Consider the following 230,686-nt stretch of genomic DNA (forward strand, 5'->3'; position numbering starts at 1 on the left):
AAACATCGCTGGCTCCGGCATCGCGCAAGCGCTGGGCGGCGGCGGGTTCGCCGTGCCGGGCACCGACAAAGCCAAGTACCACCAAGCCAGCAGCGCGGGCGGCAGTTACACCAGCCACACTGTCTTCCAGAACCAGACTGCTGGCCGGATCGGCCCCCAATCCAGCGCAAGCAGCACGATATAAATCCGGCGCCGGCTTGGGTCGCAAACCGCGACCTGGGGTGTAGACCTGATCCGCAAACAGTGACCACAATCCGGCGTTTTTCAGGCCCGCTTCGACGCGAGACTGGCTGCTGTTGCTGGCCACCGCCAACGGCAAACCCACCGCAACCAGTGCATCGCGTACACCCCGAATCGACTGGGCTTCAGCAATGCAGCGTGCCTCCACCACCGATTCCAGATGCAGTGTTTCGGCACGACTGAGCACCAACCCCATTTCCAGGGCGAGATCGTCAGCGATATGGCTCAAGGTCATGCCCAGGCGTGGTCGCAAAAAAGCATCCAGCTGGGCGCGGTCGGCGCGGTCAGACAAACCATCCAGAATCGCCGCCAGTGCTACGCTTTCACTATCCAGCAGCACGCCATCGCAATCGCAAATCAGGTGTTTCAGGGTCATTTCACGGCCCCGAAAGTCATGCCGCGCACCAGTTGTTTTTGCGCCACCCAACCCAGGCAGAGAATCGGCATCACCGCCAGCAAAGACGCTGCGGACAACTTGGCCCAGAACAGCCCTTCCGGATTGGAATACGAGGCAATGAACACGGTGAGCGGTGCGGCGCTGGAGCTGGAGAGGTTCAGACTCCAGAACGCTTCATTCCATGACAGGATCACCAGAAGTAGCGCCGTCGAAGCCAAGCCAGGCAATGATGTAGGCAGCAGTAAATGCAGCATTTCCTGCCAGGCATTGGCGCCGTCAATGCGCGCCGCTTCGAGGATTTCTTTGGGCACTTCGTTGAAGTAGGTAAATGCCATCCACACTGCAATCGGCAGATTGATCAGGGTGTAAATGATCAGCAGGCCAGTCACGCTATCGAGCAAGCCCGCAGATTTGGCCAGCAGATAGATCGGAATCAACACGCCCACGGCGGGCATCATTTTGGTGGAGAGCATCCACAGCAGCGTTTTTTGTGCCCGCACACTGGGGAAGAAAGCCAGCGAATACGCGGCGGGCACGGCGATGATCAGCGACAAAATGGTGGAGCCAAACGAGACGATCACCGAGTTGCTGACAAAGCTCAGATAGTGGCTGCGCTCAAACACTTCGTGAAAGCTCGACAACGTTGGCGTGAAGATCAAAGACAGCGTGTAGGCATCTTGTTCGGTTTTAAAGGCGGTGACGGCGATGATCAGAATCGGCAGAAAGATCACGAACGCCACAGCCCAGCCCAACACGCCCACCCAGATCGGGGATTTGGAGTCATTCATTTTGCGTACTCCCCTTTAAGATTTTTGGCGAGCATGCGCACCAGGAAGAACGACACGATATTGGCCAGCACCACCGCGATCACCCCGCCTGCCGAGGCAATGCCGATATCAAATTGCTGCAAACCAATCGAGTAAATCAGCCAGGTTAGCGTGGTGGTTTCCGTGCCCGGCCCACCGGCGGTGGAGGTAAAGATTTCGGCAAAGATCGACAGCAAGAAGATGGTCTCGATCATGATCACCACGGCAATGGCGCGCGACAGGTGCGGCAGGGTGATGTAAACGAAGATGCGAATCGGCCCGGCACCATCCAGTTGCGCGGCTTCACGTTGCTCTGTGTCGAGCGATTGCAACGACGTGAGCAAAATCAAAAAGGCAAACGGCAACCATTGCCACGCCACCATCACAATCACCGACCACATCGGGTAATCGGCCAGCCAGTCGATCGGCTGCAGACCCAGATGGCGGAACACCCAGGCCCACAGGCCATAAACCGGGTGCAGGATCATGTTCTTCCAGATCAGCGCGCTGACCGTGGGCATCACAAAAAAAGGCGCGATAACGAGGAGTCGAGCAATACCGCGGCCAAAAAAAGGTTGGTCAAACAGCACCGCCACCAGCGTGCCGCCGACTACGGAGATACCCAATACGCTGCCAATCAGCAGCAAGGTGCGGCCTATCGAGGGCCAGAACGTGGGGTCTTGCAGCAGATATTTGTAGTTATCCAGCCCGACAAAGCCGGTTTGGTCCGGGCTTAACAGGTTGTAACGAATGACCGAGAAATATAGCGTCATGGCCAGCGGCACGATCATCCACAAAAACAGGATGGCGACCGAAGGTGTCAGCAGCAACTTGGCCAGCGGGTTGCTAGCGCGGCGGCGTGGCAGCGGCGCGGCTTTGGTCGGCGCATCCACCGGTAACGCGTTGAGGACATGTTGAGTCATGGGAATACCTTTTGAGGCTCAAATCAGGCAGGTCCGTCCGGGGTGAATCAGGCATGCATTCCATGCATCCCCAATCCACCCCAACCAGGAACGGGATGCTTACTTCAGATAACCCGCCTGACGCATGGCCCGCTCAGTCGACGCTTGCGCTGCCTTGAGTGCAGCGTCCACTGTGCTCTTGCCGGTTAGCGCGCCTGCAACCTGCTGCCCCACTACCGTACCGATCGACTGGAACTCAGGAATGGTGGCGAACTGCACCCCGATATAAGGCACTTTCTGCACCGTGGCATCGGTCGGGTTGGCGGTCTTGATGGCGTTCAGAACAAACCCGGCAAATGGCGCAGCTTTTTGGTAATCCGCCGAGGCGTAAGTGGATTCACGCGTACCGGACGGCACCGAAGCCCAACCCAGGTCTTTCGCTACGAGCTGGATGTATTCCTTGCTGGTCGCCCAGGCAGCAAATTTCTGGGCGGCATCCTGGTTCCTGGAAGATTTCGGGATAGCCAGCGACCACATCCACTGCCAGTGATTGCCTTTCGGTGAAGTGCCAATTGGCGCCTGAGCGAAGGCAACTTTGTCAGACACTTTGGATTCTTTGCCGTTGTACAACATGCCAGCAGCTACAGTAGCGTCAATCCACATGGCACACTTGCCGCTACCAAACAGCACCAGGTTTTCATTGAAACCGTTGGCACTGGCACCCGGAGGGCCGTATTTGTTCAGGATATCCACGTAAGTGGTCACGGCTTTTTTCCACTGCGGCGTATCAATAGTCGGGTTCCACTTCTCATCAAACCAGCGGCCACCAAAGGTATTCACCATGGTGCCGACCAGCGCCATGTTCTCGCCCCAACCCGCCTGGCCACGCAAGCAGATGCCATACATGCCATTGGCTTTATCGGTCAGTTTTTCGGCAAACCCGCTAATATCCGTCCAGGTGGGTTGATCCGGCATTTTCAGACCCTTGGCATCGAACAAGTCTTTGCGATAGTAGGTCATTGAACTTTCGGCATAGAACGGCACGGCGTAGAGCTTGCCGTTGAGCGAAAGACCATCGCGCACCGGTTTGATGACGTCATTTACGTCATAGCTTGCGGGCAGATTTAGTGGGGACAACCAGTTTTTCTTGGCCCAGATTGGTGTTTCATATGCGCCGATGGTCATCAGATCAAACTGGCCACTACCGGTGGCAATATCGGTGGTAACCCGCTGGCGCAGCACGTTTTCTTCCAGCGTGACCCACTTGAGCTGGATGTCCGGATTGGCGGCTTCAAACTGCTTCGAGAGCTTTTGCAGTTCGATCATGTCAGGGTTGTTGATGGTGGCAATCGTCACCGTTGCGGCGCTAGCCAAGCCAGCGGCAGCAAAGGTGGCGGCGCTCAGGGCGCAAATCAGGGTATTGCGTTTCATGCTTGTCTCTCCAAACGTTTTAACGTTGAGCGGCTGGCTGCTGACGACACTGGCAATGCGAACCCGCATCACCACGCCCCGCTCTGGTGCGCCACACCTGCTCTCCTGCTTTTAGCTTTACCGCTTTTCGACTTTGGTATTTGCGCGGGCCGTATCGCCGTTGGCGCAATCAAACACAGGCACATCGCTTGATTTCTGGCATGCAGAAAATCACTTCCCTCTTTAAGCCTGCAGATCACTGCAAAATCGGCATTTTTTGCTGATTTTGCTAGCAACCTGGTACTACCGATGGCGCCCACTGGCTATTTGGCAGAACCGTTTATCGCCATCGCGTAGTGAGCAATTAATCACTACGCGAGCAAATAATCAGACAGGACTTAATCCATGTCAAGCATTTGCCCACAATTAGAGCAAATGCAACTAAAATGCACCCAATTGGCGCCAGCCCCAAGACGCCGCCACACCCCACCCCAATCTCAGCGCTTGCAGTTACAATCGGCACAGCAAAAACCACCGCAAACCAAAGCGGGCCGGGCATTTCGAGGAAAGGCGATGTCAAGACAGCAAGAAAAACTGGATCAAGCCGCACGGGCAGCGTGGATGTATTACGTGGCCAACAACACGCAAAACGAGATCGCCGACCACTTGGGGATTTCCCGACAGATGGCACAGCGGCTGGTGGCGTATGCGGTGGAACAAGGTCTGGTGCATGTACGCATCGAACACGGCATTACCGATTGCCTGGCACTGGCCGAGGCCATGAAAGCGCGTTTTGGCTTGAGCTTGTGCCGGGTCGTTCCGGCGACGGATCGGGACTCGGAAGGTTTACGGCGCATGCTGGCCGTGGCTGGCGCCGAAGTGATGACGCAGTTTTTGCAGTCAGAAACGCCAATCGTAGTGAATCTGGGATCGGGCCGGACGCTCAAGGCGGTGATTGATGAGCTGACGGATATAGACCGCCCGCAGCACCGGATTGTGTCGATGGTGGGCGCAATTGCGACTGATGGCGCATCCAACCGTTATGACGTGGCGTTACGCACAGCCGAGAAAACCCGCAGCAAATATTTCATGTTGCCCGCGCCGTTGATTGCCGACAGCGCAGAAGACTGCCGCCAGTGGTGCAGCCATCGCGTATATCGCGTGGTGAGCGAGTTATCAGCCCACGCCGATGTCACTTTTATCGGGATTGGTTCAGTCGGGCCGGGCTGCCCGCTGGAAGAAGATGGCTTTTTGTCTGCGGAGGAAATTTCACAACTAGTCACCGACGGTGCAGCTGGCGAAATTATTGGCCACGCGGTGGATCACAACGGCCGCCCTGTTTCATCGGCCATTACGGACCGCGTCACCAGCTTGCAACTACCCACATCCGCAGATCGCCCGGTGATTGCTTTTGCTGGCGGTGAAAGCAAATACGCAGCGCTCAATGCCGCCTTGCGTGGGCAGTGGTTGTCGGGGCTGGTGACGGATGAAGCGTCCGCCCGGCAGGCATTGGCGATGCCGGCGTGATTCGTAGGGTGGATTCGCGTAGCAATCCACCAACCGCATCTGTATGACACGAAGGGCTAAGGTGGATTGTCGCCATGCGCCAAATCCACCCGACAGGATCAGAGCAAGCGACGCCTCACCCCTTCAATCCAGCGCAATTTCCGTCAGCGACACCCCAAGATAATCCGCCAGTACTTCCACCACCAGATTGTGGTCCTCACGCTGTGCCAAGCCAGACACGATGACGCTGCCAACACATCCAGCCCCACGCACCAGTAGCGGAAAGGCACCGCCGTTGGTGGCGTAATCAATCAGCGGCACGCCGATTTTCTCGGTTAGCGTAATACCCTGCTGGCGATTGCCCTGACCCACACCGTAGGTACTGCGGTGATAAAGCTCGACCACATTACGCTTGCGCCGAACCCAATCATCATTGACCGGCGTGGTGCCGGGTAAGGACGAATAGAACAAACGCTGGCCATTCATGGTGATTTCAATTGTCACCGGCGCTTTGCGCTCTACCGCTACCTGGCGCAATTTCGACCCCAACTCCCACGCGGTGTGGGCGTCAAACGCCGTAAATTGCAGCGCGGCTTCCTGCTTGGCGATCTGCGCCAGATCGCGTTCAAAATCGGGCATTCACTTCCCCTTAAGCCGAAAACGGCATTTCGCGTTGCGTGCTGGCACAGACCTGCACCAGTTCAATGATGGCCATGACTTGTGCGGCTTCTGTCGCGGGCACCGGGTTGGGCTTACCCTCAGCGATGGCGGCATGAATACCCGCGTAGTAATGACGATAATCGCCGATTGCCGTCGGTACCGGGTGAGTTTCTTCGATGTCATTCACACTGACAATGCGCAAACCATCCAGAGTATCCACGCCCCACTGTGCATCACCCGGCTGCCCGCCCGCTTTTAGTTGGGATTCCTGGGTATCCAGCCCTTGCTTGATAAAGCTGCTTTTGGTGCCGTGCATTACATAGCGCGGGCCGCCGGATACCAGGCAGCTGCCATGCAGTATCACGCGCAAGCCTTCGTAGCGCAGGATCACGTGAAAGTAATCTGTTGCCACTGCCTCATCACGCAGGCACGCCAGATCACCATAGACCGCATCGGGCACGCCAAACAGTTGCAATGCCTGATCAACCAGGTGCGGCCCCAAGTCGTACCACAGACCGTTACCCAAACCGGCGGATTCGCGCCAGCGTTGACGCACCACCGGGCGAAAGCGGTCGAAGTGCGATTCGAAGTGCACCACGCGCCCCAAGTCATCATTGGCCAGCAGGCGTTTTACCGTGAGGAAGTCGGCATCCCAGCGCCGATTATGAAATACCGACAGCACTTTGCCCGCCGCTGCGGCTTGGGCGATCAACGCATTCGCTTCAGCCAGAGTGGTAGTAAATGGCTTGTCGACCACCACGTGCTTGCCTGCCGCGAGCGCGGAGCTAGCCAGCGAATAATGTTTGTCATTGGGCGCGGCGATCACCACCAGATCAATTGCCGGGTCCGCCAACACTTGTGCGGCATCGGCAACGACTTGAGTCTCCGGCCAGTCCGCATGAACCTTGGCAGCATCACTGGACACCACCGTTGCCAGGCGCAAGCCAGGAATGCTGACGATCAATGGAGCATGGAAAGTTTTACCGGCATAGCCATAGCCGATCAGTGCGACATTAAGTCGATTCATGCGGTTTTCTCCTGAGTGTGAGACGGCACCAGCAGCTGCAAGCCAGCGGGCTGAGTTTGCCAGGCCGGATTGCGATCGGTGAACCAATGCTTGAAATTTGCAATATCGGCCACGAAAAATGGCTCATTGCGATTGATCTTGCTGTGATCTGCCACCAACAGCGCGTTGGCGCTACCACTGAGCATGGCACGTTTCACAGCGGCATCGTCGGCTTCGCTCGCTGTAACACCAAGGCGTTCATGCACGGCACAAGCCCCCATAATCGCCCAGTCGGCGCGATACCCGGCAATCTGTTGTAGCGTGTCGCTGCCACTAAACAATCGCTGCCGTGCATCCCAGACACCACCCGCCAGAATCAAGCGGATATTGGTTTTATCGCCCAAGACCACGGCCACGTCCAGCGCGTGGGTGATCACGGTAAGTGGCATATCCGGCAACGCCTGCGCCACCGCCAATACGCTCTGACCGGCGTCCAGCAGCAGAGTTTGATGCGGCAAGATATGGGCGACGGCGGCTTGCGCCAATTGCGTTTTGATCTGGGGCAGCACATCTGCGCGCTGCGTGCGGGCCATGCGCGGCACATCAAGGGACACAGCGCCGCCATGGGTTTTTTGCAGATAACCTTGCTCATCCAGCGTGCGCAAATCGCGCCGAATGGTGTCGTCGGAAACCTGCAGGCGCAGCGCAAGATCGGCCACAGTGGCGCGCCCTGCTTCGGCGAGCCAATCGAGAATGCGTTGATGACGTTCTTCGGTAAACATGTAGGCAATAGTAAAACCCGGCATGTGGTTTTGCAAATTTATTCTGTTATTTGCGGTTTTGTGCGGAAAATACGCTATGCGAGGCAGCCAACTTATGCGGTAACGTCCGGCAGGCACCAGAGCAATTGCGCCTTCTCGTCTGTCCGACCGAACAATACGGCGTTCTGTGCGAAGCGCTCACCCCAAGCTCGCGCAATGACCTCGTCCACACCCAGCACCAGCGCGGACGGTTCAGCCTGCCATTGGCCATCATCAGCCTCGCCTGCACCCTCAAACAGCGTGAGCCCGGCAGCGCGGATGGCATCCAGCAGATTTTGGTGTAGTGCCAGATTTTCGTAGTGACACAATGCGGCGGCAGACCACGGATTACAGGCGGAGATAAACATCCAGCTGCTGACGGCATGCTGGTTTAAAACTATATCTAGATCGGAATGGCTTTGATCCGCCCGCAACGTCAGCCCGAGGACCGGGACGACGTAACGGGTGGCGCGATAGGCGGCCTCAAATGCCGCCTTCGCTGCAGATAACGTGGGCGCGGCCACGGTCATCGTCTTTATGAAATAACTGCGTGGCTTATTTGATGTGCGACTTGATCAGTTGCAGCATCTGGCCGAATACGCGGGGTGTGCCGCACAGCACATCGCCGCTTTGCAGGTAGTTTTCTTCACCGTTCAAGTCGGTAATCAGACCACCGGCTTCTTGCACCAGCAGCGAGCCAGCGGCGATATCGACCGTTTTCAGGCCAAACTCAAAGAAGCCGTCAAACTGGCCGCAAGCTACGTAGGCCAGATCCAGCGCGGCTGCGCCTGGACGGCGTACGCCAGCGGCTTTTTGGGCCATTTCACGGAAGATGCTCAGGTAGGCATCCAGGTGCTTGAAATCGGTGTACGGAAAGCCGGTGCCGACCAGCGCATCAGACAATTCACGCACCTTGGAAACGCGGATACGGCGGTCGTTACGGAACGCGCCTACGCCACGGGTAGCGGTAAACATGTCGTTGCGATTGGGGTCATACACCACGGCCTGGGTGACCACGCCTTTGTGCGCCAGGGCGATGGAAACCGCGTATTGCGGAAAGCCGTGCAGGAAGTTGGTGGTGCCATCAAGCGGGTCGATAATCCATTCGAATTCGGAATCACCGGACTGGCCCGACTCCTCTGCTAGAATAGCGTGCTTGGGGTAGGCTTCCAGGATGGTGTCGATGATGGCTTTTTCGGCCGCACGATCTACTTCCGACACAAAGTCGTTGTGACCTTTTTTCTCTGGCGTGATCAGATCGAGATTGTTTGAAGCGCGCTGGATAACGGAAGCGGCACGGCGGGCGGCACGAACGGCCGTATTGAGCATCGGATGCATGAACTTACCCCTGACATGAATTGAACAAGCTGACAGGAAACGCAAATTGCGCCTCAACGCCAAAAGCGCGAGGTGTGGCACGTAGCCCATGCATGACGATGCGAATTGTCACTAACCAAGTTGGGGACGCCTTGCGCGTTTCCCGGTCAGCTTGTAAAGATCGAAAATAAATATAGCCGCTATTGTACTGAATTTCCGGCCCTTTTGTCACAAGCCCTGTAAAAAGCATTTTATAAAGCCCGAATGACCCCATCCAACGACCTCCCCGCCGCCGGCCTTGCCGCCAACACCGCGCTCGCACAATTTCGTGTGGTTTTGTCTCATACCTCGCATCCTGGCAACATTGGATCCGCCGCCCGCGCCATGAAAACCATGGGATTGCAGCATTTGTATCTGGTGAACCCAAAAGAGTTTCCGTCCGATGTTGCCCGCTCGCTGGCCAGTAGCGCGGATGACTTGCTGGATCGCGCCATTGTTGTGAATAGCCTGGAAGAAGCGCTGGCTGGCACCACCCTGCAAGTGGCCATGACCGCGCGCCGCCGCGAGCTGGTACAACCGCTGCATACTCCGCGCCAGTTGGTACCGGAACTGGTCACCGAAGCCATCGGCGGCGGCACCATCGCACTGGTGTTTGGCAACGAAACCAATGGCATGACCATTGATGAGGTGCGCTTGTGTAACCGGCTGGTCACGATCCCCACCAATCCGGATTATTCCAGTCTGAACCTGGCTCAGGCCGTGCAGGTGCTGTGCTATGAATTGCGTGCCGCTATCCTGGATGACGTGAGCCACCTGGCGGAAAAGCGCCAGCTACCCAGCCACGACTACATGGAACTGTTCTACAAACACCTGGAAGAAACGCTGATCACCATCGGCTTTTTGCGCACCAAAACGCCCAAACGTCTGATGCCACGCGTGCGCCGGATTGTGCAACGGGCGCAGCTGGATCAGGAAGAAGTGGATATGCTGCGCGGCGTATTACGAGCCGCCGTAGAATTTGAGCGGGTTACGCCACCCGCCCAAGCTACGCCAGAGGCAGACAAGCCGGAATAAATCGCCGCCGGTGCCAGTGCGAACCCCATTGGCACCTATTTCAGATAGCGCTCCCCGCCATAACCCGAAACGGCCATCAATACCCGCACCACGCCATGACTGACCCACGGCAGGAGCCGCTGGTACCACGGTGCTTTGCGCCAGTCTTTTAAATCGACTGGTAACGCCGCGGCTGAAATCATCACGTGGATATCGTCACCCAAAGCGCGGGCAAATTCGTCATCCCGCACAAAGACGTTGCCTTCACGTGCGAGCAACAGGCTGAATGGATCAATATTGGATGAGCCCACCGTGGCCCAATGACGGTCGATTACTGCCACTTTGGCATGCATGAAACCGCTGGTGTACTCGTAGATTTCGATGCCCGCGTCAAGAAACAGCCGGTAGAACGCGCGGCTGGCGTATTGCAGCAAGGCATGATCCAGCTTGCCTTGCAGCAATAGCACCACTTTCACGCCACGCGCAGCTGCGTTGATCAGGGCATGACGAAAGCGATAGCCGGGTAAAAAATACGCGCTGGCAATGATGATTTCGTCTTTGGCTTCATCAATTGCGCTGAGATATTCGTGTTCGATTCCGTGGCGATTGCGCAAGTTATCGCGGATATCAAAACGCGCCAAAGCGCCGCCCGCGCCTTCCACCGGCAACTTGACGCGGCTGGGTTTGGCCCACTCTGGTTGCACTTGCACCCACGCCGTCTGCCGCCACATGCGATCGGCGGCCTCGTGCATGACCGCCAGCAGCGGCCCGCGCACTTCTACCATGTAGTCGTAACGCGGTTCCGGGCCGGGCTGGCCGGTAAAATCAGAAAGGATATTGATACCACCGGCAAAGGCCACCATGCCATCGATCACGGCCAGTTTCCGATGCATGCGGCGCAAACGCTGGCGATTCAGCGACAGCGCTTTGACTTCGGGCCGAAAGAACAGCAATTGCACGCCAGCGTCGGCCAGTTTGAGTTTCCAGTCATCCGGAAACCGGCGCGCGCCAAAGCCATCCAGCAGCATTTTGACTTCGACCCCGCGGTGCGCCGCCAGCATTAATGCTTCGCAAACTGCAATGCCGACGATATCGAGCTCAAACAAATAGCTTTCGAGAAAAATCTCGCGCTCAGCCCAAGAGATCGCCTCAATCAATTCCGGAAAGTAATCAGCGCCATTTTTGAGAAGCTTGATCCGGTTACCAGTCAGGTAGCCGTTCATGCCTAACCCCGCCGCAACACGGTATAGAGCGGCGCGTGGTCAGACATGTTGGACCAGGGGCGCCCGCCCAGGACATCTGCCACTTCAATACCAAACCCGCGCACATATACGCGATCAAGCGAGAGCACCGGCATGCGTACCGGAAAGCTGCGCGCCGGAGAACCATGCAAGGTTTCGAAGGCTTCGATGACATGCAGTTCATTGCCCAGAAAGCGCGTGGCCTCGCGGCGCCAGTCATTGAAATCGCCCGCGATTACCAATGGCGCGTTTTTGGGGACTTCACGCTGGATCTGCTCGACCATGGACGTCAATTGCTTGCGCCGGTCCCGCGCCAGCAGATTCAAATGCACGCAGAACGCGTGCAAAGGGATGTTCCAGCCTGGAATATCCAGCACGCAATGCAACAGGCCGCGTTGTTCAAAACGATTGAGGGTAATGTCGTGATTACCCCAGCGCATGATCGGAAAGCGCGACAACAGTGCATTGCCGTGGTGCCCCAGCCGGTGAATGGCATTGCGGCCGTAGGCGGATGCCAGTTCATCACCGGCCAGGTATTCGTGCTGCGGCGTGGCTGGCCAATAGGTAAAGCGCTGCGCCCGCGTGCTGTGGGCGCCCTGCACTTCTTGCAGAAAAACCAGATCCGGTTCCAGCGTTTTGAGCGCCTGACGCACGTCATGCACCACCAGCCGCCGGTTCAGCGGCGAAAGGCCTTTGTGGATATTGTATGAGGCAACCTTGATGCGTCTTTCCATAAAATCAATGAGTTATCGTCATTATTTATTGCCTTGAAACCACCGTGAAATACACTAAATCTGGCTCAAACATCATCGATTTGTTGGCCAGCGCACTCCGCCGCTCTCAGGCGCCACTCATAGTTGTAGCGTAAGTCTACGACTCATTTCTGGAAATAACGTTTCAAATACGTGCGAGAGAACTTGTACCGGCTACGCAGCAGTTCGGTGTGCCAACGTCCGGATCGCCTCCGCGTTAGATGGAGAAAACACCAGTTCCGCTGCTTGCTGCCAATCCACCCACTGATAGCGGGTGTGTTCATCGGGAGCCAGCGTGACATCGAGTTCATGCGGCACTTGCAGACTGAACACGTGCTCGGTGTTGACGGTAACGCCGGGCGCATAACGATGGCGCCACACTTCGTAGATTTCGTATTCGGTACTGAAGTGCCAGTCACTCAAACCGTAGCGGGCGGTATCCAGGCCCGTTTCTTCCATCACTTCGCGCTGCGCGGTGACTGGCAAGGCTTCGTCGGCTTCGCGGCTGCCGGTAACGGATTGCCAGGCATTGGCGAAATCCTTGCGCTCCAGCAGCAGCACCTTGAGGTCCGGCGTGTGGATGACCACGAGAACGGAGATCGGTTGTTTGTATGTCATCGCCGCATTATACAATGCGGCCTTGATGCTTCTCTTTCCTTTGTCATAGCCCATGACCACATCTCCACTCGATTCGCTGCGCGCGCAGTTTCCCCTGCTGCAGGCCAATCCTGAACTGGTTTATCTGGATAACGCCGCGACCACGCAAAAGCCGCTGGCCATGCTGGATGCCGAGCGCCGTTTCTACGAAACAATGAACGCCAATGTGCATCGCGGCGGGCATCGGCTGGGTCATGCCGCGACTGAGGCCTATGAGGCGGCGCGCATCACCGTGGCTCGGTTTATCAACGCGGCCAGCGCAGGCGAGATCGTGTTCACGCGGGGCGCGACCGAGGCGATCAACCTGGTGGCGTATAGCTGGGGCGGCAGCACCCTCAAGCCTGGCGACGAGATATTGCTGTCCACGCTGGAGCATCACGCCAATATCGTGCCGTGGCAGTTGATCGCACAAACCGCCGGTGCGGTGATCCGGGCAATTCCGTTGCTGGACGATGGCCAGATTGATATGGCGGCGTATCAGGCGCTGCTGTCACCACGTACGCGGTTGGTGGGTATTAGCCAGATGTCCAACGCGCTGGGCGTTTGCCCGCCGCTGGCGCAGATCATCCCCGCCGCCCACGCTGTGGGCGCGAGTGTACTGGTAGATGGCGCGCAAGCCATCGCTCACCAAGAGATTGACGTCCAGGCGCTCGGCGCGGACTTCTATGTGTTCTCGGGCCACAAGGTCTTTGGCCCGACCGGCATTGGTGTGTTGTGGGCGCGCGCAGATATTCTGGAGCAGATGCCACCATGGCAAGGCGGTGGCGAGATGATCGAACGGGTGTCGTTTGCGGGCACCACCTTTGCGCCCGCACCACGCCGCTTTGAGGCCGGTACGCCCGCCTTCGCCCAGACCATCGCGCTGGCCGCCGCGCTGGACTGGCTAAGGGGCCAGGATCGCCCAGCTATTGCCGTGCATGAATCGGCGCTTTATCGGCAACTGGCAGCCGGAATCGATCAAATCAATGGAGTGCGGATACTTGGCACACCAACAGGCAAAGGCCCAATTGCCTCGCTAGTGTTCAGCCACGCGCATCCGTATGACGTGGCGCAGTTTCTGGATGAACGCGATATCGCCGTGCGCGTGGGCAATCATTGCGCGGGGCCGTTGATGCAGTCACTGGGCTTGAACAACGGCACCTTGCGGATATCGATTGCGGCTTACAACACCGCCGCCCAGATTGATTTGTTACTGAGCACACTGAACGAAACACTGGAGTTGCTGGCATGAGCGACTGGCCTGAACTCCCCGCCGCGCTCGCGCTTTCCGCGCTAACCGAACGCCTGCAAGCGGCCCAAGGCTGGGAAAACAAAAACCGGCTGTTGGTGCAACTGGCCCGCGAGCAACCAGCCATGCCCACCGAATTAAAAGTTGATGAAAACCGTGTTAGTGGTTGTGAAGCGCACGTGTGGCTACTCACGCGCTGGCACGAAGGCCGTTTACAGATGTGGGCAGATAGCGATTCACGCATCGTGAAAGGGTTACTGGCGCTGGTTTGGGCGGCGTATCAGGGCTTGAGCAGAGAAGAAATTGCCAACCAGGATTTCGGCGCGCTGTTGCAGGAACTGGGTTTGCAGCGGTTTCTTTCCAGTTCTCGCGCCAGCGGGCTGAACGCCATGGTGCAGGTGATTCGTAACGCTTGAGTTGCCTGGTGGATTGCCAAGGCGAATCCACCCTGCTTGATGCACGTCGTAGGGTGGATTCGGAGCAAAGCGACAATCCACCAGTCGGCAACTCAATGCATCTTGATCGGGGCCAGCACCAGCAGTGTGCCGTTGCGATCTTCGGTGATCCAGATCGTCCCTTCCCGATCAACTTTGATATCGGTTGGCGCGCCCATTGGGTGTTTACCCGGCGTGTCAGCCCAATCAGAAATCAATTCCTGATAGTCGCCTTGCGGCATGCCGTCTTTGCCAAAGCGATAAGCCACTAGCCGGTGCCCGTTATTGCGGTAGCCATGCCAGCCCATGATCAAACTGCCACGCCACGTGGCCAATGCGCCCGGTGCATCGTAAAAGGCCATGCCTAGCGGCGCAGCATGCCCGGGAATCAATCGCACGGGTTTGCTGAGCTTGCTGCAGTCGGCTTTGGCGAATTCCGGGGCGGCGACATTGTTATCGTAGCAATACGGCCAGCCATAATGGCCGCCCTGCTGGATCAGATTCAGCTCTTCGTGCGGCAGGTTTTCATCGTTGGTCATGCCCGGAATTTTGCGATTGATGTAATCGCGGCTGTTTTCGGCCTGCCACAACGCACCGGTATCCGGGTTGATTGCCAGCGCCATGGAATTGCGCAGCCCGCGTGCATACAACTCGCCCTGCCATTGGCCGTCTTTCTGCGTGTAATGCCAGATGGAGGCACGGGGATTCGGGGTTTCCATATCCTTGCACGACTGCAATACCGGCTTGCTGGCGTCAATCTGGCCTTCGCAGTTATCGGTGGCCGAACCGAAGTTCACAAACAACGAACCATCTTTGGCAAACACGAAGGTCTTGATCGGATGACGGCCATCGCCGGGCAAGTTATCCAGCACCGTGGTCAGCTTGGGGTTGGCGTCGGCGGGATTAAAACGACTGATCCGGTTGTCTTCACCAAGGTAAACCTGACCATCCGGCCCCAGTTGCAAGCCATGCGGGCGATTCAAGCCGCTCAGTAGTGTGATCCGGTCAAAACCGCCCTGCTTGCGTACCAAGCGGAACAACTGGCCTTTACCAGCACCCCAGCCGCCCATATCGGTGATGAGCACCGAACCATCGGCCATTGGCAACACGCCACGCGGCATCGGCATGCCAGTGGCAGCCAGGCCAACGCAGAAACCGGGAGCGGTTTTCAGCGGCAGGCGCGGGAAACCTTCGCAAGTGCCATCAATGGCATACGCAGTCCCTTCCACCGCCGCAGTTGCCGCGCCGCTTAGCAACATGCCTGTTAACAGACCGGCCAATGCTAGTGCCCGTCCACCCATTGCCGACTTCATGATTTTCATTGCCTGCTACCTTCGCGCTTGAATGACCGGATCATCTTAGTGCCAGCCGCGCGCCACTGCACACAACCGGGCCATATCGGCAAAAACAAAGAACCCGGAGAAAGTTTCTCTCCGGGTTCCGTCTAGTTGAGGTCGATTTTCAACCCCGTCGACAGTCAATCGTTAAAACGCACTGCCGCGTTTTTCCAGTTTGCAGTCGTAAGTCAGGATCACTTCGCCCTCTTCATCCACGCTCTCCAGCTTGACCGAGAATCCCCACAGCCGGGCGATGTGTTTGAGGACTTCGTGCACGCTATTGGCCAGCGGCCGGCGTTGATACTGGTAATGGCGCAAGGTCAGCGAGCGATCACCGCGCGTGTTGACGTTGTACACCTGGATATTGGGCTCGCGATAAGCCAGGTTGTACTGCGCCGCCAGCATGGTGCGGATTTCCGCATACCCGGCATCGTCGTGGATGGCCGAGACTTTCAGCGTGGCGTTTTCGTCGTCATCCAGAATGGCAAACAGGCGGAAATCGCGGATCAGTTTGGGCGATAGATACTGCGCCACAAAGCTCTCATCCTTGAAGTTGCGCATGGCAAAGTCCAGCGTTTTGCGCCAGTCCGTGCCCGCCATATCCGGGAACCAGCGGCGATCTTCTTCAGTGGGTTCCTGGCAGATGCGCTGGATATCGCGATACATGGCAAAACCCAACGCATACGGGTTGATGCCGTTGAAATACGGGCTGTCCACGCCTGGCTGCATGATCACGTTGGTGTGGCTGTGCAGAAATTCGAACATGGCCGAATCGGTAATCGAGCCGTTGTCGTACAACTTGTTCATCAGCGTGTAATGCCAGAACGTGGCCCAACCTTCGTTCATGACCTGAGTTTGCCGCTGCGGATAAAAATACTGCGCCACCTTGCGGATAATGCGGACAATCTCGCGCTGCCACGGCTCCAGCAGTGGCGCGAATTTCTCGACAAAATACAGCAGGTTTTCTTGCGGCTCTGCCGGAAAGCGCGACGGCGCTTCGGCGTGTTCTTCTTCAGCACGGCGCGGCAAGGTGCGCCAGATATCGTTGATTTGCGATTGCTGGTACTGATCACGCTCCGCCACGCGGGCCAGTTCTTTTTCCAGCGAGAGTTTTTGCGGACGCTTGTAGCGATCCACACCGTAGTTCATCAGCGCGTGGCAGGAATCCAGCAGTTCTTCGACCTTGTCTTCGCCGTGGCGCGCTTCGCATTCGGCAATATAGCGTTTGGCAAAGACCAGGTAATCGATAATGGCATCGGCCTCGGTCCAGGTCCGAAACAGATAATTGCCTTTGAAGAACGAGTTGTGCCCAAAGCTGGCGTGGGCAATCACCAGCGCCTGCATGGTCATGGTGTTTTCTTCCATGAGATAGGCAATGCAGGGATTGGAGTTGATGACAATCTCGTACGCCAGCCCCATCATGCCGCGCTGGTAATGCTTGTTGGTGGAGAGAAACTGCTTGCCGAAGCTCCAGTGGTTGTACATCACCGGCATACCCACCGAGGCATACGCGTCCATCATTTGCTCGGCAGAGATAATCTCCAGTTGGTTGGGATAAGTATCCAGCCCGAACTCGGCGGCGATGCGGGTGATTTCCTTGTAATACTTTTCGATCAGTTCAAAGGTCCATTCCGAACCGGTGGACAGCGGCTCGCGGGCGGGCGGTGAGGCCTCGAGCTCGCTGCGGCTTTTGCGACTGCGGGTAGTCGTCATGATGGTGAATCCTCTGCCGTTGCACTGGCCGGTCAGGCCACCGCTTTTTCCGGATGCTTGCGAAAGAGATCCCGGAACACGGGCCAGATCTCCGACGCATCCCTGATTCGACGCATGGCAAATTCTTTATGCGTCTGGGCCACCATTTCATATTCGTACCAGAGGTTCTGCGGCTCCCCTTCGGTTATTTCGACATAGGCGTAGTACTGCAGCAGCGGCAGCAAGGTATTTACCAGCAGTTCGCGACACTGGGGTGAGTCGGAATCCCAGTTATCGCCATCCGAGGCCTGCGCCACGTAGATATTCCAGTCTGATGACGGATAACGCGCCTCGATAATCTGCCGCGTGAGTTTGAGCGCGCTGGAAACCACCGTGCCGCCGGTATCGCGGGCGTGGAAAAACTCATCCTCGTTAACCTCATACGCCTGCGTGTGATGGCGGATGAACACCACCTCAATTTTCTCGTAAATGCGCGTCAGGAATAGATACAGGAGGATGAAGAACCGCTTGGCGATATCCTTTTTGTTTTCATCCATTGAGCCCGAAACATCCATCACGCAGAACATCACCGCTTGCGTAGTCGGCATCGGGTTGCGCGTGCGGTTGGAGTATTTAAGGTCGAACGGATCAATAAACGGAATCGCCGCTACCCGCGCCTTGAGCAGATGGATTTTCTCCAGCGCGGCTTTCACCACCGGATCGTGCTCACCACGCGTTTCCAGCAACTGGTCGAGGTCTTCTTGCGCTTCATTCAGCTCGCGCATCGGCTCGGCGGATAACGCAATCCGGCGCCCGAGCGCGCTGCGCAAGCTACGCAACACGTGAATATTGGTCGGCGTGCCGTCGCTGGTGAACCCGGCGCGGACCGATTTGAAGGTGATGGTTTGTGTGAGTTGGCGCTTGATCAGATTGGGTAGTTCGAGTTCATCAAAAAAGAAATTGAGAAACTCCTCGCGCGACAGATCAAAAACGAAGTCGTCCTCGCCACCGCCGCCCTGCCCGGAACCACCGCTGCCACCGCCCCCGCCAGATTCGGGTCGGCTGATCTGATCGCCGCGCAGATACTCTTTATTACCGGGAAAAACCCGCTCCCACACGCCACCAGCGGCGTGACCCAGCGTGGGTTCGTTGACGTCCCGAACGGGGATGGACACTTTCTCCCCGCGTTCGATATCGGTAATGGACCGATCCTTGACCGAGCGGGCCACTGCATCGCGAATCTGGGTTTTGAACCGTTTAAGAAAACGCTCCCTGTTGACTGCCGATTTGTTCTTGCCGTTCAAACGCCGGTCTATCAGATGATGCATAACGCCCCCGAGCGGGATTAACCCTTGCCGGAAACGCCAGCGCGCTGCTACTCGGCGCTGGTGCTCCCGGCCACCTCATCGATCTGCCTCGTCACGACGATTTGCGCACTCGCAGATACCATTCGCACAAGAGGCGCACCTGTTTGGGTGTGTAGCCCTTGGTGACCATGCGGTTCACAAAGTCCTCGTGCTTCTTCTGGTCTTCCGCACTGGCTTTGGCGTTAAACGAAATCACCGGCAACAATTCTTCCGTGTTGGAGAACATCTTCTTTTCGATCACCGTGCGCAGCTTTTCATAGCTGGTCCACGCCGGGTTTTTGCCGGCGTTGCTGGCCCGCGCGCGCAGTACAAAGTTGACGATCTCGTTGCGGAAGTCTTTCGGGTTGGAGATCCCGGCCGGTTTCTCGATTTTCTCCAGTTCATTGTTGAGCGAGTTGCGATCAAAGCTCTCGCCAGTATCCGGATCGCGGTATTCCTGATCCTGAATCCAGTAATCGGCAAAGGTCACGTAGCGATCAAAAATGTTCTGACCATATTCAGAGTAACTCTCCAGGTAAGCGGTCTGGATTTCCTTGCCGATAAACTCGACGTACTTGGGCGCCAGGAACTCCTTGATATAGGCGATGTAGCGTTGTTCCTGCTCTTGCGCGAACTGCTCGCGCTCGACTTGTTGTTCCAGCACGTACAGCAAATGCACGGGGTTGGCTGCCACTTCCTGGTGATCAAAATTGAACACGCGCGAGAGAATCTTGAAGGCAAAGCGCGTCGACAACCCGCTCATGCCTTCATCCACGCCAGCAAAGTCGCGGTATTCCTGCATGGATTTGGCTTTCGGGTCGACGTCCTTCAGGTTCTCACCGTCGTACACCAGCATCTTGGAATACAGACTGGAGTTTTCCGGCTCCTTGAGTCGTGACAGCACCGCAAACTGCGACATCATCTTGAGCGTACCTGGCGCGCATGGCGCGGCCGAGAGAGATGAATTACGCAGTAGCTTGTCGTAGATGCGCGTTTCTTCCGACACCCGCAGGCAGTACGGCACTTTGACGATGTAGATCCGGTCGAGGAAGGCCTCGTTGTTCTTGTTGTTGCGGAACTGCTTCCACTCCGATTCGTTGGAGTGAGCCAGAATCACCCCTTCAAACGGAATCGCCCCAAAACCTTCCGTACCCTTGAAGTTACCTTCCTGGGTAGCCGTCAGCAACGGGTGCAACACCTTGATCGGTGCTTTGAACATTTCCACAAACTCAAGCAAGCCTTGATTGGCCAGGCACAGACCGCCGGAATACGAATACGCATCCGGGTCATCCTGGGCGTATTTTTCCAGCTTGCGGATATCCACCTTGCCCACCAGCGAGGAGATATCCTGGTTGTTTTCATCGCCCGGTTCGGTCTTGGAAATGGCGATTTGCCGCAGTACCGAAGGATGACGTTTCACCACACGAAACTGGTTAATGTCGCCGTTGAACTCATGCAGCCGCTTCACCGCCCACGGGCTCGGAATGGTTTTGAGGTAGCGATCCGGAATGCCGTATTGTTCCTTGAGGATTTCGCCATCCTCATCGGCATTGAACAAGCCCAGCGGCGACTCGTTTACCGGCGAGCCTTTCAGGCAATAGAACGGCACGCGTTCCATCAGCTCTTTGAGCTTTTCCGCAATGGACGACTTGCCGCCACCCACTGGCCCCAACAGATAAAGAATCTGTTTCTTTTCTTCCAGCCCCTGCGCGGCGTGGCGGAAATATGCCACCACCTGTTCGATGACTTCTTCCATGCCATAGAATTCGCGAAACGCCGGGTACAGCCGCATCACCTTGTTCTGGAAGATGCGCGACGCTCGCGAATCCAGGCGGGTATCGACCATCTCCGGCTCGCCAATCGCCATCAACATGCGTTCGGCAGCGGTCGCGTAAACCGAGCGATCCTGCCGGCACAACTCCAGATATTCCTTTAGCGTGAGTTCTTCTTCGCGGGTGCGCTCGTATCTCGAGGCATAGTGATTGAACACGTCCATGACGCATCTCCAGCTTCGGTGGATTGGGATACGGCTGCCACGCGTCGCCAGGTGGGGTTTGAAACGGGTAGTCAAAGCAGCAAGGGGCGGCGCTGGACAACGAGGTGGCATCGCGCCCCCTCGCTTTTTGTTATAGACGAGGCTTACCGCAGATGAGTTCAGAATATCGCGAAGAATGTAACAGTAATTACAAGAAAAGCGCTTGCCGGTGCTGCAGTGCGCCGAAGCGCTTGAATTGGCGGGAGATTACCCGCCAGAAAGGAGAAATCGAGTGCGTGGATAGCGCAGAAAAATGACTGTGCAAAAAAGCAACAAGCGCAAATCAATCCGCGCCCAGTTCCTTGTCAACCATTTGCGCGCTGTAGAACGTCACGCGATTACGCCCGGCCCGTTTGGACGAATACAAGGCCAGATCGGCCTGGGCTTTTACGCGATCAACCTTGGGTGTGCCCGGTTCGTAAACTGCCACGCCCAGGCTGCCTGTGACGGCAATCGGCACCTCGTCGTAGCTGATCGGGCTTTCGGCAATGGCGCGCCGAATGCGCTCAGCTGCGGCAATAGCGCCGTCCCGACCCGTTTGCGGCAGCATTAGCAAGAACTCTTCACCACCGTAGCGTCCGAACACGTCGGTATCGCGTAGCACCCGGCGAATGCGCTCCACCACCTCGCGCAGCACTTCATCGCCGCCAAGGTGGCCGTGGGTGTCGTTGATCTGCTTGAAATGATCCAGGTCCAGCAGGATCACACTGAAGGTTTCAGCCTGATAACGCTCGACCCTGGCGATTTCATCCACCAACCGCGCTTCAGTAAAGCGGCGGTTGTAAACCCCGGTCAAACCATCGCGACTGGAGCTTTCTTCGAGCTTGGCCATCGCCTGCTTCAGCATGCTTTGGTAAACCGCCGCATCAGTCACATCCGAAACCGTGACCGCTACGGCGCTGACTTCACCTGTGGCTTCACGTACCGGCATGAACGTGCAGTTTTGCTGCATGAAATCAATGCCGCCAGTAATTGGCCGGTTGTGCCGGAACGGAAACAGCCAGGGGCGCTGCTCCCACGAGGTGAAGGCAAAGTTGTGCAGCGTAAATACGCCGTCCACCTTTTTGGCCAGCCACTTTTGCGGCAGGTCCGGGAACAGTTCAAACAGATTCTGCCCAATCGCGGCCTCGGCGCTCACGCCGCTGTGGTCTGCCATAAAGCGATTCCACAGTAAAACCCGGTACTGCTTGTCCACCGCGAAAATGCCAACACCGACTTCACTGATAATGAAATTGCGCAACGTCTCCAGCATTAGATGCTTTCCATGAACGCATCAAGCGCCTTTTTCAGTTGGGTGATGGATTCTTCCGGCATCAGCGTGAGCAAATGGCAGGTGAAATCGCGAATTTCCAGGGTGAAGCGCACCTGAATCAGCAAGGCGCAATCCCACGTCAATTGCTCGGGGTTAATCAGTCGGTCAACCTCGGCGTTTTCGGCAATCAGCGTAGGTGGCGAATATGAAAGTGGCGACAACAGTAGATCGGCAATGCCGTTCAAACATGCGCCGACCAGCACATTGCCGACATCAAGCAGCAACTCACGTTCGGTGGAGGCGCCGATCTCGTCTTCGTAGCCCATGAGATCAGCCAGGTTGCGACAGCCACGCTCGTCGTAGATCACCACGGCTTCGCCACGCAACATGCCGCTGAAAGACTGGCGCACTGCGGTAACGGCCAGCTCACGCCCGACGGTGTTAGCAATGGTTTCGGAGATATTGCTCGCATCCGCAAGGCAAATCCCCGGCACCGACAAATGCACAAACCCGCCCATGATTTGTGCCAGCAAAGCTCCCGCCCTGCCCATGGCGATGTTGGTTACTTCCTGCAGCGCATCGCGCTGGTCTTCGTTCAAAGCAATCGCAGTCATAGGTTGATCCCGTACTCGCGCAGAACAGCCTCAATGCTAACCGGATCGACAGGCTTTTTCACGAAAGCAGCCGCGCCCAGCGCCCGTACACGCTCGCGAGCGAGGGTCTGTACGTCGGCGGTAACGACGATCACGAAAGAGTTCAGGCCTTCTTTCTGCAGCGTTTCCAGGACGCCATAACCATCCAGATCTGGCATGGTCAGGTCAAGAAACATCACATCAGCCTTTCCATTTTTGTAAGCTTCAAGCGCTTCGAGACCATTGCTGGCCTGGGTGATTTCCACATCCCATTGCGGCGGCAACGCTTTGATCAGCATTTTGCGTGCGATAGTGGAATCGTCGACAACGAGGATCGGCGTGGGCATGCTGGGTTTTGACCTATTCAACGATGCTAAAGGCATAAGCTGACAGATTTTAGTTCAGTTACGTTGCACTGAATAGTCTGTCAAAGGACTATATGACTAAATAGCAGCAGTGAAACCAGGCGCCAGATACCAAACGACACAAATAACAATCCTGCCACAAGCCTGACCAAAGGCTTGCGCAACAGAAGGTTTGCACGCCCCGCCGCCTGGCCAATCAACAACAGGTTTGGCAGTGTTCCCAGCCCAAAGGCAAGCATTATCAGGGCCCCTCGAACGACACTGCCGCTAGCCAAAGCTGACAAGCTTGCGGTGTAGACCAAGCCGCAAGGCAACCAGCCCCATAGGCCACCGATAATAAACGTGTCTCGCCAGTGCCTGACAGGCAAGCGACGCGCCAGTAAGGGCTGAATTTTTCGCCAGACGGGCCGACCAACGGTTTCCAGCCGAGTCACCCAGGTCGACCATCCAGCCAGATACAAGCCCACCGCAATCAATAGCAGGTTGGCCAGTACAAACAGGACTACCTTGATCGACTGCAGCGAAACAAGCGCCGGCAACGAACCAATGGCACCGACCAAAGCCCCGATCAGCGCGTAACCGCCAATCCGGCCCAGATTAAAACCGAGGTGATAACGCAAGCGCGGACCTGGCGGCAACTGCAGGCTGAATGCAGCAACCACCCCGCCGCACATACCAAAGCAGTGACCACCGCCCAGCAGGCCGGCCACGAAAAAAGCAAGAAGGTCAAAATCGTGCAAATCAGAACCCTGGCAAAGAAAACAATCTGCGGCGGCCTCAAGGCCAGCCGCCACGGCGCGTTGCACGCCGCATGCCGGTCTGAGCTTACCTTAAACCAGGCGCGAATAGCTCGCTGCGGTGGTCTTCTCGCGCAGATGACGGTCGAACACCATCGCAATGGAACGGATCAGCATGCGTCCTTTAGGCGTGACCTCAATGCCCTCTTCGCTCAACTGCAACAAGCCGTCCTGCTCCATCTGTGACAGCCGCCCCATTTCGGGGGCGAAGTAGGTTTTGAAATCCAGTAACCAGGCGGTTTCAATCTGTCCAAAATTGAGGTTAAAGCGACACATTAATCCGTGAATTACCGAACGGCGCAGCAAGTCATCCATATTCAAAATATACCCGCGCTCAATTGGCAATTGATTACGATCGAGCATCTCGTAATACTCATCGATATTTTTTGAATTCTGAAAATACCCGGCCCCAACCTTACCAATTCCGGATACACCAAATGCCAGCAAATCAGATTCCGCGTAAGTTGAATAACCCTGGAAATTACGCTGCAAAGTACCACGGCGCTGGGCAATGGAAAGATCATCATCCGGCAATGCAAAGTGATCCATGCCGATATAAACGTAACCAGCGGCAGTCAATTTGTCGATGGCTGCATGCAGTATATCCAGCTTGGCCGATGAGTCGGGCAATGCGGCCGTATCAATGCGTCGTTGCGGCTTGAAGCGCTCAGGCAAATGGGCATAATTATAAAGCGCAATGCGGTCTGGATGGATGTCCAGCACCCGGTCGATGGTTTGCATGACACTAGCTACAGACTGGAACGGCAGGCCATAGATCAAGTCGATACTGACTGAACGAAACCCGGAAGCGCGCGCGGCGTCAATCACCTTGCGGGTCTGCTCTTCACTCTGAATCCGGTTAACGGCGCGCTGCACTTTCTCGTCAAAGTCCTGAACGCCAACACTCACCCGGTTAAAACCCGTTTCAGCCAGCAACGCTATTTTTGATAATTCAAGTTTGCGCGGATCAATTTCGATTGAATATTCGCCATCCGTCAGAATGTCGAAATTATCATTAATTGCGCGCATTAAAGTGGCTAGTTGGGTTTCCGGCAAAAAAGTCGGTGTACCACCCCCAAAGTGGATCTGGCCAACCTTCATTCGGTATGGCAATATATTTACGTGAAGCTGTATTTCTTTTTGTAGATACTCTGTATATTTAACTGCCTGTGATTCATCTTTGGTAATCACTTTATTGCAAGCGCAGTAATAGCAAATCGTATTGCAAAACGGCAGATGAAAATATAAAGAAGCAGGCTTGTCCGCCTCACCTACACGCGAATGCAACAGCATCTCGCGATAATCGGCAGTTTCAAGCTCGGCAAATCGGTCTGCGGTGGGATAAGACGTGTAGCGAGGGCCTTTGCCATCGTAGCGCTCGACAAGAGATCGATCGAATTCGACCTGCTGGATCAACGGTGTTGTATGCATTTGTCCTACCCCTAAAACACAGGGTAAAGATTTTGCCTACATCTGGGACATAGTTACTTGATCCAAATCAATACGACTCGCATGATGCTAGCATCTACTGCGAGGATACGTGACCTGGCTCAATAAGCGGCACAGAATTCGATGAAGCGGCACACAGGATTGTGTAAGGGTGCCGCTGCAATGGCGTAAAAATTTCAAGTCATAGTGGAACAACATCATGCTGTCACCAATTCAGTTACGCGAAACCGGCCTCAAGCAACTGCGGCACGCCTGCTCAAATTGCAGTTTGCGTGAACTGTGTCTGCCCATTGGCTTGTCGCCCGAAGAAATGCGACAAGTTGATCAATTGGTCAGCCAGGGCCGCCCCATCAAGCGCGGCGAAGCACTCTACCGTGCCGGTGAGCCGTTCCATGCACTCTATGCAGTGCGCCTCGGCTTCTTCAAAACCAGCATCGTTTCTGAAGATGGTCGCGAACAAGTGACCGGTTTTCACATGAATGGTGAGTTGATGGGCATGGATGCAATCAGCACCGACCATCACACTTGTGACGCAGTTGCGTTGGAAGATAGCGAAGTATGCGAACTGCCCTTTGCTGAAATCGAATCCATGTCGCGCCGTATTCCCAACCTGCAACGCCATCTTTACAAGATGATGAGCCGCGAAATCGTCCGCGATCATGGCGTAATGCTGCTGTTGGGCAATATGAAGGCAGAGGAACGGATTGCTGCGTTCTTGCTCAATCTCTCGCAGCGCTTTGCCTTACGTGGCTATTCGCACAGCAGCTTTCATCTGCGCATGACGCGCGAAGAAATCGGCAGCTACCTCGGCCTGAAGCTGGAAACGGTAAGCAGAACCTTATCGCGCTTCCAGGACAATGGTCTGATTCGAGTACAGAACAGGCTCATCGAACTGAAAGACACCGAAGGCTTGAAACAATTGATGAACAACTGTCAAAGCAATTGACTGCCTGATTCCAATGCTCACGCAAGTTTGCCTGGTTGCCCCAGCGGCGCTCGCATCCTCCATCCTTGGCCGCCTGGCGCGATCAGGATTGGGGGTGCCGGTATTTCCGGCAGAAACTCCAACTGCTTTGCCGCCTGCACCCACCCCCGACAGCACGTTGGTGTTGGTGAACCCGCAAGGGCTCGCGGAATATCTGGCATGGAAAAGCCAAGCCGATGCACAGGGCTGGCATCTGCTGGATATAGCCGGCAACTTGCAAAACCCCCTCGGGCAAATCTACGGCTGGATGCTCGCTGTCGGTGCAAAGCACAGTGACCTTGCAATAGCCGAACCCATCATTGCAGCGTTGTCGCCAGCCCTGCCCAACGCATGGCTTCACGCAGGCGGCCCCGGGGCTGGCGCGTTTTTGCAGACCACAAGCGGTGCCTGCCTAATGCAGTCTGGAGAGGTCTGGTTGTGGTTACAGCGCGCGTTGCAGCAACCCGGCAGCACGCCGTTTGATCTGCAGTCTTGGCAATACCTGGTTCACGGCGGTTTTGAGAAGCTGCAGCGAGAGGCGCGGGATTACCTGGCCCTCGACACCGAGCCGTTCACTCCATGGCACGCCGCGCAAAGTGGCCTCTTGCTCCAAGGTAGCTCTAATGCACTGGCGAGGGAGCTAGCACAGTGGCTGCTGATACTCCCAGTCGTCCCAAGCCCGTCCGCCGCAACCGCGTCCTGACACTTCAACAGCACAAGGCTAAGCCAGTATCGGTGGTGCGTTGGCAAAAAAAATGGCCCTCGTCAGAGGGCCATAATCGCAATCGGCAGATATGCGCTTTGAAACGTTAAAACATTTGCTCAAGCAGCTTTGCGACGACCGTTCGCCGCAGGCGCTGCTTTAGTCACATTCTGTACTACAGTGGCAACCCACTCTTCGCTCTGCTTGCGCGCAGCGGCTACTGTTGTGCCATAAGCGTCCAGCGAAGCCGCTACGCCATTGCGCAACACTTTGATGCCTTCGGCACCGGCGGGCGCTTGATCAGCGAATGCGTCAAATCCGGAAAGCACCTCATCGCCAGATTTTTTGACTTGCTGTTCGACCAATTCGCTCAAGGCCTGTTGGGTTGCTTGCGCAATGCCAATGGATTCACGCCATGCGGCAGTGGCTTTTTCAATTAGCGGCTCGACCAGGCCACGCTGTAATGCCAAAGCACCCTGCACATCTTTGGTCTGCGAGAAGGCTTTGATCGCCTCAACGTTATCGGCAGCCACAGTCTTGGCAAAGCCCAGCTGCACGCCCCACAAACGCTCCGCACCGGCCAGAAAGGTCTGTGCGTAATTCAAGGACCGCTCGATCCCGACTTGTTGAGCGCGGGAAAACTCTTCGGCAAAACGGTTGGAACCAAACGTCATGATCTTTCCTTTAGGATTTGTGCAACGCAACATCTGGAAGCATTGTGGCAGAACGCCGATACATGTCAATGCAATATTTGTGCGGCGCACAAAATAATCTTCAGACGAAAAAAAACGACCCTCAGGTCGTATTTTTAATCCGGTGGCTGAACCACCAACTCACGCGCGGGGAGACTCCCCATTACGCCTTGGTATCTACCGCGTTGCCCAGATTAGTCGGGTTGTTATATTGCGGCACCGGCGGTAATGCCTGCAGCAAGCTCAGCGCTGCCGAGGCCTGCGCGTCGTTGGCTTTTTTCATTACCCCGACGCCAACAGCCACGTTGGTCGCTGCGGGTTGCAGAACCAGAGAATTTAGCAAGCTGCTTGCCGTTGATGCAGAAGATGCGGAATCCATAAAACACTCCCATTGATATCAACAACATAACGTAACTTTGGCCACCGAGCAAGCCAGAGGGATCCCACACGCGCACTCCTCGGGGCATGCCTGGCACGGCGAGGGGTGATAGAATCGGCGCTATGAATACCCCTGCATTTATCCATCTCCGCCTGCACTCCGAATTCTCTGTGACCGACGGCATCGTGCGCATTGACGACGCGGTAAGTCATGCCAAAGCGTTAGGCATGCCCGCTGTTGCCGTATCGGATCTGATGAACCTGTTTGGCATGGTCAAGTTGTATAAGTCCTGCCGCAGCGCCGGTCTCAAGCCCATTGTGGCGCTGGATACATGGATCGAAAACGAAGAAGACCGCGACAAACCGACCCGCGTGCTGTTCGTTGCGCGCGATCGCGGTGGTTACGGGCGCTTGTGCGAGTTGCTGACGCGGGCCTATCTGGAAAACCAGTATCGCGGACGGGCTGAGCTTAAAAAAGCGTGGCTGGATGAAGGCGACAACAGCGGTTTGCTGTGTCTGTCTGGCGCCCATCAGGGCGAAATCGGCCAAGCCTTGCTGAATGGCAATCTGGAAGGTGCCAGAGAGTTGGCGCAATGGTGGCACGCTCGCTTTCCAAATGCGTTTTACCTGGAACTGCAACGCACTGGCAAGCCAGAGTGCGAAGTCTCCGTGCAAGGCCATCTTGATCTTGCCTCCGAACTGGATTTGCCCGTCGTCGCAACCCATGCCATCCAGTTTATGGCACCGGACGATTTCAAGGCGCACGAAGCCCGGACTTGCATTGCGGAAGGCTACGTCGTCTCCGACAAACGCCGCCCGCGTAATTTTACTGAAGAGCAGTATTTCAAAACACCTGCTCAAATGCAGGAGTTATTCAGCGATATTCCGGAAGCGCTGGCCAACACCATTACCATCGCTCAGCGCTGCAATATCAATATCGTGCTGGGCAAAAATTTCTTGCCGCTGTTCCCTACTCCGGAAGGCATGACGCTGGATGACTTCCTGGTGCATCAGGCCAAAGAAGGCCTGGAGATGCGACTGGCGCAGCTGTATCCGGATCAGGCCCAGCGCGATGCCGAACGCCCGCGTTACCAGGAACGGCTGAAGTTTGAGACCGATACCATCATCCAGATGGGTTTTCCGGGCTACTTCCTGATCGTGGCCGACTTTATTATCTGGGCCAAGCAAAACGGCTGCCCGGTGGGGCCAGGCCGGGGTTCGGGCGCGGGTTCATTGGTGGCGTATTCGCTGGGTATTACGGACATCGATCCCACCGCCTACGCCCTGCTGTTCGAGCGCTTTTTGAACCCGGAACGGGTTTCCATGCCCGACTTTGATATCGACTTCTGCCAGGACAACCGGTGGCGTGTCATTGAATACGTGCGCGGCAAATATGGCGCCGAAGCGGTGAGCCAGATTGCCACTTTCGGGACCATGGCCGCCAAAGCGGTGGTGCGCGACGTGGGTCGTGTGCTCGATTTACCGTATATGTTTGTCGATGGCCTGTCCAAGTTGATTCCAGCTGCGCCAGGCAAGCAATACAGCCTGGACGATGCCACCGAAATGGTGCCAGAACTAGCCGTACGGGTGCAAAACGAAGAAGAAGTCGCCGAACTGTGGGAACTGGCCAAAAAGCTCGAAGGCCTCACCCGTAACATCGGCATGCATGCCGGGGGCGTATTGATTGCTCCGGGCCAGATCACCGACTTCTGCCCGGTATACCAAGCCAGCGGAGTGGATTCGTCACCCGTCTCCATGCTGGATAAAGATGACGTTGAGCAAGTCGGGCTGGTGAAGTTCGACTTTTTGGGCCTGCGAAATCTGACGATTATCGAACTGGCCCTGCAATATATCAAAGAGCAAACCGGCGAATACATCGACTTGATGAGTCTCGGTTTTGGCGATCAAGCGGCCTACCAGGTTTTCCGCGATGCCAATACAACTGCGGTATTTCAGGTTGAATCGGACGGCATGAAACGGCTGCTGGAAAAACTCCAGCCTGACCGTTTTGAAGACATTATCGCGGTCTTGGCACTCTACCGCCCGGGCCCGCTGGGTTCCGGCATGGTTGATACGTTTATCAACCGGAAAAAAGGTCTGGAGAAACCGGACTACTTCCACCCCGATCTGGAAAAGTGTCTGGAGCCAACCTATGGCGTGATCGTGTATCAAGAGCAGGTGATGCAGATTTCGCAGATTATCGGTGGCTACACGCTCGGTGGCGCGGATATGTTGCGCCGGGCCATGGGCAAGAAAAAGCCCGAAGAAATGGCCAAGCACCGGGCAACCATTGCCGAAGGTGCGGCGCAAAAAGGCTACAACCCGGCGCTGGCAGAAAACCTGTTCGACTTGATGACCAAGTTTGCCGAGTACGGCTTTAACAAGTCGCACACGGCCGCCTACGCGGTGGTGTCGTACCACACAGCATGGCTCAAGGCGCACCACACCGCCGCTTTCATGGCCGCGACCATGAGTTCGGAACTGGATAACACCGACCAGCTGAAGGTGTTCTACGACGATTGCATTGAGAAAAACAAACTCGAAATGCTGCCGCCGGACGTGAACCACAGCATGTACCGCTTTGTGCCAGTGGGTAAGCGGCAGATTCGTTATGCACTGGGCGCCATCAAGGGCGTCGGTGAAGGCGCGGTTAACATGATCGTGGCCGAGCGTGCAGCCAACGGTCCGTTTACCGATCTTTATGACTTCTGCATGCGCACCGACAAGAAAGAAGTCAACAAACGCGTGCTGGAAGCGCTGATTCGCGGCGGTGCGTTTGATGCGCTTGAACCCAATCGCGCGCAGCTGCTGGGCAACGTTGAGCAAGCCATGAGTCTGGCCGAGCACGCTGCTGCCAACGCCAATCAAGGCAGTCTGTTTGACGTGTTCGAGCCTTCTGCTGCGCCAACGGTGGAATGGATTACCGTTCCTGCGTGGGACGACAAAACCCGGCTGGCCGAAGAAAAACCGGCAATCGGGTTTTATCTGTCCGGTCACCCGTTTGACGCCTATGCCAAAGACGTCAAAGCCTTTATCAAAACCCGCCTGGATCGCTTGCAACCGCGTAAAGACATTCAGTTTGTCGCCGGGATTGTGATTGGTGTGCGCGTCAAAAATGGCGAGCGTGGGCGCATGGCGTTTGTGACGCTGGATGACGGTTTTGCCAAACAAGACGTCACCGTATATTCAGAGGTATTTGAAGCCAATCGCACCAAATTGACTGAAGATGCCTTGCTGGTCATCCCAGGCAAAATCAGTGAAGATCGCTTCTCTGGCGGCCTGCGTGTGATTGCGGACGGGGTTATGGACATCGCGGAAGCGCGCAGCCAGTTTGCGCAGGCACTTACGCTCAAATTCAACGGCAATGCCGACCCGGCCAAACTACGACAAGCGCTGGATAACTGGTCTGGCGGTGCTTGCCAGGTTGAAATCGAATATCACAATGACAACGCCAGTTGCCGGCTGGCTCTGGGCAATATCTGGCGCGTTACTTTGCATGACGATCTGGTGGGTTCACTGAAAACGTGGCTGGGTAATGATGCCGTTTCGATTCGTTTCTCATAGCACTACCAAACAAGGGGCCTCGCGCCCCTTGTTTGTTTTTCGGCTCCGGCGCTCCGTTTCAAACGCCCGCAGCCCAGAGGTCATCACGCTTTCCCTATTCGGCAAAACCCTGACTTGTTTTCGGCCGGGCAGACGTCCAGCATCACGCTAACCGCCATTTAGTTGATTCAAGCATTCAATCACCACTGACTACTACAAAGTTGAAAGGCATCGGAGTCGTACATGGATGAAGAACTGAATAAAAAAGCACTGGATTATCATCGCTTTCCCAAGCCCGGCAAGATCCAGGTCGTACCGACCAAGGCTCTGGCCAGCCAGCGCGATCTGGCACTGGCCTACTCCCCGGGCGTTGCTGCCGCATGTATGGCCATCGTCGAAGACCCGGCGGAAGCCCGCAACATGACCGCACGGGGCAACTTGGTCGCGGTGATTTCCAACGGCACCGCCGTACTCGGTCTGGGCAATATCGGTCCGCTAGCGGGCAAGCCAGTGATGGAAGGCAAAGGCGTATTGTTCAAGAAATTCGCAGGTATCGACGTATTTGATATCGAAGTCGCGGAAAACGACCCAGACAAGCTGGTTGAGATCATCGCATCGCTGGAACCCACTTTCGGCGGCATCAACCTGGAAGACATCAAGGCACCGGAGTGCTTCATCGTTGAACGCAAACTGCGTGAACGCATGAATATCCCGGTGTTCCACGACGATCAACACGGCACTGCCATCATTACCGGCGCCGCGGTAAAGAACGGCTTGCGTTACGTCGAAAAGAAGATCGAAAACGTCAAACTGGTCTGTTCCGGTGCTGGCGCGGCAGCGATTGCGTGTCTGGATTTGCTGGTTGGCATGGGCCTGAAACGCGAAAACGTACTGGTTTGCGACTCCAAAGGCGTGATCTACACCGGCCGTGACGAACGCCTGGATGAGACCAAAGCCCGCTACGTGCGTGACACCCCTGCCCGCACGCTGAGCGACGCGATTGATGGCGCGGATATTTTCCTGGGTTTGTCTGGCCCTGGCGTTGTGACTCAAGAAATGGTCACGCGCATGGCTGCCAAACCGCTGATTCTGGCGCTGGCCAACCCCGACCCCGAGATTGCTCCGCCGGCTGCCAAGGCCGTGCGCCCCGACGCCATTGTGTGTACTGGCCGCTCGGATTATCCGAATCAGGTTAATAATGTTTTGTGCTTCCCGTTCATTTTCCGTGGCGCGCTGGATGTCGGTGCCACCACGATCAATGAAGAAATGAAGCGCGCTGCAGTAACCGCCATCGCTGATCTGGCCCACGCGGAACAATCCGACGTGGTGGCCGATGCTTATGGTGGCCAGAGCCTGAAATTTGGCCCGGAATATCTGATTCCCAAACCGTTCGACCCACGCCTGATCATCAAGATCGCGCCTGCCGTTGCGCAGGCGGCCATGGATAGCGGCGTGGCCGAACGGCCGATCACCGATATGCACGCGTATATCGAAGACCTGACCCAGTTCGTCTACAAGTCCAACCTGTTTATGCGCCCGGTGTTCTCGGCCGCTCGCAAGAAGCAGGAACGCGTGGTGTATTGCGAGGGCGAAGACCAGCGCGTACTGCATGCCGTGCAAGAAGCCGTGGACATGAAGCTGTGTGTGCCGATTCTGATTGGCCGCCCGAAAGTCATCCTCAAGCGCATTGAGCACCTGGGTTTGCGTATCAAGCACGGCGTGGATTTTGAAATCTGCAATCCCGAACACGATCCGCGCTATCGCGAGTACTGGAAGCTGTACCACTCTCTAATGATGCGCAAGGGCGTGTCGGAAGAGCAGGCGCAACTGGAAGTGCGCGGCAAACCGACGCTGATTGGCGCATTGATGGTAAAACGCGGTGAAGCCGACGCGCTGATCTGTGGCCTGACCGGGCGCTATCACCAGCATCATTTCTATGTCACCAATGTACTTTGCCCCAAGCAAGGTGCGGCGACCACGGGTGCGATGAATGCGCTGCTGCTGCCAACCGGCAACATTTTCATTGCTGATACCTACGTCAACCAGGACCCGACTGCGGAACAACTGGCCGACATCACCTTGATGGCGGCAGAAGCGGTGCGCAATTTTGGCATCGCGCCCAAAGTCGCGCTGTTGTCGCACTCCAGTTTCGGCACGTCGGACAGCCCGTCCGCCCGCAAGATGCAAGCCACATTGCGGCTGGTGCGTGAACGCGCACCTGAACTGGAAATCGACGGAGAAATGCATGGTGACGCAGCCATTTCGGCGGAAATCCGTCAGCGCGTGTTCCCGCACTCCACGCTCAAGGGCGACGCCAATCTGTTGATCATGCCGAACCTGGATGCCGCGAACATCTCGTTCAACCTGCTCAAAATGACTGCGGGCGATGGCTTGACGGTGGGGCCAATCCTGCTGGGCATCCCGGCTACCGCGCATATCCTCACGCCAACGGCATCGGTCCGGCGCGTGGTGAACATGACGGCGCTGGCCTCGGTTGAGGCTGCAACACACGACAACGACGTCCAGTTGCATGTGGATTAAGTTGGCAAACCCTCAGCAAGTGGGGACGTAACCACCGCTCGCTGGCCAGGACAGGGCGAAAATCGCGGCAAATGCGGTTTTCGCCCTTATGCTTTGTAAAGTGGCCGTGCAGTCAGTCCAATGTTCTAATTGGTGATTGGTGATTGGTGATTGGTTTATTCAACGATGGCGACAAGGAGATGAGATGAGCGAATTCAATCCTGCAGATCCGTTCGGCTTTTTCACCCAGATGTGGAAAAACCCGCCCAGTGGCGCCAATCCATTCATGCCGCCACTCACCGAAGAAGAAATCGATCGCAAACTGGCGGAACTCAAAACGGTAGAGCAATGGCTTTCCGTGCAAGTGGGCATGTTGCAAATGACAGCCAAAACGCTGGAACTGCAAAAGGCCGGACTGGTCGCACTGCGACAGGGACTCGACCCCAAACCAGCCGACGGAGGCCATGGCGGATGAAATTGCAGCAAAAACAGAACAAACAAGACCACCTGTTCCAGAACTACGCCCTTTCCTGGCGCAGCGCCTTCATCGCGTGCTGCGCTGCCATTCTGGCTGCGTGTACCACCCCGCCGACGCAGCAACCTGGCCCCACTCCAACACCCACGCCAACTCCGCAGCCCGCCGCGGTGAAATACCAGAGTGTCAGCTGGAGCGACGTGCCAGCGACCACGGATGTTGAGATGGTCAACGGGTTCAACGCCTGGCGTAGTGGCTGCCCCAAACTGGCACGCAATGCTACGTGGGCGGCAACATGCAAGGATGCGGCCAACGTGCCGCAAGATGCCGGCGCGGTGCGCAGCTTCTTGCAGAACCGGTTACAGCCCTACGCGTTGCAAAATCCGGATGGCAGCCAGACTGGCTTGATTACCGGCTATTACGAGCCGGTTTATCCAGGTAGCCAAAGCAAAACCGCTAAAGCCACAGTGCCCGTTTACAGCGTGCCGGATGATCTGATCATCGTAGCGCTAGATGATCTTTATCCGGAACTCAAAGGCAAGCGCGTTCGCGGCAAGCTGCAGGGCCGCAAGCTGGTGCCCTACCCGGATGCAGCCAGCATTGGCGACAAAGGCGTAACCGCGCCGGTCTTGGCCTGGTTGCAAGACCCGATGGATTTGCAGTTTCTGCAGATTCAGGGCTCTGGCCGGGTGCGCTTGGCCGATGGCAGTCAAATGCGTCTGGCCTACGCCGATCAGAATGGCCAACCCTATAAGCCGATTGGCCGCTGGCTAGTCGAACAAGGTCAGTTGAAGTCCGGCCAGGTCAGCATGCAGGCGATCCGGGCATGGGCGACGGCTAATCCGAAACGGATTCCCGAATTACTTGCCAGCAATCCGAGCTATGTTTTTTTCCGCGTCTTGCCGCCCTCCAATGAAGGCCCACAAGGCGCGTTGGGTGTACCGCTAACAGCCGAATATAGCGCGGCGATTGATCCCAAGGCGGTGCCGCTGGGGAGCCTGATCTGGCTCTCTAGCACCCGCCCGGACAACAACAAGGCCATCAACCGGCCGCTGGCGGCACAAGATACCGGCGGCGCCATTGCCGGCGCCGTACGCGCCGACTTGTTCTGGGGCACTGGCGACGCCGCTGGCGAATTGGCTGGCCATACCAAACAGCAAGGGCGCATCTGGTTACTCTGGCCTAAAGAAGCGCCACCGCCGCAACCGTAGTCGGCGGATTGGAGTGGATAACAAGCACCAAAGGCTGGCCGGGACCACACATTCCGGCCAGCGTGCATCTGCGGGTTGACCAATTCCGGCAAGTTCGGCAAGATGAATCCCGAAATTCCTCTTCATTGTTTACGCAGACCTGATTACCAATATGGCATTCCACTCCAACGATATCTGGCTTGAATGGCGATGGCGTAGCTGCTGATAGCGGCCGCAAGCCTATTCGCTTTGTCTCAAACCATAATTCGTTCGGAGTAAGTCATGCTGACGCGTGAACAATTCGCAGCGCTCGCTGCACAAGGCTATAACCGTATTCCCGTTGTCCTCGAGCTGTTTGCCGATCTGGACACCCCTCTTTCTGTTTATCTCAAGCTGGCCAATCGTCCGTATTCCTATTTGCTGGAATCCGTCGTCGGTGGCGAGCGCTTTGGTCGTTATTCCTTCATCGGTTTGCCTGCACGTACTCGCCTGACGGTGAATGGCGAACATGTTGATGTAATCCACGACGACCGGATCATCGAAAGCTTTGATGGCAATCCGCTTGATTTCATCAATAGCTATCAGCAACGCTTTAAAGCCTCCATCCCGGCCAATATGCCGCGTTTTATTGGCGGGCTGGTCGGCTACTTTGGCTACGAAACCATCCGTTTTATCGAGCGCAAACTGGCGCACGTGCAAAAGCCGGATGTGATTGGTGCACCAGACATTCAATTGCTGTTATCTGAAGAACTGGCCGTTGTAGATAATCTCTCCGGCAAGCTCTATCTGGTGGTTTACGCCGACCCAGCCAAACCCGAAGCCTACGACAAAGCCGAAGCGCGCTTGTGGGAGCTACGCATGAAGCTGCGCGAGCCCGCACCGATGCCGTTGCAAGGCCCGGCAGAAAGCGTTACCACACCGAACTCGGAATTTGGCGAGGAGCGTTTCAAAGAGGCGATTGGCAAGGCCAAGGAATACATTCTGGATGGCGACATCATGCAAGTGGTGTTGTCGCAACGCATGCAATTGCCGTTCCATGAGTCGCCGCTCTCACTTTATCGTGCACTGCGCTCGCTCAATCCTTCGCCGTACATGTTCTTCTACCACTTTGGTGACATGCACGTCGTCGGCGCCTCGCCAGAGATTCTGGTGCGGCTGGAAGGTGAAACCATCACGGTGCGCCCGATTGCCGGCACCCGCCCACGCGGCAAAACACGGGAAGAAGATCAGGAGTTGGCCGCAGAACTACTGGCCGATCCCAAAGAGATTGCTGAACACGTCATGCTGATGGATCTGGGTCGCAACGACACCGGGCGTGTGGCGCAAATCGGCAGCGTGAAAGTGCTGGATCGCATGATCGTGGAAAAGTACTCCCACGTGATGCACATTGTTTCCAGTGTGGAAGGCAAGCTTAAACCGGGCCTTTCCAATATCGACGTGCTCAAGGCCACCTTCCCGGCTGGTACGGTTTCTGGTGCGCCCAAAGTGCGCGCCATGGAAATCATCGACGAACTGGAGCCAAGCAAGCGCGGGGTTTACTCCGGCGCAGTGGGTTATCTTGGCTTTAATGGCGACATGGACGTGGCCATTGCGCTGCGGACCGCCGTAGTAAAAAACAACACGCTTTATATGCAGGCGGGCGCCGGGATCGTGGCCGACTCCGTACCGCAAAGCGAATGGCAAGAGACGCTGAACAAGGCCCGCGCCGTATTGCGCGCTGCCGAGCTGGTTCAACGCGGCCTTGATGCCTGACTCTTACCGGATACTGGAGAACTCACCATGCTGTTGATGATCGACAACTACGACTCGTTTACCTATAACCTCGTGCAGTATTTTGGTGAACTGAAACAAGATGTTGTGGTGTACCGCAACGACGAAATCACCATCGAACAGATCGAAGCGCTGCAGCCGAAATACCTGGTCGTGTCGCCCGGGCCATGTACTCCGCTTGAGGCCGGTATTTCAGTCGCTGCCATTGAACACTTTGCCGGCAAGCTGCCGATCTTGGGCGTGTGCCTCGGGCATCAATCCATCGGTCAGGCTTATGGCGGCAAAATCGTGCACGCCCAAACCCTGATGCACGGTAAGACCTCGCCGGTCAGCCATACCAACAAGGGCGTGTTCAAAGACCTGCCCTCTCCGTTTACCGCCACCCGTTATCACTCTTTGGTGATCGAGCGCGAAAGCCTGCCCGACTGTCTGGAAGTGACGGCTTGGACTGAAGACGGCGAGATCATGGGCGTGCGCCATAAAACATTGCCGATCGAGGGCGTGCAGTTTCACCCTGAATCCATTTTGACCGAACACGGTCATCAGATGCTGGATAACTTCCTGAAGGAATGGGCCTGAGCCGCCGACTCAGCCAATACCGCTCGCGCTTTCCCATTCTCCAGGAGTTACCCGCATGACCATTACCGTCCAGGATGCCCTGAATCGGCTAATCGACCAGAACGAACTGTTTTACGATGAAATGCTGTTTTTGATGCGGCAGATCATGACTGGCCAGATGCCAGCGGTGCAAATCGCGGCCCTGCTAATGGGGCTGCGCACCAAGGTAGAGTCAGTTTCTGAAATTGCCGCCGCCGCGACCGTCATGCGCGAGTTTGCGCTGCCTGTTGCCATCGCAGACCGCACCCACCTGGTAGACATCGTCGGCACCGGTGGCGACAAGGCCCACACTTTCAATATCTCGACCACCGCGATGTTCGTGGTTGCTGCTGCTGGCGGGCGCGTAGCCAAGCACGGCAACCGCGCGGTGTCCTCCAGTAGCGGCAGCGCCGATGTGCTGGAAGCGCTGGGTCTGCGGCTGGATTTGACCGCAGAACAAGTCTCCGCCTGTATCGATAATGTGGGCGCCGGTTTCATGTTTGCACCGAGCCACCATAGTTCGATGAAGCATGTAGCCGCTGTGCGCAAGGAAATGGGCGTACGTACCATTTTCAATATTCTGGGCCCGCTGACCAATCCAGCTCAGGCCGAAAACCAGTTGATGGGTGTGTTCCATCCGGATCTGGTCGGTATTCAAGCACGCGTGTTACGCCAACTGGGTTCAAAGCATGTGCTGATCGTGCATGGCAAAGACGGGTTGGATGAGATCACCCTGTGTGACCAAACCCGGATTGCCGAATTGAAAGACGGCGAAATCCGCGAATACGATTTTGATCCGCGCGATCATGGTTTCAAGCTCTGCCATATCTCCGAGTTGCATGCGGGCGATGCTGTGCAGTCCAAAGCCATTGTTGAGGCCGTACTGAACGATGAAAGCGGCCCGTGCCGCGATATCGTGGTGCTGAACGCGGGCGCGGCAATTTATGCGGCCAATGTCGTGGACAGCCTGGCCGATGGTTTTGCGCTGGCTAGTGAAACCATCGCCAATGGCAAGGCCAAGGCCAAACTGGCCGAACTGATTCAATTTACCAAGCAATTCCCGGGTTGATTTGCCATGTCTGACATTCTGAAAAAAATCATTGCCACCAAAGTGGACGAAGTCGCCGCCGCGCGTAAAGCAATCCCCTTGCATGCGATTCGTGAAGAAGCCGAATCCAGCACCGATCAGCGCGATTTCGTCGGTGCATTGCGCGCCAAACACGCAGCCGGTAAAGCAGGTGTGATTGCGGAGGTTAAAAAGGCCAGCCCATCCAAAGGCATTATCCGCGCTGATTTTGTGCCCGCCGCGATTGCTGAAAGCTACGCCGAACATGGCGCAGCTTGTCTGTCAGTGCTGACTGATATCCATTATTTTCAAGGTAGCGCCGATTACCTCAAGGCCGCACGCGCAGCCTGCGAACTGCCTGCCCTGCGCAAAGATTTCATGATTGATGAATACCAGGTATTCGAAGCCCGCGCCTGGGGGGCCGACTGCATTTTGTTGATTGCAGCCGAATTGAGTCTGGCGCAAATGAAAGACCTGGAAGCCACCGCGCATGCGCTCGGCATGGCCGTTCTGGTTGAAGTACACAACGGTGATGAACTGGATCTGGCTCTGGAACTCAAAACGCCACTCGTTGGCGTCAATAATCGCAACCTGCGCACCTTTGAAGTCAGTCTGCAAACCACACTGGATTTGCTGCCGCGCATTGATGGCAACCGGATTGTTGTCACCGAAAGCGGCATTATGGATGCCAGCGACGTGGCATTAATGCGTGAGCACAATGTTCATACCTTCCTGGTCGGAGAAGCATTCATGCGCGCAGATAATCCTGGTAAAGCATTGGCAGGGTTATTTAGTTAAAGAGAGTCAAGCAACCAGCAACCGTTATCTCTTTACGGTTCAAAAACAGCACCGCCCGGGCATTTGTCCCGGGCGTTTTGCATTGAAACGGCCTTCAGGTTTGCCTTTTGTGGCGGATATTGTGGCTAATTGATTATTTATTAAGCGACACATAAGCGCTGTTAGCAGAGAGGGGTCTGATATCCACTCCCCTCATACCATTTTGTAGTTGTTTATTTACAACAACAACGCGTAAAACCAATGTCATTTTTTAGTGGTTATCCCCAATAAAAGGCCATTTCAGGGGCGTTTCTGCCACTTATAGGAATATAAAAACAAGTTATAAGACCCCTGAAACCTATAAATGTCATATTTCTGTCATCATACGGCCCTAGACTGGCGCCGGTTTCAGAAGAAGACGATTCGGTAAATGCCGAACAAACCAGTCAGAACGAAACCACGGTTTACTCGATCTTTCAGTGTGATCCGGCAATGTTAAATCCACGCCTTGTTGAGCGTATTTATCTAGCCAAGGTTTCAGAGTTGCAGATGTAATAAAAGCATCTGCATTGTTTTCCGCAAACGGAGATAGTTCAAATGAAAAAAATCATGGTTGCCGCACTGGCTGCTGCTTTCCTCACCCCGATCGCAATGGCCGATGTGACCATCTACGGTTCTATCCGCGCTGACGTTGAATATGACAGCTTTGGTGACCTGAACGGCAAGTCGCCAGCGGTCAGCAGCCAAACCCGTATTGTTGATTCCTCCTCGCGTATCGGCTTCAAGGGTACCGACAAGTGGGACAACGGCTGGACTGGCATTTGGCAACTTGAATCCGGTATCGGTGCAGCTGCAGCTTCTGCAGACAGCAACGGCACCAAGCCTAAGGGTTTCGGTGGCGGCGCTTGGGGCGGTCGTAACTCCTTCATCGGTTTTGTTGCGCCTGACTTCGGTACATTCCGCGCTGGTAACTTCGACAGCACCTACAAGAACGTGCTGACTTCCTCGAAGCTTTCGCCGCTGTTCGACGATTTCCTGGATTCGACCGACTATAAGGGCAAGAACGCAACGTTCTCCCAGTTGGCTACCCGCCTGAACGACAACCTGGCTTATGAGTCGGCAACCTGGGGTGGTTTCCAGATCCGTGCCAACGTTGGCCTGGATGGTTCCCCACAAGCTAGCGGCAGTGCGCCGATTTATAACATCGCAGCCCTGTACAACATCGGTGGCTTTAACGCATCCCTGGCATATCAATACGCCAAGGATCGCAACTTTGCTCAAGTTAGCGGCATTTCTGTGGCCGACACCACTGGCACAACAAATGCCACGACGGGCGCCACCACTTACAACATCGCTGACGGTGCCAAAGTTGAAGGTTACCAACTGGCTGCTGGCTACACCTTTGACTTCGGTCTGGGTCTGGGCGCAGGTTGGGAACATATCTCCAACGAAGAAGCTTCCTCATATGTTGCAACGGCTGCAACTCATGCCAAGAGCACCAGCTGGAACAACTACGTTGTGACAGGTAACTACTGGTTCAACCCGAAGTTTGAGCTGCAAGGTCTGTACAGCCGCTCGAACAAGGTTTACGGCGTTGACGATCTGACCGGCCAGCAGTACTCCTTGTCCGGCGTGTACTACCTGAGCAAGCAAACCCGTTGGTACACTTCTGCTGTTGGTCTGAAGAACGACGGCAAGACAACAGGTCAGCAGTTCTCGTTCCAGAACAACTCGGTTTCGCTGGTTGCCAAGAATGGCCAAACCTCGTACACCGTGCTGACAGGCCTGCGTTCGGATTTCTAATCTGAACTCAAGGTTTGCCACATTGCAGGAAAAAACCGGGGAAACCCGGTTTTTTCTTTTTCATCCCCTTGCGAGTGTCGTACACCAGCATAGCTGTCAGCCGTGCCGTCCAGCCCTACCCGTGACTTATGCGGCAGGCTTCTTGTCTGCGACGAAATAGCACTGCGCATACGCAATCCTGGCCACTCACTCAGGTTTGAGGCTGACCGAGCCAGTAGCGTAGCAATATGCCTTCCGGCAAGCACCGCACGATTTCGAAGTCAAGCGACTGAGCATTGGCAACAAATGCTGGAACAGTCAGGATACGCAGCTCAAACCACTGCCAACTGCGCGCACCCTCAATAATGGCGGCAAGCAATTGTTTCCAGTCCGGCACTGCACCCTCAGCCTCTGCTCGCCAAAGCATCAGCCCCATACTGCCTGTTAATGTTGCCAATGCAAGCAAGCGACCTTCTGCGCTCCATAGCGCCCATGCATCGGCACTGAGCGCGGGTACAGGAGATATCGGCATGGCAATTGTCATTGGATGCAAGTGTTGTTGCAGACCAGCCAATGCGTTCTGCGGGACATTTGCCACATATTGCTGCCGGGGCTCCGGCTCACCGTCCAACATCAAAACCTGGCAATCAGGTTTAACCAACTCAAACAGCTCCACCACATCCGCATTACGCATGCGCACGCAACCATGCGATGCAGGAATACCCATGGGCTGGTCGTCTGGGGTGCCGTGGATGTAGATATAGCGACGCATGCTGTCCACTTGCCCGAGCCGGTTGAACCCGGGCTGGCAGCCACTGAGCCAGAGAATGCGGCTGAGAATCCAGTCCCGCTCCGGATACTGTTCGGCCAGTTCTGGCGTGTGAACCTCACCGGTGGGGCGTCGTCCACGCAATACCGCGCCGATGGGCAGGCCGGCACCGATTTTTGCCCGGACCACGTGCAAGCCGCGCGGCGTTTGCATACTGCCCTGTTGCTCACCGATACCGGCGGCAGCGGTTGAGGCCTGGTATTGCTTGATGACTTGCTGTTGCTCATCCAGCAAACACAGTGTTTGTGCGGCCAGATCAATGACTATTTTCATGGTTTTTGCACCAACAAAACGGGGGCCATACAGCCCCCGTTTTTACTACTTGCACAATGGATTACCTGCTTAATGCTTGATCAGACCATTGTAGATGGTGCCGCTCAACTCACCGTCAGGCGTATCTTGAGAGATTTCCCAAGCCATCATACCGCCCAGCTTCATCTTTTTCACGTAGTCGATTTTGTCTTTCAGCACTTGTGGGTCGTCATAAACCCACGCTTCGTTGCCGGAAACCTTGACGATGGCTTTGGTCTTGTCGTCACGGAACACGTCGCCCGCCTTGGCTTTGACTTCGGCATAGGTGGCCACGCCTTCATCCGGCGTGCCCTTGGCCTTGGCTTTCACGGCCTGATGAATGCCGTGGTTGTCCATTGAGCCGGTCACCCAGCCGTAGCCATAGAACGGCACGCCTAATACCAGTTTGGCGGGCTGCACGCCTTTTTCGATATAGTCTTTGACTGCCATATCGATGGAGAGGCGATCTTTAGGCCCGGTGAACAGGTTGGATTGATAGCCAGTGGTGCTGTCCCAAGGACCGGCAAAGTCATAGGTCATCAGGTTGATCCAGTTCAGCGATTGCTGAATCTTGTCGCTTTCGATCGAACCATAAACCGACGACGAAGCGCTTGCCGCCACGGTCAACAAGTAACCTGGCTTGAGTGCATCCAGCTGTTTGCGGAATTCGGCCAGTAGCGCGGTGTAGTTCTTTGGGTCTTCATCGCGTACCACATTGCCTTCGTTACCAGCGCTGCCCGGGTATTCCCAGTCAATGTCGATGCCATCAAACACCCCGGCCGCCAAGCCATCTTTACCGGCGATATTGCCTTTGATGAAGGTATCTACGCAGGATTTAACGAATGCTTCACGGTTTTTTGGCAGAGCGGCATCGGAGAAATTCTTGGACCAAGTCCAGCCGCCCAGCGAAATCACCACTTTCAGATTCGGGTGTTTTTGCTTGAGTTGCTTAAGCTGATTCCAGTTACCGAATAGCCCGTTGGTGCCTGCATCAACCTTGCCATCGAGCGTGTGAGCGGCATCGATCACCGTTTTGTAATCAGCATCTGGATCACCCACTACGCATTTGTTATCGACCACATTGGCAAAGGCGTAGTTGATCACAGTTGCCTGACTGGCCGCACCGCTGGTTTCCAGGTTCTTTACGTAATAGCCGGATTTGGTCGGAGCCCAAGCCGGGTAGTAGGCCACGAACTGTGGTGAAGTCGGGGCTGCAACGCCACCAGCTACAACGGCAGCAGCGGCCGGTGCCTTGGCGTCCCCGCCACCGTCACCCTTTTCCACCAGTTTGAAATTGGCAAACAGCGAATCCCCAGCATCGCCATCACCATTGGTCCAATGTTCGAGGGCCAAATGGAAAGGGAACTTGCCTTTGAAGTCCAGGTTGTAGGTATTCCACTGCTTGTTATCTTTGAGCTTGTCCGCGCCGCCGCCCAGCTTGGCCGCACCGGCTAGCCAGTTGTCGCGACCGGGGAAGTCTGCGGTGTAACCCACTACGCCACCGCAGTTGGAGCTACACAGGCCAAGATAATCAAAGCTCAGTGTGTATTTCTTGCCTTCAGCAAACTGCACCTTGGAAAACATGTCGCCACCAAAGACTTTCTTGGTGAACTTCAATGCTTTTTGTCCGGGGCGCAACGGATCGTCAACGATCACCCCATGCATGGGCACTGTGCCGTCGCCGTTTTGACCGACCCACTGCGACAGATCGCCCTTGAAATCGTCCTGAAATACCACCGTATCTGCGTGCGCAAGCGCCGCTGCCACAAAAAATGGCAACAGTAATAGCCTTTTCATTCCGTCATCCTCGTTCGGGTTTTATGCCTGAGTTGCAAAGCAACTGGCGCCCTTGCTGCGCAACTGCCGCGGCCGTTTCGGGCACACCGTGTTCGCAATCTGTTTATGTTCTTACATGGTCACAGCTACGTCTTACGCGCAGCCATGGCCGCCACTCTAACATGGCAAAACGATGGCACGCGCATGCGCCTGGCATAGCGAGCAATTTGAGCAACACCCGTTGATTCAGGTCAGCGGAAGATCGGGATTGGCAGCGCTTTCCCGCTGCTGTTTTTGCAATTTGCGGCGTAGCGCAAAGAACGCCTTGAGCTGGGCGGAGGCCTCATCAGCCAGCAGTCCGCCAACCACTGCGGTGTGGTGATTAAGGCGGCGATCCGAAAAGGGGTTAATGACGCTACCTGCAGCACCCGTCTTGGGGTCGGTGGTGGCGTAGATGATACGAGCCAGTCGCGCATGCATCATCGCGCCTGCGCACATCAGGCAGGGCTCCAGCGTTACGTAGAGCTCGCACCCTGGTAGCCGGTAGTTACCCAGCGTCTGGGCCGCGGCGCGCAGCGCCAGCATTTCGGCATGGGCTGATGGATCATGCGTCGTAATCGGTTGATTACAGCCGCGCCCGATAATGCGACCCTCAAACACCACAACTGCGCCGACCGGCACTTCACCCAGTTCTTGCGCGCGCGCGGCTTCCAGCAAAGCTTCTTGCATGAAGCCGATTTGCGCTTCAGTCCACGATTCGGGCATTGCAGCAATAGGAAACAAAACCGGGTCAGACATGGCCAAGCAATTCTGCAGCGTGACGGCGCGTGGTTTCAGTGATCTCCACACCGCCGAGCATGCGGGCGATTTCTTCGACGCGGCCGACGTTATCCAGCGAGGCGACGTGGCTAACAATGCCTTCCTTGTTCTTGGCTTTGCTGACCAGATAATGCTGACCGCCGCATGCGGCGACTTGCGGCAGATGGGTAATGCACAGCACCTGATGCTTCTGCCCTAGCCCGGCCAGCATGCGGCCTACGATCTCGGCCACGCGCCCGCCGATGCCTACGTCCACCTCATCGAACACCAGCGTCGGCACGCCCGACAAAGCACTGGTGATGACCTGAATCCCCAAGCTGATTCGCGACAACTCACCGCCGGAAACAATCTTGCCCATGGCACGCGCCGGGGCATCGCCATGTGCAATCAGAAAATCCACATCTTCAAGGCCATGCGCACTGGGGACGGTGGCAGTCAGGGCCACTTCAAAGCGGCTATCAGCCAGCGCCAGTGGTTTCATTTCTGCGGTCACTGCCTTGGCAAACGCCGGGGCATGACGTTGACGCAGGGCGGATAGCTTGGCGGCGCTGGCCTCATAACGGGTTTGCGCCGCTTTGGCAGCTTGTTGCAAGCGCGCCAAGCCTTCGCCGCCACCCAGTTCATCCAGCCGGGCTGACCACTCCGCCAACACTACCGGCAAACGATCTGGCGGCTCAATCCGGTATTTGCGGGCCATGCTCCAGATGGCGTCGAGGCGTGACTCGACCTCAGCCAGACGCGAAGGGTCGAGTTCCAGATGATCTGCATAGCGGCGCAATTCGCTCACGGCCTCAGATAATTGGGCATCCACCCCGGCCAGCAACTCCAACGAGGGGTTGAGCAGTTCGTCATAACCTGCCAGTTCTTGCAGGCGGCGTGTAGCCCCACTCAGCCAGCCCTGGCAGTTTTCATCGTCATCGCTCAGGACTAACAACGCTGCTTGCACGCCATCAATGAGACTGGCGGCATGTTGCAGGCGTTTGTGTTCGCCTTGCAGTTCAACCCACTCGTTGTCGCCCAGCGCCAGTTCGGTCAGATCATTGATCTGCCACTGCAAGCGCTCACGTTCGGCTTCAAAGGCAGCCGCATTACGGCTCGCAGCGTCGAATTCTTCTTGTGCACGTTGCCATTGGCGCCAATCAGCAGTGACTTGGCTAGCCAGATCGCTGGCACCGGCAAAGGCATCGAATACATTGCGTTGAGTTTCTGGCCGCAACAGCAACTGGTGCGCGTGTTGGCCATGAATATCCACCAGCATCTCGCCCAGTGTTTTCAGTTGTGCCAGCGTGGCGGCGGTGCCATTGATAAAGGCTTTGCTTTTGCCTTGGGTATCCAGCGTGCGGCGCAAATTGACGATATCGGCATCGTCACCGGTGAGTTCGGCTTCGGCCAGCCAGTCTTTGGCGATTTTCAGATCGCTGATGTCAAATTCTGCGGCCAGCTCGGCCTTGTCGGTGCCGTGGCGCACCATCCCGACTTCGGCGCGGTCACCCAGCAGCAGGCCCAGCGCATCGATCACAATCGATTTGCCCGCGCCGGTTTCGCCGGTAAATACACTTAACCCGCCAGCGAAATCGAGCGCCAGCCGGTCAACAATCACGAAATTTTTCAGATTCAGAGAGAGCAGCATGGGTTTCGCAGGTCAGAGGAGCTTTTCGCCCCAGTGCAATTTGTCGCGCAGCATGTCGTAGTAGTTGTAACCCACCGGATGCAGGATGCGCAGCGTGTTGCGATGGCGGCGGATGATGACACGATCTTTCTCGCGCAATTCGCAATCGGCCTGATTATCAAAATAAACCCGGGCATCGGAATTACGCGTCAGCAGAAATTCAACTTCACTGGTGTCGTTGATCACAATTGGCCGGTTGGACAACGACTGCGGGCAGATCGGCACCAAGGTAATCGCGGGCAGGCTCGGATGCAGAATCGGGCCGCCAGACGCCAGAGCATACGCGGTAGAACCGGTGGGCGTGGAGACAATCAAGCCGTCGGAACGCTGGCTGTACACAAATTGCCGATCAATGAAGATTTCGAACTCGATCATGGCGCCGGTAGAGCCGCGGCTGAACACCACGTCGTTAAACGCGAGCGCCGTGGTCTGGTCTTTACTGCCTTCGCGCTTGACCACTGTTTCCAGCAAGATGCGCTCTTCGGGCACAAATGCGCCAGCCAGCATGCTGCCGATAGTTTGTTCCATATCCTTGAGCGGGATATCGGTCATGAAGCCCAGGCGGCCCTGGTTCACGCCAATGACCGGGATACGATACGGCGCAACCAACCGCGCCACGCCCAGCATGGTGCCGTCACCGCCCAGCACAATCACCAGGTCGGCCAGTTTGCCGATCGCCAGCCGATCCACCGTGGGGATATCGGTAATGCCATGTTCACTTGCTACTTCAGCTTCGATCAGCACGCGCACGCCCAGTGCCTGCAGCATCACCGACAGCTGACGCAACGGTCCACCCAGCGTAGGGGTGTTAAAGCGGCCGACCAGCACAATGGTTTTAAATAGGCTCTGCATGGCTTGATCCAGACAAATACGGCTGCATTTAACCACAAGGGGGTGGCGCTTGGCACTCTCGCTCCAGTTTGATAGACACGAGGCCAACAGATGATGGCGAGATAATTAACGCCAACCATCAATCCACATTAGAATCGGATCATGCTTAGCGATCGTGCACAAATCCTTCTGAAAACTCTGGTTGAGCGATATATCGCCGACGGCCAACCTGTCGGCTCGCGCGCCTTGTCGCAATATTCGGGTCTCGATATCAGTTCGGCCACCATCCGCAATGTGATGGTCGATCTGGAACAACTTGGTTTTGTAGCCAGCCCGCACACCTCGGCCGGGCGTATTCCCACGTCTTTGGGCTATCGCTTTTTTGTCGATAGTTTGATGGCAGTGCGTCCGCTGGACAAAATCGCCGTGGATGCAGGCAGCCTGCCACTGGATAACCCGCAACGCACTATCGCCGCCGCCTCCAACTTGTTGTCGCAACTCACCCATTTTGCCGGTGTGGTGATGTCGCCGCGTCGCCAGGATGCCGTACTCAAGCATATCGAGTTTCTGCCGCTGTCGGATAAACGTGTGTTGCTGATTCTGGTAACCAGTGATGGCGATGTGCAAAACCGCATCATCCAGACGAAAAATGGCTTCCCGCCTGGCGATCTGATCGAAGCGGCCAATTTTCTGAACGTGCATTGCACTGGCAAAACCTGGCGTGGCCTGCGTTCGTTTGTGGAAAACGAAGTCCGCGCGGTGAAGGGCCAGTTGGCCGAGTTGCTCAATACAGCTGTGTTGTACGGCCAGACTGTGCTGGGTGGCGAAGCCGAAGATCTGGTGATTTCCGGTGAACGCAACTTGCTCGATAGCGACGATCTGGCCGCCAACATGGGTCGTTTACGCCAGCTGTTTGAATTGTTTGAACGCAAGACCGCCCTGCTGCAACTGATGGAACTGGGGAATCGCGCTGAGGGTGTCCAGATATTTATTGGCGGCGAATCGGGTCTGGCGCCACTGGACGAATGCTCCATCATCACGGCGCCCTATCACGCCAACGGCCAGGTGATTGGCACGCTGGGAGTGATTGGTCCGACGCGCATGGCTTATGAACGCATCATCCCGATTGTGGATGTCACTGCTAAATTGTTATCCAGCGCGCTGTCCCAATGAACCCGGAAATTTGCCTGCGCCCCGCCCGTGCGGATGATGCCAGTTGCCTGGCTGCACTTGCCATTCAGGTGTGGCTGCATACTTATGCCACCGACGGCATCCGCCCGGCGCTGGCCGATTATGTGCTGACACAGTTCACGCCACAGCACTTCGAACACTGCATCAACAACACACGCCATCGTGTCATCGTTGCCGAGCAAGGCGAACATCTGCTGGGTTACGCTTTGCTGGACTTTGATTCATACCAGCCGGCGGTGCCGCACACCTCGACAGAACTGCAAAACTTGTATGTATTGCCCCACTTCGCTCGTCAAGGGATAGGCTCTGCCTTGCTCCACGCCTGTGCCAATGCCGCGCAAGACCAGGCCGCTGATGCCACTTACTGGTTATCGGTGAACAGTCAGAACCACAATGCCCTGGCGTTTTATGCAAGTCATCAGTTCGAGCAATATGGCACCTTGTTTTTTGAGCTCGATTCGGTAAGGTACGCCAACCAGATTCTGGCCACTGTCTGAATGGGTGCACGTCATCCGGCAACGCCTCTGGCGGGTATCAGAGTCATCAAGATCAAGTATAAATAACCCACAATACGTACATAACAACCGCATGCGCTGGCGACACCCGCCGCGCGCCAGTCAAACGCAGCACAACCCCATTTCCGGATCGCCCATGTTTTTGAAGTTACGCGCCGCCTTGTTTTCCGCCACCCTGCTGGCTTTTGTTCCCGCAATCAGCCACGCCGACACCGCGTTGTTGCAACGCCCGGAAGTCCAGAGTTATCTCGATAACCTGGCTGCCACTCAGGGTTTCAATCGCGACGACCTGACCGCGCTGTTTCAACAGGTGAATACCAAGCCGAGCATTATTACGGTGCTGGATCGCCCCTCTACTGGCCGCCCGTGGTACCAGTTCAAACAGAACTTCATCAACAACCAGCGCATTCTGGGTGGTGCCCGCTTTATGCGCCGCTATGCCGATACGCTGGATGCGGTGAGCGATAAATACGGTGTGCCTGCGGAAGTCATCACTTCCATTTTGGGTGTCGAAACACTGTATGGCCGCACCACCGGCACCTTCCGCGTGATTGATGCGCTGACCACCATCGCCTTCGATTACCCACGTCGCGCGGATTACTTCAAAGATCAACTCACCCAGTTCATGCTGCTGGCGCGAGAAGAAAACGAAAATCCGCTGACCTTTATGGGTTCCTATGCCGGTGCCATGGGCATGCCGCAATTCATGCCGTCCAGTTTCCGCGAATACGCAGTCGACTGGACTGGCGATCATCATCGAGATATCTGGGGCACACCGGAAGATGCCATTGCCAGCGTCGCCAACTTCCTGGCCGCTCACGGCTGGCAGCGTGATGGCGACACTTATGCCCCGGTGAACGTCAGCGCCGCCGAAGATGATCTGCTGGCAGATAAATTCAACCTGCATTACACCGTGGCCGAGTTGATGCAAAAAGGCGTGCAACCGCTCAGCGAAACCGACACCACCCAGCAAGCGGTGTTGTTCAGCCTGGAGACTGAAGCAGGCAACACCAGCTACTACATGGGCTTCAACAATTTTTACGTGGTAACGCGCTATAACCGCAGCACGTTGTACGCTACCGCTGTTTTGCAACTGGCAAACGCAATCAAGTCGGCCTACGACAACAATCTGGACCTGCAGGACACCTCAGCCAGCGACAGTAATAAAAGCAAAACCAAAGCCAAGTCGACGAAAAAAAATGCGGCTGGCTGGAATTGATTGCTGATCAGCGTAGCCCGGATAAAGCCGCTGGCGAGAATCCGGGGTTGCGATACAACCATTTGAAATAGATGCCTTGACCTCGCCGGCATCGCTCCCCGGATTCCCGCTTCGTTTCATCCGGGCTACAAGGACAGGCTGCGAGGGCAATAAAAAAGGACGGGTTATCCCGTCCTTTTTTATTGCTGGCAAAACCAGAAACCATCGCGCGATTACTTCGCCGCCATCGTCCGCTGGCGACGCGTCTCTGACAGCACGATCCCGCTGGCCACCGAGACATTCAAACTCTCCACCGAGCCGAACATCGGAATCGACACCAGTACATCGCAATGCTCGCGCGTCAGCCGGCGCATGCCATCACCTTCGCTACCCAGAACCCAAGCCAGCGGTCCGGTATTGCTGAAGTGATGTAGATCGGTATCGGCCTCGGCCGCTGTACCGGCGATCCAGATCTCGCGCTCCTGCAACTCACGCAGCGTACGCGCCAGATTGGTCACCATCACGTAGGGCACGACTTCCGCCGCGCCGCAGGCTACTTTGGATACGGTTGCGGTAATACCTACCGCTTTGTCTTTGGGCGCAATCACCGCATGCACACCCATCGCATCGGCCACGCGCAAACACGCACCCAGGTTATGCGGATCGGTAATGCCATCAAGCACCAGCAAGAATGGCGGCTCGTCCAGATCATCCAGCACATCATCTACGGTGATGTACGACTTGCCAGCGTCGATCAGCGCGGCTACACCTTGATGTTTGCCACCTGCGGTCAAGCCATCCAGGCGCTTGGTATCCACCAGCAAGACTTTGCAGCCCTGTGCTTCGGCCAGACGCGCCAGGTCTTTGGAGCGCTGATCCATGCGGGCGGCATTCAGGTAAAGCTCGATGACGCTATCGGGAAAGCGTTTAAGGCGCGAACCGACCGCGTGAAAACCGTGTATGACTTTGTGATCCATGATGCCTTGCCAGCAAGTGTGGCGGGTACTTTGCAAAGGCGTCAGTTTACAGCATTGAAGGGCATCCCGATAAATCGAGGTGCGAGGTGCGAGGTGCGAGGTGCGAGGTGCGAGGTGCGCAAGTATCTGACAACTCAAGGCAACCACGAATTCGTCATTCCCGACCTGGGCGGCCCCCTTGGCGGGAATGACGGGTCGAGGGCCACAGACCTCCTCCGTTGCCCTTCACTGCTAACTCCTCCTCACCCCTCATCTCTCACACACGTATAATGGCCACTTTGCCGCCCCCGACGATCCCGCCGTGTCCGCTCCCGCCCTTCCCCGCGCAGGCGAACGCCTGCAACTCGCTCTGCCTCCTGGTTCCGCTGATAGCCTGCTGCTGGCGCGTTATGCCAGTGCCGCACGCCCGTTGGTGATTCTCACCGATGCCGCGCACGAGGCCACCCGCTTAAAAGACGAGCTGGCCTTTTTGCTGCCGGAAAAAAGCGTGGTGATGCTGCCGGACTGGGAAACGCTGCCCTACGATCATTTCTCGCCGCACCAGGATTTGATCTCCGAACGGCTGGCCACGCTATGGCAAATCCGCGAAAGCCAGGCCGATGTGGTGATTGTGCCGGTGCAAACAGCCATGGGCAGGCTGGCACCGGTGGAATACCTGGCGGGCTACACCTTCTTTATCAAGAAGGGGCAGAAATTTGATCCGGAAAAGATGCGCGCTGATCTGGCGTTTGCCGGGTACAGCCACGTCACCCAGGTTTACAGCCCCGGCGAGTTCTCGATTCGCGGCGGGTTGATTGATCTGTTCCCGATGGGCTCCACGCTGCCCTACCGGCTGGACTTGTTTGACGAAGAAATCGAAACCATCCGCACCTTTGACGTGGATACCCAGCGCAGTCTGTATCCGGTGCCGGAAGTGCGCCTGCTGCCGGCGCGTGAGTTCCCGATTGATGACGGTGGCCGCACGCGCTTTCGCCAGCGCTTTCGTGAAGTCTTCGAGGGCGATCCGTCCAAATCCCGCTTGTACAAGGATATTTCCAGCGGCGCCACGCCTGCCGGTATCGAGTACTACCTGCCGCTGTTCTTTGAACACACGGCCACGCTGTTCGACTACCTGCCGTCCACCGCGCTACTGACGCTACATGGCGATATTCATGAGGCGTCGCAACGTTTCTGGAACGACACGCAAGAGCGTTACCGCAATCTGTCTGGCGAAAAAGACCGGCCCATTCTGAAACCGGACGATCTGTACTTGATGCCGGATGCGCTGTTCACCGCGTTCAAAGCGTGGCCCCGGCTTGAATTCATTGCTGCTCCGGCCGAACTGGCGCAACCGCTGCCGCCTCTGGATGTGGATCGCCGCGCTGAAAACCCGCTGAGCAAGCTCACGCAATTTCTCGACACATTCAAAGGTCGCGTGCTGATCTGCGCTGAGAGTCTGGGCCGCCGCGAAACCATGGCGCAATACTTTGCCGACTATGATCTCAAGCCCGCGCTGACTGATAGCTGGCAAGGTTTCGTCAACGCCAAAGACCGCGTCATGCTGGCGCCTTCGCCGCTTTATCGCGGCTTTGTGCTGCCTGATGAAAAGCTGGCGATCATCACCGAAGGCAATCTCTACGCCGCTGTTGCGCAGGCCCGCGGCAAGAAACAGCAAAAACGCAGCAATACCGACAGCATGCTGCGGGATTTGTCCGAGCTGAAAATCGGCGATCCGGTAGTACATGAAGCCCACGGCATCGGCTTGTACCAAGGCTTGATGTCGATGGACCTGGGTGAAGGCGAAACAGAGCTGTTGCTGATTGAATATTCCGGCGGCGACAAACTCTACGTGCCGGTGTCGCAACTGCACGTGATCAGCCGCTATTCCGGTGGCTCGCCCGAGGCCGCACCAATCCATAAACTGGGTTCCGGCACTTGGGATAAAGCCAAACGCCGCGCCGCCGAGCAAGTACGCGATACCGCTGCCGAACTCTTGAACCTGTACGCCCGCCGTGCAGCACGTGAAGGCCATGCGTTTGACTGGTCATACAACGACTACGCCGCGTTTGCCGAAGGCTTCGGCTTTGAAGAAACTGCCGACCAAGCCGCTGCCATTGAGGCAGTGTTGATCGACATGCGTTTGGGTCGACCGATGGATCGGTTGGTGTGCGGCGATGTCGGCTTTGGCAAAACCGAAGTCGCTCTACGCGCGGCCTTTGCAGCGGTAGCCGGTGGCAAACAAGTGGCCGTACTGGTGCCAACTACCCTGTTGGCCGAACAGCATTTCCAGACCTTTACCGACCGGTTCTCGGACTGGCCGGTGAAGATTGTCGAGCTGTCGCGCTTTCGTTCCACCAAAGAAGTCGCGGCGGCCATGAAAGGGCTGGAAGACGGCACGGTCGATATCGTCATCGGCACGCACAAATTGGTGCAGCCCGACATGGTGTTCAAGAATCTCGGTCTGGTGATCATCGACGAGGAACACCGTTTTGGCGTGCGCCAGAAGGAACAGCTGAAAGCCTTGCGCGCCAATGTGGACGTGCTGACGCTGACCGCCACGCCGATCCCGCGCACCTTGGCGATGAGTCTGGAAGGCCTGCGTGACTTCTCAGTCATCGCCACTGCGCCATCGCGCCGCCTCGCGGTGAAAACCTTTGTCGCCAAGTACAGCGATGGCGTGATCCGCGAAGCCGTGCTGCGTGAACTCAAGCGCGGCGGTCAGGTGTTCTTCTTGCACAACGAAGTAGAAACCATCGAGAACGCCCACCAACGCCTCGCCGCCTTACTGCCCGAAGCGCGCATTGGCGTGGCCCACGGCCAGATGCGCGAGCGCGAACTAGAGCATGTGATGCGCGACTTTTACGCGCAGCGCTTCAACATCCTTTTATGTACGACGATTATCGAAACCGGGATCGACATCCCCAACGCCAATACCATCATCATGAATCGCGCCGACAAATTCGGCCTGGCGCAGCTGCACCAGATGCGCGGCCGGGTCGGTCGCAGTCACCACCAGGCCTATGCCTATTTACTGGTGAACGATCTGGAAGGCCTGACCGCCTCCGCCAAGAAGCGCCTCGAAGCGATCCAGATGATGGAAGAACTGGGTTCCGGCTTCTTTCTCGCCATGCATGATCTGGAAATTCGCGGCGCGGGTGAGGTGCTGGGTGATTCGCAATCGGGTGAAATGCAGGAAATTGGTTTCTCACTGTATTCGCAAATGCTCAACGAAGCCGTCAAGGCACTCAAGAAAGGCATCGAGCCCGATTTGTCGCAACCGCTGGGCGTGACCACCGAAATCAATCTGCATTCGCCTGCCTTGTTGCCGAACGAATACTGTCCCGACGTGCATGAGCGTCTGAGCTTGTACAAACGTCTGGCCAACTGCGAAACGCTGGAAGAACTGGATGATTTGCTGCAAGAGTTGATCGACCGTTTCGGCCTGCTGCCTGATCCGGCCAAAGTGCTGCTTGATTGCCACAAACTGCGCATGCTGGCCAAGCCGATGGGCATCACCAAAATCGACGCTGCAGATTCGGCCATTGTGATCAACTTTGCCAAGAACACCCAGGTTGAACCGATCAAGATCATTACGCTGATCCAGTCCAAAAAGAACTATCGACTGGCTGGGCAGGATCGCTTGCGGGTGGACGGCAACTGGCCGGAGGCACCTTTGCGGGCGGCGCGGGTGAAGGAGTTGTTGGGGGAGTTGGTTAAGCCGGTTTAGGAGGCGGGTAGTCTTGGACTCGTTGCGTGGAAGCCCGTAGTTATGCAATAACACATTGCCGGTAAAGCCTTGTTGGAGCGACTTATTGAGGCATTACGGCCCCGGATTCCCGCTTCGCTCCATCCGGGCTACGAGGGCCGCAAAGTTCTAGCCTGGTTCTGCACCTGCAGTTAAAGCAGACCAAACAACAAAGCTGATCACGCCGACCGACCGAGGGGACGCAGGATGCGCGTAAACCATCCTTGCATACAGACGGTTCGTTTCCCCCTGCAACCTGCATTCGAAGCATTCTGCATCGTTGTGGGGGTACCCCCGAGGGGCACGGCTTTTGACCTTGGGCCGCCTTTTGCTATCCCGCTCTGCGGGACTTTTGGTTTCTTTTCTTTGGCGACGCAAAGAAAAGAAACGTGCTCCCGGTCACCACCGGGTATCTAATACTTTTACTTGTGCCAAAGGCACTAACAAGCAGCGGGTGTTGGAAGTCGAAGGAATAAGGCCAGGGCAAGTTGCAAGAACCCCACCGGATTTTCACCGTAGCCGGGCTAGCACGAATCACAACCCTGCCATTTCCTTAACATGCACCGCCACACTCCTCCCCAGCGAGGACAAGTCATACCCCCCTTCCAGCATCGACACAATCCGCCCTTGCGCATGAGTCTTGGCCACCTGCATGACCTCTCGCGTCACCCAGGCATAATCGGATTCCACCAATCCCATTGAAGACATATCGTCCTCTCGATGTGCATCAAAACCGGCAGAGATCAAAATCAGTTGCGGCGCGAATTCGTTGAGGGCCGGTATCCAGAAATCACTTACCATTTGCCGAAAATCCGCGCCAGTGGTGGCCCTTGGTTTAGGGATGTTCTTCATGCCCGGCCCGCGCGGTTCATCGCCAGAGTACGGAAAGAACGGGTGCTGAAACCAGCCCACCATCAGTACACGAGGATCATCGCAGAAGATGTCTTCAGTGCCATTGCCGTGGTGCACGTCAAAATCGACCACGGCGACGCGCTCAACACCGTATTCCGCCATGGCGTGCGCAGCGGCCACGGCGACGTTGTTGAACAGGCAAAAACCCATGGCCTTGTTACGTTCGGCATGATGGCCGGGCGGGCGAATCGCACAGAACGCATTTTGGGCGTGGCCCTGCATCACCATATTCACTGCCCCGATGCCAGCGCCCGCAGCGTGGTAGGCGGCACGCAAGCTGAAGGAGTTGATAGCGGTGTCCGGGTCCAGATGCACGTAGCCATGCGAGGGCGACAGCATCGCCAGCCGGTCCAGGTATTCGGCGTCATGCACCCGTTCCAGTTGCGCGTAGATGGCGGGCTCGGCGTCGACGTGTAACAAACAATCCCACAAACCTGCAGCTATCAGCCGATCCTGAATGGCGGCAAGGCGTTCGGCGCACTCCGGATGCCCTTTTCCCATGTCATGCATGGCGCATGCGCTGTGGGTGAGATAGGCCGTCGCATCACTTTTCGCTGCAGAAAACAAGGGAATCACTCCTGCCCGGAATCTGGCCGGGACGTATGGGTGCAGAATCGAATTGAGCGGTTCTGATTGCATTGCGCCGCTTGTCCGGGCAGTTTACGCGTTCGCGATGTGCACAGGCAAAGCCAGTGCCATTGGCATAAACTGCGCGCTCAGGCATAAAACAATAATCAGTAGCTTCACCTCGCTGGCCAGCCGTCCAGCATCATTGACCCGCTCCAATCAGAGAACTGCATGCTCCAGCCTTTTCTCGCAACACTGAACCAGTTGAACACGCTCATTCTGGGCAAGGAAAACCAGGTGCGGCTGGCGCTGGCGTGCCTGCTGGCCCGGGGCCACCTGTTATTTGAAGATGTGCCCGGTGTTGGTAAAACCACGCTGACTCACGCGCTGGCCAGTTCATTGGGTTTGCAGTTTCAGCGCGTGCAATTCACCAGCGATCTGTTGCCCGCCGATCTCCTCGGTGTATCGGTGTATGCGCGCGACAGCGAAAGCTTTCGGTTTCATCGCGGCCCGGTGTTTAGCCAGTTGTTGCTGGCCGACGAAATCAATCGCGCTCCACCTAAAACCCAGTCCGCTTTGCTGGAAGCCATGGAAGAAGGCCAGGTCAGCGCCGATGGCGTCACCTACCGCTTGCCCGAGCCGTTTTTTGTGATTGCCACGCAAAACCCGCAACATCAGATTGGCACTTTTCCACTGCCAGAATCGCAGCTGGACCGTTTCTTGATGCGGCTGGAATTGGGCTATCCCAGTCTGGCCGCCGAGCGTGCATTGCTGGCGGGCGAAGATCGTCGCACCTTGCTGGCCGCGCTCAAACCCACTGTCAGCCCGGAACAATTGCTGGAAGCGCAGCAAGCTGTCGCCACGGTGCGGGTATCTCCCGCACTGCTTGATTACGTACAGGCGCTGGCCGCCGCAACCCGCACCAGCGAACGTTTCAGTTACGGCCTGTCGCCGCGTGCTTTGCTGGGCTTGATTGCGGCTGCCCGCGCCTGGGCCTGGCTGGATGGGCGCGACTTCACGCTGCCAGAGGATGTCCAGGCTGTTTTTGCCGCAGTGGCCGGGCATCGCTTGCAAGGCCGTTCCCACGGTCAAACCGACGCCCGCAGCGCACAAGACTTGCTCGCTTCTGTGGCCATTCCTTGAATCTGGCAGCGCCATGCTCAAGTTATTGAGACCATTGCAGCAGCGCGGGCAACGCTGGATGAACCAGCGGCATCCGGCGGTAAGCGGCACTTTGCAACTGCGACAAAACCGCATTTATGTTCTGCCCAGCGGTTTTGGTCTGGCCTACGCGGCTACCTGTGTATTGGTACTGATTGGGGCCATCAATTATCAATTGAGCTTGGCTTATCTGTTTGCGTTTCTGATGCTGGGGCTGGGTCACTCGGGCTTGATTCAGGCGTTTCGCAATCTGCTGGGACTAACGCTGAACGCACAACCGGCGCCGGCAGTGTTTGCCGGAGATATGGCGCATTTTCCGGTGCGTCTGGGCGATGCCCGCAAATTTGGCCGCCGCAATCTGCAGCTACGCGCGGTGGGCGGAGTGCCGCAGCAAGTCATCAACATCGCGGCCAGTACCGATATCATGGTCTGGCTTGCGGTACCCGCGGTTCAGCGTGGCTGGTTGCCCTTGCCGCGCATTACCATTGAAACGCGCTTTCCCACCGGTTGGTGCCGCGCCTGGAGCCACGCCAGCCTGAAAGCAAACTGCCTGGTGTATCCGCGACCGGAAAACAATCCTCCGCCGTGGCCAGATGCATCAGGCAACGAATATGCGGGCCGCCGTCAGCGCACTGGAGATGATGATTTCGCGGGCTTGCGCCAATACCAGCCGGGCGATGCCATGCGGCAAGTGGCGTGGAAGCAATCGGCGCGGCTGGACTGGCTTGCCGTACGGCTACACGACACACCGCGCTCTTCCATGCAGCATCTACGCTGGGATGACGCGGCGGGGTTGAACGTCGAGGCCCGACTGTCGCGCCTGACCGCTTGGGTATTAAAGGCCGATGCCGCTGGCCTGCCTTATACATTGATGTTGCCAGATCAGGTCATCGCAACCGCCGCTGGCGCCTCGCAGCGTGAGCAGTGTTTGCACGCGCTGGCGTTGTTCGGGCTGGCGCAGTCGCAAGGATCGCCATGACCGCGCAATCCGCCAATTACGCCGCCCCAATGCCACTCCCCCCATTCTATGCACTGGCGGTAGCAGTACTTGCAGCGCTGGCGCCGGGTTTGTTGGCTTTGCCGCTCTGGCATACGGCCTTGATCATTACGCCCGTGCTCGGGCGCATCTGGCTGGGCCACCGCAACGCGGCCTTACCGCATTTGGTGGTCAGAATTGGCTGGGCATTGCTGCTGTTTGCGTTCGCTTTCATGCAGTACCACACGTTAGTGGGGCGTGAAGGCGGCGTGGCTGTGCTCAGTAGTCTGATTGCGGTGAAATTTCTCGAAACCAAAAATCATCGGGATGTGCGCGTACTCAGCTTGCTCGCGTTTTTTGCCTGCAGTACCGGCTTTCTGGTGTCGCAATCCCCGCTGATGCTGGTTTACACCATCGTGGTGGTGGCCATGATCTGCGGGCAATTGGCTGCGTGGCATCGTGACGACGGCAAGGTCGATATGAGTGATCTGCGCCGGGTTGGGCGCATGTTGCTGGAAGCGCTGCCCATCGCCTTGATTCTGTTTGTGCTGTTCCCACGTTTGTCGGGGCCGCTGTGGCACATGCCAGACAATGAACCGCGAGTCCGAACCGGATTGTCTGATGACATGTCGCCCGGCAGCTTTAGCGATCTCACCCAAGACGATAGCGTAGCGTTCCGCGTCGACTTTAACGGCCCCACGCCGCCGCGCTCACAGATGTATTGGCGCGGCCCGGTGATGTCATCATTTGATGGCACCACCTGGCACACCGGTTATGCCGGTGACCCCACGGAAAGCTTCGAAACTGCCGGGCCGGTGTACCGCTACACCATGACGCTGGAGCCCCATCAGCGAACATGGCTGCTGGCACTCGATCTACCGGTGCAACTGCCGGAAAACGCCCGGCTCAGCCCCACTTTGCAAGCGCTGTCGCGCACACCGGTAACTGAACGCCAGCGTTTTGCCTTTGCCAGCAGCACCCACTGGCGCACCCAAGGCGACAGCGAGCGTAGCCTGGCCCGCAATCTGGCTATTCCGCCCAATATCAATCCGCAGGCTCGTGCGCTGGCGGCCAATTGGCTGCGCTTGCCACCGGCACAACGTGTCGCCGCTGCCATGCGTTTTTTGCGGGACGGGCACTATCAATACACGCTTGCTCCGCCGCTGCTGACCAGTGTTAACCGGATTGACCAGTTGCTATTTGAAACCCGCGCCGGTTTTTGTGAGCACTATGCTGGCGCGTTCACTTTTTTGATGCGGGCGGCAGGCGTACCAGCACGGGTGGTCGGCGGTTATCTGGGCGGTGAATACAATCGCACCGGTAACTACTGGATTGTCCGACAAGCCAGCGCGCACGCCTGGAGCGAAGTCTGGCTACCCGGCCAGGGCTGGCAGCGCGTTGACCCGACCTCAATGGTTGCGCCTGACCGTATTAATCGTGGCTTGGCAGAAAGCGTGCCCAGCAGCGACCCGCTACCCTTCATGCTGCGGGATGAAGACAGCACACTCGCCCAATTGCGCCTGAATTGGGACGCTGTCATGCACGGTTGGGATACCTGGGTCGTGGGCTATGATGCCCAGCGGCAAATGCAGGTGCTTAACCGGTTGGGTATCGACAATCTGTTGTCGCCCACCTTTGTTGGCTGGCTTTGCGGTGGCTTTGGCGTGTTGCTGCTGATTTATCTGATTGCCGCCAGTGACTGGCGCCGCGCCCGCAAAATCGACGCCGCGCAACGTCATTGGCAATTTTTTCAGAAAAAGCTCGCCAAAGCCGGAATATCAGCGCGGGCCAGCGAGGGACCATTAGACTTCGCGCGCCGCGCTGCCCTGAAGCTGCCAGCCCAACAAGGTGAAATTTTCGCGATCGCCAGCCAATATGTCGCTATTCGCTACGGCCCTACCCCTGACGCCCTGCCCGGCTTGATCCGCGCTACACGGCAGTTTAGGGTGCGCTGACCAAGCCTGTTTGTCAGGGCTTGATCGCGGCGTAGACACAGGTATCGCACAGCTCTCCCGTCGGCGTGATCCGTTCATTGCGCATAACACCTTCCAGCGTCATGCCAATTCGTTCGCAGACACGGCGGCTGGGCAAATTGGCTGCGTCACAAAGCGCTTCGACCCGGCGTGCCCCCAAGGTCTCCCATGCCAGACCAAGCAGGGCTCGCGCGGCTTCGCTCACCAGACCCTGCCCTTGTTTGCTGCTGCGACACCAGAAACCAAGCTCGAACTTGGGTACAGCCCAATCCAGGCGGTGCAATCCTGTCGCCAGTACCAGTTCGCCGGTTTCCCGATGCCAGGCCAGCATGGCTAAATCCTTGCGCGCAAGAAAGTCCGCATGGCGTTGTTGGCACCATTCTTCTGAGCTAGCCACAGACGGCTCGGCAACGGCCCAAGGTAAAGAAGCAGGAAATTGGCGCAATGCGGTCAATGACTCGCAAACGGCGGCATAAACAGCGGTGCCGTCGCCTGCCATCGGTGGTCGCAAGATCAAGCGAGAGGTGATGATTTGTGTCGGGATATTCAGGGTAAACGGATCGAGTTTCGGCATTGGCTGGTCGATTCAGGCTCAGTCGTAGAAAATCTTAATGGCTGCCCACTTTAGCATTAACCAAATACCGCAATCTTCAGGCAAAGCATCATCCCGCGAAGGCGCCCCACTCAACAGCAACCCTGCCCGCTGCTATGATGTTCGGCTTGCCTGACGCGTGCCGAGCTAATCCCACTGGTATGCGCACCGTTTTCACACAGCTACAGACAAAGGACGTCATTTCATGCCCCTTTTTGACAAAGAACCCGAGCACCGCCATGACCAGGTTGCCCGAACCGGGGTTTTGTTGATCAATCTGGGCACGCCTGACGCTGCCACCACCTCTGCCGTGCGACGCTACCTCAAGCAGTTTTTATCTGACCCTCGGGTGGTCGAAATTCCAAGACTGGTATGGCAAATCATTCTGCGACTGTTTGTGCTGACCACCCGCCCCGGCAAATCGGCAGCGAAATATGCGCTGATCTGGAACCGGGACGGCTCGCCCTTGCTGGTATGGAGCCAGAAACAAGCCCGCTTGCTGAAAGGTTATCTGGGAGAGCGCTATGCGCAACGTGGACAAGAAGGCCCGGTTATCGCTTTGGGCATGCGTTATGGCAATCCATCTATTGCCAAGGCGATGGATGAATTAAGAACCGCGGGTTGCGAACGAATCCTGGTCTTGCCGCTCTATCCACAATACGCCGCCAGTACCACCGCCAGCGCTTATGACGCTGTGTTCAAGCAAATGGCGCGTTATCGCAATCCGCCTGAATTGCGACTGGTAAAGTCATATCACGCATATCCTGGATATATCGCAGCGCTGGCAGCACGGGTAAGGCAAAGCTGGAATGAACAAGGGCGCAGCGAGCACCTGGTACTCAGTTTTCACGGTCTGCCACGTTATACGCTCGATAAAGGCGACCCTTATTACTGTCATTGCCAGAAAACAGCGCGGTTGCTGGCTCGCGAATTGCAGCTTGAGGAAAGCGAATACACTGTGGCGTTTCAGTCCCGTTTTGGCCGTACTCGCTGGCTGGAGCCATATACCAGCGTGGTGCTGACCCAATTGGCCAAAGGTGGCGTGAAATCGGTTGACGTGTTTTGCCCTGGATTTGTGGCCGACTGCCTGGAGACGCTCGAAGAAATCGCCATGGAAGGCAAACAAACCTTCCTCGCGGCGGGTGGAAAAACGCTGAATCACATTCCTTGCTTGAACGATAACCCGACCTGGATCGCTGCGTTAGCTGACTTTTCGTCGCTGCAACTTACAGCGTGGACGGACGGTACCCTGAATAGCGAGACCCCGCTGGAAGCCGCGAAAATAGCCAATCTACGTGCACAAAAAATGGGCGCGAAACAATAATGAAAAAAATACCTTGGGCAATTTGCCAATACCAGTTACACTCAACGGTAAGCTTAATCTTACAACTCGAAGGAATCCTCCTATGAGCACTCGGCTCTTTCTCGCCGAAGACGATCTCATTCTTGCGGATGCTCTGAAAACCAGTTTGTCACAAGCCGACTTCCAAGTTGACTGTGTCAACGACGGCTCCCTGGCACTGCAGATTCTTCTTCACAATGATTACGATGTAGTGGTTCTGGATATCGGTCTGCCCAACATGGACGGCCTGACAGTGCTTCGTAACATTCGTCAGCACAAACCATCCCTGCCTATTCTTATCCTGACCGCCCTTGACGGTCTGGAAGACCGCGTTGCCGGTCTGGATGCGGGCGCTGATGATTATCTGGCTAAACCTTTCGAATTCGCCGAACTGGAAGCACGTCTGCGCGCTCTGTTGCGCCGCAGCCAGATTCTGCCGCAGTCGGTTCAGCAATTGGGCAATCTGCGTCTGGATCGCGCCGGTCAACGCGCATGGTGTAACGACACTCCTCTCGATCTGTCCGCTCGTGAACTGACCGTACTGGAAATCCTGATGTCGAATATCGACCGCGTGGTGACCAAAGAGCAGATCGTGTCCGAACTGGGCTCTGATAATGCTGAAGTTGGTCTGAACGCGATTGAAGTTTACGTACACCGTCTGCGCAAAAAGCTGGAACCTTGTGGCGTGGTAATCCGGACTATCCGTGGTCTGGGTTATTTGCTGGAAAAGCAGCAACCTCACGCTGTCGATGCAGGCTAAGTACTCCCTCAAACGCCAGCTTTTACTCTGGCTTTTGATTCCCCAGCTGGTTCTATGGCTAGCTGGGGCACTTCTCAGTTTCCAGGTTGCCAATCACTTTGCCAATGAATTGATTGACAACAGCCTCTTGCAAATTGCCAGAGGGCTTTCCCGCCAGATCCGTACGCAAAGTGACGGTCAGGTTGGCGCAGATTTCCCCCAAGCCACCCATTTTCTGCTGGACGACTCGCAAGACGAGCCGTTGCTGTATTCGGTAGAAACGTCCAGCGGCCAGAAAATCCTCAGTAATTTCGATTTCCCGGCACATACCGACACGCTACCTCCCGTTGCCGAGCAACCGGTTTTTCATAACCTGGTCAAGCTACCCAATCCCGTGCGTATGGTTTCGGTGTATTACCCGCTGGGTAATGATGCCAAAGGACAAACCCGCTGGCTGCATGTGCAGGCCGCCAAAAGCCTGGCCCGCCGCAATCATCTCTCTCGCCAGATCATGCTGACCATCGCACTGCCCTTGGGCGGACTGCTGATCGTAATGAGTTTTCTGGTCTGGCTGGGTATCAATCGTGGCTTGCAGCCTTTGAATGGCTTGCAACGACTGGTGGAAAATCGCAACCCACAGGATCAAGCACCCTTTGAGTTGAGCCACGCGCCGCAAGAATTGCACGCCCTGGCCAAAGCGCTGACCCAATTACTTTCGACTACTCAACAAAGCGTTGCCCGCCAACGCCGCTTTATTGCCGATGCCGCGCACCAGTTGCGCACGCCTCTGGCTGGCCTTAAATCGCAAACCGAACTGGCCATGCGTGAGACTGAACCCGAGCAACTGCGCGCTCGTTTGAATATGGTGCACACCAGCGCCACTCGCAGCATCCATCTGGTGAATCAATTGCTGACGCTGGCACGTTCGGAACCAGGCACCCAAAACGGCATGCCCCGCGTCAAGGTTGATCTGGCCCGGCTGATTCGCGATCTCACTGCCGAATCCGTACCACGCGCCTTGGCGGCAGGTATGGATCTGGGATGCGACACAGCACTGAATGAAGCGGTGATTGAGGGTAACTCAGCGCTATTACGCGAGCTATTTGTAAACCTGGTCGAGAACGCCATCAAGTACATCCCACGCGGCGGCAATATCACGGTGCGGCTCAGCGAAGATACCTCGCGCTACATTGTCGAAGTTGAGGACAATGGCTCCGGCATTCCGGACGATGACAAACCTCGGGTGTTTGAGCGCTTTTACCGACGAGAACAAACCGGTAACGGCTGCGGCCTGGGGATGGCTATCGTCAAGGAAATTGCCGAACGCCACGGTGGGACGGTAGATCTGCTCGACGCCCTGCCACATGGGCTGATCGTACGGGTGGAACTCCCCAAAGAACAACCACTGCCGCCCGCCCACTAACCGCGTAGCCACGTCGGTCGGTTATTCACGCCTGAACCAGACAATGCGCGGGATATCGCTGGTTTTGCGTTCCAGCAAAGCGGCATAGCGCAAAGTCACCCGCCCGAAATGCGCATCCACCTCATTGATGAAATACTGACTTTGCACCGACAGCGCAGCGCTGATAACGCCCGCTTTGGCTGTATCGGGCAATGCTTTGGTAAATTGGCTGATATCCGCGAAATAAGACCCGGCCCGTTTGGCGACTACAGCTTGTGCGTCGGTCACGGACAGACCCGGCACAACCGCCGCCAGCACCTCGGCCTCAGCAAAATTAACGTTCACCGGCGTTACAGCGGGCAGCACCGTCACAAACGGCGTAATGGTGTTGATGACCTCGGGCGTAAATCCTTTCACACGGGTCAGCGAGCCCATATCGGTCAGCCGCTGATTGGCCGCCCGATATGGCGGACTGGCCTGCAGATATTCATTGTCTTCCGCCCCGCCGGGGCTGCGGGTATCGCTATCCGCATCCTCCCAATCGGCCAGTGCATTGACTAGATCCGGCGACAAGGACAACTCCGTGAACAGGCGCTTGCAGGCGGCAATTTCCGCATCATTGGCCTGACCATTGTCGGAAACCAGGTTATTCAGATTGTAGCGGCCGTTCTGTTCCAGCACGCGCCCGCCCACTCGACCGTTTTCCACTGGAATAGCCGGAATGGGGATATTCCATGGCTCCAGCATATGGTCGACCTGATTGTTGCGGAAATCATCTTTCAGTGTCAGCCGCGCCAGGTTCACCGAAGCACGCACAACACCCATAGCCTCGGCTTGATCGAATTGATTTTCGAGTTGCCGAAACCATAAACCCTGACGCCAGGCGATCCATGCCGCCAATGCAGCAACCAGAGCCGCGAGTGCTACGGCAGTCAGAATGGCAATGCCACGTTGCCGCGTGGGCGAGTGAACTGCCGTTTTGGACCGGATTCTTGAGGAGGTTCTCATGGCAATGCGTAGATCCGCTGAATCGAGCCTTGCCCTTCTTGTTGCATCACCACCTTGATCGCACGCGGCAAGACATCGGTACCGCCGACGACGGGCCAGGTCGCTTGCCACTGCAAGGAACTATCCATAAAACTCACTTCAAAGCGCTGGACCCGATCCAGCATGACATGAACCTGCGGCTGACTGCGGGGCGCCAGATCGAGACTGTCCCATTGCAGCATTTCCAGGCGACCCTCTTTGAGCCGATATGCGACATGAAAGGGCTCGCGGTCGCGGTTCATGCGTACTAATTGCAATTGGGGCCAGTCAGGATTGTTAGGCTGGGCATTGCCTTCCAGCGCCGGTTGGGTCAGCCCTGAGCTATCGCGCCAACTACGGTTGGCGGCCTGGGTGACATCATCATCAAACCGCCCCAGCACCAGACTAAGTTCACGCCAGCGCGTGGTTTCTGCATCCAGCCGGATTTTGGTGTCCACCATGGTCGACAAACCACGGAAGGCAATCAGCGACATGACCGCGAAAATGGCCATGGCAATGAGGATTTCCAACAAGGTAAAGCCGCGCTTGGTCCTAGATGCGTGCAAGGTAGCTCACCAGAGTTGCCGCGGCATGCTGCGGATCATTTTGCAGATAGACGCTGATTTCCACACGCCGGAACGAGCGATTAGGCGACGCGCCTACTTCAATACGCCAGTTGAACGCTTCGCCCGCCTGGTCTTCTGCACCGGATAACTGCCCGGTTTCCGGAAAATCATGGCGCGCAGTCATTTCGTTCAGGCGATTCTGCGCCACCCACCCGGCCAGCATGCGTGTACGAAAATCAATGGCAGAATCGGTACTGAAACTGGTGGCCTTGAGTGCTGCGGTCAAGGCAATGGCCACGACCGCGAGTGCGACCATGACTTCGATCAGTGTAAAACCGCCAAGTCGGCGAAGACGGTGCTCAAGCATCGGGCTGCACCACATGCGCGTTAACCCGCCCCATGACATCGCCTTCCAGCATCCACTCGCTTTGGCCTAACGTCATTTCCACGGTAAACGGCTGATTCACGCCGGAAGCCTCGAACACAATGCGTTCGCCCAGCCGCAAATCGCGCAGATTGGCCGTTTGTTTGGTCACCCGCAAATTTTCGGGCAACTCGTAGGGTTTGAGCACTTCATGATTGGGAATGGCTTGCCAGTTGTTCTGATCGTCTTGCACCCAGAACTGGTAGCCATGACCATCGGTGGACCAGCCGATGGTGCGGCCACCCGCAATGGCTTCATCGCGGGCGTCTTCCAGCACGGCAGCCAGCCGCCGTGCTTCATGCTCAGACACTTGAGCATCAGACTGGCCCAGCTTGACGACGGCTAGCCCCAGAATGATGCCTATCAGCGCCAGCGCGACCAGAATCTCGATCAGAGTAAAACCGCGCTGTATGCGCCGGGCAAGCGTGTTCATCGGTGAAATGGCTGCTTACTGCTGCCAGGAACCGATGTCGGCGTCGTAATTCTCGCCGCCAGCCTGACCGTCTGCGCCGTAGCTCATGACGTCAATCTCGCCATGCAGGCCTGGGTTGAGATAAATGTAATCGTTGCCCCACGGGTCTTTCGGCAGCTTTTCCAGGTAGCCACCGTTTTTCCAGTTGGCTGGTGCCGGGCTGGCCGTTGGCTTTTCAACCAGGGCTTTCAGGCCTTGTTCGGTAGTCGGATAGCGGCCGTTGTCCAGTTTGTAGAGTTTGAGTGCCTGTACGACTGAGCGAATATCCTGCTTGGCGGCGACCACGCGAGCGTCGTTTGGCCGATCCATGATCTTGGGAACAATCAACGCCCCAAGGATGGCCAGAATGGTAATCACCACCAGAATTTCAATCAGGGTAAAGCCGCGCTGGGCGGCACCAGCCGCGCGACGGGATGCTGCTGCAAACATGGAGGACCTCATTTGACCAATTGGTTCATTTCGAAAACAGGAAGCAAAATTGCCAACACAATCAACAACACCACGATACCCATCGCCAGCACCATCATTGGTCCGAGCAAGCTGGTAAAGGTAGCCACGCGGTTTTCCAGTTCCTGACTTTGCTGTGCGGCGGCTTTGTCCAGCATGTATTCCAGCCGGCCCGTGGCTTCGCCGCTGGCGATCAGGTGAATCAATACGGGAGGGAACAACTTGCTCGGTGCCAGGGAACGCGATAACGGTACGCCTTCACGTACCTGGCGAGCAGATTCTTGCACCGCCTCACGCAACGGTAGGTTGCTGATAACGCCCACCGCGGCCTGCAATGCCTTCAAAAGCGGTACACCACTGCCCACCAGAATCGCCAGGGTGGATGCCAACCGGGCCGTATTGCCTGCCCGCACAAAGCGGCCAAATAGCGGCACCCGCAAACACCATGCATCAAACTTGCGTCGTATGGCTTCTTGTTTGAGCGCCTGCCAGCTGCCGACACCAGCAGCAATCAGCAACAACAAGATCAACCAGCCCCATTGGCGCACTGCGGCAGAGGCCCACAGCATGGCGCGGGTCAGGAACGGCAGTTCGGTTTTGGCGCTCTGAAACACGGTCACCATCTGCGGCACAACCCAGGTCAGCAGCCCGACAATCACCAGCACCGACACGGCCATTACCACCGCTGGATAGACAAACGCCAACGCCACTTTGGAAGCCAGCGCTGCACGCGATTCCAGATAATCAGCCAGCCGTTGCATGACCGTTGCCGCCCGGCCAGATTCTTCGCCAGCGGCTACGATGGTGCGATACAACTCGGGAAAAGCTTTGCCCTGCCGAGCCAGCGCTTGCGACAAGGATGAACCGGCCAGAATCTCGCTGCGCAAGGCGCCAGCCAGTTGTTTCTCGCGCTCGTCTTCGCTTTGTTCGATCAGCACTGCCAAGGCTTGTTCGATGGTGAGACTGGCATCCAGCAACGTAGCAAATTGCCGCGTCCACACCGAAAGCCGCTGCCCACCCAAACCACGGCTGCGCCCCAGACTGGTGGTGCCGGTGGCAATTTCACCTATTTCGCTGACCCACAAGCCTTGGTCGCGCAGTAAAGTGCGGGCGTGTCGTTGCGTGTCGGCTTCAATCATGCCGCGCTTGTTTTCGCCATCCTGGCTAGTCGCTACATAGCGAAAAGCGGTCACAGATCAGTCTCCTCGGCCGGTGGACTCGGCGAAGTTGTTGTGTCGGTAGCAATCCAGCCGAATTCATTGGCCAGAGTCATGGCACCGCCTACCAGCAGCAGCGCCACAGGAATAAAAGACAAAACCGCAATCACCACACTCGTGAGCTTTTGCCCGGTTGCGCCCATAACCGCGCGGATCATGACCACCACGCCGTAGATACCGACTGCCATCAGCCCCAGGCTGCCCACCGGATCGGGCATGGCAGCAAACACGGGCACCAGCAATTGCGGAGTGGAACTCAACACCACCAGTGGAAACAAACTACCCTCAACCGGTTTCTTGTCGATCACCTTGAACCAGAGCATCAGCCACAAAGCGGTGAGTATGGCTTCCAGCCAGTTCACCACAATGAAGAATCCCAGCCTTATCGGCCACGCTGCCAGAAAGTCATCGTTAGCCCACGCGCCCGCCACCCCAATCAAGGTGAGCCAGAGCGCAGGCAACCACACCGGATAACTGTATTCCGGCAGGGTTTTGCTTCGCAGCAGGGAGACATCGAGCGCGTCGCGCAAGAAACGAGGGATCACTGCGTGGGCTCAGGCAAAGATCACGGTCTTGTTGGCGAACACCAGTACGCGATTTTCCAGGTGCCATTTCACTGCACGCGAGAGCACGATTTTTTCCAGATCGCGCCCTTTGCGGACCAGTTCTTCAACGTCGTCGCGATGCGAAATGCGGATCACGTCTTGTTCGATGATGGGGCCATCATCCAGTACTTCTGTTACATAGTGACTGGTGGCGCCAATCAGCTTCACCCCGCGAGCAAACGCGCGGTGATAGGGCTTGGCACCGTCAAAGGCAGGCAGAAAACTGTGATGGATGTTGATCACGCGTTGCGGATAGCGCGCGGTAAAGTCATGCGACAACACCTGCATATAACGCGCCAGCACCACCAGATCAACCTGGTTGTCTTCCAGCAACTGGCGTTGCGCGGCTTCAGCCTGGGCTTTGTTGTCTTTGTTAACTTCAATCACGTGATACGGCACACCGTAGAACTCGGTAATTGCACGGCATTCTTCATGATTGGAGATCACCAACGGGATATCGCATGCCAGCTCGCCGCTTTGATGGCGATGTAGCAAATCCACCAGGCAATGGTCGTATTTGGAGACAAAAATCGCCATGCGCTGACGGCGCGTGGTCAGCGCCACTTTCCACTGCATATTGAAGCGATCGGCGATTGGCTGGAAAGCAGGCGCAAAAGAAGCCATATCCAGCGTAAAATCCGTCAGATCCCATTCCACCCGCATCAGAAACAGGTCGTCGGTGACGTCCTGATGCTGGTCCGAATGCACGATATTGGCATTGTAGGTGTAGAGAAAATTGGCAATGGCGGCGGACAGACCTTTACGGTCCGGGCAACTGATCAGCAGTGTGGCGGTATTCATGCAGCGATCCGGTTAGAGCTTTGTTAGCCACTGATTCTAGCAGTAACCACTGTGCCATGGCATGGAGTAGTCATGCCAAACCGGCAATCTGCCTTGTTCTCTCATATTTGTCGTATTTATACGCCCAACCCGGGCGGCCTTATTAGCGCTGTTTAACCTGTCATTTCTGAGCAAAGTCTTTCACGCATGTTCCATATCATTCTGTTTCAGCCGGAAATCCCCCCAAACACCGGCAATGTGATTCGTCTGGCCGCCAATACGGGCTGCACGCTCCATCTGGTCAAGCCGTTAGGCTTTCCGCTGGATGACGCCCGCATGCGCCGCGCCGGGCTGGATTACCATGAGTTCGCCGAGATGCGCGTGCATGAGGATTGGGATGCATTGATTGCAGACTTGGGCGAGGTGCGCATGTTCGCCATGACCACCAAAGGCAGCACCCAGTTTGACAAACTTGCCTTCAAACCCGGTGATGCATTTGTGTTTGGTTCAGAAACGCGCGGCTTGCCGCCTGAGGTGCTGGACCGCTTTGCGCCGGAAAACCGCATTCGCCTGCCGATGTATCCAGACAATCGCAGCCTGAATCTGTCCAACGCCGTCGCGGTGATGGTATTCGAGGCCTGGCGCCAGAACGGGTACGCCGGCGGCGCGTGAAAAAAAACCGGGCATATAGCCCGGTTTTTTTTTGCTGATAACAGCGAAGCAACAATCAGCGGTTACGCATGAAATCCGCAGTACGAAAGAACGCGTCTTCCAGATGATCGCGCAGCGCCTGTTCCATCGGCTGTTCGTCCATGGCCGTGTACATACACAGCAGCCACTGATCGCGGGCATCCTCGTCCACAGCAAACGGCATATGGCGCGCTCGCAGCATTGGGTGGCCATATTTTTCAATGAACAACGACGGCCCGCCCAGCCAACCCGAGAGAAACTCAAACAGTTTCTGCCGGATCACCGTCATGTCGCCACCATGCATCTGGCGCAGCGTGGTGACGCGCGGATCGGCATCCATAATGTCGTAGAACCGGTCCACCAGTTTGCGCAATGGTGCTTCGCCGCCCAGCATTTCGTAGGGCGTGAGTTGCTGTACTTCGCTCACACTCAAACCTCGTGCTTCACAGGTTTCACCAGGCTGGCAGCATGCTTGGCCCGATCACGCGCTTCATCTGTATCAGCACCGGCAGCCACCACCACGCCCATGCGGCGACGTTCGAATGCCTCTGGTTTGCCGAACAGGCGCAGATCAACACGGGGTACGGTCAACGCTTGTTCTACGCCTTCAAATGCAATGCCCTGCTCGTTCATCGCACCGTAAATAACAGCGCTGGCGCCTTGTTCACGCAGTGCCACGTCAACCGGCAATTTGAGGATGGCGCGGGCGTGCAATTCAAACTCGGAGAAACGTTGCGTCATCAGCGTAACCAGACCGGTATCGTGCGGGCGCGGGCTGACTTCCGAGAACCAGACATCGTCGCCCTTCACAAACAGTTCCACGCCAAACAGGCCTCGACCGCCCAGATTGCTGGTGATCTTTTGCGCGATCTCACGCGAGCGTTCCAGTGCCAGCGGGCTCATCTTTTGCGGCTGCCAACTTTCCACATAATCGCCCTTCACTTGCACATGGCCGATTGGATCGCAGAAGAAGGTTTCGACATTGCCCGAAGCACCCACAGCGCGCACGGTCAGTTCGGTGATCTCGTAATCAAAGTCAATAAAGCCTTCAACAATTACTTTGCCTTGATTCACGCGGCTGCCGCTGGCGGCGTACTCCCAAGCCGGGATCACGTCCGCTTCGGAGCGCAAAGTGGATTGGCCTTTACCGGACGAAGACATCACCGGTTTGACCAGACACGGGAAACCAATCTCCGCGATGGCGGCTTGCATTTCTGCCAACGAACTGGCGAAACGGTACGGCGAAGTCGGCAAACCCAGTTCTTCTGCGGCCAGGCGACGGATGCCTTCGCGATTCATGGTCAGGTTAGTCGCGCGGGCAGTCGGGATTACTTCTGCCAGGCCATCGGCCTCAATGCGCAGCAGTTCCTCGGTGGCAATCGCTTCAATCTCGGGCACGATCAAGTGCGGACGTTCTTGTTCAACCAGCGCGCGCAAGGCGACCGGGTCAGCCATGTTGATTACGTGGCTACGATGTGCGACCTGCATGCCCGGTGCATCGGGATAGCGATCAACGCCGATGACCTCAACGCCCAGACGCTGCAAGGCAATGATGACTTCTTTACCCAGTTCGCCGCAGCCAAGCAGCATGACACGGGTGGCAGAAGGGGAAAGCGGTGTTCCGATACGCATGGGGGCTCCTGAGGCGAACAGTCTGGGCGTCAAATCTGAAGGGCCGAATCTTAACATGCTGGCGCCATGGCCTGACATAGCGGATGCTGACTGGCGCAGGCGACAAGGCTTGATCGCCCCTTCGCCCAGTGGTCGCTCGCAAATCGAATAACAATAAAAAACGCCACTCTATGGTGGCGTTTTTTATTGAACCGGCCAGATCAGTCGGCTTGATACGGATAAGGCTTCTGTTCAATACGCGATGCGTCGTTGCGAGCCGTTTCATCCAGATTGATCGGCGCTTTGTCCCACAGCAATGCACGGCCTTCAAGCTGGCCTTTGGCCACGTCTTGATGCTCGGTCAGATAACCCTGCATGAACTTGGTGAAATCGGAAACGTAGTTGATGTCTTGAGCCATGGATGCGAACGCCGTGTTTGAATTCTGGGTTTGACTGCTTGGAATAGGCGCCATTATACCGGCAAGCTGCGCAGCGCGGGGAGCACCTGTGCATGCAAATCTGCATTGGCCGCCGCCAGCACCCGACCGGCACTACCCAGGCGCAATGGTTCGCCCTGCCAGTCGGTCATTGCGCCACCAGCGCCAATCACCACCGGCGCCAATGCGGCAAAGTCATGCAGCTTGAGGCCCTCTTCCACCACCACATCCAGCCAGCCAGCGGCCACCTGGCCATACAGATAACCATCACCGCCATACACCGGATAACGGCAGGCCTTGACCAGTTCAGCAAACACTTGCGCGCAGGTTTGCAGATGTTCCGGGCCGGTGGTGCCAATGCGCGCGGCAGATACCTCTCTGATATCACTGCCCTGAACCGGGCGACCGTTGAGCGTGGTGGGCACGCCGACGCCGCCAATCCAGCGGTCGTTCACAATGGGCTGGTTGATTACGCCCAGCACCGGCCTGCCAAAATGCAGCAGGCCAATCAGCGTGACAAACAAAGGGCGGCCGACAGTGAATGACTTGGTGCCATCAATCGGATCAAGCACCCAGACCCATTCGGCATCGACATTTTCTTCGCCATGTTCTTCACCAATGATGCCGTCATTGGGGCGCGCAGCACGAATCCGCTCGCGCATGACGCGCTCGGCTTCACGGTCGGCAATGGTGACCGGGCTGTCATCATCTTTGGAGACAATCGCAAATTCGTGGCGGTAATAGCCGCGGATGGTCTGCCCGGAAATATCGGCCAGCTCATGGGCAAGCTGGATCAAATCCTGGGAAATCGGGGTCTGGTTCATGGTGATCTATACCTTTATGGCCTCGGCGCGCAGCCTATCATGATCCATCTAGCGCTGGAAACGGATGAATTATCGCAGTGATCCGGGCACGACTGTTCTAAAATGCAAGGTCAGCCAGACAACAAGAGGAAAGCATCATGCAGGGAAATCCTGATGTGGTGAAAGCACTCAATACGGTGCTCACCAACGAATTGACCGCCATTAACCAGTTTTTTCTGCATGCGCGCATGTACAAAAACTGGGGCTATAAACGGCTGAATGACCATGTTTATCATGAGTCTATCCATGCCATGAAGCGCGCCGACGAACTGATCGAACGGATTCTGTTTCTGGAAGGCCTGCCCAATTTGCAGCAACTGGGCAAGCTGATGATTGGCGAAAATCCGCAGGAGATGTTGTCCTGTGATCTAAAGCTGGTAACCGGATACCTGACCACCCTGCGCCAGGCAATCGAAAACGCCGAGTCTGCTCAGGATTACGTCAGCCGTGATGTATTGACCGAGATGCTGGAAGAAGAAGAAGAGTACCTGGATTGGGTTGAAACCCAACTTGGTCTGATTCCAGAAGTAGGCATTGCCAACTATCTGCAAGCACAGATGGGCGACTGAGGAGCAGAACCACCATGCAAGGCAAAACCAGCGTTATCGACGCATTGAACCGGTTGCTCGCAGCAGAACTGACCTCTATTGATCAGTACTTTCTGCACAGCCAGATGTACAAAAACTGGGGTTATCACCGACTGTTTGAGCGCATTGACCATGAGCGCCAGGACGAAATCGGCCACGCCACCAAACTGATGGAACGCATTTTGTTTCTGGAAGGCATGCCTAATGTGGCGGCACGCACTGCCCTGCGCATCGGCACCGATGTTCCGACCATGCTCAAGAATGATCTGGATACCGAATACGAAGTAGCCACTGCACTGAAAGCAACCATTGCCCTGGCCGAACGTGAGCAAGACTATGTCACTCGCGAAATGCTGGTTGAGTTGCTGGATGACACTGAAGTCGATCACGCCCATTGGCTGGAACAACAACTGTTCTTGCTGGGTGCTGTCGGCCTGCACAACTACCTGCAATCGCAAATGGGCAGCGGCAGCCCTACTTGATTGCCAGCGCGATGGCGACGCATTAGCAGAAGTAAGTAAACAAAGTCCTGGCTGAAAACGAAAACAGCCGAGATAAACTCGGCTGTTTTCTGAATTCTGGTCATCAGACCCGTTGATCCGCTCGCGATCAGGCCGCCACGGCGTCCATTTCTTCCCACCCGCGAATGGCCTCAGCTTCAATGGCATCCATCATGGTGTCTTTGGCGCAAGTTGTGCACTGGCCGCAACACGTGCCCGCGCCGGTTGCCATCTGCAACTGCGTAAATGTGCGTGCGCCCTTTTCAACGGCGACATGAATGGCTTTTTCCGTAACCCCATTGCAGATACAGACGTACATCAGAAAGACCCTTGTTACTGATAACTGTTCTCATTATCTTGCAAGAACGATTCTCAATCCAGTAACAATGTCACCTGCCCGATAAACGGCAAGATGCTGAATCCCCCTGAAAACATGCAGTAATATCCCCAACAAACATGCCGTCAATCAAGCCTGCGCAGCGCTGGCACGCGACACCCCAGCCGCGTGATTTTGTGGGGAGCGCCCCGCTCGAAACTCAGGAATCAGACTTCCACGATATGGCAGGCGGGTCTGCAAACTGCCATTCGCGAGCCGGTTTGGGCTTGTCGTATAGATAACCCTGCATGATGTGGCAGCCTATTTCACCCAACTTCTCAGCTTGTTCAAGCAATTCCACCCCTTCTGCCACCAACTCCATGCCGAGCGTGTTTCCCAACGCAACAATGGTCTGGATAATCGCCAGATCATTGGTGTCGTTAAGCATGTCGCGCACAAAAGACTGGTCGATTTTCAGTGTGTCCAGCGGGAAGCGCTTGAGATAGGCAAGACTGGAATAGCCAGTGCCAAAATCATCCAGCGAAATGTTCACGCCTAATTCCTTGAGCGCCACCAATATCTCGCGTGCGGCGTCGGCTTCCCGCATCAAGGTGCCTTCGGTGATTTCCAGTTCCAGCATGGCTGGAGGCAAACCGGTTTCGTTCAGGGTTTCGGCAATCAGCTGCGGCAAATTGCCGGCAGAAAACTGCGCAGCCGAAATATTGACCGACATTTTCAACGGATGCCCTTGAGCCATCCAGCTGGCGGCTTGGCGACAGGCTGTTTCCAGCACCATTTTGCCCAACGGCACAATCAGGCCGGTTTCTTCAGCCAGCGAAATGAACCGCGCCGGCATCAGCAACTCGCCGTCGGTGTTGTACATCCGCACCAGCGCTTCAGCGCCAATCACCTTGCCCTGGCGCGTATCCACTTTGCTTTGGTAGAACACTTCAAAACGTTTTTCCTGCAGCGCTTCACGCAGATGGCGCTCCAGCAAGTGACGGCTTAATACCAGGTCTTCCAGTTCGGTAGAGAAGAAACGGTAGCGATTGCGGCCATCCTGCTTGGCCCGATGCATGGCCACGTCAGCATGCCGCATCAGCGTTTCTTCATCGGAGCTGTCATCCGGAAACAAACTGATCCCCACGCTGATCGACAGATTGAATTGCTTGCCATCGAGTTCAAATGGCTCAGTCATTGCACCCAGCAACTTGGTCGCCGCTTCGTCGGCCTCGGTAATCGAACGCAGCTCCGGCAGCAGAATGACAAACTCGTCACCGCCCAGTCGACCTATCGTGCCACTGGCCGTCAGTACGTTTTCCAGGCGGCGGGCCACTTGACGCAGCAGGTCGTCGCCTGCGGTATAACCAATCGAATCATTTATAAACTTGAAGTAGTCCAGATCGAGCAGCAGCATGGCCACATGTGTCTGGCTCCAGCGAGCCACCTGCAAACCGTGCGAGATACGGTCTTGCAACAGCAAGCGATTGGGAAGCCCGGTGAGCGGATCGTGGCTGGCTAGATAACTCATCTTGATCGCCATGGCGCGCGCTTCGCTGGCATCACGAAACACAATAATTGCGCCGGTAATCTCGCCCGCCTGATTGCGTATCGGGGCAGCGGAATCCTCGACCGCAGATTGCTGGCCACTCAAGGCAATCAAATTGCAATTGAGCGCCATGCCCACGATCCGCGCCTCCTTGAGCGCCAGATAAATCGGATTGCGCAATACGTGGCCGTTATTTGAATCGCGCAATTCCATCACGGTTTCGATGGGTTTGCCCAAGGCATCGGCCGTATGCCAGCCGGTCATTTCCTCGGCGATCGGATTAACAAACGTCACCAATCCTTGCGGATCAGTTGCAATAACGGCATCGCCAATTGAATTGAGCGTAATGCGCATGCGCTCTTTTTCATCCCACAGCGCGCGCTCGGCCAGCTTGCGATCGGTGATATCGGTAAGCACCATCAGCAGCCCTGCCACCGAGCCCAGTTGCCAGTTCGGCACCAGCGTGGTCTGCGCAAAACGGCGGCGGCTGGATGAGGGAAACAGCGTCATCTCCACCGTAACCGTGCGCCCCCGCATGGCTTCCTCCCAGTGCGGCCGCAGTTGCAACAGGGTTTCTTCATTCAACACCGCGTCTAGAGTCATTCCCAACATGCGCGAAGCGGAAATGCCAAACCAGTGCCCCAACTGATCGTTGCAGTAACGGTTATGGGTATCCGCACCCCAAAACGCTACGAATGATGGCAAGTGGTGCACCAGATCGGCCAAATCCCGCCGGGTTTGTGCGAGTTGGTCTTTCTGCCGTTTCAAGGTGAGCTGGTTTTGCACTCGTAGCCGACAAATCGGCACATTGAGCGGCTTGTTCAGAAAATCCAGCCCTCCTGCCGCCAGAGATTGCGTCTCCCAGGACGTGCCTTCATGGGCGGTAACAAAGATCACCGCGCATTCGCTGGTGTAAGGATTAGCCTTGAGCGCGTTGCAAACGGCATACCCATCCATGCCGGGCATTTCGATATCGAGAATGACCAGATCGGGCCGACTGCTATCGGCAACGCGCAAGGCGTCCGGGCCGTTCGTGGCAAAAAGCAGTTCTCCCATGCCTTGCAAGGCATGACTTATCAGCTTGATATTCTCGACTGCGTCATCAACGATCAAGATCGTAGGCTGCGGCCATTGCTCTTCGACAGCAAACACGTTGAATTTCTCTCCAGGCTAAATGGCCATGAATTTGCTATATAGGCATTTACTAATGAAATATCAGCGCCTTTCCTAGATAGCACTTAATTGACGATAAAAACATATTTTTCGCCAAGCTGTCTTCATTGTGAATGCAATTGTTGGCAGCAGACAGCGCACGCACCATCGTGCTAGCGTAGCGCGTTACCGGGAGATCTCTCGCTTGCAATCCAACAACCCCAAATGGTTGCCGCTGGCCATCGTCCTGATTGGCCTGGTGTTCTCTACCGTCCTGGCTCACCGCCAGCAGATTGATAACGAGAAAGCCGCCGAGCGCCGGTTTCTCTCCCGCTCCGGGCGCGCGGTTGATCAAATCAACCTGCAAATGCATATCTATGAATATGGCTTGCGTGGCGCGCGCGGCACCATCATCGGCGCTGGCGGAGCCAACATCACGCGGGACCGCTTCAAAGAATACGGCGAATCGCTGGATATTGGTTCGGAATACCCCGGAGCCCGGGGCTACGGCTTTATCCGGCGGGTAAAACCAGAAGAGGAAGCGGCCTTTATTGCCAGCGAACGCAATCAGGACCATCCGGATTTTCGTATCAGCCAGTTTGCGCCCCATTCCGGGGAAAAATACCTCGTGCAGTATTTTGTGCCCGAAAATGACAAAAATCCGGTCATTGGCCTGGATCTCGCCTCAGAGCCCTCCCGCGAACAAGCGCTGCTGGCTGCAATAAAAAGCGGCACAGCCACGCTTAGCCGTCCCGTTATGCTGACCTTGCCCACTGGGCAATCCAATCGCGGATTCCTGATGGTCTTGCCGGTCTATCGTTCGGGCACCACACCCGCGACGATAGCCGAACGGGAGGCCGCAACCATCGGCTGGGTATACACACCACTGGTGGTCGATGAGGTGATGAAACGGCTGGATTACCGTGACGGTGAGTTATCGGTGACTTTATCCGGCCAGGATTCAACGGGGCAGACAGTTCAGTTTTTTGCCTCGCCCCAGAGCAACCTTTCTGCCATCGGGAACCTGACCTATCAAGCCGACATTCAGCGCTACGGCCAACTTTGGCACGTGCAGATCAAGGCTACGCCGCGTTTTATCCGCAGTCTCAATCTGTTATCACCGCTGGAACCCGCGTTGTTGGTCATGGCCTGCGCGCTGTTGCTGGCCGGGTTAATCTATTTTTACCTGCTCAACGTGAGCCGCCGGCTCAGAGCTTCTGAGGCCCAGTCCAGACTGGCCGCCATTGTCGAAGGCTCCAACGACGCTATTATTGGCAAAACACTGCAAGGCGTAGTCACCAGCTGGAATTCTGCCGCTCAGGCCATGTTCGGGTATTCCGCCCAGGAAGCCATTGGTCGCACCATTCGGGAACTGGTGGTACCGGATGATCGCGCCCAGGAAGAAACTGACATTCTGGATCGGGTCGGACGAGGTGAATCCGTGCCGCACTTTGAAACCATCCGCCAGCGCAAAGATGGCAGCACATTGCCAGTGTCGGTGACCGTCTCGCCTATCCGTGGCGCGCATGGCCAGATTGAAGGCGCGGCCAAAACCGTTCGGGATATCAGCGTTCAGAAGGCGAATGAAGCGCAAATCATGCAGCTCAACGCCACGCTGGAGCAGCAGGTTGAAGAACGGACCATGCAAATCCAGGCTTTCTCTGCCCTGCAACAGGCCATTCTGGATAGCGCTGGTTATTCAATCATTGCCACCGACAGGGACGGCACGATCAAACTGTTCAACCCGGCAGCCGAGCGCCTGCTGGGTTACGAGGCGGGTGAAATGATCGGGCTGGAAACGCCCGCGCTGTTTCACGATCCGGCTGAAGTGGCGGCACGCGCTGCGGTATTAAGTATTGAGCTTGGCCGAGTGGTCGAACCCGGTTTTGAGGTTTTTACCGCCAAAATCCAGCAGGGTAAAACCGACTCCAACGAGTGGACCTACATCAGCAAGGACGGCAAACGCGTCCCGGTTTTGCTGACCACCAGCAGTTTGCGCGACGAGGACGGGAATATCTTTGGTTACCTCGGAATGGCCGTAGACCTGACGACCCACAAGCATGACGAAACCATTCTGCGCCAGGCCAAGGAAAGCGCGGAATCGGCCACTCGGGCTAAGTCGGACTTTCTGGCCAATATGAGTCACGAAATCCGTACGCCCATGAATGCCATTCTCGGCATGTTGCAATTGCTGCAGCAAACCGAGCTAAACAATCGCCAGTACGATTACACCGAAAAAGCCGAATCTGCCGCCAAAGCATTACTTGGTTTGCTCAACGATATTCTGGATTTTTCCAAGGTTGAGGCCGGCAAGCTCGAACTGGACCCGCATCCGTTCATGCTGGACAAACTCCTGCGCGATATCGGGGTGATCTTGTCCGCCAGCGCCGGGCAGAAGGACCTCGAAATCCTGTTTGATATCGACGCGGCAGTTCCTGAAATGGTTGTGGGCGATGCTTTACGTCTGCAACAGGTGCTGATCAATCTTGCCGGCAATGCGATCAAGTTCACCGAACATGGCGAGGTGGTTCTTTCTGTGCGGCTGAAACGACGCAGCAACGACCTGCTCACTATCTTTTTTTCGGTACGCGATACCGGCATTGGCATCAATCCGGAACAACTCGCAGCCGTCTTTGACGGTTTCTCACAGGCCGAAGTGTCCACCACTCGCCGGTTTGGCGGCACGGGTTTGGGGCTGGCCATCAGCCAGCGTCTGGTGCACTTGATGGGTGGGCAGCTTAAGGTTGAAAGTCAGCTCGGCAAAGGCAGTACATTCCATTTTGAAGTGACGCTGCAAGCTGCTGTCCAGGAAGCCATCACGCCTTCGACTTCGGCGCTGGCCAACCTGCGCGGCGTACGGGCACTGGTAGTCGATGACAACGCCAGCGCCCGCGGAGTGATCTCGCGCATGCTGGACTCGCTCGGATGGCATGCCGATCTGGCAGAGTCAGGCGCTGCGGCTTTGTCGTTGCTGGAACAAAGCATTCAACGTGGCCGGGTGTATGACGTCATCTTTGTAGACTGGGCCATGCCGGAAATGGACGGCTGGCAGACAGCCGAACATATCCGCCAGATTTCGCCCGCCAATACTTCACCATTAATCGTCATGGTGACCGCATACGGGCGCGAAATGCTGGCGCAACGCCTGGCCAGCGAGCAAGCCTTGCTGGATGGCTTTCTGGTCAAGCCAATCACAACGTCCACCCTGTTTGATGCGGTAGCTGATGCCCGTGCCAACCAGAACCTGCAGTTCGCCGCGGCTCCTGCCACCCAACCCCGGATGCAACGGTTAACCGGGCTGCGTCTGCTACTGGTTGAAGATAACCCGACCAACCAGCAAGTAGCACGTGAACTGTTACGCAACGAAGGTGCACTGGTGGATGTGGCGGGCGGTGGCATTGAGGGTGTTGCAGCAGTACAAGCGGCTAATCCGCAATATGATGCGGTATTGATGGATATCCAGATGCCGGACATGGATGGCTACGCCGCAACCCGCGAAATCCGCCACAAGCTGGGGCTGCGCACCCTTCCCATCATTGCCATGACCGCCAACGCCATGGCCAGTGATCGCATTGCGTGCCTGGATGCAGGCATGGATGAGCATATCGGCAAGCCTTTCGATCTGAATCAACTGGTTGCAGTGATCAAGCAATTCACCAGGGTTGGCGCCCCGCTGTTGCCAACGCCACCTGCCCTGCAAAAAACCAGCGGCGTCATACCGCAGGCGGCACTCAAACTGTCTGGCGAGCGCGGGCTGGACATCTCGGTGGCACTGGCGCGCTTGGGTGGAGATTTGCCACTGTTCGAATGGGCGCTAGGCAGCTTTCTGGGTGCCAGTACCCAGAACGCCGAACAACTCAAACAATGGCAAGTTGGTGATCCGGAGGACACGCTGGCGCGGCTGCTGCATACGCTCAAAGGCACCGCGGGCACCGTCGGCGCAACTGATCTGGCATTGCAGGTACGGCAAGCGGAAATAGCCATGCGCGAGGGCCAAAACAGCAGCAAACTGAGCGACTTGCTGGTATCCATCCAGGCAGCACTGGAGCAAACCTGCACTGATGTCAAAGCGCTGGCTGATATTTTGCAGGCAGCCAACGCGCCGCCAGCCGCACCGCCGCCGTCCAATCCTCGGTTGGCCGCCGAACTGGAAAATCTGTCCAGGTTGCTGGCGACTGCCAATATGCAGGCCATGCAGGTGTTCGAGCAGATAAAAAATGGCTTGAGCGCGGTCTATCCAGAACACAGCGAAAAAATTGGTCAAGCCATCGATACGCTGGATTTCCAGTCGGCCCACTCACACTGCGAGGACGTGCTGGAACAACTCAAAACCTGACCCGCCCCTCTTGCAGCCAGAAACAAAAAGCCCCGCATAGAGCGGGGCTTTTTGTTGAATACGCCAAGCTTCGGCTTAGTGACCGAACGGGTGACGCAACACGATGGTTTCTTCGCGATCCGGACCAGTCGAAATCATGTCAACCGGGGCTTCGCAAACTTCTTCCACGCGCTTGAGGTAAGCACGGGCGTTAGCTGGCAGGTCTTCCAGCCGTTTGATACCAAAGGTGGATTCTTTCCAGCCCGGCATTTCTTCGTAAACCGGCTCGCAACGGGCGATTTCTTCAGCGCCTACCGGCAGGATATCCACAACCTTGCCATCGACTTTGTAACCGACGCACAGGTTGATGGTTTCAATGCCATCCATCACGTCCAGTTTGGTCACACACAGACCGGAAACACCGTTGATCTGGATTGAGCGCTTGAGCGCAGCCGCGTCGAACCAGCCACAACGACGCGGACGGCCAGTAACCGAACCAAACTCGTTGCCGCGCTTGGCCAGGCCAGCGCCGACTTCGTCAAACAGTTCAGTCGGGAACGGGCCGGAACCCACGCGAGTGGTATATGCCTTTACGATGCCCAGCACGTATTGCAGCATTTGTGGTGCCACACCGGCGCCAGGAGCCGCGGCACCCGCCACACAGTTGGACGACGTCACAAACGGATAAGTACCGTGGTCCACGTCCAGCAGTGTACCTTGTGCGCCCTCAAACAGAATGGCTTTGCCTTCCTTGTTCAGGTCGTACAGGGTGCGTGAGACATCGGCCATCATCGGCTTGATGCGGGCAGCAAAGCTCAGGGTCTGGTCATAGACTTGCTGGAAGTCCAGCGCCGGAGCCTTGAAGTATTGGGTCAGCAGGAAGTTGTAGTACTCAAGGTTTTCCTTGAGCTTGGCCGCAAAGCGCTCTTCGTGGAACAGGTCTTGCAAGCGAATCGCACGACGTGCCACTTTGTCTTCATAAGCCGGGCCGATACCGCGGCCGGTAGTACCGATCTTGGCCTCACCGGCAGCCGATTCGCGAGCCTGGTCCAGCGCAATGTGATACGGCAGGATCAGCGGGCACGCTTCAGAAATGCGCAAGCGGCTGGCGACATCGATACCGGCAGCGCTCAGCTCATCGATTTCCTTGAGCAGCGCTTCAGGCGAAAGAACTACGCCATTGCCAATGAAACATGCTTTGTTCGCATGCAGGATGCCGGACGGGATCAAACGCAAGACGGTTTTCTTGCCGCCCACAACCAGCGTGTGGCCAGCATTGTGACCGCCCTGGAAACGGACAACGCCTTGTGCATGATCGGTCAGCCAATCGACGATCTTGCCCTTGCCTTCGTCACCCCATTGGGTACCAACCACGACTACGTTTCTGCTCATTCAGAACCTCGATTTAACCAGATAAAACAATCGTTTATACGTACAACTCGAAGCAGCCCACCTTTTAGCAGACTGTACGGCGAAAAGCCCGCGCATCAGACAAGCGGATCAACCTGCCACTGCCCGTTTTTAAGAACCAGACGACGATTGACCGCCGCCTCTTCTGGCTTGACGCCCAAATCAATAATTACTGTCTCACCTGCCGCGCGTAACTGGCGCACGGTAGCAATCAGAGTGGCATCGTCACCGGCTGGCGCGAGGATGGCCGCTTTGACTTCGGGGAATGGCAAACGGCTCAGTTCGCGCATATCCAGGCTGAAACCGGTAGCCGGACGTGAACGACCAAATTTCTCACCGACCCGATCATAACGGCCACCGCGTGCAACCGCGTTGGCAAAGCCTTCGGCATAAGCCGCAAATACCAGACCGGTGTGGTAGTCGCTGCTGCGAACTTCGGCCAGATCAAAGCGCACCGGAATCTTGCGAACGGCCAGCGCGCTGGACAGTTGTTCCAGTGCGGCCAGCGCCTCGGCAACGCCTGCGATATTCGGCAATGCGGCGCGAGCACGGGCCAGTACATCGTAACCACCATACAGCGAAGGCAGCGCTTGCAAACCCTTGGCAATCGCCGGATCCAGCCCTGCGGATACTTCACGCAGAGTTGGCAAATCTTTCTGCTGTAGCGCGCTGAAAGTCTGATCGCGCAAATCACCTTTCAAGCCGGCGGCATCGGCCATCGCATGGAACAAACCAATGTGACCAATATCCAGACGCATGTCTTTCAAACCAGCCAGCGCCAGGCTTTCGAACATCAGTTCGATGACTTCAACGTCAGCGGCGACATCAGCGCAGCCATAAATTTCAGCGCCAATTTGGCGCGGTTCACGCGTGGACAAAATGCCGTCCGGTCGAGTATTAACCACCGACCCGGAATAGCACAGCCGCGTTACGCCTTGGCGGTTGAGGATATGCGCATCAATACGCGCCACTTGCGGCGTGATATCCGCCCGCAAACCCATCTGGCGACCGGTCAGTTCGTCTACCAGCTTGAAGGTTTTCAGGTTGAGCGCCGGGTCATCCTGCAAAAACAGCGACTCGACATATTCAACCAGCGGCGGCATGACGAGTTCATAACCGTAGCGGGAGAAAAGATCGAGCAAACCCCGACGCATCGCCTCAATCTGGCGAGCCTCGCGGGGCAGCACGTCGGAAATGTATTCCGGCAAAATCCAGTTGCGCATTGTTCAAACCAAAGCAGATTTTGGAAGCCCGCAACGGGTTGCGGAAAATCCAGACAAACCAAAGCCCTGGCGCGCAGAACGCACCGGGGCTGTGATCTTCAAAGAAAGCATTATCTCATGAATGCAGTGGTTCGCGGGCGAGAACTACCACCGCGAGCGTGCCGAGCGGCAAATCTGCGGAGAAATACCGCAGCCTCGACAGGGCAAAATCGCCCACCTAAGCTGCGGCAATCATCCGTTATTTACCTGGCTTGCCAGCCGCACCGGGGCTCTTCATGTATTTGAAAAACTCGGAGCTTGGGTCTACCACCATCATGTCAGACTTTTTGGAGAAGCTTTGTTTGTAGGCTTCAAGGCTGCGATAGAACGAGTAGAACTCGGGGTTCTTGCCATAAGCATCGCCATAAATGGCGGCTGCCTTGGCATCGCCCTCACCCTTCAAGGTTTGTGCTTGGCTATAGGCATCGGCCAGCAAAACTTCGCGCTGACGATCCGCATCGGCCTTGATCTGCTCGGCTGCAGCAGAACCTTCCGCACGTAGCTGGTTAGCCACGGCTTTACGTTCAGATTGCATGCGCTCGTAGACCGAGTTCAGCGTGCTGTCCTCCAGCTCCACCCGCTTGATCCGCACGTCGACCACGCGCACACCAATCCGCGCGGCATCGGCATCAGCCACTTGCTGCACCTTGGCCATTACCGCATCGCGCTGACCGGAAATCACATCTGCCACGGTGCGTTTACCAAACTCATCGCGCAGCATGTTATTGACTGTATTGCGCAGACGATCACGCGCCTTGCTTTCGTCCAGGCCAACCGCACGGTAGTAGCGCTCGACATCAACGATCTGCCACTTGATGTAGCTATCAACCTTCACGTTCATTTTCTCGATGGTCTGAATCCGGGCAGGTTCAGCTTCATCGATACTTTGAATACGGCGGTCAAAATAACGTACGTCTTGCAACAGCGGCACTTTGAAGAAAATACCTGGCTCTTTCAGCACTCGCTTGAATTCGGAGAACTGGAACACGACGGCGTACTGACGTTGATCCACCGTAAACAGCGAAAGACTCAATACAAAAATAACTACAAGAATGACCGCTATGGTCGGAATGATTCTATTCATGGCCACCCCCTGTTAACGTCCGTCACGAACGCCGCGGTCTGATGCCGCGGGCGTGGCTGCCGCCGTTGCCGGCGTTGCATCTGCAGTATTGTCAGCAGCGGTCGCTGCCTTCGCTGCATCTACAGTCGGGCCGGGGTTGGTCGATTGGATCAGTTTATCTAGCGGCAGATATAACAAGTTGCCGCTGCCTTTCTGATCCACAAGGATTTTGGTGGTGTTCTGGAACATCTGCTGCATGGTGTCCAGATACATCCGCTCACGCGTCACTTGCGGGGCCTTGGCATATTCGGTCGCGACTTGCTTGAAGCGCGATGCGTCACCATCAGCCTGCGAAACCACGCGTTGCTTGTAACCTTGGGCTTCTTCCATCAAGCGTGCGGCAGTACCGCTGGCCTTCGGAATCACGTCGTTGGCGTACGCTGTACCTTCGTTGATCAAGCGAGCCCGATCTTGCCGCGCCTTCACGGCATCGGCAAAAGCCGCCTGCACTTGTTCAGGCGGCTGTACGTCAGAAATATTGACGCGGGCCACAGCGATACCAGTGCCGTAACGATCCAGCAGATTCTGGATCAGTTCGCGAGTGTCTTCGGCAATCTTGCCGCGACCTTCGTTTAGCACGTAATCGACCTTGTTCTGACCGATCACTTCACGAATTGCCGTTTCCGCCGCTTGCTTGACCATGTCTTTACCGTCACGGTCAACAAAACGGTTGTCAAAAGCAAAGTCTTGAGCAGATTTGAGCGTGTACTGAACTTCCAGTTGCACCTGAATGATGTTCTGGTCGCCGGTGAGCATGATCGACTCATCGCCGCCACCGTCCGTGCGCCCGCCTACTTCCAGACTGCGGATTTCAGTGACATTGATGATTTCGCGGGTTTCAATCGGCCACGGATAGTGCCACTTCAGACCCGACTTGTTGACGGTCTCGACATAACGGCCAAATCGCAGAATCAGCGCGTTTTCGCGTTCATCAACGACATAAAAGCCGGACGCGAGCCACAGCACGATGACGACGCCGATAATCGCAAAAATGCCGGTACTGCCGCCAGGAATACCGCGTCCCGACCCCGAAGAAGGAGGTCGGTTGCCGCCCCCAAAAAAACGGGACAGCTTGTTAGTGAAATTGCGGATGATTTCGTCCAGATCGGGTGGGCCATCTTTGCGGCCACCACCCCACTGCGGATCGTTTTGACTCATGGGATCTTATTGTTCCTCGATGGGTTGACTCATTGCATCGACCAGCGCGCCCCGCAGCAAATCGAGTCCTTCCCCCTGCGCGGCGCTTACACGAACCGCACAGATTTTATCATACTCGTCATGCTCGATTGCTGGCTCAAGCCCTTTCAGATCGATCTTGTTCCAGACCATCATTTGCGGGATGCGTTCCGCACCAACTTCATTTAAAACTTTATTGACTTCGGCAACCTGCATATCGCGCAGCGGATGATTCACGTCAACGACATGCAATAGCAGGTCAGCCTGGATGGTTTCTTCCAGAGTTGCCCGGAAAGCCGCCACCAGCGTATGGGGCAATTGCCGGATAAACCCCACGGTATCCGAGATGACTACCGAGTGCTCATGGTCCAGAAACAGCTTGCGCGAAGTCGTATCCAGTGTGGCAAACAACTGATTTGCCACATAAATATTGGCCTTGGTCAGCGCATTGAATAGCGTTGACTTGCCCGCGTTGGTATACCCGACAATCGACACCGAGAACTCGTTGCGTCGCTCGCGCGCTTTGCGCTGGGTAACGCGCTGGCGCTGTACCGTCTCCAGTTGGGATTTCAGCCGCTTGACCCGAAGCCCTAGCAAACGACGGTCGGTTTCCAGCTGGGTTTCGCCCGGACCACGCAAACCTACCCCGCCCTTTTGGCGCTCAAGGTGAGTCCAGCCGCGCACAAGGCGCGTGGACATATGCGACAGCTGGGCCAGTTCAACCTGCAACTTGCCTTCTGCGGTACGAGCACGTTGCGCGAAAATATCCAGAATCAGGGTTGTGCGATCAACCACGCGGCATTGCATTGCCCGTTCCAGGTTGCGCTCCTGCGCTGGCGATAGCTGATGATTAAAAATCACCAGCTCAGCCTCGTTGGCGCGCACCGCTTCGGCGATTTCCTCAACCTTGCCGGTTCCGGCAAAAAAAGCCGGATCGGGTCGACGACGACTGCCCTCGATCATGGCTACCGGCGTAACGCCAGCCGATGTCACCAATTGCACAAATTCTTCTTGCCCATCCCGGTAATCTGCATCGTTAAAATCGAGGCAGACCAAGACAGCGCGGTCTCCGCCCTTGTGGCGTTCAAACATATGGCTTCTAGATTTGCTGAAATAACATGGAACGAAATTACGCCCTTACCTTACACGAGTAAGCGACGCGGCTATTTCTCAATATGGTGACATCCGGCCAGAAAAAAACCCCGGGGGCCAGGAACCACCGGGGCTTTAATCTGCAGCAGCGACCCGGATCAGGCTTCCGGAGTGGCAGCGGCCACGGTAGCGTTCTGCGGATGCTCGTGCGGGATATTGACCGGACGCGATGGCACCACGGTCGAAATGGCGTGTTTGTACACCATTTGAGTTACGTTGTTGCGCAACAGGACAACGTACTGATCGAACGATTCGATCTGGCCTTGCAGCTTGATGCCGTTCACCAGATAGATGTAAACCGGCACATGTTCTTTACGCAGGATGTTCAGAAACGGGTCTTGTAGCATTTGCCCCTTGGTACTCATTTGTTATTTCTCCGATGCGTTATTGTTGGTGGTGATTCGCAAATCTTCTCATTTGCTTTGCTTTTTACAACCTGTCTTACGCTTATAGTACAAAAGCAGTTAGCTGCCAATAGGCAAGTTACCCTTGCGCAGCCTTGCCAAATGGCACCGCCAGTGTCTAGCGCTTCTGTTTCTTCGCTTCTTGCATTTTGCGATTATCCAGCTTCTTGGTTGCCAGCATTTTTTTCCGCCGCTCCAGCAGGCTGAGTTTTTTCGGCTCCTCCTGCTTTTCCTGGAATGGATTAGCGCCCATCTTGAACTGCACCCGTAACGGCGTGCCTTGCAGCTTGAACGTATTCATGAAGCTGCGTTCCAGATAACGCCAATACACAGCGGGCACTTGCTCCAGCGCGTTGCCATGGATAATCACCACCGGCGGGTTTGTGCCACCTTGGTGGGCATAGCGCAATTTGGGGCGAATTTTGCCAGACAGCGGCGGTTGCTGACGCTCCACCATAATCTGCAATGCGCGCGTGAGTTTGGGCGTTGGAATTTTGATCATGGCCGCGTGATACGCCTGATCAATCGACTTGAACAAATCGCCCACGCCTTGGCCATTCAGCGCCGAAATGTAGTGAAATTTGGCAAACTCAAGGAAAGCGAGCTTGCGATCCACTTCGCGCTTGATCCGCTCACGCTGTTCGGTATCTGCCGCTTCCCATTTGTTGATGGCTACCACCAGCGCACGGCCGGTTTCCAGAACAAAACTGGCCAGACGGGCATCCTGGTCGGAGACTTCTTGCGTGGCATCCAGCACCAGCACGGCTACGTTGGCGTCTGAGACGGCCTGCATGGTTTTGACGACCGAGAACTTCTCGATGGTGTCGTCAATCTTGCCGCGACGGCGCATCCCGGCGGTGTCGATAATGGTGTAATGGTGATCATTACGCTCAAAATCGATGTAGACCGAATCGCGCGTGGTGCCAGGCTGGTCGAACGCAATAACGCGCTCTTCGCCCAATACCGCATTGACCAGCGTGGATTTTCCCACGTTTGGCCGACCGATGACGGCGAATTTCGGGTGATCCGACTCCGCCGTTTCTTCATCGATAGGGAACCGTTCGAGCGTATCGCTGATCAGTTCGCGTACACCTTCGCCGTGTGCGGCAGAGATGGCAATTGGATCACCCAGACCCAATTCAAAAAAGTCGGCTGTGACCACGCCACGGGTCATGCCCTCGACCTTGTTCACCGCAACCCAGATCGGACGTCCGCTTTGGCGCAAGCGCTGCGCGATGATTTTATCTTGTGGCGTAATGCCGGAGCGGCCATCCACAATGAAGATGACTGCATCGGATTCATCGACAGCCTGCAAAGTCTGCCGGGCCATTTCATGCAAAATGCCATCGTCAACCACCGGTTCAAAACCGCCGGTGTCTACAACAAAATACGGACGATCACCGACCTTGCCGTGGCCATAATGGCGGTCACGGGTCAGGCCGGGGAAATCGGCGACCAGCGCATCACGCGTTTTGGTCAACCGGTTAAACAGAGTGGATTTGCCCACATTCGGGCGCCCCACCAGGGCAATCGTTGGCTTCATTCGTTTACTTTATGCCAACCGAAAATACGCCGCCGTTTTGCGACTGTACGATCAGATGGTCGGAGAAGGTTTGCGGCGCGGCGGCGATACGACTGCCATCCGTTGCCAATTGTGCGACAAAGCTGCCGTCGTCTTCGTTCAGCAGATGGATATAGCCTTGATAATCAGCTACGGCCACATTGCCGCCTAAAATTGCCGGTGCGCCAACAATGCGCGCAGCCAGTTTGTCTTGATCCCATACGCTACGGCCGGTTTCTCGTTCGTAAGCGCGTACATGGCCCTGATCATCGGTCAGGAACAGTTTGTTGCCGTCTGCGGCAATGCCGGAGAAGCTGGACGCTTCACGTGACCAGACTACCGCGCCGGTTCTGCGGTCAAAGCAGCTTACGCGCCCTTGATAGGACACGGCACAAACCGAACCACCATTCACCAGCGGCGGCGAAACAACGTCAGCGACCCGCTCAACTTCGGTAGCACCTTTGGGCTGCGAAACCACGCTATCCCACATGGTACGGCCATCGGCCATGGACAACGCCACAATGTGACCCGCCGGCAAGCCGGTATAAGCAATGCCGTCACTGATGGTGATCGGGGCAAAATTGCGTAATGTCAGGGTCGGAATCTGGCGTGTGTATTGCCACTTCACCGCGCCATCGCTGATCGCCAGTGCAGAAATTTTGCCATCACCGGTACGCACCAAAACAACATCATCGCCCACAGCTGGCGGAGCCACGATCTCGCTCGATGCCTGAGCTTGCCACAGAGGTTTGCCATCTGCACTGAAGGCGTAAACCTTGCCTTTGAGTGTACCCACTGCGATCACGCCATTACCGGCACCAACGCCACCGGCCACCGGGCTTTCCAGTTTGACCTGCCACTGCGTACCACCTGTAGCCAGTTTCAGCGCCGTCAGACGATTCGGCGCCCCTGCTACGATCAGCAAGTCCCCCAGATTGGCTGGCAGGAAGCGCAGGAATTCAGCCTTGTCGCCAGCGGTGGCACGCCATTGAGTCGCCACGCCTACACTGTTCTTGACCACAGGCAGCGGTGATGGAGTTGGTGCATTGCTGGGTGCGGCGCAGGCAGCGAGCAGCAAGGCAATTGCGCTAGCGCAGAAACCGCGAAGGAAGTGACGTTGCAAAGGCATATCAGGAATTTCCGAGAGCTTCGAGTTTTACTTCAACAAAACGAACGTTGGGCGCGTCTTTACCCAGCTTGGCCAGCGCGTCCTTATATGCGTCACGTGCACCGCTGTTGTCGCCCTTGGCCGCCAGCACATCGCCGCGAGCTTCTGCAAACAGCGGTGTATAGCTATCGTTTTCGCGAGCAGCGAGTGTTTTCAGCGCAGCATCAAATTGCTTCTGGTCCAGTTGTACCGCAGTCAGACGCAGACGCGCTGCATCGCGGATTTCGGACTCGGATGCGTGGGCAATAGCCCACTCCAGTTGGGTTTGCGCGGACTTCAAGTCACCAGCACGGGCACTGGCTTTGGCTGCCAGTAAAGCGGCGCGCGGTGCATACGGACTGGTTGCGTAATCTTTTTTCAGGACATCTGCGTCAGCCAGAATCTTTGCGGTATCACCGGTAAGATCTGTTTCCAATTGTGCGTAAGCGGCACCGGCTTTTTCTGCAACACTGCTCTGGTAAGCACTCCAGCCGGTCCAGCCACCGTATGCCAGCAAACCGACTACCACCGCACCCGCGAGATATTTGCCCCAATCGGCCCACGCCGCCTTGAGTTCGGCAATCTGTTCCTGTTCCTGCAAATCGAAAGCCATTCTGATTTCCTGTTGCAGCCCCGCGCTGCATTTTTATGTTGATTGGTGATTCGTGCCGGTTCGCGGTGCCAGCACTCAATGTCAGGTTACGGATTATGCCCGAATTCGCGCGGCCAGGTCGGCCAAAGGCAGTGTGACCTGTTCCCCAGCCCCTTCGCCCTTCAGCGTTTTGAGATTGGCAACGTTGTTGGCAGCCTCTTCATCCCCGATCACCACCGCATAACACGCATTGGAGCCATCGGCTTTTTTGAATTGGGATTTGAAACTGCCACCACCGCCGTGCAACACCACATTCAAACCTTCCGCGCGCAATTTGATAGCCAGACCAAAAGCCAGGCGTGATGCCTGCTCACCCGCGTGCACCAGATATACATCGGGCTCCGGCTCGGGCAGCGCCACCTGTTGGGCTTCCAGGGCCAGCAAAATACGCTCGATACCCATACCAAAACCCACACCGGTGCATGGCTTGCCACCAAGTTGTTCCACCAGACCGTCGTAACGACCACCGCCAGCCACAGTACCCTGCGAGCCCAGATCGGTGCTGATCCACTCGAACACGGTGAGATTGTAGTAATCCAGGCCCCGGACCAACCGTGGGTTGATCCGGTAGGCAATCCCGGCATCGTCCAGCAAGGCTTTCAAACCCTCAAAGTGCTGGCGCGATTGTTCACCCAGATAGTCGACCAGCTTGGGCGCGTTTTCAGCCATTTCCTGCAAGGCCGGATTCTTGGTATCCAGCACACGCAATGGATTGGTGTAGAGGCGGCGCTTGCCGTCTTCGTCGAGGATGTCCTGGTATTTCTCCAGGTAGGCGACGAGATCAGCGCGATGGGCAGCGCGCTCGGCGACTTCACCCAAGGTGTTGATTTCCAGCTCGAGCCCTTTGAGGCCAAGGCGCGCCCAGAGATCGGCCAGCATGACAATCAATTCGGCGTCCACATCCGGGCCGGTAAAACCGAACGCTTCTACCCCCAATTGATGAAACTGGCGATAGCGCCCTTTCTGTGGTCGCTCGTGCCGGAACATCGGGCCGGTGTACCACAGACGCTGGGTCTGGTTGTACAGCAAGCCATGCTCAATACAGGCACGCACGCAACCTGCGGTCCCTTCTGGACGCAAAGTCAGTTTTTCCCCGTTCAAGCTATCCTCGAACGAGTACATTTCTTTTTCCACGATATCGGTATGTTCGCCGACGCCACGCACATACAGGGGGGTGGATTCAACAATCGGTGTGCGAATCTGGCGGTAGCCATAGGCGGCCAGCCAGGCGCGACTTACCGCTTCGAAGTGCAGCCACGCAGCACTTTCCTGCGGCAGCACATCGTTCATACCTTTCACACCCTGGATGGTTTTACTCATGGATATTGTTTTCCAAAAACAAAAACGGGCACGGATACGGCGCTGAGCCAGCATCCGTACCCGTGCCGCAATTGATCAGACTTGCTTGATCGGAATGGTTTTGTTGATCGCGTCAGCGGCGCGGCGCTTGGCCCCACCCTCGCTGTAACGCGTCAGCACGTAATCTTCGACGATGGCCAGAAACTCTTTGGCAACATGTTCGCCCTTCAGCGTCACGGTTTTCTGGCCATCAACATAGACCGGGCACACCGGGACTTCACCGGTACCTGGCAAGCTGATGCCGATATCTGCCAGTTTGGATTCACCTGGACCATTTACCACACAGCCCATGACGGCCACTTTCAAATCTTCAACACCCGGATATTGCAAACGCCAGATAGGCATTTGCTCACGCAGAAAGGTTTGAATGCCTTGCGCCAGTTCCTGGAAGACTGTGGAGGTAGTGCGGCCACAGCCGGGGCAGGCGGTAACCAGTGGCGTAAACGAGCGCAAACCCATGGTTTGCAGCAGCTCTTGCGCCACGATCACTTCTTTGGTGCGATCGCCACCTGGTTCAGGCGTCAGCGAAATGCGGATGGTATCGCCGATACCTTCTTGCATCAGCACCGCCAGCGCTGCCGACGATGCCACGATGCCTTTGGAGCCCATACCGGCTTCAGTCAGGCCCAGATGCAGCGGGTAATCACAGCGCCCAGCCAGATTGCGATAGACCGAGATCAGATCCTGCACGTGCGAAACCTTGCACGACAGAATGATTTTGTCTGGAGATAAACCCCAAGATACGGCCTGCGCCGCGGAATCCAGCGCCGAACGGATCAACGCTTCGCGCATGACCGCATCAGCAGAAAGCGGCTTGGCCAGTTTGGCGTTCTCGTCCATCAGGCGCACGGCCAGCGCTTGATCGAGCGAGCCCCAGTTCACGCCAATACGCACTGGCTTGTCGTACTCGACCGCTTTTTCGATCATGTACGCAAATTTTTCGTCTTTCTTCGAGCCCTTGCCGACGTTACCCGGATTGATCCGGTACTTGGCCAGTGCTTCAGCACAGTCCGGGTAGTCGCGCAGCAGCCGGTCACCGTTGAAGTGGAAATCGCCAACGATGGGCACGAAGCAGTCACGGGCAGCCAGCATGTCGCGAATACGCGCAACTTGCGCCGCTGCTTCCGGGCTGTTAACCGTGATCCGTACCATCTCCGAGCCTGCACGCCACAGGTCGTAGATCTGGTTGGCGGTACCCAGCGCATCAACGGTATCGGTATTGGTCATGGATTGCACAACCACCGGGTGATCACTACCCACCCAGACGTTGCCAATGCGGACCTGCCGGGTTGACCGGCGCGGGAGATTATCTGTAATCATCATCTTCGCTTGCTTAAACCTGCTTATCCAGACTTACTTCAGTTCCAGCGAGGCAACGTCGGTCTTCGTATATTGAGTCAAATCCACCGCCTGGCCACGCAACCAGATCTTGGTCTTGGGCGCATTACCAATGCGGACATGATACGGCGGCACACCGCCAAAGCTGCGATCAGTGCCTGCAGTCAGCAAATTGCTGACCAGTTTGGTGCCTTTGGCATCCACAACCTGCACCCAGGTATCGGCATCAGCCACAATGCGTAAATCACCATCCTCAACTGCCGATGCGACCGCTGCAGTCGCAACCACGCTGGCAACCGCAACGGGAACAGGCTTGGAAGCAGCCACGGCTACGGCAACCTGACTTGCACTTTCCGCCATTGTGGCAGCTGAAGCAACGGCCACTTCGCTAGCGGTTGCAACCACATCAGCGGGTGCCGAAGCCATTTCAATTTGTGGCTCAGAAGCCGTTTGTGTGGCTGCCAGCTCGGGCGATGGCGGTTGTTGCAAATACCAGAAAATGGCCGCAACGGCCGCGACAAACGCCAATACAAAACCCAGCCAGCCCAATACTTTGCCGCTACCAACCCCGCCACCACCGCCCAGAGAGAAAGAATTGCTCTCTTCTACGAGGTGAGGCAAAGCCACTTGCACCCGTTCCCGCGGCAGAAGCGACTCAAGGTCAGCCAGCACCGGCGCTGGGTCCAGATGCAGCAATCTTGCGTAATTGCGCACAAAGCCGCGAGCAAAGGTATTGCCCGGCAGTTGGTCAAAATGATCTGCTTCAATCGAAGCAATCTGCCGGGAAGACAACTTGAGCTGAGCAGCAACATGCTCAAGGCTCAGGCCCAGCGCTTCACGCTGGGCTTTCAAACGGGCACCAGGCCCGCTTGCTGGCGAGTGGATTTGTTCTTGTTCGCTCATTATGGATATTCCGCCGGCCCCCAGGGCAGCCGGTTGGGGTAAACAGGATCAGGTTCAGTCGAAAATCAGTTGAGTTGACCGCTCAAAAGGCGGGTTGTTTCAATTGAATCGGGATATTGGGTCTTCAGTTGCGAAGCCAGCCGGTTTTCCACCTCGGTATTACCCAGTGCATGTTCCAGCCGCAACCCCATCCAGGTCAATTGCGAACTCGGCTGAACCATTTTTTGCAATTCGTTGTAGTTCTGGCGAGCCAGCACATAATCTTTGGTGCGCAAACCCAGTTCAACCAGCTCTTGCCGCGCCGCCACGCTATCCGGCCGGTAACGCAAGGCCCGGGTGAAATATTCTTTGGCGTTTTTCTCGTCGTTGGCACTGGCGGCACACTGACCGGCATTGACCAGCGTTTTATCCGCATTGGCATACAGCGGGTTTCTGAGAGCAACCATGTAATGCAGGATGCCCTCTTGCGGCTTGGCGTGATTACACAGATACCAACCGTAATTGTTGTTGATGTCCGAATCGTCAGGAGAGTAATTCAGCGCTTGCTGGAAGTTCGCCACCGCCTGACCTTCATCATGCAATTCGGAGTAGATCAGACCGAGCATGCCGTAGGCGGCAGCGTAACGTGAATTGGCGGCCAGGGCTTCTTTGACCTCGGAAACCGCCACATTGTATTGCCCGCGTTTGAGGTACTCACCCGCCAACTGGGTATGCACCGCGGCACGACGATCGCTTGGCGACATTTCATCGTCAGAAGAAGCGGCATAGGCCTGTGCCGCCGTCAGGCATGTCATGGCAAAGCAAAGCATTGAAACCATGTACCGCCGGATCATTCCACTTCCCCTGTTTTTCTAGTGTTTTTATTTGAACTGAATCGGCCGCGTTTCAATCGTCTGGCGATTGGCTGTACGGCGCGTTTTGTCCTTGACCTGCCCCGCCAGCTGACCGCAGGCCGCGTCGATATCATCGCCACGGGTTTTGCGAACAGTCACGATGTAACCGGCGTTCATCAGGATATCCCGGAACGCGAGGATAGCATCACGGCCGGAACGGTTGTAGCCCGAATTCGGGAAGGGATTGAATGGAATGAGATTCAGCTTACAAGGTGTATCGCGCAACAGGGCGATCAACTCGCGGGCATGTTCCGGCTGATCGTTGACACCTTCAAGCATCACATATTCGAATGTAATGAAGTCTCTTGGCGCTTTTTCCAGATAGCGCTGGCAGGCCGCCAGCAGTTGCGCCAAGGGGTATTTCTTGTTGATCGGCACAATTTCATCGCGCAAACGATCATTGGATGCGTGCAGACTGACGGCCAGTGCTACCGGACAGGCGTCACGCAATCGATCCATCGCCGGCACGATGCCAGAGGTGGAGAGCGTAACGCGGCGGCGCGACAGACCATAAGCGTTGTCGTCCAGCATCAGTCGCAAAGCGGCGACCACGTTATCAAAGTTGGCGAGTGGTTCGCCCATACCCATCATGACCACGTTGGTCACAATGCGTGTGTCTTCATTCACCGGCACGCCAATGCGCGCCTGTTCTGCGCTCAGACGACGATTGGCCCACCACAACTGGCCAATGATTTCACCGACTGAGAGATTGCGGTTAAAACCCTGCGCACCCGTCGAGCAGAATGAGCACTCCAGCGCACAACCCACCTGCGAAGAGATGCACAAAGTGCCACGGTCATCTTCCGGGATGAATACGGTTTCGATGCCGTTACCGACGTTTACATCCAGCAGCCACTTGGTGGTGCCGTCGCTGGCCACATGCTCAGCCAGCATGGCGGGCGAACGCACAATCGCGTCCGCCGCCAGTTTTTCCCGAAAGCCCTTGGCAATATCGGTCATGTTGCCGAAGTCGGCTTCACCATGTTGGTGTATCCACTTCAGCAACTGTTTCGCGCGAAAAGGCTTCTCACCGTAGCTAACCATCAGCTCGGCAAGGCCCTGCGCATCGTAATCCAGCAAATTGACCGACATACCAGGTACTCCCGCGAATCACTACGCCTTAGCGGCTGTAGACTTCGCTAGCTGCGAAGAAGTAAGCAATTTCGATCGCTGCGTTTTCTGCGCTGTCCGAACCGTGAACTGCGTTAGCGTCGATGGATTCAGCGAAGTCAGCACGGATGGTGCCCTTGTCCGCTTTCTTCGGATCGGTCGCGCCCATCAGGTCACGGTTTTTCAGGATCGCGCCTTCGCCTTCCAGAGCCTGGATGAACACCGGGCCGGAAACCATGAAGTCAACCAGGTCCTTGAAGAAAGGACGTGCTGCGTGCACTGCGTAGAAGCCTTCAGCTTCAGCGCGGGACAGTTGCTTCATCTTGGCAGCAATAACTTTCAGGCCGGCGGACTCGAAGCGATCAACAATCTTGCCGATCACGTTCTTTGCAACTGCGTCGGGCTTTACGATCGACAGGGTACGTTCAATAGCCATTTAATTTAACACTCCAGGGTTGATGATTTGACTTGCGTGATTTCTACGTGTTTACTTCATGCGGCAATGCCCTTTGACATCAATTTCAAACGGGCATCACAGCTGAATTCCGGGCCGGAAAATCACGGCCCCTCAGCTAAATAGCCGAACATTATAACAAATTCAAAGACATTGCGGCAGATGAGCGACCAAGACGACCCCATCCTGCGTCAGGCGGAGCAATCCCGGCTTAAACAACAGCTTGCCTGGCGGCTTGGCATCGCCGCCGCTCTCATCGTTATCGTGCTTGCCGCCATCTGGTTTCTGGACCATGTGCAGCAAAATAACGACACTCCGCAACTGATCAATACACCGCACATATCTGCCATTGCCAGCGCTGTAGCCGAGCAAGCCAGCGTCCCTGCATCGGCACCGGCTAGCGCAGTCATTGCCAGCGTAACTGAAACGGTTGCTAGTGAAGCCGCCACCGCCAGCGCAGCAGCAGCGCAACCCACCCCAACAGCAGTTCCGACCCCAGCGGTGCCCGTTACAACCCAGGGCGGCAACGCTGCCACGCGCACTACTACAACACCCAGCCATTACACGGCGATAACAACCAGTGCACCGGTTGTCACTGGCGCCACAACGCAAGCACCCAGCAAAGTAACTCCGGCACCCGCCGTCACCAATACCAAACCGGTTGCCGCCCCACCCGCCCCGGCAGCCGAGAAAATCATCGCCGAGCAACCTGCCACTGTGCTCGCCCCGGGCAAATTTGAAGTGCACGCTGGGGCGAATGGCTACACCGTGCAAGCCGGCGTATTTCTGCATGCCAGCAATGCCGACAAACTACTCACCCAATTGCAAAACGCTGGCGTACCAGCCTGGCTGGAAACCCGCGTGCAAATCGGTCCGTTCAAGAACAAGGCCGATGCCGAGGCGGCGATTAGCAAGCTGCGCAAACTGGGTATAGAGCCGGTAGTACGCGAAAACCAATAACCACCGCATCAAGGTTGCGATGCATGACCATCTGCAACCTGCGCCAATCAAATAAAAAACGGGCCTATAGCCCGTTTTTTATTTGGCACTCCTGGCAACTTCAGCCCAGCACTGGCGGCAATTGCGGCAGTAGCGTCTGCCTTTCTTTAGTAGCGGCACCGCACAGCGCGAATCCCAACAACTGGCCATCACTTGCCACAAATCGGGCATCAATCCCGTCTTCGCTTGCCAGCACCTGCCACTCACCTGCAACGCCTGCCGCCGGCGGCGATACCACCGTCGGGCAGGCTGGTGTTTTCACCAGAACCGGCATCGCCGGATAGCGCAACATTGCATCCTTACCAGCCAGCCCCTGTGCCAGTGCACGTGCGGCATGCATGATCGGCATCACAAACGGCAAATTGAGCGACTCAATTTCGGCGCAATCGCCCAAAGCGTAGATGTGTGCATCGCTGGAACGCAGTTGCCGATCTACCACCACGCCACGCTCAACCGTCAACCCTGCAGCTATCGCCAGAGAGGTGTTCGGGCGCAAGCCAACCGCGGACAGCACCAGATCAGCTTCGATACGCTCGCCCGTGCTGAGTTCGACTTCAAAACCATTGGCCACTTTGGACACGCTACCCGCCATGGCGCCAAATACAAAACGCACACCAGCGGCTGCCATTTTACTGGCAAACCATTCGCCAGCCGCAGCTGGCAGCAAACGCGATAGCGGTGTGGCAGCCGCCTCAATGACCACGGGTTCTATCCCGCGTGCCAGCAAATCATTGGCAAACTCGCAGCCGATCAAACCGCCACCCAGAATAGCCACGCGTTTTACGCCATCAAGCTTGCTGGCAAAGTGGGCAAAGTCGTCCAGGTGATTGACCGACATCACCGCGTCGGCAGCGTCGCCGCCAAGGCGCAAACGAATGGGGTCAGCCCCGACAGCCAGCACCAGATCGCGATACGGCTGCACCTGCCCGTCAGACAGCATCAGCATGCGCTGTTCGGGCTCAATCCCTACGACTTCGGTACGCGCGTAAATGACGGCATCAAGCTCGGCTTCCATTTTTTCTGCCGACTTCATAACCAGCGTGGCAGCAGTTTTGTTGCCAGCCAGGGCGTTGGAAAGCATCGGCTTGGAATAAAAATCCGCACTGTCCCCGGCAATCACCACCAGCGGTGTTTCGGTATCCAGCTTGCGAAATTCTCGCGCCAGGTTATAGCCAGCCAGACCGGCACCAACAATGACAACAGGGGAAGCCATGAAACGTATTCTCCTTGCTCCGCTCAGACGGCGGACACTACTGAATCTTTGAATTGATTAAATGATCGACCAAACCCGCGCGGCAAACAGCACGCGGCAACTGGCTCAAGCGGCGACAGGCACCGCTAGTTCCGGCTGCAGAAACGTGACCTCTGGCAGATGGCTGGCCAGTACGGCGTTACGCACCGCCTCAACCGCCGCCAGACGCGGAAAGTTGCGTCGCCAGGCCAGCACCACCCGCCGCGTCGGCACCGGCTCGGAAAACGGCCGGATGCTTAATAATGAATCGTCCGCCGAGGTCACGGATGTAGCCGGCAAAACGGTCACGCCGATCCCGCCGGCAACCATATGCCGGATCGTGGTCAGCGAAGAGCCCTGCAACGTGCGCTGCAGACTGCCGGTGGGCAGGCTTTCACGATTCAGGTCCGGGCAGGTTTGCAGTACGTGATCGCGGAAGCAATTACCCGGCGAAAGCAGCAGCACGTTTTCTTCAGCCAGCATGGATGCATCAATCGTCTTATGGCTTTCCCAGTGATGCCCTTTAGGTGTAGCCACCACGAAGGGCTCGTCATAAACCGGTTGCGTCGCGATGCCTGGCTCGTGGAACGGCTCAGCGAGGATGGCGACGTCAATCTCACCCTGCTTGAGCATTTCCGCCAATCGAGCGGTGTAGTTTTCTTCCAGCAAGATCTGCATTTGTGGTGCGGCTTCACGCAAATGCGGAATCAAGTGCGGTAACAGATAAGGGCTGATGGTGTAGATAATGCCCAGCCGCAATGCGCCAGCCAGCGGGTCTTTACCTTGCTCGGCCAGCTGCTTGACCACCTGCACTTCTTCCAGCACCCGCTGCGCCTGTTCAACCACGCGCTCGCCAATTGGTGTCAGCGTGACTTCGCCAGCAGCGCGCTCGAACAGCGTAACGCCCAGCTCGTCTTCAAGCTTTTTGACGGCCACCGACAAAGTCGGTTGCGACACAAAACAGCTGTTGGCCGCGCGCCCGAAATGGCGTTCACGAGCCACAGCAACGATATATCGCAATTCCGTCAGAGTCACTTGCGGGCTCCTTGCCAGCTACGAATCAACCATGCTGCCACGATCAGACCCAGGAACATCACCAGCGTCCAGCATGGCAGGCTCAAACCCAAGAACTTCCAGTCGATCACCGCGCATTCGCCGTGACCCACCAGCACCGAACGGAACACCTGCAGCCACGGCTGGTTATCCAGCATATATTCCAGGCCAGGGCCGCACGAACCCAACGACGACTTATCGGTCAGAAAATACTGCAGATAGACTTGTCTTGCCGAAACACTGGCCCCGGCCAAGCCAACCAGCGTGAGCAAAGCGGGCCAGAACCAGGTGGCCCGGCGCAACGGAAAAAGCGCGGCCAGTAACGAAACCAAGCCAAACGAGATAATCCCCACGCGCTGGAAAATACACAGCGGGCAAGGGCTCAAAAATTCGTGATATTGCAAATACAACGCATAACCGATGGAGCCCGCACAGAGCACAGCCAGAGCAAGAAAGCCAAGTCGCCAGCGAAAATACATATGCCACCCATTGATCAGGAATCAGATTCAGAAGAGTTCAAGTAACTGTGCTGCGTGCGTATCGTGGGCCGACCGGGCTTCAAGATAATCTTCACAAACTGCCGAGCCGATTGTTTTTTTCAATCGTCATTCTAGCAGTAATGGTGCGGCCGCAGACAAGCGCTTACGCCGCAATCACCTGTCACAGCGCAAGCTTTAGTCCGCCAGAAAGCGCACCAGTTCGGTCCGCCGCGCCATGGCATCGCGGTACCCAAGGCGAATAAGCTGGCGAACATAATCGCCATGAAACAGCAGATAGCTGGACAACACCGAACCTTGTCGGCGAAAGGCGCCAAGACCACTGAGCAGAAAGCGCAAACCGGGCGGAAAGCGCTTGCGATGCGGCATAACCAGGCGCTCCAGCGGGCGCGATGGCGCAATGGTCAGCACTTCAATGGGTCGCAGCTCAGTACGATGTTCAGCCAGCACTTCGGGCGTCAGCAGGTTGATGGTTTTGTTGACGCGCTGCACGCGCTCCAGATCGGCCTCCATGGCATCCAGAAACACACTGTTTAATAGATGCCCTGCCACTTGCGCCAAAGATGGATATTCGCTGACCTTCTCTCGCGGCGGCTCGGCTTGCGGTGCCACCCCGACGACCAACATCTTGCGGGCACCCAAGTGAATTGCCGGGCTCAGCGGCGCAATCTGCCGCACCGAGCCATCCCCGAAATATTCGCGATTGATCCGCGCCGCCGGGAATACCAACGGAATGGCACTGGAGGCCATGAGATGCTCAACATCGATCCTGGCACGCAGGCCGATGCGTGAAGCACGCTGCCAGCCGTCTGGCAAATGCGGCGCGGCTTGAAAAAAGCTCACCGACTGACCAGAGGTATAACCCGACGCAGTAATAGACAGTGCCAGCAAAGCGCCTTCATCAATACTGCGCGCAATGCCGTCGAAGTCGACCAGACCAGAAAGCATTTCGCGCAATGGCGCGTTATCGAGCAAGGAGCGCGGATTATGTTTGCCCAAGCCACCAGCCAGCATTGAAACAATCCAGTGGGCTGCGCTTTTGGCCAAGCTGAAAACACCGGCGTGATAGATGCGATCTGGCGTCAATTCCAGCCACGAGCGCGCGAGGTGGCGCACTGCCTCTTGAAAACTGGATGCCTTGGAAGCCAGCCCGGCGGCGTTGATCGCCCCGGCTGAAGTGCCACAGATAATCGGAAAAGGATTGGTTTCTTGTTGTGGCTGCAGCCGGGCGATGGCCAGCAACACACCCACCTGATACGCCGCCCGCGCCCCGCCGCCAGACAACACCAGTGCGCAAGCGCCACGCTCACGTGTTGGCGTGTTCTCAGCTTCATCCATCTCACGTCTCCCCATTCTTGATAGCCGTTTTAACGGATTTATATTTCTTGTATTGGCCAACATACGTCCCTGCTCGATGGGCCTAATCGGGCACCACGGGCGAGCCCGGCGCCCCACTCCGACGCAGTGTCACAATATGCGTCCAACATATTGCACTGAGCCGGTGCAACGAGCGAACTGGACGCCGCCAGGCAGGCGTTTTCTGTACAAATTGCAACACGCCTCGTTAATTCGGCCATTACGACGGCATAGGCGTAAGTGATTTATCCCGGTATAATCGACTTTTGGCGTGAAAGGATTCGCACATGCGCATCGTGCAAAAAGCCCTGACCTTCGACGACGTTCTGCTCGTCCCGGCCCACTCTGACGTTCTGCCTCGTGATGTCAGCCTTGGAACTCAATTCACCCGCGATATCCGGCTGAATCTGCCGCTCGTGTCCGCTGCAATGGACACCGTGACAGAAGCCCCTCTGGCGATTGCTATCGCTCAGGAAGGCGGCATCGGTATTGTTCACAAGAACATGTCGGCCAAGCTGCAAGCGAAAGAAGTTTCCAACGTTAAACGTTACGAATCCGGCATCGTTAAAGATCCGCTGATCGTTGCACCGGAAATGCTGGTGCGCGACGTGCTGAATCTGACTCGTCAGCATCGTATTTCCGGCTTCCCGGTTATTGACTCCAAAGGCGTGGTTGTTGGCATTGTCACCAACCGTGACCTGCGTTTCGAAACCCGTCTGGATGTCCCGGTCGCCAGCATCATGACCCCGAAAGACAAGCTGATCGTGGTGCGTGAAGGCGCTTCCATCGAAGAAGCACGCCATCTGATGCACGATCACAAACTGGAACGCGTTCTGGTTGTGAACGAGGCCTTCCAGTTGCGCGGTCTGATTACCGTTAAAGACATTATCAAAACCAGCGAACACCCGTTTGCGGCCAAGGATGAACTGGGTCGTCTGCGTGTTGGCGCTGCGGTTGGTACTGGCGACGGCACCGAAGAACGCGTCACCTTGCTGGCGGAAGCCGGCGTTGACGTGATCGTGGTTGATACCGCTCACGGCCACAGCCAGGGCGTGATCAGCCGCGTGAACTGGGTGAAGCGCAACTTCCCGAACGTACAAGTGATTGGTGGCAATATCGCCACCGCAGCTGCTGCTCGCGCACTGGTTGATGCTGGCGCCGATGCAGTCAAGGTCGGTATCGGCCCGGGCTCCATCTGCACAACACGTATTGTGGCAGGCGTTGGCGTACCGCAAATCTCTGCCGTAGCCAATGTGGCTGAAGCACTGGCTGGCACTGGCGTGCCGCTGATTGCTGACGGTGGCATCCGCTTCTCTGGCGATATCGCCAAGGCGATTGCTGCTGGTGCCCACACCGTCATGCTGGGTGGCTTGCTTGCTGGTACTGAAGAAGCACCGGGCGAAGTTGAACTCTACCAAGGTCGTTCTTACAAGAGCTACCGCGGCATGGGTTCGCTGGGCGCGATGCAGCAAGGTTCCAGCGACCGTTACTTCCAGGAAGAAAACACCGCCAATGCCGACAAGCTGGTACCGGAAGGCATTGAAGGTCGCGTACCGTACAAGGGCTCAGTAACGGCTATTGTTCACCAGTTGATGGGCGGTCTGCGTTCTTCCATGGGTTATCTGGGTTGCGCCTCGATTGAACAAATGCACCAGAAAGCGGAATTCGTGCAGATCACTTCTGCCGGTATTCGCGAATCGCACGTGCATGATGTGCAGATCACCAAGGAAGCACCGAACTACCGCGTTGAGTAATCGGCCAGCCCGATGGTCTGACGTAAAAAAGCCCTGCACATGCAGGGCTTTTTTCATGGTTCGCTCCGAAGGGCAACGACCCAGAATCAACAATCCGGGTCGTTGCAGACTGCCTTAGCGTTTTGCTGCGTCCGCCAGCATCCGCGCCGCCTCGGCCGCACTCATGTTGGCATTGCGCCAGAACTTCATGGTGATATCAAAGAAGGCAGCGCGTACTTCTTCTGGCAAACACTGGCTATGCGCCCACGACGGCACCAGGACATTGGCCGATGCAGCTTGGGCAAATGACTTGGCAGTGTCTTGCGAATAGCCATCATAACGACGCATTGGCGTATCTGAACGCGCCGGTACATTGCCTTTGAAGAAGTTGAAAGACTCCTGCCCATCCTGACTCATCAACATGTTCACCAGATCCTGCTGGGCCCGCTGTCTGGCCGGATCTTTCTGCTTGAACATGATTAACGAGTCTGCGGCAAAGCTGAACTCACCCGCAGCCGCTGGTGCAGCCCAACCCATGTAGTCCTTGCCTTGATCCTGGTTGGCCTGCATAAACTCCGGCTTGGCCCAGTCACCCATGATCTGCATTGCCGCACGACCATTGATCACGTCCACGGTGGCCAGATTCCAGTCACGGCCAGCAGCATCTTCAGTGCAATAAGGCTTCATGCGCTTGAAGCGCTCCAGTGCGCGCACCATACCGGCACTACCAATGACTGCCGCGTCTCGTTTTACAAAGCAGGAACGATGGAACTCGGCGCCTTCAGACAGAATCACCGTCTCCAGCATGGTTGCGATCTGCCAGTCTTGCTCTCCAACTGCCAGCGCGGTAATTCCAGCAGCCTTGAGCTTGTCGCACAAGGCAAAGAAATCATCCCACGTACGCGGTTGCTGACCGTTCACCCGCTTGAGCAACGGCAGGTTAACCCACAAAGTATTGACCCGCGCGGCACCCAGCGGCACGGCCACATACTTGCCGTCGACCTGAATCATTTTATCGAGCACAGCTGGCAGGATGCTGGACCAGCGCTCTTTGTGCGCCAGTTCGTTCAAATCAGCCAGCACACCCGCTTGCGACCACTTGCCGATATTGATGATGCGGTTGGCCGCAGCAGTCGGCGCGTTGCCCGACTGCACGCGTGAATTCAACGCCGCCATCGGATCACCGCCACCAGTGCGTGCATCCATCCAGTGATGGCCTTGCGCATTCAGGCGGGTCTTGATTTCAAACACGGCCCGCGCTTCGCTGCGCGAAAGCCACCAATGCAACACTTCCACGTCGGCCAGTTGAAACTGCCCTACCGCTTTGAGCAAGGTTTTGGCGCGCTCATCAACGCTCTTGAGTGTTTCGCGCGCCTGATGCAGCGCTGAATCGGTCGCTTGCGTCATGCCGCTAACGCGCTCGGTAGAACGCGCCATCGATTCAGTCGCCGCGGACTGTTCAGCCGTAGCATCGGCAATTTGCCGAACCACGCGCGCCACCTGATCCATCCGCTCCGAGATGGTCAGCATATGCGTACGGGCGTGCTCGGCCTTATCTACGCTTTGCGTGACGCCACTGGAGGTACGGGTCATATCCGTGACCACGGCGTCGGTTTCGGCGTTCACCAGTTCAATGCGGCGAGCAATATCCACCGTGGCCGAAGAACTCCGTTCGGCGAGCTTGCGTACTTCATCTGCCACCACCGCAAAACCACGTCCCTGCTCACCAGCTCGGGCAGCTTCAATCGCGGCATTCAGGGCCAGCAAATTGGTCTGGTCGGCGATATCTTTAATGACGCCAACAATGCCGCTGATTTCGCGGGTGCGCTGACTCAGGCTATCCATAGTCTGGCCAAGCGACTGCATGGCCGTAGCCACTTGCGCTACTTCAGTGGAAACGCCCATCACCGCCTGCGCGCTTTCTCCGGACATCGACTGGGTATCGAGCACCGCTTCATCCACATCACGCGCATTGGCGGCGATGTGCGAAATACTTTGAGTGATTTGTTCGACCGTTGCCGCCGAGGCTGACGCGTGATCAGACTGAGTGCGGGTGTCGTTGGCGATCTGTGTGGTCACCGCAGTCAGTTCGTGCAGACTCAGCGCCAGCGCTTCCATTTCGCGCTGGATTTCGCGCAACACGGATTGCTGGTTGGTCACGAAGTGATTGAGCGGTCGCGCCAGTTCTGCCAATTCTCCAGACTCCGCAAAACGCACTGACAAGCCGCCCGCATCATTGGCCATGGCCGAAATGCCCTCTTGCAGAGCCGTCAGCGGCTTGAGGGCGAAACCACTCGCCAGCCAGCTACCCGCGCCAATGCCGAGCAAAGTCAAAAACGCCAAGCCGTAGGCCACGCCATCCAGAGCAAGGTTCTGCCCGAAAATCACGTAGCCCAGAGTCACTATAAATCCTAGCAATGCCACCAGAAAAACCGGCAGCACCAACCGCATGCGCATTGTCATGTTGTACCTCCCCAAACCACTTGTTATATGTTTACGACCGGTGATTTATGTTGTTGTTTCGATGACGATGTCATCCACCGGTCGCAGTACTGCCACAACCTTCAGAGGCAGAAAAAACCGCCCGCGCACACTGTGCGTCGGGCGGGGTTTTTCACCAATCCACAACACTACTTATAGACGGGCTCTAGCTCCATGCCGGGCGATGGAATACCGATGTGATAGCCCTGCAGATAGTCCACACCAATCTCTCGCAGTTTGTCTGCAATGGCTTCTGATTCGACATATTCGGCAATGGTCTGACGGCCCATGGCGTGCGCAATATGGTTCACGGCAATCACCATTTGCAGGCTGACATGGTCGTCCACAATGTCGCGCACCAGGCTGCCGTCAATCTTCAGATAATCCACTGGCAGGGTTTTGAGGTAGGTAAACGACGAGAAGCCACTGCCGAAGTCGTCCAGTGCAAAGCGGCAGCCACGCGTACGTAGTGCTTCAATAAATAGCGTCGATTCTTTGATATTGGCAATGGCGCTGGTTTCTGTGATTTCAAAACACAGTTGCTGCGGGGCCACGCCAGATTCGTCCAGACGCTCCAGCACAAATGCCAGCGTCTGGCGATTCAATGACTTGCCTGATAGGTTGACCGACAGCATAGGCACCGGCAAACCCTGGCGCGTGCGCTCGGCTTGCGAAGAAATGGCATGCGCCACTACCCAGCGATCAATCGTGGCCATCAAGTCGTAACGTTCTGCGGCGGGGATAAACGCGCCCGGAGAGATGATCTTGCCGGTTTCGCTGACCAGTCGCAGCAGCACTTCGTAGTGCAACTCGTCTTCGTCGGTAGCAGAAACAATCGGCTGGTAATACAACTGGAACCAGTTTTGCTCGGCCGCCTGGCGCAGGGTTGCCAGCAACTGCAATTCGTTATGGCGCTGCTCCAGGTTCACTTCACCGCCGCGATACCACGACAAACGATTGCGACCGGCTTCTTTGGCGGCAAAACAGGCCACGTCAGCGCGGCTGAGCACCTCTTGCAGATTGCGTGCTTCGCGATCCATCAGCACCAGACCCATACTGCCGGTGACATTGAACGGACGGTCTTGCCAGACAAAACGATACTGCTCCAGCACCTGCAAAATACGCTCGGCCAGATGCTGCGCCTGTTCCGGCGCCGCATCATGCATGACCAAACCAAATTCATCGCCGCCGAGACGACCGACATGCACGCCAGCGGGCACCAGTTCCAGTAATTGTCGCGCCAGTTGCCGCAGCAACTCGTCACCCGCCAGGTGACCGCAGGTATCGTTAACCAGTTTGAACTGGTCCAGATCCAGCTGCATCAATACGCATGGTTTGCCGTTCTCGCGCACGCTTTCGCTGGCCTGCACCAGTGCGCCCATAAAACCGCGGCGATTGGTCAAGCCGGTCAGTTCATCGTGCGTGGCTTGATAAGCCAGACGCTCAGTCAGCGCTTCCGCCTCGCTAATGTCGTGTAGCGCCACGACCAGACCAATCCCGTGTTCATCCGGCACTGCGGCAATTGCCATCTCCACTCGATAACGCTGCCCCAACCGGTTAACCAGCGTGGCCACTTCACGGGTGGCGGCGCTACCGCCTTCAAGTGCTTCGGCTAACAGCCGCGACAAGCGCGTGCCGCTAGCTTCATCCACCGTCATGACAATGTCGGTAATCGGGCGCCCGGAGGCCTCGGCAAATGGCCAGCCGGTGAGGCTTTCGGCTGCGGGGTTCAGTAGTTTGACTTTGCCGTCGGCTGTGGTGGTGACGATGGCGTCTGCCACCGAACTCAGCGTGGCTTCGGCGAGTTCTTTCTCGCGCAGTAGTTCATGCTGGGCGGCATCACGCTCATACAAACCTTGCAGCAGGTTGCGCCGCATGGTGTTGAAAGCGTCGGTCAGTGTTTGCAATTCATCGGCAGTGCCTGGCGGTCGCGCCAGTACCAACGGCGCAGACAAACGCTCGTAATTGAAGTGACGGGTGTAGTCGGCGATATACCGCAGATGCCGCGCGATCAACCGGTGATACAGCCAGATAAACGCCAGCGCGGCAGCGGCCATACCGGTGACTAGCAATAACAAGATGCGTTTAAGCTGGTCCGTAATTTGCGACTCGAGCCCATCGAGCGTGTTCACCAGCGTCAATTGACCAAGCCGGACCGACTTATTGGTCAGCGGATGCAGATATTCGACCGGAAAAGTCATGCTCACGACGGAGCGCTGGTCAGATGGCAACTCACCAGCCTGATAACGCGAGCCGTCGGTCTCCACCAGCTCGGCGTATCCCACGACCTTGGTTTGCAACAGCGAGTTGAGTTGGGTGCGCACCGCTTCGGTGTTCACCAGCCACAGATTCACCGCCAACTGCGGACGCACACTGCGCGAGAGCGTTTCCAGATCAGTACGAATCTGGGTCAGGCTGCGCTGATACTCCTGGCGCGCCAGAAAAAACGCCAACGACGCGGCCACCAATACGCTCGTCACCATCACCGCGAGAACGAGACGTAGAGCTAGCCGGTTTTCCCGGAAAAAGGTGCGCAGCCGCGCGAGCAATGGGGGTGTCACTTTTGGGCTTCGTTGTATTGATCTATATGGCTGGTCTGCAGCATAAACGCACACCTTGGCTGGCACAAACTGTAATGACATGTTTGCTCAGGCAACAGTTAATTGCTTTCATCAACAGAAAGAATATTTTGTATATTCCAGCAATTAAACCACACTTTGCGCAGACCTTATCAGTAAAACACCGTATGTACAGCCAAAATAAAAGACTTTTGTTTTCATACTCTTACAGCTACATCCCGACATAACCGGGGCCGCCTCCGCCTTCGGGCACCTGCCACACGATATTTTGTGACGGGTCTTTAATGTCGCAGCTTTTGCAGTGCAAACAATTCTGCGCATTGATTTGTAGCGCCGGATTGCCTCCTCTCATCACTATTTCATACACGCCAGCCGGGCAATAATGCGCCTCTGGTGATGAATATGTATTCAAATTCAATGAGATAGCAACGTCAGGCGCTTTAAGATGTAGATGCGACGGTTGGTCCGCTTCATGCCAGGTGTTGGATAATTGCAACGAAGACGCTTTATCAAAGGTTAAAACACCATCTGGTCGGGCATAAACGAGCTTGTTGACTTGCGCGGCTGACCGTAACGTCAGGTGATCGGCCGGGCCGTGACGCAAGGTCCACGGCGTACGCAAACCCAATTGATCCAGCCACAACTCGGCACCGGCATACAGCGTCCCCAGCAAACTGCCAAAGCGCGAAAGCGCGGGCTTGATATTGCGCACCTGCTTGAGTTCTTGCCCCACCCAACTGTTTTCCAGCGCTACCGGGTAATCCAGCAATTCATCTCCGCTACGCCCGGCTACCAGCGCGGCGAACACCGATTGCGCCGACAGCATTCCGCTCTTCATGGCGTTGTGGTTGCCTTTAATGCGCGGCACATTCACCAAGCCAGCGGCACAACCAATCAGCGCACCGCCCGGGAAAACCAGTCGCGGCAAAGACTGCCAGCCGCCTTCTGAAATAGCTCTTGCGCCGTAGCTGATGCGTTTTGCGTTACGCAACATCGGTGCAATGGCCGGGTGCTGTTTCAAGCGTTGAAACTCGTCAAAGGGCGACAATGTCGGGTTGCTGTAATCCAGATGAGTCACCAGACCTATCGAAACCAGGTTAGGCGCCATGTGATAGATAAACGCGCCACCACCGGCGTTGCCACCCAGCGGCCAGCCCAAGGTATGCAGCACCTGGCCCGCGCGATGTTGTGCGGCAGGAACCTGCCATAGCTCTTTAATACCCAAGCCAAACTTCTGCGGCTGCGCATCGCGGCGCAAATCAAACTTTGCTTCCAGCAGCCGGGTAAGCGAGCCACGGGCGCCCTCTGCCACTAGCGTGTATTTCGCGTGAATTTCAATGCCCGGCGTGAAATCGGCCTTGGGTTGACCGTTTTTATCGACCCCCATATCGCCGCACACCACTCCCTTCACCTCGCCATTTTCGCCATAAACGATATCCGCCACAGCGAAGCCGGGATAAATCTCTACGCCTGCTTCTTCCGCCTGCGCCGCCAGCCATTGGCCCAGCTCGCCCAGACTTACAATGTAATTGCCATCGTTGCGCATCACCGCCGGAATCAACACATCAGGAATCGACCAGGCCAGATCTTCATCCAGCACCATAAAGCGATCGTGGGTCACCGGCGTATTGAGCGGCGCGCCACGCTCACGCCAATCCGGGATCAACTCATTCAGCGCAATCGGGTCCAGCACTGCGCCAGACAACAAGTGCGCCCCTACCTGCGCACCTTTCTCCAGCAAGCAGACACTTACCGCGTGGCCGGTTTCTGCAGCCAGTTGCTTCAGCCGGATCGCCGCACTCAACCCTGCCGGGCCGGCGCCGACGATTACTACGTCATATTCCATTACATCGCGCTGCATATCTTGTTCTGCCAATCAAATTCAGAAAAATGTGTTCCACCCGCACGGGTTGGACTGTCGCGCTACCGATATTCCACCGGTTTGCCATCCGGGCGTCGCAACACAATTTGATCGCTGCGTTCGACATCGCGGGCAGCATCGCGACAAAGCTCGATAAAAGCTTCAATGCCCGCCGTGCGAAATTTTTGCTTATGCAACACAAAGTGGAACATGCGGCGAAAATCCAGTCCGGCCACTTCGAGCGGTACCAGGCTGCCGCGGCGAAAAGCCTCTTTCAGCGTCAAACGCGAGATACAACCGATGCCCAGGCCCGATTCCACCGCGCGTTTGATCGCTTCGGTGTGTTCCAGCTCCAGCCGGATATCCAGCCGTGGCAGCACGTGGCGCATGGCATATTCAAAGGTCTGTCGCGTGCCCGAACCTGGTTCGCGCACGATCCATGGCACCGCCAGTACGTCGTCCAGCGTGACTACCTTCTGGCTGGCCAGCGGATGCTCCGGCGCGGCAAAGATCACCATTTCATCGGCCACCCACGGCAACATATCCAGATCGGGGTGCTGGATTTCTCCCTCAATCAACCCCAGATCTAATTCAAAGTGGGCAACTTCTCGTACAACCGTGGCCGTGTTATGGACCGACATCTTGATCCGGCAACCGCTGTGCTGACGCATGAACTCACCAACCAGCAAAGTCGCCAGATAGTTACCGATGGTCAGCGTGGCACCAATACGCAATGGGCCAATGCCGCTTTCGCCAGCCAGCGTGGATTCAATTTCGCTAGCCCGATCAAGCAACTCAATGGCCCGAGGCAGCAGCTGGCGACTCAGCTCATTTAGCTGCAGGCGCTTGCCATAGCGGTCAAACAGCTTGGTATCGAACTGTTTTTCCAGTTCAGCCAACGCTGTGCTAGTGGCGGACTGCGACAGTGAAAGTGATTCCGCCGCACGCGAAACGCTCTCTGCGCTGGCGACGGCAACAAACACTTCCAGCTGCCTGAGGGTATATTTCATATCTATTTTCCGAATATATTTTATTAAATAATTCAAATTTACAGATATTGTACCCATCTTTAAGATAGGAATCCAGATAACCAGCAGGAATAAAGATCATGTCCGCTAGCGAAAAATACACAGCAGAAACGATCACCCACCTCCACACGTGGACACCCAACCTGTTCACGCTGCGCACGACACGCGGTGCGAGTTTCAAATTTACGCCGGGGCAGTTTGCCCGGCTGGGCGTTGAAAAGAATGGAAAAATTGTCTGGCGGGCCTATTCGATCCTGTCCGCCGACTATGACGAGCACCTTGAGTTTCTCTCGATCGTGGTGCCTGGCGGTGAGTTCACCAGCGAACTCACCCGTTTGCAGGTGGGCGACACTATCTATGTAGATAAAACTGCCTACGGCTTTCTGACCCGTGACCGGTTTGAGCACGGCAAAGATTTGTGGATGCTTGCCACCGGCACTGGCCTCGCGCCGTTTTTGTCCATCCTCTACGATTTCAGCGCGTGGGAAGAATATGATCGGCTGATTCTGGTGCAAAGCGTGCGTGAGCGCGCCGAACTCGCCTATGAAGACATTATTCGCGGCTTTGCTACCAACGAGTTTTACAGCGAATTTGCCCACAAGCTGCACTACGTGCCCATCGTGACGCGTGAAGACATGCCCGGCGCGCTCAACACCCGCATCACCACCTTGCTGGAAAACGGCGGTCTGGAAGCATTCACCGGCATACCGCTGGATCAAGACCGCTCGCGCATCATGATTTGCGGCAATCCGGATATGGTCGAGGAAACCCGCAAGCTGCTGGGTGAGCGCGGATTTACCCTGGCCCGGCGCAGCGCCCCCGGCCACATGGCTGTAGAACAACTTTGGTAAGCCGCTACCAGCCCAGGCGCGCTGGCGTGCTCTGAATAAGGAATAACGATGAAAATTCTCGTAGCGGTAAAACGCACCGTCGACCCGAATGTGAAAGTCCGCATCAAGGCGGATGGCTCTGATGTGGATATCGGCGCAGCCAAAATGAGCATGAATCCCTTCGATGAAATCGCAGTGGAGGAAGCCGTGCGCCTGAAGGAAAAAGGCATGGCAACCGAGATTGTGGCCGTTTCCGTGGGTCCAGCCGCAAGCCAGGATACCTTGCGCCATGCCTTGGCCATGGGCGTCGATCGGGCAATCCTGATCGATACCACCCAAGTTCTGGATTCGCTGGCCGTAGCCAAATTACTGCGGGCAGTGGCCGAACGTGAAAAGCCCGCTCTGTTATTGCTGGGCAAACAGGCCATTGATGACGATGCCGCGCAAACCGGGCCGATGCTGGCAGCGTTATTGCACGTCGGGCAAGCCGTTGCCGCATCGCAAATCCAGATTCAGGACAAGCAGATCACCGTGATACGCGAAGTGGATGGCGGCCAGGAAACCCTCACCCTGCCCCTGCCCGCATTGGTCACCACCGATTTGCGGCTGAATGAACCACGCTACGTGAAATTGCCCAATCTGATGCTGGCTCGCAAGAAACCCGTTGAAACGTTGACGCCTGCGGAGTTGGGCCTCGAAGTCGCCGCCCGGGTCATCAAATTAAAGGTGGCCGAGCCGCCGTCGCGCAAAGCGGGTGTGGTGGTAAAAACCGTGGACGAACTGATTGATCGCTTGCGCAATGAAGCAAAGGTATTGCCATGAGTATTTTATTGATTGCCGAACATGACAACCAGCAACTGCGCGCCACTACACGCCATGCAGCGTCAGCAGCGGCGCAACTGGGTAGCGACATTCATGTACTGGTCGCGGGCTTTGGCGCCGGCAGTGTTGCCGACGAAGCCGCCAATATTGCCGACGTTACCAAAGTGCTCCACGTGGATGCCGAAGCGCTAGGCCACGCGCAAGCTGAGCGATTGGCGCCGCTCATTGCCAACCTGGCCGGAACATATCAAGCCATCGTAGCGGCATCGGGCACATTTTCACGCAATGTGTTGCCGCGTGTTGCCGCGTTGCTGGACATTGGCATGGTGTCGGACGTGCTGAAGATTGAATCTGCAGATACGTTTGTACGCGCCATCTATGCAGGTAATGTGCTGGCCACCGTGCAAACTACCGATGCAGTACGGATTTTGAGCGTGCGTCCTACCGCTTTTGCCGACCGCAGTTTGCAAGCCACCGCGGCGCCTATTGAGGAGATTGCCTGGCAAGTTGAAGCAGAACATCAACGTTTATCGACTTGGGTATCGAGCGAGCAAACCGCAAGCAATGGCCCAGAGCTGGCAACTGCCAGAACCGTTGTCTCAGGTGGTCGTGCGCTGGGCAGTGCCGAACAGTTTCATGCACTGCTAACACCTCTGGCCGACAAGCTGGATGCCGCCATCGGTGCCTCGCGCGCTGCGGTGGATGAAGGCTATGCACCAAACGACTGGCAGGTTGGTCAAACCGGCGTGGTGGTAGCACCGAAGCTATATTTCGCGGTGGGGATTTCTGGCGCCGTACAGCACCTGGCAGGTATGAAGGATAGTGGTACGGTGGTGGCGATCAACCAGGATCCGGATGCGCCGATCTTCCAGTCTGCCGACTACGGCCTGGTTGGCGATCTGTTTACGCTATTGCCGGAACTGACCAGCAAGCTCTAAGCGCAACCTCGCAGGGCCGCGCACCAACAAAAAACGCCATGCATTTGCATGGCGTTTTTTGTTTCCCGTTCTGGCTACACGCGCAACCGGAGCAAGATCAGAACTATTACTGCACAGTTGCCTTGCCACGCAGATCATCAACCATCTTTTGTACGCGTTGGCGTTGGATTTGCTGCGAGATTTCGCCCTTCGCTTCAGCGAAAGAAGGGAATTTCGCATCGCGCACATCATCCAGCTTGATGACGTGATAACCGAACTGGGTCTTGACTGGGGTTTGAGTGATCTGGCCCTTGGTCAGCTTGGTCATCGCGGCAGAAAACTCTGGCACGTAGTTGTTCGGGCTAGCCCAACCCAGATCGCCACCGTTTGCACCGCTGCCAGTGTCGACAGATTTAGCCTTGGCCAGATCATCAAACTTCTTGCCCTTTTTCAGTTGGGCGATGATGTCGTTGGCTTCAGCTTCTGTTTTCACCAGAATGTGGTGGGCATGGTATTCCTTGCCTGCATTCTGAGCCTTCACGGTGTCATATTCTTTCTGTGCATCAGCATCAGAAACCGGATTGTTTTTTACGTAGTTGTTCACGTATGCGCCGATCACGATCTGTTGCTTGGCTGCATCCAGCTGAGCTTGCACGTCTGCGCTCTTGTCAGTGCCCTTCTTCACGGCATCTTGATAGATCACTTCGTTGTTGATCAGCTGTTGCTTGATACGGTCACGCAGTTCCGGCGAGTCTTTCTGACCACGTTCAGCCAGTTGCTTTACGATCATGTCCATCTTGCTTTGCGGGATGGCCACACCGTTCACGGTAGCAACGCTTGCATCGGCCATAACCGAAGCGGAAATCATCGCGCCGATCACGGCAAAAATAAGGTGCTTGGTAGAACGCATTACGTGATTCCTTTGAGTGTTATCGAGGTCAATGCATACAACTTGAAATTATATTCCAGGAACGAGTCTCCCCGTTCTCAGAGCTCTTCCGGGGTCAGCGCCTTGATACTGAGCGCGTGAATGCGCGCCGGCATCAAATCTGCCACCAAAGCATACACCTTGCGATGTCGGGCCACTTTACCCAATCCCGCAAAGGCCTGCGCCACAATCGTGACATCAAAGTGAGCACCACCTTGCGCGCCAGCATGGCCCGCATGAGCAGCACTGTCGTCGTGCACGATTACGGTTTCAGGTTCTAACGACGCCAGTCTCTGACGCAATTCATCTTCCATGCTAATCATACCAGAGCTCATGGAAGCACATGTTTGAAGGGTTTCACAGACACTTCTGCATAAACGCCAGCAGCGCGATAAGGGTCAGCTTCTGCCCAGGTTTGCGCCGCGGTTAAAGATTCAAACTCGGCCACAATCAGGCTGCCGCTGAATCCAGCCGGGCCAGGATCTACTGAATCAATCGCTGGAAAGGGCCCAGCAAGTACCAGGCGCCCTTCTGCCTTAAGTAGGTCCAGACGCGCCAGATGCGCAGGCCGACTAGCCATACGAGCTGACAAGCTGTCCGCAACATCGGTTCCGATAATCGCATAAAGCGGCATGGTTATTTGTCCTGATCCGACGGTGGGTTACTGGCGGGATTAGCATCGTCAATGACATAACGGCTCAGCAGCAGGCCTTGGGCCACTACAAAAACCACCGTCAATCCTAACGTTCCAAACAGTTTGAAGTTGACCCAGACAGAGTAACTATAGAGCCGGGCGACAATGATATTGACCACGCCCATGCTAATGAAGAACACAACCCAGACGTTGTTCAATACCGACCAGATGGATTCGGGCAGCATCATTTGTTTGCCCATCATGGTCTTGATGAGGTTTTGACCGCGAAACCACTGAGACAGCAACAAGACCAAGGCAAAAATCCAGTACAGACCAGTAGGCTTGTACTTGATGATGTCTGGATTATCAAAATACAGCGTTGCCCCGCCCAGCACGATAATCAGTACAAAGCTGACGATCAGCATGGCATCGATTTTGCGCCACTTCAGCCACGAAAATACCAGCTGGATCACGCTGGCCACCATGGTCACCGCTGTGGCGATCAGCATTGCGATTTGATCGGGCGTCTTGGGCGGTACCGATGCTTGCGCTTCGGCCAGCACGTGCGACAGCAGGGGAACATGACTTGCCCACGCGACAGCATGCGCCGGGTCGTGCTGGGTGAAGAAAAATGCGAGGAAGAAGAAGATGACCGGGAAGAGGTCGAAGAAAGCCTTCATGGACAGAACCAGCTACTGGATGGCGCATTATGCATTTGGCGCCGAAGGCTGACAAGGCAATGAGTAGCAGCAAAAAAAACGCCGCGACTAGCGCGGCGGAAATTCCACTGGAGATACACGAAGCATCAGCTTGCGAAACGAATATTGCGCTCTCGCCGAATATGCCATGTTGATACACGTCAACGATTCCAGGGTACTAATCACATGGCATAAATGAGAAATATCAGGCAGACAAAAGCAGGGAAATGTGTACTGTATTTCGAATGGGTCAGGCAAAAAGGGGCCAAGGCAACACTGAGGACAATCGGAGGAACGTCGGAGAACAGGAGGGGAAAACGGGGTACTACGAGACAAACAAAAGGGAGGGGTGGCGAGCCCGACCCCCGGCACTGGCATCAAAAGCTGTGGCTGCTTCCTTCCGGACCTGACCAAGTTCACCTTCTAGCCATGCGGGGAGACCCGCCATCGAGAACAGGCAGCGATACTAGCATGGACAATCTGGCACGGCTACTTTTGCGTTCGTTCACCGGCGATATTTTGCATAAACAATTGGCGGCGTTCAGCAAGTTGCTGGGTGCGACCAGCCGCCCAATACAACTTGGCCAGCGCTGCTTCTGGCGTCATATCCCCCGCCGCCAGCACGCCAGCGGCCACTAAAGATTGGCTAGACGCATACAACCCCATCTGCACCGCACCAAAAACACATTGCGTACAATTCACCACAACAGTCGATTGGGCCAAGGCTTCCAAAGCATGCGTCAGCTCAGGATGGGCAGGAACATTACCGCTGCCATACGTTTCCAGCACCACGCCATCCAAGGGTTGTGCCAACAATGACTGTGCCAGCCAGATTGAACTGTGACCGGGGCCGAGCGTGGCGCGTACCACTCGGGCGTCGGCTGCGACCAATTGCAACCCTTGCCACGAACTGTTTGTCGTTTCAGCGCCAACTAAAGCCCAGCCAGAACCAAAACGGCGCCCTGCCACTGGCAAATTCGGACTGGAAAAAGCGGCATCAGCTTCACAATCGCTTTTGCGAACCCGATTACCTTGAAATAGTTGACCAGCAAAAACCACTCCCACACCGCGGTACGCGCCGCCCATGACCAGTTCAATGGCGGCCTCAACGTTGTCCGGCGCATCGCTGCCCTGCTCTTCCCACGGATGTTGGGCACCGGTGACGATCACGGGCTTATTCAGACCCGCCAGCATGAAAGACAGGGCCGAAGAGGTCCAGGCCATGGTGTCGGTACCGTGTAGAACGACGAACCCGTCGAACTCACCGGCACGCTGCGCAATGTCGCTGGCTATGCGATTCCAGTCGGCCGGTCCCATATCGCTGGAGTCAAGCAATGGCGAATATTCGATCACCTCTACTGCTGGATAACTGGCCTGCAACACTTCACTGAGAAAGCCAGGTGCTGGCTCCAGCCCGGCGTTACCAGGGCGCATTCCCAACGTACCGCCGCAATAAAGTAAACAAATTCGCACAGTGATACCTCGAAAAATGCGCCACCCGGTACAATCATTGTTCGGACGATGAGCCAGATGGCAAAAGAAATGACGATTGTTGATAACCGCAAAGCGTTTCACGAATATTTTATCGAAGACCGGCTGGAAGCTGGCCTGCAACTGGAAGGCTGGGAAGTCAAAGCCATTCGGGCGGGTCGTGTCGCGCTGAAAGAGTCTTACGTCACCTATATTAACGGCGACTTTTATTTGATGGGTGCGCACATCTCGCCGCTGGTCTCCACTTCAACGCACACCTATGCGGACCCGGTGCGCCTGCGCAAATTGCTGCTCAAACGCAACGAGATCGCCAAGTGGGCGGAAAAGGTCGATCGCTCGGGTTATACCGTAGCGGCCTTGAACATGCACTTTGCGCATGGCTATATCAAGCTGGATATCGGCCTGGCCAAGGGCAAGAAGCAGCACGACAAACGCCAGACCGAGAAAGAGCGCGAATGGGTCAGAGAAAAAGCCCGGATCGTGCGCGATCACACCAAGCAAGGTTGAAAAAGCTCAGCCTCACAAATAAATCCCCCGTTATCTGTCAGCAGATCCGGGGGATTTTTTATTACTCCATCGACGAACCAATCGGCGAGACCCTTAGTGCAGAGGGCCATCGCTCATTCACGAACTCATCTCATCCTTGCCGCTGATTTTGCTCTCGCTCCCCTGCAGCAGCTTGCGGATGTTCTGATGATGCCGTGCGATCAGCAGCACCGAAATGATCAGCACCGCATATAAATACACGCGCTCAGGGATAAACCACCAGGTCAGCAGCGGCGCAACAACGGCAGCAATCAATGCGGCCAGTGACGAAATCTTGAAACCCTTGGCCAGGACCAGCCAGATCAACAGAGTAATCAGCCCGACGGGCCAGTCAAGAGCCAGTAAAATCCCGCCCGCAGTGGCCACACCTTTGCCACCCACAAACCGGAAAAACACCGGCCACATATGCCCCACAGCGACCGCAACCGCCGCTGCCGCGATAGTCTCATCAGCCAAGTGCCAGAAGTGCGCCAAAATCTGAGCGACAACGACCGCCAGCCAACCTTTGAAGGCATCACCCAGCAAAGTGAGTGCGGCGGCCTTTTTGTTGCCCGAACGCAGCACGTTGGTTGCGCCAGGATTGCCCGAACCATATGAGCGCGGATCGGCCAGCCCCATTGCCCGGGAGACGATCACGGCAAATGACAGCGAACCAATCAGATAGGCGGCCAGCACGACGATTAACGACAGCATCTTGAATTCCACATACGCCAAATAACCCATTATTTTTAAACTAACAATTTATTAACGAAATAATTGTTATACCAAAAATATACCAAAAAACCGTGAGCATCCGAGGGGCCGGTTTCCCCCTTATGAGTGCGAAGCCCATACATAGCGCCACCTCAAGGGTGGCGGGTATTGTCTTTCAGATTCCCGCGAGCCGTCCACTGGTGCGAACTCCATCCTATCCCGAAGCCGACGCTGATCAGTTGTAATTTACGCACATAGAACGTTCGTTCTACACTTATAGCTTTCCACATTTGCGCAGCAGTACAGTCATGTGCGAACGCATTACACAACTTCGGAATCCGCGCGAGTTCGCTATCGACATAGGCTGGCTGCCGCCAGACGCCGACCGCAGGGCGTCTGTGATGCCATTCGCCAGCTCGCCAATGGCGCACTACAACAGCGCGCCAGGGCGCGGTATTTATACGATGCATCGGCTCAATCACGCACTTGAACCAGAGATACATACTATGCGGTGGGGTTATCGGCCCGACTGGGCTGGCAAGCGGCTCGATCTGCCGCGCACGATCAATGCAAACGCCGCTACGGTAATGAAGAAGCTCTATTACCGGCGCCTGTGGCTGGGCGAACGGAGATGTATCGTGCCCATTGATGGCTGGTACGAGTGGCTGCGCGTCAATGGGACACGTCGCCCCCACTACATCACAGCTGCGAATGGCGACCCGATTTACGTGGCAGGCATCACGGGCTATTTGCACACCTGTGGATGGACTGATGATTGTGGCCTGGTGCTGATCACGCTAGATGCGCTTGGCGGCATAGTTGAGCCCCAAGCAAAGCGCCCGTTGGTGCTGGGACGTGACGACGCCAAGAAGTGGCTGGATCCGCGCACGCCGATGCATTGGGTTGAGCCGTTGCTATTGAACGGTCTGCCAGCCAGCGAGTTTGTTTCCTGGGAGGTTGGTCCAGACGTAAATAATCTCGACAAAAATGAGTCCGAATTGATTTTGCCGCTGGCTAAACGGCCGCCACCAGCTCCGGGCGAAGGTCGCTAGGCGTCAGTTGTCTCATACGTTTGGGGATAGATTATGAATATCGATTCGCTGAATTTGCGCCCTACTGCAGAAAAATTGATCTTCCTGGCTGGGCGCATCGATATGTGCGAGGCCATTGTCCGCTGGATCGATGCGGGTTCGTTCGGTTCGCTGGAAGAAGTGCGTGATGTGATCGCCCACACGGCGGAGAACTATGAGGCTGGGCGGATGCGGGTGGTTCAGGGAGTGGAGTTCCTTCGGCTGGATGATCTGGGTACCGACGCAGCCGCTGCGCTGGCCAGCATCAGTAACGCCTTTGCCAATGTCGACCTGGATCAAAACTGACAGCAAACCGGCTATGCTAGTGACATTGTCCGATGTGGATCGATAAGCGATGTGCACTCAATACGATACGATAAGTGAGCGTGACGTTCTGGCCCTGTTTGGCGTCGGTTTTACGATGCCACCGCCAAACATTGAAAACACAGCCTATTCGGACTACTGGTCACCCATCATCGTGAATCGCGGTGACGGTCGGCAAGTGCTTTTCGCATCGTACGGGATGATCCCCAAGGCACGGCAACCACCGGGCAAGAAATACCTTACCTTGAATGCCCGCGCAGAAACCATCGGCATAAAGCCCAGCTACAAAAGCGCATGGCAGCGTTGTCAGCTGTGCCTGGTCCCCATGCGGTGTTACTACGAATTTTGCTATGAAACCGGCAAGCCGGTGCGGTGGCGCATTGGCGTGATCGACCGCAAGCCATTTGCCGTGGCCGGGTTGATGCGTGCCTGGCGCGACGATAACGGCATGGAGTCTTATTCATTCACGCAAATCACCGTAAATGCTGATGGCCACGCGATCCTCGGGCGCATGCATGAGCCGCAAGATGAAAAGCGCGGCTTGGTGATCATTAGGCCGGAAGATTATGAGGCGTGGCTTACGTGCCGCGACCCCGAGATTGCGCGGACATTCTTGAAGCTTTACCCGGCAGAAGATATGTATGCGGAGCCGGGGCCGAAGGCACCACGTGGACAAAAGACCGACAATAAGTGACCATTTCACTCGAACTAATCAGCCGAAGACAAAAATAGCCATGACGACAAACGCACCAGCTGCAGCCTCCAATCCCGAAAATTCGCACAATGCCCCGATCACGAAAAAAGAGCAGGATTGGTATGAGCGCTGGAGTTTGGCTACTTCAATATCAAAAATGGTCGAATACTCTCCGCCAGAATGGGCGACGCGAATTGGCGTCTACGGCCCTTGGGGGTCTGGTAAAACGTCCTTACTCAACCTTGTAATAGAACAACAGAAAGCCAAAAAAAATATAATCATTCAATTCACACCATGGAGCGCCAAAACAGACGGCGAAATGTGGCGATCCCTTGCAAAGGCAACAATAGATGGATTGAAGCAGTCAGGAATGAATGTAGGGTGTTGGACACAGATTAAATACTGGGCAAGACTTTACTTCAAGCCAATATCACTTGTCGTAAAAATATTTGGCGAAGCTGCCCAACTAACCGGTCACGCCCCTGGCGCAAAATTCATAACCAGAAATTTAATGAAGTTTTGCGCGAAGATTGGTATTTTCTCGTCCGCGAATACCGTTAAAATCCCGAAAACCGATAAGCGAGTCATTGTCGTTGTCGATGACCTCGATAGAACTGCACCGGAGCTACTCCCGGGACTCTTGTTGAGTTTGCGTGAATTGTTAGATATGCCAGGGTTTTCTTTTTTGCTCGCTTTCGACAAAGATGTTGTATCAGCGGCACTACACAACCACAATCCGGCATGGAAGGCTAAGGACAATGATTTTCTTGAAAAGATAATCGATTTCCAAGTGTATTTTTCCAATCCAACCAAAGATCAAGTTCTAAATCACGCGATATATTTATTCAGCACTCTTTGTCCGCTAGTTCCCGCTGAAACCGTAAAGGCGTACGCCAACGTTCTTCCGACCAATCCTAGGCGATTAAAATTGCTTGTAAGAACCATTTCAAGCATGAGCGGTGAAATCAGAAGACATAAAAGTGGTGAGCTTAATTTTGACATAATTGTTTTATTTTCAATTATTCAGATTGAAGCCCCTTCGCTTGCCGCCCTAATTCAATCGGAGAAAAAATTCGAGTCCAACGGCTTGGAACAGGATTGGTTTAGATGGGCTCGCCTTGAGCCAAAGAAGACAGACGAGTTCGTAAAAGAGCTAATGGCCAAATTGGTCAAATTAAATCCTCAACTTGCGAGCACAGAAGCCAAAGTTTCCGCACTAGCGCCCCTATGGATGAATATTGAGAATCGCATAAATTCGTCGATGATCGCTTATCTTATTTCCTTTTTTTACAACCCGCCAAACATTACATGGGGAGAATTCGAGGATTTCATTACAGCTTGGAGATCAGATAAGGATTATAAGAAAATCGAGACATTTATCTTGGCTCGAATTGACTCAACCGATCGAACTAAAGAACAGGTCGAAATCGAATTCGCCAAAACAATTGGCACTTACTACGCTAATATTTTGGAGAAAGCAGCCGACGAACCTGATCGCAACGAACATACCAATATTATCCAAGAAGCTATGGATGCCTTGGTTTTGTTAGAGCAATCTTTCTTTTGTTCCGACAAGTGCTGCGAAGTGAATGAAGAGGTCACGAGGGAGACATGGCTGCAACTAAAAGGCTGCGCAGCGAGATGGTGTCATTTTCGAGCCAATGAAAAAGAAAAAGAATTAAGGGAAAAGGAAGTTTCTTGCCTAATTAAATTTAGTAAGTTCGTGGACTCCGCCTGCGCAATTTACCTATCGGTGGCGTTTGGTAACTTTGCATCTTACGATCAAAACGAAAGCCAAATAGCTAAAACGATATTTACCCCAATCATTGATTCGATAGAGCAAAGAGTTATCGATGAGCTTTTAAAGAAAATATCGACCCCTTACGAGATGACTCGTTTAGCTGAAAATAGAGGCCGTGAAAACGAAATGCGTCCCCTATTTCAATCGACTGCAAGCCCGTTATTTTTTGACAAATACAAGGGTCAATTATTAGATCAGATTCATGCAATGAAAAACCACGAGTACGCACACCTAGACTGCGACAGTTTTTTGCATATGCTAACTTCGCCTATGGAGTATGGGGGCGCTTACTGTGGCCCGAACAACTTGCGCGAATTTGTCAATAGGCACGCTGAACTTGTCATTCTTCTCTGGAATACATCTATTAGCCGTGCGAGGCAATTTCGTTTTCTCAGCGCGTTACGCGAAAAGCGAAGTTCCCTAATTGGCCTTGGCTTGGCTCCAAATCTTCTGAATGAGCCAGAGTGGCTTGTTGTTCCCCCTGAGGCAACTGGCCCAGCCATAGTAGAAGCCTAGAATTGCATTCTGGTCCTCAAGTGACGCCGCGCTGCGAACGCCGAAGGTCGGTAAATTGCAAGTTCGTCCATTTTGACGAGGCGCAACATAATTGTTGTGTTTACTTCTTGCAAAACACAACATATATGTTGCATACTCTCTTCACACGAACAAACGAGGAGAGCTATGAAATACAGCGAGTTCCGCAAGTGGCTCAAGCAGCAAGGCGCAACGTTTGAAAAGCACCGAGCAGGCAGCAGTCACTACCGGGTTACTCTGAATGGCAAAACAACGATCTTCCCGGATCACGGTTCAAAAGAAATAGGTACGGGACTGGTTCAAGCCATCAAGAAACAACTCGGGGTCAAGTGAAAGGGAGGCAGCCACTGGCTGCTTCCCTCCCCGGAACCTGCTCAGATATAGCTCTCTTCAGAAAACCGCTACCACTGGCTGGTTTTCAGCATCACCATACGAAACACGACGAGGCGAGAACAATGCTCACATACCCCGTATCGCTGACACGCGATGATAACGACACCTTCCTGGTGACGTTCCCGGATATCCCGGAGGCCATCACCGTGGGTGATGATGAACCGCAGGCGCTGGCCAGCGCGCTCGAAGCACTGGAAGCGGCGCTGGATATCTACTTTGATGAAAAACGCCAGATCCCCATGCCATCGAAAATCGGCAGGGATCACCGCACGGTCACCCTGCCCGTTCTGGTCACCGCGAAAGTCTTTTTGGCAAACGAGATGCTGCGCCAAGGCGTCAAGAAAAGTGAACTGGCCCGGCGTATGGATATCCACATGCCTCAGGTGGACCGCCTGTTAGACCTCAAACATTCGTCAAAGATTGAGTTGGTTGAAGTCGCATTGCAGAAATTGGGCAAGCGTCTGGATATCACCGTGAATTGACCGCCAGCAAGGTATGCACCTGAACGGGTGATTACCTTGGCTGTGCGACCACAGTTGCGTGGTTGCTCATACGTCTAACTTCAAAACTGAGCGCCGATCCGAAAGGGTCGGCGTCTTTTTTTCCAGCCGAAGACCTCCCCCTCAAGAAAATAGTCCATGGCTCGCGGTCGGCTCAAAATTGGCGATAACCAATTCCCCCGCCGCCGGACGCACGTCTTTGTCCCGCGCATTGCCGATGCTGTAGCGAATGTCCGCTTCACACAGCCACAGGCCATGGAATACCTCACGGATCTCCGGATGGTCGTTGATGCTGACGATCACCTTGCCCTGGCAGCGGCGCATGAAATCCGCCATGTATTCATATTCGGCAAAGCTCCAGTCAAAGCCGTACCCCTCCGTTTCCCAGTACGGCGGATCGAGATAAAACAGCGTGTGCGGCCTGTCGTAGCGTTCAACGATATCGCGCCAGGGTAGGTTTTCGATATTTACCCCTGAAAGCTGCAGGTGCGCTTGACTCAGGTTCTCCTCGATGCGCAGCAAATTGATCATTGGTGCCGTGGTGGCTGTGCCGTAGGACTGACCATCGACCTTGCCGCCAAAGGCGTGTTGCTGCAGATAAAAGAAACGAGCTGCACGTTGGATATCGGTCAGGGTTTCAGGGCGGGTTTCCTGCACCCAGCCAAATACCTGCCGAGACGACAGTGCCCATTTGAATTGCCGGACGAATTCTTCAAGGTGCCATTGCACCACACGGTACAGGTTCACCAGCTCGCCGTTAATGTCGTTGATGACTTCGCACTTGGCTCGTATTGGGCGCATGAAGAACAGCGCCGCACCCCCGGCGAAGGCTTCGACATAGCAGTCGTGCGGCGGGAAAAGCGGAATGATTTTGTCAGCCAGACGCCGTTTGCCGCCCAGCCAGGGAATGATGGGTTTTGCCATCGCATTACTCCTGAATCTGGCGCTCGCGGCGCTCGGGTTGGGGACTCACGGTCCTCAGAACATTCATGGCCCGGCAGCGCGGGCACTTGATTTCAATCTGGGTATAAATGCCACGGCAGAGCAGTTTGCCGCAGGAAGCACATCGGACTTCTTGCATGAGTAAGCCTGGTTTGTGTAGGCTTTGGCCCGCCTCTAGCTAGGTGGCAGATGGCCTCGGCCCGGCTCACTGGTTCTGTCAGTGTGTTGGGTGACCGGTGCAGGTGTTAGCGCACTCGCACCGGTCGCTGTCTCTCAAGGGTCAGGGAAAAAAGACATATCAGTTCAAGGGTGTCGGTTCGGTCTAGCAATTGCCTCGACGTCCAGACTGACCCGTCTGACCATATAATCCAGGAACGCCAATAGATGACGGGAAAATACAGCCCAGAAACGCTTTTGCCGCCGTTGAGGCACTTTATCGCTGCACGAAATGAATCTATCGCTGCAGGCTTTACCGACAACGGCGGGGCAATCCATTCCGTAGAGCGCATTCTCGACACACTTGCTCGCCGCGTGAAATATCCCTACCTAGGTCACATCAATAGCTTTAAAAAACATCCGGGCGCCGAGCGTAGCGTCGGCGCACACGAGGCCATACAGCGTGGTGAGAACGTGTTCATTGAGCATGTCCTGCCGCAGCGAGCGTTTGCACTAACCGTCATTGAGCGCGTAACCGCAGGTGCCACGGACGAAGATTTGCTTCGGTATATTTCCGAAAACTACCGCTTGGTACTGCTGGACGCGCAGGAGACGAAAGCACTGAACCGCAAAAATCGGTCGCGCATTGAGGTAGATCGCTTAACTAGCGCAGGGATCGTCATCTATGAATCCAACACAAAAGATGTCCCCCTTTTATTGCAGCCAACTGCGTTGCTGACCAACTAAAGGCACATGCCGGTTCCCTCAGTGCTTGCAGGGGATTAGACCGGCTGATCGTCTTGCATATAATCCGCAGCCAAAACAGTTGCCGCTTTTCAAGCGCCGCGAAGGTCTGGTCTGCACATTGGGCAAATCCCAAACACTTGCAACGGGCTAATCCGCCCTGCCAAGCCCAAGCCCGGTAGCGCTTGTGTCCGAATCTCGAAGTGCAGATGCTGGTCCGGGCCAGTCATCCCTGCCGCATTGCCGCTGCAGCCTGACAGGCCAATCTGATCACCCAAGTGAACCGCCCTTCCCCGGTCCCGGTCGATGCGCGAGAGGTGGGCATAGGCGGAGTAGATGCCCGTTCCTGGGTGCTCGATCACGATCAGCAAACCGAAGTCGCCCCGATTACCCGCGAAGACCACAGTGCCATCAGCGACGGCGTAAACCGGTGTGCCGGTAGGAGCGAAGAAATCCCAGCCTTGATGCGCGCGTGGGCCGTTGGCGTCATGGCGCACCATGCCGAAGGTGTTGGCGTTCAGACCGCGCCGAATGATGTTGCTATCCAGCGGCCAGTCAAATACGGTGTTTTTGTAGTTCATGAATCCTCCAAAAAGCAAAAGCCAGCACTGGGCTGGCTTTGATCGGGTACTGGGTGTTTGTCAGATCGGGGGCGACGCGGGCGGCGGGCTGGCGTTTTCCGGCAGATGCAGGCGCACGTAAACCACCCACGTCGCGGCGATGGCCAGCGAGATGTTGAGCAGCATTTCCACTACGGGTGGCGATTTGTAGTTGTACGCCGGACCCAGTGCCACAAGTGCGGCGCAAAGACCGATCCAGCTGCAAAGTAACTTTACCAGCACGCCTTCGTGCCGATAGCGCGGTGACATGGCGCGCCACATTGCCGCCAGGCAAATCACCATGCAGGCGATAGAGTTGATCCAGGAATAAATCACTTTTCATCCTCCTTTGTGCTGATACCCAGTTTGGAAAACAGCGCTGTTCTGAACAGGTCAAACCAGTCGGAATTGGCGATCAGGCGCCACAATGCAGTGGTCACGGTCATGCCGAAGGCGCCAATCATGAAAGCGAAGGCGCGTTCGTCGTTGTCTTCATGGGCGAGCCGCATAATCATGGGCGTGAGGTAATAGCTGGCACAGAAGCCGCCAGCAAACGCCCCTGCCCGTTCCGGCCATTCGGTCATGCCTTTGCGGTTAAGCCATACGCCCAGGGCCGACCCAGCGGCACCAGCCAGCACCATGCCCGCCAGCTGGCGAATGTTGTTATCCACGCGGAACCCTCCATAAAAAAAACCCGCGAATGCGGGGCTGCCGATTTTGACTGTAGAAGTGGTCAGGACCGATAGAGCACCCAAGAGAAGCCGCGACCCGTGCCGTAAAACTGCTTGTCAAATGTGAGCGTTACCACAATGCACACGCGGTAAACCGAGGCGCCAGCCACGTTTCGGCGCAGTACAACACTGGCCTCAATCTGGAATTGCGCCATTTGCGGATCGGGCGTAGTGACCACCGCGAAATACGGCATCACGGTTTCCGGGCTATTCGTATCGATATCCACTCCAGTGTCGATTCTGAACACGACGCTACCGCCGCCAGATGGAATGCTGAACCCTTGGACAGAGTTGCCACTTGCAGCTGCAACGGCACCACCCAGTCGGCCCCGCGCCATGTAGCCCGATCCATCCGGTTTGAACCAGAACCCTGGCGCCCAGAGCGCGTAATCGTTCGGCCCCGCGTTCAGATTCATGCCAATCGACCAGTCCGCGTTATGAATCACCCCCGCCGTGATATCGCCAAGGTTTGAGGTAATCGCCGACAGCGAGCCCGCATCAATCTTGTTCGCCGATATCCTCCCGATCACCGCGTCATTGATAATGGTCTGGCCACCCTGCACAACAAAGGCCGGTGTAACGCCATTGTTGTAGTCGTTGATCACCGCAAATCGACTTGCCATGACCAGAACCTGACTGGTAACCACCCCCGCATTGTTCTCGATGCCCAGGCCCAGGCCGCCAAAGTAGTATTGGCCGTTGGCGGTCATTCCCACTTTGACTGACCATTGCGCCGCGACGTCGCTGGCCAGCTGGTCCACCTTCACAGTGGCACCCGCGCCGCTGTCGATCTTGTCCAGCATCGACTTGGCCAGTTGCGTTTCCCCGATCTGGCCACCGAGGTACGCCAGAATTTCGGTCGCGTCGCTACTGCTACGCCCATGTACGCCTTGCCCGTCGGGGTACCACGCCCCTATATTCCCCGACTTGTCGATCAGCCTTGCCCAATACCAGAAGTCCACTGCTGCAGCCAAACCCATCTGCGTATAGGTGTTCTGCGGGTAAGCCAGGTCGGCCAGCTTGATGGCGTTGGCCCGGTCGTTGCTGGTGCTGTACCAGATTTCAGTCCGCTCCACGTCCAGCGGGCCACTCGGAAAACCCCAGTCCAGCCTGATGGCCATGGGCAGCGCGGTGGGTTTCAACATGGTCACGACGGGTGGTGGCGTGGTTTTGCCCTGCAGCTGTGTTTCCATGGAGTACGCCGGTACCGAGGCGACTTCCAATGGGTTGATCGCCCGCACCCGCGCCACATAGGCACCCGCGTAAATACCCTGGATATCCACACCCAGCCCGCCCGTGCGCCCTGCTGTGACCCAGTCGCCATTATCCCTGCGCCATTCCACCACGTAGGCGATAGCACCTTGAGCGGCATCCCAGGCGATATTCAGTGATGTCAACGCAATGCCCTGGTTGATCATGCTGAACGTGGTCAGGCGCACGTTGGCGGGCGGTGGCTGGACGCTTGGCGGAATCACGGTGATCGGTCGTACATCGATCCGCGTACCGTAATCCACCGCGCCAAACTTGCCCGGCTCGTGCTGGGTGCCTGTGATATCAAAGATCAGGCCGTCTTTGTCCCGCATTTTGACGTTCATCACACGGAACAATTGCGGCGCCAGTTCAGCGCTGTCCAGCAACCAGACGGACTCGGGGATGGGCGGTGTTGAAAACGCAGTTTTCACCGTCACCGTGTCACCGTCCACGCTCAACACCTCGCGCGATTCAATGACGGCGGTCGGCAATACCACCGACAGCAGATCACCTGCACGCACCACCGGTGCCTTGTCCAGTGTGATGGCCTTGCCTGCTACCGCCCTGATACGGCCACCATTGCGGCGCCCGGCGCGATGCGGGTCGGCAATGGCCACGATCTGGCCCGGCAGGCAGATGGCGCCGTCCAGCCCCACAGAAAACGACACAGTGCCAGTTTCCAGCCGACTGCTGATCAAAGCCCATTGCCCAGCGCGCTGCGCCTGGCTTTGGCTGGTACAGCCAAACGCGGTGATGTCCGCCTTGTTGATGCCGTATCGGGCGATACCCTCCGGGTCTTCCACGTATTCGACTTTCTGGCGCCCCATATCAGACTGATCGCACCAGCTGACCATGGCCGTGGTGTAACGCGTACTGAGCGGGCTCCCCGCGTAGGTAAACTTGCCGTCGATAATATTGGCCGGGGTATACAGATACGCGGTGTCGGCCGGCGCATCCGCTGCCACCACCACCTGGCCCGACGCCCAGTAAGACACGCCCCGGAAAATGCTGGCCAGGTCTTGCAGCACCTTGTAGGCCTGTTCCTGTGTTTGCAGGTACACGTTGCAGGCAAAGCGCGGTTCAGTACCGCCCTTGCCATCGGGCACCAGTTCATCGCAATACTGTGCAATACGATACAGCTGGAATTTGTCGATCTGGGTCGCGTTGATGCGGTCACCCAGACCGTAACGCTGGTGCAATACCAGGTCGTAGTAAATCCACGCGGGGTTATCAGTCCACGCAATTTTGAAATTGCCTTTCCAGATACCCACGTACGTACGGGTGCGCGGGTCGTAGTTGTCCGGCACTCTGATCAGGCGCAGATAGCAGTCGTAAGCACGCGTCGGGATGCTGGAAAACTGGCTGGCATCGATCTGTATACCGACCACCGCCGAGTTCGGGTAACGCAACTTGGCATCGATGACTTCGGTTAGCGATTCTATGGTCACGCGATCGGCAATGGTTGCGCTGTTCTTGTTGGGCGTGATCCGGTGTACCCGCAACTGCCAGCCAGTTTTGGCTTTGGGCAAATCAATGCGGTGGCTGCGGGTGTAGGTGGTCGTGGTCTTGCCATCGAAAGCGCCCCTGAACACGTTCTGAAACGCGGCACCGTCGGTGGATAGGTCTATCGCATACTCGATCCGGTAACCAGTGATATTGCCGTTGGACGTATTGGTCTGCTGCAATTGCGGCACGGTCAGGCGCAGACGTAATGCCGACAGCGTCGGACGGTTTACCAAACGCGACCAGTCCTGATCTGACTTCAGTTCAACACCGAGCGCGTATTCGCTTTCCACAGCAGGAAAGCCCGCGATATAGCCCTGGTCCTGGGTACCGACACGCGTATCCACTTTGACGTTTTGAAAGTTGTAGCTGCCGTCCGAATTCTGCAACGGTGTGCCGTCGAGGATGATGCTGCGCCCGCCATCGACCAGCCCGCCGATTTCGCCCTCAGACAACAGGTCCAGCACCCGCGCATACGAAATGCTGCGCAGGCTGTCGCGGGCTTCTGTTGGCGTAGAGCCGCCACCACCACCTTTCTTGTATCCGATCAGTTCCATGGGTCCACGCATAAAAAAACCCGCACGGGGCGGGATTGGCAAATAAAAAGGCCCGCATATGCGGGCCGGGGAATGGAGACTTCAGTCGGGTACTCAGAGCGTCGAAGGCTGCACAACCGGCCCGCTTTCGGCATCAGGAATACTGATCCGATAGGCTCTCGTTTCGTGGGCGTTGATATGGGTTTCAACTTCACGGCGCGAACCGCCAGCGCCGCACATGCCATTGCCCTCCGCCACCGCCGCAAACACCAGGCGGCCCGGCTGGAGGTGGAAAGTGGCGACCTCCTTCTGGGCCAGCGCTGCAACGCGCACGCCGTTGATATAGAGTGAAATATAACAACCACCGTTCACAAACCCGGCATCGCGCGACACCACGGCTGTAGCGGTCGCATCAGCAGTCACCGACTGAGACCCGAACAGACGATCTTGTGGCGCGGATGTCTGCTGCGATGCGGGTACCGGCGTGGTGGCACAACCGGCCAGCATCAAGAGTGCAGCCAAAGCGGTCAGGTATTTCATGCCCCCCCCTTTACGTATGACCGGCTACCCTACCGCTTACTCGCAGCCCGCTTTTTGACGCAATCAGGCCATATCCTCTGAGAAGATCCCGGCACTAATCACCGCGCTACCGATGATCATGCGGCCGTAGCCCAGCGGTACCGGGTTGCCCTGCGCCGACGTGTTCACCGGGCCGTTAAAGTTGTAGCTGGCCTTGTTGTCGGGCCGGTCACTGGTCCCGAGCCCGGCTGGTTGTGGCGAGAGCATCTGGATCACCCCGCCCAATGCCAACATGGCGCCCATTTTCATCATGGGTATGCCGATCGCACCAAACCCGAAATACGTCAACACAGCCCCTACAATCACCAAGACAGCCCCGACGATGACTTGTAGAATGCCGCCGCGCTTGTTGCCGGTCAGGACAGGTGCGATACGGATTTCATCGGCGCCCAGCGGGTCGTGCAGGTTTTCCACCGCAACGTTGCGCTTGCCGTGGAATATGGCATAGACCACGCCACGGTCCCGTGCAGTCATCAGTTCGCGTTCAAAGCCGGGCAGCATCGCGCACATGGCACGCACGGCGCCTGCGGTGTTGGACACCACAAACTCATGCACGCGCCCGAACTTGGCACCCAGCGCGCCGTACAGGCGAATGGTTCGCAGCTTTTCCATTACATCAGCTCCCGGTGGCGCAGCACGGCGCGGGTGATTTCTGCCCAGTAGCCGCCGTACACCACGCGCTCGGACAACCGGCCATACAGGTGATGCAGCATGATGCTGCGACCGATACCGGGCACATCGCCAAGGTAGATACCGCCATGGTTGGCGTTGTCGGGCGAGCGGTACTGCATCAGGATCACGTCGCCTGGCTGCACCGCATCGATGCCACCCGGTACAACCGTAAAACCCGCCTCGCCAAACTGACGCATATAGAGGTCTTCGCCGCGCTCCCACCAGCCATCGGTGCGGGGGAAATCCGGCAAGGTGATGCCTTTTTCTTGCGCATACCAGTCGCGAATCAACGCGTAGCAATCCAGTACGCCGTGATGAAACTCGCGCCCGATCAGGGGCGCTTTATAGCCCACGGGTTTGATGGTCTGCAGATCGGCAACCACCGGCTGGTCATCCGGGCCGGGCATCACTGAGACGATATGCCACGGCAGGCCACTACCCTCACACGTCACCCGATCGGCCTCGCTGGCCACAGCGGTGTGATTGGGATGCGAGTGAACCACGGCAAGCACCTTGCCCTGATCTTCTGCTGCTGCGTATTGTTCGGCAGAGATCCGAAACTGCTCGGCACCGTCGCCCGACGCCGAGTTGTTGCACGGCAAGTACACCTGGCGGCGTCCCATGGCCAGCACCAACCCGCAGGCTTCGCGCGGATACTGCTGCAATGCATGGGCATTGATATCGGCCAGCACTTTTTTTTGCATGATCAAACCCTCGTCAAGTCGGCACCGGGGAAACTCCCGAACGGCAATTCCTCGTTCTCGCCCCACCGCTTCTTGCAGCTGCACAACAAACCCCTGCAGCGGTCCAGCGCAGGGTCACTGACCGGGTTGTCCTGGCGGTCAAAATAGAGCGCGCCGGTATAACCGCAATCCGGCCCACGGTAGCCACTGCCACCGATGCCCAGCCAACTGCACACGTTGGCCATGATCTGGCGGCGTGGCAGGCGCACGTTGTCAAAGTCCAGTGGTGATACCAGCAGGAATTCCACGTTGTCCGGGTTTTCGGCGTTCTTCTGCTCGATCTTCCACAGTTCAGGCGGAAACTCTTCAGTCGCATCCGCCGATGGGTTGCCTTCCTGAAAATTGCAGTCATCCAGGTACTGGGCCAGCGTGCAGCGAAAAATCACATCCGCGCCGATCAGGTCATCCAGTGCAATACACATAGCGGAAACAATGCCCGCGATCGGTTCACCGTCTGACCCCATGCCAATGTTGCCGACGGTCAGCCGGGGGCGCGGTGCGGTGCCTTGCGCGCTGCGCTCGATCCCTTCGATCTGCACCGCCCATGCGGTGTATTCGTTGTCCTGCCACCAGATGGAGCCCGACTGCGGGTAGGGATGAAACCGTAGTAGATCGCCACCAATTCGTGTGGCGTCAAGTTCATAGAGTCGCACCTTGCCGCCCGGCTCCAGCCGCTGCATGTCCGCAAGAATGGGCATAGCTCAGTCCTCTATGGCAGGCACACTGGCCGCACCCTGCTGCAGCGCACTGATTTGAGTGGCCTGCTGGTCAATAATGCCCTGCCGGGTAATAGCGTTTTGTTGTTCAGTGGCCAGTTGCGCTTTGAGGTCCAGCACTTGGGCAACAAGACCCGCGTTGACGGCACCCAGTACACCCTCAAGCTCCAGCCCCTCCTGCATCGCGATGGCGATAGGCACAGAGCGCTGGGCAGTACGCGACAGTACCTGACCGGTTTCATCGTCATAGGTCAGGCTTTCGTGCATGGCGTCCCCGGCAGTCAATGCACCGCTAAATGCATCCAGGGCCAGATAGACACCGGACAATCCGGTTTTTTTAACGATATTCATCGTTGTGTGTCCTCATTGAAGGCAATAAAAAAGCGGCCCATGGCCGCATTCGTTTTGCTCGATTACCGGATAAAACGACTAGCTCCACCCGGGTGTGAATTTATTGAGTTGGGCACGAGTCATGGACGCAATGGCAGCAGCCATCGCCAGCCGCCGTTGATAGATGCCGGTGCCCCGGCCCACGCAATCCGCCCACAGTGACTGGAGATCCGGCAGGGTCATCGGAACGACGGCGCCGGATGCATCTACCCACATTCCGCCTGGCACCATGCCCGCCAGCAAGGCGTCGCGGATATCCTGCAATGCGGCGGGTGTGGTCAGCCAGGTGCTCCCGCCATGGTCGATACCCGCCATGCGTTCGCTCGCTTCCCAGTCGGGCAATTGCGCCAACGCGGCGGCGCGCAGTTCATCCATGCTGGGCGGTGGTGGTTTCAGACTGGTGCCATCAGGCAAAGGCCCAAGCTCGGCAATCGCTTGCTGACTACCATCGGCCAGCCAGCACGCCTGGTTACGATAGTCTGCGACCAGTTGCCAACTGGTGCCATCAAACACAGCGGCTTGCTGCTCGCCGGTTTCAGGTGGAGCAATGTTGGTGCTGTTGGCGGCGGGCAGATAGGTGCCCGGCTCTTTCCAGTTTTCTTGCAACTGGACGGCACCAAGGTATTCGCCGGTTTCCGGGCGAAAGCGATACGCGATGTTATTCATGAATTGTCCTTAGTCTGACCAGATGCACGGGGTCATGACGATGGTGCGCGGATAGGTTTCAGTGCCGTTGCGAACCATATTCCATAACGCTGTCGAGGTCGGGTTTCCGGCATAGAGCGCACCTTGCAAGGTGGCGTTGGTGACCACCCCGCCCGGTACGCCAGCCGACGTGCTACCGGCGCCGCCATAATCCGTGACCACCTGTTTTGTGTTGCCGCCAAGCGTGCCTGGCGCCACCACGCTGTGGTAATGGGTCTGGAATTGATCGTCGTATTTCTTGCCAATGGAAAACGCGCCACTGCCACCGGTATCGCCCCGGATGTATGCGCCGTCTGAGAAGTCCGGCAACACAAAATCATTTGCAGAGTTGTAGCCCCACGGGAATAACCGCACGGCAAACACGCCGGATGCTGTGGCTGCGTTATTGAATGTCATGCTGGGCAGCTCGTCGTTCACGCCGGTCAGGATCGTGCCAGCAGGCAACGCCGAACTTTCCACACGAAAACCGCTGTTTCCGAACTGATTATTAAACGTCTGGATATCACCCTGCATATCGCCTTCCATGCTGCCTGCGACCAGTCTGACTTTCACGACCGGACAAACCACCTCCAGCAGCAACGGGCTGGCGGCACGGGAAACGATCGACCCGTCCATCACGTACGAAAACGGCGGTCGGGTACCCACCCATGCTGGCCAGAAAAACGTCGTACCCACCGGGCCACGGGTTGACAGACCGCCGCCAGCGGCCGCAGCGGCAGTCGTGAGTGCAGTGACTCGCCCCTTGCTATCGACCGTGATCACCGGTACCGCCGCCGACCCGCCATAAGACCCGGCTTCAACGCCAGAATCAGCCAAAGTCAACTTGGCAGATACGTCGGCACTGCCATCCAGATTGACAAACCAGTTACCGTCACCCGTGATGCTGATCTTGCGTGCGGTCGTTAACTTGTTTGCAGAAGTGACAACACCCGTCGCGGACACTGCATCGGTAATGCCGTAGCCAGCAAGGGTGGTTGGCTTTCCCTGAATGTTCGCCCACGGCAAGACCAATGACGTGGAACTCGCCATGGTGAGCCGTCCTTTGCTGTCCACCCGGAAATACGGAATGCTGTTCTGGCCTCCATAAATGCCAGGGGCAACGCCGGTATCAACCAGCGTCACCGCGACCTGGCTGGTGCCCTGCCCGGCAGCGTCACCGGTCAGGGTGATCGATTGCGCGATGTTTACACTTTGTGCGGCTGTGATCTGGCCCTTGTCGTTCACAGTGAACACCGGGATGGTGGTTGCCGATCCATACTGGGCGGCGACCACGCCCGTTTTAGCCAGCGTCAGCTTTGCCGTAACGTCCTGGCTGCCGTCAAAATTGACGGACCAGCTGGCGTCACCAGTCATGGCAATGCCGCGCGCAGTTTCAAGTTGCTTTGCCGTTATGGCGGTCTGAGCGGCGTTGGCCAACTGCTCGATCTGCGCTTTGAGATATTGGGTGCGATTGGCCAGTTGCTTGCCCTGGCGGTTGGAAACGCCACCGTCGCCACCGCGTACAAAATCCCGTGTCTCAAGCTGGTAAACGCCCTCTTCCCATTGCGCCTGCTCGGTAAGATTCGCCATCAATTGCTCCAATACTGGCGGGTGCCGTCGTACTGCGCCTCGCCGTTATAACGAAAGCCCGGCTTGAATGTTTGTTCCAGCGTCACTGTCAGTGTGTACAGGCCACCGCCCAGGCTTTTAAATTTCAATCCGGCAGCGGTATACAGCCCTGCCTGCTCACGACCCGGCGCGGTCCAGAAAAACGCGCGACCATCCGCATGGCTTTCGAGAAAATCCCGGATGGGGAATACTTCGTCGCTTTCGCCGGTGAACGACAGCGGCCACGAATCAGAAATGTTGTTCAGGCCATCTGCCACCCGCACCGCGTATCCGTCGCCAAACTGCGCTTTGAGTTGCGCAAACTTGGTTTCCCCTTCCGCGCCGATCTGCGGACTCCACACAAATGTGTCCATTGCTCCCCCATTAGCGGCGGTTTAAGTAAGACCAGATCAGGCCACCGTCCCGCAATTCGGTCTGGATCACATCGAACGCGGTCACCTTCATGCGGTCGGCAAACTGGCGCATGGTGCTGTCCGTATCGCCCGACTTCTGCTCGGTTTTTTCATCGCCGCGCCCGCTACCCTCACCTCCGCCAATCTGGAACGTCTGAGTGAGATTGATAGTTGTGGCGGATGCACGCGCCGGGATACCGGCCACAGCAGAATTTGCCCCGGCCATGGCCAGAACAGGCGAACGCGGCCCGGTATCGAGTGAAACCAGACCGCCACCGACACTACCCACCGGCCCACCGCTTGCGCGGCGAATCGGCTGATACTGGCGCTGATTAATTGCCGCCATGAATTCCGGCCCATAGTGCTGAACGGCCATGGTGCTGATCACATATTCGCCGTTGCTGGCGAGCATCGGCACCTTGTCTGCTGTACCGCCGCCCGCGCCAACCACCGGCCCACCATCAGCACGCCCGATCCAGTCGTATTGCCCGGCAGGCGCGGCCATACTCGATGCCGTGCTGTTGGCCGCGTCGTAGCCCAGACCCAGATTGGCGTTGAGGTCTGGGCCAGTATCCGAGCCAAAGCTGTCGCCCATCGCGCTCATGCCCATATTGAGCAGCGTCCCGAAGATGGAAGACATTTGTGCGCGCATCTGGATGCGGATCAGGTCTGAAATGATGCTTTCGGCCAGGCTCTTGAAATTGAGCTTGCCGGTGGTGGCAAAGGTCACCAGTGCATCTTCCATGCCGCTGAACGCGCGCCCGAACAATTCCTGCGTTTGCTGCGCTACATTGGCTGCGGATTCCTGGTAGTTGGCCAGCGCCCGTGTGGCGCCATTGGCCCAGCTGGATTCCATGTCCAGCCACTGGGCGTGGTATTCCCGTTCGCGCGCCAGTTGTGCCTGTTCGGCGGCGTCAATCTGCTGCAGCGCGTCGGTATACGCCTGGCTGTTGATCACGCCGCCGTCCAGATTCTTGGTCAGCTTTTCCCGGAATCGCTGATACGCGTCCGACGCGGTATTCAGTTGCTCCACAAACTTGCGGGCATCGTCGCCCATGCCGAAGGTTTCGGTTTCGCGGTTGTTGGTCTGGTCACGACCTTGGCTGTAATCGGCCATTTCCCGATTTACTTCCACGATGCGCGAGCGCAGCTTTTCTTCTTTTTCCAGCTGCTTGTTGATCTCTTTTTGCGCTTCCGTGCGGGTCACTTCCTGCCGCTCCAGCTGCGCCGCTGTTTGCAGGCGCTGGCGGATGGCATCCGCATCGCGGGCCAGACTCGGATCACGCCCTGCTTTCAGCTTGGACTCAAACTCGGCCAGTTCTTTTTCACTGGCCGTGAGCTTGTCGGTTGCGGCAGATTGCGCCGTCAGTGATGCAATGCGTTCGTCCAGCCGGTCTACATACCGGTCACCGGCAGGGGTTTTAGGACCATGCTGGGCCTTCTCCTTGTACTTCTCTTCCAGCCTGTGACTTTGCTCTTCGTAATCCGCTTTGCTGATCAAGCCCTTGGCCAGCGCGTCGTTGAGGACCGCTTGTTCTTCCTTCAGCTTTTCGCCTTTGGTCTTGAGGGTTTTGGTCAGGCCATCCAGTTGCATCTGCAAACGCTGGTTTGCCTGTTCAGCCGGGTCCGATGCCTTGCGTTGGGCGTCCACGCTTTTAAGCGCCGCTTCACCCTGCTTGATGATCTTGTCGGACTCCTCGATCCCCTTTTTGGCGTTCTGGATCACTACGTTGTTACCGGCCACCGCTGCATCCATCGCAGCAGGGTCCATGGATGCGGCCAGGCGCGATGCAAACCCGCCCTTGTCCATTTCCACGCCACGCGCTTTGGCCAGTGCCTCGTACTGGGCTTTCTGCTTGCGGGCGCTATCGATCTGCGCCTTGATCGTGGCTTCGTCACCCATGGCCAGCGCGTTGCGGATACGGGTGGCGGCCTGCTCGGATACCGCCGCCGCGTCACCGGCTGCAGCGGCCACGGCGGTCCAGTTCATGGCCAGCGCCGAGAGTGCAATGATCGTGATGCCAATCGGACCACCGAGTGCACTAAGGACGGCACCACCCGCAGACAATGCGGCGCCAGAGGTGGTGCTGGCCACAGCCAGGCTACGTTCTGCCACGGCGTGCGCTTCGGCAGAAATGGCGGCTTCGGCGTTGGCGCTGGCCAGCCGCGTGGCAGCGACAGCAGACGTGCTTTCCGCTGCACCGGCAACCTGCAGCGCGGCAGTCAACGCGGTTTCTGCCGCTGCCAGCCGCGCCACACTGCTGGCCGCGATGGTGTTCGCCGCCGTCGCTTCTGCAGTACCCGCTGCCAGTCGGGCCTGCAGCGCGGTGCGCTCCACCTCGGCGGCAGCAAGTAATCGTTCTTGCTGCGCGGCCATGACTTCGGCGCCTGCCTTTTCCAGCAAAGCCACGGCGGCGGACTGATCGGTACGGGCAGCGGTCAACGACGCGCCAGCGCGCGCCGTATCGGCGGACGCCAGTTGCAATGCACCGTCGGCTGCTGCAACACTGGCGGCGCGACTTTCCAGCATCGCGGTTGCGCTGGCCTGGATGGAACTCACCAGACGCCCACCCAATGCACCCGCTGTGGTCGCGGCCATCGCCGCCATGGCAATGCCTATGGTCTCCCCGTTGGCGTTGAGCGCCTTGAGCGCGGTCGCCGCTGTATTGGCACCGGCAGAAAGAGCGCCCATGAAATTCTGGCCAATGGAGACTTTGAGGTCTTCCAGATAGCGCTTGTTACTTTGCAGTTGCTTGCCCGCTTCGCCCATGGCGGCCTGGTAAGTGCCCGCGATGGTGGTCCCTGCATCCATCACCACATTAACGCGCGCCTGCAACTTGTCCTGTTCGGTCAATTGCTCTGTAGTCACCCCCAGTGACTTGGCCATCGCCTTGTAGGATTGCTCAAAGCTGACGTTAATACCGACGTTGCGCAGCACCTCCACGTTAGCCGACTGGATGCCATGTACCAGGCTGCCGAACGCTTCCGAGCTATTGAGATTGCCGATCACAGCCGCGTCTTGGGCGATACGCGCCAGTTGGCTGGCCTTGGACAAGTCCACGTGAGCCTGTACCAGCTTCGTGATATTCGAGCGGGACTCAATCGCAGAAATACCGGTAGCGCGTAACTGCTGCTCGATCTGGTAAAGCTGCGCACGGCTGTAACCGGCGTTCGCGCCAACCGCCATTTCTGCGGCGCCCAATGTGTTGTAGCGGGCGGCAAGTAACGCGGCTTCGTTGATGCTGCCGACGAGCGCACCGCCAGCCAGTACGCCCAGCGACAACTTGCCCAGCATGCCCGCACTGGACACCAGCTTGTCGATGGATGTGCTGACGTCGCCCACCGCACGTGCGGTTTGCTCGCTGGTTTGCCGCATTCCTGCAACAGCCCGATTGGCCTGCAGCATGGTGCGTTCGACGCCTCCGCCGTTCTGGCGTAACGCAGCAAGCGCACCATCAATACGCCCCAGCGATCGGGCGATGTTGGTACCAGTGCGGTCGGCCAGATAGTCCGACCGCGACAAGCCGGAATCAAATCCAGCTGTGTTCGCGGTCAGATCAACTGTGATATTGCCCAGTGCGCCACCCATGGCACCCCCGAATTAAAGCTGCCCGCGCCAGGCGGGCCAGTGATTTAACAATCAATCCCGGCGCGGTCCACCCGCGACCGAGCGCAGCACCGATTTGATTTCAGCCGTGCTGCTGGCACCTTCCGGTTTGCTGACCAGATAGGGCATGAAGTCGGTGGCACGGAACGGCCTGGCCCCTTTTTTAAGGTGCAGATTGACCGTTGCCGCCGCCAACGTACCGATGCGCAAGTCGGCGCGTTCTTCTCCCCAAGGCTCCAGCTCGTAGTAATTCATCCACTCCTGAAACCGGGACTCACCTATCGAATCAAGCATGCCATCGACATCAACATGTCCGAGGGCCAGAGCCAGTCGCATGGCAAACCGGCGACGCTGGTCGCGGGCTAACCTTTTTTTGCCTTGGTGCCGCCCTCGCCCCGAAACTCCTCAAAGGTCTCGGTGATCACCCCCACCAAGGCGTCAATAACGCGTTGTGGCATCTGCGAAAACGCCAGTTCGTCTTCGTCATCAAGGAAAGGGGTACCGGTCGTGGTCATCGTGGAAGCCCGCACAAACATGAAATTACGGGTGCTGGCCAGGGTTTCCGGTTTTCGCAGCAGCGCCAAATAATTGTCAGTGTCGAGCGCGGACATTTCGCGAACAGTGATATCCCCGCCGAGCGCTTTTACGCGCACGACTTTGGTTTTGATTTTGGAACCGAGCAGGTCTGTTTTATTCAACATGGTCATGGTGGTTTCTCGTTTATGAAGGGCAAAAAAAAGCCCGGCTAAGCCGGGCACAGGTCAGGTGTAATGTGACATTACACTTTCGCTTTGCGATCAATCGTCCGCCGCAGCAGCCTCTTTCTCAGTTACGTCGCCATTAATGAGCAGTTCAAGCTTGCCCTTGACCACGCTATCCACGCCGAACTCCTTGGAGAACTTGCGCACCTGGGCGGTGAAGGTATCGCTGGAGCCATCGACGTAGGTGAAACGCCAGGTCAGCCGGGTTCGGTCACGCTTTGCTCCCCGGACGGCCTTCTGGCCCGCATCGGAACCCGAGACATTCAGGTCGATACTGGCCGAACCCCAGTCCTGCAGGCCCATGCGCTTTTCTTTCGCTTTAGATTTCAGGTGGGTCACGTCATATTCAGCCGCCTGGCCGTCAAAAGCGGAAACAGTCTGCACTTCGCCCAGCAAGGTAAAGATGTTGCTGCCGGGCAGGGCAAACTCGACCGACGTACCCTGTGAATCCAGGGCAGTCGATTCATTCGATTCAATATCCTCATCAGGTACTGCCATTTCAGACTCCTTTAAAACAAAAAAGCCCGCGCAATGGCGGGCGGTTAATCAGCGGAAAAACAGTCAAGCGCGAAACGACAAATCGAAAATGCGCCGGTAGTGGCCGGTGTCGTCGTCGATATCGTCGCCGTGAACGGTGAATACCGGGCGCAGCTGGCCACGCTCCAGCGCGTCCATTGCGTCAGCACTTGCGGACACGGCAGCACCATAGGTTTTGGCCCATGCACTGATCTGCACCCGGTAGTGATTCAGGCCGCTTCGCCCTTTCAGGCTGGCCACCGGCAAATCACTGATCACCTGGTACACCGCGTGCGGCAACGGTGCGTTTGCTGGCGCCCGCAACGGGTACACCGCTTCGCCAAACAGCGGCGTCAGCAGCGCGACGATTTGCTGTTCAATCACAGTTTGCGCACCTCCTGGTCAATGCCCTCCAGCAGAGCCTTGCCAATGGCATCAATAGCTGCCGGTGCGGTTGCATCAAAGGCCGGACGCATGAACGGGTGCGCAGCCATGTTTTTGGTGCCGAACTCCACAAACCGCCCGTAGAAGGCCGGGCCATCAGAGTAGTACCGCTTGCCCACGCGCCGCATACGGCGGTTTTGCGGGTTATCCACATGCTTTTGCGCCTGTTTGCGCACGCCAACCTGGCCTTTTTTGGCCGACAAAGCGCGGTACACGATGTTCTTTTTCAGCAAACCACTGTCTTCAGGCGCTCGCGAGATGGCCGCATCGCGGATGATTTCGCCGCCTTTTTTGAGGGCAACCTTGACCACCCGCGTTTCCACGCGTTTGGGCAACTCGCGCAGCTTGCGTTTCAGATCATCCAGCCCGGTCAGTTTGACTGAGGCCATGGAGATACCCCCTGCACTTCAGCCCGAAACTCGTTGATTGTCAGCACCAGCTTTGCCACCCCATCCGGCAAAATGACCACCTCCACTTTTTCAACGCCCTCAAGGGCATTACCATCATCAAGCCTGACGCTATGCTCTCCACAGCTGGACCGGACGCTCACCCGCCGCGCAAATCTGCTTTCACCCATCATTGACTCCCGAGTTGCACATCAATTGCAATTCCACGTGACGCATTTCCACGTCGATAGGCGCCACAATGTTGTAAATCGTTTCCCCATGCAGCACGCGCATGGCAGCAGTGATGCCGGGCCGGTAACGCATGCGGATACGCGTGGTCAGTTCAGCCTGCTGCTGCTGGGCGGCGATGAACTCGCGCCCGCGTAGCGGCTCGACCGAGGCCCATACGGGCGTGGGGGTGACGTTTTCCCACACCAGCAGGGGCTGGCCGAAGCCGTCGCGCTGGATTGCGCGTTGCTGGATGTTGATGCGATGGCGAAGTTTTCCGATGCGCATCACATCACCCCGTCAATGCGATAAGCATCGAGCAGACCATCAACAAACGCGTCCGGCAGCGGCGTTTGTGTGCCCGGCAAGACCGCCTCCCGGTTTTCGTATGCAGTGTTCACCCGCATGCAAACCCATTGCAGAATGGATGCTGGCACCGTCGGCTCACCGCATTTCAGCTTGATCCTGATCGCGTCCGGCACCTTTGCCACGCTGGGCCAGCTGGTGCCGATTGCGGGCACGATGCTGTCGGGCATGCCACTGGCCAGCCGATACGTCGCCGGGTCCAGCGATTGCAATTCGCCTGACGGGTCCAGGTATTCCAGCGATTCAACAGCGGTGACCGGGCTCAAATCGAACAGATACCGCAAATAGCTGAAATCAGGAACCTGCATCAGTACGCCCCGCGCAACCCACACGCGATGTGTCAGAAATTCGGCGCGTTCAAAGGCTGCTGCCATCAACATGCAAATTTCCGGGTCTTGCGCGTCCATTCCTTCGCGCAACCAGCCTTTGACCGAGACCTGATCTTCACTTTCCAGTGCTATGGGCAACGCACCCAACGGCTCCTTTTTGATCAGCATGCAGCTTCGGACGGGCTTGCGCCCGCCCGCCCCAGTTACTTGGATTTGAAGGTTTTTGCAGCGCCGCCGACGTCGGTCCAGGTGCCGCCCGAACGCAGGAACATCAGGAAGCCCACCTGGCCCTTTTTGGCATAGGCGGAGTCACTGAAACGGTACATCTGTAGCGCCAATGCATCTCGAATGACGTAATAGCTCAAGTCACCGAACACGATAGGCGTTTTGCCGCTGGCGGCAGTGACCACGTCTTGATTGATGCTGTAGCCATAGCCATTGATGGTGTCTGGCTCTTTCAGAGCGTAGCCCGGCAGCCAGATCGGGCGCTTCTGATCGTCGGTCAGCTTTTTCAGATCGCGCAGCGTCATGTCCGCAAACATGAATTTGCCGTTGTCCCGATAGGCTGGATCCACACTGTGGATCAGGTCGACCAAATCGTTGAAGGTCGGGTTGACCGCAGCTCCGCTCACGCCCACGCCAACCGAGGCCATTAGCCCCTTGGGCTCATTGTTGCCCGTTCCGTTGGTAAATTTCTTGTTGGTGATGCGACCCAGACGGGTTTGAAGACGCTTGTTAATAAACGCCTCCAGATTCACCCCCGAGTCCTGCAGCAGCTCGATGGGAACGGTGACCACTTTGGACGAGAACTTGAACACCCCCAGTGGGATGGTGCCGAATTTCACGTCAGCGTCGTTTGCTTCTTCGCTTTCGGCCAGGAGTTCGCCCTCTTCCTGGGTGCCGTCACTGGTGGGCCAGTTCATTGGGCTACCGGTGGCAGTTGAAATGACTGTCGCTACCTGGCGCATGCCCCCGAATGCCTTGAGCGCATCGATCACGGAGGTCGCAGTTTCCGTTGGCACGGTGTAGCCACCATCTGCGCCGGTTTGTGTGGTCATTTCGGCGTTGTATTGCTGCCACTCGGCGTCGGAGATCGCCTTGTCGCCACCGCGCAGCCATTTTGCGTAAATCTGCGCGCCTGCACTTTGCGGGTTACGTGCGGCATGGTTATCGGCGTTGTTTTGCGCGAGGTCTTCCACAATGCGCTTGTTGTAGTCCTCAATGCGCTGGATTTCCGCGTCAATGTCGTCCACTTCCTTGATGCCCGCGTCGTATTTCGCCTGCAGCGTGCCGTCCCAAGTAGGGTTTTTGCTCTTGTCGTTGAGGTCTTTCAACTGCGCACCGATGGCAGCGCGGCGTTCGCGCAGGGCTTGGATGGACTGGGCCATGGGGTGAATCTCCAAAAAAAAGCCGCGCAGCGGCGGCAGAAACAAAAAAACCGCCTTATGGCGGTGTTGGCAGTGGGGTATTGCAGTTAAATCGCGCGGTTTAGCAGGGCCAGTTGGCGCTCCCGTTCCGCATGCATGTCCGGCGCCGCAGGTGCTGCTGGTTCTGCCGGTGGCGGATTACGCAGCGCCGCATTCAAACCGGCAGGGGCATGCGCAAATGCCGATAAATCCCACGAGGCTTGCGCTTTGGCGGTGTCGCTGGCCAACCGGTTGGCAAAGCCATATTTCACAGCCTCGTCACCAGTGAGCCATGTTTCCGCCGCCATCCATTCGCGGATTTGGTCGGGTGTCTGGCCAGTTTCAGCGGCGTAGCTTTGAACCAGTGATTCATCAATCTTGCCTAGCAAGCCAGCAGTGGCGGTAAAGTCGTCGGCATTACCCCACCCCACGGTCCACGCCTTGTGGATCATGAAAAATCCGCCTGGCGCGATTTCTACTTCATCTGCGGCTATAGCCAGGTAGCTGGCCGCGCTGGCAGCGAGGCCGTCCACGTGGGCGATGATCTGGCTGGGATGCTGCCGGACCGCGGTTTCCATGGCGCGGGCGGCGAACACGTCACCACCAGGTGAATTAATGCGTAAATGAATGACCGGTGCCGATATATTGACCAGTGCTTTTACGAACGCGTCGGCGGCGACACCACCCCACCAGTCTGCATCGGACTGTGATGCCACAATCGCGTCATACAGGTAGATGGTGGCCTCATCACCGCTCGCAGCGTTGACTGCCTCAAACCGCCGTGGAGTCTGCCGGTTGCTGATCAGAAGTTGCTGAAGTGGATGCATCGGGCGTTCCTTTTAACAATGTATTGCCACCGTCTATTGGTGGCATGTTTTCCATGCGGCGGACTTCGTTCACGGTGAGCCAGCCCGGCTCGCCAGCCCGGCCCAAGCCGATTCGGTGCGACTCATAGCGGGACTTGATATCTCCACGCTCCAGTCCGGCTGTTTGAAACTCACCGAAGTAAGTTGCGGTGCGGAAACACTTGCGGTTCACCTCCTGTTGGATCTTCACCAGGTGGCGACCGAGCGTGAATTTAACGAAGCCGATTGATTGCTGTTCAAGGCCGCTGCCCCAGCTGGATGACTTTTCGTGGTGACCGACCATGAATGTGGGCACGCCAAATACTCGCGCCAGATCCTCAACCGAATACTGGCGCGTACTCAGCAGCTGGGCATCCTCAGAATTCAACGTAATCGGCGCCACTTTAAGGCCGCCGGTGAGGATTGCTGGCAGGTGGCTGTTGTCGATGCCCTGGTGTCGCTGCGACCAGGTTTCACGGATGAGATCTACGTTGGCGGCACTCACGTCCTTATCGGACTGCAACACGAAATCGGGCCGGGCACCGTTTTTGAAAAACGCCGCGCTGTACCTGTCCGCAGCCAGCGCTACCCCACCGCTACTTTGCAGCGCGTGGCGCAATACCGACATGCCACGACGGCCATCAAATCCAATGCCCGGCACATGCAACATATCGTCCTGATGCACAATTTCCTGCTCGGTTGATGGGCGGTTGACGATATAAAGCAGCTGATCGCCATCCGCCACCGGTACAACCCAAGTGGGGTGCAACGCTTCAAAGCCCTTGATGTCCGGTGAGCGCGAATTCTTGCGATGGATTTTGGCGAACCCGTCCCCCTGCAGCAGCAGCGAGGTAATGAGGTACTCCCAAAACACGGCGGCTGGCATGGTTGGCCAAGGTTCCTCGTTGAGCAGCCACCAGAGCGGACTATCCACCCGGTCGCGGCCATCGTCGGTGCGTCGGTAAATATGAAACGGCATGGATGCGATGGAGCCGCCGATCAAGCCCACGCAGGCGAACACCGTGGAAATCGACATGGCGGAGCGTTCGGTGACCGTTACGCCAGCCGACGACAAGCCACCCGTCATCCAGTCGTAGAGTTCACTCCCGCGCACACCTTCACTGATCGGGATCGTCTTGTCAGAAGTCGCGGCAACGCGCTTCGCCTGCCGTTCGGCGTTCCAGCGCTTGAGAACCACAGAGCCAGATTGCTGGACGCGCTCGGCGTTGTACCAAGGGGTGGTCATAAGATGATGATTCCTGGTTCAGCTTCAATTTCACCGGGGAACAGCGCCCGGTTGAGCGCCATGATTTCGGCCACAATGCCGTCGATCTTGTCGCGGCTTTTACTCTTGTTCGGTCGATAATTGCCGTTGGTGTCCTGCAGCAGCACCACGTTGCCTGCCATCCAGCGCAGGACCGGATTTCCTCCGTGGCGATGCTTGCCACTGATCACCAGCGATTCCAGATGTTTGGATGGTGCGGAGAGCATTTGGAAGTTTTGCGGCAGCTTCACCATGGTGAAGCCTGCATCCTGCAATTCGCTGGCCAGCTTGGCGGTGTTCCATTCGTCGTAGGCCATTTCGCGGATTTCAAAGCGGTCTGCGTCGGCAATGGCCTGCAGCCTGATGGCTTCCTGATCCACTACGTTGCCAGGTGTGGCGATGATCCAGCCTTGCTCGACCCACAGGCGGTACGGCACGCGATCTTTCTTTTCGCGTCGGGCGATGTTTTCTTCAGGTACAAAAAAGCGCGGTAACGCCACCCATTCGGATGACCCGGCCTGCGGCGGGAAAACGTACACCAGCGCAGTGATATCGGTCGTGGTAGACACATCCAGCCCGGCATAGCAGTACAAGCCCAGCAGATGGCTTTCATCAATCGGCGCGTTGCCCAGATCCCAGTCATCCAGCGACAGCCACGCTTGCGACTGTTGGGTCCAGATGTTCAGGCGTTTGGTCAGGAAATTGACCAGCGCAGCCGGAACTGCCGCCGCCTTGCGGGCGGCATCGCGCAGCTGGTCAAGACTGACCGAGACGCCCAAGTTTGGGTTGGCCTTGATCCACTTCGATTCGTCGCGCCAGTCGTCTTCCGTATCCAGCGAGTAAATCACCCCGCCGTAACTGTCGTCGATTTCCGTGCCTTCCAGAATGCGGGCCAGGTAGTCACGTTGCTCGAGGCAGATACTGCCCTCGATGTTGAACCCTGCCGTGGTGATGGCGTACATCAGCGAATTGCGCCGCGCGCCAACTGCGGTTTCGATCACGTCCCACAGATCGCGGGTCGGGTGGGCGTGCAATTCATCCATGATCGCGCCGTGGACGTTCAAGCCATCTTGCGTTTTGGCGTCGGCGCCCAGCGGCACGTACTTGTTTGAGGTGCCCCGGATATACATGCGGTTGTTCTGGATGCTGATCAGCTGGCGCAAGCCGGGCGATTGCCGGACCATCATTTCTGCCTCGGCGTGGGTAATCTTCGCCTGGTCCAGTTTGGTGGCAGCGGTGTAGACCTCGGCACCAGGTTCTTTATCCATGGCGAAGAGATAAATACCGACCCCGGCCAGCTTGGTGGACTTGCCGTTCTTGCGTGCCACCTCTTCGTACCAGGTGCGAAAGCGACGGCGACCGTCCACGCGGCGCCATCCGAAGCACACGGCCAGCCAGAATTGTTGCCAGCCCATTAACTCAATGGGTTTGCCGCCCCATTCGCCCTTGGATTGCCGGAAGTGGGAAAAAGCGTCGATCACGTGTTGGGCGTGATCGATACGAAAGACCAGATCGCGCTGGCCCGCTTCGCGCAGATCGCGGTAGTGGCGTTCTACGGCAAGGCGCGTATAGCGACTTGCAACGATTCGCCCTTCCAGCACGTCCAGGCCGTACTGGTCCCACGCCTGCAACACATATCCGGCAGGGATCAATCCAGCCGGTCCCCGACAAAGGCCAGGATTTCCAGCAATTCCACCCCCGCTATCCTCCCCTTGCTGATCGCTTTGTTTTTGGCGCATGAATAAACCGTCATCCCGTTTTTCTTGAGCAGTTCGCGGATCTGTTTGGCGATCTTTGCCCGGTTGTAGCTGGCGCTCACTTCATAGGTTCGGCCAGTCGCATACGACACCGCGAAGTGCTTGCCGCCGTTATCCTCGATCCACTTTTTGCAGTCGTACCAGTCGCTGACTGCAGCGCAGAGCAGGCCCAGTGAGATGCCCGCCGTGGCAAAGTCAAAGCCCGACCCTTCTAGTTGCGCCACCATTTCGCGCCAGATCGCGCGCTCGGTTTTGGTCAGGGACCACGGCGGCGTTTCAGCTGACCGGTTGCCGGTTACTACGTCGGTGGCAGCATCGAACGGGCTGAACAAGTCACCTTGACCAAGCTGGTCCAGCGCGCGGATGTGTGCGGCGGATATGACCGTCAGCCCGGACTGCTCAAGGTCTTTGATCACTTCTGCACGGGCACGGCGTTCCGCCAACGACTCGTCTGATTCAAGCGAACCTTTGTTGCTGTCAATCTCGTAGCGCTTGCCTGCCTTGGCGATGGCGTCCATGTGTTTACGCCAGCTGTCGATCTTGTCCGACAGTAGAGCCAGGGACATGAGCGCCGGGCCGTAGTCGAGGCGCGCTGTACTGAGCGCAGTCAGCAGATAGCGCCAGGCTTTTTTTGCGCCGGGCGTTTTGAGCATGGCCGGTGGACGCGGAATCGCCACGAGCCCGCCCGCTGTTGCGGTTTGCGTGGCCATGGTGGCGTCCTTGTGCATGCGGGAACTTGAAAAAGAAATATGAGGCTGAAACAGTCGCCTATGGCTGATCCATACCCCCCCCTATGATTTCGAGGGAATTGTATTTGCACGGCTGGGCATACGGTGTCGGACGGTCGACCTCTCGACTTTTTGGCCCCCCCTCACACCCGCATCGGAGTGAAAGATGCGGTCAACGCACGCGCATGATGGTCAGGCCGGGCCGCAGTACCAACTCAGTTCCCTGCTGTTCGGTGGCTGGCCCATGGCCAAAGCCGCCGTCTTCGGTCGCCGTCTTGCGATCATGGTGTGATTTACACAATGATTGCCAATTGTCCCTATCCCAAAACAATGCCATGTCGCCCTTATGCGGTTTGATATGGTCGACCACTGTCGCGGCTATCAGTACGCCTTGCTGTTCGCACTCAACGCAGAGCGGATGCTTTCGCAGCCAAGCAGCGCGTGCCTTTCTCCACGCGGTGCCATACCCACGTTTCGCCGATGAGCCACGTTGCGCATCGTAGGTCTGCGCGGGCATTGGCCGGTGTTGGTCGCAGTAGCCACCAGTGACTAGCGCACCGCAACCCGGTGCCCGGCAGGGTTTGAGCGAAGCGGAAGGCATTCACACCACCAACAGCGCACGCGCTGCCAACAAACTTTCGGCAGTGCATTGCTTCAACACTTCGGCACCTGCAGGTAGATGGTCATCGATCACCAGCCGACCACTGACCAACACAAAAAGGTAGTAGGTCTTCATGTCGGGCTCCAGAAACGACAAAACCCGCACAGGTGGCGGGTTTCAGATGTGACAAAGCCCGCACGTGGCGGGCCTGTTTGGTTCGGTGTGTAGTCGCTAGACGCAGCTACAAACACTTAACGCTTTTTAGACTAAACAGTGCGGGCAAGACCCGTCAACACTTTTTTGCGGACGGGCACCATTGCATGCAACCCCGAACGGACCGTAGCCCGTCGGGAGGCCAGTTGCGGCACATCATCAATGCCAACCTGCAACGCTTCCATCACCAGTTTGTGAGCGGCACTCAGTCGGTCGAAATAGGTACGGCGGGCACACTGGCAGTCCCGAACTTTCTGCTCTACCGTACCACGCCCGAGATAGCACACACGCACCGCCCGGTTCAGTGTTTCCGGCAGCGCACACACGATCTGGTCAAGTTCCGTCATTTCATCATCAACATCCAGTGGCACCCCGGCAAAGGCGCCGCCGTTGGTTGCGGCCAGCATCGCCAACTGGCTATTGCCCCAGCCGATACCACCATCCGAATTACGTACTGACCACATAGCCCAAGCATTCAATTTGTCGTTGATGTGTGTAATCACGTTGGCTTCCCTTAATCCGGTTTTGACAACGCAATTATACGGGAAAACCCTAATAAACAAGGTCAGCCCGTCAATCTTGCCGGACATAAAGAACGCCAATGCCGATTGAACAAAATGTTCCCACTGTTCCCAAAAGAAAAAGCACATTTTCAGAAATTGGGAACAGCGCAAACCCAGCACCAGAGCGGGTTTCAGCGACTTGTTCCCAATGTTCCCATTGTTCCCACAAAAAAACAGAGGGTTTCAGGGTTATGTACCCGGATTCCCACTCAGACCCCCTATAACTCTCAAAAATAAGAATAGAGGGGTACTTAGGAGATAATCAAATGGGAACAAAATCCGTAACTCGCTGAATCATATAAAATTGTAAATCCCGCTAAATGCAATTAAAGGCAAAATCCGCGCCGCTAATTACTCTTGCCGGATACCAAAGCGCGCCACCCGATACGCGTTAAATAGACCCCTTCTACCGCTGGACGGGAACCCCTCGCCCTCACCGAGCCAATCTGAAACGGGTGTACCGCCACCAAACCGCCTGTTTTTTGCTGGGAACACTGGGAACATTGGGAACAACTTGCTGAAACCCGTGCCGTTGCTGGGTTCTAGCTGTTTCCACTTTTGGAAAATATGGTTTTCCGCCTGGGAACACTGGGAACAAAACCCCGTAAACCACAACCGCAAAAAATAGCCCTGCCGGGCACCCAAGCGCGCCATACGGCGCGCTAATCTCACTCTCGAACCCCAAGGACAATAAGCAGTGGCACGCCCTGCCCTTGCCAGCGCCGCCCCTGGCCACTGCCCCACGCCCAGCCATACGCAGCCGAGAAACCAGCCAAGCGGCATCTCCAGCGCGCCTCCAAGCCCACCGCTTGCGACTCTGGCCACAATGCGTGCCACGGTCATAAAAAAAGGCGCGAATCGCGCCCTTTTTTGTAGCCGCAAATATCAGGCTACACTGTCGAAATTAAAAACCCCTTGATAGGCTATGCAACGGCCAAATTTTTAGCGATGTCTGCATGCAATTCGTCGGCACTAAATTCGTTGCTCTGAATTGCACCTAACAGCATTCTTTTACACGCGTCACGGGTAAGTCGTACTGCCTTCTTGTTGACAATGTGCTCTTGAATGATTTGCGCAACCACCTTCAAACTATCCAGATCCAGATCGTGGATATCGCGATGGAGCGCCTTCAGGCTTTCCGGCCCAAGCGTGGGCAAAGTTGAAACAACTTTCAACCCAGCGTCCTGAATCTCGGCGATAGGCAATATCACGAAGTCGACCGTCGCAAGCTTGTTCATTGCCGCCAACATTGCCAGCTTAGCCTTCGCAATGTCTGCCTCGTTTTCTGCAAACCAAACTGATAGCTCGCTACCGTTGGGACGAATACAACTAGCGACCACGTCCGCCTTGATTCGACTTCCGGCAATGTCTGAACCATTCCAGCGGGATCGCTCAATCTTCCGGACCAAATAACTCATGCATCTCCACCCAAGTCGGAAATGACCTGCTTACGATAGTCGTCTAACCAAGCCCAAGGACAATCCACTGTTGCCAAAATTTTGGCACCTTCCCTGTGTCCCCAAGTCTCATAAACGCGAATCGCAGCTTCTTTTACTTCCGCGGCGGGATTCATCATCGCTGCAAGTGCAACAACCTGCCCATATGGCTGTGTGGTCTCATACCCTAACGACGCTACAGCGTTTAATAATGCCAACATTACCCCAGAATCCTCCCACACTGCCAAGAAGGTGTTCTGTATAACCTCGCCAATGAATCCCGGGCACTCTGTCGCAAATTGCAATAAATGTCGCTCTGAGGGAGAGGTATAACCATATTCAAAATATTCTGACCGAGCCAGATCCAAGAACTTCGCCTGAGCCTCTTCGCAGATTTCGTGTTTACGAGCACCGTCCCCCTTTACATATGTACTAGTCCGACCAACCCCATAAAGTAAGGCCGCATTTGTGGAGTAAGAACCAGAGCCGGAGACCCAAGGGTCTGTACTTGTTGACGGCCACAAAATGGGTTGCTGCAGGTGCGACATACCGTATGCATTAGTCCCACTATCCTCACTAGGTAGGGTCGTACTTGTGGAGTAAGAATTAGAACTGGAGACCAAAAAGTCTGTAATGGCAGGCGACCGCCCTACAGGCTGGTGCAGGTGCGGCATACCAAGCGCATGTCCCGACGCGAGCTGGAAACTAGTCCCAAGGTGCGAAATGTTCAGCGCTTGCTTATCGACAGTGACGGTGAATTCCATACACCCCCCAAAAATTAAGCGTTGTCTAGATCAGTCCGCGCAGAAATAATTTGCGAGATAGCATCCAGCGCTCCACGCAAATTTTGGGCATCAAACCGGGGACTTGTGTTCGAGGGTGTGGTACTAACGTCATGCAACGTTTTAATGCCATGCAAAGGCTGCATGCGGCCGTTGAAAAACATCATCAAACCGGATGCTTTGATCGCCTCAAGGCAAACGTTGTATTGCTCCGTCTCGTTGATAACGGGAGTAACCCAACGGGCCATCCACTCTATCGATCTCGCCCCACTGTGCGGCAACAACTTTTCCCGCATTGCTTCTATCTCGGCCTCAGACATTTCTTCGAGGAGGGTGTCGACTACTAAGGCAACCCGGTTAAACCGAAGGTTTCCACGTTCCAATTGCTCCACGTTGGTAACCGCATCGTTCACAAATCCTGCGATGTCCACTGTTGGCATCGTAGCTGTGAAATCTATACGATCTGGAGCAAGCAACATTACTACGTCGTCACCCCTCGTCATACCGATTCTTTGGGCCGTCAATCCAGTCATTAGATCTGGCACCGAAATCACTTGCGGCATAAACCCTAATGGAGCAAAAACCGTCATTAACTTAACGATTGTGTCTGGCTCAGCAGGGAAATTAAACGTGCCGAACAAAGCAGCTTGGAACTTAATTACTCTTTTTTGCATGAGTGAGTTGAATCAATAATGTTGCATTAGTCAGAATTGCATCTTGCCCACGGTATACTAGCAGACTTTGCAGCAGTGAAATCTGCGCAGGCGCCCGATCGCCAAGGGGCAAAGTAAATAGCCACAATCCGTTCGTTACCGGTCAGGTTGAGGCAAGCAACAATGATTTCAACCGCGCTACCCTCCAGCACTTCGCGAAGTTCGCCAAGTCAGTCCTTGCGAGGGCTTCGGGGGACCTGCTTTCCGAATATTATTTTTAATAAAATCAAATAATTATGGCGAATCCCAAAACCCAATCCCGCGCATACCCAAATGCCCGGTCATTGCCGGGCACAAAGATCACGCGCGTCACCATGCCTTAACCTTCAGGCAAATTCAGATCAAATACCGCCCCGTCATACATCCCCGCACCATCCTTTGTAGGATCCAGCACATAGCACAGCACTGCCCCATGTCGATGGTCCCGAACCAATGCCACTGGCTTGTCCTGATGCACCAGGCGCCAGAAGTCGATCCGCCTGGTGATAGGCAATTCCAACAACAAGGCATGTTGCATCAGGCACCAACAAAAACCGGCGTCGCGCGTGGCCAGAGCCTCACCCAACCTAACCCGGTCAGCTTGATTCCATCCCTGAGTACGTACCATTTCGATTAAGACTTCACGCCACAGCATATAGTCCTGTTGGGTCAGTTCCCTTGCCGCAAAGGTACGCTGCCAGTTATTCAGGCCATCCCCGGCAGAGTTGGCGCCAGGGATTTCAGGAGCAGGTGATTTGTCTGCCTGCAGCCACTTTTTTAAGTTATTCCCCATCGTGGCTATCCGCCTCATAATTCATCAGCGCAGAAAGGCTCAATACATACATGCGCACCGGATCATTACCTGCACCCGGAATGCGTATCTTGCGAGTGGGCCGACCCTCATTGCCGGGCAACAAGATCCCGCGCGCCAGCAGCAGCTTGTTCACCGCTCTTAAGTCGAGAGTTCCAACGATCTGATCCCGCCACGATTCGGGCGACACGTAGAATGTCGTTTCCGAACCGACTTCCAACGTTGAATTGTTGGGGTCTTTGGCCACTTCCGTTTTCCGGAACCCACAGCGCACCATCGTTTTGGGTAAATGCTCGTCAACCACGGGCGGGTCTTTTTCCCAACGCGTAAACCGCGCCTCACCATGTTGTTCAAAGAACAACCGGATCTGCCGCAATATCTGCCGGTCTTCTTCCGGGCCAGCGCCGCCACGGCTGGCGATCCAGTCTTTGAACATGGCGCCTGCCGCTTCCCACGGCGCGTTCATCTCCCAACCGGTTAACTCGTAATCGGTGGCCATCACACCCGCCAACCCCGCGAGCGCGAAATAGTGGGCGCCGTGCCGTACCTGGTTGGATGCATCGACCGGCACGAAATCAGCCACAAACTTGCGCAAGCCTTCACGGATCAATGCGGGCAATTCATCGCGTGCGGCCACCAGCCTTTGCAGGAAAGCCAAACCCACCGCGCCATGGTGTTCGGCGGCATTTGCTGCCATAACCGCCGAAAGCGCGGCGCCATCCGCCATGCCGTGCAACTGGTCGAACGCGCCAAACGGGCGCGCGGCAGGTAATGAAATCAAGCGCACCAGCTGGCCCGCCTTCGCCTGTTTGCCACCACTAGCCAGGTAGCTGGCTAGATCGTGTTCGCCATTCGACAATACAAAGCACTGCCACTTGGTGAACTCGCGCAGCCCACCCACATCCTTACCCCGCGCTTTGCCCTTGCCCTGGCTCAACATGTAAACGATGGTGTCCACAGCGCGCGGGTCCGCCAGACCGATTTCATCCAGCACCAACGGCAAATCGTTGTGCGCCGCGCTGGCGTACTCCAGCGCGTTAACCGTCGTACTCCAGCTCATGCGGTACTCTCTGGGCGTACCAAACAACCCCGCCGCCATATCGCAAATGGTGGTCTTGCCCGTCTTGCTGGCGCCGTAAAAGTGAAAGCCACCGGTATCGAGCCCGGAAATGCGCACCAGCGGCGCCGCAAATCCCGCGCCCAAGGCCAGCATAAACAGCGGATTGCCAACGGCGAATTTGCCGACGCCGTCACGCCAGCCCTGAACCGTGCCCGCTTGCACCAGCAGCGCCTTAACCGCGCCGCTAAAGTAGACCGGATCCAGTTCCTTGCCGTCGCCAATCGTTTGATCAGCCAGCACAAAGTAGTTGCCAATATTGGGGTTGGACCACCCCGTCACCGTCACTAATCGCATTTTTGGAACGTCCGTAGATGTTTGCAGGTACTGCATGAGCATCTTGTTGATATCCACGCAGTTCGATGTTTCCAGCCCCATGGAAACCAGTTCTTCCATCACCTTGCTTGATTGGCCGTTCACCAACTTGGCGCGGGGGATCAAGTGGTCTTTCTCCACCTCGCCCATGCTGGTGAATCGCACCAGGACCGAATATTGCGCATCGTCGATATCGCGTACTTGCGCGTCGATGTGCAGCGGCGCGCAAATCCGGCGCGGCCTTTCGTCCTCACCCAGCCCGCAAAAATAGGTGCCCGGCCCCTGTAATTCGTCGCCGTCTTCGGTAACGAGAAACTGACCATTCGCCGCTGGCCGCCCCCGCTTGCGCGGCTTCTTGGCCTTGGGCTTTTCGGCGGGCCTGGCTTCCGCAGCTTCCGGGTTAGCCAATACCGCCTTGTCGATTGAATCAGGCACGGCTATTCCTCGTTAAAAACATCCAGCCAGTCCGCCCCAGGTCTTTCAGGAATGAACACTGTCGCCGCGCGCCCTTCGTCGCGCAGCCGATCCGCCAATGCGTGCGCCGCGCGCTGCCCGGCCTGTTCCTCGTTGGTGTCGTGGTCGCCATAGATAAATACCCGCTTGACCTCGGGCGGGATCCAGATATGGCGCAAGCCGTAGGCCGACAATCCGGCCCATACCGGGTGGCGGCTGGACGCATGCACGGCCAGCGCGGTTTCAATCCCTTCCGCCACGCACAAGCACTCACCAGGGCGATACAACCGCACTGCAGCCCCGGCAGGCTTGGCGCTGGTGCGCGTCCACTTTTTCGCCTCGGGTACGGGCGCCTTGCGCCCGTCTGGCGTCAGGTAGGTTTGATGCAATGCCACCAGCTTGCCGTCGGGCAGGAGGACCGCCGCCAACATGGCCGGATACGATCCCACCCGCTGCAATAGCCCGCCCGTATCGCGTTGCCAGTAATCCAGCGACGGCAGATAACGCAGAACGCTGGGGTAGCTGGCCAGCGGCAAGCCGCGGTGCTTGAGGTAAAGCCCGACCGGATCACTTGCGGTCACGGGAAACGCGTTACGCCAGCGGGCAAAGTTGCTTGAGGCCGTCTTTTCTTGTTCCCGCTTGAGCTTTGCCGCTTCAACCCGCCGTTGCCGCGCCAGGACTTCGGGTGACGGCGCCAATCCGCTAAACGTCTCGGCCCCCCCCAGCCAGTTGATCGCGTCCTGCATGGCTTCCCACATGCTCAATCCGCGAAACGCCATCAACATTTGCAAGCCGTCGCCCCCGTCGGGCGCACAGTTGTTGCAGACATAGCAGCCGCGATCATTCTTGTTGGTGAACCGGTAACGGTCTTTCCCGCCACACATTGGGCAAGGCCCGTGCCGGTTCTTCTCCAGGGCCGTAGCAGGTACACCCGCAGACCGCAACACATCGGCCCAGCGCCCACCCACAGCCCTGTGAATGTCGGCGGCAGTGATTTTTCGATCAGGAGCGGCGGCCATATTCGCCCCCTCTTTCACCTGCTCGCATCCTCGGTCTGCAATCGGGCAAGTCCGCCGCCTCAGCGGCATGTTCCAAATCCGCCAACACGTTCCAGTCCGCCGGATCATCAGGCGCTTCGCCCATGAGCGACAGCACCAGATACATACCCACCACTTCCAGAAAACCGGCGCGTTCATCCGGCAGCAGTGACGCAAAGAACAAGGGCAAGTCAGACGGCCTGATCTCCCCCGCATTGTCTAGCTCACCGCGTAACAACATCAGATATTGCTGGCCACGATCACGGCCCCATTTCTGGTAAACATCGTTAGGCACTTTGGCAGGCAGCGCGTACACCGACGCGACTAGACGTTCCGGTTGTTTATTCATGGTGGGCACCCCCACGCGAGCCAACGGCAGCCAAATCAGATGGCAGCGGTTTGTCCGCGTCATGCAGTGGCCACAAATCCCTGCGTTCGATTTGGGTGGCGCGGACCCTGCTCAAAATGCCGTGTTCAATCTCAAACGAGTCAAGGCGTGCCTGGCGCAACAACGCTACCCGTTTAGCGTCTGCCAACGCCTGCCGCGCCAGCCACCAGTCAAGCATTCGGTAGGCACCGCGTTCCACAACATCAACCCACCACATCAGCCGTGGCAGAAACAGCCGCGCGGACAACATCACTGCAAGAACAACACTCGCCCACGAATGCGCGCCCTGCCCGTTGTCGCGTAGCGCGAATGTCACCTCCACCCAAAGCAACACCGCCACCAGCAACCAGAAAACCTCCAGCCGCCGCGCCGTCTTGGCCCGAAGCATGTGCGCTCGCTTCACCGCCATCGGTCTTACTTTTGGTTGGTCGCCATGAAGCAAAAAGTGGAAGCCTTCGCAAAACACCAAAGCCAGATCAATAACCGTGACCACTTGGGCCACCCACACGTTGCCAGCCAGCAACATGGCCGCGTTCGCCAATACAACCAGCGCAAAAATCATTACCTGAACGAAGAACATGGTTTGGTCCTTTCCAGAATTTGGGCGTAGCAATGTCCCTGCCGACGCGCGGCAAAAAATACAAATCAGGAGTGGTTAAGTGTTACGGGGCTGGATCGGGGCCATAGATGGCCACCTCCAGCCGTTGCAACAAATCGGGCGAAGGCTTCCCGGACAAATCAGCGAATTCGGCCAATAGCCCGGCCAGGTGCTGGGTGTATTCCGCCAATGCCAGGTACTCGCGTTTGCAATCGGCAAGCACTTCAATAATGCGCAGGCGGCTGCCCATATTGCCTAGCGTGGACGGCACGAAGCGGTGCATGCGGTTGGTGCTGGCAATAACTGAAGGAAGTGTCAGCATGGTCAGCGTCCCCCAATCACGTACGAAGCAACGCGCGGCGCTTCCGGCAGGCAAGGCGCGCAGAAATCGCACTTCGGTTTGTTGACGTGGCGACCGAGAAAGTTGCCGCAACGGGTGCACGACCAGCGCGAGGCGCTGGCAGGGACCACTGGGGATAGGTATTTACACATTGCACACCCCCAGCACGAGGGTGGCTATTACCGCCGCGCTGGCGGCGGCGGTAGAACGGGTGGCACACGCCGGACGCAACGCGACCGGCGCTAAAACTCTTCTGGGTGGGTGCTCCCGACCGGCGCGGATGGCGGCCTCGGTGGAGCGGTTGCCTTGATCAGGCAGACACACGGCGCGGGCCATGAGGGTGGAATTGGGGTTTTGCGGTCTTCTTCTGCGCATGGGTGGCGCAGGCGTACCTTGAGGGGTATGCATGGCACAGCTTCCTATACTTGCGGAACAAATTTCCGCCATCCCGACGCCAATCGGGGTGGCAGAACCGAGCAGGATTGGCGTACCGGGTATAGGATCCGGCGAGTCTTGCGACTCTCCCACCCGGCCTGCCATAGGAGGCTTACCAAGTGCGACGGACGCAAAAAAAGCCGCAGTACAAACATGTAGGCGACTTGCAGTCCGCCCATACTCCGGAACGCCAATTCCGGTCGCGCTATTGAACGCGACGGAGTCATAGTGCCAGGACGGACGAATCGCAAACATACGGGTTAACCCGTACTTTTGCCGCAAAACATTCGACTTTTGATGCAGGTCAAATTTTACCGCACCCCTGCCGCATGACGCGAGAATAATTCGGGCGGTCATGGGCGCACCTCCACTTGCATCGACAAAGGTCGCCTGCCCCGCCCATTGTCCCGGCGCCCCAATGTGCGAACCACGGCCCGCAAATGGTCCCGCGCACGTTCAAGGGCTTTTTCAGAATCATGCAGTTCGTTGTACGCTTCAGCGAACGTGCCAGCCGCAACCGTTCTGGCCAGTGCGGCAATACCAGAAATTCTGCTCGCCGTGCCGTCGTCCACGACCTCCCCCACCATCGCCTGCAATTGCGGCGCGAATAAAACCGCCGCCGATTCTGGTGACAGTTCAACACCGGGCCGCATCAAAAAAGCAAACGGCCCGTCCTCCGGCGAAGGGCCGTCAAAGAATTTGGCCACCACACCCAGCTTGAGGCCCATTGCATCCCGCTGGTTTCGTGAAACAAGAAGAAGCAAAAACGCCTGCCGCTCATTCAACTGCACAAAGCGGGAAGGACGACCCGGCAACGACGCGTCACGCTTGGCGGTTTCGATTTCGACCGGGCCCAGGCGTGCCAAATCACGCCGATTGTTTTCAACGTCATGCATTAGCACGTCATGGCGCATGCCCAACACGTCCGCCAGCATGCGGCTGTGCATGCGCGGTACATTGGTGCCTTGCACTTGGCTCGCCGCATCAATAATCGCCGGAGCAATCTCGGTCTTGATTTGCTGCGCCCGCAACCAGGCGTGAACCGAACCCTTGGTCCAAACCCGAATACGGGTGCCCGGCAGGAATACCGGTTTGGGAAAATCCCCCCGATCAATCATCCGGGTCAGGGTGGACTCAGAGAACGGCAGAACGGGTGCCAACATGCCCACCCGGCGACCACGGGTGGTGACCAACTGCCGCAAACTGTAGTACCCGGCGTTTGCGTGATCCTGGTGTGCGGTTGTTTCTAATGTCATTGCTTTTCTCTTACATGGACCATAACGGCGCATATGCTCAAGATCGGCAAACTGAAAGAAAACGCAGCAAAAATGCATCTTGAATAGCAACGAATTCGAAAAATATTATTGAAATTCATCACCTTACGGTGTTCATTTTTTGGACGTCTCGTTAGAAATCAGCAGGCTATTGCCCCACAGAACCCCGTAGGGACTCAATTATCCAGGGAAGATTTTAAAAAAGGTGAGGCAGAAGTTCAGGCGCATATAACGCGAAGTGTGTGAAATTCGCAGCACTTAGACCACTTTGCGTTGGTCCGCCTAAGCCGCCTGGTGCAATTCAGCGATGAGCGGCAGTCACTTGTGGGAAGGCGCAATCAACGCCGATCAGTCCGCGTAGAGAGTGGCGCCCGGTCGGCCAGAAACGCCGGAATCCGGCCCGTGGGGTTAGGAACCTGTGCAAGGTGCCGTCGGATATGATCGGCCCACCATTGCAGCATGGCGACGCGTTCCGGCATATAGCGCGCCCGGTTATACGCAGCACGCACCCTGTCGCTCTGCACGTGCGCCAAGGCCATCTCGATCACGTCCGGGCGCCACAAGCCGGATTCGTTCAGCGTTGTACTCGCAAGCGACCGGAAACCATGCGAGGTCGTCTGCCCTGCCAGTCCCATGATTTTCAGCCAGCGCAGCACATAACCCACCTGAATGTGGCCAGTGACCGCCCGCCTGGATTTAATCAGTGCAGGAAACAAAAAGCCTTCGGTTTGATTTTCGGGCCAGATTGCCCGCAGCAACGCGATGGCCATGTCAGACAAGGGAACGTCATGCTCCCTGTTCTTTTTCATGCGGTTCGCCGGGATTACCCATAAGCGCTTTTCAAAATTGATGTGCTCGAGGCGAGTTGCCACCGCTTCGCCCGGTCGGGCCAGCGTCAGCAACTGCCAATAAAGCAGCGCATAGCCTTCCGGTGGAATATTCGACCGCTCGACCGCATGAAGCAGTTGATCCAGCTGGTCAGGGGCAAACGCCCTGAACGATTCAGGTTTATGACTGGGAAAAAGTGCAGCCAGACCGAGCGCAATATTGGTTTCTACCCGTTCCGTGGCCAGCGCCAACCCAAATACATGCCGCAAGTTGCCGAGTACGGCGTGCAGGACCGTCAACTTTCCGTCTGCCTCAAGCTTGCGCAACGCCTGAACCAGCTGCCGAGGACGGATATCGGCTATTGGCGTTTGGCCGAGGTTCTCGAACTTCAGAACATAGGTCTCCATGCGCGAGTAGCCCCGGATCGCCACCTTCGGCTTGACTTGTCGAGACCAAGAGGCAAACCACTCGTCGAAAACCTCCAATAACGTTTCGCCATCGGACGGTCCGGATTGGCGTTGCCCCCGCGCACCAATGGGCGGGACACCAGCGCGCGCCTGCTCACGAATCCGGCGAGCATCTTCGAGTGATACGTCAGGCCAGTTTCCCAAGGAGCGCAGGCCCGGCTTACCGTTGGGCTTGGCAAACTTCAGACGCCAAACCTTGGCCCCGCCAGTGCGGATCAAGAGATAAAGGCCGCCGCCATCGAACAGTGAAAAATCCTTTGTATCCGGCGTGGCTGCTCGAATCCGGGCAATGGTAAGCGGGGTGACAACTTTAGGCATTAATTAAGAGAAACAGGGGTTTGATGGCAGAGATTTATACCAAACCGTATACCAAAAAAGTGGATACAGGTGCCTGCGACTGCAGCAAGTGAGGTGGGATTAAAATGAAGAAATGGCGAAATCGCTTGTAGATGGCGCAGATGAAACCAAAAGATGCACGGACACCCAGGCCATCTTGAATTCCACTACAATAGCGAGCTTTCGATTGTAAGCGATCCGTACGCGGGCACGTCAAACCTTACCCGCGCCAGGAGTGGTATGGACATCATTTTTCTGCACGGCGTACGCGCCAAAACCCTTATTGGCTGGTATGACTGGGAGCGTCTCGCCCCCCAAGTCGTTGAACTCGACCTGGAAATCGGTCTACCTTCCGCACGCGCCAGCGTTTCCGACAATCTGACCGACACCATCGATTACGACAAGGTCGTTCAGCATTTGCGCCAGGCCATGGCTGAACAGCACTTTCTGCTGCTTGAAGCGCTGGCCGAACACATTGCACATCTGATCATGCAGGATTTCTCTGCACCATGGACCAAAGTGTCGGTTACCAAGTTGGGTATCCTGCATGAAGTGGGTCGGGTTGGGGTGACTATCGAGCGCGGGCAACGCAAATAAATTGCACCGCCACTGCCGGGCATAATCGAATGCTTGGCAGTTATGGAACCAGCCGCATCTCCTGGTGTCCGACCAATGCCCAATATCAAGTTGCCATTCACGCCGAATAGCACCTGTGCTGACTTGAAATCTGTAAGAAACAACCTTCCAGCCTGGCAAGAATTAATCAGAAAAATGAACCAAAGCGATTTGGCTAATATCTGATCAGCCAAGCGTCTCCAAAGGTTTGTAAGGCGATGATATTTATCCGGCCAATTGCGCTTTTTACTGCTGAGTCGGTCAAAAATGCCGTCCAAACCAATAACGGATGCGTTTGGGCGCTGCATCGTATAAACAAAATCATCGTGTCTTATCACTTGAAATTAACTGCTTAAGCCCTTACTAATGTACGATTCATGGTTTTCCAATACACAACCTGACAATCGATTGACCAGGGACTGTCGTTAATGCGTAGTCATACTTCGGGATCACGTTTATTCATTATTTTGCTGGCGTTTGCCGTGGCACTTGCTGGCCCGGTGCAGGCAAAACGATTAGGTAGCGGCCGTTCAACCGGCATGCAACGTAATCAGATTACTCGTCCCGCCCCCACTACCCCGGCCCAATCTCCAGCGCAGCCACCTGTTCAACCGGCACAGCCTGCGCCGCAACAACCACAGCGTTCGTCGCTGGTACCCGCGCTAGCGGGGGCAGCGGTTGGGGCTGCTGCAGGTTATGCCCTCGCCAGGAACGGCGACCATGCTTCCGGCACTGCTAGCGACGGTGGCGGCTTGCCGTGGGGCTGGCTGATTCTGTTGGGCGGTCTGACGCTGGCCGGCTTCATGTTCTTGCGTCGGCGCGAGCGCCCGGTGGTAGATCCGTATCCGGAAACCCGGCCAGTGCCGGGCTGGAACGACTCTGCCAAGGTCAATACCCAGAACCAGAAGGTTTACCGGATTGGCGAAGGCGTCATGCAAAGTGGCCAGTCCGCACCGGCGAGTCTCCCGGATGGCACCGACACGCAAGCCTTTCTGCGTCATGCCAAAGCCAGCTTCCAGCACTTGCAGGCAATGAACTCGCCAGAACAACTGGAAGAATTGCGCAAATATCTGACGCCGGAACTCTTCACTGCGCTGCACGGTGAAATTGAAGAGAACCGGGAAATTGCTGATTTCCCGGCGCTGAATATTGATTTGCTGGATATCAGCGATGAATCCGCGCATCTGGTCGCCAGCGTGCGTTTCAAAGGTCAGGTCAGTGAGTACGTTAACGCGCCGGTTGAAGCGTTTGAAGAGGTATGGCACTTCACCAAGCAAAAGGCACCCGCTGCGCGCTGGCTGCTTGCAGGCATAGAACAAACCCATTGAACGGTTGCGCGTGAATCACGATGTTCTAAAGTAAAGTGTGATTCAACCCGATATAGCCGTTAACCGAACAATTACGGGTTGAGTATCTCATGCCATTATCTCGATATTTCGTTTGCATGCTTGTGGTTACGGCACTAACTGGCTGCGACCAGGTCAATGAAATGCTGAACAAGCAGCAAGCCAACGGCAAAGCGATCGGCGCAGCATGCCGACACAGTGGTAGAGCGCTGGAAGATTGTTTTAGTCGTAATCCACGTGTGGCTAAATCAGATATCTTTAGCGGTTGGAAAGAAATGAATGAATATATGCTAGCCAGAAAAATGGAAGTAGTCCCGAGTGCGGAGCAATGCACCCCGACTACAGACGACAAAAAAACGGCAGCTGCTCAACAACACAACACATCAGCAGCCTCGGCCGCAGCAAAGAGCTCTGCGGATTGAGCACAGGAGATGTTTCATAGATGGACACAACGTTGAAGAACTTCCTAAGCCAGATTCCAGCATTTGAAGGGTTTTCTGACGAAGACCTTGAAGTCATCCAGCACGCAGCGGTGCGTCGGCACCTGCCTAAAGGCACCTTCCTGTTTCGCGAGGGCGATCCGGGCGAAGCCATGTATCTGCTGGTTGAAGGGCGCACCCGCTCGTTTACCAGCGACAACCAGGGCAAGGAATTCGTATTCCTGATCGGTGAAGCAGGCGATGTGTTTGGCGAAACTTCGATGATCGATGATGAGCCGCGCAGCTGGTCGACCCAAGTCGAAGAAGACTCTACCTTCCTGATGTTTACCAAACAGGATTTCCGCACTGCGCTGGACGCCTACCCACAGATCAAAGACAAACTGATCCTGGCACTGGCCCGCATGGTACGGCGCCTTTCCGCCACCATGAAAAATCTGGCCCTGCTGGATGTTTATGGTCGCGTACGCGCTTTGTTTGAAGGCATGGTTACCGAAAACCCGGACGGCACCATGATGATTTCCGAGCCCCTCACTCAGCAAGCCATTGCTGACCGCGTTGGTTCTTCGCGCGAAATGATTGCGCGGATTCTGAAAGAATTGGTGTTTGGTGGTTACGTGCGCCTGGAAAACAAACGCATTATCTTGCTGCAAAAAATGCCTGAGCGTTTCTGATCTGCAAATCACCCAATCGGGACCAGCCCTAACTGGTCCCGCACAAAAAAGCCGACCCTCTGGTCGGCTTTTTTTATCGCTCACCCCAATTAATGTAATGCCAATGCTTAGACGGCTTTAAGCGCGGCCACTTCGGGCTGAGTAATCTTGAAATCAAATTCTTCAATTTGATAGGTTGCGACGTTGGTCATTACATAACTGTCTTGCGCCAGGATATCGTCGAGTTGAGCGCGTGAAGCGACTTGCGCCAAAATCACTCCACCCAGACCATTGCGCTTTGGCCCCGCCGCTACAAACACGCCCGCTTCCACATATTGCTTTACCCACGCCCCGTGACTGGCGATATGCGGTTCAACTGCGGCCGGGTTCTGGCTGTAACTCACATTCAGTAAAAACATGATGACTCTCCTGGGTTGGGTGGCAAAACGCTAATCGCCCTGCAGCACACGAACCCATTATCATTTCCCAACCCTAAACGATAAATCGGCTATATTTTCTAACACTTAGAACCACAGGTTTGAAATTATGGATCGGCTGTTAGGTATGCAGGTATTTGTCAGAGTGGTTGATCTGGGTGGATTTACCGCAGCGTCGGTGGAATTTGGCATTTCCCCAACCATGGTGGGCAAACATATCCGTGAACTGGAAACCCGTTTGGGCGCCCGTTTGCTCAATCGCACCACGCGCAGGCAAAGCCTGACCGAAGCGGGTCGCACCTACTATCAGCGCCGCCGCCAGGCGTTGGTCGAGGTAGAAGCCGCCGATGCCAGTGTGGATCAGTTGCGCGCGGCGCCACGTGGCGAATTGCGTATCAGCGCCCCGACCTCGTATGGCGCTTGCCAACTTGCGCCCGCGCTGACCGACTTTCTGCAAGATTTTCCGGAGATCAGTGCGTCTTTGCACTTGAATGACCGGGTGATTGATCTGGTCGAAGATGGCTTTGACGTGGCTTTTCGCATCGGTACGCTTTCCGATTCCGGGCTCATTGCCCGCCCACTCAAGCCCTATCGCATGATGCTGTGCGCCAGCCCGGCCTATCTGGCCCGCCATGGCACACCGCAGACACCAGGAGATCTGGCCAGGCATGAATGCATGGATTTCTTGCGCTGGGAGAACGAACACACCTGGCGCATGTTTGGCAAAGATGGCGAGATGCAGGTGCAAGTCCCCGCCCGCTTAACCATCAATAACGGTATAGCGTTACGCAATGCCGCGCTGGCAGGCTTTGGGATCGTTCTGCAAACTGAAGCCGTGCTGGCCGATGATCTGGCCAGTGGTCGACTGGTACAACTGCTGCCCGACTACGCACCCCCTGCCCGGCCCATGCATCTGATTTATCAAGCCGACCGCCAGCCAACGCCCAAGCTCAGTGAGTTCATTCGCTTTGCGCTGGAACGCTTTGGCCTATAAACCTCCAGTGGATAAAGCGTGATCCACTGTCATGCAAGTGATGATTTGGGTAACTCCGTGCCCAAGATGACCGCGAATTAACAGCCAGATCAGCCTATGCTGATTAACGTAGGCTGCGGCTGGTATCGCGGTCAATCATGCACTCAGGAGGAATGGCCACTTGCCCGGAAGAAAATCAGGATCATCCCGCGTGCGAACCGTGCGACCCGGCCTGATCACGCAGGCATTGGAACGCCCTGCTGCCGCTCTGGCTGGTTTCGGCTGGTGCGAATCAGTTCGTGCGGAGCATCCGGCATGATTGTCCCGCCGATTCCGCACAATGAAACCGCCCGATTGCAGGCGCTTAACCAACTTAACCTGCTCGGTAGCAGCGAACCCGATCCGGCGCTGGACCGGCTCACGCGTCTGGCCGCCAAGGTAATTGGGGTGGAAAGCGCCCTGATCTCGCTGGTCGCCGCCGACTTCCAGCACTTCAAATCCTGCTACGGCTTTACCGGCTTGCAAACCGCACGGGACATCTCTTTCTGCGGTCATACCATTCTGGGGGATGAGCTGATGCTGATCCCTGATGCCAGACTCGATCCACGTTTTAGCGATAACCCCGTTGTCACCGGTCCGCCCTACATCCGCTTCTATGCAGGCAAGGCGCTCAAAACCCTGAGCGGCTTCCGGATTGGTTCTCTGTGCATTTTTGATCCACAACCGCGCGACCTTGATGAAGAAGGTGTGCGCATGTTGCTGGACGTCACCACACTGGTGCAAAAGGAACTCTACGCACGCGAGTTCGCGTTGCGCGCATCGGTCTCCCAAGCCCGAGCCGATCAGGAAATAACCCGGCAAGAAAGCTTGTTCCGCAGCACTTTCGACCAGGCAGCAGTAGGCGTTGCCCATCGCAGTCTTGATGGCACCTGGCTACGGCTGAATGAACATTTTGCCAGCCTGCTCGGTTATACCGCCGAGTCGCTGTTGCAAGTCCCGTTAACACAACTCCTGGGAGAGGACGGTACGCAGCGATTGCGGGCCGTGCGCCAGCGCCTGCTGGATGGTGGAAACAATGAACGTTGCGAAGAACAACTCATTCATCGCGACGGCTATCTGGTCTGGCTTGAACTCACCTTTTCCGTCTTTCGCGGAGACAACGGACAGCCGTGGTTTTTCGTGCTGATAGCGCAGGATATTTCGATCCGCAAGCAAACCGAAGCTGAGTTGCACGCCCTGCAAGAAGGCTTGAAGAAAGAAATTGCCCAGCAGACTCAGCAACTTTCCGCAGCCAATGCGTCGCTGGCCAGCACACTGGATGAACTCAAAGCCACCCAGAATCAAACGCTGCAAACCAAACGGCGCCTCAGTGAAACTCTGGCCACCGCGCTGGAGGCTTTCGTCGGCGTCACGCAAGACGGCACCATCGTTGACTGGAACCAGCAAGCGACCGAAACCTTCGGCTGGACCCGCGAAGAGGCCATGGGCAACAATTTTGCCGACCTCATCATTCTGACGGAAAACCGTGAACAGACCCGTCAGGCCGTTTACGCGTTTGTTGAACACGCCGCACAGCCCGCGTTATTCGAGCGCGGCGAGATGATGGCGCGCCACAAGAATGGCCACCCTATTCCGGTGGAGAAAACGGTATCTTCCATTTTTGTGAATGACCGTTATCTCTTCAATATTTTCCTGCATGATATTTCTGATCGCAGACAGGCCGAAGATCTGTTGCGCGACAGTCGCGAGCAATTGCAGACCATCACCGACAATTTGCCGGTGCTGATCGGATACATTGAGTCTGACCTGCGTTGCCGCTACCTGAATGCCACCTACCAGGAATGGTTTGACCGCGATCCGCATTTGCTGATGCATCGGCCCATTCCGGAGGTCATTACGCCTCATGAGTGGGCGCAACTTGAGTCGCATGTGAGCGAGGCAATGCAGGGCCGCAAACATAGCTGGGACATGGTGGTAGATCGCGGTGGCCGGCGGCGCGAAGTGCGCATGACCTTGATTCCCGACCGCGCGAATGATGGGCAAATACGGGGCGTCTACTTGCTCGGCGTAGATTTAACCGATCGCAAACGACTGGAAGAAACGTTGCGGCGCGAAGCGCTGGAAGATGCGCTCACCGGCCTGCCCAATCGGCGGGCTCTTTTGCAGCTCATCAATACGGCACTCGGTCGCCAGCAACGCCAGGCAAAACCGTTTGCGGTGTTTTTCCTCGATCTGGATGGCTTTAAAGCAGTGAACGACCGCTTCGGTCATGATGCTGGCGACGAGGTGCTGAAGACTTTTGGCAAACGCCTGCGTGCCAGTGTCCGCAAAATTGATGCCGTGGCGCGACTGGCAGGCGATGAGTTCACCATTCTGCTTGAAGACTTGCAAGACGCCCGCCAGGACGCCGCCCGCGTAGCCGAGAAAATTGTGCAATCCATGCAGGAGCCTTTCCTGCTGGAAAACGGTCAGGTCACGCTTTCGACCAGCATCGGCATAGCCATTCACATGCCAGGCGACTCACTTGATGCTGAAGCCCTGCTCAATGCTGCGGATACGGCGATGTACGAGGTCAAGCAAGCGACCAAAAATGGTTATCGTTTTGCCAAGCCCAAGCCAGCGCAAAGCGACCCCGACTAGAGATATTCCTGTCCCGAGCCGGAACGTCTTTCACGACGAACCCAGGCAATTTTGCCGCGGCAATTAATTCCGCGCTTGCATGAGTCCAGGTTGCTGGGTAACTGCCTAGCGCGCGGCTACATCGTCTAATAGCCAGTCGTTAGTGCTTTTTCTTAGCCGGGCAGGCTTCGCACTGTTTGGGCGAACAGACTTTATCCAGGCTTTGCGACAACGCACATACCGAGCGACGGCAAGCGACAAAGCGGATGTTCTCTTCGTGCGCCATTTCGCGGTAATGGCGCATCACGTTGTGCCCCAGAAAATCGGTAAACAAGATAATCAGGTCAACGCCTTTGAGCGTTGCCGGTTTGCGTTGATGCGCGGCGTTGCGGCCGGACACGTGTTTGTGAATCGCAATGCCATATTGTTGCAGCACGTCCGGGATATTGCCCAAAGTGTCTGCACCGACGAGGTAAGCGTTCATGAAGCACTCCATCCTGTAGAGGTTGGCGGTTTGCCGACGCGCCGGGATGGCACACCGCTCAACCGATGGAATGCACTTTAATCTAAATGAGAATTGTTATCAACACTTAAATATTACGTTGGTGTCAGCGTAAAATTGAACTTTTGCAAGTGCTTGCTGACCGCAAGCGCCCCGCTCAATCGTCGGCCCCTACCCGCAATATCACCTTGCCCAGGTTGTGCCCTGCCGCCACATAGCGATGCGCATCAGCGACCTGAGTCCAGTCAAACTCCCTGGCAACCGTTACCCGTAATTTACCGGCCTGTATCAAGGGCAGCACGTGATCGCGCAGAGCCTGTGCCAAACGGCCTTTTACGGCCAATGGTTGCGGGCGCAGGGTCGAACCCCGCAGCGTTTGCCGCTTGATCAACAACAAGCCCATATTGGCTTCGGCACTCAGCCCGCGCAGCATGCCAATCAAGATGATCTGCCCATCGGCGTTCAAACAGGCCTGATTGCGTGGCAGATAATCCCCGCCTACCCCATCCAGAATCAGATCGACACCGCCAGCACTCTTCAGCTCGGTGGCAAAATCCTGCTGTTTGTAGTCAATCACCATATCGGCGCCCAGATCGCGGCAATACGCGCATTTCTCCGGGCCACCCGCCGTCACGGCCACCCACGCGCCAAAGGATTTACACAACTGGATGCCAGCGCTGCCAATACCGCTGGCGCCAGCGTGAATCAGCACGCGCTGGCCGGCGTGCAATCCCCCCAGATCAACCAGATTGAACCAGGTGGTCATCCAGGCTTCGGGCAAGCTGGCAGCGGCAACCGCATCCATGCCTGTCGGAACCGGAATGGCTAACTGGCTTTGCAGCAAACAGTATTCAGCGTAGCCACCGCCGCCAACCAGACCCATCACGCGATCACCAACCGCAAACTGCGTGACGCCAGTGCCCACTTCGACCACGCGCCCGGCAATCTCCATACCCAGAATATTGGACTCGCCTGGCGGCGGCGGATAATTACCTGCACGCTGCGCCAGATCGGCGCGGTTGATCCCGGCGGCAGCTACTTTGACCAGCAACTGCCCGGCAGCGGGCTGTGGCCGTGATGTTTGCCCCAAGTGAAGCGTTTCCGGGCCACCGGGTTCGGTTTGCAATACCGCTTGCATGGTCATGCTGTTCTCCACTTTTTGGGATGTAGATGCGGGATGGATTTGCAGAAACGGGAATAATCCATCAATCGCCATGGGATAAGGTCAGTTGCAGAAAGTTCGTCCCGATCGTGATCGTCTCTACGCATTCTGCTGCCGGAATAAAAAAAGACCACGGTAAACCGTGGCCTTTTCTTTTATACGCCAGTCATGGCGAAGCGTAATACTGCTTACGCTTCTGGTGCCACTGGAGCAGCAGCCGGAGCTTCATCGTTCAGCACGGCCTTGATCGACAAGCGCACACGGCCCTTCTCGTCTTGTTCCAGTGCCTTCACGCGTACAACCTGGCCTTCTTTCAGGTAGTCAGCCACGTTCTTGATGCGCTCGTTGGCGATCTGGCTGATGTGAACCAGACCATCACGACCCGGCATGATCGAAACGATGGCGCCGACGTTGTTGTCCAGAATCTTGACAACCGGGCCTTCATAGATCTTGCCGATCTCCACTTCAGCGGTAATTTCGCTGATGCGGCGCTTGGCTTCGTCAGCACCTTCCGAAGAAACGGAAGCGATGGTGATCGTGCCGTCTTCCTGGATGTCGATTTGCGTGCCGGTTTCTTCAGTCAGCGCACGGATCACGGAACCACCCTTGCCGATCACGTCACGGATTTTTTCCGGATTGATCTTCATGGTGTACAGGCGTGGAGCGTGTTGCGACACTTCAGTGTTCGCACCAGCCACTTCCTGCTTCATGATACCCAGGATATGCAGACGACCGGCTTGAGCCTGGTCCAGCGCAACCTTCATGATTTCCTTGGTGATGCCGTCGATCTTGATGTCCATCTGCAGTGCGGTCACGCCTGCGTCAGTACCGGCTACCTTGAAGTCCATGTCGCCCAGGTGATCTTCATCACCCAGGATGTCGGTCAGCACTGCAAAGCGGTTGCCTTCCTTGATCAGACCCATGGCGATACCTGCCACGTGGTTCTTCAGCGGAACACCAGCGTCCATCAGAGCCAGGCAGCCGCCACACACGGAAGCCATCGACGAAGAGCCGTTGGATTCAGTGATTTCGGAAACCACGCGCATGGAGTAACCAAACTCTTCGCTGGTCGGCAACACGGCAATCAGAGCACGCTTGGCCAGACGACCGTGACCGATTTCGCGGCGCTTTGGCGTACCAACGCGGCCGGTTTCACCGGTGGAGTACGGCGGGAAGTTGTAATGCAGCATGAAGCGGTCGGTGTATTCACCGGCCAGCGCATCAATTTTTTGCTCGTCCAGCTTGGTGCCCAGAGTCGCTACCACCAGACCTTGGGTTTCGCCACGGGTGAACAGTGCCGAACCGTGGGTACGCGGCAGCACGCCGGTACGAACGGTGATCGGACGCACGGTGCGAGTGTCGCGACCATCGATACGCGGGAAGCCGTCCAGAATCTGGTTACGCACAATCTTCGCTTCCATGTCATGGAAAATGCCGCGAATCTTGTTGGCTTGCAGAGTGTCGGTGTCTTCGGTGATCAGTGCCGTTTTGACCTTGTCCCAAGCTTCGTTCAGCTTGACGGTACGCGCTTGCTTTTGGGCTACGCGGAAAGCTTGAGCGATGTCTTCACCAGCGATTTCAGTGATACGGGCTTCCAGCGCTTCGTCACGTACCGGCTCGTTCCAGTCGAACAGTTCCGGGTTGACTTCGTCAGCCAGTTCGTTGATCGCCTTGATGGCTTTTTGCATTTCGTCATGACCGAACACCACAGCGCCCAGCATGATTTCTTCAGACAGTTCTTTGGCTTCAGACTCAACCATCAGCACCGCTTTTTCGGTACCGGCAACGACCAGATCCAGCTCGCTGGTTTTCAGTTCGTCTTTGGTCGGGTTCAGAATGTACTGGCCGTTCGCGTAACCAACGCGTGCAGCGCCGATCGGGCCAGCAAACGGCACGCCGGAAATAGCCATGGCAGCCGAAGCGCCAATCATTGCCGGGATATCGGAATCGATTTGTGGATCAAGCGAAACCACGGTGGCGATCACCTGGATTTCGTTGAAAAAACCTTCCGGGAACAGCGGACGGATCGGACGATCGATCAGACGGCTGGTCAGAATTTCTTTTTCGGAAGGACGACCTTCGCGCTTGAAGAAACCGCCGGGGATTTTACCCGCAGCGTAGGTACGTTCTTGGTAATCAACGGTCAACGGAAAGAAATCCTGACCTGGCTTAACGCCGCGAGCTGCAACCACCGTCACCAGAACGACGGTGTCATCCATGGAAACCAGAACCGCACCGGATGCCTGGCGAGCGATTTCGCCCGTTTCCAGCGTCACGGTATGACGGCCATATTGGAAAGACTTCGAGATTTTATTGAACACGGATTGCTATCCTTTTCAGTAATGCGCTTTTCGGCCACAAGCGCGTGCGATTGCCGCTGCGGTCAGGCCGGGAGACGAAGATCAAAGCGTTGTGTTCGACGCCTTTGAAAATCATCCGGGACAGATGGCGGAGCGTTCCCGGTTTGTGAGGGAATCGCGTGCCGCGTTTGAAAGACTCTGTCCGTGACCGCCAGTTCCAGCACAGTCCAACATCCGCCCTTTTGCCGCCGGAACTGCAATTTGACAAAAGGGAGGCACAACCTGGTTTTTCTGACACGCCGAATAACGGAGCCAAGAAAAAAAGCACTAAAAAATCATTCTGGTACAACATCCGGCGACTGGCAGCACAAATTACACTTGCGCCAGTTCAGGAATCCCACCAGAAACGATTTTTTAGTGCCTTTTGTGTTTAAAGCTTGCGCTTCATGCGTGCCATAAACAAAAAAGTCGCAGTTTTCACTGCGACTTTTTCGTGAATGATTACTTACGCAGACCCAGCTTGGCGATCAGATCGCGGTAGCTGTCAGCGTTGGTACGCTTGAGGTAGTCCAGCAGACGACGACGACGGGAAACCATCTTCAGCAGACCGCGGCGGGAGTGGTGATCCTTCGCGTTGGCTTTGAAGTGAGGAGTCAGGTCGTTGATGCGAGCGGTCAGCAGCGCAACTTGAACTTCGGGGCTACCGGTATCACCAGCGGCGCGTTGGAACTGGCCAACGATTTCAGCTTTTTGTGTAACAGAAACAGTCATTTTAAAACTCCGATAAGTTGATCTCAAACCCTTGGGACGTTCCCGGATGGGTCTTTCCGATCAGACAAGCAAAACCGAGTGTCGCCACCCGTGTTTGCTCCATTAACCAGCACTTGAACCAATCAGAAATCAGTCACTAGTAGCCAGCAGACGTTTGGGCCGTAGCACATCATCGGATGCCACTTCGCCCAAACCAAGGAACGCGCGATTATGCCCGTTTTGCGGCGCGCCGTAAAGGCGGAATGTACCTTCGGCAGGCTGCCACACCGACCTGCGGCGTACCGTCATGCCATGCAGGATGCGATGGGTATCATCTTCATCGAGCTGGATTTCCGGCAGATCAAGCACTAGAGATTCCGGGGCCAGCAAACGCGCCTCTCGCTCGGGCATTTCAATCTGGCCCAATTCATCCAAGCCAATTGCGTCTTCCAGTACAAAACCGGCGGTACGTGTACGGCGCAAACCGGACAAATACGCACCACATCCCAGCGTGCGGCCAATATCGTCAGCCAGTGTGCGAATGTATGTGCCCTTGGAACACAGTACGTCCAGCACCAGCACATCGCCCTCAAAGCTGATGATATCGATTGAATAGATAGTGATATGGCGCACTGCCCGTTCAATCTCAACACCCTGGCGCGCGTATTCATACAACGCCTTGCCTTGAAACTTGAGCGCGGAATGCATAGGCGGGATCTGCTCGATGGGGCCAGTAAACTGACGGATCACCGCCTCAACCTGGGCACGATCACAAGTCACTTCGCCAGAACGGGAAATACCGCCTTCACCATCCAGCGTGGTCGATACCTGACCGAGCTGCAGCGTCGCACGATAACCCTTGTCGGCATCGAGCATGCGCTGGGCAAACTTGGTGGCCTCGCCAAAACACAGCGGCAGCAGACCCGTAGCAAAGGGATCAAGCACGCCGGTGTGACCGGCTTTTTCGGCTTGAAACAACCAGCGCGCCTTTTGCAGCGCATTGTTGCTGGAAACACCAAACGGTTTATCCAGCAGCAAAACGCCATCAATCTTTCGTTTAGCCATGCGCGACGATCAACCTTCTTCTTGTTCGTCGTCCGGGGCTTTAGGCAAGCCAACGGCTTGCTGGATCAGGTTATCGAGCGCCATGCCGCGTTCGACTGAGTGATCATATTCAAAATGCAGTTCCGGCATTTTGTAGAGCGAAATGCCGCGTGCCAGCTGACTGCGAATAAAGCCCTTGGCCGCTTCCAGCTTTTCAGCAATCGATGCTGCGTCTTCTGGCGTACCCATGAAGGTGTAGAAAATCTTCGCGTGCGAATAATCGCGCGTGATTTCCAGATCGGTGATGGTAATCAGCGATGCTTTGGGGTGATCCAGTTCGGCCCGGATCAGTTCAGCCGTATCGCGCTGCAATTGTTGCGACAACCGGTCAGCGCGCGTGAAAGTCTTTTTCTGTTTAGCCATGGTGTGTGAGGAGTCAGGCGTGAAGGGCGAGGTGTAGCCCCATTTCCTGGTGATACAAAAGTAAAAGGCGCAGGCTTGAAAAAAAGCCTGCGCCGCCAGCGTCATCAGGGTGGGGTCTTACACCTCACTCCACACCCCATACGCCTTACAACGTCCGTGCAATCTCGACGATTTCGAACACTTCGAGCTGATCGCCTTCCTGGATGTCGTTGTAGTTCTTCAGTTGCAGACCACATTCGTAGCCAGCGCGAACTTCCTTCACATCATCCTTGAAGCGTTTGAGCGTATCGAGTTCACCTTGATGGACCACCACGTTGTTGCGCAGCAAACGAACGCCGGCACCACGCTTGACGATACCGTCGAGCACGTAACAACCGGCCACCGAGCCAACCTTGGAGATGACAAACACCTGGCGAATTTCGACCAGACCAATGATCTGTTCTTTCTTCTCTGGTGCCAGCATGCCCGACAGCGCAGCGCGCACATCATCTACTACATCATAAATGATGTTGTAGTAGCGGATATCGACGCCTTCGTGCTCGGCCAGCTTGCGCGCTGCCGCATCGGCACGCACGTTAAAGCCAACCACCACCGCCTTGGACGCCAATGCCAGATTGATATCGGACTCGCTGATACCACCCACGCCCGAGTGCAGAATCTGCACACGCACTTCGTCGGTCGACAGTTTTTGCAGCGAACCAGCCAACGCTTCCAGCGAACCTTGCACGTCGCTCTTGATGATGATCGGCAGGCGTTGAACTTCGCCGCCTTCGGCCATCTGCGCGAACATGTTTTCCAGCTTGGAAGCCTGTTGCTTGGCGAACTTCACATCACGGAACTTGCCTTGACGGAACAGGGCGATTTCACGCGCCTTCTTCTCGTCAGCCAGAACCATGGCGTCTTCACCAGCACTTGGCACTTCCGACAGACCCAGAATTTCTACCGGGATCGACGGACCAGCTTCGGTAATCGGCTTGCCGTTTTCGTCCAGCATGGCACGGATACGACCAAATACGCCGCCAGCCAGCAACACGTCGCCCTTCTTCAGCGTACCGGATTGCACCAGCATGGTTGCCACTGCGCCGCGACCCTTGTCCAGACGGGCTTCAATAATGATGCCCTTGGCTGGCGCGTCGGTCGGCGCTTTCAATTCCAGCACTTCAGCCTGCAGCAGAATGGCGTCGAGCAGGTTATCGATGCCTGTACCTTGCTTGGCCGAAACTTCGATGAACTGTGTATCGCCACCCCAGTCTTCCGGCACGACTTCTTGTGCAACCAGTTCCTGGCGGATGCGTTCCGGATTGGCGCCTTGCTTGTCGATCTTGTTCACTGCAACCACGATTGGCACACCGGCCGCTTTCGCGTGGTGAACGGCTTCAATGGTTTGCGGCATCACGCCATCATCGGCAGCAACTACCAGCACCACGATATCAGTCGCCGAAGCACCGCGAGCACGCATGGCGGTAAACGCCTCGTGACCCGGGGTATCAAGGAACGTAATCACGCCCTTTTCGGTTTCCACGTGGTACGCGCCGATGTGCTGGGTAATACCGCCCGCTTCGCCAGCCGCCACTTTGGCGCGACGAATGTAATCCAGCAACGATGTCTTGCCATGGTCAACGTGACCCATCACCGTCACGACCGGTGCGCGTGGCAGCAGTGCGTGTTCGGTTTTGTCTTCGTCGCCCAGATAGATTTCCGGATCATCATGCTTCGCAGCAACCGGTTGGTGGCCCATTTCTTCCACGACGATCATCGCGGTTTCCTGGTCCAGCACCTGGTTGATGGTCACCATCATGCCCATCTTCATCAGTGCCTTGACGACTTCCACACCCTTCACGGCCATCTTGTGCGCCAGATCGGCTACAGAAATGGTTTCCGGAACATCAACGGTATGGGTAATCGGCTCAGTAGGCGCCTGGAAAGCGTGAGCATTGTTATCTTGTTGCTGCTGACCCTTACGGCCGCCCTTTTTGCTCTTCCAGTCACCGCCGGCGTCGCCACCCTTGGTGCGCAGGCCGCCTTTCTTGCCGCGCTTGTCGTCATCCCACGCGCCTTTCTCGCCCTTTTTCTTGTCGGCGGGTTTGGCAGCAGCAGGTGCCGGTGCAGCCGCTTTGGCTGGTTCCGGAGCACGCAATGGTTCGTTGCGAGGCTTGCGCAATTCAACGCGCATGCCGATACGTGGACGAGTTTCGTCCGAACGCGCAGGCGATTGGTTTGGAGTACGGCTTGGTGCTGGCGCAGCAGCGGCAGGTGCCGGGGCTGGCGCAGCAACCGGGGCCGGAGCAGCAGCGACGGTTTCTGCAACTGGCTCAGCTACAGCGTGCGCCACGGCAACAGGTGCCACTTCAACATGCGACGGTTGCGCCGGAGCTTCAGCAGCAACCGGCTCATCTTTACGCACGTCACGATTTTGCTTGGCGCGCATTTCTGCGGCCTGGCGGGCAAACAGTTCGTTCTGACGGCTGGCTTCCAGCTCACGTGCAGCACGTTCACCGTCATTCAGGACCGGTGCCGAAGTGCCGATTGCTGGCTCTGCGGCGTGTTGCAATCCCTGACTGCCTTCCGGCGCGATCACAACGCGTTTTTTGCGGACTTCAACCTGAATGGTCTTGGCCTTGCCGGTTGCGTCGGTCTTGCGAATTTCGCTAGTTTGCTTGCGTTGCAATGTGATCTTGGGCTTGTCGCCCGCTGCACCGTGTTTCTTTTGCAGATGATCCAGCAGACGTGTTTTGTCATCGGCCGTAATAGAGTCCGATTCACTTTGCTTGGCGACACCGGCCGCCCGCAGCTGTTCCAGCAATTCTTGCGGCGGCATTTTCAGCTCTGCCGCGAATTGACTGACTTTCAGTTCACTCATGCAATTCCCCCCGCCTTATGCGAACCAATGCTCGCGGGCCTTCATAATCAGCTGTTTGGCATCGTCTTCACCGACACCGGTCAATTCCACCAGTTCGTCGACGGCCAGTTCTGCCAGATCGTCTCGCGTATGGATCTCATGTTCCGCCAGTTTGGCGACCAGTTCGGCCGTCATTCCATCCAGACTCTTCAAGTCTTCAGTTTGGTGCTCGAGCTTTTCTTCATCCACGATGGCTTGCGTAAGCAGCGCATCGCGAGCACGGGCACGCAACTCGTTCACGGTGTCTTCGTCGAAGGCCTCGATCTCGAGCATTTCATTCAGCGGCACGTAGGCCACTTCTTCCAGGGTGTTGAAGCCTTCCTGGACCAACACATCTGCAACATCTTCGTCGACGTCCAGCGCCTTGACGAAGAGTTCGCGCACTTTGGTGAACTCGACTTCGTTTTTCTCTTGAGCCTGATTCACCGTCATGATGTTCAATTTCCAGCCGGTCAGCTCGGATGCAAGCTTCACGTTCTGGCCGCCACGGCCAATTGCCATGGCCAGATTGTCTTCGTCCACGATGACATCCATCGCGTGGCTTTCTTCATCCACGACGATTGAGCTGACATCAGCCGGGCTCAGGGCACCGATAACAAACTGTGCCGGATCAGCCGACCACAGCACGATATCAACACGTTCACCGGCCAGTTCGTTGGTCACGGCGTTCACGCGGGTACCGCGCACACCGATACAAGTACCTTGCGGATCAACACGCTGATCGTTGGACTTCACAGCCAGCTTGGCGCGCATGCCAGGATCACGTGCCACGCCCTTCAGTTCGATCAGGCCGTTCTCGATTTCCGGCACTTCCATTTCGAACAGCTTGAGCATGAACTCAGGTGCAATCCGGCTCAGCACCAGTTGCGGACCACGGCCCAGACGATCAATACGCACCAGGAATGCACGTACTCGGTCGCCTACGCGCAGGTTTTCCTTGGGGATCATCTGGTCGCGTGGCAGCACAGCTTCGAGCTTGCCCAGTTCAATGATGGCGTTACCGCGCTCAATACGCTTGATCGTGCCATTCACCACATGTTCGCGGCGTTGCAGGAAGTCGTTCAGGTTTTGCTCACGCTCAGCATCGCGAATCTTTTGCAGAATCACTTGCTTGGCGGTTTGCGCACCAATACGGCCGAACTCGATTGGCTCGAGTTCTTCTTCCCAGGTTTCGCCCAGTTTCAAATCTTTGTCGTAGTCAGGCGCATCGGTGATGGCGATCTGACGGGACGGTTCTTCGTGGTCATTGTCTTCTACCACGGTCCAGACACGGAAGCTGCGATAGTCACCGGTATCGCGATCAATCGCGACACGGACATCTACTTCATCGTCGTAACGTTTTTTTGTTGCCGAGGCCAGCGCCAGTTCCAGCGCGGTAAACACGACATCTTTTTCAACATTCTTTTCACGCGCCAGTGCGTCGACCAGCAACAGAATTTCACGGCTCATTGTTTAATTTCCCCCGGCAAAGCCCGGCCAGCTCTATTTGTCGGTATTGAATTCACAATCTGGAATCAGAACTGCGGTTCCAGACGCACTTTATCGATCTGCGCCATTTCAAGGCTGACGCGCTCGCCATCCACGTCGATTATGACGTGACCGTCTTCAAAGCCGACCAGCTTGCCCAGAAGACGCTTGCGTTTATCCGGCAATGGCAAGCGCAGTTTTGCGCGCACCATTTCGCCGGCAAAGCGTTCGAAATCAGCGGGCGTTTTCAGCGCGCGATCCAAACCGGGCGACGAGACTTCCAGCCGCTCGTAGCCAATGTTTTCCACTTCGAACAAACGCTGAAGATGGCTGCTCACCGTGGCACAATCTTCCACGGTAATGCCGCCCTGTTTGTCGATGAAAATACGAACCAGCCCGTTATTGGCCAATTCGACGTCCACCAGCTCGTAACCGAGCCCCGGAACGGTCAATTCAAGAACGCTTTGCAGACTCACTGCCATAAAAACGCAAAATCCTTTTCGCAAACAAAAAATGGGCTGCTACAACAGCGCCCATTCTCAAGCACTCCCTCATGCGTGTGGGCCTGATCCGCAATTGGATCAAACGCCTCACCAGGGGATAAACCCGATTCTATCAGAAACAAGACTTTGGCGAAACTCTGGCATAAACATGAAGACGCCAACGGATGATCGGCTTGTTGCCGATGCAATCCGCCACTAGAGTTACGCCAAAATATGGGAACCACCCGGTCCCCGACATGGAGAAGACAGCATGGATCGCCCCTGGTTTACCAGTTATCCCGCCGGTGTGCCCCACGAAATCGACATGAACGAGTTCTCGTCGATTCCGGATGTGATTGCACAAACACTGGTCAAGTTTGCCGACCGGGATGCCTTCATCAATATGGGCAAAGCGATCACCTACCATGAGCTTGATGAGCAAACGACCGCATTTGCAGCGTATCTGCAACAAGACCTGAAGCTGGCACGCGGCACTCGCGTGGCCATCATGATGCCCAATTTGCTGCAATATCCGGTGGCGCTATTCGGCATTCTCAAAGCCGGACTGGTAGTGGTAAACGTCAACCCGTTGTACACGCCCCGCGAACTCGAACATCAGCTGAAAGACTCCGGCGCAGAGGCGATTGTGATTGTCGCCAACTTTGCCCATACGCTGGAAAAAGCCATTGCGCAGACCAAGGTCAAGCATGTCATCCTGACCGAAATTGCCGACATGCTCGATTTCCCGAAGCGCCTGCTGATCAACAGTGTCGTCAAATACGTCAAAAAGATGGTGCCGTCGTTCAACTTGCCTGGCGCCACCCATTTCAATGATGTGGTCAAAAAAGGCCGCAATCTGCATTTCAGTCCGGTGCGCCTGACGCACGACGATCTGGCTTTCCTGCAATACACCGGCGGCACCACTGGCGTGGCCAAAGGCGCCATGCTGACTCACGGCAATATCGTCGCCAACATGCAGCAGGCTTCGGCCTGGATTAACCAGATTGTGCAAGACGGCCATGAACTGATTGTGACGGCGTTGCCGCTATACCATATCTTTTCACTCACCGCGAACGGCATGATCTTTACCAAGCTGGGCGCCACCAACTTGTTGATCACCAATCCGCGCGATATTCCGGGGTTTGTGAAAGAACTGTCGAAATATCCGGTCACCGCCATTACCGGCGTGAATACGCTGTTTGGCGCGTTGGTGAACAACCCGGACTTTCTGAAGCTGGATTTCTCCACCTGGCGTCTGACGCTGGGTGGCGGCATGGCAGTGCAGCAGTCCGTCGCCGACAAGTGGAAAAAAGTCACTGGCGTCACGCTGGTAGAGGCTTATGGCCTGACCGAGACCTCCCCTGCCGCCATGATCAACCCGATGACGTTGCGCGAATACAATGGCATGATTGGGCTGCCGATTCCGTCTACCGATGCGCAAATTCGCAGCGATAGCGGCCAGGTGCTGGCACCCGGCGAACCCGGCGAGCTGTTTATCAAAGGCCCGCAGGTGATGAAGGGCTACTGGCAGCGTAAAGACGAAACCGACAAAGTACTGGGCGCCGACGGTTTCCTGGGTACGGGCGATGTCGCCATCATGTCGCCGACCGGCTTTTTCCGGATCGCCGATCGCAAGAAAGACATGGTGCTGGTTTCTGGCTTCAACGTTTACCCCAACGAGGTGGAAGACGTCGTCGCCAAACATCCTGGTGTACTGGAAGTCGCGTGTATCGGTGTGCCGGACGATAAATCCGGTGAAGCGGTAAAGATTTTTGTGGTCAAAAAAGACCCGGCCCTGACGGAAGCCACGCTGATTGCGTACTGCCGTGAGCAGCTGACCAATTACAAAGTACCCCGCAAAGTCGAGTTTCGCGATCAATTGCCCAAGTCCAACGTGGGCAAGATTTTGCGAAGGGAGCTGCGTGAGGGCCAAAGCTAGTTAATACGTCCCGTTAACGGGATTTGAGGGGAATTGCCATGAACCTGATGCCATTTTTCAAGCTGATGGCCGAGCGCCAGGCGTCGGATCTGTTTTTGTCGGCCAATGCGCCGATCACGATCAAGATCCAGGGCGTCTGTTATCCGGTCAACAATCAGGTTCTTGGCGCTGACCACGTCAAACAACTGGTCTACCAGATCCTCAACCCGCAACGCATTGCCCGCTTTGAGCAAGACCTGGAACTGAACTTTGGTCTGGCAGTTGAAGACATCGGCAACTTCCGGATCAACGTTTTCAAAAGTCGTGGCAGCGTGGCCATGGTGGTGCGCTTTATCAAGCCCAACGCCGCCACGCTGGAAGAACTGCGCATGCCAGGGATGTTCAAAGAGCTGATCATGGAAAAGCGCGGCATCATTCTGGTGGTGGGCGCAACCGGCAGCGGCAAGTCATCCACCGTTTCGGCCATGCTGGAACACCGCAACCAGAACCACCCCGGTCACATTCTCACCATGGAAGACCCGGTTGAGTATCTGTTCAGCCACAAGAAAAGCCTGGTCAACCAGCGCGAGATCGGTGTTGATACCCACAGCTACGGCGACGCACTCAAGAACGCCATGCGCGAAGCACCGGATGTGCTGATGATTGGCGAAATGCGTGACCGCGAAACGGTCACCTACGCCATGCAATACGCCCAAGCCGGCCACTTGTGTATCAGCACATTGCATGCGAACAACAGTTATCACTCGCTGGCACGGCTGGTGAACTTCTTCCCGCAAGAAGCGCGTGAAAGCTTGCTGTACGATATGTCCACCGCGCTGAAGGCGATCATTTCGCAGCGACTGGTACGCAACAAGCAAGGCAAGTTGATTCCGGCTGTGGAAATTTTGCTGAACACAGCGCGCATCTCTGAGTTGATCCGCGACGGACACCTGGCCGACATCAAAGAAGCCATGGAACAAAGCCTGGCCGAAGGTTCGCAGACCTTCGAGCAATCGCTCTACCGCTTGTATCGCGCGGGCGAGATCGAACTGGATGAGGCCCTGCGAAATGCCGATTCGGCCACCAACCTGTCCTGGATGGTCAACAACGCGCAATCGGCGGAAGAACAGGATCAGCAATCTGCTGCGCAAAACAACAGCACCAGCAGCACGCCTGCTACTGATCTCAATTTCAATATTTCGCTGCACTGATCCGCTTGCAGTCGCATAATACGGGGCCGCAAAAAGCGGCCCTTTTTGCTGCGTTGCGCCTGACCGGATTTTGAGAGAACAACCCATGAAACTCTATGGTATTCCCAATTGTGACACCGTCAAAAAAGCCCGCACCTGGCTGGACGAACAAGGTCACACCTACGAATGGCACGATTACAAGAAACAAGGCGTCAGCGCAGAACTGCTGCAAGACTGGATTACCCACACAGGCTGGGAACCATTGGTGAATCGCCAAGGTACAACCTGGCGCAAACTGGATGAAGCGACTAAAGCCAGCGTTGTCGATGCCCAATCCGCCATTGCCGTGATGCTGGCGCAACCGTCTGTCATCAAGCGGCCAGTACTTGAGCGCAATGGCCAGATCACCGTGAGCTATAAACCCGAGTTGTACGCCGCGTTGTTTGATGGCTCCTGAGCCACTCACTCAACCCGCCCCACCTGTTATTGACGAGAAAAACACCAATATGAGCGATCCCACCCTGGAGCTGACCGAAGCGCTGATGCGCCGGGCCTCCGTTACCCCTGATGACGCTGACTGCCAGACCATCATGGCGCGGCGCCTGGCCGAGCTCGGGTTTCACATTGAGCACCTGCGTTTTGGCGAAGTCGACAACCTGTGGGCACGCAAAGGCAGCAGCGGCCCAGTGCTGGTGTTTGCCGGGCATACCGATGTAGTCCCGACTGGCCCGGTGGATCGCTGGCATTCCGACCCGTTCGCCCCGGAAATCCGCGACGGTCATTTGTTCGGCCGCGGTGCAGCCGACATGAAAGCCTCGCTGGCCGCATTTATTACTGCGACCGAAGCGTTTCTGAAAGATCATCCCGATCACAAGGGCTCTATTGCCTATCTCATCACATCCGACGAAGAAGGCCCGGCCAAAGACGGCACGGTCAAAGTCATCGAAACCCTCGCCGCGCGCGGTGAGGCCATTGATTACTGCATTGTGGGCGAACCCACCAGCTCGCAACAGTTTGGCGACATGATCAAAAATGGCCGTCGCGGCTCGCTCTCCGGGCATTTGATCGTGCAAGGCGTACAGGGCCATATCGCCTACCCGCATCTGGCCAACAATCCAATTCACATGCTGGCGCCAGCGCTGGCCGAGTTGACGATCACGGAGTGGGACAAGGGTAACGAATACTTCCCGCCGACCACCTGGCAGGTTTCGAACATGCACAGCGGCACAGGCGCGACCAACGTCATCCCCGGCACCGTCGAAGTATTGTTCAACTTCCGCTTCTCGACCGAGAACACCGCCGACACCCTCAAAGCCAAGCTGGAAGGCATTCTGGACAAGCACGGCGTGGAGTACGAATTGAACTGGTCATTGAGCGGCGAGCCGTACCTGACCGGCCAGGGCGAACTGGTGAGCAGCATTCAGGCCGCCATTCGGGAAGAGACCGGCATAACGCCAGAACTCTCGACCACCGGCGGCACTTCGGATGGCCGCTTCATCGCCAAATACTGCCCGCAAGTGGTGGAATTTGGGCCATTGAACGCCACCATCCACAAGCTGAACGAATGCGTGGCAGTGGCGCATTTGCCATTGTTGTCGGGCGTTTATCGGCGAGTGCTGGAAAAGCTGGTGGCTTGAGTAATACGCAAATTCAGAGATTTAACTAAAAAAGCCGCTGAGATCAGCGGCTTTTTTATGTCTGGCTATCCAACCTGCAAATCGAAGGCCGGATAAAGGCCATTTCTCGGCATAAACTTCACGGGAATCCGGGCTACGATACTGAACGCCAAGGTCTGCGGCTTGTTGAAGTATTGCGACCCCGGATTCTCGCTAGCGCTTCATCCGGGCTACGATACTACGATACTGAACGAATGCGTGGCAGTGGCGCATTTGCCATTGTTATCGGGCGTTTATCGGCGAGTGCTGGAGAAGTTGGTAGCCTGAGCAATACGCAACTTCAGAGATTTAACTAAAAAAGCCGCTGAGATCAGCGGCTTTTTTATGTCTGACTATCCGACCTGCAAATCGTAGCCCGGATGGAGACCATTTCTCGGTATAAACTTCACGGAAATCCGGGCTACGATACTTCGCCCTGAATCCACCCAACGAGGCTGGCCAACAGACGGTTTGCTTGTGCCTTTGACCTTGGGCCCCCTTGCGGCAGCGGGGTCGCCTTTCTTTTGGTTTCTTTTCTTTGGCGACGCAAAGAAAAGAAACGTGCTCCCGGGCACCCCCGGGTATCAAATGCCTTTAAACCTCGTGCCGAAGACACTTACCCCACAAGCCTTTGAAGTCACACCATTTCACCCCCGCTGCTTGCGATAAATCGTATTCCTCGACACCCCCAAAGCCCGCGCTGCAGCCGACACATTCCCGCCATGCTCACTTAACGCCGCGTGAATCGCCGACTGTGTCACCGCCGCCAACCGCCCTTCTTGCTGCGGCCCATTCGGTTCAACACCACGACTGGTCGCTTCGATGAAATCATCCGGCAAATGCGCCAAGCCAATTTCGGCCTCATCTCCCGCCAATACGCACGCGGTATGCAGCAGATTGAACAATTGCCGGAAGTTACCCGGCCAGTGATAGCCCAGACACATCGCCATGACCTGTGCCGACAGCCGATAACGTATGCCGCCAGCGCTTTCGGTATTGAGCATCTTGCGAATCACCGCCGGTAGATCGCTCCGCTCACGCACTGGCGGCAATCGTACGGTCAGGCCTTGAATGCGGTAGTACAGATCCGCACGAAACTCGCCGCATTCCACCATCGCCGGTAAATCACGGTGCGTGGCGCAGACCAGCGCGATATCCACCGGAATGGCCTGATCGCTACCTAGTGGCGTGATTTCGCGTTGTTGCAGTACTCGCAGCAAGCGCGCTTGCAACGCCAGCGGCATATCGCCGATTTCGTCCAGGAACAGCGTACCTGCGCTAGCCTGCAAAATCTTGCCGCTGCTGCCTTTGCGCCGTGCGCCGGTAAAAGCGCCGTCAACATAACCAAACAGTTCGGATTCGATCAGCGTTTCTGGAATAGAAGCGCAATTAACCGCCACGAAGGCTTTGTCGGATCGGGGCGAATCGCGATGCATCGCCTGAGCCAGTAGCTCTTTGCCGGTACCGGTCTCGCCGGTAATCAGAATCGGTACATCGCGCCCCAGCACTTTGCCGACCCGTTCGATGACCCGCGCCACCTGGGCGTCGCCCGTATCCAGGTAATGCAGATGCGACAATCGTGGCAATGCGCGTGGGGTAACCAGGCTGGCGGTTCTGAGCACGGCGCGCGCTTCAACCTTGACGCCGTTATGCAGGCATAACTCGATCCAGCCATCACCCGTGCGATGACAACGCGACAACACCTCACCCAGCGGCATATCAAACAGCGCCGCAAACGGTCGACCAGCCAGTTCATCCTCGATACCCAACTGGAAACGGGCGCTGCCATTGGCGGCCAGCAAATGCCCATCCAGCGAGAACGCGGCGATGCCTTCCATCAAGGTGCCGACAAATTCGCGGCGGCTATGAAAACTCAGATACAGCGCGTCGGCAAAGGCATCGCGCAGCAACTGGTTTTCCAGCGTCTGCGCCGACATGCGCACCAGCGCCGTGGTGTGGCGGTGATAACCACGGTAATCGCCGGTCACGTCAATGACGCCGCTCAAGCCACCTTGCGGATCAAGAATGGGCACGCTGGAACACGTCAGAAACTGGTTGGCTTTCAGAAAATGCTGATCGCCATGCACGGTGGCGGCCCGGCGTTCGGTAAGCGCGGTGCCAATGGCGTTGGTGCCTTGATTGGCTTCCGTCCATAACGCGCCGGGCTGCAGCGCGACTTTTTCCGCCCGCGCCAGAAAATCATCATCGCCCAGCGAATGCAGCACCAAACCACTGGCATCGGTCAGCACGATCATGCTGTGGGTATTGGCGATTTGCTGATAGAGCGTTTCCACCAGCGGCACCGCATGCTGATAGAACTGGCGATGCTGGCCGACCTGCTCGGCCAGAGCGGCTGGCGAGAGAATCGCGTAGTCCGGACGGGTGCGCTCAGACAGGCCGTAACGGCGGGATCGCTCATGCGCGGACTGCAGTCGCTCGGGGTCGAGCAAGGACGTATAAACGAGATTATCGCCCCCGCCAAAAGGGTTAGTTGCAGAGTGGGACACTGGTGCCTCCTTGGCCGCACAAATTGCTGCGGTGCACCTAATTATCTGAAAAATAAGTGTTTTATCTGTTCAGTGATCAATGTAGCACCTGTTGCAAAATGGCGCAAAAACGCATTTTCCGGCAATCACACTTTCATATTATTTATTTTAAAATCAATACGTTGTAAATAAATTAAGTCGAATTAGCGCATTGGCACAGCGTTTGCACCTGTGTGTACAGCCAGTACCCGCTGGCACAGCTGCAACACTGCCCATTCAATGCACTGAGGAGAACAGGTCAAATGAATCACGCTGAGATGAAGTTTCTGAATCTGCCGTTTCCGTACAAGAAAGAATATGGCAATTACATCGGCGGCAAGTGGGTACAGCCCGTGGCTGGCGATTATTTTGACAACGTATCCCCCATTACCGGCGAGCCGTTCTGTCGTATTCCGCGTTCGCAACAAGCCGATATCGATCTGGCGCTGGACGCTGCTCATGCCGCCAAAACCGCTTGGGGCCGCACCTCGCCCGCCGAGCGTGCCAATATCCTCAACAAGATTGCCGACCGCATGGAGGCCAATCTGGAAATGCTGGCCGTGGCCGAAACCATCGACAACGGCAAGCCCATCCGCGAAACCCGCGCGGCTGATATGCCGTTGGCCGTTGACCATTTCCGCTACTTTGCCGGCGCAGTACGGGCACAAGAAGGCGGGATTTCGGAAATCGATCACGATACGGTTGCCTACCACTTTCACGAACCGCTGGGCGTAGTCGGGCAGATCATTCCGTGGAATTTCCCGATCCTGATGGCGGTATGGAAACTGGCACCCGCGCTGGCCGCAGGCAATTGTGTGGTGCTTAAACCCGCCGAGCAAACGCCGGCGTCGATTCTGGTGCTGGCCGAGTTGATTGGCGATCTGCTGCCACCGGGCGTACTCAATATTGTTAACGGTTTTGGGCTGGAAGCGGGCAAGCCACTGGCCACCAGCAAGCGCATCGCCAAAATCGCCTTTACCGGTGAAACCACCACCGGCCGGTTGATCATGCAGTACGCCAGCCAGAACCTGATTCCAGTCACGCTCGAACTGGGCGGCAAGAGCCCCAACATTTTCTTCGAAGATGTCATGAGCGCCGATGACTCGTTCTTTGACAAAGCGCTGGAAGGCTTTGCCATGTTTGCGCTGAACCAAGGTGAAGTCTGCACCTGCCCTTCCCGCGCGCTGGTGCAAGAGTCGATCTACGAGCGCTTTATGGAACGCGCAGTAAAACGGGTTGAGGCGATTCGTCAGGGCCACCCGCTGGATGGCGGCACCATGATTGGCGCGCAAGCCTCGCAAGAGCAGTTCGAGAAGATTCTGTCGTATCTGGACTTGGGCAAACAAGAAGGCGCCAAGTGTCTAACCGGTGGCGAGCCCGCCCGCTTTGATGGTGAGCTGTCCAAGGGCTATTACATCAAGCCCACCATCTTTGCTGGCCACAACAAGATGAGGATTTTCCAGGAGGAAATCTTCGGGCCGGTGGTGTCTGTGACCACGTTCAAGAATGAAGCCGAGGCACTGGAAATTGCCAATGACACGCTCTACGGCCTGGGTGCGGGCGTATGGACCCGTGATGGCACGCGGGCGTATCGCTTTGGCCGCGAAATCCAGGCCGGGCGCGTGTGGACCAACTGCTATCACGCCTACCCGGCGCACGCGGCCTTTGGCGGCTACAAGCAATCCGGCGTCGGCCGCGAAAACCACAAGATGATGCTCGACCACTATCAGCAAACCAAGAATCTGCTGGTGAGCTATTCGGACAAAGCGTTGGGTTTCTTCTGAGCACGAGTTTGCACGCAGCAAACGTGGGGTGGATTTGTTCCGGTTTTATGGAGCGAATCCACCCGTCACCGTTTTGCAGGCAAAGGATAATTATGGAACAAACTGTTGAACGGGTGACCGCCACGCCCGCCGCGCTCGTGCTTATCGCCCAGCTAAAGCAGCAGCACGGTGACTTGCTGTTTCACCAATCCGGTGGCTGCTGCGATGGCAGCGCGCCGATGTGTTTTCCGCGAGAGGAATTCATGGTGGGCTCATCAGATGTGCTGCTGGGGGAGATTGGCGGCGTGCCGTTCTATATGAGCAGCTCACAGTATGAATATTGGGAGCACACACAGCTGATCATTGATGCCATTCCCGGCAATGGCGGGATGTTTTCGCTGGAGCGACCAAGCGGACTGCGCTTTCTGACGCGTTCGCGTTTGTACGCGGATAATGAATCGGCGTGGCTGGCCGATCACCCGGCTAAAACTGCCGCCTGATTCAGACTTGCGTACCGGAACCGCTTTGCCATAGCGGCAGCCAACCAGTTTCACCTTCGGTTTGCTTGAAGGTGGAGTCTACTCCGACGCCAGGCCAGGCAACGAGTTGGTCCTTCAGATAAACCAGCGGCGTAGCGGCACGTTGCCACGGCGGAATACCCAGACTTTGCGCCAGTGCCTTAAGTTGCTGCGCCGGCCCATCAGCGCGCAAACGGATCGTTACCGCACCGCGCCAGGGTCGCAATTCAAATCCTGCGCGTAAATGCCCCTCGCCAATGCCGTTTTCTGCGACTGACTGCCAATGCAGCTCGCCGGCCCAACCTGCTGGCTGCACGGTGGCACCGTTTTCCCAAGCCAGTTGTTGCACTTCACCCGGCTCAATTTGCGCGGCGGTAATAAACAGCCGATTGCGATAGCGCCGCACGGCTTGTTTACGCCATACCAACGCGGGCTGGCTATCGGCAGATGCATCGCAACCGGTCCGCCAAAGTTCGTCAAAGGCGCGGGTATCCAGCACCAGATCATGACTTCCCAGCCAATGCCGCAGGGCGTGCTTGAGGCGCAATGGCGATAACGGCGTATCCAGTGCAAAAGCATCGCCTTGCACGCACAGCGGCAAATCGTTGGCGGCGACTTCATCAAGCAATGCCTGCGCTTCAGCTATATGCCGGGCACTGCGGTAAATGCTTTGCGCCATGGCCGGAAAGGCTTCTTGCGCGGGCGGGATGACCTTGTGCCGCAAGAAATTGCGGTCGAAATCGGTCTGCTGATTGCTTTCGTCTTCCACCCAAGTCAGCTCATGCTGGCGAGCGTAGTCCAGCAACTGCGCGCGAGGGACGTCCAGCAAGGGCCGCAGCAAAGTGCTGTTCTGGCCAAATGGCCTTGCTAGCGGCATGGCGGCCAAACCGGCCAAACCGCTGCCGCGCAACAGGTTTAACAGCACGGTTTCTGCTTGATCACCCAGATGATGCGCCGTGAGAAACACAGACGCGGGCTCTTGCGCAAAAGCGGCGTAGCGAGCATTACGGGCAGCGGCTTCTACGCCGTGGCTGCGCCGTTGCGTCAGCGTGACATGCTCAACCCGACAAGGCACTGCCAGCGATTGCGCAAATTCCACGGCAAATTGCGCCCACGCATCTGCGTTGGGCGACAAGCCATGATGCACGTGCACCGCGGACAGACTGAAATCAACCGAGGTGCGGCATTGAGCCGCCAGATGCAGCAACACCACCGAATCGAGCCCGCCAGAAAGGCCGACACAAATGGTGGTGGGTTGTGCAGAGGAACAATACGGCGCCAGCCGGGCGGACACCCGGCTGATCAGCGCCGCATCAGGAGAGGTCAATTTCCTTGTACTTGCCATAAGCCATCAACCGTTCGAACCGGGTTGCCAGAAGTTCGTCAGTTGATTTGTCTTGCAGCGCCTTGAGTGCGTCGGACAGCGTTTTTTTCATCGTCACCATCATTTGCTGATAGTTGCGATGCGCGCCACCAACTGGCTCGGTGATGATTTTGTCGATCAAACCTAGCGTTTTCAGGCGAGCGGAGGTAATGCCCATGGCTTCGGCTGCATCAGCCGCCTTTTCAGCGGTCTTCCACAGAATGGAGGCGCAGCCTTCTGGCGAGATCACCGAGTACGTGGAGTACTGCAGCATCATGACCGTATCAGCAACCGCAATCGCCAACGCGCCGCCCGAGCCACCCTCACCGATCACCGTGCAGATAATCGGCACGCGCAGTTTGGTCATCTCGAACAGATTGCGGCCAATGGCCTCGGACTGGCCGCGTTCTTCTGCGCCAATGCCCGGATACGCACCCGGCGTATCCACAAACGTCATGATCGGCAGGTTGAATTTTTCAGCCAGCTTCATCAGGCGCAAAGCCTTGCGGTAGCCTTCCGGACGCGGCATGCCAAAGTTGCGGTATTGCCGGTCTTTGGTATCACGGCCTTTCTGATGGCCAATGACCACGACGCTTTGACCGTTAAAACGGCCTACGCCGCCAACAATGGCTGCATCGTCTGCATAGTGGCGATCACCGTGCAGTTCTTCAAAATCAGTAAATAGCGCCTTGACGTAATCAAGGGTGTACGGACGTTGCGGGTGGCGTGCCACCTGCCCGATCTGTGCCGAGGTGATCTTGCTATAGATACTCTTGGTCAGTTCCTGGCTTTTCTTTTCCAGGTGGCCAATTTCCACGGAGATATCTACGGCCGAATCATCCTGCACAAAACGCAGTTCCTCGATTTTGTTTTCGAGTTCGGCGATCGGTTGTTCAAAATCCAGAAAAGTGGTCTTCATGCTGTTTTTGTTTCCCTGAGAAGCCGCCAGGGCTTGGGTATTGCGTCAGATTGCGTTGTGTTCCACCGTATTTTCGGCCTGCGCAGCGGCGTCAGCGACCTGTTTCGTATGGGGTGGAACCCAAAAATCACGCAACTATACAGCAACGTTCTGCCTCCCCCAAGCATGGCACGACGGAACAGCAACCGGCCTGGTGACCCGTAAATCCGTGATCAGGCTACAAGCCTTAATCTGTAAGGTATTGGCTCTGATGCGACTAACCCGGTCTGCAGTTTGTATCAAAGCACTGATGACCTTTTGTCGGTTCGTTGCGACACGTGAGCCATTCTTCACCAGTGCAATGACGTGCTTGTTTATCATCAGTTGCGATCGTTTGCGCACGTCGCCCTGCCCGGTTGTGGCTGGCAATGAAAATCAATCCTAAAGTTCCTACGCGCACAGCCGATAATTGGCATAATAAACGTTAATGCGCAGCCCGCCGTGCCGGTGGGCGGGAAAGGTAAACATGAAAATAGACCAATCTAGCAAGGTTTCACTGCAATCGCCCGCACGTACCGACGCGAGTCGGACGCCTGCACCCGCGACCCAGTCAGCCTCGGCACAAGCGACCAGTACCGCTCAGGAAAACGTAACCCTGAATCCGGCTGCGGCGCAATTGGGGCAAGCAGATCAAACCGGCGGCGATAACAGCGTGTTCGATAGCGAACGCGTGGCTTCTTTGCGCCAAGCGATCAGCGAAGGTCGCTTTACCGTGAGCAGCGACCGGATTGCCGACAAGCTGATCTCCAGCGTACAAGATTTGCTGCAGCAATAAAGCAATAACCGCCGCGTTGCCAACTGTGCCCGTTCACTGGTGGCACAGAGCCCTCTTCACCCTTCTTTGTAGCGACTGCCTCTGTGGTGCAACCTGAATCCGTACTTGAGCTGATTGAAAAAGCTTCGGCCGCACTGGCCGAGTTGCTGCAGTTGTTGCAGCAAGAACAGGATTGCCTGGTCAGCAACCGGATTGACGATCTGGCCACCTTGATCTCCGCCAAGCAGCAAAGTGCCGGCAAAACCGAACAAGCCACCGGTGCCGTCGAAGAATGGTTCAATGCCAATGGTATCGCCAGCCGGGAAGCCGATATCCGCCAGTGGCTGGCCGCGCACTTGCCGCAAGGCGCAGGTGCTTGGGAAACATTACGCGAACAAGCGCGTCAGGCTTCTGCCATCAACAAAAGCAACGGTCAGTTGATTGATACCCGTCGGCAATTGGTGGATGGTTTTGTTGCTGAACTGGCGCACGAGCGCGGCGAAGGCACCCAGTTGTATTCGGGCTCCGGCCAGCTTACCGGGCGGACCGGGCCATTTACCCGCGGCAAGGCTTGATTTAGCGGCTGGTTCGAGCCGAAACCAGGAACAAACAATAAAGGGCACCCCATCTGGCGTGCCCTTTTTGCTATGCGCGAGAAAGCAGCGCCAGATCCACCGCTAGCAGATATCAGTTGGTGGCAATCAGCGAGCGCCCGCCCTCAAACCGCGCTGCAAACCATGGCGAGCTCAGCGATTCAACCTTGATATGCCCTTTGCTGGATGGCGCGTGCACAAATTTGCCATCGCCAATATAAACACCGACATGTGAATACGGCTTGCCCAGCGTATTGAAGAACACCAGATCGCCCGCTTGCAGAGCCTGGCGATCCACCGGCCGAGACAGCCTCGCCATTTCGGCTGCGTTATGCGGCAAAGTGACGCCGAGCGCATTTTTGTAAATGAAATACACCAGGCCACTGCAATCAAGACCGGCTTCCGGATTAGCACCACCAAATTGATAGTTCACATCGAGCAAACTCAGGGCGTAGAGCACCACTTCCTGGCGGTTTTCTGAGGCGACTTGAATGGTACTGACCGAGCGGTCAATCGGGCGGCTGGCGGTGGGGGGCGGAGCCGAAGTGCGCGGGGCAGAGCCACACCCGGCCAAGGTGAGTAGCGCCATCAGCAGCAATGGGCGCAGCGACCTGTAATCTTGGGTCATGACACACCCTGAAAATATTGATCGGCACATTGTATCCCGCCTGGCCGCAAAAACCAGGACCTATGCCGGATTCGCAACAGCTGCCCGATATTTCATTGCACCGGAAACTGTATTCTTTCAAATCAGTTTTTTGTCATTTGCGCTCAATGTTCTAATTTAAAAACAAGCAGTCCAGAAAGTTTGTTGGTACCCCGCCCGTAACCTTGAACTGAGGTGAACATGCCCTGGAACAATCTTTTTGATGAATTTCTTGAACGTATGCGTAGTCATGGCATTCCTTTGCGCTTGCAGCTCTGGAACGGTAAACACTTTGATCTGCACCCGGAGCCCAAGGTAACCATCATCGCCAATACCGCAGGCAGTTTGCGACACGTGTTGCATCCTACGCTGGACAGCCTGGGGCAGGCCTATGTGGAAGGTGATATTGACCTGCAAGGGCACGTGCTGGATGTGGTGGATATTGCAACGCAGCTGGCTGCGGCCGAAGGCCCGGCCTCACGCAGCGCGTCTCGACGTGGCCGTCACTCCAAGGATTCCGACAAAGATGCCATCAGCTATCACTACGATGTTTCAAACGAGTTTTATAGCGCCTTTCTGGATAAACAAATGGTGTATTCGTGCGGTTATTTCCGCTCGGAAACCGACACCCTGGATGCGGCGCAAGAACAGAAAATTGATCACATTCTCAGAAAACTCAATATCCAGCCCGGCCAGCGCCTGCTGGATATTGGTTGTGGCTGGGGTGCGCTGATTGTTCGGGCGGTGAGACATTACGGTGCTCGCGCCGTAGGCGTAACCCTCTCCAGCAATCAGTATGAGTACGCCAAAGAACGCATCGCACGTGAAGGGCTGAGTGATCGTTGCGAGGTGCGGCTACAGGATTACCGCGACGTGACCGGTCAGTTTGACCGGATCAGCAGCGTCGGCATGTTTGAACATGTTGGCTTGCGTAATCTGGAAGGGTATTTCCGGCAGATCCACAAATTGCTGGTCGATGGCGGCGTGGTCATGAACCACGGCATCACCAGCACGGATACCAACTCGTTCAACTCCCCTTTTGGCGGCGGCGACTTTATTGACCGCTATGTCTTTCCCGATGGCGAACTCCCCCACATCAGTCTGGCCTTGCGTGAAATGAGTATCGCTGGCTTGGAGGTTGTAGACGTGGAAAACCTGCGTCGCCATTACGCATTGACCCTGCGGCATTGGGCAGAGCGCTTTGAAGAGGCGGGAGAGAAAGTCCGGATCATGGCTGGTGAACAAAAATACCGGATCTGGCGCGTGTATCTGGCCGGGTGTGCATACGGCTTTACCCACGACTGGATTTCGCTCAACCAGATTCTGGCGGTGAAAGCAGGCGGACCGGGCCTCAATACTTTGCCCTTCACGCGAGAATATATGTACCAACCATGACCAGCCAGATAACCACACAGCCTGCTTGAAACGGGCAAAAAAAATGGGGGCGAATCCGCAAGAATCGCCCCCGAGCTTTATCAGGGAGAGTCACAACTTCATACAGGTACTTGGTTACTGCAGTTAAAACAGTTATTTGCGAGGTCTGCCGACACTTGCAAACACTTTAAAACGGGCTAAAAACCAGCTACTTAGCCCAGATTAATCGGTACAAAAATCTTGGCGTCACCGCGCTGGACCAGCAGCGCCACATGATCCCCCGCCTTGGCCACCAAGACTTTCAATTGCTCGGCACTGGTCACATTGGTGCCATTGATTGCCAGCAAGACATCACCAGGTTCAATGCCAGCGCGAGCGGCCGGGCCGCCAGCTTGTTCCACCACCAGACCGCCAGCAATCCCGGATTCCTGTTTTTCATCCGGCGACAGGGGTCGCACGGCCAAGCCCAGGCGCCCGTGATCCTGAGTAGGGTTAGCGGCAGCAACCTTGCTGTCTTTAGCCTCGCCAATTTTGGCGTCGACATCAACTGTCTTGCCATTACGCCAGACCTGCAAACGCGCGTCGGCGCCGGGTGCGAGGCTGGCAACGGCTGGCGGCAATTCGCTGGAGCTTTCCACCGTTTTGCCGTTGAGTTTGAGCACGATATCGCCCGCTTTCAGGCCAGCCTTGGCGCCCGGACTATCCGGCTCAACACCACTGACCAACGCACCAGTCGGTGTCTTCAGACCAAACGACTGGGCCAAAGCCTGATTCACATCCTGAATGGTGATACCCAGACGACCACGCGTGACCTTGCCGTGCGCCACAATCTGCTGCGAAACATTGCGGGCAATATCAATCGGGATGGAGAACGACAGGCCCTGAAAACCGCCGCTGCGCGAGTAAATTTGCGAATTGATACCGATGACTTCGCCATTCAAATTGAACAGCGGGCCGCCAGAGTTACCTGGATTGATCGGCGCATCGGTCTGGATAAACGGGGTATAGCCTTCATCCGGCAGCGAGCGGGACTTGGCGGAAATAATCCCGGCAGTCACCGAGTTCTCAAAGCCGAACGGCGAGCCAATCGCCAGCACCCAATCCCCCACGCGCGATGCCGCCGGGTCGCCCAGCTTCAGGGTTGGCAGGTTGTCCGCCTTGATCTTGAGTACGGCGACATCGGTCGCTTTATCCGCGCCCAGTACCTTGGCAGTGAACTCACGCTTGTCCGTCAGTTTGACGGTGACTTCGCTGGCATCTGCTACCACGTGCGCGTTGGTCAAAATAAGGCCGTCCGGGCTGATAATGAAGCCGGAACCCAAGGCGTGCAGCGGCTGCCCTTGCCCACCTTCCCCATCTTGCGGTGGCTGAATGCCAAAGCGGCGGAAGAATTCGTAAAACGGATCGTCTGGATCAAGCCCCGGTGCACCCTGGCCTTGGCGTGTAGCAGTCTTGACCTGACCGGTTACGCTCACGTTCACCACTGCGGGGCCATAGCGGGCAACGATATCGCTGAAATTAGGTAAAGCAGCCTGAGGTGAAGCCAGCCCGGCAACGGCTTGTGTCGTTGCGGGCGGGGTATTACCGGCAAATGCTTCAGGCAGCAAATGGCCGTTGATTTTGGCCACGGAGAATCCAAGCACCCCAGCCAGCCCGAGGGCGAGGGCCGTTGTCTTCCAGGTTCGTGTCGTCTTCATGGTTTGTTACTCCTTTGCAGTCATCTTGGTGGACCGTTGCAATGGAGATTAAACGCCTGACCTTAAACGGCACTTAAACAGAACGACGAGCTAAACAGCTTTGGCTGCGTTTGTGAAAATCACCTCAACTGCCAGCCCACCCAAGGCCGAGTCGCCCAGACTGACCTTGGCAGACTGGCGAGCTGCCACGGCTTTTACAATGGCCAGCCCCAAGCCACTGCCCGCTGCCGAAGTCCCTGGCCGCCGGTAAAACCGGTCAAACACGCGCTCGCGCTCGTCCACCGGAATGCCCGGTCCGCTATCGCTGACCCGAAAAAACGGCTGGCCCTGCTCGTTCAGTCCGGTTGCCACATCAACTTGACCGCCCTGCGGCGTATAGCGGATGGCATTGCCGATCAGATTGGCAAACAGAATTCGCACTGATTCCCGATCACCCACGATTTGTGGCTGTGCCGTGCCAGGAGCCAGCCCGATATCCAGATTATTGGCTTCGGCCAGCGTCAGGTGATCTGCCAGCACCTCGCCGGCCACCTCTGTCAAATCGATCGTCACCGACGTTTGCGAAGGATTGTCCGGCTCAGCCCGGGCCAGCGTCAGTAGTTGCTGCAATACATGCACTGCTCGGTCCAGCCCCGATTGCAGCGCATTGAGCGCCACTGTGCGTTCCGCCGCGTTGTCCGCCCGCTCCAGCAACTGTAACTGCAGTTGCAAGGCGGTCAGCGGCGTGCGCAGTTCGTGCGCAGCGTCGGCGGTAAAGGTGCGTTGCGCGTTCATGGCCTGGTCGAGGCGCCCCATCAGCGTGTTGATGGCGTTGACCAGCACGCCCGCTTCAACCGGCACCTTGTTCACGGCAATGGGGTCCAGCGTGGCCGGCGTGCGCGCAGCAACCGCACCTGCCAGATCGTCCAGTGGCTTCAAGCCACGCCCCACCGCCAGCCAGCCGATCACCGCCAGCAAAGGCAGCATGGCCAGAAACGGCATCACCGTTCGCACCGCCGCCATCAATGCCAGTTGATTGCGGATGCGCAAAGGCTGGGCGACCTGGACGACTTCGCCAACCAAGGGGATAGAAAATGCCCGCCACGTCCCTTCTTTGGTTTCCACGGTAGAAAAACCCAACTGGGCCTGATCTGGCAGAACGCGATGCGGATGCGACATATAGATCCGCATGCCGCGATCATTCCAGACCTGAATCACGAAATCAAAATCACCGCGCTCGTTGGAGGGGCGCGGTAAAGCACCGATGAAATTCTGATCACGCAGCGCTAACGCCATCTGGCGCAACTGGTAATCGAACAGCGCGTTGGCTTCTTCGCGGGCGCGATAAAAAGTAATGCCCGCGCCCAGCGCAATCGCACCACACAGCACGGCCAACAATGAGGCAACCAGTTGTTTACGAATGGAAATCATGCGTTGGCCTTGGGCACAAAATAACCCACGCCACGCAGATTTTTGATCCACTCCGGCCCGAGCTTGCGGCGCAACGCATGGATATACACCTCAACCGTATTGGAGCCGATCTCTTCGCCCCAGCCATACAGCCGCTCTTCCAGTTGCGTACGCGACAGCGGCACGCCGGGGCGCTCAGCCAACGCCGCCAGCAAGGCGTATTCGCGCGCCGACAGCGTCACCGGCTGGCCGCTCAACACCACTTCACGCGTTGCCGGGTTGATGCGTAGCGCGCCCAGATCAAGCACCGGATCAACCCGCCCGGCATGACGACGCAACACGGCCCGGATGCGGGCAGCTAGCTCATTCAGGTCAAACGGTTTGACCACATAATCGTCGGCCCCTGCATCCAGTCCCTCAATACGGTTTTCCACCGTATCGCGCGCGGTGAGGATCAGCACCGGTCGGCCATCGTTGCGTCGGCGCATGCCTTGCAGCAAGGCTAGCCCAGACTTGCGCGGCAGTGAGAGGTCCAGCAATACCAGTTCATGCTCGCCACAACTGAGCGCGGTTTCGCCTTCGCTGCCATCGCGCGCCCAGTCCACAGTCATGCCCAGAGATTTGAGTCCCTGTTGCACGGCCTCCCCGATCATTGCATCGTCTTCTACCAGCAAAACCCGCACCGTAATTCTCCTGAAACCCGCATGAACCAGACATGACCATCACTGATTTGCCCTGTATTGTAGCGAGCACAATTGCCTGTCGTGCAAAACCGTCTGCGATCATTTCTCATGCCCATTCCTTTTCGCCATGTTTTGCTGCTGCTGCTGTGGTCCGCGCTGGCCGGTATCGGCGGTGCGCTGGCTACGTTGTTGTTCCGCGAAGCCATTACGCTGGGTCTGGGTGTTATCAACGGTCACACGGGTTGGGGCCTGGTTGATACCGCCAGAAATCTGGGTTTGTGGCAACGGGTGGCGCTACCCACGATAGGTGGCTTGCTGGCCGGACTGGTGTTGCAATTTTTGCTCAGCGACGCCCAGCGACGCGCCCGTGTGGACTATATGGAAGCCGTTACCGTAGGCAGCGGCAACGTCAGCGCGCGCGGCAGCCTGGTGCGTAGCTTGTCGTCGTTATTCAGCATTGTTTCCGGTGGCTCATTGGGGCGGGAAGGATCGATGGTGCAACTGGCCGCGCTGGGTGGCTCATGGCTAGGGCAAATCACCCGCATGCCGACTGGCGAGCGCCGCTTGCTGGTGGCGTGCGGCGCGGCGTCGGGCATGGCCTGCGCCTATAACGCGCCCCTGGCTGGCGCACTGTTTGTGGCCGAGATCGTGTTGGGGTCCATCGCGATGCCGAGTCTGGGACCGCTACTGATTGCTGCGGTGGTGGGCAGCCAGTTGTTTCATCACCTATGGAACAGCGCCCCCATTTTTGAAATCCCGCCGCTGGGTTTTGTCTCTAGTTGGGAACTACCCGGCTACGTTGTACTGGGCCTGCTCTGCGGAATGCTGGCACCGGCGTTCCTGAAAACACTCAATCTCGCCAAAGCAGGATTCGCCCACCTCCAACTCCCGCTGCCCATTACGCTGGCGATTGGCGGTTTACTGGTGGGTGTATTGTCTTTGTGGCGGCCAGAGGTTTGGGGCAACGGTTATAGCGTGGTCAGTGCCATGCTGCACGGCGCCTGGGCATGGCAAATGGTGTTGTTGCTGCTGGCCTGCAAAGTGTTGTCGACTTCTGCCAGTATCGGTTCCGGTGCTGTCGGCGGTGTGTTTACCCCGACGCTGTTTGTAGGCGCCGCCACTGGCTTGTTGTTTGGCACCCTCGTCCACACTCTGTTCCCGCATAGCACAGCTGGCCCCACCGTTTATGCGGTATTGGGCATGGGAGCATTTCTGGCCGCGGCCACGCAAGCGCCGTTAATGGCGATTGTGATGATCTTTGAAATGACGCGGGATTACGAAGTGGTCGCGCCGCTCATGGTAGCCTGCGCGCTGGCGTGGTTTGTTTCGCGGCTGTGGCTGAATGCCGACCCGCTTTACCATTCCGGGAGAGAAACCAATCCGCCATCGGCCTGACTGACGCCAGTCAGTGCCGCATCTCTGAAATCCGCATAAACAAAAAAGGCAGCCCTTAAGCTGCCTTTTTTGTTGTCGGCCAAGCCGGAACAGCATTCCCGGCACACTGGCCGTTGGTTTGAACCCGTTTATTTCTTCAGGCAAGTGCTCATGTAGGACTTGCGGGCATCGCCCTTCAGACTTTGCGCAGTGGCGTCGGCATTACATGTTTTCATCTTGTCTTGCTGGGTTGCCGGTACCGACGCCGCCGGTGCCGGTGCCGAGGCACTCAGGCAGGTGCTCATGAAAGTCTTGCGTGCATCACCACTCAACGCCTTGGTCTTGGCATCGGCATTACACGACGTCATTTTATCTTGCTGCGAATTGGTAGCCATCACTTGGGTAGAGAACAGCACAGCAGCAGCCAGCAGCGAAATACGGATCGGATTCATGAAGTTTCTCCTTGTTGTGAACTACCAGCGGGGCAGTTTGTGTTAGCCAGTTTAGTCATTCGTTCACCATTGGCATGCAACTGTTCTGTAACGTTGTTTTCTCCAAAGCTTCGGCTTGTTACAAGGCCGCGTCAGCCACTGCCATCAAAATGGATTACCCAGTGTCAGGTAATAGCGCCATTGCCGGTTATCACCGTAGGCCGCGCCCAGATAAAGCGGGCCGAGGAATGATTCAATGGCAATGAATCCAACGCCGGAGTAATGCCATTTACTGGCGGACTGATCAAACGTTGATTCATCCATTTTGCCCGCTTCCGCAGCCAGGCCAAGCATGGTACTTCTGCTCTCGGTATTCAAAAACGGCAGCGGGCGATACAGCGTTACGCGGCTATACAGGAATTTGTCACCCAATAATGCCTGGTAGGGATAACTGGAAAGATTCAAAAAACCACCCATCCAGGCCGTATCCACAATGGCATCTGTAGCGTGAGACGTGGTCTGTGCTTTAACCATGACGTAGCCATTGGTCTCGCCCAGTGAAAACGCTTGTTTGCCCAGCAAAGACAAGCGCCCGTAACTGGCTGTGTTCGCACCACCACCCCACGCCTGGTAGGCACTCAGCTGCAATGCTGTGCCACTGGAGGGGAAGTCTGCGTTGTCGAGTTGGTCATAATTCAGGCTCGCGCGCATACCGTAATCGTGTTGATAGATTTCAGGTAGCGCAATGATCCCCGGCTGGCCATTGGCGTCGGAGGCAAGGATGCCGCCAACCACAGGGCTGGCATGGGCATGCTCGGCCATAAAGCCAATCCGCGCCTCACCATAGCGTGAGAATGTGGAACCCAGATCAATACCGCCTTGCTGTTTGTAAAGCCGGAACTGGCCAACCTGCGTGTTGCCGTCATACAAAGCCAGTGGGCTGGATTGCACCGTAAAATTGGGGGCAACAAACGCGTACCCATCAATTTGCAATGGCTGATAAAACTCGCCACCCAGGGCCATGGTATCGCCAGCCCGCAAAATAACCGATGCCTCGCCACCCAACGAATTCAACCAGGTGCGGCGATAGCGCGCCAGCAACGCATAGGGCGAAGCATTTTCAAAGTCCGTACCAAGAGCAATACCGAAATTGAGGTAATTGGGGCCCCAATCCTTTTCAACCGGAATCAGCCGTAATTTCTGCCCGGCACCGTCATCCAGCAATTCGTAATCCAGCTGCGAAAAATCGCCGCGGGAATAGAGGTGCGAAAGTTGATCATGAAAATCACCGCTATCCAGATCCTTGCCCAGTTCCACATCGACGTTTCTGGACAGTACATCCGGATTCACCCGCGTAGTGCGCGCCACTTCAATGCTGTCGATTGGCTTGGGTTGCAGACGTTTACTTTCTCTGGCTACCTCCCATTTATCGTATTCAGCCGGACTAAGTTCATAACGCTGCAATTGCACCAATTGCTGGCGGGCGGCTTTTTCACCGGCAATGATGAAATCGCTGGCTTTATTGAAATCAGTACTTTCCAGCGTGCCTAATGCCGGAGTAATGAGCACATCATCCGGCTTAAGGCTGGCAATTTGCGGGCGCTGGTTTTGTACGATCATCAAGCGCGTGTATTGGTTAGCCACGTCAAAAATGGTGTTGATGCCATCGCGTTTGAGCGGTGGCGAAGCCACATCTACGGCGATGATCACATCGGCACACATCTTGCGCGCGACATCCACGCCCAGATTGCGCGAAAGACCACCATCCACCAGCAAGTGCTGGCTGCGAGCCACGGGTGGGAAAACCCCCGGCACGGCCATGCTGGCGCGCATGGCGGTCACCAGATCACCGTCGCTCATCACCACCATTTCGCCGGTTTCCAGGTCTGTGGCGATGGCGCGAAATGGCACACTCAGGTCATCAAAACTCTTTACCGTGCCGCCGTAAGTCAGATCACGCAGCAAAGTGGCAATTTTTTGGGTCTCTATGGCGGACTTGGGCAAAGCCAGTGAACCGTCATCACGCACGCCAACGTCAATCGGCGCCAGGTGCATGTTGTCATCCTGCTTTTGCCGGTACGACATCTGTTGTCGTGGCAAACCGGAGCTAAACAAGGCATCCCAGTTGGTTTTACCCGAGAGGGTCGACATGTTCTGCGCTGTCTGCCCGGCAGCATAACTGCCGCCCACCAGCGCGCCGATGCTGGTGCCGACAATGCAATCGACCGGAATATGATTCTCGGCCAGCACTTGCAGCACGCCGATGTGCGCCAGCCCGCGTGCCCCGCCGCCGCCCAGCACCAGTCCAATGCGTGGCCGATCCTGCGCCGTGGCAGCGGCCATGGGCACCGCCAGCACCAATGCCGCCATCATCCAGAACATCCAGCCCGATACCGCCCTATGCATGCCTGCCACCAATCATGTTGTACCGGCGTGGCCGGTATTCGTTTCTGGCCGCGATTCTAACTGACCACGCAGACTTAACGCACAATTCACTTTAGATAGCGTCAGCGGATTCACACATTTTCGTATTTGCAAAGTTGCAATCTGCCGGATGTATTTACTCTTGTCTCCAACGACAATCGGCAAGTTTTTAAATATTGCCGATAATTAAAGCCGTTTTGGCCGGTAATCCGGATCGGGAAAATCATGATCGCATTGCAATTGGCTGTGGTATTGGCCGCTATTTTGATCGGGGCGCGCCTGGGCGGCGTAGGTTTGGGGTTAATGGGCGGATTGGGGCTGGCCGTGCTGGTATTTGGCTTTCACCTGCAACCAACCAGCGCTCCGATTGACGTGATGTTGATGATCCTGGCGGTGATTACCGCTGCCGGTTGTCTGCAAGCTGCCGGCGGCATGGACTGGCTGGTGCGGGTGGCTGAGCGTTTGCTGCGGCGCAACCCCAAGCGCATTACCTTTTTTGCGCCTTTGGTGACCTACACCTTCACCTTGTTCGCCGGTACCGGCCACGTGGCGTATTCCGTTTTACCGGTCATCGCCGAAGTGGCGCGGGATTCTGGCGTGCGCCCGGAACGTCCGCTATCCATTGCCGTGATCGCTTCACAAGTCGGCATCACCGCCAGCCCGATTTCTGCCGCCACGGTGACTTTGCTGGCCATGCTGGCGCCTTCCGGCGTTGATCTAAGCCACATTTTGCTTGTGGCCATTCCCGCCACCTTGCTGGGCGTGCTGGCCGGTGTAGTTGTAGCCAGCCGCCTGGGCGTGGAACTGGAACTGGACCCTGAATACCAGAGAAGACTGGCCTCTGGCGAGATCGCTCCGCGCCAACCAACCACTGCGGCGGCACCGTTGCCCCGCTCAGCGCTGCTCTCTGTTTGCATCTTCCTGGTTGCCGCGTTGGCGGTCGTACTGCTGGGATCAATCTCCGCCTTGCGCCCGAGTTGGGTTATCGAAGGCAAGCTGATCCAGATGGATATGCCCAGCGCCATTGAAATCGTCATGCTGTCCGCCGCCGCGCTGATTTTGCTGTTGGGCCGGGTAGAAGCTGATCTGGTGGTGCGGGGCAGCGTGTTCCGCGCCGGAGCGGCGGCCGTGGTCGGCATCTTTGGTATTGCGTGGATGGGTGACACCTTCATCCAGGCCAATATGGCGTTTTTCTCCAGCGAGATCAAAACCGCCATTACCGCAGCGCCGTGGCTGTTCGCGCTGGCCTTGTTTGGCATGTCGATCTTGCTGTATTCACAAGCGGCAACCATTCGAGCGTTGATGCCATTGGGCATGGCGCTGGGTTTGTCGGCACCCGCACTCATTGCCATGTTCCCCGCCGTGAACGGCTATTTCTTTATTCCCAATTACCCAACCGTGATTGCCGCCATCAATTTCGACCGAACCGGCACCACGCGCATTGGCCGCTGGTTGTTGAATCATAGCTTCATGTTGCCCGGGTTAGCTTGTTCGCTGGTGAGCGTAGCCAGCGGTTTTGGCTTGGTTAAACTGGTGTTCTGAACGTCAAAGGCCAGCACAGCAAATGCCATAAATCAGATTTTTCTGCACACATTTAAGGCAAGTCTGATTTATTGAACATAAAGAGGCACGCATCATCTGCCGATGCCTGCCTCTACCCCTCTTCCAAGCCATTCATATGTCGCCCGCCAAAATCTGGCTGCGGGATATATCAACACGCGGGAAACCCTGGTCAGCGCATTGGGCCTGGGTTGGCGCACACCGCTCTGGCGCCTGGTGCGCCCGACAAAACCTGCTCAACCACGCACAGCAGTTGCCCCCACCAACCGCGCAAAGCTGTTAGCCAACTATCAGGCCGTAGTGACTGGGGATCAATCGCATGAAGAACTAATCGATACCTACGCCTGAGGCTTTCAGACAAGCTAGATCAAAAAAAAAAACGCCAACCAGACCGGTTGGCGTTTTGCTGAACGTAGAAGCGCGCATCGATTTGCCGCGCCTCTGCTGCCCGCCTTACTTCTTCAGTTTCAAACCTGCCAGGGCCGATGCCATAGCGCCTTGCGGCTCTGGCTGGCGCTGTACCACCTTACGCTCATTGCGGCTCATGGCCTGACCAGTCACGCCAGCATCCGGTTTCTGGCGACTGTCGTCATTCAGGCGCATGGTCAGTGCTATGCGTTTGCGCTTGGCATCCACCTCTTGCACTTTGACCTTAACCACATCCCCTGCCTTGACCACTTCGCGCGGGTCTTTGATGAACTTGGTGCTCATCGCCGAGATATGTACCAGGCCATCCTGATGCACGCCGATATCTACAAACGCGCCAAAATTGGTGACGTTGGTGACCACGCCTTCCAGCACCATATCTACTTGCAGGTCGGATATTTGTTCCACGCCGTCAGCAAAGCTGGCAGTTTTGAATTCCGGGCGTGGATCGCGGCCCGGTTTTTCCAGTTCGGCCAGAATGTCTTTTACCGTTGGCAAACCAAAGCGTTCATCGGTGAACTCAGCCGCATTCAATTGCTTCAGGAATGTGCCATCGCCAATCAGTGACTTCACTGCTTTCTGCACTTTGGCGACGATTTTTTCGACCACCGGATAGGCTTCCGGGTGCACCGCCGAGCGATCCAGCGGGTTGTCGCCATCCATCACACGCAAGAACCCGGCAGCCTGTTCAAATGTCTTTTCTCCCAAACGCGGTACTTTGAGGAGTTGGCGACGATTCTTGAACGCGCCATTGGCATCGCGGTAAGCCACAATCTGGCTGGCCAAGGTGGCATTCAAACCGGAAATACGCGTCAGCAAAGCTACCGACGCCATGTTTACGTCCACGCCCACGGCGTTCACGCAGTCCTCAACCACCGCATCCAGCGAACGGGCCAGATCAAGCTGGTTCACGTCATGCTGGTATTGGCCAACGCCGATGGATTTCGGATCAATCTTCACCAGTTCCGCCAGCGGGTCTTGCAAGCGACGCGCAATCGATACCGCGCCACGCAACGATACATCCAGTTCCGGAAACTCTTTGGCGGCCAGTTCCGACGCCGAATACACCGATGCGCCAGCTTCTGACACCACCAGCTTGGTCATTTTGTGTTCGGGGTGCAGCTTGATCAGGTCCATCGCCAGCTTGTCGGTTTCACGGCTGGCGGTGCCGTTGCCAATCGCAATCAGATCAACCTTGTGCTTGCTGGCCAGCGCGGCCAATACGGCCAGCGATTCATTCCACTGCTTACGCGGCTCATGCGGGTAGATCGTCGCGGTATCCAGCAGTTTGCCGGTGGCATCGACCACCGCCACTTTGCAGCCGGTACGCAAACCAGGATCAAGACCCATGGTGGCACGCGGACCCGCCGGAGCGGCCAGCAGCAAGTCTTTCATATTGGTGGCAAACACCTGGATCGCCGCACCTTCCGCCCGCTCACGCATCTGGTTGATGAGTTCGGACTCCAAGCTCAGCGCAATCTTGGCGCGCCAGGTCAGGCGTACGGTGTCCAGCAGCCATTTGTCCGCCGGGCGACCGAGATTTTCGATGCCATTGCGACGGGCAATTTTCAGCTCACACACGCCCGGGCCAACCGGCTTGGCGGTTTCGTCCAGTTCTTCCGGCAGTGGCAATGCCAGCGTCAGAATGCCTTCGTTGCGGGCACGCAGCACGGCCAAAGCCCGGTGTGACGGCACATCACGCCACGGTTCGTCGTATTCAAAATAGTCTGAGAACTTCGCGCCCTCTTCCGCCTTACCTTCGACCAGGCGGGTTTTAACGTGCGCCTTGCTGGCCGCGTGTTCGCGCAGATCACCCACCAGTTGGGCATCTTCAGCAAACTGTTCCATCAGAATGGCGCGGGCACCATCCAGCGCGGCTTTGACATCGGCCACGCCTTTCTCGGCATCGACATAGGCTGCCGCGACGGCTTCCGGGTTTTGCGTTGGATCGGTCAACAAACCTTGTGCCAGCGGGTCCAGGCCAGCTTCTTTGGCGATCTGGGCGCGGGTGCGACGCTTGGGTTTGAACGGCAGATACAAGTCTTCCAGCCTCTGCTTGTTGTCGGCATCCAGCAACTGCAGTTTGAGTTCAGGCGTGAGCTTGCCTTGTTCATCCACACTGGCAATCACGGCACCGCGCCGCTCTTCCAGTTCCCGCAAATAGCGCAGGCGTACTTCCAGATTACGCAACTGCGTGTCATCCAGCCCGCCGGTGACTTCCTTGCGATAACGGGCAATGAACGGCACGGTCGCGCCTTCATCCAGCAGTTGTACGGCGGAGGCCACCTGGGCCTCGCGGCAGACCAGTTCGGTGGCAAGGCGGGAATGAATACTCGGTAGCATCCTGCGGACTATCCTTAAAGCGATGATGTTCTGTGCAACGGCGCCAACATGTGCCTGCCTGGCGCCGTGAAGGCGAAACGCGTGATTTTACGCGCCAAGCAACTCGGCGACGACCGCCAGTGCGCCCAGACGAGCGTTATCGACCACGGCCCACAGGGTGATGGTTTTGCCATCTTCGCTCACATGTACTTCGCTGATCCACACTAGATCGGCGCCAATCACGTCTTGCGGGGTCGCGATGCCGTCGGCACCTTCGACATCCAGCACAAACAGGCCCGGACTGGCCCGCAAAGCGGTAATCACGGCTTCGCGAGTGGTTTCCTGGATCAAGCGCACCGACAAAGTCGCGCCATGACCAAAGAACAGCGGTGCTTGTACGCGTTGCACGCTATCGAGCAGTGGCGCACCCAGTTGCTGGTTCACCACATTGCGGATGGTTTCCGATTGCGCATGCGGCAAGGGGAACAGGTTGAAGGCCAGGCGCTTGGGGAAAGCGCCGTTTTCGATCTCTTCATTGGAGAACAAAGCACGAGTCTGTCTGGAAAGCGTTTCAACGCCAGTCTGGCCTTGCGAGGAGGCGGACTCGATCAGCGTGGCGTGCGCGCGGGCAATCGACAAGCCGGACATCGCAATCAGCGGGCGCGACAAAATGGCGAACGATGCCAGCGGTGCAGTGGCGTCGAGTAGACGGCAACCGGCTGCCTTGGCGGCCGGTGCGTACTCTTTCAGCTCGGCGCGGCTACCGGCAAATACGGCAACCTGCGCCAGCGACCAGTCAAATTCGGCGACTTCGAGCACGGCGTAGTCTTCGCCCCGGAAAGAAACCAGCGAGGTTTCATCATCAACGGCCAAGGCGTAGATTTCGTCGATCGCTACCGGGCTTTCGGCCAGGACTTCCAGCAGGGTGCTGCCAAAGGGGCCGTGGGCGCCAAGGATGGCGAGCGAGATGCGTTCAGACATGTGGTGTACTCCTAAGCTGCGAGCGCGGTGGCGTGCCACCCGTGTGGCATCCGGAACAGTGTGCGCCAGCTTTCCAGCATTTCGCCTACTTTCCGCCCTCTCCCTGAGAGGGACCTGTCGCGCCCGAATAATTGAAATAAAGCAGATTCAGGGAAGCGCGCAAAACAAAACAGGGCGCAATTAGCGCCCCGTTTCCGTTGAGCAATCCGTGATTTTACAGTGCTGCCACCACGGCGTCGCCCATTTCGCTGCAAGACACTTTTTTGGTGCCTTCTTCATAGATATCGCCGGTGCGCAAACCATCGGCCAATACCTTTTTGACTGCGGTTTCGACACGCTGGGCTGCTGCTTCGTTGTTCAAGCTGTAACGCAGCAACATGGCCAGCGACAGAATCGTTGCCAGCGGATTTGCCAGGTTCTTGCCCGCGATATCCGGTGCCGAACCATGACTTGGCTCGTACATGCCCTTGTTGTTCTGATCCAGCGAGGCCGATGGCAGCATGCCAATCGAACCGGTCAGCATCGAGGCTTCATCCGACAGAATGTCGCCAAAGATATTGCCGGTCACCATCACGTCAAATTGCTTGGGATTGCGCACCAGTTGCATGGCAGCGTTATCCACATACATGTGGGTCAGCGTCACGTCCGGATATTCTTTCGCCACATCGGTGACGATTTCTTTCCAGAATTCGGTGGTTTCCAGCACATTGGCCTTATCGACCGAGCACAGCTTTTTGTTGCGCTTTTGCGCGGCCTTGAAGGCCACGTGCGCAATGCGGCGGATTTCTGACTCGGCGTAGCGCATGGTGTTGAAACCTTCGCGCTCGCCTGCTTCGTTCACATGCACGCCACGCGGCTGGCCAAAGTAGATATCGCCGGTCAGTTCACGCACGATCAGGATATCCAGACCGGACACGACCTCTGGCTTGAGCGTGGAAGCATTGGCCAGTTCCGGGTACAGAATGGCCGGGCGCAAGTTGGCGAACAGATTCAGATCTTTACGGATAGCCAACAGACCCCGTTCCGGACGCAGCGGGCGATCCAGCGTGTCGTACTGTGGACCGCCGACTGCCCCCAGCAAGATGGCATCGGCTTCGCGCGCCAGCTTTTGCGTGAACTCGGGATACGGCGAACCGTATTGGTCGTACGCAGCGCCACCCAGCGGGGCTTCAACCGTTTCTACATCCAGACCATCATTACGCAGCTTGTCGAGCACACGCTTGGCCTGGTTGACGATTTCGGGACCAATGCCATCACCGGGGAGAATCAGAATCTTCATGAGTATGTTTCGCCAGAAAAATAAAAACCCGACCATTTAAAGGCCACCAGAAAAAGCGCTCTGGCACGACGCCCAACCGCAGACAGTACAAGTAGTACGGCCAGGTTGGGCAACACAGCCAGAGCGGTTTTGCTGGTGGCCCCGAAGGCCGGGTTCAGGGTTTGAATTAACTGTGCGACAGCTTGTAATTCACGTCGCAATCAGTCAGAACAATCACGCGCGGGTGGGTTTGCAGCAACGAAGCTGGCACCTGCGTCGAGATCGGGCCGTTCAGCGTGCGATCGAGGATTTCGGCTTTTTCCTGGCCTTTCACCACCAGCAGGATGGCCTTGGCGTGCAGGATGGAGCCCATGCCCATCGTCACCGCGTGAGTCGGCACTTCGTCGAGCGAATTAAAGAAGCGTTTGTTGGCTTCGCGAGTGTCTTCCTTCAGCGTTACCTTGTGGGTAAAGCGCGAAAGCTCGGTATCTGGTTCGTTAAACCCGATATGGCCGTTGTGGCCAATACCCAGCAACTGCATATCTACCGGGCCTTGCTGATACAGCGCTTCGTCGTAGCGACGACATTCGGCTTCGATATCCGGCGCATTGCCATTGGGCACGTGCGTGTTCTTCGGATCAATGTCGATGTGGTCGAACAGATTGCGCTGCATGAAGCTGCGATAGGATTCTGCGTGCGTTACCGGCAAACCCACATATTCGTCCAGATTGAACGTGCGGGTTTCCTTGAAACTGATCAAGCCTTGTTGGTACGCTTTGACCATTTCCTGGTACATGCCCACCGGTGAACCACCGGTTGCCATCCCCAAGACGGCGTTAGGGCGTCCGCGTACTACGGACATCATCAGGTCCGCGGCGACGCGGTCCAGTTCGGCTTGATTCTTGAATTTATGCAGGATCATGGTTTCGTTTCCCGTGCTTATATTTTAATGAGAGTGTAAGACCTGAAACTCGAACTATAGCAACTGCCAGCAATTTGCCGCTGCCTCAGGCCAATATTACCGCCATTTTGTGTCAGTTGGCGGGCTACAAGCACCCGTTTACGACACTGCATGGCAATCCTGGCGAAATCAAATTCGCCAGGATTGCCGAGGGAAACATCTGCTAAACCCTGATCTGCCTCAAGCGGCAAACAGCCATGGCTGGCTTTGGCGATGCTTTGCCTCGAACGCCTTGATTTCATCAGCGTGCGCCAGCGTCAGACCAATTTCATCCAGACCATTCAACAAGCAATGCTTGCGATGACCGGTGATATCAAAGGCAAACGATGCACCAGACGGCGTAATGACCTTCTGCGCCGCCAGATCAACATTCAGCCGGTAGCCTTCAGTGGCTTGCGCTTCTGCAAATAACTGATCGACCACTTCGGTTGGCAACACAATCGGCAGCACACCGTTTTTGTAGCAGTTATTGAAGAAGATATCTGCAAAGCTTGGCGCGATCACCGCGCGAAAACCGTAGTCTTCCAGCGCCCAGGGCGCATGTTCACGCGATGAACCACAACCAAAGTTGTCACGGGCCAGCAATACTTCAGCGCCGACATAACGCGGATAGTTGAGTACGAAATCCGGGTTGAGCGGACGCTTGCTGTTGTCCATGCCCGGTTCGCCGTGGTCCAGATAACGCCATTCATCAAACAGGTTCGGCCCAAAGCCAGACCGTTTGATCGACTTCAGAAACTGTTTGGGGATGATGGCATCCGTATCCACATTGGCACGATCCAACGGGCAAACCAGACCGTTCAACTGCGTAAAAGCTTTCATGGCATATCCTTACTTGCCGTCGATCTTCTCACCCAGTTTTTGCACATCCTGACCAAAGCCATGCACGGTATTGCAACCGGCAAGGGTCAACACGGACAACATCAGCAAAACAAGCATCGATTTCATGGGTTTAAAGACTCCGCAAGATTCATAGTGAGTTAAGCCGGAGCGCTAGTGCGTCTCAAGCGAAGTCGCGGACATCAACAAAGTGGCCAGCAATGGCTGCAGCTGCTGCCATTTCCGGGCTAACCAGATGGGTACGCCCACCCTGCCCCTGCCGACCTTCAAAGTTACGGTTAGAGGTAGAGGCGCAGCGCTCACCCGGTTCCAATCGGTCCGCGTTCATCGCCAGGCACATCGAGCAGCCCGGCTCACGCCATTCGAAGCCAGCCTCGGTAAAGATTTTGTCGAGGCCTTCCGCTTCAGCCTGCCTTTTTACCAGACCTGAACCTGGCACCACCATAGCGAGCTTCACATTCGCGGCTTTTTTGTGGCCCTTGGCCACCGCTGCCGCTGCGCGCAAATCTTCAATACGCGAATTGGTACAGGAACCAATAAACACCTTGTCGATATTGATCTGCTCAATCGGCGTATCTGCTTGCAGACCCATATATTGCAGTGCGCGTTCCAGACTACCGCGTTTTACCGGGTCTTCAATCAGCGCCGGATTTGGCACTTTGCCGCGCACGGTGGTGACTTGCTCTGGGGATGTACCCCAAGTCACTTGCGGTTCGATGGCGGATGCATCCAGTTCAACCACATGGTCGAACTTGGCGCCTTCATCGGAGACCAGTGTTTTCCAGTAAGTCGTGGCTTGGTCCCATTGCGCCTCGGTTGGGGCGTACGGGCGGCCTTTGAGGTAGTCGACGGTTTTGACATCCACCGCCACCATGCCAGCACGAGCACCGGCCTCAATCGCCATATTGCACAGGGTCATGCGCCCTTCCATCGACAAACCGCGAATGGCCGAGCCGCCAAATTCGATGGCGTAACCCGTGCCGCCAGCTGTACCGATCTTGCCGATGATTGCCAGCGCAACGTCTTTACCAGTCACGCCACGACCCAGTTCGCCTTCCACCTTAACCAGCATGGCTTTGGATTTCTTGGCCGTCAGTGTTTGCGTTGCCAGCACGTGTTCGACTTCCGAGGTGCCGATGCCATGCGCCAGCGCGCCAAATGCGCCATGCGTGGAAGTATGGCTATCGCCACAGACCACAGTCATGCCAGGCAAGGTGGCGCCATTTTCCGGGCCAACCACGTGCACGATGCCTTGACGCAAATCCTTGAACGGGAAGTACGCCAGCGCACCGAAATGCTTGATATTGGCGTCCAGCGTTTCAACTTGCAGGCGCGAGATCGGATCCTTGATGCCTTCGTCCCAATGATCGGTCGGGGTGTTGTGGTCAGCCGTGGCCACTACCGAATCCACCCGCCAAGGCTTGCGCCCGGCCAGTGTCAGGCCTTCAAAGGCTTGCGGGCTGGTCACTTCATGCACCAGGTGGCGATCAATATAGATAAGACAGGTGCCGTCTTCCGACTCATGCACCACGTGGGACTGCCAGAGTTTGTCGTAAAGCGTCTGTGCCATTTATGTCATCCCGATTGCGCCCTTGCCAAGTCGATTTGCAAGAACTGGGTTGGTAGTCAGCCCCCTGAATTGGCAGGCGGCCGACCGGATTAATCTGGTTACGGAGTACAGCTTAGGAGTTTCGATTTGCGCTAACAAGCCAGGCATTTATACTGGTATAAATACTAACTGGTAACAGGATGATGCAATGTCTATCCGTCGCAAAGAACTGGGCGAGTTCCTGAACGCGCTGCGCCAGAAATGCGAGCCTGCCGCGTTTGGTTTTCCAGTCGGGCAACGCCGCCGTACTCAAGGGTTACGCCGCGAAGAAGTCGCCCAACTGGCCGATATCAGCCCCACCTGGTACACCTGGATTGAACAAGGCCGCGAGATCAGCGTTTCCGGCAAAGCATTGCACCGACTGGCGCAGGCCATGCGGCTGGATAAAACCCAACGCGCTTATCTATTTGAGTTGGCAGGCCAGCGCGATATCCAACCCGGCACCGCCGAACTGGAAACCACCCCGCCGTTTCTGCAGCAGATTGTTGACGATTTTCGCATGCCAGCCTACGTGATGGGGCGCTATTGGGACATGCTGGCCTGGAATGCCGCTGCTGCCGACTTGTTTGGGGACTGGCTGGATGCTGATCGCGCACCCAACCTGCTGCGTTTTGTGTTCGCGGACCCGCAAGCGCGCACACTGGTAGAGGATTGGGAATCACGTGCACAACGACTGGTGGCTGAGTTTCGAGCCGATAGCCGTGATCAACTGGAAGACGCGGTTCTGATGCAGCTGATAGATAGTCTGCATCAGGCCAGCCCGGAATTTGCTACTTACTGGAAACGCTATGATGTTCTGGAACGACACGGTGGATTGCGCGGGTTCAATCACCCGGTGCATGGGCATATGAACTTGAGCCAGGTCACTTTTCAGTTGGTGGATCAGGATCATCTCAAGCTGGTGTTACTCACCCGCACACCCGAGCCTGAGTAAACCGATCACCGCTGAATGATCACTTTGACCTGGACCATTCGACTATCCATAATCAGACGTCACTACTTGGACGTCACTACTTGCGGGCTTACTCATGCGCTTTCTTGTTTCGTTATTCCTGGCGGGCTTGTGTGGTTCAGCAATGGCAGCGCCGTCCTGCAATCAGGTAGTGCAGGATCTGAACCAACGCATCAGCCCCAAGGTAGATGCAACGCAGTTGGCACAAACACTTGGCGCGCTGGCCCAAACCGGGCGCTTGCCTGATAGCTATGTCACCAAGCGCGCAGCAGAAAATGCCGGTTGGCGACCGGGCAGCAATCTGTGGCAAACCCAGCCGGGAAAGTCCATAGGTGGCGATCGCTTTGGTAACTACGAACACCGTTTGCCCAATGGCCAATATAAAGAAGCTGATCTGGATTATCGCGGCGGCAAGCGCGGTGCCAAACGGCTAATCTTTGGCAATGATGGTCGCCGTTATGTCACGGTCGATCATTATCAAACCTTTACCGAGGTACCGGCATGTCAGTAAAGAAACCAACCCTAGTGACGCTGACCCATATCCATAAAATGGACGATGTATACGACCAGTTCAGCGCCCAACTCGCCCTGCCCGACTACTTTGGTCGCAATCTGGATGCGCTTTACGACGTGTTGACCTCAGACGTAGCCGGCCCTCTGCAAATTGTCTGGCATGGCGCAAAAACCGCAGAAGGCCACCTCGGGCATGAGCACTACGCAGCGCTGCTGGCAGTGTTTGATGATGTGGGTGAAGAACGCGACGATCTGGAAGTGATCCTTTCCTAGCCGTCCTCTGCCTTCAGGCCGAACATAAATAATCGGCAAAACGAAAACGCCAATCTGCGGTTACGGATTGGCGTTTGTTTTGGTGAAGCTGTATTGGCAAGTGGCGGCCAAGCAGTGAGCCCTTCCCCGCGCCTGCAACCCGGTTCAGCTCTGCAGCGACTCAATCAGCGCCAGTTCCTCATCACTAAAACCCGCTTCACGCCGCGCCGCATGATTCAACGCACCGGGATATGCCGGCACCGCGTAATCCCGTAACAGGCTGACAAATGTGGCCACCGGCTCCAGCCCGCGCTGTTCGCAGCACCAGTGATACCACCTGTTACCGATCTGCACGTGTCCAATCTCGTCGCGCAAAATCACATCGAGAATTTTTGCTGCCTGACGATCCCCCACCGACCATAACTTGGCGCGGATACCGGGAGTCACATCCAGCCCGCGCGCTTCCAGAATGCGCGGAACCAGCGCCATGCGGACCATTACATCGTGATCTGTGCGTAACGCCATATCCCACAGGCCGTTATGTGCGGGAAAGTCACCGTAATCAAAGCCGGATTTCTGTAGGTAATCGCGCAACAAGGTGAAATGCAGTGCCTCTTCTTTCGCCACCTGCAGCCAGTCTTCGTAGTAAGCCAAAGGCATTTCGCGAAAACGATATATGGCATCAAGCGCAAGGTTCACCGCATTGAATTCAATATGCGCCAGCGCATGTAACAGCGCCGCCCTTCCTTCTATCGAACCCAACCCACGCTTGGGTACTTCCTTGGGAGAAATGAGGATGGGTTTCGGCGGGCGGCCCGGCTCTGCCAATCGACGCGGTTCCGGGCTGATTGGCATGGGCGCCATTGCGACGATCCCGTTGAGCAGCGCAATTTTTTCATCTGGATCAAATGCCAGCAGCGCAGTTTCAACCGAAGTAAGTGAATTTGACATTTCTCATTATTATCAACAAGTTCCGATCAACAATCCGTGATTAATCACAAAGCAAAAACCGGAATAGTCACGTATTCCTACGCTTAGATGGCGATAAGATGACGGCAACATAGTTTTTTAGCCATCCAGCATGGCAACTTAAAGGAGGCCCACCATGGCGAACAATACAGTTAACCCACGGGAAATCCGCCGCCAGCTCGGAATGAATCAACAGGAATTCTGGAGCAAGATCGGTGTAACCCAAAGTGGCGGTTCACGCTACGAAAGCGGCCGCAACATGCCGCGTCCGGTACGTGAATTGCTGCGCGTAGTACATATTGAGCAAATCAATCTGGAAGAACTCAATCGCGAAGACCATCAGGTCATGCGTTATCTGCGTGAGTACAAACCAGAATTGCTTGAAACATTGCGTGCCGCAGCGCGAGAACGTGAAAAGCATCAATCCCGTTTTACCATGTCGAGCATGCTGGCCAGGTAAATCGCCAGCTGCCAGCAAGGCAGACTAAATGCTCAGCTTTACCACAAGACCCTGTGCTTCGATTCGTTCGGCCAGGGTCTTCATCCATTCTGCGGGCGCTGCACGCAAGCGATCTGCCTCCGGTTGCATGGATGGCCGTGCCAGACCATACAACAACACCCCACGCAAATCCCCCGCCTGCGCCTTTGCTTCCCGCAAAAACGCCAGATAAGCCTCGACTTCTGCATCGTCTGGCAAGGCGCCATCCAGTTCAAACATGCATGTCTGTAACCACGTCGCACAGCGCCGCGAAGCTTCGACCAGATGCCGTAGCACAGCTGCGCGATTCAACTGCACCTGGTTGACCAAAGCAAATCCATCCTGCGGCGCGCGATCGACCTTGAACCACACTTCGCCATTGATGCGGCCCATATGCTCCAGCACGGCTAGCGCTTCAGGCTTGTACAACTGGCTGCCATTGGTGATCAGTACCACCTTGATCTGGCCCAGCAGACCAAAGACTTGCAGTTGCTGCTCCACGATGACCAGCGCCTGGCCAAATTCATGGCTCATGGTCGGCTCGCCATTGCCAGAGAAAGCAATGTCGTTCAACCGCTGCAGTTCTGGCGGCACGCGTTGTGCCATGAAATCACCATCAACAATCTGATGCAGCATGGCCGCCAGTTCGTCTTCAAGCTGCTCAAGCGCAATGGGGGGCGGGCCGCCGCGCTTCAGATCCGGGACTTGGCAATACAGGCAACGCCAGTTGCAGGCGTTGTTCGGATTGAGATTGATGCCGATCGAGACCCCGCCAGCACGCCGCGATACCACGGGATAAACATAGGTAAAGCCCGCGCTGTCGCGGGCGTGATCGTTCACCCGCAACATGCGGACTGGCACAAAATCAGGCATTGGGTTTGGCTCTTACCAGCAAGATTGGCACTGCTGTATGGCGCATGACGCCCTCGGCGACGCTCCCCAGCAGTAAATGGGTCAGGCCACTGTAGCCATGCGTGCCCATGACGATCACGTCGGCTTTCCATTCTGCCGCATCGTCCACAATGGCGCGGGCCAGGTTGCCGCCCCATGCTTCAAGCAAACCTGCCTCGCAATTGACGTTCTGCTGTTTAAGGATATCGGCATATCTAGCCAATAACTGTTCACCACTCTTACGCAGGGCATCCTGAAGTTGCGGAACATCAAGAAACTCGTTCGCACTCCATGCGAACTGCGCCAGATCAATAACGTGTACCAGGCGCACTAGCGCCTTCTGATCAATCGCAAAGCGAATCGACTCGCGTAGCGCTGTGGCACTCGTATTGCTGTCATCTACCGGAACAAGAATGCGCTGATACATGGTGCCTCCTTAAACATGAATTCGAACGGTAATACAAGTTTAGCAGATCGTGTCTGGCCGGTTGCGGGGCCTCATGCATGCGAATACACTCAATTCGCATGTAAATTTTGCCGTTTATTGAGACATGACAAGAATCAAACTAGACCCGCCCAAGTGGATTGACCTGCAAATTGAACTTGCGATACGTGTCACCGATCTGAACTACGGTGCGCATCTGGGCAATATGGAGTTGCTGGGGCTGTTGCATGAGGCCCGCGTGCAATATCTGGCGCATTATGGAAATACCGAATTGGGCGATGCTCAAACGCCGGGCATTATCCTTAATGACGTTGCCATAACTTTCCATAGCGAAGGTTTTCTGGGTGAAAAACTGAGTATTGCCATGACCGCGGCTGAACCCTGGCGGGCAGGATATGTTCTTTATTATGTGGTGCACGCCGTCAAAGATAATGCCCCGCCGCGGCTGGTTGCAGTAGCCAGAACGGGCATCACGTTCTTTGATTACACTTCGCGCAAACTACAAAACATGCCCAAAGCATGGGCAGACCGGCTCAACATCGACAGGACTGAAGAACATGAAAAAATATCCCAACAATAGCGCAGAAGCGATGGCCCGCATTCTGGTCATGCAAATGATGTGCGATGGCAATTTTGACCCCGCTGAAATCGACGAACTGGAACACCTGCGCGTTTATGAAGCCTTGGGCATCAGCCGCAAAGCATTTATCCAGGTGCTGCAGGACTACTGCAACGACCTGTCTGACGACGCATCCGACGACGGCAATATCCGCCTGGTCGATCGCGAACGTATCGACCAGTTGCTCGATACAGTAGACGACCAACGCAAACGCCTGATGCTGGCGGCCATTGCGCTGGGCATTGCCAAGTCCGATAACGACTTCAGCAATGTTGAACTGGCTGTGTTCCGCCACATGCTCAAACACTGGCATCTGAGTCTGGAAGATCTGCAGGCCGCGTTCACCGCCTGATTTCTGGCAACGGGCTGCGGCTATCTGTCTGCTCAACAGCAGCAGCAAACATCCGTAAATTGGCAGTACCGAGTACCAGATCGACGGCTTTCTGCACCCTTCGATCTGGGTTTTTCCTTTCAAGTTAGCTCGCCGACTGCCGATAAAATCCGTATCCGGCCGATAATTCAAGATCGTACAGATCATAAAAATCGGGGCCAGCCACGCGCATGGTCTTCGCAGGGGAGTTCGCAAATGCAATGGTTGAATGACTTTCACACCGTATTTGAACGCACTTTGCTGGGCACTCTAAACCGCAAATTTGCCTTTCTTTACCTGTTACTTGCCGCCCCCATTGCCATGCTGGTCGTAACCAGCTTTGCCGATACGGCCATGACCGATACCGCGCACCAGTTGGGCCTTGATGCGAATGCCATTGCCAAACTAAGCCATGCGTTTGACACCATCACCACTTGGGCATGGATCCTCACCGTGCTCAGCGCCGCATTTATTACCGTGCAGGTGATCTATTTCCGCTTCTGGATTACCCGGCCGGTACTGGCTATCACCTCTGTTCTGAATGACGTCGCCGGTGGCGAAGGCGATCTTTCGCGCGACGTGCCAGTGATTACCAGCGACGAAATCGCCGAACTGGCCGCGAGTTGTAACCGTTTCCTGGCCAAGCAGCGCGAAATCATTGCCAGCGTGCAAACCATGACCGTGGGCATCGCGCTGGAAGCGGCCAAATCAATGAAAAGCATCGGCGATTCCGCACAGTCGGCACACCAGCAAGATGCGTTGGCGCAAAAAGTGGTGGAAACCAGCGACAGCACCACTCAAGGGATTAACGACGTGTCGCGGCGCACCCAGGAAATCTCCGGCTCCACCACCCACAATCTCGAAATGGCGCGGGCTTCTTATGCGGAACTCCAGGACGTCACCGACCGCATCCACGCCATCAGCACCCGCATGGCCAGCTTTAACGACACGGTAAATGGATTGAATCAACGTTCGGCCAGCATCAAAAGCATTGTGGATTTGATCAAGGAAATCTCCGGGCAAACCAACTTGCTGGCCTTGAACGCGGCGATTGAAGCGGCGCGGGCGGGTGAAGCCGGACGCGGTTTTGCCGTGGTCGCAGATGAAGTACGCAAGCTGGCAGAAAAAGTGGGCGTCGCCACCGACGATATTTCCCGCGATATCGACAGCATGCTCGGCGAGGTAGCCCATACTCGCGATGAAACAACCGTCATCACCAACGATGCGCAGCTCACACGGGCCGTGGTAGAAAAAGCCTCGGGTCAATTCTCGCGGATGATGGTGGATTTTGAATCCACTTCCGCCGCCCTGATCGGCATTGCCAGCACGCTGGAGGAATTCACCGCAGCCAACAATGTGGTGAACGCCAATGTTTCAGAAATACACGCTCTGTCGCTCAAAGTGAACGAGCGCATGGGTTTGTCTGCCAATTCCTCACAAGGCTTGGCTCGTGCCGCCGAGCAAGTACAAGAGTTGATTGGCCGCTTTACCGTAGGCCGCGGCCACCTGGATGCCAATATCCAGAAAGCCTGCCAGACCCGCGACCTGATCCAGACAAAAATTGAGGCCATGCACAAACAAGGCGTCAATGTGTTTGACCAGCAATATCAGCCTATTCCTGGTAGCGCGCCGGTCAAATACAAAACCTCATTTGACGGACGTTTTGAAACAGAAATCCAGCCACTTTACGATCAACTGGCCCGCGCGGCCGCTGGCGGTAAGTTTGTGCTGGCGGTAGATACCAACGGCTACGGCCCGACGCATAACAGCTGGTATTCCAAAACGCCCACTGGCGATAAAGCCACTGACTTGGTCAATAGCCGCGACAAGCGCATTTTCAATGACCCGGCCGGGCTGCGTGCGGCGCGCAATACCCAGCGCTTTTTGTTGCAAACCTATGTACGCGATACCGGCGAGATCATGACTGAGCTGGATGTGCCTATTCATGTGAATGGCCGGCACTGGGGCGGTTTGCGACTCGGTTTTGATGCAAGCCACATGCTGGAAAACAAAGCCTGATTCGGCGCCAGGCTAAATCTGCCGGACAACGCAAAACGCCACCATGAATCAGTCATGGTGGCGTTTTTCAATGGGCGACTCATCATCGCCATCCCCTTGTACCCTGCTTAGATCGTTGTCTTGCGGCCGACGAACTGATAACGCTGTTGCAGCATGGTTTCAGCGGTTTGTTCCAGCCATTGAATAAGTGTACGCATGATGGTTTCTCCTGTTGCTTCGTAGTTTTGTTATACGTATTGTGCACTTTTTAATGAAACAAAACTACGTAAAACTCACACTCCGCAGCGACAATTATTCACACAGCATATTGTTGGCGAGGCCTTGTCGCGGGTTTTCAGTCTCTACGGCAATGCAATTACAGCGCACTCACCAACTGTTGCCATGCTTGCTGTTTCTGCGCCAACGCCAGCGTATAGGCAGGGCTGGATGAAGGCAGGTCAATCAGCGTCAGGCCGCTGATACCCAAGAGTTGCCGTCGGCCTATTCGCGCCGATGTACCGCCGTTGAACCCCACCGCTTTGAGCGCTGGCAGCGTTTTGACCAGCTCAGCGAGTGCATTGTGAGACTGGTTGCGGATAGCCGCATCCAGACTGCCTTGGCGCTCCGCCTCTGCGATGACATCCCACAGGCCGATGTGATGCGCCAGCAAGGTGGCCAACCGCATTTCATACGATTGCGCCCGCAGATCAACGCCGATGACGGCACCAACCAGTTCCCAGAACCTGTTTTGTGGATGAGCGTAATACTGCGCCTGCGCCAACGAGCGCTCGCCCGGCAGGCTGCCTAGCAACAATAGCCGGGTGTGTTGATCGACCACTGGTGGGAAGCAACGTTTGAGATCCATAGGGTGCGGTCAGACGGAGGTGTGAAGTACAAGCCCGCATCTTGCCCGTGCGCAGAGGCGCCAGGCAAGATGCGGGGTGTTTGCCGGATCAGTTAGCAGGTAGTACCACCGGCACTGCCCGGGTCATCAGATCGATGTACTGCGCCAGGAAGCGTGCGTTATCGAACTTGCTGATATAGCGAATCTTGCGCACCGAGCCACCGACGATGGGCGCCGTGGTGCTGGCAGAGACCTGCCCTTGCTGCTCGCCTGGCGTAGTGTTGATGGCGAGCCAGGCATCCGTGGTTTGGGTCGCCATGGTTGGATCAAGCAGATAGGCAATGGTTAGCGTGTCAAAGATGTGTGCATCCGGCCCGAGGAACTGGGCGTTTTCGGTGTCGTAAATCTGCGTGACCACCGTTTGCCTGGCCGGATTATGCGCAATGGCATCAAACGTCGCCTGATCCAGCGGCACGGTATCGGTTACATCCAGCGGAATCACCACTTGCGGGATATCCTGACGCAGCACTTCCTGTACGGCCACCGGGTCAAACCACCAGTTCATTTCGGCCACTGCATTGGAATTGCCAGGCACATTGATATTGCCGCCCATATACACAATGGATTTGATCAGCGGCGCAATTTCTGGCGCTTTGCGTAATGCCAGCGCCAGATTGGTCAGCGGGCCAACTTCCAGAATGGTGATTTCATGCGGGTGCGCCTTGATGGTCTGGATCATGAAATCCGCCGCATTCTGTGCTCGCAAAGTGGTGCTGGTGGCAAAACCATCCGGCGGTGCGATCAGATCGGTCGAGCTTTGCGGTTTGGGGAACATCCATGCGCCAAACCAACCGTTGGGGTTGGCAGCCTGCTGCGCCCGAATGCTGGTTTCATCGTACGCTAGCGGGTAATCCGCCCCGCCATACACGCCAATGCGCTGCGAAACGCCCATGCGTTCCGTGGCCTTGAGCGCGTCGCTTTCCTCCTGCATGAGCCAGCCATTCCCGCTTTCAATGGTCAGGCCCAGCACATCAATTTTGCCTTGGGCCATCAATTGCGTGGCCATGACGAACAATTGGCCATCGTCACCCATGGTATTGAAGTCGGTATCGATGATCACTTTGGGCGCGGAACCAGTTGAATCGGAATCTCCGCCGCATCCGGCCAGCAAAGCGGTACCCAGCAAAAGCAGTGACAGGACTGTCTTTTTCATGTTGTTTCCTTGGATTTTTGTCAAAAGCGGCATGCACCGGGCCTCACCGAGAACCCGTTGCGGGTTTCGGCGTGCCAGGACTTTCAAACTGCAGAAGCAAAACAGCAGGACTACTGAGGTGGTTACGGCAAAAAAGAGGAACTGCAGAAAACTAGAAGGTGACACCTGCCACCAGCATTACGTTGGCATAGGGCGTGCATTCGCCGGTGCGGATAAAGGCACGCGCATCGCGGCTCAAGGTTTTGAGTGCTTCATGGCTAAGGACTTTGCGCTCGCCCAGCACGTCGGCATGCTCAGCCAATGCCGTCAGTGGTGCTTGCTGAGCAGCCACCATTTCAGTGGCAATCACGTGCGATTGCACCTGCATTTCACTCAGCACTGCGGCCAGCACCTGGCTGAAACCGGGCGTGCCGGGCACGAGTGCCAGATCGATGATTTGCACGTCTGGCGCATGCAAAGGCGTGGGCATGCCCGCGTCGGCGATCAGAATCATGTCGCCATGCCCCAGCGTTGCAATGAGGCGGGACAGCGCGGCATTGAGCAAAGCGGTTTTCTTCATGCCTGATGCTCCAGTTCGTGTAGATAAGGAATAGACGGCTGTGCACCCGCGCGCGTTACCGAGATCGCCGCGGCGCTTTGCCCCAACACGATGGCGGCATGCGGCGTGGCGCCGTTGGCCAGCGCTGCGGCAAAGCCACCCGTGAAGGTATCCCCGGCGGCAGTGGTGTCCACTGCATGCACCGGAGTGCCCGGATAATGCGCAACGTCGTTGTCGATCAACGCCACCAGGCCACGAGCACCCAGCGTAATGATCACATTGCGAGCACCCAGCATACGTAGCCGCTGCGCGGCGATGCAGGCATCTTGTGGCGAATCCACGGCGATACCACTGAGCATGGCCGCTTCAATTTCATTGGGGATCAGATAATCAATCTGGCTTAGCCAGTCGCCAGGCAAGGCTGCGGTGACCGGCGCCGGATTCAAAATCGTGGTCTTGCCCAGACGGCGGCCCGCTTGTAATGCGGCCAGCACCGCCGGATAGGGGATTTCCAGTTGGCATACCACAACATCTGCGGCGGCCAGTACGGGTTCCGCGCCGTTAATGGCGGCAACATCCACCCGCGCATTGGCTCCAGGAATAATCAGAATGGCGTTCTGGCTCGCCTCATCCACGATGATCATTGCCACGCCAGTTGCCGCGTCAGCAATCCTGGCAACCCCTTGGCAATCGATATTCTCGGCCTTTAACCCGTTCACCAACTGCGCGCCATAGGCGTCTGCACCCACAGCGCCCAGCATGGTCACTTGTGCGCCCAATCGGGCGGCGGCAACAGCCTGATTACCGCCTTTACCGCCTGCAATGGTGGCAAAACTGGTACCAGCCAGCGTTTCGCCCGGATGCGGCAAGCGCTCGGCCCGACCGACCAGATCCATATTCAAGCTTCCAATTACCACCACGCGCCCTGGCACGGCCGCTTCGCTCTGATGTTTGACTGCTGTCACTGCGCTATTCCTGTATTCAGGCCGCTTCGAGTGGCGGCGTTATGTTCATTCATTGCCAACAATGGCCAAGGCACTGGTTGATTCTCGTACCGTCAATTGCGGCGCCACAATTTGTCGCCGAGCCGGGCCGGTAGCCGCGCCGCTGATGCGGTCGAGCAACAGTTGCGCTGCTTGTTCTCCCAGCTGCAGGATGGACTGACCCACTGTCGACAGCGCGGGATAAACATAGCGACTCAATTCAATGTCATCAAAACCGATGACCGAGCAATCTTGCGGCACGCGCATGCCGCGCTCGGCGGCGGCGCGCAGCACGCCAATGCCCATCATGTCATTCCCGGCAAAGATGGCCGTCGGCTGCAACCCGGCAAACAGACGAGAGGCCGCGTAATAACCACCCGGGCTGGAAAAATCGCTTTCCATGATGGCCTCAGTGCCAATGGCAACGCCTGCTTCGGCCATCGCCCGCGTGAATCCGGCGACGCGCAAGGTACTGACCACCATCGATGATGGGCCACTGATACAACCAATGCGCCGATGCCCTAGCGACAGCAAATGCTGCGTGGCCACGTAGGCACCGAATTCGTGATCAATCTCGACCAGATCAGCAGTGACGTTGTCGACTTCGCGGTCGACGATGACCACCGGCACATGGTTCTCGCTCAAGTCCAGCGCCAGTGACGGGTTATCACCGGCCGAGGCAATCACCAGTCCATCGATACGCTTTTCGCGCAGTGCCCGCAGATAGTTGCGTTGTTTCTCGGTGTCATCATCCGAGTTACATAAAAAGACGCAGTAACCATTTCGCTCGCAGCGCATTTCGATGCCACGCGCCAATTCGGCGAAGTACGGGTTGGTATTGTTGGGCACCAGCAAACCAATGGTGGAAGTCGCCCGCACTTTGAGCGAACGCGCCACACCAGACGGTACGTAATTCAACTGGCGAATGGCGCCTTCTACCTTCTCGCGGGCTTTTTCGCTGACCGGCCGCGTGCGATTGACCACGTGCGACACGGTAGTAAACGACACGCCAGCCAGCGTTGCCACATCCTTGATCGTTGCCATGAATCGTTTGTTTCCTGAGTGTGAGCGAGTGGCTTAGCCGCGCTTTTTGGCGCGATTGCTGCGATAGGTATCCAGCACCACGGCGACCACAATCACCGCGCCCGTAATGATGCGTTTGGTTGGTTCATTAGCCCCGATCTGCGCCAGCCCGGCGGCCAGCACCGAGATAATCAACACACCGAAGAAAGTGGCGATGACCGAGCCGCGCCCGCCCATCAAACTGGTGCCACCGATCACCACGGCAGCGATCACTTGCAGTTCCATGCCCTGCCCCGCGTTTGGATCAGCCGCTTCCAATCGGGAAATCTGGAACAACGCGGCCAGACCCGCCAGCGCACCCATCAGCGCAAACACAATCAGCTTGTAGGGTTTGGGATTGATACCCGCCAGGCGCACAGCTTCTTCGTTCGTGCCGATGCCCACCAGATAACGGCCAAACACGGTGCGGGTAAGGACCAGCTGGGCAACGATCATGACCGCCAGCGCAATCAAAAAGGCAGGAGAAATGCCCAACGCGACCGGGTTGGACAGCCAGTCAAATGAGGCGCCAATGTACGCTGTGCGCGAATTGGTCAGTTGATATGCCACGCCGCGGGCAATTTCCAGCACGCCCAACGACACAATGAATGAAGGAATGCGCCAACCCACTGTCACTGCGCCGGTCAACGTACCCGCCAGCGCCGCCACGGCCATGCCCAACAGAGCCGAAGGAAATGGTCCCAGTTGATATTTGAGTGAAGCGACACTCACAACCGATGCGGCCAGTGCCAGGACCGAACCCACCGACAAATCGATGCCAGCAATGATCAGGATGAAGGTCATCCCGACCGACATCACCACCAGATCGGGAATCTGGTTGGCGATCAGGCTGAAGGTGTCATAAGTAAAGAAATGCGAACTGAGCACAGAAAACAGCGCAATCATCGCCAGCAGCGCACCGGCCAAACCCAGATATGTACTCAACGAGCGCCACAGCGCCGACCCCGTCAATGTAGAGGCGGAAGCCCCCATCACGGCAGCGGCGTCTGCTTGCGGACTCGCCGGATTATTTTGTTGTTCGTTCATGCTGCTGCTCTCCTCGAGTCGCAACCGGCGCACAGTTAGCGCGGGCTGCCGACTATTTCATTGATGTTTTATTGCTGTCTATTCATTCAGTTGCCGATACTTGCCGGGCAATGTCGCATCGGTTTTAGCCGGCGACAGGTTCCGGTTCTGTGAGCATGCGATCGCGTGTCTGGTATCCGGCAAAGGCGGCAGCAAGAATGGCATCCTGGCTCCAGCTTTCACGCTCGAAAGTGCCGGTTAGCTGACCAGCCGAGAGCACGGCAATGCGGTCACAGATCAGCATCAGTTCGCGCAGGTCGCTCGATACCACCACCAGCGCTTTGCCTTTACGCGCCAGTTCGCCAAACAGCGCGTAAATATCAAACTTGGCGCCGATATCAATGCCGCGCGTAGGTTCGTCAAACAACAGCACTTCACAATCGCGCTCCAGCCAGCGCCCAATCACCACTTTTTGCTGATTGCCGCCAGAGAGTTCCTGCACCGTTTGTTGCGGGCCAGAGGTCCGGATATGCATGGCGTTGATCTGCCGTTGGGCCAGCGCGTGTTCACGCTTGTTATCCACCACGCCATGGGCGGATACCGCATCCATATTGCCCAGCGAGATATTGGCGGCAATCGATTGCGACAGCAGCAAGCCCTCGCCTTTGCGATCTTCGGTGATCAGCGCAATGCCGTGATTCACCGCATCGGTTGGGGACGAAATCGTGACCGGCTTGAGCGGGTTGCCCACCGCCACGCTGCCGCGATCAGCGCGATCGGCACCGTAGATCAACCTCAGTAATTCGGTACGTCCGGCACCGATCAAACCACTGATGCCAAAAATCTCGCCGCTGCGTACTTCCAGTGAAATATCTTTTACAACGTCGCCGCGGCCCAGGCCTTTTACTGCCAGCAAGGGCGCGCCGATCGGGCGAACCCCAAAATCAATCTTCTCGCCCAGTTCGCGACCTACCATCAAAGTCACCAACTGGTTACTGCTGTATTTGGCGATGTCGTCTACGCACACCAGGCGACCATCGCGCAGCACCGCAATGCGGTCTGCAATACGCGACAGTTCTTCCAGCCGGTGCGAGATATACACCAGCGCCACACCGCGTCGTTTGAGGGCGGCGATCTGGTCGAACAACAAATCGACTTCGCGCGCGGTGAGCATGGCGGTGGGCTCATCGAGGATCAGTACCCGACATTCGCCAATCAGGTTACGGGCGATCTCGACCATTTGCTGATGGCCGATGCCCAGTTCTCCGACCAGGGTGTCCGGATCGATGGCTTCCAACCCGACTTGCGCCATGGCGTGGCGGGCGTCTTCGCGCAGTTTTGCGCGGGAAATCCAGCCTGCGCGGCGCGGTAATTTATTGAGAAACAGGTTTTCTGCCACCGACAGCGTCGGCAACAAATTGAGTTCTTGCATCACCATGCGGATACCGGCGTGTTCTGCTTCGGTCCGGCTATGTGGTGTGTATGGCTGACCCTGGTATTGCATCTGCCCGTGCGTGGGCGTCACCAGGCCACCAATAATTTTGGAAAGCGTACTTTTGCCCGCGCCATTCTCACCGGTCAGGGCTAATACTTCGCCCGGATAAAGCTGCAGGGTGACATCGGCCAGCACTGGTGTGGCGTAGTCTTTACCCAGACCAGTTACGGCAATGATTTCGCGATCAGACATATTCAGGTCGTCCTGTATGGCGCGGCACCGTAACGGCGCCGCGCCGGGGCGTATTGGCAGATGCGTTTACGCTTACTTGGTGATCAGTTGTACCTGGGTTTCAACCACACCAGACAGATCAGATTGTTTCTTGTGCTCTTTGATCGCCTTGAGCGCAACGTCGATCCCGAACACGGCTTGCTTGGCTGCAAACTGGTCAGCGGTAGCCAGCACACGGCCGTCAGCCAGCATCGGCTTGATCGCATTGATATTGTCGTAACCCACCACCATCACCTTGCCTTGCTTGCCCGCTGCACGCACGGCAGACACGGCGCCAATAGCCATGTTGTCGTTACCGGCCAGCAGTGCTTTCAGGTTCGGGTATTCGTTCAACATGGCCGACGCCACGGCATTGCCCTTGTCGATTTCCCATTCGCCAGACTGTACCGAATCAACCTTGGCACCCACAGTGGTCATCGCATCTTTGAAACCGGCAGTGCGTTGCTG

220 protein-coding genes, 1 other RNA gene and 1 pseudogene (2 of these 222 running past the window's edge) are annotated in these 230,686 nt (G+C 56.4%); 67 read left to right on the forward strand and 155 right to left on the reverse strand.

What is annotated here, in order from left to right:
- From N7220_RS00980 to N7220_RS00995, 4 genes are all read right to left on the reverse strand, one after another.
- On the reverse strand, positions 1 to 616 hold the 5' portion of the coding sequence (locus tag N7220_RS00980; RefSeq protein ID WP_283149606.1) for an HAD family hydrolase. The gene continues 50 nt to the left of window position 1, outside the view; 616 of the gene's 666 nt are visible here — the first part of the coding sequence; the start codon lies at positions 614 to 616; the stop codon falls past the left edge of the window.
- Positions 613 to 1,425, reverse strand: a complete 813-nt coding sequence (locus tag N7220_RS00985; RefSeq protein ID WP_283149607.1) for a carbohydrate ABC transporter permease — start codon at positions 1,423 to 1,425, stop codon at positions 613 to 615. Before N7220_RS00985 ends, N7220_RS00980 begins: the two co-directional genes overlap by 4 nt.
- Positions 1,422 to 2,366 carry a carbohydrate ABC transporter permease gene (locus N7220_RS00990; protein ID WP_283149608.1) on the reverse strand — a complete coding sequence of 315 codons (945 nt, stop codon included), beginning with the start codon at positions 2,364 to 2,366 and terminating at the stop codon, positions 1,422 to 1,424. The genes N7220_RS00985 and N7220_RS00990 overlap by 4 nt, the downstream gene beginning before the upstream one ends.
- A 99-nt stretch (positions 2,367 to 2,465) precedes the next feature.
- Complete coding sequence (locus N7220_RS00995) at positions 2,466 to 3,776, reverse strand: ABC transporter substrate-binding protein (protein WP_283149609.1); 1,311 nt, start codon at positions 3,774 to 3,776, stop codon at positions 2,466 to 2,468.
- Between the two features lie 552 nt (positions 3,777 to 4,328).
- Here N7220_RS00995 and N7220_RS01000 point away from each other — a divergent pair.
- Positions 4,329 to 5,282 carry a sugar-binding transcriptional regulator gene (locus tag N7220_RS01000; protein WP_283149610.1) on the forward strand — a complete coding sequence of 318 codons (954 nt, stop codon included), beginning with the start codon at positions 4,329 to 4,331 and terminating at the stop codon, positions 5,280 to 5,282.
- Positions 5,283 to 5,405: 123 nt separating this feature from the next.
- Here N7220_RS01000 and N7220_RS01005 read toward each other — a convergent pair whose 3' ends face one another.
- From N7220_RS01005 to N7220_RS01025, 5 genes are all read right to left on the reverse strand, one after another.
- Complete coding sequence (locus tag N7220_RS01005; RefSeq protein ID WP_283149611.1) at positions 5,406 to 5,900, reverse strand: heme-degrading domain-containing protein; 495 nt, start codon at positions 5,898 to 5,900, stop codon at positions 5,406 to 5,408.
- 10 nt (positions 5,901 to 5,910) lie between these two features.
- Positions 5,911 to 6,948: an oxidoreductase gene (locus N7220_RS01010; protein ID WP_283149612.1), complete on the reverse strand. Its 1,038-nt coding sequence runs from the start codon at positions 6,946 to 6,948 to the stop codon at positions 5,911 to 5,913.
- Complete coding sequence (locus N7220_RS01015) at positions 6,945 to 7,733, reverse strand: DeoR/GlpR family DNA-binding transcription regulator (RefSeq protein WP_283149613.1); 789 nt, start codon at positions 7,731 to 7,733, stop codon at positions 6,945 to 6,947. The genes N7220_RS01010 and N7220_RS01015 overlap by 4 nt, the downstream gene beginning before the upstream one ends.
- 68 nt (positions 7,734 to 7,801) lie before the next feature.
- Positions 7,802 to 8,251 (reverse strand): DUF3293 domain-containing protein, encoded by a 450-nt coding sequence (locus tag N7220_RS01020; RefSeq protein ID WP_283149614.1) that lies wholly within the window; start codon positions 8,249 to 8,251, stop codon positions 7,802 to 7,804.
- Positions 8,252 to 8,282: 31 nt separating this feature from the next.
- Entirely contained in the window at positions 8,283 to 9,065 is a 783-nt protein-coding gene (locus N7220_RS01025; RefSeq protein ID WP_283149615.1) for an inositol monophosphatase family protein, read from the reverse strand.
- Positions 9,066 to 9,308: 243 nt separating this feature from the next.
- Between N7220_RS01025 and N7220_RS01030 the strand changes: the two genes are divergently transcribed.
- Positions 9,309 to 10,118 carry an RNA methyltransferase gene (locus N7220_RS01030; RefSeq protein ID WP_283149616.1) on the forward strand — a complete coding sequence of 270 codons (810 nt, stop codon included), beginning with the start codon at positions 9,309 to 9,311 and terminating at the stop codon, positions 10,116 to 10,118.
- A 35-nt stretch (positions 10,119 to 10,153) separates the two neighbouring features.
- On the opposite strand, the gene clsB is transcribed toward N7220_RS01030, so the two are convergent.
- From clsB to nudB, 3 genes are all read right to left on the reverse strand, one after another.
- Positions 10,154 to 11,320 (reverse strand): cardiolipin synthase ClsB, encoded by a 1,167-nt coding sequence (gene clsB, locus N7220_RS01035; protein ID WP_283149617.1) that lies wholly within the window; start codon positions 11,318 to 11,320, stop codon positions 10,154 to 10,156.
- Between the two features lie 2 nt (positions 11,321 to 11,322).
- Positions 11,323 to 12,072, reverse strand: coding sequence for an endonuclease/exonuclease/phosphatase family protein (locus tag N7220_RS01040; protein WP_283149618.1), 750 nt, complete (start codon positions 12,070 to 12,072; stop codon positions 11,323 to 11,325).
- A gap of 192 nt (positions 12,073 to 12,264) precedes the next feature.
- Positions 12,265 to 12,708 carry a dihydroneopterin triphosphate diphosphatase gene (gene nudB, locus N7220_RS01045; protein ID WP_283149619.1) on the reverse strand — a complete coding sequence of 148 codons (444 nt, stop codon included), beginning with the start codon at positions 12,706 to 12,708 and terminating at the stop codon, positions 12,265 to 12,267.
- Positions 12,709 to 12,760: 52 nt separating this feature from the next.
- On the opposite strand from nudB, the gene N7220_RS01050 reads away from it, so the two are divergent.
- Positions 12,761 to 13,978 (forward strand): aminotransferase class V-fold PLP-dependent enzyme, encoded by a 1,218-nt coding sequence (locus N7220_RS01050; protein ID WP_283149620.1) that lies wholly within the window; start codon positions 12,761 to 12,763, stop codon positions 13,976 to 13,978.
- Entirely contained in the window at positions 13,975 to 14,391 is a 417-nt protein-coding gene (locus N7220_RS01055) for a SufE family protein (RefSeq protein WP_283149621.1), read from the forward strand. The genes N7220_RS01050 and N7220_RS01055 overlap by 4 nt, the downstream gene beginning before the upstream one ends.
- A gap of 92 nt (positions 14,392 to 14,483) precedes the next feature.
- On the opposite strand, the gene N7220_RS01060 is transcribed toward N7220_RS01055, so the two are convergent.
- The 9 genes from N7220_RS01060 to hemN all read right to left on the reverse strand — a co-directional run bounded on the left by N7220_RS01060 (position 14,484) and on the right by hemN (position 25,296).
- Entirely contained in the window at positions 14,484 to 15,731 is a 1,248-nt protein-coding gene (locus N7220_RS01060) for a PQQ-dependent sugar dehydrogenase (protein WP_283149622.1), read from the reverse strand.
- Between the two features lie 162 nt (positions 15,732 to 15,893).
- Positions 15,894 to 17,459: a SpoVR family protein gene (locus N7220_RS01065; RefSeq protein WP_283149623.1), complete on the reverse strand. Its 1,566-nt coding sequence runs from the start codon at positions 17,457 to 17,459 to the stop codon at positions 15,894 to 15,896.
- Positions 17,460 to 17,491: 32 nt separating this feature from the next.
- On the reverse strand, positions 17,492 to 18,766 hold the full coding sequence (locus N7220_RS01070; RefSeq protein WP_283149624.1) for a YeaH/YhbH family protein: 1,275 nt from the start codon (positions 18,764 to 18,766) through the stop codon (positions 17,492 to 17,494).
- Positions 18,767 to 18,857: 91 nt separating this feature from the next.
- Positions 18,858 to 20,780 (reverse strand): PrkA family serine protein kinase, encoded by a 1,923-nt coding sequence (locus N7220_RS01075; protein WP_283149625.1) that lies wholly within the window; start codon positions 20,778 to 20,780, stop codon positions 18,858 to 18,860.
- Positions 20,781 to 21,102: 322 nt separating this feature from the next.
- Positions 21,103 to 22,071 carry a GGDEF domain-containing protein gene (locus tag N7220_RS01080; protein WP_283149626.1) on the reverse strand — a complete coding sequence of 323 codons (969 nt, stop codon included), beginning with the start codon at positions 22,069 to 22,071 and terminating at the stop codon, positions 21,103 to 21,105.
- Positions 22,071 to 22,685 carry a hypothetical protein gene (locus tag N7220_RS01085; RefSeq protein WP_283149627.1) on the reverse strand — a complete coding sequence of 205 codons (615 nt, stop codon included), beginning with the start codon at positions 22,683 to 22,685 and terminating at the stop codon, positions 22,071 to 22,073. The genes N7220_RS01080 and N7220_RS01085 overlap by 1 nt, the downstream gene beginning before the upstream one ends.
- Positions 22,682 to 23,050 (reverse strand): response regulator, encoded by a 369-nt coding sequence (locus N7220_RS01090; RefSeq protein ID WP_283149628.1) that lies wholly within the window; start codon positions 23,048 to 23,050, stop codon positions 22,682 to 22,684. The genes N7220_RS01085 and N7220_RS01090 overlap by 4 nt, the downstream gene beginning before the upstream one ends.
- 80 nt (positions 23,051 to 23,130) lie before the next feature.
- On the reverse strand, positions 23,131 to 23,874 hold the full coding sequence (locus N7220_RS01095) for a sulfite exporter TauE/SafE family protein (protein WP_390901539.1): 744 nt from the start codon (positions 23,872 to 23,874) through the stop codon (positions 23,131 to 23,133).
- A 24-nt stretch (positions 23,875 to 23,898) separates the two neighbouring features.
- A complete protein-coding gene (gene hemN, locus N7220_RS01100; RefSeq protein ID WP_283149629.1) occupies positions 23,899 to 25,296 on the reverse strand; it encodes an oxygen-independent coproporphyrinogen III oxidase in 1,398 nt (465 codons plus the stop codon).
- 217 nt (positions 25,297 to 25,513) lie between these two features.
- On the opposite strand from hemN, the gene fnr reads away from it, so the two are divergent.
- Both fnr and N7220_RS01110 read left to right on the forward strand, forming a co-directional pair.
- Positions 25,514 to 26,260 (forward strand): fumarate/nitrate reduction transcriptional regulator Fnr, encoded by a 747-nt coding sequence (gene fnr, locus N7220_RS01105; protein ID WP_283149630.1) that lies wholly within the window; start codon positions 25,514 to 25,516, stop codon positions 26,258 to 26,260.
- Between the two features lie 94 nt (positions 26,261 to 26,354).
- A complete protein-coding gene (locus tag N7220_RS01110; RefSeq protein WP_283149631.1) occupies positions 26,355 to 26,981 on the forward strand; it encodes a hypothetical protein in 627 nt (208 codons plus the stop codon).
- 119 nt (positions 26,982 to 27,100) lie between these two features.
- Here N7220_RS01110 and N7220_RS01115 read toward each other — a convergent pair whose 3' ends face one another.
- Together N7220_RS01115 and N7220_RS01120 are read right to left on the reverse strand one after the other, a co-directional pair.
- The gene (locus N7220_RS01115) at positions 27,101 to 27,655 is read right to left on the reverse strand and encodes a phasin family protein (RefSeq protein WP_283149632.1); all 555 of its coding nucleotides are present in this window, start codon (positions 27,653 to 27,655) and stop codon (positions 27,101 to 27,103) included.
- A gap of 181 nt (positions 27,656 to 27,836) precedes the next feature.
- Positions 27,837 to 28,016 (reverse strand): YjfB family protein, encoded by a 180-nt coding sequence (locus N7220_RS01120; protein ID WP_283149633.1) that lies wholly within the window; start codon positions 28,014 to 28,016, stop codon positions 27,837 to 27,839.
- Positions 28,017 to 28,174: 158 nt separating this feature from the next.
- On the opposite strand from N7220_RS01120, the gene dnaE reads away from it, so the two are divergent.
- The 9 genes from dnaE (at position 28,175) to N7220_RS01165 (ending at position 41,792) form a co-directional block, all read left to right on the forward strand.
- Positions 28,175 to 31,615 (forward strand): DNA polymerase III subunit alpha, encoded by a 3,441-nt coding sequence (gene dnaE / locus N7220_RS01125; RefSeq protein ID WP_283149634.1) that lies wholly within the window; start codon positions 28,175 to 28,177, stop codon positions 31,613 to 31,615.
- A 222-nt stretch (positions 31,616 to 31,837) separates the two neighbouring features.
- Positions 31,838 to 34,135: an NADP-dependent malic enzyme gene (locus tag N7220_RS01130; protein ID WP_283149635.1), complete on the forward strand. Its 2,298-nt coding sequence runs from the start codon at positions 31,838 to 31,840 to the stop codon at positions 34,133 to 34,135.
- A gap of 184 nt (positions 34,136 to 34,319) precedes the next feature.
- Positions 34,320 to 34,589, forward strand: a complete 270-nt coding sequence (locus N7220_RS01135) for a PhaM family polyhydroxyalkanoate granule multifunctional regulatory protein (RefSeq protein WP_283149636.1) — start codon at positions 34,320 to 34,322, stop codon at positions 34,587 to 34,589.
- Positions 34,586 to 35,800 (forward strand): murein transglycosylase A, encoded by a 1,215-nt coding sequence (gene mltA, locus N7220_RS01140; RefSeq protein WP_283149637.1) that lies wholly within the window; start codon positions 34,586 to 34,588, stop codon positions 35,798 to 35,800. The genes N7220_RS01135 and mltA overlap by 4 nt, the downstream gene beginning before the upstream one ends.
- Before the next feature lie 261 nt (positions 35,801 to 36,061).
- Positions 36,062 to 37,531 carry an anthranilate synthase component I gene (gene trpE / locus N7220_RS01145; protein ID WP_283149638.1) on the forward strand — a complete coding sequence of 490 codons (1,470 nt, stop codon included), beginning with the start codon at positions 36,062 to 36,064 and terminating at the stop codon, positions 37,529 to 37,531.
- Positions 37,532 to 37,558: 27 nt separating this feature from the next.
- Positions 37,559 to 38,128, forward strand: coding sequence for an aminodeoxychorismate/anthranilate synthase component II (pabA, locus tag N7220_RS01150; RefSeq protein ID WP_283149639.1), 570 nt, complete (start codon positions 37,559 to 37,561; stop codon positions 38,126 to 38,128).
- A gap of 55 nt (positions 38,129 to 38,183) precedes the next feature.
- Positions 38,184 to 39,215, forward strand: coding sequence for an anthranilate phosphoribosyltransferase (trpD, locus tag N7220_RS01155; protein WP_283149640.1), 1,032 nt, complete (start codon positions 38,184 to 38,186; stop codon positions 39,213 to 39,215).
- 6 nt (positions 39,216 to 39,221) lie between these two features.
- The gene (trpC, locus tag N7220_RS01160; protein ID WP_283149641.1) at positions 39,222 to 40,010 is read left to right on the forward strand and encodes an indole-3-glycerol phosphate synthase TrpC; all 789 of its coding nucleotides are present in this window, start codon (positions 39,222 to 39,224) and stop codon (positions 40,008 to 40,010) included.
- A 576-nt stretch (positions 40,011 to 40,586) separates the two neighbouring features.
- Complete coding sequence (locus N7220_RS01165) at positions 40,587 to 41,792, forward strand: porin (protein WP_283149642.1); 1,206 nt, start codon at positions 40,587 to 40,589, stop codon at positions 41,790 to 41,792.
- A 190-nt stretch (positions 41,793 to 41,982) separates the two neighbouring features.
- Here the strand turns inward: N7220_RS01165 and N7220_RS01170 are convergent, their stop codons facing one another.
- From N7220_RS01170 to N7220_RS01190, 5 genes are all read right to left on the reverse strand, one after another.
- Positions 41,983 to 42,873 carry a L,D-transpeptidase family protein gene (locus N7220_RS01170; protein ID WP_283149643.1) on the reverse strand — a complete coding sequence of 297 codons (891 nt, stop codon included), beginning with the start codon at positions 42,871 to 42,873 and terminating at the stop codon, positions 41,983 to 41,985.
- A 69-nt stretch (positions 42,874 to 42,942) separates the two neighbouring features.
- Positions 42,943 to 44,688 carry a glycoside hydrolase family 18 protein gene (locus N7220_RS01175; protein ID WP_283149644.1) on the reverse strand — a complete coding sequence of 582 codons (1,746 nt, stop codon included), beginning with the start codon at positions 44,686 to 44,688 and terminating at the stop codon, positions 42,943 to 42,945.
- Between the two features lie 225 nt (positions 44,689 to 44,913).
- Entirely contained in the window at positions 44,914 to 45,465 is a 552-nt protein-coding gene (gene tadA / locus N7220_RS01180; protein ID WP_283149645.1) for a tRNA adenosine(34) deaminase TadA, read from the reverse strand.
- Complete coding sequence (recN, locus tag N7220_RS01185) at positions 45,458 to 47,116, reverse strand: DNA repair protein RecN (protein WP_283149646.1); 1,659 nt, start codon at positions 47,114 to 47,116, stop codon at positions 45,458 to 45,460. The genes tadA and recN overlap by 8 nt, the downstream gene beginning before the upstream one ends.
- A gap of 12 nt (positions 47,117 to 47,128) precedes the next feature.
- On the reverse strand, positions 47,129 to 48,007 hold the full coding sequence (locus N7220_RS01190) for an NAD kinase (RefSeq protein WP_283149647.1): 879 nt from the start codon (positions 48,005 to 48,007) through the stop codon (positions 47,129 to 47,131).
- Positions 48,008 to 48,148: 141 nt separating this feature from the next.
- Here N7220_RS01190 and hrcA point away from each other — a divergent pair, with 141 nt between their 5' ends.
- The 3 genes from hrcA to mltB all read left to right on the forward strand — a co-directional run bounded on the left by hrcA (position 48,149) and on the right by mltB (position 50,911).
- Positions 48,149 to 49,159 (forward strand): heat-inducible transcriptional repressor HrcA, encoded by a 1,011-nt coding sequence (gene hrcA / locus N7220_RS01195; protein WP_283149648.1) that lies wholly within the window; start codon positions 48,149 to 48,151, stop codon positions 49,157 to 49,159.
- On the forward strand, positions 49,156 to 49,674 hold the full coding sequence (locus N7220_RS01200) for a GNAT family N-acetyltransferase (RefSeq protein WP_283149649.1): 519 nt from the start codon (positions 49,156 to 49,158) through the stop codon (positions 49,672 to 49,674). The genes hrcA and N7220_RS01200 overlap by 4 nt, the downstream gene beginning before the upstream one ends.
- 154 nt (positions 49,675 to 49,828) lie before the next feature.
- Positions 49,829 to 50,911: a lytic murein transglycosylase B gene (mltB, locus tag N7220_RS01205; protein WP_283149650.1), complete on the forward strand. Its 1,083-nt coding sequence runs from the start codon at positions 49,829 to 49,831 to the stop codon at positions 50,909 to 50,911.
- A gap of 212 nt (positions 50,912 to 51,123) precedes the next feature.
- Here the strand turns inward: mltB and rlmB are convergent, their stop codons facing one another.
- On the reverse strand, positions 51,124 to 51,870 hold the full coding sequence (gene rlmB / locus N7220_RS01210; RefSeq protein ID WP_283151465.1) for a 23S rRNA (guanosine(2251)-2'-O)-methyltransferase RlmB: 747 nt from the start codon (positions 51,868 to 51,870) through the stop codon (positions 51,124 to 51,126).
- Positions 51,871 to 52,168: 298 nt separating this feature from the next.
- On the opposite strand from rlmB, the gene mfd reads away from it, so the two are divergent.
- On the forward strand, positions 52,169 to 55,573 hold the full coding sequence (mfd, locus tag N7220_RS01215; protein ID WP_283149651.1) for a transcription-repair coupling factor: 3,405 nt from the start codon (positions 52,169 to 52,171) through the stop codon (positions 55,571 to 55,573).
- Between the two features lie 552 nt (positions 55,574 to 56,125).
- Here mfd and N7220_RS01220 read toward each other — a convergent pair.
- Entirely contained in the window at positions 56,126 to 57,070 is a 945-nt protein-coding gene (locus tag N7220_RS01220) for a histone deacetylase family protein (protein WP_308446564.1), read from the reverse strand.
- A 231-nt stretch (positions 57,071 to 57,301) separates the two neighbouring features.
- Between N7220_RS01220 and N7220_RS01225 the strand changes: the two genes are divergently transcribed.
- The 3 genes from N7220_RS01225 to N7220_RS01235 are packed head-to-tail and all read left to right on the forward strand — an operon-like array spanning position 57,302 to position 61,162.
- A complete protein-coding gene (locus N7220_RS01225) occupies positions 57,302 to 58,213 on the forward strand; it encodes an AAA family ATPase (RefSeq protein WP_283149652.1) in 912 nt (303 codons plus the stop codon).
- Between the two features lie 13 nt (positions 58,214 to 58,226).
- Positions 58,227 to 59,210, forward strand: a complete 984-nt coding sequence (locus N7220_RS01230) for a DUF58 domain-containing protein (RefSeq protein WP_283149653.1) — start codon at positions 58,227 to 58,229, stop codon at positions 59,208 to 59,210.
- Complete coding sequence (locus tag N7220_RS01235) at positions 59,207 to 61,162, forward strand: transglutaminase TgpA family protein (protein ID WP_283149654.1); 1,956 nt, start codon at positions 59,207 to 59,209, stop codon at positions 61,160 to 61,162. Before N7220_RS01230 ends, N7220_RS01235 begins: the two co-directional genes overlap by 4 nt.
- Before the next feature lie 13 nt (positions 61,163 to 61,175).
- Here the strand turns inward: N7220_RS01235 and N7220_RS01240 are convergent, their stop codons facing one another.
- Positions 61,176 to 61,754, reverse strand: a complete 579-nt coding sequence (locus N7220_RS01240) for a GNAT family N-acetyltransferase (protein WP_283149655.1) — start codon at positions 61,752 to 61,754, stop codon at positions 61,176 to 61,178.
- A 223-nt stretch (positions 61,755 to 61,977) separates the two neighbouring features.
- On the opposite strand from N7220_RS01240, the gene hemH reads away from it, so the two are divergent.
- From hemH to N7220_RS01255, 3 genes are all read left to right on the forward strand, one after another.
- Entirely contained in the window at positions 61,978 to 63,096 is a 1,119-nt protein-coding gene (gene hemH, locus N7220_RS01245; RefSeq protein WP_283149656.1) for a ferrochelatase, read from the forward strand.
- 82 nt (positions 63,097 to 63,178) lie between these two features.
- Entirely contained in the window at positions 63,179 to 63,874 is a 696-nt protein-coding gene (locus N7220_RS01250; RefSeq protein ID WP_283149657.1) for a response regulator transcription factor, read from the forward strand.
- On the forward strand, positions 63,864 to 65,276 hold the full coding sequence (locus tag N7220_RS01255) for a sensor histidine kinase (RefSeq protein ID WP_283151467.1): 1,413 nt from the start codon (positions 63,864 to 63,866) through the stop codon (positions 65,274 to 65,276). The genes N7220_RS01250 and N7220_RS01255 overlap by 11 nt, the downstream gene beginning before the upstream one ends.
- A gap of 21 nt (positions 65,277 to 65,297) precedes the next feature.
- On the opposite strand, the gene gspK is transcribed toward N7220_RS01255, so the two are convergent.
- Genes gspK through purU form a run of 8 tightly spaced genes read right to left on the reverse strand, consistent with a single transcriptional unit; the run spans position 65,298 to position 70,813 of the window.
- Positions 65,298 to 66,263 carry a type II secretion system minor pseudopilin GspK gene (gspK, locus tag N7220_RS01260; protein WP_283149658.1) on the reverse strand — a complete coding sequence of 322 codons (966 nt, stop codon included), beginning with the start codon at positions 66,261 to 66,263 and terminating at the stop codon, positions 65,298 to 65,300.
- Positions 66,260 to 66,847 (reverse strand): type II secretion system minor pseudopilin GspJ, encoded by a 588-nt coding sequence (gene gspJ / locus N7220_RS01265; protein ID WP_283149659.1) that lies wholly within the window; start codon positions 66,845 to 66,847, stop codon positions 66,260 to 66,262. Before gspJ ends, gspK begins: the two co-directional genes overlap by 4 nt.
- Complete coding sequence (gene gspI / locus N7220_RS01270; RefSeq protein ID WP_308446565.1) at positions 66,834 to 67,253, reverse strand: type II secretion system minor pseudopilin GspI; 420 nt, start codon at positions 67,251 to 67,253, stop codon at positions 66,834 to 66,836. Before gspI ends, gspJ begins: the two co-directional genes overlap by 14 nt.
- Positions 67,207 to 67,704: a type II secretion system minor pseudopilin GspH gene (gene gspH / locus N7220_RS01275; protein WP_283149661.1), complete on the reverse strand. Its 498-nt coding sequence runs from the start codon at positions 67,702 to 67,704 to the stop codon at positions 67,207 to 67,209. The genes gspI and gspH overlap by 47 nt, the downstream gene beginning before the upstream one ends.
- A 15-nt stretch (positions 67,705 to 67,719) precedes the next feature.
- On the reverse strand, positions 67,720 to 68,172 hold the full coding sequence (gspG, locus tag N7220_RS01280; RefSeq protein ID WP_283149662.1) for a type II secretion system major pseudopilin GspG: 453 nt from the start codon (positions 68,170 to 68,172) through the stop codon (positions 67,720 to 67,722).
- An 8-nt stretch (positions 68,173 to 68,180) separates the two neighbouring features.
- A complete protein-coding gene (gspF, locus tag N7220_RS01285; protein ID WP_283149663.1) occupies positions 68,181 to 69,383 on the reverse strand; it encodes a type II secretion system inner membrane protein GspF in 1,203 nt (400 codons plus the stop codon).
- A complete protein-coding gene (locus tag N7220_RS01290; RefSeq protein WP_283149664.1) occupies positions 69,380 to 69,952 on the reverse strand; it encodes a hypothetical protein in 573 nt (190 codons plus the stop codon). Before N7220_RS01290 ends, gspF begins: the two co-directional genes overlap by 4 nt.
- Before the next feature lie 9 nt (positions 69,953 to 69,961).
- Positions 69,962 to 70,813 (reverse strand): formyltetrahydrofolate deformylase, encoded by an 852-nt coding sequence (purU, locus tag N7220_RS01295; protein ID WP_283149665.1) that lies wholly within the window; start codon positions 70,811 to 70,813, stop codon positions 69,962 to 69,964.
- A 186-nt stretch (positions 70,814 to 70,999) separates the two neighbouring features.
- Here purU and trmL point away from each other — a divergent pair, with 186 nt between their 5' ends.
- Entirely contained in the window at positions 71,000 to 71,464 is a 465-nt protein-coding gene (trmL, locus tag N7220_RS01300; protein WP_283149666.1) for a tRNA (uridine(34)/cytosine(34)/5-carboxymethylaminomethyluridine(34)-2'-O)-methyltransferase TrmL, read from the forward strand.
- A gap of 55 nt (positions 71,465 to 71,519) precedes the next feature.
- Here trmL and N7220_RS01305 read toward each other — a convergent pair whose 3' ends face one another.
- The 4 genes from N7220_RS01305 to N7220_RS01320 form a co-directional block, all read right to left on the reverse strand.
- Positions 71,520 to 71,909: a group II truncated hemoglobin gene (locus N7220_RS01305; RefSeq protein ID WP_283149667.1), complete on the reverse strand. Its 390-nt coding sequence runs from the start codon at positions 71,907 to 71,909 to the stop codon at positions 71,520 to 71,522.
- 2 nt (positions 71,910 to 71,911) lie between these two features.
- Positions 71,912 to 73,114 (reverse strand): formate-dependent phosphoribosylglycinamide formyltransferase, encoded by a 1,203-nt coding sequence (gene purT / locus N7220_RS01310; RefSeq protein ID WP_283149668.1) that lies wholly within the window; start codon positions 73,112 to 73,114, stop codon positions 71,912 to 71,914.
- Positions 73,115 to 73,314: 200 nt separating this feature from the next.
- The gene (locus N7220_RS01315) at positions 73,315 to 73,512 is read right to left on the reverse strand and encodes a DUF3460 family protein (RefSeq protein ID WP_283149669.1); all 198 of its coding nucleotides are present in this window, start codon (positions 73,510 to 73,512) and stop codon (positions 73,315 to 73,317) included.
- A gap of 53 nt (positions 73,513 to 73,565) precedes the next feature.
- Positions 73,566 to 74,354, reverse strand: coding sequence for an inositol monophosphatase family protein (locus tag N7220_RS01320; RefSeq protein ID WP_283149670.1), 789 nt, complete (start codon positions 74,352 to 74,354; stop codon positions 73,566 to 73,568).
- Positions 74,355 to 74,491: 137 nt separating this feature from the next.
- Here N7220_RS01320 and bfr (N7220_RS01325) point away from each other — a divergent pair, with 137 nt between their 5' ends.
- Positions 74,492 to 74,962, forward strand: a complete 471-nt coding sequence (gene bfr, locus N7220_RS01325) for a bacterioferritin (protein WP_283149671.1) — start codon at positions 74,492 to 74,494, stop codon at positions 74,960 to 74,962.
- Positions 74,963 to 74,976: 14 nt separating this feature from the next.
- Entirely contained in the window at positions 74,977 to 75,462 is a 486-nt protein-coding gene (bfr, locus tag N7220_RS01330; protein WP_283149672.1) for a bacterioferritin, read from the forward strand.
- Between the two features lie 127 nt (positions 75,463 to 75,589).
- On the opposite strand, the gene N7220_RS01335 is transcribed toward bfr (N7220_RS01330), so the two are convergent.
- Together N7220_RS01335 and N7220_RS01340 are read right to left on the reverse strand one after the other, a co-directional pair.
- A complete protein-coding gene (locus N7220_RS01335) occupies positions 75,590 to 75,799 on the reverse strand; it encodes a (2Fe-2S)-binding protein (protein ID WP_283149673.1) in 210 nt (69 codons plus the stop codon).
- A gap of 217 nt (positions 75,800 to 76,016) precedes the next feature.
- Positions 76,017 to 78,497 carry a two-component system response regulator gene (locus N7220_RS01340; RefSeq protein ID WP_283149674.1) on the reverse strand — a complete coding sequence of 827 codons (2,481 nt, stop codon included), beginning with the start codon at positions 78,495 to 78,497 and terminating at the stop codon, positions 76,017 to 76,019.
- A gap of 205 nt (positions 78,498 to 78,702) precedes the next feature.
- Here N7220_RS01340 and N7220_RS01345 point away from each other — a divergent pair, with 205 nt between their 5' ends.
- A complete protein-coding gene (locus N7220_RS01345) occupies positions 78,703 to 82,833 on the forward strand; it encodes a CHASE domain-containing protein (protein ID WP_283149675.1) in 4,131 nt (1,376 codons plus the stop codon).
- Positions 82,834 to 82,908: 75 nt separating this feature from the next.
- Here N7220_RS01345 and N7220_RS01350 read toward each other — a convergent pair whose 3' ends face one another.
- The 15 genes from N7220_RS01350 to ndk form a co-directional block, all read right to left on the reverse strand.
- On the reverse strand, positions 82,909 to 84,204 hold the full coding sequence (locus tag N7220_RS01350) for an adenylosuccinate synthase (RefSeq protein ID WP_283149676.1): 1,296 nt from the start codon (positions 84,202 to 84,204) through the stop codon (positions 82,909 to 82,911).
- Positions 84,205 to 84,299: 95 nt separating this feature from the next.
- Positions 84,300 to 85,445, reverse strand: coding sequence for an ATP phosphoribosyltransferase regulatory subunit (locus tag N7220_RS01355; RefSeq protein ID WP_283149677.1), 1,146 nt, complete (start codon positions 85,443 to 85,445; stop codon positions 84,300 to 84,302).
- Positions 85,446 to 85,683: 238 nt separating this feature from the next.
- Complete coding sequence (hflC, locus tag N7220_RS01360) at positions 85,684 to 86,568, reverse strand: protease modulator HflC (RefSeq protein ID WP_283149678.1); 885 nt, start codon at positions 86,566 to 86,568, stop codon at positions 85,684 to 85,686.
- 12 nt (positions 86,569 to 86,580) lie between these two features.
- A complete protein-coding gene (hflK, locus tag N7220_RS01365) occupies positions 86,581 to 87,765 on the reverse strand; it encodes an FtsH protease activity modulator HflK (RefSeq protein WP_283149679.1) in 1,185 nt (394 codons plus the stop codon).
- A gap of 6 nt (positions 87,766 to 87,771) precedes the next feature.
- Entirely contained in the window at positions 87,772 to 88,875 is a 1,104-nt protein-coding gene (gene hflX, locus N7220_RS01370; protein ID WP_283149680.1) for a GTPase HflX, read from the reverse strand.
- 158 nt (positions 88,876 to 89,033) lie between these two features.
- Positions 89,034 to 89,300: an RNA chaperone Hfq gene (gene hfq / locus N7220_RS01375; protein ID WP_283149681.1), complete on the reverse strand. Its 267-nt coding sequence runs from the start codon at positions 89,298 to 89,300 to the stop codon at positions 89,034 to 89,036.
- 157 nt (positions 89,301 to 89,457) lie between these two features.
- Positions 89,458 to 90,882, reverse strand: a complete 1,425-nt coding sequence (gene der, locus N7220_RS01380) for a ribosome biogenesis GTPase Der (RefSeq protein ID WP_283149682.1) — start codon at positions 90,880 to 90,882, stop codon at positions 89,458 to 89,460.
- Positions 90,883 to 90,886: 4 nt separating this feature from the next.
- On the reverse strand, positions 90,887 to 92,029 hold the full coding sequence (gene bamB / locus N7220_RS01385) for an outer membrane protein assembly factor BamB (protein ID WP_283149683.1): 1,143 nt from the start codon (positions 92,027 to 92,029) through the stop codon (positions 90,887 to 90,889).
- Position 92,030: 1 nt separating this feature from the next.
- The gene (locus N7220_RS01390; RefSeq protein ID WP_283149684.1) at positions 92,031 to 92,660 is read right to left on the reverse strand and encodes a YfgM family protein; all 630 of its coding nucleotides are present in this window, start codon (positions 92,658 to 92,660) and stop codon (positions 92,031 to 92,033) included.
- Positions 92,661 to 92,753: 93 nt separating this feature from the next.
- Positions 92,754 to 94,019: a histidine--tRNA ligase gene (gene hisS, locus N7220_RS01395; RefSeq protein WP_283149685.1), complete on the reverse strand. Its 1,266-nt coding sequence runs from the start codon at positions 94,017 to 94,019 to the stop codon at positions 92,754 to 92,756.
- Between the two features lie 75 nt (positions 94,020 to 94,094).
- Positions 94,095 to 95,378, reverse strand: coding sequence for a flavodoxin-dependent (E)-4-hydroxy-3-methylbut-2-enyl-diphosphate synthase (gene ispG, locus N7220_RS01400; RefSeq protein ID WP_283151468.1), 1,284 nt, complete (start codon positions 95,376 to 95,378; stop codon positions 94,095 to 94,097).
- Between the two features lie 33 nt (positions 95,379 to 95,411).
- A complete protein-coding gene (locus tag N7220_RS01405; protein WP_283149686.1) occupies positions 95,412 to 96,299 on the reverse strand; it encodes a helix-turn-helix domain-containing protein in 888 nt (295 codons plus the stop codon).
- A 65-nt stretch (positions 96,300 to 96,364) separates the two neighbouring features.
- A complete protein-coding gene (gene pilW / locus N7220_RS01410; protein ID WP_283149687.1) occupies positions 96,365 to 97,093 on the reverse strand; it encodes a type IV pilus biogenesis/stability protein PilW in 729 nt (242 codons plus the stop codon).
- A gap of 66 nt (positions 97,094 to 97,159) precedes the next feature.
- Positions 97,160 to 98,284, reverse strand: coding sequence for a dual-specificity RNA methyltransferase RlmN (gene rlmN / locus N7220_RS01415; RefSeq protein ID WP_283149688.1), 1,125 nt, complete (start codon positions 98,282 to 98,284; stop codon positions 97,160 to 97,162).
- A gap of 28 nt (positions 98,285 to 98,312) precedes the next feature.
- Positions 98,313 to 98,738, reverse strand: a complete 426-nt coding sequence (gene ndk / locus N7220_RS01420) for a nucleoside-diphosphate kinase (RefSeq protein WP_283149689.1) — start codon at positions 98,736 to 98,738, stop codon at positions 98,313 to 98,315.
- A gap of 180 nt (positions 98,739 to 98,918) precedes the next feature.
- Between ndk and N7220_RS01425 the strand changes: the two genes are divergently transcribed.
- A complete protein-coding gene (locus N7220_RS01425) occupies positions 98,919 to 99,716 on the forward strand; it encodes an SPOR domain-containing protein (protein WP_283149690.1) in 798 nt (265 codons plus the stop codon).
- Between the two features lie 100 nt (positions 99,717 to 99,816).
- Here the strand turns inward: N7220_RS01425 and N7220_RS01430 are convergent, their stop codons facing one another.
- From N7220_RS01430 to N7220_RS01445, 4 genes are all read right to left on the reverse strand, one after another.
- Positions 99,817 to 100,968, reverse strand: coding sequence for an NAD(P)/FAD-dependent oxidoreductase (locus N7220_RS01430; protein WP_283149691.1), 1,152 nt, complete (start codon positions 100,966 to 100,968; stop codon positions 99,817 to 99,819).
- A gap of 105 nt (positions 100,969 to 101,073) precedes the next feature.
- Complete coding sequence (locus N7220_RS01435; protein ID WP_283149692.1) at positions 101,074 to 102,021, reverse strand: hydrogen peroxide-inducible genes activator; 948 nt, start codon at positions 102,019 to 102,021, stop codon at positions 101,074 to 101,076.
- A complete protein-coding gene (locus N7220_RS01440; protein WP_283149693.1) occupies positions 102,018 to 102,518 on the reverse strand; it encodes a disulfide bond formation protein B in 501 nt (166 codons plus the stop codon). The genes N7220_RS01435 and N7220_RS01440 overlap by 4 nt, the downstream gene beginning before the upstream one ends.
- 195 nt (positions 102,519 to 102,713) lie before the next feature.
- Complete coding sequence (locus tag N7220_RS01445) at positions 102,714 to 103,874, reverse strand: patatin-like phospholipase family protein (RefSeq protein ID WP_283149694.1); 1,161 nt, start codon at positions 103,872 to 103,874, stop codon at positions 102,714 to 102,716.
- Between the two features lie 305 nt (positions 103,875 to 104,179).
- Between N7220_RS01445 and guaB the strand changes: the two genes are divergently transcribed.
- Positions 104,180 to 105,646, forward strand: coding sequence for an IMP dehydrogenase (gene guaB / locus N7220_RS01450; protein ID WP_283149695.1), 1,467 nt, complete (start codon positions 104,180 to 104,182; stop codon positions 105,644 to 105,646).
- Between the two features lie 114 nt (positions 105,647 to 105,760).
- Here the strand turns inward: guaB and N7220_RS01455 are convergent, their stop codons facing one another.
- The 4 genes from N7220_RS01455 to N7220_RS01470 form a co-directional block, all read right to left on the reverse strand.
- Entirely contained in the window at positions 105,761 to 108,088 is a 2,328-nt protein-coding gene (locus N7220_RS01455; protein ID WP_283149696.1) for an extracellular solute-binding protein, read from the reverse strand.
- 167 nt (positions 108,089 to 108,255) lie between these two features.
- On the reverse strand, positions 108,256 to 110,667 hold the full coding sequence (locus N7220_RS01460; RefSeq protein WP_283149697.1) for an EAL domain-containing protein: 2,412 nt from the start codon (positions 110,665 to 110,667) through the stop codon (positions 108,256 to 108,258).
- Between the two features lie 229 nt (positions 110,668 to 110,896).
- Positions 110,897 to 112,546 carry an electron transfer flavoprotein-ubiquinone oxidoreductase gene (locus N7220_RS01465; protein WP_283149698.1) on the reverse strand — a complete coding sequence of 550 codons (1,650 nt, stop codon included), beginning with the start codon at positions 112,544 to 112,546 and terminating at the stop codon, positions 110,897 to 110,899.
- Positions 112,547 to 112,608: 62 nt separating this feature from the next.
- The gene (locus tag N7220_RS01470) at positions 112,609 to 113,556 is read right to left on the reverse strand and encodes a LysR family transcriptional regulator (RefSeq protein ID WP_283149699.1); all 948 of its coding nucleotides are present in this window, start codon (positions 113,554 to 113,556) and stop codon (positions 112,609 to 112,611) included.
- A 98-nt stretch (positions 113,557 to 113,654) separates the two neighbouring features.
- Here N7220_RS01470 and N7220_RS01475 point away from each other — a divergent pair, with 98 nt between their 5' ends.
- The 3 genes from N7220_RS01475 to N7220_RS01485 are packed head-to-tail and all read left to right on the forward strand — an operon-like array spanning position 113,655 to position 116,164.
- Entirely contained in the window at positions 113,655 to 114,425 is a 771-nt protein-coding gene (locus N7220_RS01475; protein ID WP_283149700.1) for a ferredoxin--NADP reductase, read from the forward strand.
- 48 nt (positions 114,426 to 114,473) lie between these two features.
- Positions 114,474 to 115,226, forward strand: coding sequence for an electron transfer flavoprotein subunit beta/FixA family protein (locus N7220_RS01480; RefSeq protein ID WP_283149701.1), 753 nt, complete (start codon positions 114,474 to 114,476; stop codon positions 115,224 to 115,226).
- The gene (locus tag N7220_RS01485) at positions 115,223 to 116,164 is read left to right on the forward strand and encodes an electron transfer flavoprotein subunit alpha/FixB family protein (protein WP_283149702.1); all 942 of its coding nucleotides are present in this window, start codon (positions 115,223 to 115,225) and stop codon (positions 116,162 to 116,164) included. Before N7220_RS01480 ends, N7220_RS01485 begins: the two co-directional genes overlap by 4 nt.
- 106 nt (positions 116,165 to 116,270) lie before the next feature.
- On the opposite strand, the gene N7220_RS01490 is transcribed toward N7220_RS01485, so the two are convergent.
- The 6 genes from N7220_RS01490 to N7220_RS01515 all read right to left on the reverse strand — a co-directional run bounded on the left by N7220_RS01490 (position 116,271) and on the right by N7220_RS01515 (position 119,978).
- The gene (locus N7220_RS01490; RefSeq protein ID WP_283149703.1) at positions 116,271 to 117,053 is read right to left on the reverse strand and encodes a peptidylprolyl isomerase; all 783 of its coding nucleotides are present in this window, start codon (positions 117,051 to 117,053) and stop codon (positions 116,271 to 116,273) included.
- A 77-nt stretch (positions 117,054 to 117,130) separates the two neighbouring features.
- Complete coding sequence (locus tag N7220_RS01495; protein ID WP_283149704.1) at positions 117,131 to 117,394, reverse strand: BolA family protein; 264 nt, start codon at positions 117,392 to 117,394, stop codon at positions 117,131 to 117,133.
- Positions 117,395 to 117,402: 8 nt separating this feature from the next.
- On the reverse strand, positions 117,403 to 117,705 hold the full coding sequence (locus tag N7220_RS01500; protein WP_283149705.1) for a YciI family protein: 303 nt from the start codon (positions 117,703 to 117,705) through the stop codon (positions 117,403 to 117,405).
- 2 nt (positions 117,706 to 117,707) lie between these two features.
- On the reverse strand, positions 117,708 to 118,385 hold the full coding sequence (locus N7220_RS01505) for a septation protein A (RefSeq protein WP_283149706.1): 678 nt from the start codon (positions 118,383 to 118,385) through the stop codon (positions 117,708 to 117,710).
- 366 nt (positions 118,386 to 118,751) lie between these two features.
- Positions 118,752 to 118,849: signal recognition particle sRNA small type (gene ffs, locus N7220_RS01510), an RNA gene on the reverse strand.
- 43 nt (positions 118,850 to 118,892) lie between these two features.
- Positions 118,893 to 119,978: an asparaginase gene (locus tag N7220_RS01515; RefSeq protein WP_283149707.1), complete on the reverse strand. Its 1,086-nt coding sequence runs from the start codon at positions 119,976 to 119,978 to the stop codon at positions 118,893 to 118,895.
- Between N7220_RS01515 and smpB the strand changes: the two genes are divergently transcribed.
- Positions 119,946 to 120,401, forward strand: a complete 456-nt coding sequence (gene smpB, locus N7220_RS01520; protein WP_283149708.1) for an SsrA-binding protein SmpB — start codon at positions 119,946 to 119,948, stop codon at positions 120,399 to 120,401. The genes N7220_RS01515 and smpB overlap by 33 nt on opposite strands.
- A 117-nt stretch (positions 120,402 to 120,518) precedes the next feature.
- Here smpB and plsY read toward each other — a convergent pair whose 3' ends face one another.
- Positions 120,519 to 121,133 (reverse strand): glycerol-3-phosphate 1-O-acyltransferase PlsY, encoded by a 615-nt coding sequence (gene plsY, locus N7220_RS01525; protein ID WP_283149709.1) that lies wholly within the window; start codon positions 121,131 to 121,133, stop codon positions 120,519 to 120,521.
- 308 nt (positions 121,134 to 121,441) lie between these two features.
- Here plsY and N7220_RS01530 point away from each other — a divergent pair, with 308 nt between their 5' ends.
- The 6 genes from N7220_RS01530 (at position 121,442) to N7220_RS01555 (ending at position 126,431) form a co-directional block, all read left to right on the forward strand.
- Positions 121,442 to 122,185 (forward strand): SOS response-associated peptidase, encoded by a 744-nt coding sequence (locus N7220_RS01530; protein WP_283149710.1) that lies wholly within the window; start codon positions 121,442 to 121,444, stop codon positions 122,183 to 122,185.
- A gap of 33 nt (positions 122,186 to 122,218) precedes the next feature.
- Positions 122,219 to 122,509 carry a hypothetical protein gene (locus N7220_RS01535; RefSeq protein ID WP_283149711.1) on the forward strand — a complete coding sequence of 97 codons (291 nt, stop codon included), beginning with the start codon at positions 122,219 to 122,221 and terminating at the stop codon, positions 122,507 to 122,509.
- A 49-nt stretch (positions 122,510 to 122,558) separates the two neighbouring features.
- Positions 122,559 to 123,221, forward strand: a complete 663-nt coding sequence (locus N7220_RS01540) for an SOS response-associated peptidase (RefSeq protein ID WP_283149712.1) — start codon at positions 122,559 to 122,561, stop codon at positions 123,219 to 123,221.
- A 40-nt stretch (positions 123,222 to 123,261) separates the two neighbouring features.
- A complete protein-coding gene (locus tag N7220_RS01545) occupies positions 123,262 to 125,538 on the forward strand; it encodes a KAP family P-loop NTPase fold protein (protein WP_283149713.1) in 2,277 nt (758 codons plus the stop codon).
- Between the two features lie 165 nt (positions 125,539 to 125,703).
- Positions 125,704 to 125,889, forward strand: a complete 186-nt coding sequence (locus N7220_RS01550) for a type II toxin-antitoxin system HicA family toxin (RefSeq protein ID WP_283149714.1) — start codon at positions 125,704 to 125,706, stop codon at positions 125,887 to 125,889.
- Between the two features lie 122 nt (positions 125,890 to 126,011).
- Entirely contained in the window at positions 126,012 to 126,431 is a 420-nt protein-coding gene (locus N7220_RS01555; RefSeq protein WP_283149715.1) for a type II toxin-antitoxin system HicB family antitoxin, read from the forward strand.
- A 141-nt stretch (positions 126,432 to 126,572) separates the two neighbouring features.
- Here N7220_RS01555 and N7220_RS01560 read toward each other — a convergent pair whose 3' ends face one another.
- Together N7220_RS01560 and N7220_RS20735 are read right to left on the reverse strand one after the other, a co-directional pair.
- A complete protein-coding gene (locus tag N7220_RS01560) occupies positions 126,573 to 127,373 on the reverse strand; it encodes a DNA adenine methylase (protein WP_283149716.1) in 801 nt (266 codons plus the stop codon).
- A 4-nt stretch (positions 127,374 to 127,377) separates the two neighbouring features.
- A complete protein-coding gene (locus N7220_RS20735; RefSeq protein WP_390901543.1) occupies positions 127,378 to 127,530 on the reverse strand; it encodes a Com family DNA-binding transcriptional regulator in 153 nt (50 codons plus the stop codon).
- Positions 127,531 to 127,775: 245 nt separating this feature from the next.
- Here N7220_RS20735 and N7220_RS01565 point away from each other — a divergent pair, with 245 nt between their 5' ends.
- Positions 127,776 to 128,294, forward strand: a complete 519-nt coding sequence (locus N7220_RS01565) for a hypothetical protein (protein ID WP_283149717.1) — start codon at positions 127,776 to 127,778, stop codon at positions 128,292 to 128,294.
- Between the two features lie 89 nt (positions 128,295 to 128,383).
- Here N7220_RS01565 and N7220_RS01570 read toward each other — a convergent pair whose 3' ends face one another.
- The 41 genes and pseudogenes from N7220_RS01570 to N7220_RS01765 form a co-directional block, all read right to left on the reverse strand.
- Positions 128,384 to 128,872 (reverse strand): M23 family metallopeptidase, encoded by a 489-nt coding sequence (locus tag N7220_RS01570; protein WP_283149718.1) that lies wholly within the window; start codon positions 128,870 to 128,872, stop codon positions 128,384 to 128,386.
- A gap of 60 nt (positions 128,873 to 128,932) precedes the next feature.
- Entirely contained in the window at positions 128,933 to 129,226 is a 294-nt protein-coding gene (locus N7220_RS01575; RefSeq protein WP_283149719.1) for a hypothetical protein, read from the reverse strand.
- Entirely contained in the window at positions 129,223 to 129,561 is a 339-nt protein-coding gene (locus N7220_RS01580) for a hypothetical protein (RefSeq protein ID WP_283149720.1), read from the reverse strand. Before N7220_RS01580 ends, N7220_RS01575 begins: the two co-directional genes overlap by 4 nt.
- Positions 129,562 to 129,623: 62 nt before the next feature.
- The gene (locus tag N7220_RS01585) at positions 129,624 to 132,932 is read right to left on the reverse strand and encodes a TipJ family phage tail tip protein (RefSeq protein WP_283149721.1); all 3,309 of its coding nucleotides are present in this window, start codon (positions 132,930 to 132,932) and stop codon (positions 129,624 to 129,626) included.
- A gap of 93 nt (positions 132,933 to 133,025) precedes the next feature.
- Positions 133,026 to 133,451, reverse strand: coding sequence for a hypothetical protein (locus tag N7220_RS01590; RefSeq protein ID WP_283149722.1), 426 nt, complete (start codon positions 133,449 to 133,451; stop codon positions 133,026 to 133,028).
- Positions 133,452 to 133,514: 63 nt separating this feature from the next.
- Positions 133,515 to 134,102 carry a tail assembly protein gene (locus N7220_RS01595; protein WP_283149723.1) on the reverse strand — a complete coding sequence of 196 codons (588 nt, stop codon included), beginning with the start codon at positions 134,100 to 134,102 and terminating at the stop codon, positions 133,515 to 133,517.
- Positions 134,102 to 134,866, reverse strand: coding sequence for a C40 family peptidase (locus tag N7220_RS01600; protein ID WP_283149724.1), 765 nt, complete (start codon positions 134,864 to 134,866; stop codon positions 134,102 to 134,104). Before N7220_RS01600 ends, N7220_RS01595 begins: the two co-directional genes overlap by 1 nt.
- Before the next feature lie 2 nt (positions 134,867 to 134,868).
- A complete protein-coding gene (locus N7220_RS01605) occupies positions 134,869 to 135,603 on the reverse strand; it encodes a phage minor tail protein L (RefSeq protein ID WP_283149725.1) in 735 nt (244 codons plus the stop codon).
- A gap of 3 nt (positions 135,604 to 135,606) precedes the next feature.
- Positions 135,607 to 135,972, reverse strand: a complete 366-nt coding sequence (locus tag N7220_RS01610) for a hypothetical protein (protein ID WP_283149726.1) — start codon at positions 135,970 to 135,972, stop codon at positions 135,607 to 135,609.
- A 78-nt stretch (positions 135,973 to 136,050) separates the two neighbouring features.
- A complete protein-coding gene (locus N7220_RS01615) occupies positions 136,051 to 136,677 on the reverse strand; it encodes a DUF4376 domain-containing protein (RefSeq protein WP_283149727.1) in 627 nt (208 codons plus the stop codon).
- A gap of 9 nt (positions 136,678 to 136,686) precedes the next feature.
- A complete protein-coding gene (locus N7220_RS01620; RefSeq protein ID WP_283149728.1) occupies positions 136,687 to 138,285 on the reverse strand; it encodes a hypothetical protein in 1,599 nt (532 codons plus the stop codon).
- On the reverse strand, positions 138,285 to 138,677 hold the full coding sequence (locus N7220_RS01625; protein ID WP_283149729.1) for a phage tail protein: 393 nt from the start codon (positions 138,675 to 138,677) through the stop codon (positions 138,285 to 138,287). The genes N7220_RS01620 and N7220_RS01625 overlap by 1 nt, the downstream gene beginning before the upstream one ends.
- Positions 138,678 to 138,687: 10 nt before the next feature.
- Complete coding sequence (locus N7220_RS01630) at positions 138,688 to 142,305, reverse strand: phage tail tape measure protein (protein ID WP_283149730.1); 3,618 nt, start codon at positions 142,303 to 142,305, stop codon at positions 138,688 to 138,690.
- 51 nt (positions 142,306 to 142,356) lie between these two features.
- Positions 142,357 to 142,659, reverse strand: a complete 303-nt coding sequence (locus tag N7220_RS01635; protein WP_283149731.1) for a phage tail assembly protein T — start codon at positions 142,657 to 142,659, stop codon at positions 142,357 to 142,359.
- Between the two features lie 26 nt (positions 142,660 to 142,685).
- Positions 142,686 to 143,030 carry a hypothetical protein gene (locus tag N7220_RS01640; RefSeq protein ID WP_283149732.1) on the reverse strand — a complete coding sequence of 115 codons (345 nt, stop codon included), beginning with the start codon at positions 143,028 to 143,030 and terminating at the stop codon, positions 142,686 to 142,688.
- 90 nt (positions 143,031 to 143,120) lie between these two features.
- Positions 143,121 to 143,582, reverse strand: a complete 462-nt coding sequence (locus N7220_RS01645; RefSeq protein WP_283149733.1) for a phage tail tube protein — start codon at positions 143,580 to 143,582, stop codon at positions 143,121 to 143,123.
- A 63-nt stretch (positions 143,583 to 143,645) separates the two neighbouring features.
- Positions 143,646 to 143,984 carry a DUF3168 domain-containing protein gene (gene gp17, locus N7220_RS01650; RefSeq protein WP_283149734.1) on the reverse strand — a complete coding sequence of 113 codons (339 nt, stop codon included), beginning with the start codon at positions 143,982 to 143,984 and terminating at the stop codon, positions 143,646 to 143,648.
- The gene (locus N7220_RS01655) at positions 143,981 to 144,433 is read right to left on the reverse strand and encodes an HK97-gp10 family putative phage morphogenesis protein (RefSeq protein ID WP_283149735.1); all 453 of its coding nucleotides are present in this window, start codon (positions 144,431 to 144,433) and stop codon (positions 143,981 to 143,983) included. Before N7220_RS01655 ends, gp17 begins: the two co-directional genes overlap by 4 nt.
- 180 nt (positions 144,434 to 144,613) lie before the next feature.
- Positions 144,614 to 144,946, reverse strand: a complete 333-nt coding sequence (locus N7220_RS01660; RefSeq protein ID WP_283149736.1) for a phage head closure protein — start codon at positions 144,944 to 144,946, stop codon at positions 144,614 to 144,616.
- Positions 144,946 to 145,521, reverse strand: a complete 576-nt coding sequence (locus N7220_RS01665) for a head-tail connector protein (protein WP_283149737.1) — start codon at positions 145,519 to 145,521, stop codon at positions 144,946 to 144,948. Before N7220_RS01665 ends, N7220_RS01660 begins: the two co-directional genes overlap by 1 nt.
- A 35-nt stretch (positions 145,522 to 145,556) precedes the next feature.
- Positions 145,557 to 146,741: a phage major capsid protein gene (locus N7220_RS01670; protein ID WP_283149738.1), complete on the reverse strand. Its 1,185-nt coding sequence runs from the start codon at positions 146,739 to 146,741 to the stop codon at positions 145,557 to 145,559.
- 86 nt (positions 146,742 to 146,827) lie between these two features.
- A complete protein-coding gene (locus N7220_RS01675; protein ID WP_283149739.1) occupies positions 146,828 to 147,586 on the reverse strand; it encodes a head maturation protease, ClpP-related in 759 nt (252 codons plus the stop codon).
- On the reverse strand, positions 147,531 to 148,850 hold the full coding sequence (locus tag N7220_RS01680) for a phage portal protein (protein ID WP_283149740.1): 1,320 nt from the start codon (positions 148,848 to 148,850) through the stop codon (positions 147,531 to 147,533). Before N7220_RS01680 ends, N7220_RS01675 begins: the two co-directional genes overlap by 56 nt.
- Positions 148,847 to 150,520: a terminase large subunit gene (locus tag N7220_RS01685; protein WP_283149741.1), complete on the reverse strand. Its 1,674-nt coding sequence runs from the start codon at positions 150,518 to 150,520 to the stop codon at positions 148,847 to 148,849. Before N7220_RS01685 ends, N7220_RS01680 begins: the two co-directional genes overlap by 4 nt.
- Complete coding sequence (locus N7220_RS01690) at positions 150,517 to 151,335, reverse strand: hypothetical protein (protein WP_283149742.1); 819 nt, start codon at positions 151,333 to 151,335, stop codon at positions 150,517 to 150,519. The genes N7220_RS01685 and N7220_RS01690 overlap by 4 nt, the downstream gene beginning before the upstream one ends.
- Positions 151,336 to 151,525: 190 nt before the next feature.
- A complete protein-coding gene (locus N7220_RS01695) occupies positions 151,526 to 151,870 on the reverse strand; it encodes an HNH endonuclease (RefSeq protein WP_283149743.1) in 345 nt (114 codons plus the stop codon).
- A gap of 84 nt (positions 151,871 to 151,954) precedes the next feature.
- Positions 151,955 to 152,089 carry a hypothetical protein gene (locus tag N7220_RS01700; RefSeq protein ID WP_283149744.1) on the reverse strand — a complete coding sequence of 45 codons (135 nt, stop codon included), beginning with the start codon at positions 152,087 to 152,089 and terminating at the stop codon, positions 151,955 to 151,957.
- Between the two features lie 131 nt (positions 152,090 to 152,220).
- Entirely contained in the window at positions 152,221 to 152,850 is a 630-nt protein-coding gene (locus N7220_RS01705) for a hypothetical protein (protein ID WP_283149745.1), read from the reverse strand.
- Between the two features lie 803 nt (positions 152,851 to 153,653).
- Complete coding sequence (locus N7220_RS01710) at positions 153,654 to 154,148, reverse strand: hypothetical protein (protein WP_283149746.1); 495 nt, start codon at positions 154,146 to 154,148, stop codon at positions 153,654 to 153,656.
- Positions 154,145 to 154,534 (reverse strand): hypothetical protein, encoded by a 390-nt coding sequence (locus N7220_RS01715; RefSeq protein ID WP_283149747.1) that lies wholly within the window; start codon positions 154,532 to 154,534, stop codon positions 154,145 to 154,147. Before N7220_RS01715 ends, N7220_RS01710 begins: the two co-directional genes overlap by 4 nt.
- Positions 154,535 to 154,944: 410 nt before the next feature.
- Complete coding sequence (locus tag N7220_RS01720) at positions 154,945 to 155,622, reverse strand: hypothetical protein (protein ID WP_283149748.1); 678 nt, start codon at positions 155,620 to 155,622, stop codon at positions 154,945 to 154,947.
- 358 nt (positions 155,623 to 155,980) lie between these two features.
- A complete protein-coding gene (locus tag N7220_RS01725; protein ID WP_283149749.1) occupies positions 155,981 to 156,433 on the reverse strand; it encodes a hypothetical protein in 453 nt (150 codons plus the stop codon).
- Positions 156,423 to 158,318, reverse strand: a complete 1,896-nt coding sequence (locus N7220_RS01730; RefSeq protein ID WP_283149750.1) for a DUF927 domain-containing protein — start codon at positions 158,316 to 158,318, stop codon at positions 156,423 to 156,425. Before N7220_RS01730 ends, N7220_RS01725 begins: the two co-directional genes overlap by 11 nt.
- A 2-nt stretch (positions 158,319 to 158,320) precedes the next feature.
- Positions 158,321 to 159,121, reverse strand: coding sequence for a DUF7146 domain-containing protein (locus tag N7220_RS01735; protein WP_283149751.1), 801 nt, complete (start codon positions 159,119 to 159,121; stop codon positions 158,321 to 158,323).
- A 15-nt stretch (positions 159,122 to 159,136) separates the two neighbouring features.
- Positions 159,137 to 159,424 (reverse strand): annotated as a pseudogene (locus N7220_RS20740) (primase-helicase zinc-binding domain-containing protein); the annotation flags it as partial.
- Positions 159,339 to 159,722: a hypothetical protein gene (locus tag N7220_RS01740; RefSeq protein ID WP_283149752.1), complete on the reverse strand. Its 384-nt coding sequence runs from the start codon at positions 159,720 to 159,722 to the stop codon at positions 159,339 to 159,341. The gene N7220_RS01740 and the pseudogene N7220_RS20740, both read right to left, overlap by 86 nt.
- Complete coding sequence (locus N7220_RS01745) at positions 159,715 to 160,341, reverse strand: hypothetical protein (RefSeq protein ID WP_283149753.1); 627 nt, start codon at positions 160,339 to 160,341, stop codon at positions 159,715 to 159,717. The genes N7220_RS01740 and N7220_RS01745 overlap by 8 nt, the downstream gene beginning before the upstream one ends.
- 82 nt (positions 160,342 to 160,423) lie before the next feature.
- Positions 160,424 to 160,681, reverse strand: coding sequence for a hypothetical protein (locus tag N7220_RS01750; protein WP_283149754.1), 258 nt, complete (start codon positions 160,679 to 160,681; stop codon positions 160,424 to 160,426).
- A gap of 162 nt (positions 160,682 to 160,843) precedes the next feature.
- A complete protein-coding gene (locus N7220_RS01755) occupies positions 160,844 to 161,107 on the reverse strand; it encodes a hypothetical protein (RefSeq protein ID WP_283149755.1) in 264 nt (87 codons plus the stop codon).
- Between the two features lie 380 nt (positions 161,108 to 161,487).
- A complete protein-coding gene (locus N7220_RS01760; RefSeq protein WP_283149756.1) occupies positions 161,488 to 162,390 on the reverse strand; it encodes a helix-turn-helix transcriptional regulator in 903 nt (300 codons plus the stop codon).
- 356 nt (positions 162,391 to 162,746) lie between these two features.
- On the reverse strand, positions 162,747 to 164,021 hold the full coding sequence (locus N7220_RS01765) for a tyrosine-type recombinase/integrase (RefSeq protein WP_283149757.1): 1,275 nt from the start codon (positions 164,019 to 164,021) through the stop codon (positions 162,747 to 162,749).
- 258 nt (positions 164,022 to 164,279) lie between these two features.
- Between N7220_RS01765 and N7220_RS01770 the strand changes: the two genes are divergently transcribed.
- The 4 genes from N7220_RS01770 to N7220_RS01785 all read left to right on the forward strand — a co-directional run bounded on the left by N7220_RS01770 (position 164,280) and on the right by N7220_RS01785 (position 167,111).
- The gene (locus N7220_RS01770; RefSeq protein ID WP_283149758.1) at positions 164,280 to 164,636 is read left to right on the forward strand and encodes a dihydroneopterin aldolase; all 357 of its coding nucleotides are present in this window, start codon (positions 164,280 to 164,282) and stop codon (positions 164,634 to 164,636) included.
- Between the two features lie 446 nt (positions 164,637 to 165,082).
- Positions 165,083 to 165,982, forward strand: coding sequence for a Tim44 domain-containing protein (locus N7220_RS01775; protein ID WP_283149759.1), 900 nt, complete (start codon positions 165,083 to 165,085; stop codon positions 165,980 to 165,982).
- Positions 165,983 to 166,071: 89 nt separating this feature from the next.
- The gene (locus N7220_RS01780; RefSeq protein WP_283149760.1) at positions 166,072 to 166,422 is read left to right on the forward strand and encodes a hypothetical protein; all 351 of its coding nucleotides are present in this window, start codon (positions 166,072 to 166,074) and stop codon (positions 166,420 to 166,422) included.
- A 20-nt stretch (positions 166,423 to 166,442) separates the two neighbouring features.
- Positions 166,443 to 167,111 (forward strand): Crp/Fnr family transcriptional regulator, encoded by a 669-nt coding sequence (locus N7220_RS01785; RefSeq protein ID WP_283149761.1) that lies wholly within the window; start codon positions 166,443 to 166,445, stop codon positions 167,109 to 167,111.
- Positions 167,112 to 167,218: 107 nt separating this feature from the next.
- Here the strand turns inward: N7220_RS01785 and N7220_RS01790 are convergent, their stop codons facing one another.
- Positions 167,219 to 167,509 (reverse strand): YciI family protein, encoded by a 291-nt coding sequence (locus N7220_RS01790; protein WP_283149762.1) that lies wholly within the window; start codon positions 167,507 to 167,509, stop codon positions 167,219 to 167,221.
- Between the two features lie 127 nt (positions 167,510 to 167,636).
- On the opposite strand from N7220_RS01790, the gene N7220_RS01795 reads away from it, so the two are divergent.
- Together N7220_RS01795 and N7220_RS01800 are read left to right on the forward strand one after the other, a co-directional pair.
- Positions 167,637 to 168,521 (forward strand): LysR family transcriptional regulator, encoded by an 885-nt coding sequence (locus tag N7220_RS01795; RefSeq protein ID WP_283149763.1) that lies wholly within the window; start codon positions 167,637 to 167,639, stop codon positions 168,519 to 168,521.
- A gap of 294 nt (positions 168,522 to 168,815) precedes the next feature.
- A complete protein-coding gene (locus tag N7220_RS01800; protein ID WP_283149764.1) occupies positions 168,816 to 171,140 on the forward strand; it encodes a sensor domain-containing diguanylate cyclase in 2,325 nt (774 codons plus the stop codon).
- Between the two features lie 139 nt (positions 171,141 to 171,279).
- Here the strand turns inward: N7220_RS01800 and N7220_RS01805 are convergent, their stop codons facing one another.
- From N7220_RS01805 to pnp, 3 genes are all read right to left on the reverse strand, one after another.
- Positions 171,280 to 171,603: a DUF2325 domain-containing protein gene (locus N7220_RS01805; protein ID WP_283149765.1), complete on the reverse strand. Its 324-nt coding sequence runs from the start codon at positions 171,601 to 171,603 to the stop codon at positions 171,280 to 171,282.
- A gap of 175 nt (positions 171,604 to 171,778) precedes the next feature.
- Positions 171,779 to 172,765, reverse strand: coding sequence for an NAD(P)H-quinone oxidoreductase (locus N7220_RS01810; protein ID WP_283149766.1), 987 nt, complete (start codon positions 172,763 to 172,765; stop codon positions 171,779 to 171,781).
- Between the two features lie 206 nt (positions 172,766 to 172,971).
- On the reverse strand, positions 172,972 to 175,104 hold the full coding sequence (gene pnp, locus N7220_RS01815) for a polyribonucleotide nucleotidyltransferase (protein WP_283149767.1): 2,133 nt from the start codon (positions 175,102 to 175,104) through the stop codon (positions 172,972 to 172,974).
- Between the two features lie 158 nt (positions 175,105 to 175,262).
- On the opposite strand from pnp, the gene N7220_RS01820 reads away from it, so the two are divergent.
- Positions 175,263 to 175,517 carry a hypothetical protein gene (locus tag N7220_RS01820; protein ID WP_283149768.1) on the forward strand — a complete coding sequence of 85 codons (255 nt, stop codon included), beginning with the start codon at positions 175,263 to 175,265 and terminating at the stop codon, positions 175,515 to 175,517.
- Between the two features lie 67 nt (positions 175,518 to 175,584).
- Here N7220_RS01820 and rpsO read toward each other — a convergent pair whose 3' ends face one another.
- The 6 genes from rpsO to rimP form a co-directional block, all read right to left on the reverse strand.
- Entirely contained in the window at positions 175,585 to 175,854 is a 270-nt protein-coding gene (rpsO, locus tag N7220_RS01825; RefSeq protein WP_283149769.1) for a 30S ribosomal protein S15, read from the reverse strand.
- 129 nt (positions 175,855 to 175,983) lie between these two features.
- On the reverse strand, positions 175,984 to 176,898 hold the full coding sequence (gene truB / locus N7220_RS01830) for a tRNA pseudouridine(55) synthase TruB (RefSeq protein ID WP_283149770.1): 915 nt from the start codon (positions 176,896 to 176,898) through the stop codon (positions 175,984 to 175,986).
- Positions 176,899 to 176,907: 9 nt separating this feature from the next.
- A complete protein-coding gene (rbfA, locus tag N7220_RS01835; RefSeq protein ID WP_283149771.1) occupies positions 176,908 to 177,300 on the reverse strand; it encodes a 30S ribosome-binding factor RbfA in 393 nt (130 codons plus the stop codon).
- 145 nt (positions 177,301 to 177,445) lie between these two features.
- Complete coding sequence (infB, locus tag N7220_RS01840) at positions 177,446 to 180,160, reverse strand: translation initiation factor IF-2 (RefSeq protein ID WP_283149772.1); 2,715 nt, start codon at positions 180,158 to 180,160, stop codon at positions 177,446 to 177,448.
- A 15-nt stretch (positions 180,161 to 180,175) separates the two neighbouring features.
- Positions 180,176 to 181,648 (reverse strand): transcription termination factor NusA, encoded by a 1,473-nt coding sequence (nusA, locus tag N7220_RS01845; RefSeq protein WP_283149773.1) that lies wholly within the window; start codon positions 181,646 to 181,648, stop codon positions 180,176 to 180,178.
- A 65-nt stretch (positions 181,649 to 181,713) separates the two neighbouring features.
- Positions 181,714 to 182,142, reverse strand: coding sequence for a ribosome maturation factor RimP (gene rimP / locus N7220_RS01850; protein WP_283151389.1), 429 nt, complete (start codon positions 182,140 to 182,142; stop codon positions 181,714 to 181,716).
- A 277-nt stretch (positions 182,143 to 182,419) separates the two neighbouring features.
- Between rimP and fadD the strand changes: the two genes are divergently transcribed.
- From fadD to dapE, 4 genes are all read left to right on the forward strand, one after another.
- Complete coding sequence (gene fadD, locus N7220_RS01855; RefSeq protein ID WP_283149774.1) at positions 182,420 to 184,087, forward strand: long-chain-fatty-acid--CoA ligase FadD; 1,668 nt, start codon at positions 182,420 to 182,422, stop codon at positions 184,085 to 184,087.
- Between the two features lie 38 nt (positions 184,088 to 184,125).
- Positions 184,126 to 185,277 (forward strand): PilT/PilU family type 4a pilus ATPase, encoded by a 1,152-nt coding sequence (locus tag N7220_RS01860; RefSeq protein WP_283149775.1) that lies wholly within the window; start codon positions 184,126 to 184,128, stop codon positions 185,275 to 185,277.
- Between the two features lie 85 nt (positions 185,278 to 185,362).
- Entirely contained in the window at positions 185,363 to 185,713 is a 351-nt protein-coding gene (locus N7220_RS01865) for an ArsC family reductase (protein WP_283149776.1), read from the forward strand.
- A gap of 49 nt (positions 185,714 to 185,762) precedes the next feature.
- The gene (gene dapE / locus N7220_RS01870; protein ID WP_283149777.1) at positions 185,763 to 186,893 is read left to right on the forward strand and encodes a succinyl-diaminopimelate desuccinylase; all 1,131 of its coding nucleotides are present in this window, start codon (positions 185,763 to 185,765) and stop codon (positions 186,891 to 186,893) included.
- Between the two features lie 665 nt (positions 186,894 to 187,558).
- Here dapE and N7220_RS01875 read toward each other — a convergent pair.
- Complete coding sequence (locus N7220_RS01875; RefSeq protein WP_283149778.1) at positions 187,559 to 189,418, reverse strand: sigma-54-dependent Fis family transcriptional regulator; 1,860 nt, start codon at positions 189,416 to 189,418, stop codon at positions 187,559 to 187,561.
- Positions 189,419 to 189,699: 281 nt separating this feature from the next.
- On the opposite strand from N7220_RS01875, the gene adh reads away from it, so the two are divergent.
- A complete protein-coding gene (adh, locus tag N7220_RS01880) occupies positions 189,700 to 191,220 on the forward strand; it encodes an aldehyde dehydrogenase (protein WP_283149779.1) in 1,521 nt (506 codons plus the stop codon).
- 92 nt (positions 191,221 to 191,312) lie between these two features.
- The gene (locus N7220_RS01885) at positions 191,313 to 191,699 is read left to right on the forward strand and encodes a DUF779 domain-containing protein (protein ID WP_283149780.1); all 387 of its coding nucleotides are present in this window, start codon (positions 191,313 to 191,315) and stop codon (positions 191,697 to 191,699) included.
- 1 nt (position 191,700) lies between these two features.
- Here N7220_RS01885 and tilS read toward each other — a convergent pair whose 3' ends face one another.
- On the reverse strand, positions 191,701 to 193,044 hold the full coding sequence (tilS, locus tag N7220_RS01890) for a tRNA lysidine(34) synthetase TilS (RefSeq protein ID WP_283149781.1): 1,344 nt from the start codon (positions 193,042 to 193,044) through the stop codon (positions 191,701 to 191,703).
- Positions 193,031 to 193,999, reverse strand: a complete 969-nt coding sequence (locus N7220_RS01895) for an acetyl-CoA carboxylase carboxyltransferase subunit alpha (protein ID WP_283149782.1) — start codon at positions 193,997 to 193,999, stop codon at positions 193,031 to 193,033. The genes tilS and N7220_RS01895 overlap by 14 nt, the downstream gene beginning before the upstream one ends.
- A 505-nt stretch (positions 194,000 to 194,504) precedes the next feature.
- Between N7220_RS01895 and flgM the strand changes: the two genes are divergently transcribed.
- Together flgM and flgN are read left to right on the forward strand one after the other, a co-directional pair.
- On the forward strand, positions 194,505 to 194,813 hold the full coding sequence (flgM, locus tag N7220_RS01900; RefSeq protein ID WP_283149783.1) for a flagellar biosynthesis anti-sigma factor FlgM: 309 nt from the start codon (positions 194,505 to 194,507) through the stop codon (positions 194,811 to 194,813).
- A gap of 83 nt (positions 194,814 to 194,896) precedes the next feature.
- Positions 194,897 to 195,367 (forward strand): flagellar export chaperone FlgN, encoded by a 471-nt coding sequence (gene flgN / locus N7220_RS01905; protein ID WP_283149784.1) that lies wholly within the window; start codon positions 194,897 to 194,899, stop codon positions 195,365 to 195,367.
- A gap of 112 nt (positions 195,368 to 195,479) precedes the next feature.
- Here flgN and N7220_RS01910 read toward each other — a convergent pair whose 3' ends face one another.
- Complete coding sequence (locus tag N7220_RS01910; RefSeq protein WP_283149785.1) at positions 195,480 to 196,013, reverse strand: C40 family peptidase; 534 nt, start codon at positions 196,011 to 196,013, stop codon at positions 195,480 to 195,482.
- A gap of 219 nt (positions 196,014 to 196,232) precedes the next feature.
- On the opposite strand from N7220_RS01910, the gene N7220_RS01915 reads away from it, so the two are divergent.
- Positions 196,233 to 197,426 carry an SAM-dependent methyltransferase gene (locus tag N7220_RS01915; protein WP_283149786.1) on the forward strand — a complete coding sequence of 398 codons (1,194 nt, stop codon included), beginning with the start codon at positions 196,233 to 196,235 and terminating at the stop codon, positions 197,424 to 197,426.
- 191 nt (positions 197,427 to 197,617) lie between these two features.
- Here N7220_RS01915 and N7220_RS01920 read toward each other — a convergent pair whose 3' ends face one another.
- From N7220_RS01920 to N7220_RS01930, 3 genes are all read right to left on the reverse strand, one after another.
- Positions 197,618 to 199,102 (reverse strand): DegQ family serine endoprotease, encoded by a 1,485-nt coding sequence (locus tag N7220_RS01920; protein ID WP_283149787.1) that lies wholly within the window; start codon positions 199,100 to 199,102, stop codon positions 197,618 to 197,620.
- 90 nt (positions 199,103 to 199,192) lie between these two features.
- Complete coding sequence (locus tag N7220_RS01925) at positions 199,193 to 200,512, reverse strand: ATP-binding protein (RefSeq protein WP_283149788.1); 1,320 nt, start codon at positions 200,510 to 200,512, stop codon at positions 199,193 to 199,195.
- Positions 200,509 to 201,174 carry a response regulator gene (locus N7220_RS01930; RefSeq protein WP_283149789.1) on the reverse strand — a complete coding sequence of 222 codons (666 nt, stop codon included), beginning with the start codon at positions 201,172 to 201,174 and terminating at the stop codon, positions 200,509 to 200,511. The genes N7220_RS01925 and N7220_RS01930 overlap by 4 nt, the downstream gene beginning before the upstream one ends.
- Positions 201,175 to 201,282: 108 nt before the next feature.
- Here N7220_RS01930 and N7220_RS01935 point away from each other — a divergent pair, with 108 nt between their 5' ends.
- Positions 201,283 to 202,569, forward strand: coding sequence for a ClcB-like voltage-gated chloride channel protein (locus N7220_RS01935; protein WP_283149790.1), 1,287 nt, complete (start codon positions 201,283 to 201,285; stop codon positions 202,567 to 202,569).
- Between the two features lie 128 nt (positions 202,570 to 202,697).
- On the opposite strand, the gene N7220_RS01940 is transcribed toward N7220_RS01935, so the two are convergent.
- Positions 202,698 to 203,000 carry a PsiF family protein gene (locus N7220_RS01940; RefSeq protein WP_283149791.1) on the reverse strand — a complete coding sequence of 101 codons (303 nt, stop codon included), beginning with the start codon at positions 202,998 to 203,000 and terminating at the stop codon, positions 202,698 to 202,700.
- A 144-nt stretch (positions 203,001 to 203,144) separates the two neighbouring features.
- Positions 203,145 to 205,385, reverse strand: coding sequence for a patatin-like phospholipase family protein (locus N7220_RS01945; RefSeq protein ID WP_283149792.1), 2,241 nt, complete (start codon positions 205,383 to 205,385; stop codon positions 203,145 to 203,147).
- Between the two features lie 243 nt (positions 205,386 to 205,628).
- Between N7220_RS01945 and N7220_RS01950 the strand changes: the two genes are divergently transcribed.
- Entirely contained in the window at positions 205,629 to 206,945 is a 1,317-nt protein-coding gene (locus tag N7220_RS01950; protein ID WP_283149793.1) for an anaerobic C4-dicarboxylate transporter family protein, read from the forward strand.
- Positions 206,946 to 207,416: 471 nt separating this feature from the next.
- On the opposite strand, the gene N7220_RS01955 is transcribed toward N7220_RS01950, so the two are convergent.
- The 7 genes from N7220_RS01955 to leuC all read right to left on the reverse strand — a co-directional run bounded on the left by N7220_RS01955 (position 207,417) and on the right by leuC (position 215,321).
- Complete coding sequence (locus tag N7220_RS01955; protein WP_283149794.1) at positions 207,417 to 209,732, reverse strand: Tex family protein; 2,316 nt, start codon at positions 209,730 to 209,732, stop codon at positions 207,417 to 207,419.
- An 87-nt stretch (positions 209,733 to 209,819) separates the two neighbouring features.
- A complete protein-coding gene (locus tag N7220_RS01960) occupies positions 209,820 to 210,692 on the reverse strand; it encodes an Asd/ArgC dimerization domain-containing protein (RefSeq protein ID WP_283149795.1) in 873 nt (290 codons plus the stop codon).
- Positions 210,693 to 210,906: 214 nt separating this feature from the next.
- Positions 210,907 to 211,971, reverse strand: coding sequence for a 3-isopropylmalate dehydrogenase (leuB, locus tag N7220_RS01965; RefSeq protein ID WP_390901546.1), 1,065 nt, complete (start codon positions 211,969 to 211,971; stop codon positions 210,907 to 210,909).
- A gap of 166 nt (positions 211,972 to 212,137) precedes the next feature.
- A complete protein-coding gene (gene nagB / locus N7220_RS01970; RefSeq protein ID WP_283149796.1) occupies positions 212,138 to 212,872 on the reverse strand; it encodes a glucosamine-6-phosphate deaminase in 735 nt (244 codons plus the stop codon).
- 219 nt (positions 212,873 to 213,091) lie between these two features.
- On the reverse strand, positions 213,092 to 213,733 hold the full coding sequence (leuD, locus tag N7220_RS01975; protein WP_283149797.1) for a 3-isopropylmalate dehydratase small subunit: 642 nt from the start codon (positions 213,731 to 213,733) through the stop codon (positions 213,092 to 213,094).
- Positions 213,734 to 213,742: 9 nt separating this feature from the next.
- On the reverse strand, positions 213,743 to 213,859 hold the full coding sequence (locus N7220_RS01980; RefSeq protein WP_283149798.1) for an entericidin A/B family lipoprotein: 117 nt from the start codon (positions 213,857 to 213,859) through the stop codon (positions 213,743 to 213,745).
- Between the two features lie 55 nt (positions 213,860 to 213,914).
- A complete protein-coding gene (gene leuC, locus N7220_RS01985; RefSeq protein ID WP_283149799.1) occupies positions 213,915 to 215,321 on the reverse strand; it encodes a 3-isopropylmalate dehydratase large subunit in 1,407 nt (468 codons plus the stop codon).
- Between the two features lie 187 nt (positions 215,322 to 215,508).
- Between leuC and N7220_RS01990 the strand changes: the two genes are divergently transcribed.
- The 3 genes from N7220_RS01990 (at position 215,509) to N7220_RS02000 (ending at position 217,098) form a co-directional block, all read left to right on the forward strand.
- Positions 215,509 to 216,294, forward strand: a complete 786-nt coding sequence (locus N7220_RS01990) for a helix-turn-helix transcriptional regulator (protein WP_283149800.1) — start codon at positions 215,509 to 215,511, stop codon at positions 216,292 to 216,294.
- A 94-nt stretch (positions 216,295 to 216,388) separates the two neighbouring features.
- Positions 216,389 to 216,823, forward strand: a complete 435-nt coding sequence (locus N7220_RS01995; protein WP_283149801.1) for a ribonuclease domain-containing protein — start codon at positions 216,389 to 216,391, stop codon at positions 216,821 to 216,823.
- A complete protein-coding gene (locus N7220_RS02000; RefSeq protein ID WP_283149802.1) occupies positions 216,814 to 217,098 on the forward strand; it encodes a barstar family protein in 285 nt (94 codons plus the stop codon). Before N7220_RS01995 ends, N7220_RS02000 begins: the two co-directional genes overlap by 10 nt.
- A gap of 144 nt (positions 217,099 to 217,242) precedes the next feature.
- On the opposite strand, the gene N7220_RS02005 is transcribed toward N7220_RS02000, so the two are convergent.
- Positions 217,243 to 218,028 carry a ferritin-like domain-containing protein gene (locus N7220_RS02005; protein WP_283149803.1) on the reverse strand — a complete coding sequence of 262 codons (786 nt, stop codon included), beginning with the start codon at positions 218,026 to 218,028 and terminating at the stop codon, positions 217,243 to 217,245.
- Between the two features lie 154 nt (positions 218,029 to 218,182).
- On the opposite strand from N7220_RS02005, the gene N7220_RS02010 reads away from it, so the two are divergent.
- Complete coding sequence (locus N7220_RS02010; protein WP_283149804.1) at positions 218,183 to 218,506, forward strand: helix-turn-helix domain-containing protein; 324 nt, start codon at positions 218,183 to 218,185, stop codon at positions 218,504 to 218,506.
- A gap of 24 nt (positions 218,507 to 218,530) precedes the next feature.
- On the opposite strand, the gene N7220_RS02015 is transcribed toward N7220_RS02010, so the two are convergent.
- Positions 218,531 to 219,397, reverse strand: coding sequence for a radical SAM protein (locus N7220_RS02015; RefSeq protein WP_283149805.1), 867 nt, complete (start codon positions 219,395 to 219,397; stop codon positions 218,531 to 218,533).
- A complete protein-coding gene (locus tag N7220_RS02020) occupies positions 219,390 to 219,842 on the reverse strand; it encodes a universal stress protein (protein WP_283149806.1) in 453 nt (150 codons plus the stop codon). Before N7220_RS02020 ends, N7220_RS02015 begins: the two co-directional genes overlap by 8 nt.
- 124 nt (positions 219,843 to 219,966) lie before the next feature.
- On the opposite strand from N7220_RS02020, the gene N7220_RS02025 reads away from it, so the two are divergent.
- The 3 genes from N7220_RS02025 to N7220_RS02035 all read left to right on the forward strand — a co-directional run bounded on the left by N7220_RS02025 (position 219,967) and on the right by N7220_RS02035 (position 222,868).
- Positions 219,967 to 220,440 carry an acyl-CoA thioesterase gene (locus N7220_RS02025; protein ID WP_283149807.1) on the forward strand — a complete coding sequence of 158 codons (474 nt, stop codon included), beginning with the start codon at positions 219,967 to 219,969 and terminating at the stop codon, positions 220,438 to 220,440.
- A complete protein-coding gene (locus N7220_RS02030) occupies positions 220,418 to 220,831 on the forward strand; it encodes a tellurite resistance TerB family protein (protein WP_283149808.1) in 414 nt (137 codons plus the stop codon). Before N7220_RS02025 ends, N7220_RS02030 begins: the two co-directional genes overlap by 23 nt.
- A gap of 234 nt (positions 220,832 to 221,065) precedes the next feature.
- Complete coding sequence (locus N7220_RS02035) at positions 221,066 to 222,868, forward strand: methyl-accepting chemotaxis protein (protein ID WP_283149809.1); 1,803 nt, start codon at positions 221,066 to 221,068, stop codon at positions 222,866 to 222,868.
- Positions 222,869 to 223,223: 355 nt separating this feature from the next.
- Here the strand turns inward: N7220_RS02035 and N7220_RS02040 are convergent, their stop codons facing one another.
- From N7220_RS02040 to N7220_RS02075, 8 genes are all read right to left on the reverse strand, one after another.
- A complete protein-coding gene (locus N7220_RS02040) occupies positions 223,224 to 223,712 on the reverse strand; it encodes a DNA-deoxyinosine glycosylase (RefSeq protein ID WP_283149810.1) in 489 nt (162 codons plus the stop codon).
- Positions 223,713 to 223,800: 88 nt separating this feature from the next.
- Entirely contained in the window at positions 223,801 to 224,904 is a 1,104-nt protein-coding gene (locus tag N7220_RS02045) for a nucleoside hydrolase (RefSeq protein WP_283149811.1), read from the reverse strand.
- A 151-nt stretch (positions 224,905 to 225,055) separates the two neighbouring features.
- Positions 225,056 to 225,463, reverse strand: a complete 408-nt coding sequence (gene rbsD / locus N7220_RS02050) for a D-ribose pyranase (protein ID WP_283149812.1) — start codon at positions 225,461 to 225,463, stop codon at positions 225,056 to 225,058.
- Positions 225,460 to 226,407 carry a ribokinase gene (rbsK, locus tag N7220_RS02055; RefSeq protein ID WP_283149813.1) on the reverse strand — a complete coding sequence of 316 codons (948 nt, stop codon included), beginning with the start codon at positions 226,405 to 226,407 and terminating at the stop codon, positions 225,460 to 225,462. Before rbsK ends, rbsD begins: the two co-directional genes overlap by 4 nt.
- A gap of 45 nt (positions 226,408 to 226,452) precedes the next feature.
- Complete coding sequence (locus N7220_RS02060; RefSeq protein ID WP_283149814.1) at positions 226,453 to 227,469, reverse strand: LacI family DNA-binding transcriptional regulator; 1,017 nt, start codon at positions 227,467 to 227,469, stop codon at positions 226,453 to 226,455.
- A 33-nt stretch (positions 227,470 to 227,502) separates the two neighbouring features.
- The gene (locus N7220_RS02065) at positions 227,503 to 228,534 is read right to left on the reverse strand and encodes an ABC transporter permease (protein WP_283149815.1); all 1,032 of its coding nucleotides are present in this window, start codon (positions 228,532 to 228,534) and stop codon (positions 227,503 to 227,505) included.
- A 124-nt stretch (positions 228,535 to 228,658) separates the two neighbouring features.
- Positions 228,659 to 230,200: a sugar ABC transporter ATP-binding protein gene (locus N7220_RS02070; protein WP_283149816.1), complete on the reverse strand. Its 1,542-nt coding sequence runs from the start codon at positions 230,198 to 230,200 to the stop codon at positions 228,659 to 228,661.
- Between the two features lie 72 nt (positions 230,201 to 230,272).
- Positions 230,273 to 230,686, reverse strand: the 3' portion of a protein-coding gene (locus N7220_RS02075; protein ID WP_283149817.1) for a sugar ABC transporter substrate-binding protein. It continues 537 nt past the right edge of the window; only the last 414 of its 951 coding nucleotides appear in the window; its start codon lies off the right edge, out of view; its stop codon occupies positions 230,273 to 230,275.

Origin of the sequence: Silvimonas soli (assembly GCF_030035605.1) — a bacterium.
Taxonomy (GTDB): domain Bacteria; phylum Pseudomonadota; class Gammaproteobacteria; order Burkholderiales; family Chitinibacteraceae; genus Silvimonas; species Silvimonas soli.

Coding starts and splice junctions, on each gene's coding strand:
- N7220_RS00985 (WP_283149607.1), bottom strand. CDS start 1,425: ATGAATGACTCCAAATCCCCGATCTGGGTGGGCGTGTTGGGCTGGGCT.
- N7220_RS00990 (WP_283149608.1), bottom strand. CDS start 2,366: ATGACTCAACATGTCCTCAACGCGTTACCGGTGGATGCGCCGACCAAA.
- N7220_RS00995 (WP_283149609.1), bottom strand. CDS start 3,776: ATGAAACGCAATACCCTGATTTGCGCCCTGAGCGCCGCCACCTTTGCT.
- N7220_RS01000 (WP_283149610.1), top strand. CDS start 4,329: ATGTCAAGACAGCAAGAAAAACTGGATCAAGCCGCACGGGCAGCGTGG.
- N7220_RS01005 (WP_283149611.1), bottom strand. CDS start 5,900: ATGCCCGATTTTGAACGCGATCTGGCGCAGATCGCCAAGCAGGAAGCC.
- N7220_RS01010 (WP_283149612.1), bottom strand. CDS start 6,948: ATGAATCGACTTAATGTCGCACTGATCGGCTATGGCTATGCCGGTAAA.
- N7220_RS01015 (WP_283149613.1), bottom strand. CDS start 7,733: ATGCCGGGTTTTACTATTGCCTACATGTTTACCGAAGAACGTCATCAA.
- N7220_RS01025 (WP_283149615.1), bottom strand. CDS start 9,065: ATGCATCCGATGCTCAATACGGCCGTTCGTGCCGCCCGCCGTGCCGCT.
- N7220_RS01030 (WP_283149616.1), top strand. CDS start 9,309: ATGACCCCATCCAACGACCTCCCCGCCGCCGGCCTTGCCGCCAACACC.
- clsB (WP_283149617.1), bottom strand. CDS start 11,320: ATGAACGGCTACCTGACTGGTAACCGGATCAAGCTTCTCAAAAATGGC.
- N7220_RS01040 (WP_283149618.1), bottom strand. CDS start 12,072: ATGGAAAGACGCATCAAGGTTGCCTCATACAATATCCACAAAGGCCTT.
- nudB (WP_283149619.1), bottom strand. CDS start 12,708: ATGACATACAAACAACCGATCTCCGTTCTCGTGGTCATCCACACGCCG.
- N7220_RS01050 (WP_283149620.1), top strand. CDS start 12,761: ATGACCACATCTCCACTCGATTCGCTGCGCGCGCAGTTTCCCCTGCTG.
- N7220_RS01055 (WP_283149621.1), top strand. CDS start 13,975: ATGAGCGACTGGCCTGAACTCCCCGCCGCGCTCGCGCTTTCCGCGCTA.
- N7220_RS01060 (WP_283149622.1), bottom strand. CDS start 15,731: ATGAAAATCATGAAGTCGGCAATGGGTGGACGGGCACTAGCATTGGCC.
- N7220_RS01065 (WP_283149623.1), bottom strand. CDS start 17,459: ATGACGACTACCCGCAGTCGCAAAAGCCGCAGCGAGCTCGAGGCCTCA.
- N7220_RS01070 (WP_283149624.1), bottom strand. CDS start 18,766: ATGCATCATCTGATAGACCGGCGTTTGAACGGCAAGAACAAATCGGCA.
- N7220_RS01075 (WP_283149625.1), bottom strand. CDS start 20,780: ATGGACGTGTTCAATCACTATGCCTCGAGATACGAGCGCACCCGCGAA.
- N7220_RS01080 (WP_283149626.1), bottom strand. CDS start 22,071: ATGCTGGAGACGTTGCGCAATTTCATTATCAGTGAAGTCGGTGTTGGC.
- N7220_RS01085 (WP_283149627.1), bottom strand. CDS start 22,685: ATGACTGCGATTGCTTTGAACGAAGACCAGCGCGATGCGCTGCAGGAA.
- N7220_RS01090 (WP_283149628.1), bottom strand. CDS start 23,050: ATGCCCACGCCGATCCTCGTTGTCGACGATTCCACTATCGCACGCAAA.
- hemN (WP_283149629.1), bottom strand. CDS start 25,296: ATGCATACAACACCGTTGATCCAGCAGGTCGAATTCGATCGATCTCTT.
- fnr (WP_283149630.1), top strand. CDS start 25,514: ATGCTGTCACCAATTCAGTTACGCGAAACCGGCCTCAAGCAACTGCGG.
- N7220_RS01115 (WP_283149632.1), bottom strand. CDS start 27,655: ATGACGTTTGGTTCCAACCGTTTTGCCGAAGAGTTTTCCCGCGCTCAA.
- dnaE (WP_283149634.1), top strand. CDS start 28,175: ATGAATACCCCTGCATTTATCCATCTCCGCCTGCACTCCGAATTCTCT.
- N7220_RS01130 (WP_283149635.1), top strand. CDS start 31,838: ATGGATGAAGAACTGAATAAAAAAGCACTGGATTATCATCGCTTTCCC.
- N7220_RS01135 (WP_283149636.1), top strand. CDS start 34,320: ATGAGCGAATTCAATCCTGCAGATCCGTTCGGCTTTTTCACCCAGATG.
- mltA (WP_283149637.1), top strand. CDS start 34,586: ATGAAATTGCAGCAAAAACAGAACAAACAAGACCACCTGTTCCAGAAC.
- trpE (WP_283149638.1), top strand. CDS start 36,062: ATGCTGACGCGTGAACAATTCGCAGCGCTCGCTGCACAAGGCTATAAC.
- pabA (WP_283149639.1), top strand. CDS start 37,559: ATGCTGTTGATGATCGACAACTACGACTCGTTTACCTATAACCTCGTG.
- trpD (WP_283149640.1), top strand. CDS start 38,184: ATGACCATTACCGTCCAGGATGCCCTGAATCGGCTAATCGACCAGAAC.
- trpC (WP_283149641.1), top strand. CDS start 39,222: ATGTCTGACATTCTGAAAAAAATCATTGCCACCAAAGTGGACGAAGTC.
- N7220_RS01165 (WP_283149642.1), top strand. CDS start 40,587: ATGAAAAAAATCATGGTTGCCGCACTGGCTGCTGCTTTCCTCACCCCG.
- N7220_RS01170 (WP_283149643.1), bottom strand. CDS start 42,873: ATGAAAATAGTCATTGATCTGGCCGCACAAACACTGTGTTTGCTGGAT.
- N7220_RS01175 (WP_283149644.1), bottom strand. CDS start 44,688: ATGAAAAGGCTATTACTGTTGCCATTTTTTGTGGCAGCGGCGCTTGCG.
- tadA (WP_283149645.1), bottom strand. CDS start 45,465: ATGTCTGACCCGGTTTTGTTTCCTATTGCTGCAATGCCCGAATCGTGG.
- recN (WP_283149646.1), bottom strand. CDS start 47,116: ATGCTGCTCTCTCTGAATCTGAAAAATTTCGTGATTGTTGACCGGCTG.
- N7220_RS01190 (WP_283149647.1), bottom strand. CDS start 48,007: ATGCAGAGCCTATTTAAAACCATTGTGCTGGTCGGCCGCTTTAACACC.
- hrcA (WP_283149648.1), top strand. CDS start 48,149: ATGCTTAGCGATCGTGCACAAATCCTTCTGAAAACTCTGGTTGAGCGA.
- N7220_RS01200 (WP_283149649.1), top strand. CDS start 49,156: ATGAACCCGGAAATTTGCCTGCGCCCCGCCCGTGCGGATGATGCCAGT.
- mltB (WP_283149650.1), top strand. CDS start 49,829: ATGTTTTTGAAGTTACGCGCCGCCTTGTTTTCCGCCACCCTGCTGGCT.
- N7220_RS01225 (WP_283149652.1), top strand. CDS start 57,302: ATGCTCCAGCCTTTTCTCGCAACACTGAACCAGTTGAACACGCTCATT.
- N7220_RS01230 (WP_283149653.1), top strand. CDS start 58,227: ATGCTCAAGTTATTGAGACCATTGCAGCAGCGCGGGCAACGCTGGATG.
- N7220_RS01235 (WP_283149654.1), top strand. CDS start 59,207: ATGACCGCGCAATCCGCCAATTACGCCGCCCCAATGCCACTCCCCCCA.
- N7220_RS01240 (WP_283149655.1), bottom strand. CDS start 61,754: ATGCCGAAACTCGATCCGTTTACCCTGAATATCCCGACACAAATCATC.
- hemH (WP_283149656.1), top strand. CDS start 61,978: ATGCCCCTTTTTGACAAAGAACCCGAGCACCGCCATGACCAGGTTGCC.
- N7220_RS01250 (WP_283149657.1), top strand. CDS start 63,179: ATGAGCACTCGGCTCTTTCTCGCCGAAGACGATCTCATTCTTGCGGAT.
- N7220_RS01255 (WP_283151467.1), top strand. CDS start 63,864: ATGCAGGCTAAGTACTCCCTCAAACGCCAGCTTTTACTCTGGCTTTTG.
- gspK (WP_283149658.1), bottom strand. CDS start 66,263: ATGAGAACCTCCTCAAGAATCCGGTCCAAAACGGCAGTTCACTCGCCC.
- gspI (WP_308446565.1), bottom strand. CDS start 67,253: ATGTCATGGGGCGGGTTAACGCGCATGTGGTGCAGCCCGATGCTTGAG.
- gspH (WP_283149661.1), bottom strand. CDS start 67,704: ATGAACACGCTTGCCCGGCGCATACAGCGCGGTTTTACTCTGATCGAG.
- gspG (WP_283149662.1), bottom strand. CDS start 68,172: ATGTTTGCAGCAGCATCCCGTCGCGCGGCTGGTGCCGCCCAGCGCGGC.
- purU (WP_283149665.1), bottom strand. CDS start 70,813: ATGAATACCGCCACACTGCTGATCAGTTGCCCGGACCGTAAAGGTCTG.
- trmL (WP_283149666.1), top strand. CDS start 71,000: ATGTTCCATATCATTCTGTTTCAGCCGGAAATCCCCCCAAACACCGGC.
- purT (WP_283149668.1), bottom strand. CDS start 73,114: ATGCGTATCGGAACACCGCTTTCCCCTTCTGCCACCCGTGTCATGCTG.
- N7220_RS01315 (WP_283149669.1), bottom strand. CDS start 73,512: ATGGCTCAAGACATCAACTACGTTTCCGATTTCACCAAGTTCATGCAG.
- N7220_RS01320 (WP_283149670.1), bottom strand. CDS start 74,354: ATGAACCAGACCCCGATTTCCCAGGATTTGATCCAGCTTGCCCATGAG.
- bfr (WP_283149671.1), top strand. CDS start 74,492: ATGCAGGGAAATCCTGATGTGGTGAAAGCACTCAATACGGTGCTCACC.
- bfr (WP_283149672.1), top strand. CDS start 74,977: ATGCAAGGCAAAACCAGCGTTATCGACGCATTGAACCGGTTGCTCGCA.
- N7220_RS01335 (WP_283149673.1), bottom strand. CDS start 75,799: ATGTACGTCTGTATCTGCAATGGGGTTACGGAAAAAGCCATTCATGTC.
- N7220_RS01350 (WP_283149676.1), bottom strand. CDS start 84,204: ATGAGCAGAAACGTAGTCGTGGTTGGTACCCAATGGGGTGACGAAGGC.
- N7220_RS01355 (WP_283149677.1), bottom strand. CDS start 85,445: ATGCGCAACTGGATTTTGCCGGAATACATTTCCGACGTGCTGCCCCGC.
- hflC (WP_283149678.1), bottom strand. CDS start 86,568: ATGAATAGAATCATTCCGACCATAGCGGTCATTCTTGTAGTTATTTTT.
- hflK (WP_283149679.1), bottom strand. CDS start 87,765: ATGAGTCAAAACGATCCGCAGTGGGGTGGTGGCCGCAAAGATGGCCCA.
- hflX (WP_283149680.1), bottom strand. CDS start 88,875: ATGTTTGAACGCCACAAGGGCGGAGACCGCGCTGTCTTGGTCTGCCTC.
- hfq (WP_283149681.1), bottom strand. CDS start 89,300: ATGAGTACCAAGGGGCAAATGCTACAAGACCCGTTTCTGAACATCCTG.
- der (WP_283149682.1), bottom strand. CDS start 90,882: ATGAAGCCAACGATTGCCCTGGTGGGGCGCCCGAATGTGGGCAAATCC.
- bamB (WP_283149683.1), bottom strand. CDS start 92,029: ATGCCTTTGCAACGTCACTTCCTTCGCGGTTTCTGCGCTAGCGCAATT.
- N7220_RS01390 (WP_283149684.1), bottom strand. CDS start 92,660: ATGGCTTTCGATTTGCAGGAACAGGAACAGATTGCCGAACTCAAGGCG.
- hisS (WP_283149685.1), bottom strand. CDS start 94,019: ATGAGTAAAACCATCCAGGGTGTGAAAGGTATGAACGATGTGCTGCCG.
- ispG (WP_283151468.1), bottom strand. CDS start 95,378: ATGATTACAGATAATCTCCCGCGCCGGTCAACCCGGCAGGTCCGCATT.
- N7220_RS01405 (WP_283149686.1), bottom strand. CDS start 96,299: ATGAGCGAACAAGAACAAATCCACTCGCCAGCAAGCGGGCCTGGTGCC.
- pilW (WP_283149687.1), bottom strand. CDS start 97,093: ATGACATGCCTGACGGCGGCACAGGCCTATGCCGCTTCTTCTGACGAT.
- rlmN (WP_283149688.1), bottom strand. CDS start 98,284: ATGTCGGTCAATTTGCTGGATTACGATGCGCAGGGCCTTGCCGAGCTG.
- ndk (WP_283149689.1), bottom strand. CDS start 98,738: ATGGCTATTGAACGTACCCTGTCGATCGTAAAGCCCGACGCAGTTGCA.
- N7220_RS01425 (WP_283149690.1), top strand. CDS start 98,919: ATGAGCGACCAAGACGACCCCATCCTGCGTCAGGCGGAGCAATCCCGG.
- N7220_RS01430 (WP_283149691.1), bottom strand. CDS start 100,968: ATGGCTTCCCCTGTTGTCATTGTTGGTGCCGGTCTGGCTGGCTATAAC.
- N7220_RS01440 (WP_283149693.1), bottom strand. CDS start 102,518: ATGTATTTTCGCTGGCGACTTGGCTTTCTTGCTCTGGCTGTGCTCTGT.
- N7220_RS01445 (WP_283149694.1), bottom strand. CDS start 103,874: ATGGATGAAGCTGAGAACACGCCAACACGTGAGCGTGGCGCTTGCGCA.
- guaB (WP_283149695.1), top strand. CDS start 104,180: ATGCGCATCGTGCAAAAAGCCCTGACCTTCGACGACGTTCTGCTCGTC.
- N7220_RS01455 (WP_283149696.1), bottom strand. CDS start 108,088: ATGACAATGCGCATGCGGTTGGTGCTGCCGGTTTTTCTGGTGGCATTG.
- N7220_RS01465 (WP_283149698.1), bottom strand. CDS start 112,546: ATGCAGCGCGATGTAATGGAATATGACGTAGTAATCGTCGGCGCCGGC.
- N7220_RS01470 (WP_283149699.1), bottom strand. CDS start 113,556: ATGAAATATACCCTCAGGCAGCTGGAAGTGTTTGTTGCCGTCGCCAGC.
- N7220_RS01475 (WP_283149700.1), top strand. CDS start 113,655: ATGTCCGCTAGCGAAAAATACACAGCAGAAACGATCACCCACCTCCAC.
- N7220_RS01480 (WP_283149701.1), top strand. CDS start 114,474: ATGAAAATTCTCGTAGCGGTAAAACGCACCGTCGACCCGAATGTGAAA.
- N7220_RS01485 (WP_283149702.1), top strand. CDS start 115,223: ATGAGTATTTTATTGATTGCCGAACATGACAACCAGCAACTGCGCGCC.
- N7220_RS01490 (WP_283149703.1), bottom strand. CDS start 117,053: ATGCGTTCTACCAAGCACCTTATTTTTGCCGTGATCGGCGCGATGATT.
- N7220_RS01495 (WP_283149704.1), bottom strand. CDS start 117,394: ATGATTAGCATGGAAGATGAATTGCGTCAGAGACTGGCGTCGTTAGAA.
- N7220_RS01500 (WP_283149705.1), bottom strand. CDS start 117,705: ATGCCGCTTTATGCGATTATCGGAACCGATGTTGCGGACAGCTTGTCA.
- N7220_RS01505 (WP_283149706.1), bottom strand. CDS start 118,385: ATGAAGGCTTTCTTCGACCTCTTCCCGGTCATCTTCTTCTTCCTCGCA.
- smpB (WP_283149708.1), top strand. CDS start 119,946: ATGACGATTGTTGATAACCGCAAAGCGTTTCACGAATATTTTATCGAA.
- plsY (WP_283149709.1), bottom strand. CDS start 121,133: ATGCTGTCGTTAATCGTCGTGCTGGCCGCCTATCTGATTGGTTCGCTG.
- N7220_RS01530 (WP_283149710.1), top strand. CDS start 121,442: ATGTGCGAACGCATTACACAACTTCGGAATCCGCGCGAGTTCGCTATC.
- N7220_RS01535 (WP_283149711.1), top strand. CDS start 122,219: ATGAATATCGATTCGCTGAATTTGCGCCCTACTGCAGAAAAATTGATC.
- N7220_RS01540 (WP_283149712.1), top strand. CDS start 122,559: ATGTGCACTCAATACGATACGATAAGTGAGCGTGACGTTCTGGCCCTG.
- N7220_RS01545 (WP_283149713.1), top strand. CDS start 123,262: ATGACGACAAACGCACCAGCTGCAGCCTCCAATCCCGAAAATTCGCAC.
- N7220_RS01550 (WP_283149714.1), top strand. CDS start 125,704: ATGAAATACAGCGAGTTCCGCAAGTGGCTCAAGCAGCAAGGCGCAACG.
- N7220_RS01555 (WP_283149715.1), top strand. CDS start 126,012: ATGCTCACATACCCCGTATCGCTGACACGCGATGATAACGACACCTTC.
- N7220_RS01560 (WP_283149716.1), bottom strand. CDS start 127,373: ATGGCAAAACCCATCATTCCCTGGCTGGGCGGCAAACGGCGTCTGGCT.
- N7220_RS20735 (WP_390901543.1), bottom strand. CDS start 127,530: ATGCAAGAAGTCCGATGTGCTTCCTGCGGCAAACTGCTCTGCCGTGGC.
- N7220_RS01565 (WP_283149717.1), top strand. CDS start 127,776: ATGACGGGAAAATACAGCCCAGAAACGCTTTTGCCGCCGTTGAGGCAC.
- N7220_RS01570 (WP_283149718.1), bottom strand. CDS start 128,872: ATGAACTACAAAAACACCGTATTTGACTGGCCGCTGGATAGCAACATC.
- N7220_RS01585 (WP_283149721.1), bottom strand. CDS start 132,932: ATGGAACTGATCGGATACAAGAAAGGTGGTGGTGGCGGCTCTACGCCA.
- N7220_RS01590 (WP_283149722.1), bottom strand. CDS start 133,451: ATGAAATACCTGACCGCTTTGGCTGCACTCTTGATGCTGGCCGGTTGT.
- N7220_RS01595 (WP_283149723.1), bottom strand. CDS start 134,102: ATGGAAAAGCTGCGAACCATTCGCCTGTACGGCGCGCTGGGTGCCAAG.
- N7220_RS01600 (WP_283149724.1), bottom strand. CDS start 134,866: ATGCAAAAAAAAGTGCTGGCCGATATCAATGCCCATGCATTGCAGCAG.
- N7220_RS01605 (WP_283149725.1), bottom strand. CDS start 135,603: ATGCCCATTCTTGCGGACATGCAGCGGCTGGAGCCGGGCGGCAAGGTG.
- N7220_RS01610 (WP_283149726.1), bottom strand. CDS start 135,972: ATGAATATCGTTAAAAAAACCGGATTGTCCGGTGTCTATCTGGCCCTG.
- N7220_RS01615 (WP_283149727.1), bottom strand. CDS start 136,677: ATGAATAACATCGCGTATCGCTTTCGCCCGGAAACCGGCGAATACCTT.
- N7220_RS01620 (WP_283149728.1), bottom strand. CDS start 138,285: ATGGCGAATCTTACCGAGCAGGCGCAATGGGAAGAGGGCGTTTACCAG.
- N7220_RS01625 (WP_283149729.1), bottom strand. CDS start 138,677: ATGGACACATTTGTGTGGAGTCCGCAGATCGGCGCGGAAGGGGAAACC.
- N7220_RS01630 (WP_283149730.1), bottom strand. CDS start 142,305: ATGGGTGGCGCACTGGGCAATATCACAGTTGATCTGACCGCGAACACA.
- N7220_RS01635 (WP_283149731.1), bottom strand. CDS start 142,659: ATGCGACTGGCTCTGGCCCTCGGACATGTTGATGTCGATGGCATGCTT.
- N7220_RS01640 (WP_283149732.1), bottom strand. CDS start 143,030: ATGACCATGTTGAATAAAACAGACCTGCTCGGTTCCAAAATCAAAACC.
- N7220_RS01645 (WP_283149733.1), bottom strand. CDS start 143,582: ATGGCAGTACCTGATGAGGATATTGAATCGAATGAATCGACTGCCCTG.
- N7220_RS01655 (WP_283149735.1), bottom strand. CDS start 144,433: ATGGCCTCAGTCAAACTGACCGGGCTGGATGATCTGAAACGCAAGCTG.
- N7220_RS01660 (WP_283149736.1), bottom strand. CDS start 144,946: ATGCGCATCGGAAAACTTCGCCATCGCATCAACATCCAGCAACGCGCA.
- N7220_RS01665 (WP_283149737.1), bottom strand. CDS start 145,521: ATGCTGATCAAAAAGGAGCCGTTGGGTGCGTTGCCCATAGCACTGGAA.
- N7220_RS01670 (WP_283149738.1), bottom strand. CDS start 146,741: ATGGCCCAGTCCATCCAAGCCCTGCGCGAACGCCGCGCTGCCATCGGT.
- N7220_RS01675 (WP_283149739.1), bottom strand. CDS start 147,586: ATGCATCCACTTCAGCAACTTCTGATCAGCAACCGGCAGACTCCACGG.
- N7220_RS01680 (WP_283149740.1), bottom strand. CDS start 148,850: ATGACCACCCCTTGGTACAACGCCGAGCGCGTCCAGCAATCTGGCTCT.
- N7220_RS01690 (WP_283149742.1), bottom strand. CDS start 151,335: ATGGCCACGCAAACCGCAACAGCGGGCGGGCTCGTGGCGATTCCGCGT.
- N7220_RS01695 (WP_283149743.1), bottom strand. CDS start 151,870: ATGCCCGCGCAGACCTACGATGCGCAACGTGGCTCATCGGCGAAACGT.
- N7220_RS01700 (WP_283149744.1), bottom strand. CDS start 152,089: ATGAAGACCTACTACCTTTTTGTGTTGGTCAGTGGTCGGCTGGTGATC.
- N7220_RS01710 (WP_283149746.1), bottom strand. CDS start 154,148: ATGAGTTATTTGGTCCGGAAGATTGAGCGATCCCGCTGGAATGGTTCA.
- N7220_RS01720 (WP_283149748.1), bottom strand. CDS start 155,622: ATGCAAAAAAGAGTAATTAAGTTCCAAGCTGCTTTGTTCGGCACGTTT.
- N7220_RS01725 (WP_283149749.1), bottom strand. CDS start 156,433: ATGGGGAATAACTTAAAAAAGTGGCTGCAGGCAGACAAATCACCTGCT.
- N7220_RS01735 (WP_283149751.1), bottom strand. CDS start 159,121: ATGTTGATGGCGTTTCGCGGATTGAGCATGTGGGAAGCCATGCAGGAC.
- N7220_RS01740 (WP_283149752.1), bottom strand. CDS start 159,722: ATGAATAAACAACCGGAACGTCTAGTCGCGTCGGTGTACGCGCTGCCT.
- N7220_RS01745 (WP_283149753.1), bottom strand. CDS start 160,341: ATGTTCTTCGTTCAGGTAATGATTTTTGCGCTGGTTGTATTGGCGAAC.
- N7220_RS01750 (WP_283149754.1), bottom strand. CDS start 160,681: ATGCTGACACTTCCTTCAGTTATTGCCAGCACCAACCGCATGCACCGC.
- N7220_RS01755 (WP_283149755.1), bottom strand. CDS start 161,107: ATGCATACCCCTCAAGGTACGCCTGCGCCACCCATGCGCAGAAGAAGA.
- N7220_RS01760 (WP_283149756.1), bottom strand. CDS start 162,390: ATGACATTAGAAACAACCGCACACCAGGATCACGCAAACGCCGGGTAC.
- N7220_RS01765 (WP_283149757.1), bottom strand. CDS start 164,021: ATGCCTAAAGTTGTCACCCCGCTTACCATTGCCCGGATTCGAGCAGCC.
- N7220_RS01770 (WP_283149758.1), top strand. CDS start 164,280: ATGGACATCATTTTTCTGCACGGCGTACGCGCCAAAACCCTTATTGGC.
- N7220_RS01775 (WP_283149759.1), top strand. CDS start 165,083: ATGCGTAGTCATACTTCGGGATCACGTTTATTCATTATTTTGCTGGCG.
- N7220_RS01780 (WP_283149760.1), top strand. CDS start 166,072: ATGCCATTATCTCGATATTTCGTTTGCATGCTTGTGGTTACGGCACTA.
- N7220_RS01785 (WP_283149761.1), top strand. CDS start 166,443: ATGGACACAACGTTGAAGAACTTCCTAAGCCAGATTCCAGCATTTGAA.
- N7220_RS01790 (WP_283149762.1), bottom strand. CDS start 167,509: ATGTTTTTACTGAATGTGAGTTACAGCCAGAACCCGGCCGCAGTTGAA.
- N7220_RS01795 (WP_283149763.1), top strand. CDS start 167,637: ATGGATCGGCTGTTAGGTATGCAGGTATTTGTCAGAGTGGTTGATCTG.
- N7220_RS01800 (WP_283149764.1), top strand. CDS start 168,816: ATGATTGTCCCGCCGATTCCGCACAATGAAACCGCCCGATTGCAGGCG.
- N7220_RS01805 (WP_283149765.1), bottom strand. CDS start 171,603: ATGAACGCTTACCTCGTCGGTGCAGACACTTTGGGCAATATCCCGGAC.
- N7220_RS01810 (WP_283149766.1), bottom strand. CDS start 172,765: ATGACCATGCAAGCGGTATTGCAAACCGAACCCGGTGGCCCGGAAACG.
- rpsO (WP_283149769.1), bottom strand. CDS start 175,854: ATGACTGTTTCTGTTACACAAAAAGCTGAAATCGTTGGCCAGTTCCAA.
- truB (WP_283149770.1), bottom strand. CDS start 176,898: ATGGCTAAACGAAAGATTGATGGCGTTTTGCTGCTGGATAAACCGTTT.
- rbfA (WP_283149771.1), bottom strand. CDS start 177,300: ATGGCTAAACAGAAAAAGACTTTCACGCGCGCTGACCGGTTGTCGCAA.
- infB (WP_283149772.1), bottom strand. CDS start 180,160: ATGAGTGAACTGAAAGTCAGTCAATTCGCGGCAGAGCTGAAAATGCCG.
- nusA (WP_283149773.1), bottom strand. CDS start 181,648: ATGAGCCGTGAAATTCTGTTGCTGGTCGACGCACTGGCGCGTGAAAAG.
- fadD (WP_283149774.1), top strand. CDS start 182,420: ATGGATCGCCCCTGGTTTACCAGTTATCCCGCCGGTGTGCCCCACGAA.
- N7220_RS01860 (WP_283149775.1), top strand. CDS start 184,126: ATGAACCTGATGCCATTTTTCAAGCTGATGGCCGAGCGCCAGGCGTCG.
- N7220_RS01865 (WP_283149776.1), top strand. CDS start 185,363: ATGAAACTCTATGGTATTCCCAATTGTGACACCGTCAAAAAAGCCCGC.
- dapE (WP_283149777.1), top strand. CDS start 185,763: ATGAGCGATCCCACCCTGGAGCTGACCGAAGCGCTGATGCGCCGGGCC.
- adh (WP_283149779.1), top strand. CDS start 189,700: ATGAATCACGCTGAGATGAAGTTTCTGAATCTGCCGTTTCCGTACAAG.
- N7220_RS01885 (WP_283149780.1), top strand. CDS start 191,313: ATGGAACAAACTGTTGAACGGGTGACCGCCACGCCCGCCGCGCTCGTG.
- N7220_RS01895 (WP_283149782.1), bottom strand. CDS start 193,999: ATGAAGACCACTTTTCTGGATTTTGAACAACCGATCGCCGAACTCGAA.
- flgM (WP_283149783.1), top strand. CDS start 194,505: ATGAAAATAGACCAATCTAGCAAGGTTTCACTGCAATCGCCCGCACGT.
- N7220_RS01910 (WP_283149785.1), bottom strand. CDS start 196,013: ATGACCCAAGATTACAGGTCGCTGCGCCCATTGCTGCTGATGGCGCTA.
- N7220_RS01915 (WP_283149786.1), top strand. CDS start 196,233: ATGCCCTGGAACAATCTTTTTGATGAATTTCTTGAACGTATGCGTAGT.
- N7220_RS01920 (WP_283149787.1), bottom strand. CDS start 199,102: ATGAAGACGACACGAACCTGGAAGACAACGGCCCTCGCCCTCGGGCTG.
- N7220_RS01925 (WP_283149788.1), bottom strand. CDS start 200,512: ATGATTTCCATTCGTAAACAACTGGTTGCCTCATTGTTGGCCGTGCTG.
- N7220_RS01935 (WP_283149790.1), top strand. CDS start 201,283: ATGCCCATTCCTTTTCGCCATGTTTTGCTGCTGCTGCTGTGGTCCGCG.
- N7220_RS01940 (WP_283149791.1), bottom strand. CDS start 203,000: ATGAATCCGATCCGTATTTCGCTGCTGGCTGCTGCTGTGCTGTTCTCT.
- N7220_RS01945 (WP_283149792.1), bottom strand. CDS start 205,385: ATGCATAGGGCGGTATCGGGCTGGATGTTCTGGATGATGGCGGCATTG.
- N7220_RS01950 (WP_283149793.1), top strand. CDS start 205,629: ATGATCGCATTGCAATTGGCTGTGGTATTGGCCGCTATTTTGATCGGG.
- N7220_RS01955 (WP_283149794.1), bottom strand. CDS start 209,732: ATGCTACCGAGTATTCATTCCCGCCTTGCCACCGAACTGGTCTGCCGC.
- N7220_RS01960 (WP_283149795.1), bottom strand. CDS start 210,692: ATGTCTGAACGCATCTCGCTCGCCATCCTTGGCGCCCACGGCCCCTTT.
- leuB (WP_390901546.1), bottom strand. CDS start 211,971: ATGAAGATTCTGATTCTCCCCGGTGATGGCATTGGTCCCGAAATCGTC.
- nagB (WP_283149796.1), bottom strand. CDS start 212,872: ATGATCCTGCATAAATTCAAGAATCAAGCCGAACTGGACCGCGTCGCC.
- leuD (WP_283149797.1), bottom strand. CDS start 213,733: ATGAAAGCTTTTACGCAGTTGAACGGTCTGGTTTGCCCGTTGGATCGT.
- N7220_RS01980 (WP_283149798.1), bottom strand. CDS start 213,859: ATGAAATCGATGCTTGTTTTGCTGATGTTGTCCGTGTTGACCCTTGCC.
- leuC (WP_283149799.1), bottom strand. CDS start 215,321: ATGGCACAGACGCTTTACGACAAACTCTGGCAGTCCCACGTGGTGCAT.
- N7220_RS01990 (WP_283149800.1), top strand. CDS start 215,509: ATGTCTATCCGTCGCAAAGAACTGGGCGAGTTCCTGAACGCGCTGCGC.
- N7220_RS01995 (WP_283149801.1), top strand. CDS start 216,389: ATGCGCTTTCTTGTTTCGTTATTCCTGGCGGGCTTGTGTGGTTCAGCA.
- N7220_RS02000 (WP_283149802.1), top strand. CDS start 216,814: ATGTCAGTAAAGAAACCAACCCTAGTGACGCTGACCCATATCCATAAA.
- N7220_RS02005 (WP_283149803.1), bottom strand. CDS start 218,028: ATGTCAAATTCACTTACTTCGGTTGAAACTGCGCTGCTGGCATTTGAT.
- N7220_RS02010 (WP_283149804.1), top strand. CDS start 218,183: ATGGCGAACAATACAGTTAACCCACGGGAAATCCGCCGCCAGCTCGGA.
- N7220_RS02015 (WP_283149805.1), bottom strand. CDS start 219,397: ATGCCTGATTTTGTGCCAGTCCGCATGTTGCGGGTGAACGATCACGCC.
- N7220_RS02020 (WP_283149806.1), bottom strand. CDS start 219,842: ATGTATCAGCGCATTCTTGTTCCGGTAGATGACAGCAATACGAGTGCC.
- N7220_RS02025 (WP_283149807.1), top strand. CDS start 219,967: ATGACAAGAATCAAACTAGACCCGCCCAAGTGGATTGACCTGCAAATT.
- N7220_RS02030 (WP_283149808.1), top strand. CDS start 220,418: ATGAAAAAATATCCCAACAATAGCGCAGAAGCGATGGCCCGCATTCTG.
- N7220_RS02035 (WP_283149809.1), top strand. CDS start 221,066: ATGCAATGGTTGAATGACTTTCACACCGTATTTGAACGCACTTTGCTG.
- N7220_RS02040 (WP_283149810.1), bottom strand. CDS start 223,712: ATGGATCTCAAACGTTGCTTCCCACCAGTGGTCGATCAACACACCCGG.
- N7220_RS02045 (WP_283149811.1), bottom strand. CDS start 224,904: ATGAAAAAGACAGTCCTGTCACTGCTTTTGCTGGGTACCGCTTTGCTG.
- rbsD (WP_283149812.1), bottom strand. CDS start 225,463: ATGAAGAAAACCGCTTTGCTCAATGCCGCGCTGTCCCGCCTCATTGCA.
- N7220_RS02060 (WP_283149814.1), bottom strand. CDS start 227,469: ATGGCAACGATCAAGGATGTGGCAACGCTGGCTGGCGTGTCGTTTACT.
- N7220_RS02065 (WP_283149815.1), bottom strand. CDS start 228,534: ATGAACGAACAACAAAATAATCCGGCGAGTCCGCAAGCAGACGCCGCT.
- N7220_RS02070 (WP_283149816.1), bottom strand. CDS start 230,200: ATGTCTGATCGCGAAATCATTGCCGTAACTGGTCTGGGTAAAGACTAC.